Below are 230,686 nucleotides of genomic sequence, written 5' to 3'. Positions count from 1 at the left end.
AATGCTTGCAGGTGCTGCATTAGGTATAGCAGCAGGTTATCTTTTGGGAAGCAGTATTGATAAAAGCATTGATAAAAAACAATGATGACTTACAGGTTATAAATTCGGCTAAGCAGTATATATAGATCAGTTAATTTTCTTCAAACCCAATCCGGGAAATTCACTGCAATGCATATACCCATCTTTTATTATAAAGCCACCTTCTACAAGGTCTTTACTAAGATCAAAGCTACCATCAAGATCGAGATATTTTGTATTGCTGCATGCATATGCCGCATGGAGGGCTGCAGCAATACTGGCTATGCTTTCATCATTACAACCCCAGAATAAATCAATGTTACTGTTCCTCGCAATTGTTGCAATTTCCAACGCACCTTTTATGCCACCGCATTTCATCAGTTTAATATTGAATATGCCAAATGGTGGCGGCTCCTGTACAAGCTGCATAGCTTTTGTAGCATCCAATAATGATTCATCTGCTGCAACTAATTTTCTGTCCTTTGCACTTAGTTGTTGGAGTAAAGTTTCTTTACCAACTGGCAATGGTTGTTCTATCAGTTCAATATTTAATGCTTTTGTTTGCTGAATAAATGTTTGTAATTGTTCCAATGTATAACCCTGGTTGGCATCTACGCGAATACGCATGTTGTTACCAAACTGTTCCGCAAGTTTTGTTACACGTTCAATATCTTCTTCAACATTCAACCCTGTTTTTATTTTCAAGATTCTGAAACCCGCAGCATAGTTGGCTTTGGCTTCTCCGATCATTTCTGCAGTTGCCTTTATACCAATTGTAACGGATGTTGGCAATGCATCTACTTTTCTTCCATAAAAGTCCACAACAGGTATCTGCAACCGTTGACAAAACGCATCATGCAATGCAATATCCACAGCTGCAATAGTCCCCGGCAAATGCGGAAAATATTTTGCCGTATCATCAATCAGTTGATTAAAATGACGAATATCTTTTCCAACTAAGTTTTGTATAAAATCACTTTGCAGGTTGAGCAGTGTATGTGCAGGTGTTTCGCCAACAACATCTTCAAAAGGATTTGAAGCTCCGATACCTACGATGCCATTTTCTAATTCTATTTCAAGAAAAACTATTTCAGTATTTACGATTGTTTTATAAGCAATAGTATAAGGCTTTGTCAGAGGAAGCTTTTGCAGGTATGCTTTTACAGAAACAATTTTCATATGTTAGTCTTTCATCAATGATTTGATAACCGGGGTAATTTTTTCTACGCCCTGTTGTAATGGAAGTAATACAGGTAATTTCAGTTTTATTTCATACTGCTGTTGAAATTGCAAGGCTTCTTCATCACTGCAATGTTCTGTGTTCAATGCAAGCGCAATAACTTTCGATCCATACATTTTTATGAGTTCAATTTCTGATGCTACAGAATGTATCTCTCCCCACCCCACTACATCTTCATAATATTTTCTTTTAGGCGCATGCACCAGTATCACATGCTTTGCATTGCCCGATACCAGTATCTCTGAACCGCATGGCCCTGTTGGATTTCGCAAGGCAGATTGCCCTTCTATCAACAACACCTCAGCGTTGGTTTCTTTCCAGCAACTTACTATTGCATGCTCCAGTTCTCCTGAAATAAAATCGTTAATCGTAGAGTCAAAAACAAAACCATATTGTCCGCCTTGCAACCAACCTGTTTGCCCGGTATAGATCATTTGTGCATTGATGTTTGCAGATGCACACGCCTGTTTCACTAACCTGCAAGTAGTACGTTTCCCTAATGCACAATCAGTTCCGATTACAGCAATGACAGGTGCTGTAACAGAAAAAATTTCACCCGACCAGAAATGCAGGTCTTTTCTTGCTTTGGGTTTGCGCACATCAATCAGCTCCACATTATTTTCTTTTGCAAGCGCAACAATTGATGGCATATCATTTAAAAAATCATGCAATCCGTTTACTATTGAAATGCCTTTGCGTATGCAGCTTTCAATAATCGGTAAAAAATGTTTTGGTAAAATACCACCAACTGTCGCCACACCAATAATACAATAACGAATGCCTGCAATATTGTTCACAGCAACATCTACATCTGCATACACAGGAATGTTGCGATGTTTACCATCCAGCACTTCACCTGCATCTTTACCAGCGTGTACGCTATCGATTACTGCTACAATTTCATAACGCTCTGTACCACGGATCAACCCATGCGCAGTTTTTGCATCGCTCATGTGCAATAATCCGTCTGTTAATATGATTGCTTTTGGTTGTTGATTTATTGCTGACACTTTTATATTTTTTATGAGCCGAACATTTGTAATGCTATTAAACTTTCGTTGCGTCGCACTCTTGTACTGGTGAATACAAATGAACAATGAATAGTGAACAATAAGGCTTTACTCATTGCCTACTGCCTTATTGCCTTGTTGCCTCTTCTTCCAAACGTACAAGTGAGTGACACAACAGACGATGCTATGAAAAACCAGGCCCGTACAAAAATTATCGCTTAATAAAAACACCGGGATATTTTTTTGTTGATTGCTTATCCTCGTACACCAATACACCATTCACCCAAACTTTTACAATACCATCCGATAAAGCTTTTGGATCATTAATGCCGGCATTGTCTTTTACAGTTGCCGGATCGAACAACACAAGATCGGCATAATAACCTGCTGCAACAATACCCCGATCTTTTATACCGACATGTTCTGCTGAAAGTGCCGTCATTTTATTAATAGCTGTTTCAAGTGACATGATCTTTTTATCACGAACATAATTGCCCAGCACTCTTGTAAATGCGCCATAGGCTCGTGGATGTCCACCCAGTGCACCATCCGAACAGATATTGGTATGTTGCCAGGATAAGAAATCAATGACATCTGCATCTGTCATTGATTTGCCCATTACTGTTTCTGCATCAACACCGGGATGTGTTTTTTCAAACGCTTCAGATGCAGCGATAAGATATAACAAGGTTTGGGCAGGCGTTTCATTACGCAGCTTTGCAACAGCAGCTATTGTCTTGCCTTTGTAAGTTGTATCGGCTGCAAACCGCACCAGCACTGAGCCTTCCGGATCGAAGAGATGATCCACCGCAAAGTTTGCACCTTCAATACTGGTGAAATCTTTCTTAGGAAATAATACACGCAATGTACTGTTCCAGAATTCATACGGGTAACAATCAGCAGTAATATCGATGCCTTGTGCTCGTGCATGTTGCAGTTGTGCCAACAGATCTGCTGCACTACCCCAATCATCTTTCAATGCAATTTTGATATGTGAAATTTGCACCGGCAGTTTCGCTTCACGGCCAATATTGATGATCTCATCAACTGCATCAGACATCGTAATATCTTCACTTCTGATATGACTGATATATCTTCCTTTTTGTTCTGCAGTCGTTTTTGCCAATTGAATTACTTCATCACGGTTACTATAAAATGCGCCTTCATATTCCAGGCCGGATGAGAGCCCCAATGAACCTTTCTGTAATTCAGCGTTTAATAATATTTTCATCTTTTCAAGTTCTGCCGAAGAAGCAGGTCTGCCTAAATTATCTGCACCCATCACCATTTCTCTTATAGTTGTGTGACCCGTATAAGTAGCAACATTGATGGCTGCAGGAACTTTTTCGAATTCCGCTTTAATACTATCAACAGGATCGCTTTCTCCATCCTGGCCTGCAACGATCGTAGTAATACCCTGGTTCAATGCAGCAATAGCTTCAGGATATTTTGATAATGATCCTTCAAGGTGGCTGTGACTGTCTATAAAACCCGGAGCCAGTACTTTCCCATTTCCATCGATCACTGTTTCTCCATCAAAAGGTTTAAGATCGCCCACTGCAAGAATCGTATTATCTTCTATTCTTACAGCAGCATTACGTGCAGGTGTACCTGTACCATCAATTAATTTTACATTAGTAATAAGAAATGTGGCAGGAATATTTACGGTATCATTATGGAAGATCGCTTTTGCAGCTTGTATGCCCAATGTATTATCACCACTGCTTAAAACGATCAGTGTGTGTTTATTTTTTACATCACGGCAAATAATATTCCTGAAACCTGCCCAGCCACCTGTATGTGTGTAACGCTCATTTTCTTTATCGATGAACCAGCCGAAACCATATGGATAAGTAGAATCATTTTTTAAATGCACCGGTTTAAATGCCTGCTCCAGTGTTGTTTTCTTTACCAGCTTTTCTGTATATAAAGATTGATCCCATTTAAACAAATCTTCAACTGAAGAATATAAATTACCATCTCCCACTACCCCATCCATATTGGTAAGGTCGTTCACTACGCGTTTGCCATTCTCTTCAGAAAATCCATACACATGATTGGCAGGAACTGCAGGCATTATATCTGTGTACACATAAGTATCTTTCATACCCAATGGTTCTGTGATATGTTTACTGATAAAATTTTTTATAGACTCTTTGGATAGACGCTCAATAATACTGGCCAGTAAAACATAATTGGTATTACAGTAATTCCACTTTGTGCCTGTTTCAAAATCCAATGCAGGTTTGTATTGCACAAACTGTTGGATCATCATTTCATTGGTAAGTGTATCCAATGTGCCGCGATAACGTTGAAAAATATCAAAGTATTCCGGAATGCCTGAAGTGTGTGTCATCAGGTTGCGGATGGTAATATTGGTATAAGGCAATTCAGGGATGTATTTTTTAACATCATCATCAATCTGCAATAAACCCTTTTCCTGCAGCATTAAAATACTCATGCAAATAAACTGTTTGGTTACAGAAGCCAGGTTAAAAGAAGATTGTGTAGTTAACGGCTGATTGGTTCTGTAATCAGTTACTCCAAAAGCTTTTTTATACAATACTTTTCCATTCTCTGCATATAACACAGTTCCATTGAAACGGTTTGTTTTATACAGTTGCGCAAAAGTTGCATCAAGTTTTTTTACAGTTGTTGTTTGTGCAAAAGAAGTAACAGTAACTATTGTACATAAAAGAAGTATAGCTATTGATCTCATGAAAGGGTGATTAATTACCGCTAAAGTTAACAGGAGAATTTTATATAAAAGAAGGAATGTATATGTGAACCTTCTTCCCTTCCGGAATAATGAACCGGAAGTACAAGCGTGCGACGCAACAGTTGATGCCATGAAAAGTTTTGCCGGGTTCAAAACAAAATTTAAAATAATAAAACACTGCTGACATAGGGCTGTCACAACCCCGCATTTACTTTGTTCTATCAATCACACAAAAATTATTATTTATGTCACTATCAATTATTCCGCTGTTATTAAAAGAAATGGAAGAAGAAGCCGTAACTACACGCAAAATGCTGCAACGTGTACCTGCAGATAAATTTGACTGGAAGCCACACGAAAAAAGTATGGCTATGCGCAACCTTACGGTGCATATTGCTGAATTGCCATCATGGGTAGCCATGACACTCAACACCAATGAACTGAATTTTGAAGGCATGGATTATACGCCAACGCCTGTAAGCAGCACTGAAGAACTGCTGGCTATTTTTGAAAAAAGTTTTGCTGAAGGCAAAGCGGCGCTGGAAAAAGCAAGTGAAGATGATTTGCTTCCCAACTGGACACTGCGCACAGGAGAAAAAATTCACAGTGTTCGTACAAAGTATGAAGTGATCCGTATGTCGTTCTGCCAAACAGTGCATCACCGTGCGCAACTCGGCGTGTATTTGCGTTTGTTGAATATTCCGATTCCCGGAAGTTATGGACCAAGTGCGGATGAAAATAATTTCTAATCATAAAAAAGGTTGCTCTTCTGAGCAACCTTTTTATTAGTAGTTTTTTATGAACCGTGCTGAAGAATAAATAGGATGCTTTTGTTGCGTCGCACACTTCTGCGCTTTGAATATTATTCAGCAAAGCGAAACTTTTATGCAAATGCAGCGCCGCCGCCGCATGAAATACCACTTAGCAATAACAAAGCTGCGCCACTTAGTAAAAAACCATTGCGCCATTCTTTATTGCCTGCAAGTAAAAGTATAAAGCCGATGCCAATATTAATGATGCCGCTGCCCAAACACACAATACCAAATGCAAGTGCGGTTTCACCGGCACCGAAAAATGTTGAGTTATTTGCTACAATGATCAGTATTGTTATTAGAATAGCTATACCAATATTGATAAGCATTACTTTTTGAAAAGATTTCATAGTAGTGAATTATAAAGTACAAACTGAAAGTCCAATTAATAAAACAATAGCTGCACTCAACAGTGCTGATTTGCCATAAGGTCTTGTTTTTTCAAAAGGCAATAATATTGACGATAAAACAATCAGTAAAACAAATATAAAAATGATCAGTATGCCTAAAGCAATAAATTTATAACGATCAGTGCTTGTAACATTCATCCAAATGACAGGCGTAATACCAGCCAAAGAAAACATAAGCGTAGCTATTTTCTCATATCTACACATTTTCAAGTTGCAATCTTTTTACAATCTCTTCCTTCTCATCTCTGTAAAACATATTCATTGTTTCAAACGGAATTATTCTTCCATCTTTATGTACAATATGAACGCAGCTTTTCTTAATGGCTCTTACATCAAAATCCCAGGCATCAATAAAACGCATGATAATGATACGAAATAAATTGTCATAACTCAAGCCCGGCGCATGGATGTGTGGTAAACAACAAAGCAGCTCTTTTACATTATCATCTACTCTGTCTACAGAAATTCCAGTACTGAAAATCTTTAGCATGTGTGCATGCAATTGTTCGTCCTGTTCATACACGATGGTATTGCGGCTGTTGTTAAGCAAAATGGCAGGATCAACATAACGTGTCATTGGAAAAACCTGCCCGGCAAGTTTTAATGCATAACCCATTACCAACGCATCGGGATTGCAGGGAACAGGAATTAGATCATTCGGCTGAAAAATATTTGTTTGATCAAGAATTTTCTGCCGCACATCGGTCATCGTTATTCTATCTGTTGCCGGATCAAAATGCTCCAGCCTTCCTGCAATTTGTGTGGGTTGTAATGTTACTCCCCTTACACAAGGTTGTTTTAATGCATATTCTATAATAGAACCAATCTCATCATCGTTCAAACTCTTTTGCAATGTAACAACCAATGTTGTTGAAAGATTGAATTCATTCAAATGCTCCAACGCTTTTTTTCGAATATCTGTCAAATCCTGTCCACGCAAGGTTTTCAACACTTCCGGTTTGAAGGAATCGAATTGTAAATAAATTTCAAAGTCGGGCATGTAAGATGCAAGCCTTCTTACAAATTCTTTATCTTTTGCAATACGAATGCCATTGGTGTTGATCATTAAATGTTTAATGGGTTTCGCTTTTGCAATGTCAAGTATCTCAAAAAAATCAGGGTGCACAGTTGGTTCACCACCACTTATCTGCACCACATCAGGCGTTCCTTCATTGGCAACAATAATATCAAACATATGCTCCACTTCCGCTATTGTTCTGTGTCTTCCATAATGTGGAGAACTCATGGCATAACAGGTGGGGCAGGTAAGATTGCAACGATCAGTTATTTCTACTACCGTTAAACAACTATGCTGTTCATGATCCTGGCACAAACCACAATCATACGGGCAGCCATAATGTGTTTTCGTGTTAAACTTCAAAGGCATTTCACTTGGTTTATTGTAGTTGCGGATGTTCTTATAATATTCCACATCTGTTGCAATAAGTACTTTATGAAAACCATGATCAGGGCAATTCTTTAACATGAAAACATTGTTGTTTTCAAAAACAATTTTTGCGTCAACTCTCCGTAAACATTGCGGGCAAAGGCTTAGCGTGAAGTCGTAATAAGTATAAGGACGTTCGGGCATATAAAAGTTTATCGTTTTGAGTTTATAGTTTTAGGCCTGTTTAAGAGTTTACAAGTTCACAAGTTTCATGTTTAATGTTATATAGCGTATAAACCTCATAAATGCGTGAACCTTGTAAACCCAGCTCCCAAATGATCTAACCGTACAAGCGTGCGACGCAACGATGCATCACACATGTTCTGGAGCCGGGCTCATGATTATTTTTACTTTGTTTTCAATTAATTTTTTCGGATTGATAATATAATGATAGTAATATACTACTCCAAGCAAGCTTGTGATTTGTATTGTTGATAAACCAAGTATTGACGTGTAGGTTGGTTTTATAAAGTCGAGCATGAACCGAAAGAAACAGTAACCTATAAGAAAGAGCTTGAATCTTGCGCCATTTTGCAATGTGAATTTTTTTTCTATTTGAACGAGTGATATCCAAAGCAGTAATAAAAAAATGATCTCATACAAACAAACGGGATGACGTAATAGGCTATCGCCAAGATGCATGCCCCATGGTAATGTTGTTGGTGAACCATACGTTTCTTCATACACGCCCATACTAAAACAACCAATGCGGCCAATAATGAGTGCGAGTATCATTGGATAAGTAAATAAATCTCCGGATGCATGTTTTTCTTTGATGATCTTTTTTATCAGCTCCACGCCAAGTAAACCACCAAGAAACCCACCCAGCACAGTTTTATTTTGATAGAAGTACACGAACTTATTAGCTGATTGCATCAATGCAGAAACGTTTTCCAAACCACCCATTAAGCGACTGCCGAGCAGCGCACCGAAAATGGCGCCGATCAAAATCCAAACACGGTTTTCTGAATGAATTACATCACCCTGCCTTTTTCTCAGGAACATAAAATACCTGAAGCCAATAAAAAAAGCGAGTGGCTCCATAATACTATGCAGCAAAATTTTTGTTGAGCCGATCGTTATTTCAACGGGGAATTGCAAGTTGGTTATTTAAGGGAAAGTTAGCGGATTATTTTTTTAAACGATAGTTTGAATAGATCAAATAAAAAAAGCGCTGTCACAGGCAACGCTTTTTTTATTTATAGTTTTATAACGAGTTTCTTTTCTCTATTTTATTATAGAAACCACCAAAGTTATTCAGCTTCACTCCTTCTTCTTTATAAAAATTTCCGGGAAAACCAAGATCAATTTTACTTACTTCATCAAGACGTTGCATGTCTTCATCAGGAATTACAACATCAATTACTTTTAAATTTTCTTCTAGTTGCTGGAGCTTTGTAGCACCAACAATTGGTATAGAAGAATAACCTTGCTGCATCGTCCACTTCAATGCCACATGTGAGGGCTCTGCACCAAGTTTTTCCGCAACAGCTATAACTTCTTTTGTTATGCGCTGGCTGTTTTCATTAAGCCTGTTACTACCTTCTTTTATTCTGCCTTTATCTCCGCGCAAATATTTTCCGGTAAGTGCACCACCGGCAAGCGGCGCCCATGGCGTAAGCGTCATACCAAAATGTTTTGCCATAGGAATAAGATCACGTTCAGGTGTACGTTGCAATAAACTATATTCAACCTGAAGCGCCACAAACTGGCTCCAGCCCATCAATTCAGCTATGGTATTACCTTTTGAAACGATCCATGCAGGTGTATCACTGATGGCTGCATAAATTACTTTGCCTTGTTTTATCAAATCATCAAGTCCACGCATCACTTCATCAATGGGTGTAAGGTCATCCCATATATGCAGGTAAAGAATATCAATAAAATCAGTTTGCAAACGTTTCAAACTTTTTTCCACACTGCGCATCATATTTTTGCGGTTATTACCACTTGCATTTGGGTTCGTTTCATTATCCTTCAAAGAATATTTTGTTGCAATAACCCAATAATCACGGTCTCTGTTACTTACAAATTCACCTATGATCTTTTCACTTGTACCAACTTTGTAAATATTTGCGGTATCAATAAAATTACCACCCGCATTTGCATAGGCTTCCATTATTTCAAAACTTGTCTGTTTGTCTGCGCCCCAGCCTGCTTCTGTTCCAAAGCCCATGGTGCCCAAACATAATTCTGATACTTTTAATCCGCTTCTTCCCAGTAATTTGTATTTCATAGTTGTTATTGTTTATCATACAAACTTATGGAATAAAAAATGCAATGCTCACATACATGGCAATAGTGAGCCGTAAATTTTTTGTAAATAGAAAAGTTTACGCAACTAAATAATCCTGATAAATGATCACTTCAATTTGACTTGTGGCAGCAGGTGTTGGAGCTTTTGCAGGAAGGTTCCATATCCATATTAACAAAAACAACAATGATAAAAGAAAGAAAAACATTTCTGCAAATACAAATCTTTTAAACCACCTTTTTGCAGTACTAAAAGAAAATATATTTATTGCAGCAGCGGCATCAAGTTGTTGAGGAATATGTTGCTTTAATTCTGCGGCAAATATTTGTATGAACCACGATGTAAGTATCGTTAACAGGAAAAAGGCGATAGCAAGTTTCATATTTGTAATGTTGGCAGCAGCAACGCCTTTTGTAAGCAGCACACTTACACAACCGGAAAGAGAAAACATACTTAAACCGGTTATCCATTTGCTCCATTCTGATACCGAATCTATCGTTAGCTTTTGAGGATTTTGTGCCATAAAAAAATTTATTCTAAATTAATTCTAATTCATGATTATTTTTTTAATTTTCTCTTAGTCTCTCAGCCATTGTACTTGCTTTGCACCAGTGCTATCTTTGACTAAACAATGAACAGAACGTACAAGTGAGTGACACAACGAAAGCTTAATAGCAGCATTGCAGTTAAGTACATAAAAAAGAGCATTGAAATAAATGAATGCTCTTTTCAATATTAGCTGCAGTGCAATTTTTCTATTGCATCTTTTCATTTAACCATTTAACTGCAGCTTGTATCTTTTTATCATTAGCCTGGCCAAAGAAATCATCGCCAATTATTTCTACATCCGGTTTTACATTTTCCAAATATTCTTTTCCTGTTTTATCTCTTAGTACATCAACACCGATAACGATACCGTTATTGGTACCTGGCAAAAGAAAACCGAGGTTACCTGTTGTATAACCCGCAGTTACTTCACCAATCAGTATTGTATTTGATCTTGCATGTAAACCGGCAGCAAGACATTCGCCTGCGCTTCCTGTTACAGGACCAATAAGCACCGCAACAGGATATTTACTAAAATCGCCGCAATTGTTTTTTAGTGCAGTGAAAATACTGTCATTAATAAGTATACCATTTCCTTTGATGGAAGATTTACCGGTTGTATTTCCTTTATTGTCTTTTGTTTCTGACACTAACCCATCACCGTAAATATTGCTGATGCCTGCATACATAGGAAACATGTTACCACCCGCATTCAAACGAAGATCAATGATAAAGCCTTTGGTTTCCGTTGTTACATTTTTACAAAGAGAATCCTGTATGCGCTGTGCAAAGTTTGCCATTGCTTCAGCAGTTTGCCCGCCAAAAAAAGGAATAGAGATATACGCAAATTTGTTATCGATAATTCCATTATAAAGTTTCGGGCCTTTTGAGGCAACATATTTTATATTATCGCTGATGCGTGAAGTATCAGGTTTAAAATTTGGGTTACGATATTCCTGGTCATCTAACACAAGCCAGCCATGTTTATCTCCCAAACTGTTGAATGCAAATTGCAATGCTGATCTTGTGTCATTATAATTTTTTGCATCTTTTGCAAGTAAGTAAGTGCTGTCTCTTACAATTTTCCAGTTTACTTTATCCGTATAGATAGAATTGTGCTGTAAAATGTTCAATGCGCTGTCGAGGAAAATTCGAACGCTATCCGGTGTTTGTGCTTTTGCCTGGGAAAAAGTGATGGCTAAGATAAAAGCAAATGTTATTTTTTTCATGTGATCCTGGTGATTATATTATGCAAATATGCATCAAGGCAAAAAAAGAAAATTATGCCACTGATTGAATTGCCATTTTAAATACATGAACTGTATATCTATAAAAAACCCGGAACAATGCTGTTGTTCCGGGTGGTTAGATGCACGATAACAATTAAGGCAGTAAATAAAAATTAAGCATTAACCATGATTTTTGTTTCTGCCAAATTGTACGTTTTTAATACGGGTTTGCTTTTGTACATGTCTTTTACCTTATCAACCAGCGCCCTGTAGGTGCCGGTTGCTTCGTAAGCATCAGCATCTGCTTTTGATATCCATTCGGTAAGAGAAATGAAATCATCGTTTTCATTGGTGGGTTCCAGCAACCAGATACCCAGGTTGCCTTTTTGGCTTTTCACTACAGGAACAATTTCTTCGTTAAAGATCTTTCGAAGATTTTCCATTTTATTAGATTGAACACCGATAAAAGTGAGTCGTGCAAACATAAGACCTCCTTTATTTTAAGTGAAGAAAAAAATTTAAAAAACGGCTGGTGATCGTTTCCTGTGCAGTGAATATATTCCGGCTTTTGAAGTATATAAAGATACGTGTATGAACGGCCTTTCTGCAAGAAAAGTTTTATACGTACAAAATCAATTGTTTAGCTGTAATGCGTAACATTTTTGATAAGATCATCTTAATACCAGGAACTGATTTTTTTAACCCGGCTGCAGCATTTTATAGCATCGCCTGTTGCGTCGCACTCTTGTGCAATGGATGCTATGTGCGGCTTTATTGAAGCATAACATAATAGTAACAAAACAAAAAATTAAAGCAAGCCGTTTTTAAACGTTTAGAAACGTTTAAAAACGAAAGTCGACAATTGGATTTGCGCTATCAATTTGCACTGATAATCAATAATTGTTTATAGATTTATAGCGGCAATACAATCGTAAGCGGTTATTTTATTTGACACACCATGAAGATTTTAATAGCTTGTATAGCGACACTTTTATTTTATCAATCTTGTCAAACAAAGACAGAGCAAAGCAAAGAATTCAAATCGTTCTTTAATAAGTGTGACGAACTTAATATTGTTTATTATTCTAAAGACACGTTTGTTTTTAAAACCGTTGACACTTCAACAATTAAAAACTTTACCGAACTTATTTCCGGGGACAATGACAACGAATTGCCAGACTCAAGCCAGCAACCACAAGAGCAACTAATTTATAAGAGTAAAGGAAAAATATTTTTTACTGCCGATGTATTTAATCATTATGACAAAAAAGGAGTTTTAAGTGATTATGTCAGCTATACCTTAGAAGAAAAAAAATGTAAGCATTTGCTAACATATAGGACAGGTATGGGAATTGACGAGATTTATCAACATAAAATTAATCCTATTGGCAACCCATGGACAGATATCGACACAACAAAATTTCATTACGAGGACATCAAAAACAACCGCTAACATTGAGTTTTATGCAAGTTGGGCTTGACCTTGTAACATCAGCTAATTGCAAATCCCAGCTTTAGTTCCAGCAGACGAATAACTATCAGCTTTTGTACATATTTTCAATTAGCAGCCGGTTATCGGCAGACGGAATACTAATTCCCGACCTGCATAAAGCCCTGTTCGTTTTCTTTCTTACAATGTCCCGCATCGTTATAACTCAAACTTTCACGCAGCTATTGCTACAAAAAGGATAGCTGCGTAAGTTGGTCTGCTCCGCAATTTGAAGTTGTAGAAATTCTTATAAAATCTCTTCAGTGCAAAAACATGCCCTTTGAAAGTCCATCATTGTTTTGAACGTACAAGTGTGCGACGCAACAAAAGCTTCATGGCAATCCAAAAGTTTACTACATAAAAAAAGAGCATTGAAATAAATCAATGCCCTTCAATCACTGTAACCATTCTAAAGATTCTTATAATGAGTCTTGCAGCAAAGCCAACAAATCTTTTTGTATGCTTACTGTTTTATCCTTTGCATACCATTTATGAATTTCTTCTTTTATAGAATCGTTGTTCATTGCATTTGCTTTCATGTGATAAAACAATTCCTGCAAAGCATGTGGGCGTGGGCCCCAGTTGAACAATTCGTTGTTGTGTTCATCAAGTACAACCAACTTTGGAATGCTTTGACTTTTTCCATTTGTAAGATATTGGTTCATTAACTCAAGATGTTCATCACGCAACAAAAATTTCAATTGAATATTGCTGTTGAGTTCTGCGATCTTGTTTAAAACCGGAACGATCTGCGCCGCATCACCACACCAACCTTCTGTAAGCACCAGCCATGTTTGCGGCGCAGATATCTCACTGATCCTCTCACGCAATTCCGGTATTATTTCTGTTGTTTTATCTAAACGGTTCATGCGAACCACGTTGAGTTTGCTGTATTCTACAAGACTTTCGCTTTCTCTTTTTGCAGTAGATTTTCCCACCATCAAAAATGCATCGATAAGCCTGCGGTACTCATCGTAATACATTCCCCTGTCTGTGTAGGTTGTACTTACATGATTTCTTATAGCTTCATTAATTACTGCTTCCATAATTATATAGACGTTGTGTTTATGCTGAACTTACAATTCAAATTACCATGGTAATTCCTGGCCGAGATGTAAATATTTTCCGTTAGGACCATTGTCATCTATTAATGCCAGTTCAACTGATGTTTTAGCGCCATCCTGTACATTCATTGGCGCGGCATCTGTACCCATGTCTGTTTTAACCCAGCCAGGATGCGCGGCATTTACTTTTATTCCCGTGTTTTTCAAAGCATGTGCAAGATGCACCGTGTATGAATTCAACGCTGTTTTAGATGTGTCATACGCAAACAGCTTTGAATCATAGATTGGTGATGTTGGATCTGCATGCAAGTTTAATGATCCAAGAATACTGCTTAAGTTAACTATGCGACCAGCTTTACTTTTTTTAATCAGCGGCAACAGCTTGTTTGTCAGTTTTACGACACTGAAAAAGTTTGTATCTAATGTTTCTCTTAAAACCTGTTCCCCGATATTTTCTGCAGTATTCTCTGCCCAGCTATTGCTTTCAACCTGAATACCTGCGTTGTTGATCAGAATATCAAGTTTGCCATACTTATTGTCGATGTAATTGTATGCTGCATCAATGTCTGCATCATTGTCAACATCAAGTTTTAAAAATTCTACATTCAATCCCTGTTGTTTCAACTCTTCTGCTGCAGCTTTACCTTTTGCTTCGTTTCTTGCTGCTGCAATTACTGTAACGCCTTCCTTTGCTAACTGTTTTGCTGTTTCGTAACCAATGCCTTTGTTGGCACCTGTTACCAATGCTACTTTCTGTGACATAATTCTTCTGTTTAGTTTGTGATAATTATTCTTTAGTTTTTCTTTTGGATACCAGCTTTTGTTTTATATGGCATCTTCGTTGTGTCACTCACTTGTACTTCCTGTTATAATGGCGACAACAACGATCAAAAATTCAAAGAGCTTCTATTGATTATTTTTTCAAAAGTTTGAATGCATGATTTCACATTCTTGCTTCGATGTTTTTGGAATCAGCAACGGCTATTCCAAACTCCCTTTAGGGGATGGGGGTTAATACAACCTTTCCTCTTGTTCTTCCTTTATGCACATGCATTAATGCTTCTTTCGCTTCTGTAAGCGGAAAAGTTTTTTCTACAAATACTTTTACTTTTTCTTCTTCTATCAATTGAACAATTTGTCTTAATTGTTCAGGATTAGAGATAAATAAAAACCTGGTGGCGCTGATATCAAATCCTTTCAGTAATTCTTCTCTTGGCCCTGCGGTTATAGAGACATATTTTCCACCAGGTTTTAATACTTTAAAAGATTCGAGCTGTACCTCAGGCGTAGCCACGCTATCAAAAACAACATCTGCATTGCTTGTTTTATCGGTTAGCTTATATTTTGTGTAATCAATCACCTCATCTGCACCAACTGATTTTAGAAAATCAATATTTCTTTCAGATGCAGTAGCAACAACATACGCGCCTTTCCATTTTGCAAATTGTAATGCAAACAAACCCACACCACCTGCTGCTGCGTGAATGACCACTTTTTGTCCACTCTGCAAATTGCCGTGATCAAATAAACCCTGCCATGCTGTTAATGCTGCAAGCGGCACTGCTGCTGATTCTGCGAAAGAAAGATTCTTTGGTTTGTATGTAATGTATTTTTCTTTTGTTGCAACAAATTCAGCAAAGGCACTTTGCTTTGCCCATTCTAATGATCCGATTATTTCATCGCCGACTTTGTAGTTCTTTACTTCGTTTCCTATTGCTTCAATTGTTCCTGCTATATCGCTGCCGAGAATATGTGGTGGATTAAAATATCCATTCAAGGTTGCTTTCCAATCTACTGGGTTAACTCCGGCTGCTTTTATTTTTACCAATACTTCATCCGCAGCAATAACAGGTTTACCAATTTCCTCTACAACTACATCGTCAAATGATCCTTTCTCTTTTATAAAAACTGCTTTCATTATTTGTGCATTTGCTGAATAAAATTGTTGCCGTACAAGTGAGTGACACAACAAGTGTTGAATAATGATTGTTCAGCTCACTTCATAAAAAATTAATTAGCGTTATAAGCTGCTGCAAAGATCTTTGCAAAGTCTGCAAGTTTTGTCTTCCCTAAAGTTGAAGGATGATTTTTCCAGTAATCTTCATACATGATTCCTGAGTTAACGGCTTCGCCCATTTCAACATAGTTCTTTGTAATCTCTTCAGGAAGTCCTGCTTGTTTCATTCCATCATAAGCTTGTTCATTAGTGAATGAAACCCAGGCCAGGTCTGGCTTTCCGATTGCTTTACCAATTTCGTTTGCAATAGCATTTGTAGAAACTTCATCACTTACTATATAGCGAATAGAATGCCCGGTGAAATTCAATTGAAGTAAAGTTTCGATAGCAACGGCGGCGATATCTGAAGGATCAACAAGACCAAATTTGTTGCCTGTTACATTAAAGTTTGAACCAATAATTCCGGCATTTTTTATAAGCCCGATATTGCTAAATAAATTTTGATAGAAGTACGCAGGGCGAAGATGTTTGATGTTTACGTCAGTTAAACTATTGAGCGCTTCTTCTGCAAGATGCAAACCACTTACGGGACCAACGCCATTCTCTCTGTGTGCGCCAACGCTGCTAAGGTTTACAACATATTTTATGCCGTTTGCTTTAATGGCATCAGCATAATTTTTGCCAATACTTCCGATCCATTTCTTCCATTCAGCTGCACCAAAATTTGGCGGAACCATTGTGTACACAGCGTTTGCGCCTGCAAAAGTTTTGGTAAGAAAATCTACATCTTCAACAGAACCTACTGCAGCTTTTGCACCTAATGCTTCAATAGCTTCAACATTTTGTTGTTTAGATGTGATGACTGTTACATCATGTCCTGCTTTTAATAGTGCTTTAGTTACGGGCAAACCTATATTGCCCAATGAACCGGTGATAACGTATTTCATTGTGTTTGGTTTTTATGTGTGATAATGATTGGTTAGTCAGCTTGTGATCACAGATTGAGCATCGTTGTGTCACTCACTTGTGCTGCATATTTTCATCGCAGTATATTATCTTTCTGTTAATTTGTATATACAAGTATTACGGAAAAAAAATTTAATCTTCGAATTTATCAGCCATTTTGTTCATGATAGAAACGAGACGACAAGTCTCATCTTTACCAAGAACACTTGTACATGCTTCATGAAAGTTATGTGTACACTCTTTCAATCTACTATATAATTCCTTTGATTTTGGAGTTGGGTAAACATTCGTAAGTTTACCTTCCGTAGTACGCACCACTAATTTCTTTTCCTCAAGTTTTTCAATCAAACGTGTAATGGTACTGGGTTGTAGCTGCAGCTGATCTGCCAATGCGCCTGGTTGTACGCCTGGCTCCTCTATAACATGCATCAATAAATATCCATGACTGGGAGCAAGCCCAACAGGCTTCCAGCTTTCCACCGCTATCTTCTCCACCTTACGGGCAAATGCCGCAGAAGAAAAATATACGCACTGATTATATTTGCTTTCCGACGCTTTCATTAACAACACAAAGATAAAGGGGTTTTATTTGTATATGCAAATATAATTTCACCTTATTTTCATAAAAATTTCTTAAAGGATGAAACGCCATGTAAAATTTTTGAAATACGGGAACATATATGGGGCGTTCCATCCGACCTTATTAAAACAATAAAAAAGTTCGAATGAAATATGTGCTACTGTTTCTAACCCTAATAGTCGGTGCCATGATACCCGCGCAAGCCGTTTTAAATACGAGACTTGGCAGGCAGATCGGTGGCCCGCTAATGGGATCACTAATGAGTTTTACAACTGGCATTATTTGCTTAATTGTATTAAACCTCGCTACAAATCCATCTGCTGTTGTACAATTAAAGCCAACCTCAACAGGTCCCTGGTATTTGTGGCTGGGCGGTGTGCTGGGCGCCATATTCGTTGGCTATATAACATGGGTAAATCAGCAACAAGGTGTAGCGCTTACATTTGCACTGGTGGTAAGCGGGCAAATATTCATGAGCCTTATTATCGACCAATATGGTTTGTTTGGATCAATGGTACAACCCATAACTTTGGAAAAAATAATTGGTGCTGTATTAATTATTGCAGGTTTGATATTGATAAAGAAATAAATAGGAAATTCAGTCGTCCATTGCTTTACAAAGAACAGAACGATGAAGAGTGCGACGCAACAGGCGATGCCACATCATCAAAAGCCGATATAATAAAAAAATATTGAAAGAGGAAGTTTTATAAATGAGTAACCCCAATCTACATACAGAGAAGTCTGAATTAACGCCAGCTGAAAAGGAATTTGAAAATAATATTCGGCCGAGAGAGATTGATGATTTCTCTGGTCAGCCGCAGTTAATTGAGAACCTTGTAATATTCATAAAAGCAGCAAAGATCCGTGGAGAAGCTCTGGATCATGTATTGTTTCATGGACCTCCGGGTCTGGGCAAAACAACCTTGTCAAGAATAGTTGCAAATGAACTTGGTGTAAACATAAGAGAAACAAGCGGACCAGTAATTGAAAAGCCCGGCGATCTTGCAGGCTTGCTTACTAACCTGCAACCAAATGATGTATTGTTCATTGATGAGATACATAGGTTAAGCACAGTGGTTGAAGAATATTTATATGCAGCGATGGAAGATTTTCGCATTGACATTATGATCGACACCGGACCAAACGCCAGAAGTATACAGATTAACCTCAACCCTTTTACATTGATCGGCGCAACAACAAGAAGTGGATTGTTAACTGCACCACTTCTCTCCCGCTTTGGAATTAAATCAAGGCTGGAATATTATCATGCTGAAACATTGAAGAAAATTATTCAACGCAGCGCTGGCATTTTAAATACATCGATCTCCACAGATGCTTCATTTGAAATAGCAAGGAGAAGCCGCGGAACACCACGTATTGCCAATGGCTTATTAAGAAGAGTACGGGATTTTGCACAGGTATTAAATGATGGTAAAATAGATCTTGGTATAACGCAACATGCATTGCATGCATTAAATGTTGATGAACATGGCCTGGATGAAATGGATAATCGCATACTATCCACCATTATAGAAAAATTTAAAGGTGGGCCAGTAGGCATTACTACTATTGCCACTGCAGTTGGTGAAGAGGCCGGAACATTAGAAGAAGTATATGAACCTTTCCTTATCCAGGAAGGTTTTATACAACGTACTCCCCGTGGAAGAGAAGTTACACTTAAGGCGTACGAACATCTTGGCAAGAAACCCGGTAATAATCCCGGAACATTATTTAGTTAAACAATCCTTCTGCAGTCGTAAATTGGGTAAATGTAGAATCCTGTACCAGTGCATGTGGATTATTATCCATTATAACTACAGATTCAATTTTGTTCCTTTCTACAAATGCCACAAGCGTACTGGCAAGTGCTATTGTGATAGTTGTGAAAAAGGATACATAGATGCGTTTCATGGTTAACTCCTTTCTTTAATAATTTAGCTAATAACAGTAATACAAAGCTAATGCCCGGTTTTTTCTGTGTCAAGCGTATTAATACCCAAATCTATCGTGGTTTTTAACGGACGAATGTCGGTGACTGTACTTATTGCGGCAAAGAATGTATGAGTTGTTATTATGAGCCCGGCAGACGGAATATATGGCATCTTCGTTGCGTCGCACTCTTCAACGCTTTGTTATATGCTGAGCAAAAAATATATAAGACGTTCTATTAATAATTTTTAAAAAGAAAATTTTTCACAGCATCAGCAAACTCTTTTGTACCCGATGCATGATTGTGATCTCCCGGAACAGTTGCAAATGTTGAGTTCTGCAGTAATTTTGCAAGATCACCGGCAGAACCATTGTCTGAATCTTTATTTCCGCAAATAACCAGCACAGGTTGCTTTACTTTTTGCAAAACTTCTTTTGGTGTGGAAGGTTGTGATCTTTGCATATATGCCAATGCAAGCAGGTCAAGATTTTGAGATCTTGCATAATCAACAGCACCTTTCGCTTCAGGAATGTCTTCCCCCATAAATGCGTGATAGAACATTATTCTTCTTGGCCATTCAGGGTTTGTAAAGTCTGTACCCATGCCACCCATAACAGCAGCCTTTACTCTTTTATCAAGTACTAATAATCTCGCAGTTATGATAGAACCTCTTGAATAACCAACAGCAGCATAACTTTTTATTTTCAGCTTATCCATCAGCAGCATAATGTCTTTTGCTTCTGCATCATTATCATAAGCAAGAGAATCATGTGGCTTATCAGACTTTCCATTCCCACGCATGTCAAGTACAATAACTTTATATCCTGCATTTAAAAGATCTGTATACAGTGCTCCATGCTTCCATGAATTGCTGTTTACTATAAAACCATGAATCAATAAAACGGGTTTGCCTTCACCGCTTACTTCGTAATAAATTTTTGTTCCATCGAAAGAAGAAAGATAACCGGAATCTGTTGGAAATTTTAAAGCAAGAGAATCTGTTTGCGCATTTGCTTTTAGCATAAACAGGCTAAGCATCAGTAATACAGTTAGTCGCATATAAATAATTGTAGCATTGAAGTTATCTGAATTTTGTTATCCGCAATGCTGCGCATAGATAAAATTGTACAAGTGTGCGACGCAAGTAAAGCATCATAGAAATACTTTTGACGGTTACATAATTTCCCTCTCAAAACTAACACTTGTTAAACATTCCATAAATGGATTGCTGCAACATTTCTTTAAGAGAATCTGGCGAAGGAGTTGCATTTACTGGTCAAAAGCAATTCATTTTGAAAACAAAAAATAATTAATCATGAAATCAATTCTACGCTTAAGTACACTTGCAATTCTCTCAGCATTTTTTTTCAGCAGTTGCGTAAAAGAAGTAACTGTTGCAGTAACTACAGAAAGCCCAATTACCGGTTCCTGGGTTTTAAACTCAGCAGCAGAAGGCGATTCAAAAGGTTGGTCTCCTTTTTACACCGGTCTTGAAAATGGGGTATTCACCATGTATAATAATGGCTCGGTAAGATACGATGATGCAGACGTAAGCATGAGTGGACAATGGTATATAACCACAACTACCGGTGCATTCTTTGACGAGTATGGCAGTTATTACAACGACACCCACCAGGCTTTGCAATTACATTTATCAGATCCTTATACACATAGTGCGATCGATCTCAATTTTGATAATGTAGATTTCTACAACAGTAGTTTTGTTGCCACCTATTTTAACGGCACGCTGATTGAACGTTACAGCTTCGGCCGCTATTAAGCACCAAAAAGTTATTAAATAATTATTTCCAGGAAGAATTTTTTGGAAGTAATTATTTTTCTATTTAACTATGTAACAGATTACGTAACTAGTTACATAAATATGAAAGCGAATATAATTAATGAACTGGCAGAACTGGCTTTTGGCGCAAGAATGAAAAGGTTATATGATTCCGTTTCTAAAGATGTGATGAAGATCTATGCAGAGCATAATCTTGATTTTGAAACAAAATATTTTACGCTCTTTTATCTTATCAGCAGGCGGGGGAGTATAAGCATTATGGATGTAGCCGAAGAACTAAGCCTTTCTCACCCGGGCGTGATACAGCTTGCCAAGGAACTGGAAAAGAAAGGTTTTATAGAATCCGTAAAATCCCCGGATGATAACCGCAAACGCCTTTTAAAGCTTTCGAAGAAAGGACAAAAGGCACTGCCCGAATTTGAAAAGGTCTGGAACATGATCACTAAAACCAATAAACTGATTTTTTCAAAACAACAGCACCACTTATTAAGAGCACTGGAAGAAACAGAAGCATTACTCGAAAAAGAATCCTATTATAAAAGATTTAAAAAATTAAACCCATGACAACGGTTAGCGAAGTAACAATAGTTCCTTATAACCCAAAATATGCTGCAGACTACAAGAAGTTGAACTTAGCCTGGATCGAAAAATATTTTGTTGTTGAACCTCACGATATTGAACAACTAGACGATCCTGAAATGTACATCATAAACAAAGGCGGTGAAATTCTTTTTGCAAAGTTCGAAGGCGAAATTGTTGGCACCTGTGCACTTATAAAAACAGGAGGTGCTGAATATGAACTGGCTAAAATGGCCGTGGCAGAAGAGATGCGCGGAAAACAAATTGGCAAACTTTTAGGGCAGGCAGTTATTGAGCAGGCAAGAAAAGCAAGGGCAAAAAGAGTGTGGCTCGAATCAAACCGCATACTTACAACCGCATTGCATCTTTACACCAAATTAGGCTTTGTAGAAGTACCTATCACCAGCACACCTTATGCAAGAGCTGATATAAGAATGGAAATATGGTTATAATTTTTTAGCCCTTTCTTTATAAAAACAATTTTATAAGCCCGGCTTTAATACTGCCATGAAACTTCCGTTGCGACGCACACTTGTACTTTCTTTAGGCTATTCAACATTCCGAAAACACTAATGGTTATTTGATGCATTAAATTGCTACAGTACAAGTGTGCGACGCAACAGACGCCGCCTACCTGCCAGATGCCCGGCTCATTATTCTTTCTGCTGCTTTATTAAAACCCGTTTTACTACAACGATTTGACGTTAAAAAATTTTCGCAATACAGGCGCCAAAAAAATTTGATGCCTTGCTTATATTTTATTTGCTTTGCCCCCAAAGAATAAAGCCCAACATTAATACTAAGAATATGACAGCAGTAGGGGGAAGAACACTTTCACTGGAAGATTTTTCAAACATTATTTTTAATGAGAGCATTATAGATTTAGAAGCTTCAGCACTTGAGAATGTTGAGAAGAATTACCAGTTTCTAAAACAATTCTCCACCGAAAAAGTAATTTATGGCATCAATACAGGGTTTGGTCCGATGGCACAATATCGTGTTGGTGAAGACAAAGCATTGCAACTTCAATACAATCTTATAAGAAGCCATTGCTCAGGAAGCGGCAAACTCTTATCTCCTGTGTTGTCAAAAGCGCTAATGGTTGCAAGGCTCAATAGCCTTATGCAGGGCTATTCAGGTATCCATAAAGAAACGGTAGAACTCCTGACCACACTCATCAACAAAAATATAACACCATGTATCTACGAGCATGGTGGAGTGGGTGCCAGTGGCGACCTGGTTCAACTTGCACATTTGGGCCTTATGCTTATCGGCGAAGGCGATGTGAATTATAAAGAAAAAGTACAACCTGCTGCAGAAGTATTCAGTCAATTGGGGATTAAGCCATTAACGATTCATATACGTGAAGGCCTTGCTATTTTAAATGGCACTTCTGCCATGACAGGCATTGGAATGCTCAACATTATACAGGCAAAAAAATTACTGGATTGGCTCATTATTCTTTCTGCTATTACTAATGAAGTGGTGGGTGCCTTCTCTGATCATTTTTCTCATGAACTGAATATTGTAAAACACCACAAAGGGCAGAATTGGGTAGCAGCCGCCATGCGTACTGTTTTAAAAGACAGCAAAATGATCCGCAGCCGCAATGAACATTTATACGAAGCAGATCATGTAAAACAACAGGAAGTTTTTGAAGACAAAGTGCAGGAATATTATTCTTTGCGTTGTGTTACACAGATACTTGGGCCAATTTATGATACTATTGCGCATGCCGAAAAAATTGTAACAGACGAATTGAATTCGGTTAATGATAATCCTGTAGTAGATCACCATAACCAGAATATATTTCATGGCGGTAATTTCCACGGAGATTATGTAGCATTGGAAATGGATAAGTTAAGAACTGCCATTACCAAATTATCTATGCTTTCAGAAAGGCAGCTTAACTATCTGTTGAATGATAAGTTAAACCAAAAGTTTCCTCCCTTTTTAAACCTCGGGGTCCTTGGTTTTAATTTTGGAATGCAGGGAATGCAGTTCACGGCAACATCAACAGTTGCGGAGAACCAGAGTCTTTCATTCCCAATGTACGTACACAGCATTCCCAACAACAACGACAACCAGGATATTGTAAGCATGGGCTGCAATGCAGCATTGTTCACTAAAAAGGTAATTGATAACTCATTTGAAGTATTAGCGATACAGATGATGACCGTATTACAAGCTGTAGATTACCTCAACTGCGATCACCTGATGTCTTCCAAAACAAAAGCAGTTTACACCGCCATAAGAAAGATCTTTCCAAAATTTGTAGAAGATGCGCCAAAATATAAAGACCTTGAAAAAGTAAAAAACTATTTTGAAAAATCCGATCCGCTTGCATTTATCAACAGTGGTTCAACCATTCCTGCAACTATACCGGTGATTGAGTAATTTGCAGTAAATGAATTTTCCCAAATAAAATATTTACATGAAATCTTCATTAGTTACCGGCGGTTCCAGAGGTATTGGCAGGGCTATTTGCGTTAAGCTTGCAGAATTAGGGTATCACGTTGTCATCAATTACAAAGGCAATGAAGCAGCAGCAAATGAAACACTTGAATTGGTAAAGGCAAAAGGCGCAACTGGTGAGATATTAAAGTTTGATGTTGCCAATAAAGATGAAATAAAAAAGATTTTAGGTGAATGGATAGAAACCAATACAGATAAGGTTTTGGAAGTGCTGGTAAACAATGCCGGCATAAAAAGCGATGGTTTAATGTTCTGGATGAAAGATGAACAATGGGAAGATGTTATCAGAACAAACCTCGATGGCTTCTTTTACACTACACGCCTGGTGGTGAGTAATATGCTTACAAAACGCTACGGCCGCATCATCAATATCGTTTCGCTTTCAGGTTTAAAAGGCACACCCGGCCAGGTAAATTATTCCGCCGCAAAAGCCGGCGTAATTGGCGCTACAAAAGCACTTGCACAGGAAGTAGGCAAAAGAAATATTACCGTAAATGCTATTGCACCAGGTTTTATTAAGACAGATATGACAGAAGACCTTGATGAGGCACAGTTGAAAGCAATGATTCCCGTAAATCGTTTTGGTACCCCCGAAGAAGTGGCGCATGCTGTGGGCTTTTTGGTGGCAAAAGAAGCTGCATATATAACCGGCGAAGTAATTTCTGTAAACGGTGGTTTGTATACATAAAAGATTTTTTGAGCAAGCTGTCGTAATGCCATTAAGCTTTCGTTGTGTCACTCACTTGCACGTTTGGAACTTTATTGAACTTTGAAAAGTGAAAGAGTAAAGGTCAAACGATTATTACATCTTCACTTTTCATTTTTGTCTTTTCACCTGCTGCTGTATTTTTAGCAGTACAAGAGTGCGACGCAACGGACGATTACAAGAGAATAAACCGCCGGTTTCAAACAATTCATTCAATAAAAAACAGGTTTAATAACTTTTATATCCAATAATTTAAGAGGGTTTATTAATTTCGGCCGGTTACAAAAAGCAGCATGAAGAGAGTTGTGATAACAGGTATGGGTATTTATTCCTGCATCGGCAAAAACCTCGATGAGGTAAGAGATTCGCTATATGCGGGCAAATCGGGTATTATACTCGATCCTGTGCGCAAAGAATTTGGCTACCGTTCCGGTTTAACGGGTTTTGTAGATAAACCTAATCTCAAAGAATTGCTGGATCGCCGGGCCAGGATTATGCTTCCTGAACAAGGTGAATATGCTTATATGAGTACACTGGAAGCCTTGAAACATGCGGGTATTGACCAGGATTATCTCAACACACATGAAGTGGGTATCCTTTTTGGCAACGACAGTTCTGCCAAACCTGTTATAGAAGCCACTGATATAATGCGGGAAAAGAAAGACACCATGATGGTTGGTTCTGCCTCGGTTTTTAAGACCATGAACTCTACCGTAACCATGAACCTTTCCACCATTTTTAAACTAAGGGGGGTAAATTTTACGATCAGTGCGGCTTGTGCCAGCGGATCGCATGCCATTGGCCTTGGTTACATGTTTATAAAAATGGGGTTACAGGATTGTATCATTACCGGTGGAGCGCAGGAGATCAACCATTTATCTATGGGCAATTTTGATGCGCTGTCTGCATTCTCCATACATGAATCATTCCCTGCAAAAGCATCACGCCCTTTCGACCGCAACCGTGATGGCCTGGTGCCAAGTGGCGGGGCGGCAACCGTAATACTGGAGAGTTTAGAGTCTGCTCAAAAAAGAGGAGCCACTATTTTGGGGGAGATCATTGGTTATGGCTTCTCATCGAATGGTGAACATATTTCCAACCCAACTGTCAATGGACCGGTACGTTCTTTGGAAATGTCGCTGAGAGATGCGGGTGTTACACCTTCAGAAATTGATTACATAAATGCGCATGCCACGTCAACCCAGGCGGGAGATGCAAGCGAAGCAAAAGCCATAAATGAAGTATTTGGAGATGCACGTCCGCTGGTAAGTTCTACCAAATCTATGACCGGGCATGAGTGCTGGATGGCAGGCGCCAGTGAAATTGTTTATTCCACGCTCATGATGCAAAACTCATTTATTGCACCTAATATAAATTTTGAAAACCCGGATGAAGATTCTGCCAAATTGAATATTGTAAAAAGTACAACAGAAAAAAATATAAATGTATTTTTGAGCAATTCTTTTGGATTTGGCGGCACCAATTCATCAATCATTGTAAAAGCCACTAAACCTTGACTGCTATGAAGAGTAACGAAGAAATTATATCAACAATTAATGAATTCCTGTGCGAGGAATTTGAGGTTAGCCCGGAAAAGATCGTTCCGCAAGCCAGCCTTAAAGACACGCTTGAACTGGATAGCCTCGATTATATTGATCTTGTGGTGGTAATTGAAAGCAATTTTTCCTTCAAAGTAAAACCAGGAGATTTTGTACATATAGCCACTTTCACCGATTTTTACGACTACATCATTTCACGGGTAAACATAAATGAACCTGCATAATGCCATCATGGCAAGGCAAATCTAAAGGTACAACGCTCGGTTACAGTATTTTTGTAGCAGTAATAAGAAAATTCGGTGTTCTTCCCGCATACTTTCTTTTGAGATTGGTTGCCTTTTATTATTTCCTTTTTTCGCGGAACTCATCAAAAATTATTTACGATTTCTATCGTGATAAATTACAATTTGCACGTTTAAAATCACTCCTCAAATTATACCGGAACTATTACATTTTTGGACAAACGCTTATAGACAAGATATCAGTAATGGCTGTTACCGAAAATAAATTCACGTTTAATTTCGATGGCGAACACATTTTAAGAGAAATAACAGCACAACAAAAAGGCGGTATGTTGCTAAGTGCCCACATCGGCAACTGGGAAATTGCCGGCTTTCTTTTAAAACGTCTCAACACAAAGATCAACATCGTCATTTTTGATGGCGAGCATCAGAAAATAAAACAATATCTCGATTCTGTTACCGGCGGGCATACCGCCAATTTTATCATCATCAGAAATGATCTTTCACATATTTATGAAATAGCAGCTGCATTGAAAAACAATGAGCTGGTCTGCATGCATGCAGACAGGTTTATGGAAGGAAATAAAACCTTGACCACTGATTTTTTAGGGCAGCCTGCAAAGTTCCCGCTTGGGCCTTTCCTGCTGGCTGCACAGTTCAAAGTGCCCGTCTCCTTTGTATTTGCCATGAAAGAAACCAATTTACATTATCACTTTTTTGCCAGCCAGATAAAACAATATTCAACGCAGTTAAAAGATGAATTCATAAGATCAATGCTCGCAGATTTTGCCATAGAAATGGAGCAAAAAGTAAAAGCTTACCCCGAACAATGGTTCAATTATTACGACTTCTGGCAGTAATTGTATGAATAATTTTTTTGAGCCCGGCTATAGCACTTCAATGAAACATTCGTTGCGTCGCACTCTTGTACTTTCGCTTGCATTATTCAACACAATTTATTAGCATTGCATCTTATGTTACAGGAAAACATTTTAGAACTCGTACCGCAAAGGCCACCTTTTCTAATGATCGATGGCGTTCTTGCATCTGATGATAAAAAAACAGTTACCAGCTTTATAATTAAAGAAGATAATATCCTTGTAAAAGACGGAAAGTTTTCAGAAGCAGGATTAATAGAAAATATTGCGCAAACTGCCGCAGCAAGAGCAGGCGTAACTGCATTAAGAAAGAATAAGCCTGTTGCAATTGGTTATATAGCAGCCGTACAAAATCTTGAAATAATTGCACTTCCTGAAGTAAATAATACAATTCATACCGAAATAACTGCCGATAACGAAATTCTGAACGTACTCTTGATCTCCGGAACAGCTACCTGTAATGGAAAACTCCTTGCAAAATGCAATATGAAAATATTTATTGACCAAAATAAAAAACCCCAAACATGAAACACACATTCAAATCTACACTGCTGTTGACCGTGCTAAGTTTTTGTATTGGTACACTATCTGCTCAAACTTTTCAGGATTATTTTAAACCGGAAACAAATATTACATGGCTAGGTATTGATTTTACAGATGTAAAAGTTCTTGGGCACACAGATATTGAAGTGGAGGATCTTGCCACAAGATATTTCGAAGGCATTAATGAACTTGTTTTGGCAGAGCCAAAAAAATTCGATCTGGCTAAAGCCTTTCACAAAGCAACAGTAGAGTCTGATCTAAGTTTTGTAAAAGCAAAGAACAAAGGTATCAGCGATTCCAAAATAAAATCTGCCAACGATGCAGACATGGCAAGATTTTCTAAGCCTACCATTGACAAGATGGTAAAGGGTTATGACTTTGGTAATAAGAAAGGAATTGGTGTTATATTTTTTATGGAAGGCATGAGCAAAACAAAAGAGAGATCTTCCATGTGGGTTACTTTTATTGACATGAGCAGTAAAAAGGTTTTATACACAGAAAGAATGGAAGAAAAAGTTGGAGGCTTTGGGCTGCGCAACTACTATGCAAAATCAATTTATGAAGCGCTCGATGATATTGAGAAAAAATACAAAGACTGGAAAAGCAGCAATGGCTAGTATGTAGTTTCAAAACTATTGAATCCGCAGAGATTTGGCACGCAAAGAAGTATTATAAAACTTATCTTAGCAGCCTTGGCCTTTGCGGTTTTGTTTTTTTGAAAAAAGATTTATAGTACAAGAGTGCGACGCAACGTATGCTTAATAGTAATACTGACGATTGGCCCATAAAACAATAACCGCTTTTTTGATGTTTTAATACGTCTGCATAAAAGGCGGATGAATAAACAATGAATAAATCTTTAACTGAAAGAATTGAAATAAAAGTTCGTTTTAATGAAGCTGACCCGCTGGGTATTGTGTGGCACGGGCATTACATCAGGTATTTTGAAGATGGACGCGAAGCTTTTGGCAATAAATACAACATAGGTTATCTTGATTTTTATAATAACGGTTATATAGTTCCTGTTGTTAAGATTGAATGTGATTATAAACGTTCATTGCGCTATGGTGAAAGTGTGATAGTGGAAACAACCTACATTCCGTGCGAAGCTGCCAAACTGAGATTTGAGTATAAATTATATAATGCTGCTAACGGTCAAATTGTAGCCACAGGTTTTTCTGTTCAGGTTTTTTTAGATAAAGAGCATTCATTACTTCAATTAACCAATCCACCTTTTTTTGAGGAGTGGAAGAATACACATGGATTTTAACATGAGCATGAAAGAAGTTTTTGTTGTTGCTGATAATGTTGTTTCGCCAATTGGAAAAACTGCTACGGAGAATTTTGAGCAGTTGAAAAAAGGTGTATCAGGCATTGAACAACATAACAATAATTTTTCTGAACAGCCGGTTTACGTATCATTGTTTAAAGAGAATGTTTTTGTAAAAGAAAATAAATACACCAGGTTTGAGCAATTGGTAATTGCATCCGTTGAAGATGCGCTGTCTCAAACAGATCTTGACGTTATTAATAATAACAAAACCATCTTCATTCTTTCTTCTACCAAAGGAAATATCAGTTTACTGGAAACGGAGACTTTTGACGAAGCTTTGAAAGAAAAAATTTCCTTACCTCATTCGGCAAAAATTGTAGCAGATCATTTTAAATTAGCCAATAAGCCCCTTATTGTTTCACATGCATGTATTTCCGGCGTTCTTGCATTAACAACAGCAATGCGTTTGCTAAATGCAGGTTTATATGAAAACGCAATTGTTACAGGAGCTGATATTATTACAAAATTTATCTTCTCAGGTTTTGCATCTTTTCAGGCAATCAGCAATGAACCCTGCAGACCATTTGATGCAGAAAGAAAAGGTGTAACATTAGGTGAAGCTGCAGGAACAATTATTCTCTCAACAAATAAAGCATATTCAAAAACAGGCATTCAACTATGTGGCGGATCTGTAAGTAATGATGCCAATCATATTTCGGGTCCATCAAGAACAGGTGAAGAATTATACAGTGCAATTACACACTCATTAGCCGAAGCAAACATGAAAGCAGAGGAAATAGGTTTTATTTCTGCGCATGGGACTGCTACTGTTTACAATGATGAGATGGAAGCAAAAGCATTTGATCTCGCCGGAATGAATGAAATTCCTACCAATAGTTTGAAGGGTTATTACGGCCATACGTTAGGTGCCGCAGGCATAATAGAATCTGTTATGTCGCTGCACTCACTAAACGAAAATATTATCTTACCAACTAAAGGTTTTTTAAACTTAGGTGTTTCAAAAAACCTGCATATTTGCAGCACTTTGGAAAAAGGTAATTACAGTAGTTTTTTAAAGACTGCATCTGGTTTTGGTGGTTGCAATGCAGCAGTTGTTTTTAGAAAATCGTAAGCATAAACTATAAACCTCATAAACTTATTAATGCAATTCTTCTCTACAGATAAAAAATCGGCTTTAGAAGCAAAGAACATGGCGCAGTTCATTGCATTTGGACCTGTAATTTTTCAGGTGGCAAGAATTATGCGCAATTCGGGTATTCTTCATGAAATTGAAGCAAGTGGAAAAGAGGGTTTAACCATTGAAGATATCGTGGAAAAAGTGCAACTGCCACATTATGGTGTACGTATTTTATTGGAATCAAGTCTTGGCATCGGTTTAATTGTTATCAACGATAATAAATATCGCATCACCAAAACAGGGCACTTCATTTTGCATGATGCACTTACCAATGTAAACATGGATTTTATTCATGATGTTAACTACAATGGTTTGTTTTATCTCGATGAAAGCATTAAAAATGGCAAACCTGAAGGATTGAAAGTTTTTGGCAACTGGCAAACTATTTATGAAGGTCTTTCGCAGTTACCAAAGCATGTGCAAAAAAGTTGGTTTGCATTCGATCACTTTTTTTCTGACACTGCTTTTCCTGCGGTGCTGCCACACATTTATAATAAAAAGAATAACATTAAAAAATTGCTTGACATTGGCGGTAATACAGGCAAGTGGGCAATTGCCAGCACAAAATACAATCCCGGTATTTCCATCACTATCATGGATCTGCCTGGTCAGTTGAATATTGCAAAAAACAGGATTGAGGAACTTGGTTTAAATGATCGGGTTTCGTTTCATCCAACAAATATTCTTGATGCGTCGCAACCTTTTCCAAAAGGTTTTGATGCAATTTGGATGAGCCAGTTTCTCGATTGCTTTTCTGAAGATGAGATAACATCTATCATGCAGCGTTGTTACGATGCAATTGACGATGATGGCTTCGTTTATATTCTTGAAGCGTATTGGGATAAACAGCGTTTTGAAGCTGCAGCGTTTTGTTTGCAGCAAACTTCTGTTTATTTCACCGCGCTTGCAAATGGCAACAGTCAAATGTATCATTCAGAAATTTTTAAAGCGGCTGTGTTGAGAGCAGGTTTTGAGATCGTTGAGGAAACGAATAATATTGGTTTGAGCCATACACTTTGGAAATTGAAGAAAGTAAATAAGTAATAGTTCTTTTATAAGCCAGGCATTTGTACATGTGGCATCGCCTGTTGCGTCGCACACTTGCACGAATGAATATAATTCAAAAGCAAAAAGGCAAAACATTTTTTACTTTTTAATTTTGACTTTTTACTTGCCGGGTATTGAACAAAACGTACAAGTGAGTGACACAACAGAAGCATCATAGTAATTCAAAAGTTTGTTACATAAAAAATAATAACACCCTAATAAAGTCCATAAATGAAAAGAAGTAAAGTTGATGTATTAGTAATTGGCGCAGGACCTGCGGGAACCGTTGCTGCATCTATTGTAAACAAAGCAGGATATAAAGTACGCATAGTAGAGAAATTAAAATTTCCACGCTTTGTAATTGGAGAAAGTTTATTACCGCGCTGCATGGAAGCATTGGAAGAAGCAGGATTTTTAGATGCAGTAAAAGCAGCCAATTTCCAGGAAAAATTTGGCGCCAAATTCGTGAAGGATGGTGTTATTTGCGACTACATGTTTGCAGAACGTTTTACAGAAGGATGGACATGGACATGGCAGGTACAACGTGCTCAGTTTGATAAAATTTTAGCCGATACAGTTGAAACAATGGGTGTTCCTATATCTTACGAAACAGCAGTTACGGGAATTGTTTTTAATGGTTCAGATTCTGTAACAACCGTTGAGGATAAGAACGGAGAGAAAGAAGAAATAGAAGCAAGATTTATTATAGATGGCAGTGGCTATGGCAGAGTAATCCCAAGCTTGTTCAATATGGACAAACCGTCGAATCTTCCTCCACGTAAAGCGGTCCTTGCGCATACAAAAGACGTAAACAGGTCTATGTCTGATGAGCCAAATCGCATCACGATCATTGTGCATGAATATGGTGTATGGATATGGGTGATTCCTTTTTCAAATGGTATTACATCTGTTGGTTATGTTGGTGATCCTGAGTTCTTCGAAAAATTTCCGGGTACACCTGAAGAGCAGTTCAGAAGTTTGATCGCATCCCAACCATATTTAGCAGAAAGATTTAAAGACACAGAGCTTGTGTTTGAACCAAGAGCATTGCAATCATGGAGCAAGACAACAGATAAATTTTACGGCGATGGTTTTGTATTAACAGGTAATGTAACAGAGTTTCTTGATCCGGTATTTTCATCCGGCGTAACGCTTGCTACAGTTAGCAGCCAGATAGCCGCAAAACTTGTATTAAAAAAACTAAACGGCGAAGAAGTTAACTGGGATGAAGAATATACTAAAGTGATGATGCAGGGCGTAAACACTTTCCGCTCGTATGTTATGCACTGGTATGATGGAACATTAGACACAATCTTCTTTGCAGACGACCAGGATCCTGAAATAAAAAGGCGTATCTGTTCTGTATTGGCAGGCTATGTTTGGGATTTAGAAAATGTGTATGTAAAGAATCATGATACAGCGCTGACAAAACTGGCTTCTACTATTCAGACAAGAGATAAGTTCAGGGCATTGAATAAACAGCCATAAAAGATTATAATTGACTGATAATAAAAAAATAGCTGCCTGGTGTGTTGTAAAGAATAATACCGTTTCAAAGAACGGCCGAGTGCTATTTGAGTTTGAGAAAGAAAAAAATGCAGATGCTTTTCTGTTAGCAGCGTACCAGCATTTTACAATCAATTATCCAAAGTTTTATAAGATGGATAATTTATGCAAGCTGGGTATTATAGCGACGGAAGTCTTGCTGAAAGATGAAGTAGTTAATGCTGATCCTTACGCCACAGGAATTGTTCTTTCAAATTCGAATGCAAGTCTTGATGCAGATATTAAATATTACGATTCTGTCGCAAACATTCCAAGTCCGGCATTATTTGTATATACTTTGCCGAATATTGTAATTGGTGAGATCAGTATTAAATATTCATCCAAGGGCGAGAATGCTTTTTTTATCTTTGACAGTTTTGATGCCGGTTTTATAACACAGTATGTAAACAATCTTTTCGAAACAACAGTACTACAAACATGCATTTGCGGGTGGGTAGATCTCCTGAAGAATGATTACGAAGCTGTTTTATTTCTGGTAGAAAAAACAGCAGCAATAAAAGAATCAGAAGTATTTACAAAAGAAAATCTTAATAACATATATCATACGAGTAATGGAAAAAGCTAAACTAATGGAAGATCTGAAAAAACAGATCATTGCGCAGTTGAATTTGAAGGACCTGAAACCAGAGAATATTGAGGACGAGCAGCCGCTTTTCGTAGAAGGTCTTGGTCTTGATTCCATTGATGCGCTTGAGCTCATCGTTTTGCTGCAGCAGGAATACAAGATAAAATTATCCAATGCAGAAGACGGCCCAAAAGTGTTTAAATCTGTAAGCACCATGGCTGATTATATTATCGAACATCAAGCGGAGAAAGCATAATGAGCAATGCTGTGTATGTAGTGGGTGCAGGTGTTATTTCAGCAATTGGTAATAATGTAGCTGAAAACCTCCATGCACTTGAAACAGGCACAGCAGGCATGGGCAAAATGACTTTGCTTGATTCTATTCACAAAGAAACCCTACCTGTTGCAGAAGTAAAACTTAGCAACGAAGAACTTTCATCACTAACAGGTTTACCAACAAAAATTACGCGTACTGCATTGCTTAGTCTTGTTGCCGCAAAAGAAGCAATCATTGATGCGGCAATAAATACAAAAGGTTTACGCACTGGTTTTATTTCTGCAAACTCAGTTGGTGGGATGGATAAAACAGAAAATTTTTATACAGAATTTCGTTCAAACAAAAATGCAGGTAAACTGCACGATGTTGTAAACCACGAATGTGGCAGACCAACAGAGATTGTTGCAGATGCATTGGGTATTAAACATTTTGTTACAACCATCAGCACTGCATGTTCATCTTCTGCCAATGCAATTTTTCTTGGCGCAAGAATGATCAAAAACAATATGCTGGATATTGTAATTGCCGGCGGTGTGGATGCACTTACAAAATTTACGTTGAACGGTTTTAATAGCCTGATGATCCTTGATAATGAATTCTGCAAACCATTTGATGAAAACCGCAAAGGGCTTAATCTTGGTGAAGGTGCTGGATACATTGTGATGGTTTCAGAAAAAGTTGCAAAAGAATTATCATCAAAAATATATTGCACGTTGAGTGGCTGGTGCAATGCGAATGATGCGTATCATCAAACGGCGTCATCGCCAACCGGTACAGGTTCTTTGCTTGCTATGAAAGGTGCATTGCAAAAAGCAAATTTATCTGCAAGAGATATTGATTACATTAATCTACATGGCACAGGTACACAGAACAACGATATTGCTGAAGGCACTGCTATCAATACTTTGTTTACACCACATTTTCCAAAGATGAGTTCCACCAAATCCTTCACTGGTCATACTTTGGGCGCAAGTGGTGGTGTAGAAGCGGTATTCTCCGCGTTGTCTGTAAAGCATGGATTGATCTACCCGAATTTGCGTTTTCATACGCAGATGAAAGAACTGCCATTCGCACCACAAACAATTTTTTTGAAAGATCAGCAAGTGCAAAACGTAATGAGTAATTCGTTTGGGTTTGGTGGTAATTGTTCTTCATTAATATTTTCCAGGGTGTGATATCAACAAATGTTTTTCATGGCATCGCCTGTTGTGTCACTCACTTGTACGTTTGGAAATATAATGACCTAATATTGAATAATAAACTCATCATAAAATTTATCTTCCTTTCTTTGTTATTTTCATCATGCAAAGCGAATGAAGATTTACTCGAAGAGGCTTACCAGCTTAGTAAGGAGAAAAAATATAATGATGCTATTAAGATTTATAATGAAGTAATTTTAGATAATAACAAAATCCAACTTGCTTATTACAACAGAGGGTTTTGCTATTTTAGTTTAAAAAATTATTCGCAGGCCTTGAGAGATTTCAATAGAGTAATATCTTTGCAAACTCATGGCGATGCTATAATTACTTACAACGATAAGCTTCCATATTCAAGAGAAGAAGATAGAACTCAGGTTGATTATTTTGATGCTTTATATCAAAGAGCTCAAGTAAAATTCTATATGGATAGTATTAAAAGTTCATTTGCTGACTTCCAAATTTTAATAGATAACAATTATGTAATGAAAAGTAATTGCATTTTATGGCAAGGTACTTTATACATAAAATCAGGAAACAAATCAAAGGCTTGTGATTATTTTCAAAAAGCAAAAGAGCTTGGAGATGAAGAAGCAAATGAAATGATTGATACTTATTGTAAATAATATTGAAATATATTCTTCAGTACAAGAGTGCGACGCAAGGAACTATGAGTAAAAAACTATAGTTAGGTTTATAAAAAAGTAAAAACACACAGCATAATTTTTGAATTTTTACTTTTGAATTAATAAAATGAGCATCTATATAAAATCAGCACATGGCGTTTCTCCACAACCATTATATGATGATGGTGCATTGCTGCCTGTTATTACAACAAAAACAGGTAACAGGCTTGTATGCGTGGAACCAAACTATGCAGATTTTATAGATGCAAAGCTCATCAGGCGAATGAGCCGCATTATCAAGATGGGCGTTGCTGCGGCCATGCAATGTTTAAAAGATGCAGACCTGCAAATGCCTGATGCGATTGTAACCGGAACGGCTTACGGTTGCCTGCAGGACACAGAAGTTTTTTTAAACAGGCTTGTTGAATTTAAAGAAGAACTACTTACACCGACGGCGTTTATACAATCAACACATAATACAGTTAGTGCACAAATAGCGTTGATGCTGCAATGCCATAATTACAATAACACTTATGTGCATCGCGGCTTTTCATTTGAATCTGCATTGCTTGACACAGTGATGATGCTGAATGACAAAGAAATTAACAATGCGTTGGTTGGTGCTGCAGATGAGATTATAGATACAAGCCACGCTATTTTATCAAGGTTTGGATTGTATAAAAAAGAAGCGTTCACCAACACATTGTTCGATAAAGCGACAAAAGGAACAATTGCCGGTGAGGGTGCAACATTCTTTACATTATCGAAAGAAAGTTCGGGTAATGATCTTGCAAAACTGGATGCTGTTACAACATTTTACAAACCTGCAGATGACAGTGAAATAAAAGAACAGATTGCTGCATTTCTCGCAGGGCAAATATTAGACATAGAAGAGATTGATCTTATCATCACAGGAAAGAATGGCGATGTTGAAAATGATGCTGTTTATGAATCGTTGAACACATCTTTATTTGCCAATAAACAAACGATCAATTTCAAACATCTTTGCGGAGAATATCCAACCGCATCGGCTTATGCATTATGGCTGGGTTCTGCAATAATAAAAGAAGGAAAAGTTCCGGCATCGTTGTTACAGCAAAACGATAAACCCGTAAAACGGGTTTTAATTTATAATCATTACCTAAATATGCATCACGCTTTATACCTGCTCTCCGCATGTTAAACTTCAGGAATACAAATATTGCTTTTGTTTTACTACTGCTACTGCTTGTTTGGCTTGATAAAATGTATGGTATTTCTTTCTGGTACTATCTGCTTTTATTCTTTGTTTATTCACTGGTTGTATTTTGGGGCTGCTATAATGTTGGCTCAAATTTTTTTATAAAAATTGTGTGTAAAGCAGCAACAACTAAAAAAGAAATTGCCATTAGTTTTGATGATGGACCCGCAGAAAATTATACAACAGAGATATTAGCGTTACTTAACAAAAACAATATTAAAGCTTCATTTTTCTGCATTGGAAATCGTATTGAGAAGAATGAACGCTTATTAAAGCAGGTTTATGAAGAAGGTCATATTATTGGTAATCATTCCTATTCTCATGCGCCCATGTTTGATCTTTTCCCAACAGGAAAAATGTGCAAAGACCTGAACATGATGGACGAAGCAACCACAAAAGTAATTGGTGTAAAACCAAAATTTTTCCGTCCACCCTACGGGGTTACTAATCCAACGGTAAGAAAAGCGATTATTAAAGGAGATTATGTTCCTGTTGGCTGGAGCATTCGTTCTCTTGACACTGTTATTAAGGATAAAAAAAAATTGTTCACACGCATTGCCGATGTTAAACCTGGTGACATTGTCTTATTTCACGATACAAGCAAAACCACTTTAGATATTTTGCAAACATTTATAGACCATGTACACAAAAGTGGATTTACATTTGTGCGTTTAGATAAGTTACTGAATATTGAACCTTATGCGTAAATTATTATTCTTAGCGTCTATACTTTTTTCATCTACTGTTTTTGCACAACATGCAGCTTATATCGCTGTAACAGATACTGCAGGTTTTAAACAACAATTTGCGGCGGCTTCACAAAAAATAAATAGCATCAAAAGTGATTTTGTGCAGGAAAAAAACCTGAGCATGCTTTCTGAAAAAATTACATCAAAAGGGAAATTCTGGTTTAAGAAAGATAATATGGTGCGTATGGAATACAACCAGCCTTTCCAATATTTAATGATCCTGAATAAGAATGATATTTACATAAAAGATGGTCAGAAAGAAAATAAGATTTCTACAAAATCGAACAAACTATTTCAACAGATCAACCAGATAATGGTTGATTGTGTAAAAGGCACGGCATTCTCCAACAAAGATTTTACCGTAAAGGTTTTTCAGAATAATACCGGTTACTTAATCGAAATGTCTCCAATTAATAAAACGTTGAAAGACATGTTCAAGAAAATTAATGTAACGGTTGACAAAAAACAATATGCAGTTAACTCAATTGAAATGCTGGAAACTTCGGGTGATAATACCGTTATTACTTTTGTAAATAAAGAAATAAATTCAAACGTTTCTGATGCGTTATTTACTCATTAGTTGCTTAATATTATTAAGTGCATGTGCATCTCAATATAAGCACCTGCAACAATCTAACGGAGATATTTCCTGCATACAAAAATTCAAGCCTAATTTTACAAGAGCACTTTATTATACAGAAGTAAACGTTACAGGCAAATATTTAAGCGGGATATTAGTGATCAAAAAAATGCCTGATAGCAGCACCAGGATAGTTTTCTCCAATCAATCCGGTTTTAAATTTTTTGATTTTGAATTTGCTGCAAACGGAGACTTCAGGGTTTACTACATAATAGACAAGCTGGATAAAAAGCCTGTTATCTTAACACTCAGAAAAGATTTTGAGATTGTAATGATGCAGGACAAAGTAATGCAAAATGGTTTTATAAAATATGATACAATAACTACTCAGCGTTATTATGGTTTTCCTGAAGAGAAAGGTTATAACTATTATGTTACAGATTCAACATGCAGTGAATTGATAAGAATGGAAAGGGCTTCCTCAAAAAAGCCGGTGGTAAAAGTGATCATGCAAAATTATAAAGATGGTATTCCGGACACGATTGGAATCAGTCATACAGGCTTTACTTTTGATATTGGGTTGAAGCGATTGGAAAACGAATAAATCGCAAAGGCGCGGAGCCGGAGATTTTTTTACGTCATTGCGGCCCTGCAGTTTAAGCAGCCGATGTATATTCATGAGTACAAGGGTGCGACGCAAGGAACGATGCCATAAAGCATATAGCCTGGTTCATAAAAAATAAATTGCATGTTATTAGAAAATAATTTCTACACGATAGAATCATTTGCAAACGAAGAAGGTATTGCAAAGGCAACAATTGCGATCAATGCATCACATAAAATATTTGAAGGACATTTTCCGGGGGCACCTGTTGTACCGGGCGTTTGCATGATGCAAATAATAAAAGAATTTTTGGAAAAAGCATTGGCAGGAGAAACGAGGTTATCAAAAGCTGATCACCTGAAATTTCTGGCTATAATAAATCCTGCAGAAAACAATATTGCCAACATTGAAGTGAAATATAAAATAAATGAAAGCGATATTGATGTAACTGCAGCCATAACCAACAGCACGGCTACAAATTTTAAAATGAAAGCGCAGTTTATACTTTTGTAGCAATCTTTATTTCAGTGCTTGAAATTGCTTTTTCTTCCGGCATTAACCAATTGAAAAAATTGAGCGCAGGGTTTGTCATGAATGTTGTGATCAACGCCATAAGCACCATCATTGTAAAAACTTGAGGAGAAAGGATTCCAAGGTCGTAACCGATATTCAGCACCACTAATTCCATTAAGCCTCTTGTATTCATAAGCGCACCAATTGATAAACTATCTTTCCATGTTTGCCCGGTAATTTTTGCGGCGATTGTGCTACCACCAAATTTTCCTGCAACTGCCACAAATACGATCCAGCCAAAAGTTATCCAAAGACTGGCTTCATTCAGTAAACCTATTTGTGTACGCAATCCGGTAAACACAAAAAATAATGGGAGCAATAATACAAGGCTTACATCTTCAATTTTATCAATGATCGTTTGCCTGAAATTCATTTCGTCAGGCATTATCACACCCGCCACAAACGCACCAAACAATGCATGCACACCAATCAATTCTGTTAGATAAGCAGAGAGCAACATCACCATAAAAACGATTGCCATCATTGATTTGCTAACTGTTTCACGTTTGTTGTAAATATGCCCAAGTTTTTTTAATAGCGGTCTTATAACCATCAACATTAATAAAACATAAGCGAGCAATAAGCCAATTGTAAACAAGGTACTCACTGATGTTCCTGCTTTTACAATGGCGATTAACGCAGCAAGAATACACCATGCAGTTACATCATCTGATGCCGCACAGGTGATTGCCATTATACCCAATCTGGTTTTGGTAAGATTTCTTTCTTTGATGATTCGAGCCAGCACAGGAAACGCGGTTATACTCATCGCAATACCCATAAACAATGAAAAAGAAAGAAATGAAATATTTGCCGGCGCATATGCTTTATACATAAACAGTGCAAGACACATGCCCAATGTATAAGGAATAATAATGCTTGCATGACTAATAATTACGGCAGACTTTGCCTGTTTACGAATGACGCTTATATCAAGTTCAAGACCTATTACAAACATGAATAATATCAAACCAACCTGGCTTATGAATTGAAGATTATTTAATGAGGAGGCAGGAAAAATAAACGCGGAAACAGCAGGTGATAAAGCACCCAGCACAGAAGGGCCTAACACAACACCTGCAATAATTTCTCCTACAACCGCAGGCTGACCTATTTTACTAAATAAATATCCAAACATTCTCACCGCAACAACAATTACAACTATTTGCAAAAGCAATACCGGCAGCGCCAGTGAAATATTATTGCTGAAAGATTCTGCAAAAGGCGCTGTATTTATTTTGCCTGTTGGCGCATTTGCTGCCTGTATTGTTTGCAAACTTTCTCCCTTCCTAACAATTAACCAGATGGCCGTACCAAATACTGCGATTATTAAAATATAAAACAGAAAAGAGCGGTTTTTTTTCATCGTAAGTGAAGATAAAAAAACAGGCTGCATGTGCAGCCTGTTTCAAAAATAATTTCACTTAATTTATTTGCTGAGGTATTTTGCAAGGGCTTTTCCGGCCAATGCATAAGCTTCCATAATTCTGCCGCCTGTATCAAAATCATAACCACCAAATGTGCTGCCTGGCACTTTCTCAAAAGATATTTTAGCAACAATGGTTGAAGGGTTTGCAGTTTCAACAATCCAGGCCTCACCTGCTATTTCTGAATTGTGGCGCCAAACGCCAACATTATAACCAGGTTCAGTAAAATGAGTTTTAAGTATTAATGTGTACTTAGCATTTTTACTCCTTGTCTTTTCACTATACTTCAAAAACAACTCTTCAAACTTGGGCTCGAATTTATTTTGCCTGTCATCTACCCACGCCTTTGCCCAGTTATCACCTTTGCCTGCTTCCTTTTTATTATAATCTTCTTTTTTTTGCGCTACATAATCTTCTTCTTTATCAAATTTGCCCACTTTCATATTGTCATAAGTGTATTGAAAATTTATAGTTGTTTCATTTTTTAACACATCGCTATTTCCTTCAATAACTTTAATTTTTTGCGCATGCACAGAGCTTGCAAATGCAAGTGTAAAAGCCAGTCCTGCAAAGGCTGATAAGATTTTCATGTTGATACGTTTTAGTTTATGATTGATTAATTTTTTTAAGCCAAAGGGCTTTTCTTCTATTTAGCTTTCGTTGCGTCGCACTCTTGTACATCTTTTACACTATTCAGCAAAATACATTTTTAAATTCCCGGTAAACGCTTCATAAAATAACTGAATATTTTTTCTACCTGAAAATTTCTTTTTCAAATTCTTCACGGCAGCGACAATAATATAAAGCTATGTTGTACCTGCCTGTAACAATTATAAATAAGTATTTTCCTAAACCGATCTTCAGTTTTCCTCTTGATCATGTGTTCCGGCATATTTTGCTGCTGCAGAACATATAATGCAAGCCAAAGAGCTGTTGCTGTTAACGTTGCATAATCCCCCGTTAAATGTTTAAATCTTGCAATTGCAGTATCACTGTTTAATACAGATTCAACTGCATTATAAAATTCTAAAGAACGAATGTCTCCATCTTCTCCTGAAAGTAACAACTCCGGTCTATCTCTCTCCTTAAAATTTTTATCCACAAATAAATCCAAACTTTGCTTTACCACAGAAGTATCTTTAGAATAACACATTTCAATTGCTTCAATTTTGGCAATGGCATTTTCTGTTAGTCCATTTACCAGAAACATAGCAGCACCTTCTCCGGCAATTGTTCCTTTTGAATTAGTATTATACAGTTCACTGCTTAATATCGATTCATCTTTATAACAATCTGCAAGTATATCAATATTATAATTGTAATGAGATATCACATCCACCCCACCCACTAAAAAGTTTTGACCGGGATTTTCTTTAACCATCATAGCAGCATCAAGTAAAGCGTTTTCAAAAGAGAATCCACGATGTACATGTGTTGTATTGTAAGATTTATTTGCCGTCATCAAACTTATCTGCGAGGCAACCGCATTGGCTGTACTCTGAACAAAATCTCCGGGTGTAAGTAATCCTTCATCGTATGCCACTATTTGATCAAGAAACTTAATGCTTTCTTCCATGCCGCCGTTTGCTGTCCCAATAATTATTCCATCAATTTTTGTTTCCTGTAATAATGGTAATGCTGCAGCAATGCCAATTTTTACATTCTTACTCATCCTGCGCAATACACCAGGCGGAATGTTTTTATACGCAGGTTCAATTACCTGCAATTGATTGTTTACAGATGTATGCAAATGTTCCAGATCAACATCACCAAATGTTTGCTGTGGAGAGATGCAGGATGTTTGATGTATATAGAGCATTACTTATAAAACTAGTTCTATTTATAAAGGATGCCATTAGCACTATAGATGAAGTGATTGCGACGCAACGAAGATGCCATGAAAATATTAGCTGGTATCATAACATTAATATTTTGAAAAAATCAACGATGTGCAATTACCGCCAAAGCCAAACGAATTGCTCATTACATATTCTAAAGATTTTTTTCTATACTCAGCAACAGGAGCAAGGCCAGTTGCATCGATAGCATGTTCAAAATGCAGTGCAGGATAAATCTCCTGGTGCATCAACGACAAAATACTATACACCGCCTCAATTGCTCCGGCAGCACCAAGCGTATGTCCGGTATTTCCTTTCGTGGATGCAAACGCAGGCACTTGGTCAAACACTTTTTTCATCGATACGCTTTCTACTTCGTCATTGTTTTCCGTTGCTGTACCGTGCGCATTGATAAATCCAATTTCACCTGCATTAATATTCGCTTTTTTTAAAGCCTGTTTCATTGCAGCCACCGGGCCATCACCTTCTGCAGACAATGACGAAGGATGAAAAGCATCGTTTGCATTTCCATAGCCTGCAATTGTTGCATATATTTTTTTATCCGCAGCATCTCCCTCTTTCTCTAAAACAAGATATGCAGCGCCTTCACCAAGATTCAAGCCTTTGCGATCTTTATCAAACGGCCTGCATGTTTCATCGCTAAGAATACGCAACGCATTAAATCCGTTGATCGTAAATTTTGCAAGGGTATCTGCGCCACCAACAATTGCTCTTTTAGCAAAACCATGTTGAATCAATCTTGCACCGTACATAATTGCATTAGCAGAAGATGAACAAGCCGTGTTGAAAGTATTAATAATGCCTTTCATCTTATACCTTTCCTGAACATAAATTGCAACGGAAGCAGAATCGTAAGAAGTTAAATATTCAGAGCCATTGTCCTTACTACGGGTATCTGCATATAATTCATCTGTAAGGCACATCCCTCCTACTGTATTGCCACTTATAAAAGCTGTATTCAAAGAACTTATTTCAGCTATTGGCAGATTACTATCAGCAATTGCTTCATTAAACGCATGCAATGATAACAACATCGTGCGTGTTACACCATGTTCATATGCATGAAGCTGTTCTTTTAATGTATCAGTTGTAATTTTTATTTCGCCAAATGGCATAACGCCTGCAAAGCGGGAAGGAAAATTTTCAAGATTTGTAATGCCGCATGTACCTTTTACGAGTGCTTGCCTGTTTTCTCCAGCAGTGTTGCCAATGGCACTTATAACACCCATTCCTGTTACAACAATACGGCTCAACGCAACAATTATTTTGTTCTGTGTTTTTCAATATAGTCAACCATGGTGTTGATATCTGTAAGAATCTTGCGACCTTCTTTTGGATCTTTTATATCAATACCATATTCACGGGAAAGCAATACAATAAGTTCAATCGAATCAATGGAATCAAGCCCCAGGCCCTCTCCAAATAAAGGTTCTTCATCTTTTATTTCAGCAGGAGAAACACCAAGGTTTAAAAACTGAACAATCTGCTGTTTCACCTGTGCTTTCAACTCACTTTTTTCCATTGTCATGTTATATAAGGTTTTTGCGCTTTAAGCCCCATACAGTAATTAACTGTATTACAACTGTTATGGCAAATAAAGATAAAATATTCGTTATTATATCACTTAATTTTCCGCCCTCAAGGAATAAGCCGTAATAAGCCTCTATGCACCAATGCAGCGGAGAAATATTCATTAATATTTTTAACGAATCGGGCATTATAAAAGATGGTATCATAATGCCGCCGAGTGCTGCAAGCATTACAACAGAAACCGCACCAAAACCATTTGCCTGCTCCTGTGTTCCTGCAAATACGCCAACGCAAATCGCATAGCTTGATGCACACCAGCCGCAGATAAACGTTACAAGTAATAATCCTACAATATCATTGGGAATATTTAATGCGGGTAATCCTATTAACGGAAATACCCAAACACCAATTGAAAAAATTATAAGTGCCTGGAATATCGTTACAAATGTGTAAGTGACCTGTTTTGAAAACAAAGACAAAATATAATTCGTTGGCAGGGTTTTCAATCTTACAAAACTTCCATTCTGCTTTTCTCTTACAACACTGCTGCCAAGCGAAATAACAATGAAGAACATGGCAAAGATTGTCCATGCAGGAATATTGTGCTGCGATGCATTTGGAATATTTCTGCTGCCATCTCTTGAAACAGGAATTTCATTTACCTGCACCTGGTTGTTGATCATTTCATTTTCAAGTGAGTCGGGCATTGCTTTATCATTCAATGAAAGATAAACTGTTTGTAATATTTTTTTATTCTCTACAATCTGTAATGCACTGCGCAATGCGCCTTGTATTGATTGACGAAACGACTGCTGCATTACAGGATGATAATAAAAAGTAATGGGCGTAACATTCTCCGCGGCTTTAGCAGAGCTATCATCATTAACACCAAGATCATTCAATGCTTTTGCGGTAATGTTTTCCGCCTTTGCAGATAGCTTTGCAGAAAAATCCTCCGGAATAATTATCGCAACCATCGCATCTTTTTCATGCATGCTATTTTTTATTGCATCATCTGTTTGGTTACTTCCAACGCTATCAATATCAAACATACCGATCTTCCTGATAGCTGCAACCAGCTGCCTGCCTGATTCTCCGCTGTCTTTATTACACAACACCATGGCAAGTTTGTTATCGTTTACCAGTTCAAACGTACTGTTCTGCACACTCGTAATAACAATGGCAAGCAGTATGGGCATAGCAAACATCACGAGTAAACCGATCTTGTCCCGTGTAAGAATGAGTAAGTCTTTTTTTATGGTTGCTATGAGTTTGAACAATGTCTGAACCAGGATTTTAAATGATTAATATGATTTACAGGATGAATAATTTTTATGAGCCAAACTTTATCTCTTTACTCATCGTTCCTTGCGTCGCACTCTTGTACAGCAACAAATAATTCAAAAGATTATTCAGGCATTTTGAATTTTACTTTTGACTTTTTACTTTGCTCAATCATTGTTCCGAACGTAAAAGTGAGTGACACAACAGGCGACGCCACAAAGAACTACAGCTATAGCAAAAAAATTAATCCCTGTATGCTCGGCCTGTTAAATTCAAAAACAAACCTTCCAAACCATCCTGCTTATGTTCTGTCATTAAGTTTTGCAATGTATCATGAGCAATGATATTTCCTTCATCTATCAAAGCAATTTTTGTACACAGATCTTCTGCTTCATTCAGTTGATGCGATGTATAAATTAATGTACTTCCTGCTGCATTCAATTCTTTTAAATAATTGATGATCGCATGACGGCTTTGTACATCAACACCAACAGTGGGTTCATCCAAAAACAAAACCTGCGGCTGATGTATAACACCGATAGCAAGGTTTACACGACGCTTCATACCACCGGAAAATTCATGCACAGGTTTATCTGCAACATCTTCCAAACCCAATACCTGCAATAGTTGCAGCGTTCTCTCTTTTATTTGTTCTTTTGTTAATCCTGCCCATGCACCAAAGAATGCAAGATTTTCTTTGGGGCTTAATTCGTGATAAAAAGAAAAATCCTGCGGCACAAAACCAAACAGGTAATTTACTTTTTTGTTGTGCTTTTTTATTTCGTTGCCTAATAATTGTAAGGAACCTTTTTGATAAGTGAGCAAGCCCGTCATCAATTGCATAAGCGTAGTTTTGCCTGCACCGTTTGGACCGAACAATCCAAAACGCTCTCCCTGGTTAATAGTAAGATTAAGATTATTGATGCAAGACGGATAACCAGGGTAGGCAAAACTTATATCGTTGATCTCTATTGCGGCACTCATGCATCCAGTTTTACTTTGGATAATTCCTGGAAAGCTTTTTTTTCCATTTCGGAAATCTTTATAAGGTAATCGCCCATTACATCAAAGTCTGCCTGGCTTGTAATGCGACCTTTATAAATACCAGAAGCCTGCACGGCTGCATTGCGCCATTGATCGCCAGCTTGTGTAAATTGCTTTGATATATCAAGCAATTCATCTTTATGAAAGTATTGATTTGCCTCTTGCAGAAATGCACCATATAAAAAACGGAAACCACCGCCGCCCGTTCCTATCTCTTCCTGCATACGAACAATCTGCGCAAGATAGCTGCCTGCTTTTTGTATGCCGAGTTTATCTCTCCACTTCTTTATTTTTCTTCCTGTATATGCAATGCCACTTACACCGGCAAAGCTTCCGGGTATATGCAGCATATCACGAAGATTAAGTTTAATACCTTTTTTAATTGCTCGTTGAATTTGCTCAACAGTAATTTCTTTTGCTTTCTCCGGATAATACAATTGTCCCTTAGGCGCAAGAAACCCTTTTGCAAAGCGTACACGGTTTAACTCGTAACTGTTAAGCGTTGTAGTATATTCCATAATAGGATCACTGATGATGTAATTATCATCTTCCTTACCAAACACCACAAGATTGTGCGCATTAAAATGAAAGCGATATTCTTTTGGAAAATAAGTAAGATAATAAACCCCAACCTGGCAGCCGGCAGGCTGACCTTGCTGCAAACATTCATCCAGCGCTTTTTGTGCTTCTTCTTCTGATGAAAACTTTTTTCGAATAATTTTTATGTCGAGAGATTTCGCAGTCCTTTTAAAAATTAAACCAGGTTGTGTGCGAAATGAAATTGCCGGACCACCATTCACCTTCATAAAAGGAAGGTGTATATAAAACAATCCTGATCCTATACCAAATGCAAGTGGTTCTGTAATAAAATTTACACCTGCATGTTTTAATAAATTGCGGGTAACGCCATTCTCACAATGCGCTGCCTGTACATGCTCAAAATTAAGCTTCATGCGCATTCATGGTTTTAAGTTGCTCTACGCTTATATCAAAAACTTCTGCGTAGCGCTTTAGTTTATCGCCTGATAATTTTTTGAAAACAGATGGCTTCATGTGTCTTTTGATTGTCCATTTCCAGAAGCCGGTATATGCAGATAAAATTGCAGGATCCATTACACGCAACTCCATAAAAAATAAAATGGGGCTGGCTTCATTGTTCTCTACTTTTCTTTTTGCAGCGTTTACTTTTTCTTCAATATCGTGCCACGCCACATCAAGCGCTTCAGATTTTATTTGCCAGCCGTTACTTAGTTCTGTAACATATTTTCCATTCTCATCGGTTACATAACAAACTTCTGTTGTAAGTTTTCCAAGTGCACCTAAATCCTGGGGAACATTTTCTTTATTCATGTTACAAAGTTTTTAAGTGAAGATTTTTTTTACTAAACTGAAGTGCTGCTATTAAGCTTTCGTTGTGTCACTCACTTCAACGCCTTGCTCATTACTGAACTGAACGTATAAGTGTGCGACGCAACAGACGATGACCAAAGAACAACAGCCGGGTTCAAAATAATTTTCTTATACAACTGTAAGGCAACTGTACATATAGGAGAACCGCGAACTTTCCGGAACAAGCAATAAGATTTTATTTCCTTTCTTTAACTCGCCGCTGTGAAACAATTCGTCAAGCGCAAGATAAATGTAACCAGCGCCAACATTGCCGATCTCGCTGAGACAAGTGCGCCATTTATCCCATGGAATGTGTAAGCCAATTTCAGTAAGCCTGTCGTAAATTTTTTGTTTAAAAAATTCGCTTGACATGTGTGGCAGGAAGAAGTCTATACCATTTACATCAAGACCATTACGTTCGCAAATATCTTTCAAACCGCGACCACCAAGCGGAACGATGTTTTCACTTAAGAGCTTTACGTCTTGCTTTATACTAAGTACAGATTTTTGTAATAACTCATCAGGCGTATAATCGAGGTAACCTTTTAATTTACCGTCTTCTTTTTCGCTACCTGCATACATACACGGGTCCATTTCGTTAGCGTAAGAAACACCATCAACCCAATCTATGCGAAGGCTTATACTATCTGCATTTGGCTTGCTGGACATCTGGAATGCACATGCGCCGTCTGACAGCATCCAGCGCAAGAAATCTTTATCAAAACTGATGTATGGATTTTCTTCTAACTCAATTAATTTCTGCACTTCATCTTCAAAAACATCAGACTTAATTGAAGCAGAAAATCTTTCAGAACCAGTAGCAATTGCATTGTTTACATTGCCAATCTTCACAGACATGTAAGCATATTTATAAGCATGCATACCTGCACAACAAACACCCGAAGGAGAAACAACTTCAACCGCATTTGATTCAGGCAACCAGCCATGCACCATACATGCATGTGATGGCATTATCTGGTCTGGTGACGAAGTACCACAACTTAGCAGCTCAAGATTTTTCAATCCTTCAGGATTGTTTTTGAATAAATTTCTAATTGCTTCAGCGGTCATCTGCGCATTGGTATGCGTGGGCTTTCCCCCTTTCGTTAAAGCGTAAAATCTTTTTTTAATTCCATTATTGCGCAGTACGATTCTCTTGGATTTAGAAGGTTTGTTATTAATATAACCAAGGTACTCCTCCATCTCGTCGTTTGAAACCGGGTCGTTTGGGAAAAAATGCGCTGTATTTGTAATGTAAACTTCGTTGAAAGACATGTTCGTTACTCCTTGTTATAATTCACACCTAAAAAATATTCAAATTTTCTTTTTGTTCTGTTAAACAGAAACGGGCGCACAAGAATGCTATGAATTAGCAATATAATAGGCGCTGCTACAAAAAGCGCAATTAAAAGATAATATTTGAATGCAACAAGTAACGCTTTCCTTTTTTTTGAACCGTAAATCTTGCCTCCCCAAATTTTAAACATGATGCCGGCTTTAGATTCGATATACATCAAATTATACCTGATTTCCACGGCTTTAGCATTTACCAATTCCTGTTGCATTCCTTCGTAAGAACCTTTTGAAACATAAGGTGCAACAATTGCACCGTAAATTGGCACCTTATCAATATCTGCCTGGGCAACCCCGGGCATTGGCAGTATGCCCCATTTGCGTTCTTTTTTACCGTTCAACATCCAGTGAAAAATGGTTAGTACGCCCAGCTGATTATTGCCCCTGTCAGCTAACGCAACATTGCCCACAAGTTTTGCACCTGCATCTTTCAAAAGTTTTTTTACCTTTTCCTGTGCATTCAGCCACATATTACGCGAACCAATCAATGTAATGACAGGCGTATCTTTTAAAATTGCCTTTACCTTCTGATTGTGCAACATAGAGTTTGCAGGAATACTGGGAGAAAGAAACCATGGCTGCCATGCAAATACAACGAGATCATATTTGTTCTCTTTAAATTCAAATGGCTGCAACTCTTTTGGAACACCTTTTACACTTTCCGGCATCGCATCAAAAAAAACCGGCGCTGTTCTCCATGGAAAAGGAAAATCATCAACCGGTTTTAAATGATGCATTTCTATTGAATGCCCGGCATCTGCTATTGGTTTAAGAAAATTATTGGTTATTTCTTCCAACTGACCACTCTGTGTGTAATAAAGGGCTAAAACTTTTTTACTCATAGATTAAAAGGTTATATATCTGCAGGCAGCAATATTTTAGATTGTTTACTGTAATCAAAAATGGCTTGTTGAATTTCAGGAAGCAAATTTTTATATTCTTTACTGATAAACATTTTATCACTCTTTAATTTATCACTGTATTTTACAACTTTTGGTGCATGCTCCTGTATCTGCAACCTAAGAAACCGGTATTCAGCATTTGATGTGTCTTTAGCAATAACAGCTTCCAGTTTTGCTTTGCCTGATTTAAACAAATTGAGCTTTTCCTTTTTACTTCCGGCAATATCAGCCTTTTTCATTAGCAAAGCGCCTTCAAAAGCCTCTTTACCGGTAATGCTGCTTTGTTTAAGTGCAGCTAGCTGAGCGTCTATTTCATCTGCATTTTTTCCAGCCATTGCTTTATAAAATTGCTGACGGCTGAATTGCTGCGAATAAGATTTTACAGACACAACAGATAACACAAAACTCAATGCTATAATTATTACTATCTGGTTATTTTTTGTGCACATAATTTTCAACTATGCCAAAGATAAGTATCCGCATCAAAATACGTTCTGAATAAATTAACTGTGCTTTTCCTAAATATTAGAATAGTAATTTTTACTAACCGGGCTGCATTGCAGGCATGATACTTCCGTTGCGTCGCACTCTTGTACTGAAGAAAGAAAGGCAACAGGATAAAATTTGCAGTAGAAAATAAATTAAACATCGTTGCGTCGCACACTTGTGCTGCTAAAAACACCGCAGCAGGTGAAAAGGCAAAAGTGAAAGGTGAAGATGTATAAGCGTTTTGGCTTTTCATCTTTCACTTTCACAGTTCAACAATGTTCCGAACTTATAAGAAAGATTCACATCTGGATCATTGAATTGCTTTGTGAAGGCGGGCTTCTTTTTTTTTATTCTAGTGTAGCAATATGGTTGGCTGCGATCCATCCGCTAGTCCATGCATTTTGAAAATTAAAGCCTCCGGTAATACCGTCTATATCCATTACCTCCCCTGCAAAAAATAAATTGGGTACTATTTTACTTTGCATGGTATTGGCATCTATCTCTGTTAATTTTATTCCACCACACGTTACAAATTCTTCTTTAAAAGTAGTTTTCCCTTTAACCTGAAACACTTGTCCTGTAATGGTTTTAATTAGTTTATTCTGAAGTGTTGCAGAGAGATCGGCCCAGCGTGTATCAATATTAATACTGCAAACATCCAGCATATATAACCACAACCTACCTGGCAAACCAAACGGGTTTTTATTACTTATTTTTTGTGCAGCATGCTGATCTCTTAAATGTTGCCATTCTGTTCTTAAACTATTTTCATTGTAAGCAGGTAACCAATTTACAGATATAGAAAAATTATATTGTAAATGTGCCAGTTCTCTTGCACCCCATGCAGAAAGTTTTAATACAACAGGGCCGCTTAAACCCCAGTGCGTAATTAATAATGGTCCTGTTTCTGAAAGTTTCGTTGACTGGATCTTTATTGTTGCATGATCTACGCTTACACCCATTAAAGAAGTGATGCTATTGTCCGGAATATTAAATGTAAATAAAGACGGTACCGGTGTTTCAATGGAATGACCAATTTGTTGCAGCCATTCAAATTGTGTTGCCTTAGTGTAACCGCCGGAAGCAATGCAAAGAAAATCAGTCTCGAGTTTTTGTTTTTCAGTGTCTAGTTGAAAGTGATCATCAATTCTTGTAATTTTTTTTATTCCTGTATTGAATAAAATTTCAACACCATATTTATTTGCTTCTTTTATCAAACAATCAATGATGGTTTGTGAATCGTTGGTTACAGGAAACATTCTTCCATCTGCTTCTGTTTTTAATTTTACACCACGTTCTTCAAACCATGCTATAGTGTCTTTGGTACTGAACCAATGAAATGATTTTTTTAAAAAATTTTGTCCTCGTGGATAATGTTTTATAAGTTCAGGTATTTCAAAACAAGCATGCGTAACATTGCATCTGCCCCCACCGCTTACTTTTACTTTGGATAAAACTTTACTGCTCTTTTCAACGATAACAACTTTTAGTAACGGATTTAATCTTGCTGCATTTACTGCACAAAAGAAACCGGCAGCACCTCCACCAATAACGATCAGTTTTTTCTGCATAGTTTACTAAAGTATAAATCTTCTGCAGTATACTGATAACATTTCTTTATTGCTGAAATATTTGTTGGCCTAAAAGTGTGCGACGCAACAGGTGTTTAATACATATCCTAAAGCATGGCAACAAAATATTTATTTAAAAAAAGACTGGCAGTAATCATATGGGTCGGCTATAATGTTTGCAATATTGGTTTTAAAGGCAACCCCATTAGGTCTTAGTGTATAAACAGGAGTCGTACGCTTTGCATTGTGCAGTGCCACTGCTTTATACAATGCTTTTCTATCATCGTCAAATCCACCATCTCCGCTATACCATGATACTATTGGAAAGGCCTGCAATGCACAGGTTATTTCTTTTGGAATTTCCGGTGAGGTTGTTATCTGCCCAGTTTCGTTGGTAATAATTGTTTTCCCAGCAATGGGTGCATGATATCTAAGATAGTTTACAACGTCTTCCAATGCTCCCTGTGAAATGTTGTTGGTATCTATGCTGTGCGGAAGTGTAGAATCAAGCCAAAAAAGTGCCTGTACCGGCTCATACCAGTGAAAGTTAAAATAATCCATATCGACAGTAGGATACGCATCCATAAGGTATTTTACAATCTTTAATTTTTTCTGAAACTTGCTGGTGTTAAAATCCACTGTTGATTCAGGTGGTAATATTTCGTGCATGAATGTTTGTGCCGCAATAGAATCCTGTAATATGTTTTTATAATAATCCCAAACGAGTAAGTGCATTCCGAGCGATGTAAAGCCAGCATTGCATACCTTAATATTTCTCGCCTTACATACCTGGACTGCATATTTTAATTCATCAAGATATTTATCAAGATCACCTTTGGTTGCTATGGCGTGAAAGTTAGGGTTGTTCTCTTCGTTTTCTACAACTACTAATGCAGGGGCTGCATATCTTCCGGACATTAATGTATCCAATACATTTGTTATATACGTTTTATATTCGGGGCTTGCACCCGGAAATGGAACTGAACCTTTTGCATTGCGCCAGTTTATATTCAACAAAACCTGGATGGCAGGAGTTGCAGTAACGAATGATTTATATGTATTTAAAAAACTCCGTCTCTTTAATGAATCATCCCAGTTACCACTTTCGAGTGATAAACGCACGTATTGAACACCAAGATCTTTTGCCAATTGCACTGCATCGGCATCTCCAAGCGATATACCATTTGATTTACTTATTAAAACCCCAAAAGGGTTTTTATAAACAGGCTGATTGAGAGAAGACCCAACCTGGTTATTGACAACATTTTCTTTCTTTTCAATTTTTGTGCAGCTACAAATAACAATAACAAATAAAGCAAGGGTTAAAACTACAGGATTGACGCGATACATATTTTTTAGTTTTAGAAGGCAAGCGATCGCTAATAGTTCTACAAGGGAAAGATAAAGCAAACATTTCAAATATACAATACACTTTCGTGTATTTAATATACTATATAGTCATGCTATGTGCATAGTACGAAACATTAAGATTGGGATTGTTTTGTTCCGCAGCTTCTATAATTGGATAATCTGAAAGTATTAGTGCTTTGTTCTTTTTCACGCAAACATCATGTTCAAAATGTACAGACGGTTTACCATCACGTGTGCGTACTGTCCAACCATCATCTTCTGTGTATACATCTTTGGTACCCATGTTGATCATTGGCTCAATTGCCAGCACCATATTTTCTTTAAGCTTTTTACCATCGCCACGTTTTCCATAGTTTGGTACCTGAGGATCTTCGTGCATACTTCTGCCAAGTCCATGACCAACCAATTCCCGAACTACACCATAGCCATTTCTTTTTTCTGTATAATCCTGTATAGCATTAGAAATATCTCCAACCCTGTTTCCTGCAATTGCTTTTTCAATTCCTCTGTAAAGTGATTCTTTAGTAACACGTACCAGTTTTAACACAGCTTCATCTGCCTCGCCAATAATAAAAGTATAGGCATGATCTCCATGCCAGCCGTTTAAGATCACACCCATATCTATCGAAACAATATCGCCTTCTTTTAAAGGCTCATTATTAGGAAACCCATGCACCACTACATCATTTACAGATGCACAAATGCTATGCGGATAACCGCGGTAATTTAAAAAAGAAGGAATGGCTTTATGATCGCGTACAAATGTGGCACACAATTTATCAATTTGTAACGTGGTCATCCCTGCTTTCAAAACTTTGGCAACTTCTGTAAGTGTTTTACTTACCAGCATTGCACTTTCTTTCATCATTGCTACTTCTGCTTCTGTTTTAATTATGATCATACCATTTATTCTACGTGACATATTTTTTTGTTCCCAGCTTTGGTTTTCATAGCGTCGCCTGTTGTGTCACTCACTTGTACGTTCTGTTCAATATTGATCTTACAGATGAAGAGTGCGACGCAACAAAAGTCTGATATTTATTCAAAAGTCCGGCTCAAAATAAATTTCTAAAAAAACACAACCTGCCAGTTTTCTGACAGGTTGGAATAATTTATACGCAATAAAAAAATTAATAACCGCTTGCAGGAGATACAGTCTGTCTGCCCTGTATACGTCCGCCTTTCATTAAGCCATCGTATTGACGCATCAATAAGTGTGTTTCTATTTGTTGCAAGGTATCCAGAATTACACCCACCATAATCAATAATGATGTGCCACCAAAGAATGTGCTGAAGCTTTGTGTAACACCAAGTAATTGAGCAAAACCTGGTAATATACCTACAAACGCAAGGAACACAGCACCAGGTAAAGTAATCTTATCCATGATAGCGCCAATATAATCAGCCGTTGGCTGTCCGGGTTTTACACCCGGTATAAATCCATTATTACGCTTGAGATCTTCACTCATTTGTTTGGGATTAAAGATCAATGCCGTATATAAGAAAGTAAATGCTATTACCATTACAGCATAAATAAGCATATACCATGGATTACTGTGATCGCTGAATATCTTTACCACACCTTGTGCAGAATCAAGATTAGTGAACGAGAACAATGTTGGCAAAAACATGATTGCCTGTGCAAAAATAATCGGCATTACACCGGCACTGTTCACCTTCAAAGGGAGGAACTGTCTTGCGCCACCAAACTGCCTGTTACCAATAATTTGCTTTGCATAATTAACAGGCACTTTTCTTACACCTTGTATAAGAATGATAAGCCCCATAATAATGGCAATAAGCACTGCAATTTCAAGGGTGAATGACAATAATCCTTTAGCCCCTTCAGTGTACTTGGAAGAAAACTCCTGCCCGAATGCTTGTGGCAAACGTGCAAGGATACCTACCATGATGATAATAGAAGTACCATTACCCAAACCTTTATCCTGTATCTTTTCACCAAGCCACATTACGAATAATGTGCCTGCTGTAAGTGCAATAATGGTTGTGTACAGGAAATAAGGTTTAAATGATTCTATCATTGCCGCAGCATACTCCGGAGTTTTTAAGTAAGCTATATATGCGCTTGACTGTAGTATAGTAACCAATACAGTAAGATAGCGTGTCCACTGGTTTATTTTTTTTCGGCCACTCTCTCCTTCTTTCTGTACTTTCTGCATTTGCGGAACCAATATGGTCATCAACTGCATAAAAATGGAGGCAGAGATATATGGCATTACACCCAATGCAAAAATGGAAGCGTGTGAAAACGCACCACCTGCAAAAGTATCAAAGAGACCAAGCAGGCCATTGTTTGAAGTGGATGATGCATCGGAAAGTTTGTTAGGGTCAATACCTGGCAATACAATATGTGCTCCAACCCTGTAAACAAAAATAAGCGTAAGTGTTACGATGATCTTGCTGCGCAATTCCTCGATACTCCAAATATTCTTAAAAGTCTGAATGAATTTTTTCACTGAATAAGAATTAGATGCGTGAATGCTTTCTTTAAACCAAAAGACGCACCTGTAGATGCGTCCGGCAAATATCGTGAAATTTATCTACAAAATTTCGATGCTGCCGCCTGCTGTTTCAATTGCCGCTTTGGCTTTCTCGCTAACAGCATTTACTTTGAAGGCGAGCTTAGCTTTCAATTCCCCATTACCCAACACTTTTACTTTATCTGTGCGGCTTATAAGTCCGTTGATGTAAAGTGTTTCGTTGCTGAATTCATTGAAACCATATTTTTCATTCAACTGATCAATCTGGCCAAGATTAAATACTTTATACTCTACGCGGTTATTATTTTTAAAACCACGTTTTGGAATACGGCGCTGAATAGGCATCTGGCCACCTTCGTGTGCCATTTTCCTCTGGTAACCGGCACGGCTCTGACCACCTTTATTACCTTTTGTAGAAGTACCACCTTTACCGCTTGCCTCACCACGACCAATACGTTTTTCTTTTTTTACAGAACCTTCAGCAGGTTTTAAATTGTGCAGTTTCATGTTCTCTTTTTGATTTTTACTTAACGGGGAATCGCCCCTCGCTTTTTAATTATGTTATGCTAATTCTTCAATCTTAACCAGGTGCTGAACTTTCTCCACCATTCCAAGAATTTGCGGAGTAGCTTCCACTTCTTTTGTAGCGTTGAGTTTCTTTAAGCCCAATGCTTTTAAAGTAAGCTTCTGACGCTCTGGTCTGTCAATTGCACTTTTAACTTGTGTTATTTTGATCTTTGCCATTTCAATCAGTTTGTAGTTTAGAGCTTCATTGCTGAAACTTCAAACAAATATTATCCGTTAAATACTTTACTCAGTTTCAGGTTACGGTTTTTAGCAACCTGTATAGGCTCGCGTAAAAGTGTAAGCGCTTTGATAGTTGCTTTAACCACGTTGTGCGGATTTGCAGAACCAAGGCTTTTTGCTAATACGTCGGTTACACCTGCACTTTCCAATACTGCACGCATGCTACCTCCTGCTATCACACCGGTACCATGAGCTGCTGGTTTGATCAGCACTTTTGCAGCGCCGTCTTTTGCAAACTGGTCGTGCGGAATAGTACCATGCATTACCGGAACTTTTACCAAATTCTTTTTTGCATCTTCTATACCTTTTGTAATAGCTTCCTGCACTTCTTTTGCTTTACCCAGTCCCTGTCCAACCACACCATTTTCATTTCCAACAACCACAATTGCAGAGAAACTGAAAGTACGGCCACCTTTTGTAGTTTTTACTACACGGTTAATGGCAACAACTTTATCTTTAAGTTCTACGTCGCCACCGGCTTTTACTTTATTTACGTTTACTTTAGCCATCTTAATTATTTGCGATTTCAGATTTTAGAATTGAAGACCACCTTCTCTTGCTCCGTCTGCTACAGATTTTACACGACCATGGTATAAATAACCACCACGATCAAATACTACAGCGGCAATACCAAGTTCAGAAGCTTTGCGTGCCAAAGCAGCGCCAACCATTTTACTTTTTTCGATCTTGGTACCAGCCTGTGCAGCAATGTCTTTGTCTTTTGATGAAGCAGCAGCAAGTGTTTTGCCATTTACATCATCAATCAGTTGCACATAAATATCAGTGTTGCTGCGGAATACAGAAAGTCTTGGCTTCTGTGAAGTACCTGATATCTTTCTGCGTATCCCGTAACGGATCTTTTGTCTTCTTAAAACTTTAGTATCCATTTGTTCTTGTATTTGATACTTCCTGATACTGCCAGGAAGATTTGTTATGTTACCTGCTTTTGTCTTTGCTCATCTTTGTTGTGTCACTCTCTTCAACGCTTTGTTCAATATTGAACTGATAGTACAAGTGTGCGACGCAACAGGAGCTTTATAGTAATGCTGAAGACTGGCTCCAGAAAAATTATCTTACTATTTACCAGCGGCCTTACCAGCTTTACGACGTACAACTTCATCGCTATACTTAACGCCTTTTCCTTTGTACGGTTCTGGTTTACGTAAGCCGCGGATTTTTGCTGCAACCTGACCAAGCAACTGCTTGTCTGAACCTTCCAGACTGATCTTTGGATTTTGACCTTTTAAAGTTTCTGTTGCAACTTTCAATTCTTTAGGCACTTCGAAAATAATATTGTGAGAATATCCTAAGGAAAGATCAAGAATGTTACCCTGGTTAGCTGCTTTATAACCAACACCCACCAGTTCAAGGTCTTTTTTGAAACCATCAGTAACACCCTTTACAAGGTTGTTAAGTAAAGAGCGATAAAGGCCATGCATTGCGCGGTGACGAATCTGTTCTGTTGGTCTTGTAATTAATATTTGTCCTTCTTTTACTTCTACTTTAATATCCCTGTCAATAGCCTGTTTTAATTCACCCTTTGGGCCTTTAACATTAATCATATTATCTGCACCCACTGTAACAGTTACACCTGAGGGAAGATTAACCGGCTGTTTACCTATACGAGACATAGTCGATTTTGTTTTGAGATTTATAAAACCAGTTCGTGTTCAGCCACGACTAAGAGGCTTAATTGTCAAACCGTAATTGCTTAATTAGCTGATGTAGCAAAGAACTTCTCCACCTACATTTTCAGTCTTAGCCTGTTTATCAGTCATTACACCTTTAGATGTACTGATGATAGCAATACCCAAACCATTGATGACTCTTTTGAAATCAGCAGGTTTTGAATATTGTCTCAGACCCGGACGGCTCACCCTTTCCAGAGAACGTATTGCCGGCAGCTTGGTATTAGGATCGTACTTAAGAGCGATCTTAATAAGCCCTTGCTTCACATCATCCTCAAATTTGTATTTAAGAATGTAACCCTGTTCGTACAGGATCTCAGTCATACGCTTTTTCAAGTTAGAAGCAGGTATCTCTACTAACCTGTGACCTGCCATCTGTGCGTTACGAATCCTTGTAAGGAAATCTGCTATTGCATCAGTTACCATAATTATTTCAAATTATTCTTTTCAAAATTTTATTGTTGCTGTTTACTTGTTACTCTTTTGTAACCTGTATTACCAGCTTGCTTTTTTTACACCCGGTATTTTACCATTCAGTGCCATGTCGCGAAAGATAACCCTTGACATACCGAAGTATCTCATGTAACCTTTAGGACGACCGGTTAACTGACAACGGTTTTTTAAACGTACCGGAGATGCATTTTTTGGAAGCAGATCCAAACCCTGGTAATCACCAGCAGCTTTGAGTGCGGCACGCTTTTCAGCATACTTAGCAACCATTGCTTCACGTTTTCTCTGCCTGGCTTTTATTGATTCTTTTGCCATATGATGTTGAAATTCGAAGTTTTAAAAATTGAAATCCGAATTTGATTTTCGTATTTCAGTTTTCGTATTTCTGATTTAGTTATTATCTTTTTTTGCGTTCTTGAAAGGCATGCCCAACTCTTTCAATAATTCGTAAGCTTCTTCATTATTAGCTGCAGTAGTTACGAATGTAATATCCATACCAGTGATCTTTGCCACTTTATCAATATCGATCTCCGGGAAAATGATCTGCTCAGTAACACCTAGTGTATAGTTGCCACGGCCATCAAATGCTTTATCACTGATACCTTTAAAGTCACGTACACGTGGTAAAGCCACAGATACAAGACGATCAAGGAATTCGTACATCTTTTCACCACGTAATGTTACACGTGCACCGATTGGCATTCCTTTACGCAACTTAAAGTTTGAAATATCTTTCTTACTTACCGTTGGTACAGCCTTCTGGCCAGTGATCATTGTCAGTTCTTCAACTGCAACATCAACTGTTTTCTTATCAGCCACAGCGCCATTAACACCACGGTTGATACAGATTTTTTCAAGCCTTGGAGTCTGCATTACACTTTTGTAAGCAAACTTCTTCATTAATGCAGGCACTACGTCTTTAGCGTACTTGTCCTGCAATCTCGGAGTATATTTAGCAGTGCTCATTATTTAATTACCTCCCCGGATTTTTTTGCAATACGAACTAATTTTCCGTCTTCTCTTTTGCGGCTAACCTTAGTTGGTGCACCGGCTTTAGCATCCCACAACATAACATTGCTGATATTAATAGGAGCTTCTTTTTTTACAATACCACCTTTAGTGTTACCAGCAGAAGGTTTAGTATGTTTAGTTATAATATTAACGCCTTCAACAACCACACGGCCCTTGTCAACGATAACAGTTAAAACAGTACGTGGTTTTTTCAGATCCTTGTCGTCACCGGCAATTACCACTACTGAATCGCCTTTTTTAATATTAAACTTAGGTTTAAATCTGTTGCTCATTTTATTGTTTTTATGAAGTCAACTTTATAATTTTCTTCATCTTTACTTGCGTCGCACTCTTGTACTTTTTATCTCTATTCAGCATTCACTACCAACTATAACACTTCAGGTGCCAAAGAGATAATTTTCATATATCCCTTGTCTCTCAATTCTCTTGCTACCGGCCCGAAAATACGTGTACCTCTTGGCTCATCTGCATTGTTCAGTAACACAACAGCGTTATCATCAAAACGGATATAAGAACCATCCTTTCGACGTAATTTATTTGTAGTGCGAACAATAACTGCTTTTGAAACAGTACCCTTTTTAATACCACCCGCAGGGATGGCATCCTTAACAGTAACAACTATTTTATCACCAATCTTGGCGTAGTCCTGGCCACTATTACCCAATACACGGATGCACAACACTTCTTTTGCACCACTGTTATCGGCTACGTTAAGCCTGCTTTCCTGCTGAATCATTTTATTTAGCTTTGAGCTATTAGCTGCGAGCTTCTAGCAATTAATAACTAACTTTTATCTTATTGAATCATACTGCCCGTAGCATATAGCCCGTAGCTGTAGCTTCTTACTTATTTCGCTTTTTCAACGATCTCAACTAATCTCCAACGCTTTGTTTTACTAAGCGGACGTGATTCCATGATCTTTACTACGTCTCCTACAGCACACTCGTTCTTTTCATCATGAGCATGAAACTTGGTAGTCTTTTTAACGAACTTACCATAGATAGGGTGCTTTACTTTTCTTTCAACAGCAACTGTGATCGTTTTAGTCATCTTGTTGCTGCTAACAACACCTGTTCTCGTTTTACGCAAATTTCTTTCGGCCATTGTTGTATATTTTAAATTAGATACCGAGTTCTCTTTTTCTTAATTCGGTCTTTAAACGTGAAATGTCTTTTCTGAGGCCACGGATACTCATAGGATTCTCCAAAGGAGAAATCGCATGTGCAAATTCCAGTTTCTTTAAACGCAACTGGTCTTCCTGTACACGTGCCTTAAGATCTGCTTCGTTTAAATCCTTCAGGCTTTTTTGAAATTCTATGTTCTTAGCCATTGTCTTAATTTGAAAATTTGAAAATTCAACAATTTGAAAATGCTTTATCAAACCTAATTTGCACATTTTCAAATTTGCATATTAGCACATTAATTACGCCTGCAAATCCCTTCTAACGATAAATTTCGTTTTAATAGGTAATTTCTGTGATGCAAGTCTCATAGCATCCTGTGCTGTTTTAAGATCAACACCATCACATTCAAACAGGATACGTCCTGGTTCAATGACAGCAGCAAAATATTCAGGATTACCTTTACCCTTACCCATTCTCACTTCAAGAGGTTTCTTGGTGATTGACTTATCAGGGAATATTCTGATCCACACATTACCTTCACGTTTCATAGCACGGGTCATAGCCTGGCGGGCAGCTTCAATCTGGCGGTTCGTCAACCATATTGGTTCAAGTGCTTTTAAAGCATAAGAACCGAATGATATAGAAGTACCGCGTTTTGCAACTTCCCTTATACGACCTTTCTGTTGCTTTCTATGTTTCGTTCTTTTTGGCTGTAACATCTTTTTCGATTTTGAGTTGCCGGTCTTAGTTTCCTTTTACCAGCTTATCAATTTGTTTTATCACAACCGGCTTCCTGTAAGGTAACCGGGAACATTAATTAATTTCTTCTATCTCTGCGATCTCCGCCGCCTCCGCCTCTTCTGTCATCTCTGCGATCGCCACCGCCTCTTCTGTCATCTCTGCGCTCATGTCTTTCACCACCACCCTCTCTTCTATCTCTTCTGTCACTTACATCACTCTTACCACCTATGAAGTTTGGATTCAATTCACGTTTACCAAGCACTTCACCTTTACAGATCCATACTTTAATACCTATTTTACCATAAACAGTCTGCGCAAAAACATTTGCATAATCAATATCCATACGGAATGTATGCAATGGAGTGCGACCTTGTTTGAATTCTTCGCTACGTGCAATTTCAGCACCGCCCAAACGACCGCTTACTTTTACTTTTATACCTTCAGCACCCATACGGAGTGTAGAAGCTATCGCCATTTTGATGGCACGTTTAAAGTTAATACGGTTTTCTATCTGGCGTGCAATTGTGTCGCCCACAATATTTGCATCAAGCTCAGGACGGCGGATCTCAAGAATGTTGATCTGCACATCATCTTTGCTTGTCAAGTTCTTCAACTCTTCTTTAATACGGTCAACCTCATTACCACCTTTACCTATGATGATACCCGGTTTAGATGTATGTATCGTAACAATCAGTTTACCGAGAGTGCGCTCAATAACAATTTTGGAGATACCACCTTTGTTAATACGTGCATTCAGGTATGTTCTGATCTTGTTATCCTCGATGAGCTTGGATGCAAAATCTTTTTTACTGGCATACCAGTTGCTCTCCCATCCGCGGATGATACCTAACCTGTTACCTATAGGATTTGCTTTCTGACCCATTTATAATGGTTTAAAAGTTTTTATTAATTTTTTGAATCAACAATTAATGTTACATGGTTGCTGCGTTTGCGAACCCTGTAGCCACGACCTTGTGGTGCAGGACGCATCCGTTTAAGTACACGGCCACCATCTACGAAAATTGTTTTAACCACCAGGTTGGCATCCGCTGCACTTTTGCCTTCATTTTTATTTTGCCAGTTGCTGATAGCACTTTTCAGCAATTTCGCCAAAGGCGTTGCGTTGTGTTGTGGATGATGTTCCAGGATAGCCAATGCTTTCTCTACTTCCATGCCACGTACCACATCAGCCAGCAAACGCATTTTGCGCGGTCCTGTAGGATAATTTCTAAGTTTCGCTACTGCTTCCATTTTTTTAAGTTATACGTTGTAAGCGTAAGTGATTTGCTCACTTTTACTTTAAACTATTTTTTTGTTCCTGAATGCCCTTTAAAATTCCTTGTTGGAGCAAACTCACCAAGTTTATGACCTACCATAAATTCTGTTACATAAACAGGTATAAACTTGTTGCCGTTGTGCACTGCAAATGTGTGCCCTACAAAATCAGGCGTAATGGTAGAACGGCGGCTCCATGTTTTAAGCACAGACTTCTTGTTCTTTCCTTCGTTTATAGACAGCACCTTAGTTTCAAGCTTTGCTTCAACGTAAGGACCTTTTTTAATCGAACGACCCATGTGGATTTACGATTTATTGATTTCTGATTTAATATTCTCTTTTGTTACCGGCTATTGCTCTTTTCTCATCTTCCGTTGTGTCACTCACTTGTACGCTTTGTTCAATATTGAGCTAAGTGTTGAAGAGTGCGACGCAACCGGTGTTTAATACTTATTCAAATGCCGGATAAATGTCTCTTATCTTTTATTTAGACAACTTCTTACCATCTCTGCGCTGGATGATCAGTTTATCGCTGCCTTTGCCTCTTGTACGTGTTTTAAGACCTCTTGAGTACTGGCCATTCCTTGAACGGGGCTGACCACCAGAAGCTCTGCCTTCACCACCACCCATCGGGTGATCTACAGGGTTCATAGCTACACCACGTGTACGTGGACGAATACCTTTCCACCTGTTAACGCCAGCTTTACCAGCCGTTTCAAGGCTATGGTCACTGTTTGAAGCAACACCTACAGTAGCATAACAGTTGATCAATACTTTTCTCAACTCACCACTTGGCATTTTCAATACAGCATATTTTTCTTCTTTATTTGCAAGCTGTGCAGAAGCACCAGCACTTCTTACCAATTTACCACCCTGACCAGGCTGCATTTCGATGTTGTGAATAACAGTACCAAGAGGTATATTTTTCATCAACAATGCATTACCAATTTCAGGAGCAACACTATCACCAGAGATAACAGTTGCACCCACCTGTAAACCCTGTGGAGCAATGATGTATCTTTTTTCACCATCAGTATATTCCAATAAGGCGATAAATGCTGTACGGTTTGGATCGTACTCTATTGAAAGCACTTTTGATGCAATATCTTTTTTATCACGCTTGAAATCTATAATACGATAGTGTTTCTTATGACCACCACCCATGTAACGACTTGTTCTGCGACCCTGTACGTTACGACCGGCAGTACTGTGCTGAGCTTCCAGCAAACTCTTTTCAGGTTTGTTGGTAGTAATTTCAGCATAAGCATTACCGATTCTCCACCGGGTGCCTGCTGTCATTGGTTTGTACTTCTTTAATGCCATTTTCTTTTCTTTTGTGCGAACTTATCAGCTTCGCTTGCTATAAATTATATGTTTGAATACAGGTCTATTGTTTCACCTTCTGCTACTGTTACGTAAGCTTTTTTGTAAGCAGGTTTTACACCTTTAATAAAACCAGCTTTTGTAAAGCGTGTTTTATTTTTACCTGGAACAACTACTGTATTTACATCTATTACAGAAACACCATAAAATTCTTCTACGGCCTTCTTTATTTCTAACTTATTAGCCTTACGGTTTACTTTGAAAGCATACCTTCTCAGCTTTTCCTGCTGATTGTTTGCTTTTTCTGTAAGAACAGGCTTTACTAAAATTTCACTCAGTTTCATTTTATAAATGTTGAAACGTTATTCAATTATGCTTCTGCAACAATTTCTTCTTCTGAAAATATTTTAGCAGCATTCTCTGTGATTACCAATACATCAGCATTGATAATATCATAAGTATTGATATCAGACAGTAATGTATTTGCAATATTTGGAACGTTACGTGTGCTTAAGTAAAGATTATCGTTGTATTCAGAAGTAATCAGTAATGTTTTCTTATTAGAAACATTCAACACTTTCATTACATCATATACATGTTTTGTTTTAGGCGTATCAAGTGTAATATCTTCAACAATTACGATCGCATTTTCTTTTGCTTTATACGCAAGGGCACTCATTTTAGCAAGGTCCTTTACTTTTTTATTCAGCTTAAAACCATAACCGTGTGGTTTAGGTCCAAAGATGGTACCACCACCTTTGTACAAAGGGTTACGGATGTTCCCCTTACGGCTACCACCGGTACCTTTCTGGCGGTGCAGCTTGCGGCTTGCACCTTGTACTTCAGCACGGGTCTTTACCTTATGTGTACCCTGGCGCTGTGCGGCCTGGTATTGTTTAACGGCCAGGTAAATTACATGGTCATTAGGCTCAATACCGAATATATCATCCGGCAACTCAACAGTTCTACCGGTTTTTTCACCTTTTGTATTTAAAACTTCTACTTGCATCTTACTTCAATTAAAGTTTACTTCTGGATTAAAACGATTGAACCATTGTGACCTGGTACTGATCCGCTCACAAGGATATAATTGTTCTCAGGAAATATTTTTACTACTTTCAAACCTTTCAGCTTTACCCTGTCATTACCCATACGGCCAGCCATTCTCATTCCTTTAAATACTCTTGAAGGATATGAAGAACCGCCGATGGAACCCGGTGCACGCTGACGATCATGCTGTCCGTGAGAAGCCTCACCAACACCACTAAATCCATGGCGTTTTACTACACCCTGAAAACCCTTACCTTTTGTAGTACCTACTACTTCAACAGTTTCGCCTTCAGCAAAAATGTCAACGGTAATTGTTTCACCTAAATTTTTATCCTGGTAATAATCGCGAAATTCTTTTACGAAGCTTTTGGGAGCTGTCTGAGATTTTGAGAAGTGATTGATCTCAGATTTGTTGGAGTGTTTTTCTTTCTTGTCGCCGAAACCTAACTGGAGTGCGCTGTAACCGTCAGTGTCTTTTGTTTTAACCTGCGTAACAACACAGGGGCCAGCTTCAATGATGGTGCAGGCTGTCTGCTTTCCATCGGGAGTGAAGATGCTGGTCATCCCAATTTTTTTACCAATAATTCCTTTCATCGTTTTGCGGTTTTTGCCTCGCAGGTTGTAAGGACATTCCGCTGACGTTGCGGAACTCGATCCTCTGTTTGCCACCGACCTTTTCTTTTGTTTCTTCAACTTTGAAGATTCAGAAGTACCGGTAGTAAACAAACCTCGAAGGGCTTGTTTATATGTAACGTTCTGGCTTTAGTCAGAACATTTATTATTTTTCAGAGCTCTTTTCTCTATCCATTCTTTGCGGATCAGATTGAGAGATGAATATGTTTTAAGAACTTTTTTCCTTTATCCTCTTAAGAGGCCAGGGCTTTTACGCTTTGATTTCAACTTCAACACCTGAAGGCAGGTCTAATTTGCTCAGTGCATCTACTGTTCTTGAAGAAGAAGTGTAGATATCCAGTAAACGCTTGTGCGTACATAACTGGAACTGCTCACGGCTTTTCTTGTTTACGTGTGGTGAACGAAGTACAGTGAAAATTCTTTTGCGTGTAGGCAAAGGAATAGGACCTGTAACTACGGCACCAGTACTGCGTACTGTTTTTACGATCTTCTCGGCAGATTTATCTACTAAACTGTGATCGTAAGACTGTAATTTAATTCTGATTCTCTGAGACATAGCGTGAACCCAATTTTCAGATTGGGAGCGCAAAGGTATAAGTCTACAGCATATCAGACAAGAATTTTGAAAAGAATTTTGAAAAAAGACAATAAAAATTCGGGTATCAAAGAATTTACCTGCTGATTTACATTCAAAAAGTACAAGAGTGCGACGCAACGATGCTAAATAGCAGCCACGCAAGCCGGGTTCAAAAAAATATACCCATTGTTTTTAGCAATGGGTGTATGTAATATTTATATTAGTCATTATACTTCTTCGTGATGAAGGAATGTTTTGCGGTAGAATATCCAATAAATGATTGGGAATATTAATAATGTTAGTATGGTTGCTGTTATCAAACCGCCGATAATAACGGTGGCCAATGGTTTTTGAGATTCTGAGCCAATACCGCTTGATAAAGCAGCGGGCAATAACCCCAATGCAGCCATCATCGCAGTCATTACTACAGGGCGGGTTCTTACTTTAACGCCTTCAATAATGGCTTTTTCCAGTGATAACTTTTGCCGGAGCTTTTTATTGAACTCTGAAATAAGGATTACGCCATTTTGTACGCAAATGCCAAAGAGCGCAATAAAGCCAACTCCTGCAGAAATACCAAAGTTCATACCGGTAACATGTAGAGCGAGTATGCCACCAATCAATGCAAAAGGCACATTTACCAATACAAGTCCTGCATCTTTTATATTACCAAACATGATAAATAATAAAATAAATATGGTAACAAGACTTATCGGCACAACCTGTGTAAGTCTTTTACTTGCCCTTACCTGGTTCTCAAATTCGCCAGCCCAACCTATGCTGTAACCTTCTGGCAACTTAATATTTTTAAATACTTTTTCCTGAGCTTCCGCAACGGTGCTGCCCAAATCTCTTTCACGAACGGTAAACTTAACGCCAATAAAACGCTTTGTGTTGTCTCTATATATAAATGCCGGGCCGGTTAATTTCTGAATGCTTGCAATCTCTTTTAATGGAATTTTTTCTCCGCGAATCGTGGGTACCATTACATTGCCAATATCCTGCTCGTCTTTACGGTAATCCTGCTGGTAGCGGATTCGGATATCAAATTTCTTTTCACCTTCATATTTCTCGGTGGCGGTTTTACCACCTATTGCCATTTCAATTACAGCCTGCGCATCGGCTTTGTTTACACCATAAATGGCCATTTTTTCTTCATCGAGTTCTACGCTTATTTCGGGTTGACCGATATTTCTAAGAATACCAACGTCTCTTATGCCCGGCACATTTTCTATTTGCTGCTGCACCTGATCGGCCAGTTTATCTAATGTATTAAGATCGTCTCCAAATATTTTCACCGCGTTGTTGGCATTCATACCAGCAACGGCTTCTGCAACATTATCAATAATGGGTTGGGAATAATTGTAACCAATGCCCTGGTAATTCTTCAGTTTTTTATCCATTTCTTCAACAAGATCATCATAAGAAATTTTCCTTTGCCATTCTTTCCGCGGTTTTAAATTAACCTGCATCTGCACGTAATAAAAGCCACTGGGGTCAGTGCCATCATTGCTTCTTCCTGTCTGTGATAGCACACCATTTACTTCCGGGAAGCTCATGAGATCTTTCCGTAGAATGCTTACTATTTTAACTGTTTCATTCAATGAACTACTCATCGGCATCTTTGCTTCTACCCATAACGCACCTTCGTTTAACTGCGGCAAAAATTCAGTACCCAGCCATCTTGTAGAGAAAAGTGTCGCCCCAAGAAACACAAAAGCAATAGCAATACTGGTGCGTTTATGCTGAAAGCACCACCGAAAACATTTTTCAACTCCCTTATTGATAAAATTTACAAACCAGTTGTTTTTCTCCTGTACATTCTTTCTTAGCAGTATAGAAGATAGAACAGGCACTAATGTAAGTGTAAATAATAGTGCTCCTAGCAAAGCGAAGCCTAACGTCCATGCCAGTGGCGAAAACATTTTTCCTTCCACTTTCTCAAAAGAAAATATCGGTAGCAATGCAGTAATGATAATTGCTTTTGAAAAGAACACGGCCTTACCCATTTCTGCACCGGTTCGTTTTATCAAGCCAAGTTTGGCCAATTTATTAAACCGCTGCATGCCATTCTTGTGGGCCAAATGATCCAACGCAACAAACAACCCTTCTACCATCACGACGGCTCCATCTATGATGATACCAAAGTCCACCGCACCTAACGAAAGCAGGTTGGCACTCATACCTTTTAACTTCAAACACAGAAAGGCAAACAACAGTGAAAGCGGAATAATAATGGAAACAATTACTGTAGTGCGCCAGTCGGCCATAAACAAAAACACAATTACCGTAACAAGTATAATACCTTCTGCAAGATTGTGCATTACTGTTTCCGTACAATAATGCATCAAATTATCCCGATCGTAAAACGTGACCATTTTTACATCAGATGGCAAAATTTTTGTATTCAGTTCATTGATCTTATCTTTTAATGCGGCCAGTACATCACTGGGGTTCTCTCCTTTTCGCATTACTACAATTCCTTCAACCGCATCATCATTATTATCCAGGCCAACCTGCCCAACCCTTGGTGCACTTGATTCTGCAACAGTAGCCACATTTTTTACAAGTACAGGATTACCACTTTCATTATCAACGATCGTGTTCTCAATATCTTCAACAGAAGACAGTAAACCTAAACCACGCACGACATAAGCTTGTCCATTCTTTTCAATTACATCACCACCAACATTCAAATTACTCTGCGAAACTTTCTCGTACAACTGCAATGGTGTGAGATTAAATTTTTGCAGTTTCACAGGATCAACACTTATCTCGTAAATTTTCTCCTGCCCGCCAAATGCATTGATATCTGCGACACCCGGCACACTCCGCAACTGACGATCAATAACCCAATTCTGAATTGTTAAGAGATCTCTTGTATCACGTTTATCACTTTGCAAAGTGTAGCGAAATATTTCACCTGTTGGCCCGTAGGGAGGTTGTACATCAGGGCTTACTCCATCAGGTAGCTGTACATTACGTAATTGATTATTTACTTGCTGCCGTGCAAAAAAATCATCCACATCATCATCAAAAATTATTTTAATCACACATAAACCAAACATGGTTGTGGACCGCACATTCGTTTTCTTTTGCAGGCTGTTCATCGCCACTTCAATGGGCGTTGTTACAAAGCGTTCCACCTCTTCTGCACTACGGCCATTCCACTGCGTTACAATAATGATCTGTGTATTCGTAACATCAGGAAATGCTTCAATAGGTATTTTTATAAAACTAAAAACACCTGCTATCACAATGATCGCCACCCAAAAAAATGTAAAGAATTTATTCTTAAGCGAGAAAGCAATGATGCTCTTTATAAACTTGTTCATAGAATTTTTTTTTACCGGCTTTTGTAGATGTGGCAGCTTCGTTGTGTCACTCACTTATACGCTCATTTCTTTATTAAGCTTCTAGCTATTGGCCTTTAGCTATTAGCTAACAGCTAATGGCTGATAGCTACTCTACAGTACAAGAGTGCGACGCAACAAAAGCTATGTAGCATTACTACTGCCGGGTTCATATAATTCTTCTTTCACTAACATTAATCATTCAATGCATCGTAAATAAGCATCTGGTTTTGCGTTATCACCGTTTCATTTTCATTCAAACCATTTACGATATACGTTGTATCGCCAACCTGTTTGTAAACATCTACCTGTCGTGTTTCAATGTGGCTTTTATCTTTATAGATCAATACCCAGTTTTTGCTTTTATCAAATATTACTGCAGAGGATGGAATGGAAACCAGTTTCTTGTTCTCATTGTACTGCAACGTAACGGTGGCGCTCATTTCAGGCTTTAACGCCAGATCATCATTGGGTATACGTATACGCACTTTCATTGCTTTTGTTTCAGGATCGAGTATGTTAAAAATGCGATCGACTTTTCCTGTAAAAACACGATCGGGATAACTGATTGTTTTGATAGAAGCATCCATGCCTTGTGTAATAGCAGCGATATCCGACTCGTTTACATTTGCCAACACCCACACTTCATTGATTTGTGCAATAGAAAAAAGGTTGCTGATATTATTGCTATTGAGCAATTCATTTTGTGTAATATTTTTATCAATTACAAAACCACTAATAGGCGCTGTAACATTATATTGGGCGCCATCTTTTAAACTGTAGATATTATACACTTCATTGATGCGTTGTTGTGCAGCTTTTGCTTTCTCCAGTTCTTTCTCTGCTGCAACAACATCTTTTTCTGAATTCAATTTTCCTGCAAAAAGATCTTTGGCAACCTGCAAGTTTTTTTCTGCAAGTGCTACATCACTGTTTGCATCCATGCGTTCATTTTCATAACCCGCTACTTCGCTACTGCGAATAACTGCAAGCGTTTGTCCCTGCTTTACATAATCGCCGAGTTCTGCATTTACTTTTATAACATTCCCACCAACCACAGGATACACCTGCGACATTTTGCTGTTATCAGCAGTAACTTTTCCATAAAGTTTTAATTCGCTTTTTACATTTTGTATGGTGGCTTTTGCGAATTGTGTATGCGCCATCATGGTGTCTGTAAGTGTGAATGGAGGCGATGTTATGGGATCTGATTTGGTGCTGTTGCATGCAACCGCCATATATGTAAGTAAGAATATGCTTAAACAATTTTTCATGATAATAATGTTTTAATAAACAGGATATGCTGTTGTGTAATTGATATTTTCTGCAGAAAGCGCCAGTTGCTTTTTGATGCGGTTGACTTCTGCAAGACTTTCATTATAAGATTCAAAGAAGTCAACAAATTCTACGATACTGATATTTTGTTTCAGGAAATTCTCACGCATACCATCATATACATCCGTAAAATCTTTATTGTAAACATCCTGTGTTTTTTTGTATTCCTGTATGCTGCGTTGCATATTGTACCATGCTGCATTTACTTCGGCCGAAACGCTTGTCTGTTGCATCTGTTCATTTACTGCAGCCAGTTTTGTTTGCGTCTGAGCATAATGAATATTTCCCTGGTTTCGGTTCCATATTGGAAGCGGAATACCAACAGTAAATAAAAACTGGTTATTGAATGCACCGCCACGCTGATCGTAAGCAGTATTGAGTGTAAGATCAGGTACTGCAAGGCTTTTCTGGTAATGCACATTAATATCTGCAATAGATCTATTAAGTGTTGCCAGCATAACATCTGTCCTGCTTTTGAGCGCAAGTTGTTGCAATGAATCAATGGCAGGCAGAGATTCGTATTGGCTCCAAACATTTTCATTTATTGCCGGAATTACAAAAGCAGTTGTCTGCAGCATTACCTGCAGGTCTTTTTGTTCATCCTGTATGGATTGCAGCAGCTCTGTTTTATTATTATTGAGTTGTATGTAAGTTGATTTAAGCCGCACCACTTCTTTCAAAGGAAGATTGCCCTTTTTAGCCTGTATTTCGTACGATGCTATGATCGTATCCAGTTGTTGCAACTGTGTATTGAATTTCTGCAGGGTTTGCAGATCGAAATAAACAGAGTACAAACTGGTGTGTAATTTGTACTTAAGATTACGCAACATATCTTCCAGTTCCAACTCCGCCTGTTTTGTATTTTGTTTGGAAAGTTCTATTTCATTTTTACGTTTGCCACCCAATAGAATCAATTGCTCAAAGGTTACTGCCTTCTCTCCATTTTTGCCGGCATAAAAAAAGTTCTTATTATCCGTATCATAAGCATTAAGCCCAACACTAAACTGTGGGTTGGGATACAGCTTTGCCTGTATCTCCATTGCTTTTTGGGCATCTACATTCAATTGTCCTGCAGCTACCATCAAATTTGTTTGCAGGAACATCTTATCCGATTCGCCGATTGATAAATGCAAACTATCCTGTGCAAATGCATGCACAGACAGTATTGCAAAAAATACCAGTACAGGCAGATGCCTGCAACTGTATATTGCTTTACTCATTTTAATAGAATTAAATAGAAAAATTGTTTTGTAAGAAAACTGTACAAAACATTACAACAGAGAACGAATCAGGAAGCTATATCGGGAGGAGGTGTAAGAATATCCAGGTAAGTAACGGGAAGGTTTTTTATGTCAAGAACGGGATATTCCTTTTTTATAGCCAAAGAAAATTGTGTAGGTAGTATTTTATACTGGTCCTGCTGAAAATTAAAGGAGTTTGATTTTGCCAGCAGGAAATAATGTGCCTGGTCATCATCTTCATCTTCAGGCGTTTTATCTTTATGCTTTAATACAACCTGGTACACATATTCAGCCACAGAGTTGATGTCATCTTTCACCGTACCATCCTTGTTGTATTCATCAACTTCATCCACACATGGTACGAACATGGTGGTATTGATATGCGATAAGATTATTATAAAAAGTAAAAATCTTCTCATTGCGGCTGCAAATATAGAACATGGACTATTGTGTAACTGACGTTGTAAAAACGCTAAATGAAAATAAAATGTTATAAATATATTAAGAACGTTACGAAAAATCACAGATGGAATGAAGGAACTTGGGTAAATTACTTTCTAAAAATTCAAAAACTTTGTCCGCAAATTATTTTATAAAATATAAAACAAAAATATGCAAACTGCCATTCAGCCTGAGCTATTCATCAAAATGGTGATCAGTAACTGGGAGATACAAAATACAAGGCTTGACAAATTATTAGAGGATCTTTCTGATGAACAACTTTCTGCAGAAACAGCGCCTGGTAGAAACACAGGCACTTACCTGCTCGGTCATTTAATAGCTATAAATGATGGCATGCAGGTGCTGATGTCTCTGGGCGATAAATTGTACCCCGACCTGCAAAACATATTTGTAGACAATGCTGATAAGTCAGGATTTACGTTTCCATCCATTGCAGAATTAAAAACATATTGGAACAAAGTGAATGAAACATTAAGACAGCATTTCAACAATATGCAATTTTCTGCATGGTTTACGAGACACATGGCTGTTTCGGAGGAAGATTTTGCAAAAGAGCCGCACAGGAATAAACTGAACATTCTTATCAACAGAACCAATCACCAGAGTTATCATTTAGGGCAAATGGCTTATTTGAAGAAGTAAATCAAATTAATTTATTGAGCCCGCTGTAACATTACAACACATTGTATGATGTAATACACACTTTCCTTCCTTTAACGTGTGTATGTTCTTTGCTGCATAAGTAAAATGACAAACGCGCAACACAAGCCTTCCCTTATACAAAAGCAAGCAGAAGTTATTGTGCAGGAAATACAGAAATATTCTTATTGGCTAGCTATAGTACTTCGTGGCATCGGTTGTTGTGTCACTCACTTGTACTGTTGGATCTATAATAAGCCACAATGCAGAGCCCCCTAGTGTTACAAAGGCTACAATAAAAAGAGGATAATTAAAACTGTTGGTAAGGTCTGCGATCTTGCCAAACATGAGTGCAAGAAAAAAAGCGCCCATCTGTCCGAAAAAATTCATAGCGCCGGTTACAGTGCCGGTGTTATTACGGCCAATATCTGCACACACAGCGTAAGAAGTCATCACAGCGAAAGAGAAAGAAAAATTAGCTGAAACAAGGCATACAGCACTTAATCCATTTTGCTTTAAAAGTGCAGCCAGGAATATCATACAACCGCACAATCCCATACCCGTAACACCAACAAACCGACGGCCAAACTTCAAGCCTTTTTTCTTTACGATCCAATCGCCGGAGAATCCGCCGGCAAGTAATCCAATAATGCCTGCAATAAAAAGAGAAAATATTATCGGGCTTGTTTGCTGTTCTGTAAAATGTCTGCCTTCCTGTAAATAGACCGGCATCCATGCAACGAAAAAATAATTAGACCACTGAAAACAGAAATACATACACATGATCATCCATACAGTGCGGTTTTTTAAGATCATTTTTAAGGAGATTAAATTACGATGCCTGCTATGCCTGCAGTTATCTTCTATGTATATTTTCTCTGTCACAGAAATATTACGCATCTGTGCAGGAAAATCTTTGAACCATATATAACAAATCAAAACCCACACCACGCCAATCAATGCATTTACATAAAAAGGCATACGCCATCCATAAGAAGCGGCTAAAGGAATAATGATAAGTGGTGCAATAGCAGAACCTATCTGCGAACCAATGCCAACCCACGTTAAGGAACGCCCGGTTTCATTTACAGGAAACCATCTTGATACCGTGATCAAACAATTTGGATAAGTTCCTGACTCTCCAACTCCAAATAAAAAACGAATTATAATGAGTGATATTAATCCGGTTGAAAAACCTGTTAACGCAGTAAAGAACGACCACCATAAAACAATACGGATAAAAACTTTCCTCGGGCCAATCTTATCACCTAATAAACCCGAAGGAATTTCAAACAAAGCGTACGCTAATGCAAATGCTGCAAGCACCCACCCAAATTGTTCATTGTTTAATGCAAACTCTGTTTTTATTCTTACACCCACAATAGAAATACAAATGCGATCAAGATAAGTAAGTGTAGTTAATGAGCACAGTAAAACGAGTACACGGTAACGGTATGGAAATGCCTTCATCGTATGCGTTTATGAATTGCAGAAGCAGCAATCGAAGGCATAAGATAGCAAATACATTTTTAAAAAATGCAGGTAACCACTTTAGAAATGGTTTACATACTCATTATTTCTATTTCTTAATGCTGACCTGAAGTATCAGTAAATGCAGTGTCAGGTAAGGAAGGATTGGTAGCATTACTATTATCTGGTGCAGGACCAGTTGGAGATTCATTACCCACTGAATCAGCTATCTTATCTGAATTATCTTTATTATTCCCGCAGGCGGATAAACATATTGACGCGGTTGCAAATAAAATCATGATTAATTTTTTCATCGTATTTATTTTATATATCAGAAATAATGCTAAACAACCTCTGGTATTTCCGGCGAAACTTCAGGTGGCGTATCGGCGGGCACTTCAGGCGCTGAAGGTTCATCAGGCATTTCTGGTTCCTGTTGAGGTTCTACATCAGGCTCCTTTGCTGGCTTGTATGGATCTTCTTCCGGCATACCCGGTTTTATTTCCGGAATTTCATCAGGCTCTGGTGTTTCACCCGGCCTTTTGGGATGCTTGGGATCGTTATTCATATAATTATTTTATCTTCTTACTATTAATTTTTTAAGAATACAATACTGTGTACAACCCAATGCTGTTCATAAGTTCACTTTTACATAGAAGAATCAATTATCATGCAGAAATAAAAAGAGGGCACGGATTCATATTTTTTCATGTTAGCCAACTGTATATTTTAGTAGCATCACCTGTTGCCACGCTCGGTTCAACGTTTTGTTCAATATTGATCAGGAAAAAATAATACCACGCAAAGGGGTAATTATGGTACAAAGGATAATATTTGTGTCATTGTCTCCACACTTGAATTTTTTGTCGCGTTTAACACCTTACAATGTCGCTTTTACACAGTATCAAAACGATTTTGCGCTTCTAATTTTATGCGTACAAAATCATTATCAATTTTAAAAAATGAAACAATGAAAACCACAAAAATTATCTACTGGACAACAACGATCATTATCTTTTTAGCAGATGGTCTCATGCCAGCACTAACATCTAATTCAGAACTTGCCAGGCAGGGCATAAGCCATTTGGGCTACCCTGATTACTTCAGGGTTATGCTTACTGTATTTAAAATAATTGGCGCTATCGTTTTAATAGTACCCTCTATTAGTGCAAGATTTAAAGAATGGGCCTATGTAGGTTTTGGGATTAGTTTTATTTGTGCCGCTGTTTCTAACTGGGTAGTTGATGGCTTTAGCGGTCTCGTACTGTTCCCCATAGTTGCTTTTGTTATACTGGCAGTATCTTATATTTTTTATCACAAAATGAAGGGTAAAAAAGATACAACTGTTTACACACAAAACTTTGCAGTGTAATAAAACCATAAACGATTATGACTGTTTAAAGAACCATGCACATGTGTATCACCATGTGCTTCGTTCGTTTATGATAATTGTTAAAAAGACACCTTCCGCACTGCTGCATATAGAACGGAACGTACAAGTGAGTGACACAACGAAAGCTTAATTACGTAACTGCAGCCTGCCACACAAATACTTTTATTTTATTTTACCACTAACAAAAACGTTTCCTTTTATATAAAACCTATAAGGCAACAACGCATCTTCTGCCGCGTAATCAACACCAATTCTTACAGAAGTTGATACTGCATTTTTATGTGCCGAATAATTATCATCAACAATAAATATTTTTTTACCGAGCAAACTTAAACCCGTGTGTGCGGTATCTATACCCAATGCCTTTGATACATTACCAGGCCCTTTTGTTAGTGTATTATCAACAATTAATTTCCTGGTGCGATTAAGCATTGTTTCCAATCCGTACACAGGTTCTGCCGCTCTTATAAGAATTGCATGCGGTATGTTTTTTGCATTGGTTACCACATTGAATAAATGATGAATACCATAACACAAGTACACGTAAGCCGTACCGGCATTGCCATACATAATCTCGGTTCTTGCAGTCCGCCTGTTGTTATAAGCATGCGAAGCTTTATCAACAATACCATTGTATGCCTCGGTTTCAACAATCCTTGCTGCAGTAATTTTGTTATCAAAATTGGTTACCAATATTTTGCCCAGCAATTCTTCTGCCACCTGAAGCACATTGCTTCGGTTATAAAAAGATACATCCAGCTTTGCGGAAGCATTCAATAAAATATGTTTATCAATTTTATTAGGCTCAAAACGTTTCAATTCAACTAAATTTAACCACTAAAATAATTCCTGTTGCTTACAGAAATAATAATATCCTTTCAAAGTTATTTTAAAGCGCATGCTTTCATACGAAAACATAAGCTTTGGAAATGGATCATTATACCCGGCATTATTTATACCATACTATTTTTTGTGTCCATGTATTTCTTTTTTAAAACAGCCAATAGTTTTAACGAGTGGCTCACTTTAAAAACAGGATTAAAAACATGGCTTGATAAAATGGACAGTGGTATTCTTGGCTTCCTGTTTACACTTGCTGCACTGGCATTACTGGTAGTGCAACTTATGTTATATTTTTCCTTGTTCAAATATATATGGCTTATTGTGGGCTCGCCGGTGTTTGCTTATCTCAGCGAAAAAACAGATGCCATTCTCAACAATACAGATTATCCTTTCAGTTTTCAGCAACTGCTTAAAGATATGTGGCGTGGTATAAAGATAGCGGTGCGCAACGCCTTATGGCAAACAGTTTATATTGTAGCCATTTTGCTGCTGGCACTGATACCTGTTGCGGGGATGGGGGCGCCATTGATAGCTTTAATGGTGGAATGTTATTACTATGGCTTTAGCATGTTGGATTATAATTGCGAACGCAGAAAAATGAATGCCGCTGAAAGCATTTATTATATTGGCAATCATAAAGGACTTGCTATAGGCAATGGACTGGTGTTTTATTTTATTCATTTAATACCAATCATCGGATGGATATTTGCCCCTGCTTATGCTGTAATTGCTGCCACGTTGAGCATGCATGAAATAAAGCCGAAAGAAAATTTCGCACATGTTGCTGAAGCAAGTTAATTTTTCATGAACCTGGCGTCTGTATTTCATAGCATCGTTTATTGCGTCGCACACTTCAACTTTCTGAACAATGAATGAACAATCAAGGTCCAAAGTCTATCTTATACCAACCGTTCTGCACGATGATGAAAAAGCATTGGAAGCATTACCATCTTATTTACTCAATGCTATAAAAGATTGCCAGGTGTTTTTTGCAGAGAATGAAAAAACAGCAAGACGTTTTTTTAAAAAGCTCTGGAGAGAAATGGTGATAGATGATTATTCGTGGCACACTATACACAAAGCAGAGCATGCTGTAAAAGCGGCATTTGCTCAATGCATAAAAGAAGGAAAGAATATTGGTATCGTTAGCGAAGCTGGCTGTCCTGGTGTTGCCGATCCTGGTCAGTTATTAATAAGCATTGCGCAACAAATGAATGCCACTGTTGTTCCATTAGTTGGACCGAGTTCTATTTTGCTTGCACTAATGGCGAGCGGCATGAACGGACAATCATTCCAGTTCGTTGGCTATTTACCCATTGACGAAAATGAACGCAAGAAAAGCATTAAAGAACTGGAAGAATATTCTTTCAAAAAAAATTGCACCCAACTTTTTATAGAAACACCTTACCGCAATAATCAACTATTTAGAACATTGCTTGCCACCTGCAGGAATGAAACAAAAATTTGTGTTGCTGTTGATATAACTTCTACATCAGAAAGTATTCATACAAAAACAGTAAAAGAGTGGAAGCAGATAAATATTGACCTTCATAAAAGGCAAGTGATATTTCTGCTATATGCTGCATAAAGGCCAAAGTGTACAAGAGTGCGACGCAACATAAGCTTAATAACAGCACCACAGTTTGGTACAAAAAAATCACACAAGGGCGAATAAGAAACAAAGGCGCAAAGAGAAAATCTTTGCGCCTTTGTAACTCTACATTAAACGCTTTGCTTACTTCATCACTTCTTCCACAACATGCCCGATACAACCACTAGGCATTTGAATATGTAACATACCCGCAAGTGTTGCAGCAATATCTGTCATGTATGTTTCGCGGTTTGTTTTGCCGTGTTTAATTCCCCATCCATACCAGAGCAAAGGAATATGTGAATCATAAGGATTCCACAAACCGTGCGAAGTGCCATTACCATTGCCTTCTACATAACCGGGCTTTAAAATAAATTGTATCTCCCCACATCTTGAAGGGAAATATCCATTGCTCATCATTTCTCTTTGTTTAGCAGTAATGGTAGTGTTCATTACATCTTTTATTTCAAATGCCTGCGCAATTTCTTTTTGTTTCAGCAACACGTCAATTACTGTTTTGTGTATAGCTGCTTTATCAAGATTGGCAGAATCTATAAGATCATTATTAAATACAACAAGATAGTTTACAAAATCAAGCGCCAGTTTATCGTATCCAAACTTTGTTTTCAATGCAGCATTTACATCATTCAACACTTTTACATCATTGAATGCGCCGCCGGGTAATTTATTTTCAACAGAAAAATTAGGCACGTGTGCCACACCATGATCTGCTGTTAAAAACACTGTGTATGCACCTTTACCAACTGTAGCATCAAGAAAAGCAAAGAATTTACCAAGCGTGGCATCAAGCCTTGCATAGTTGTCTAATTGCTCCCATGAATTTGGGCCAAACGAATGACCAATATAATCCGGCGATGAAAAACTTACCGTAAGCATATCTGTTGTACCATTGCTGCCAAGGCTTTCTGCTTTTACAGCGGCTTCTGCCATTGCTTCGGTTAAAGTATTACCGTAAGGTGTAGAAGCAATTCTGCCATACTCTTTACCGGCAAACTGCGAGAGGCTATAAGGAAAGGTTGACGTTGCTTTTCCCAGTGGTTTATTTTCATAAGGTTTATCATCAGCCGTGCAGTATTTTGCGTACACTTCTTTTGGCAGGTAAAGATGCCAGTTGAGTTTATATAATGAATCAACCACTTTTCTTGCATTGAATGCCTGCACCCATTTTGGTAATTCATTCATGTAATAAGTGCTGGTAATAAAATCCCCGGTTTTATAATCGTACCAGTATGCAGCATTTGCTGTATGCCCTGCAGGCAATATTGCACCCCGGTCTTTTATCGCCACCCCAATTACTTTGCTTTTGAAATTGGTGGCAAGTTTCAGCTCATCCCCTATTGTTGTGGCAAACATATTCTTAGGGCTCATCTTTCCTGCAGGCGTATTACTACCAACGGTTTGCACGCTATCATCATCTGTGCAGTAAACACCTCGTTTGGTAATATTATCATACCAGTTATTACCAACAATACCATGTATAGCCGGAACTGATCCTGTGTAAACGCAGGTATGGCCTGCCGCTGTTACTGTGGGTGTGTACGGAATAAAAGCATTCTCGCAGGTAAATCCCTCTCCCATCAATCTTTTAAAACCACCATTGGTTTTATATACATCATAATAGCGGTATAAATAGTCCCAACGCATTTGGTCAATTACAATGCCTACCACCAGCCTGGGTCTTTCAATGCTGTTGGTTTGCGCCGGTGTTTTTTGAGCAAATGAAAAACTTACACAAAAAGAAAAAAAGATAAAGGTTAATAGACTGCGCATGAAAAATATATTTCGGGCAAAGATATGGATGTGGGTAAATTATTTTCTGCCGTTAACAAAGACATAAAGAATTGTTTATGAACCCGGCAATGGTTTTTCATGGCATCGTTTCTTGCGTCGCACAGCGTGTGCTGTTAATGCAATAGCAACATTTCTTTACTAATATTTATGCACTTGGTATTTATGCATGCGACTCTGATCATATAGGCATTGATTCCATTTCCTTACTTTTGCAGTGATTTTTTACTAACTCTTGTAAGTTATTCGCTTTGCCCAATATATGACCAACAGTACAAGTGAGTGACACAACAGGTGCCGTGTAAAGAACCGTACGCTAAGTTCAAAACATTCTAAACATCAATTAATATGGCAGACATTTTCGAACGTCTCGTGAAAAATTATGGCCCCATAGGCGAACACCGCGAAAGGGCACATGGCTATTATGCATTTCCCAAATTGGATGGCCCGATAGGCAGCCGCATGAAATTTCGCGGTCAGGAAATGATCGTATGGAGTTTGAATAACTACCTCGGTCTCGCCAATCATCCGGAAGTACGTAAAATAGATGCAGATGCCGCTGCTGAATATGGGCTGGCATTGCCAATGGGTGCACGCATGATGAGTGGCAATAGTAATTATCATGAACAATTAGAAAGAGAACTGGCCGAATTTGAGGGCAAAGAAGATGTTATACTCATGAATTATGGCTACCAGGGCATCATGAGTGCCATAGATGCTATTTGCGGCAGACACGATGTTATTGTGTACGACGCGGAAAGCCATGCGTGTATTATTGATGGTCTGCGTTTGCACCCCGGGCATCGTTATGTGTATAAGCACAATGATATTGATGATTGTGAAAAACAACTGCAGCGTGCTACAAAGCTGATAGAAGAACAAGGCAGTGGTGGTATTCTTGTAATAACCGAAGGCGTATTTGGTATGGCCGGTGACCAGGGCAAGTTAAAAGAAATAGCTGCATTGAAAGCCAAATATGGGTTTCGTTTACTGGTAGATGATGCGCATGGCTTTGGTACACTTGGTAAAACAGGTGCCGGTGCAGGTGAAGAACAAGGTTGCCAGGATGCGATAGACTTGTATTTTTCTACATTCGCAAAATCAATGGCATCAATTGGTGCATTTATGGCGGGACCAAGAGTTATTATTGATTATATCCGTTATAACATACGCTCACAAATATTTGCAAAGAGTTTACCAATGCCGATAGTGTTAGGTAATCTTAAAAGATTAGATATGTTGCGCACCATGCCTGAGTTAAAAGAAAAACTCTGGAGCAATGCAAAAAAATTACAGGCAGGTCTAAAAGAAAGAGGTTTTGATATTGGTAAAACAGATTCTCCGGTTACGCCAGTGTATATGAAAGGTGGCGTTGAGGAAGCAACTGCAATGGTTAGAGATCTTCGCGAAAATTATCATATTTTCTGCTCAATCGTTGTGTATCCCGTAATACCTAAGGGGCACATTATTTATCGTCTCATACCTACAGCGGCGCATACAGATTCGGACATACAGGAAACATTGGTTGCATTCAGCGAAACAAAAGCAAAACTTGATGCAGGTAAATACAAAGTTGATGAAATACCAGACATGGCAGAGGTAACCGGCAAACGTTTCGATTATATGTTAGACAAGCCAAGAAATAAATAGATGCGAATTTAAAATAATAAAAAACCTTCTCAAAAAATTGTGAGAAGGTTTTTTATTTAGCCAGGATTAGTACAGCTATTGGGCTTTGTTGCGTCGCACTCCTGTACGCTTTGTTAAATCTTTGACATTTTATACAATAGTGTTGTAAATTCTGTTGTAATATGACAACTGTCATACAAAAAAGGCGTCAACGGGTTTTAACTTTACCTAAACGAATAATGGAGGTATTTAAGTTGATTCTGAGTTAAACTTCTATCAATGAAAACAATCTATAATAAAGGATGTTTTATAAATTTTAATTCATTGTAACCTTGTGACGGATCTATCAAGTAAAAACTGAATCATGCCCAGAAAAGAAAATACACTCAGGAAAACGCTCCTAAGAACTGATGATGAATTTAAACTCAGTGCAGTTAAAGATAATGTGCCGGGAGATAAAGAGAGGGTACCACTAATAAAACGCTTCTCCCCATTCTTAATATTATTTTGTTTCCTGCTTCTTTTGTTTCCTTATATGATGATAACAGGTGCAGGTAATATAAAAAGCTTCTGGCTTTTGTTATTTCTTTTTCCTTTTACAGAAGTAAATATTTTTTATGCAGATTTTGCTATATGGAAGTATTTTACAGGAAAAAAAATATTGCCAATCTGGCTTATTGAACTAACATTTTCCATACTAATTGTAAAAATGCTTATCTAAAATTATGTTCATTGAACATCTTGCTATCTGGTGCACGGACCTGGAGAAGATGAAGACATTTTATTGCTCCTGGTTCAACGCTACAGCTAACACAAAATATTTTAATCCCGTAAAAAATTTCTCTTCTTATTTTCTCAGTTTTGAAAAAGGGCCAAGACTTGAATTGATGGAAATGCCCGGCATTTCAAATAATTTAAATGATCTATTGAAACAGTATAAAGGTCTTATACATTTTGCTGTATCAGTTGGTTCTGCAGAAGAAGTTAACCGTTTAACCGAAGCTATGCGTGCAAAGGGCATAACCATTTTGGGGGAACCCAGGTTTACAGGAGATGGATATTATGAAAGTGTTGTAGCAGACCCGGAAGGCAACAGGATAGAGATAACCGCTTAGTATTTTTGCAGAGTCGAACTGTCGTTAACACCTCTACAGTTGAAGTGTGCGACGCAACGGAAGCCTAATTAATTTTTGAATGTTTGGCACACAAAAAAAGGCTCTGCAGGTTTATGCAGAGCCTTTTTTTTAAATGTTATGATTTATTCGTATCCTTCATTCTGCGTAAGGTTGGCATTAACCCTTATTTCCCTTTGAGGAATGGGATAAATCAGTTTAGGATCATTCCAGCTATAGGGTCCTATATTTTGTTCGAGACGTTTTGCATCGTGCAATGTAAACCCTTCGAAAGCAAGTTCAAGTTTACGCTCATGTAATATTGCATCGAGTGTAAGACTTTCTTCATCCAAGGGATCCAGTAATACACGTGTTCTTATTGTATTGATGTCATCAACAGGGGCTGCACCAACTGAAGTACCGAGCCTGAAATTTGCTTCTGCGCGGATTAAATACATTTCTGCCAGGCGAATGATACGCACATTTCCATACACGTTTTCAAATTTACCTGCGTAAGAAGAACCACTGATGGAATAAAAAATACTTAGCCTGTCATCATTCGGTTCGTATAATGCAAAATGCGCATCTTCTATCGTAATATCTCCCCTGCCATCTGCAGAATAATATGTTTGAAAATCGTTCGCCCCTGAACTTGTGGTTACCTGCATAGCAAAAATATCTTCGCTGCTATTACTTTGAGGTGCCGGAGGAGAAACATAAGGAAATTCATCGTAATAAGATGACGCTAATGCATATCCATTTTCTTCAGCCATGGTTATTGCCCTGTTTGCTGCATCTGCTGCATTTGTATAATCACCTTGCTGAAGATATACTCTTGCAAGCATTGCTGCAGCAGCAATTTTTGTTGCAAAGAATCCATTTTCTTCAGGTAGTAATGATTCTGCATCCTGCAAATCGCTGATTGCTTGTTGATAAACGGCAGCAACAGAACTCCTTGCAACCTGGCTCTCTGCTGTAATATCTCTTGTAGGTGTTAAGACTATGGGTACACCCGGATTGCTACCGGGGTCCCCATCGTTCCATGCTTTTGCAAAAAGCCTTACCAGATCAAAATAAACAGCACCACGAATAAACTTTGCTTCACCCTGCACTTTATCTTTTTTATCATCAGTAACTACATCAATAGCACTTAATACATTGTTCACATCATTAATTGCCCTGTAACCCGCAAGCCAAGAATCTGATACAAAGCCGTTGTCTACAGGGATGTCTTTGTTTTTTATTTGTGTCATACCCTGGTAGGTACCAGACCAGTTTAACTCGTTGTAATCACCAAGCAGATCTGCACACACAAAAATGTTACCACCATAAAATGCCGAAGCGCCCAAGTCTGAATACGCACCAACCAGTGCCACTTCAACATCTTTGCTGGTTTGTAATGCAATTGTTTCATCAATGCTTTGCGTGGGTTGTGTGTCTAATTGCTTACTACAGCTAAAGAAAAATAAAAGGGCGGTAACAGAAAGTATATTGATTAATTTTTTTTGCATCTTGTAATAATTTTTTTGATCAATAAATCTTACAATGAAATATTTATTCCAAATACAATGGTCTTTAATTGAGGTGCAGAATAAAAATCCTGTCCCTGGTTAATGTTGGAGACTGACCAGTCAGCATTTACTTCAGGATCCCAGCCTTTGTAGTTAGTAATAGTAAATAAATTCTGCGCCCTGATATAGATCCTTGCTTTTTCAATCTTCAGATGATTCATAAGTTTTGAAGGAAGATTGTAACCTAATGTCACTGCTTTAACTCTTAAATAAGATCCATTGCTAATATAACGGCTCGAAGGATTTGTTCCGTTTGCATAAAACATTCTTGGCTCAGGTACCATAGAGATATCTCCTGGTTTGTCCCAATAACCTAATTGGTCTGTTGTTTGATTGTCGAAGCCGTTACTTCCGCTGGCAGACATGTATTGCCCACCATTATTATAAATTTGATTACCATACACTCCCTGCAATAGTACATCCAAATCAATTCCTTTATAAGAAACAGTATTGCCAAATCCATAAATAAAATCAGGATTTGGATTCCCAACAACAACATCCTGCGCCGCATTATAATCATTTGTTGTAGAATGATCTATTGATCCATCTTCTTTTACAGTATTTAAATAATACAATGCATCCCCATTATTAGGGTCTGCACCAGCAAATTCTTTTGTAAAAAATACACCCAAGGGTTGACCTTCTTTTGCCTTATTTACATCTGTTCCCAATACCTGTCCGCCCAGGTTGGTTATTTTATTTTTATTAGCACCAAAATTTAATGTGCTGGTCCATTTGAAATTTTTTGAACTTATATTGGTTGTGTTAATGGAGAATTCAACTCCTTTATTTTTAAGATTGCCAATGTTCTTTAATTGAGTGGCAAAGCCAGATGTGCCAGGAATTTCTACATCCAATAAAAGATCTTTTGTATTTCTTTCATAGTAGTCAACTTCAAAACCGATTCTGTTATTAAAGATGGCGCCTTCAATACCAAAGTCAACACCATTTGTTGTTTCCCATTTAAGGTCAGGATTTGCAATTTGTGTTGGCCTTTGACCAGCAGCACCACCATAGGCCCCATCACCTGAATACAAGCCTCTCGAGGCAAAATTTCCTATTTCCGCATTTCCTGTTAAACCGTAGCTTGCTTTAAGTTTAAGAAAGCTTAGCCAATTTACATTTTCAAGAAAATGTTCTTCACTAATAATCCATCCTACAGAAGCCGCAGGAAAAAAGCCATAACGATTATTTTCGCCGAACCTCGATGAACCATCATACCTGCCACTTAACGCTAATAAATATTTGTCATTAAATTTATAGTTAGCCCTTAGAAAATAAGAAAGAAAGCTAAATTCACTGGAAGCAGAAGTTGCATCAACTTTTGAAGCAGCACTTGCTAATTTCTTGTAGGCATCGCTTGGAAAAACTTCGCCGTCTGCGAGAGATGATGCTACAGTTTGCTTTTGAAAACTCATACCTGCTACAACATCAAGCGAATGTTTCTCTTTGAAGGTTTTTGTGTACTGGAAAAAGTTATTGGTATTGATATTAAGTAACTGGTTTGACGAATAGAAGCCACTGCCATTTGGTACACCGGTATTACGTGCTGTAACTGTACCATAATAAGCTTCTTCTGTTTGATTTAACTGATCAATGCCAAATTCAGTTCTAAAGGTCAGTCCTTTTACTATATTTATATTTCCATAAAAATTACCCAAAGTTCTATTTACAAGAGTTTTATAAGTTGAACCGTCAACGCTCAGTAATGGATTATAATAAACCGGGTAATTAGTATTTGGAGCCCCTGTTTCCAAGTCAAGTGCACCACTTGGCAATCCTGTCCGTGGATCTATAATTGGAGTTATTGGCGATAAGGCAACGATCTGTAAAGGAGTAGAGAACTGGTCATCATTAGAAACCCTGTTATTCTGAGAACGTGAAAAACTCATATTCATACCTACAGATAGCCAGTCTTTCACTTTATGATCAAGATTAAGTCTTCCATTGTAACGTTTATATGAGTTTCTTACCAGGATCCCATCCTGATCAAGGTATTGACCTGATGCGTAGAACTTTGTTTTTTCATTACCACCGGAAAAATTCAAATCATATTGAGAAATAGGTGCGTCCTGGAATGCCTGATCCTGCCAATTTGTGTTCACTTTTACATCTCTCCAGTCTTCATTGCCTGCTGAATACCTTGTTAATCGGCTTTCTGCATAACTTCTCCAGTCTGCAATGGCATCATCCAAAGTTTCATAATAACCAAGGCCATATTCATAATTCGCTGCGCCATCTGCGGCGCGAAGTGTATAATCGACAAACTGTTTTGCATCTAAAAATTCCCTCTTACCGGTTGGCTTCTGAAAACCGGTAAAATACCCCAGTTCTATTTTGGAGGTACCAGTAGCTCCTTTTTTAGTTGTAATAAGCACAACACCATTAGATGCCCTTGACCCATAAATAGCAGCTGCTGAAGCATCTTTCAAAATTTCTATAGATTGAATATCATTTATATTAAGGTCAGAAAGCGGGTTTGTTTGGGCTCCGTTGCTTGAAAGATCAGCTGTAATAACCGGAACACCATCAACAACGTACAATGGTTCATTACCAGCTGATACAGAAGATGCACCTCTTATTCTGATATTAATTCCTTGCCCTAGTTTACCATTTTGTTGCTGAACATAAACACCGGACGCACGGCCCTGTATGGCACTTTCAAAACTGGTAACAGGTGTATTATTTAACTCTTTTGCACCAACTTTAGCAACAGACCCGGTAATATCCCTTTTCAACCTGGTACCATAACCAACCACCACTACTTCGCTTAGAGATTGTGAAGATTGGCTTAAGGTAATAGATAAATTGGGGCCGGCAATAGTTACCTCTTTATCCAAATAGCCAATAAAAGAAATGACCAATACCTTAATACCAGGTTCAACGGTGATAGAAAAGGCTCCGTCTGACTGCGAGATTGCTGCAGCTCTACCTCCCTTCGATTTGATCGTAGCACCTATAATTGGCGTACCATCTTTTTCATCTGTAATTTTTCCTGTAACAGTAGTAGTTTGGGCGTAAGAAATAACTAAAAAAAAGAGCCCCCAACAGCTCAACAGCAGTTTTCTCATGTGTTATTTAGTTTTGATTAAGCAGTAATTAGGTTATAAAATAAAATTAACTATTAAACTTTTCTTAACAATCAAAAAAATAAATAGTTTTTGCATATTTTAAAAAAAAGAAGCGCATTTTTTCAAATATGCAGTTTTAAATATAAAATATAAAAAAACAATCTAATAAATCTCAATTGTAAATCAGATTAATATAAATATATAATAAAAATATATAAACTATTTTTATCATACCAGACCGGGTATTAAGAGTTAGACAGGAGGCATGCTGAAAGTTTTCAACAAGAGCAAAAAATAATTTTGAAATGTAACCCATTATTGTAATTTAGTGGCAGAATTTAATGGGTTAGTAAGTAAAGGGTCTGCATTCTTGCCGACCCTTTTGATTTATATAAATCAATGCCTTAAAGTGCCGATGAAGTTCCGGACGTACAAGTGAGTGACACAACAAAAGCTTACTAGCACATAAAAAGCTTACTACATAAATAAGGAATTTATTACCCAGGCGATACTACTATAATGATACTTTACTTGCGTCGCACTCTTATACTTTTAAAATGCTAAGCAGCACTTTTGCAATTCACTTATAATTTCTTCACAACTATCTTTACATGATGAGTAAAATTAAGACCGCATTCTTTTGTGGTAACTGTGGTTATGAAAGCACCAAATGGCTTGGCAAGTGTCCTTCATGTAATCAATGGAATACATTTATCGAAGAGGTGATTGATAAAGGCAACAGTAAAACACAAGATAACTGGAAAACATACAACACAGAAAAAAGATCAACAGCTGTAATTGCGTTAACTGATGTTACCAGCAAAGAAGAAAAGAGAATTACAACAAATGATCCCGAATTGAATCGTGTTCTTGGCGGGGGAATTGTTCCAGGTAGTATTGTACTTGTTGCAGGGGAGCCCGGAATTGGTAAGAGTACATTAATGTTGCAGGATGCTTTAGAGTTAAAAAATATTGTAACCTTATACATAAGCGGTGAAGAAAGTGAACAGCAAATAAAAATGCGTGCTGACCGCCTCAAAATTAGTAATGAAAATTTTTACTTACTAACAGAAACTTCAACGCATATTATTTTCCAGGAGATCAAAAAACTAAAACCTGATTTTGTAATTGTTGATTCGATTCAAACATTGCAATCTGATATTGCAGAATCATCCCCCGGAAGTATCACGCAAATACGTGAATGCGCTGCCGCTTTCCAGCGCTTTGCAAAAGAAACAGACACACCTGTTTTTTTGATTGGGCACATTACAAAAGACGGAACTATTGCTGGACCAAAATTATTAGAGCACATGGTTGATACAGTTTTGCAATTCGAAGGTGATCGTCATTATGCATACCGCATATTACGTACGCTAAAAAATCGTTTTGGCAGCACTGCGGAGCTTGGTATTTATGAAATGACAGGTGATGGTATGCGTGCCGTATTAAATCCATCTGAGATTCTTATCAATCAAAAAGAAGAACAACTAAGCGGCAGCGCAATTGCAGCAAGCATGGAAGGTATGCGTCCATTATTAATTGAAGTGCAGGCATTAGTAACCCAGAGTGTATATGGCACACCGCAACGTACTGTTACTGGTTTTGATCTTAGGAGACTGCAACTCTTACTCGCAGTACTTGAAAAACGTGGCGGTTTTCAGTTCGGTGTTAAAGATGTATTTGTAAATATTGCGGGGGGCTTAAAAGTAGAAGATCCGTCAATTGATCTTTCAGTCATTTGTGCGCTGTTGTCTTCTTATGAAGATGTGCCATTGCCTGCGCATATTTGTTTTGCAGGTGAAGTTGGCTTGAATGGTGAGATACGCGCCGTGAATAGAATTGAACAGCGCATTGCGGAAGCAGAAAAACTGGGCTTTGAAAAGATCGTTGTATCTAAATTCAATAAGAAAGGTTTTGATAAAAATCAATTTAAAATAGAAATAGTTGCACTTACAAGAGTTGATGAAGTATATCGTTATTTATTTTAGAAATTTTAGTAACTTTCAACTGCTCAACCACTACCCTGTATGACTAAGATCCTTTCAGAAACATTCCACAACCTTATGCATCTTTTCTTTCCGCATGTTTGCGAAGGCTGTGGAACAGATATTTTAGATAATGATGCGCTTCTTTGTGCAATCTGTCATACAAAACTTCCTGAAACAAATTTTATTGAAAAAGAAAATAACCTTGTAGAGCAAAAATTTTATGGCCAGTTAAAAGTTGATGCCGCAGGTGCGGCTTTTTATTTTACCAAGGAAGGCATGTTGCAGCACCTTATTAAGCAATTGAAATATCATAACAATAAACAAATTGGTTTTTATCTTGGCAGACAGCTGGGTAATTTTCTTGCGCAAACAAATCGCTTCAATGATGTTGATGTAATTATTCCGTTGCCGCTTAATCCACGCAAGGAAAAGAAGCGGGGTTATAACCAGGCGGCTGTTATCGCTGAAGGGGTGAACAGCATTTGGCAAAAGCCTGTAAATACAAAAGCAGTTGAAAGAAAGATATTCACCGAAACACAAACGCATAAAGATCGCATCAACCGCTGGCAATCCATGCGCAATGTGTTCGAGGTAACAAATGCAGATGAACTTTCAGGCAAAAATATTTTATTGATAGATGACATCATTACCACAGGGGCTACACTTGAAGCTTGTGGCGAAAAAATATTATGCGTTCCAAACACCAAACTTTTCATTGCTACCGTAGCTTTCACAATCTAAATTTTTTTGAACCAAGCTTTAGAATAAATACAAACCTTTGTTGCGTCGCACTCTTCAAGGCTTAGCTCAATATTGAACAGGAAGTACAAGTGAGTGACACAACAAAAGCTTAATTGAAATGTAAAAGCTTGCAATACAAAATACAAAGCCGCTTATTTGCGTTTTCATATTACATTTGAATCAATGAAAACCAGGAACCTAATTTTTCTTTTAATTACTGCGGTTGCAGTTTTTTTTGTCGCCTGTAAAAAAACAACCTTCACAGATAGCCCGGATGCTTTGCTCTTTACTTCAATTGATACCATTCATTTTGATACTGTTTTTACATCGGTTGGTTCTATTACGCAATCGTTTAAAATATTTAATGCCAATGATCAAAAATTACGCATCAGTAATATCGAACTTGCTGGTGGCGGTTCTTCTGTTTTTAAAATAAATGTTGATGGGGCTACAGGAACATCGTTCAACAATATAGAAATTCCACCGAATGATAGTATTTATGTTTTTGTTGCAGCTACTATAAATCCAAACAATAACACAAATCCATTTTTGATACAAGACAGTATAAAAATTGAATACAACACCAACGAAACTTTTGTACAATTAGATGCTTATGGTCAAAATGCAAATTTCTTAAATAATGCAAGAGTTACAAAAGATACAACATGGAGCAACGCACTGCCTTTTGTAATACTTGGCGGATTAACGGTGCAGGAAGGCAAGACACTTACAATTGAAAAGGGAACAAAAATTTATTCTCATGCAGGTGCAACCATCACCGTAAATGGAACATTAAAAGCTGTAGGTGAAAAATACGACAGCACTAAAATAATCTTTCGCAACGACAGACTGGATGATTATTACAAAGATTTACCTGCAAGCTGGAATGGGATTTTATTTACAGAAAATAGTATAAATAATGAATTAGCTTTCGCATCAGTGCTAAATGCAACAAATGCTATCGTTGTAAGAAATCCATCGTTTAATAGCAATCCCAAATTAAAAATAGAAGAGAGCATTATTGATAATGCATCAGGCGCAGGCTTGTATGGAATATACAGCAGCATAGATGCAACCAATTGTCTTGTCAGCAATTGTACAGACAATGTAAAAATTGTAGCTGGTGGTGATTATAATTTCAATCATTGCACTGTTGCATCTTATAGCAATAATTTCCTTACACATAATTCTCCGGTGCTATTAATAACAGATGTTGATGATAACAATCAAAGCTTTCCATTAACTGCCAATTTTATCAATTCCATTTTTTATGGAGATGATGGTTTAGTAACAGACGAAATCAGCTTACAACAAACAGGCAACAACACTTTCAATATAAACTTCGAAAATGTACTGTATAAAGGCAATGCTTCAAATGCAAATTTTATCAATTCCATCCAGGACCAGGACCCATTATTCACAACCATTGATGCATTTAATAATATTTTTGATTTTCATTTACAGGATATTTCTCCTTGCGTAAACACAGGTAAAAGCACTGCTGTAAGCATTGATCTCGACGGAAATGAACGGGATGAAATTCCGGATATTGGCTGTTACGAATACAAGCCATAAAACTTTACATTTTCATTACACTAAACCTTTTTACTTTTATATTGTTAAATTGAATAATCACTTTTGTAAATAATCAATCAAAATGAAACTTTTAATTGCCTCCCTGCTTTTTATTGCCTGCACTTCTGCTACCGGAAAAAATAGTGTTGATGTGAAAACTACCGACAATTCGAATCCGGGCAAAAACATTTATAACTTTACCATTAAGGCACTCGATGGAACTACAATAGATTTCTCACAGTTCAAGGGCAAAAAGATTTTGATCGTAAATACCGCTTCTAAATGTGGATTTACTCCCCAGTATGAAGGTTTGGAAAAATTATATGAAGCACATAAAGATAAATTAGTAATTGTTGGCTTTCCTTCAGATAATTTTGGTGGGCAGGAATATCAGCAGGACACAGCTATTTCCGCATTTTGCAAGAAAAATTACGGTGTTACTTTTCCTTTAACCACAAGAGTGGATGTAAAAGGAGATAACACTACACCTGTTTACAAATATCTCTGCAACAAAAGCGAGAATGGTGTACTAGATGCTACTATTTCCTGGAACTTCAACAAATTCGTTATCGACGAAAACGGAAACCTGTTGGTACATTTTGATAGCAAGGTTACCCCAGACAGTCCGGAGTTATTAAAATACCTAAATTAAAATAATTTCATTCGGTCAAAAAGGTTGATAAGTTTTTATCAACCTTTTTTATTTGCGGTATTCTATAAATAGATACGAACTTATCTTCGCACCCATGCTTTTCAAAGACATTATCGGTCAACAGGCCACCAAGCAGCAACTCTGCGAAATGGTTGAAAACAATCGTCTTAGCCATGCACTAATCTTTCTTGGCAAAGAAGGTTGCGGTGCATTGCCATTGGCGTTGACTTTTGCACAATATGTAAGTTTGAATCCTCACGCAAAGCAAACAGCCAAAGAAGCAACCGCTTCATTGTTCGGAGATGTTGAAGAAGTTGCAGCACCAACCATTCCATCGACACCTGAAGAAGCAGATGCGTTTATGGAAAAAAATACGGCATACAGCAAAGCATCTAAACTCATTCATCCTGATATTCATTTTTCTTATCCAGTTATTCCTAAGAAGAGCGGCGATAAGCCAAAGAGTACAGATTATATAACCGAGTGGAGAGAATTTATTTCCATGCATCCTTACGGCAATGCATTTGATTGGCTGCAGTTTATCGGCGCAGAAAATAAACAGGGAAATATCACTGCCGAAGAATGCAACGACATCATTCACAAACTAAGCCTTAAAAGTTTTGAAAGTGAGTACAAGATTTTAGTAATGTGGATGCCTGAATATCTCGGCAAAGAAGGTAACAAACTTTTAAAACTCATTGAAGAACCACCAGCCAATACCTTATTTATATTGGTAGCAGAAAATGAAGAACAAATCCTGCCCACCATTTTATCGCGCTGCCAATTGGTAAAAATTCCTTTGCCGGAAACTTCAGAGATCCAGGAAGCGCTTATGCAAAGAGCCGGCGCAACCGAAGATGTGGCTTTACAAACCGCAGCCATCGCCGAAGGCAATTACCGGGAAGCACTTCAATTACTGCAACATTCAGAAGAAGACTGGATAAGTTTGCTGAGCGATTGGTTAAAATTCGTCATACGCGGCATGTTGCAGGAACAGGTAAAATGGGTGGATGACATCAGCAAACTTGGTCGCGAAAAACAAAAGCAACTCTTACTATATTTCAACCATTTACTCGAACAAGGTATCCGTCTCCGTGTAATGGGCGACAGCCTTACCATCTCTCCCAAAGAGAAAGATTTTGCGCAGCGCATCAACAAGATCACATCCGTAAGCCAGCAACAGGTCATCATCGAAGAACTCGACAAAGCCACCTATTACATTGAGCGTAATGCCAACGCCAAAATGCTGTTCCACGCCCTCACCATCAAAATGTACCACATCATTCAGGATAAAGCCCTATTTTTGACAGATTGAGGAAGAAAGCTTTGTGTACCGGGCTGAATATCAGGTGGCATCGCCTGTTGCGTCGCACTCTTGTACTGTTGAATATGTCTGAACCATGATTTATATGATTTGAATGATTAACAGGAAAAATATAATCATAACAATCCAAATAATTTACCCAAATTCCGGTTCCGACAATTGCTGAATAAAGAACAAAGCGTACAAGTGAGTGACACAACCGAAGCCCAATAGCGATCCTGCAGCTTGTCACAAATAATTCCTTCCTCCGGAAAAATAAATATTTAACAATCGTAAATCGATTTATATGGGCTGTGGAAGTTGTGGAACCGCAAGCGGCGGAAAACCCAGTGGTTGCAAAAGCAATGGCGGTTGCAGCACAGGTGGCTGTAACAGGCTTAATGTGCACGACTGGCTGATGAACCTGCCATTCAGCGATCCTGAAAGCACCTGCAAAATAATTGAGGTAAGCTTTAACCAGGGAAGCCGCAAAGAATTTTTCAGGAACAATACGCTGCAATATTTTGAAAAAGGAGAATACATAACCGTTGAAGGCGTAAGCGGTTTTGATGTAGGCGAAGTAAGTTTGAGCGGTGAATTGGTGCGTATGCAGATGAAAAAGAAAGGCGTGGATGAAATGAATCCCGATCTTAAAAAAGTGCTGCGCAGGAGTACGGAGAAAGACATTGAGATTCATCTGCAAAACAAGGCAAGGGAAAAAGCTGCACTGGCAAGAAGCCGTTCTATCGCAATACAGTTAAATCTCCAGATGAAATTGATTGAAGTGGAAATTCAGAGCGATGGTAAAAAAGCTACTTTCTTTTATACCGCAGAAGACCGTGTGGATTTCAGAGAAATGATCAAGATCTATGCCTCTGAGTTTAAAGTAAAAGTTGAGATGCGCCAGATCGGTATAAGACAGGAAGCTGCAAAAGTTGGTGGCATTGGCAGTTGCGGAAGAGAACTTTGCTGCAGCACATGGCTGAACGATTTTAAGAGTGTAACCACAACGGCTGCACGTTACCAGAACCTTTCTATCAATCAAACAAAATTAAGCGGCCAGTGCGGCAGGCTTAAATGCTGTTTGAATTATGAGCTGGATACTTACCTTGATGCATTACAGCATTTTCCTAACAATGCAGAAACACTGCAAACAACAAAAGGAACTGCGAATCTTATTAAAAAAGATATTTTTAAAAACCTGATGTGGTATGTATTGCCCGGTGGAGGCATACAATATCCTTTAACTATTCAGCGGGTAAAAGATATTTTGCGTGCAAACAGCCGCGGCGAAGCAGTGGATGAATTGAAACCTGTTGATCTTAGTGCTGGTAAGAATACAGAAATTGAACATGCCTTTGTGGATGTGGTTGGACAGGTTAGTCTGCGTAGTTTGGAAAAAACAAGCAAACGCAACTACGAAAAAAATCAACGCGAAAGAAACGAGAACAGGCCGCAACAAGATAACAGGAGACCACAACAACCTAACCGTCCTCCGGATAACAGACCAAATCAAAACAGGCCGCAACAGGATAACAGGAGACCGCAACAAGGACCTCCCCAGCAAGGTGGCGGTGACAGAAGAAACGAGAACAGGCCAAAGCCAAATTTTCAGCCGAAACGTCCGCCACAACAAGGACCGCAGGGTGATAATAAATAAATTGTTTTTGTAAGTTAACGCGCCGCTTTGCGGCGCGTTTTTTATTTAATTTAGATTCAATAAATTCAATCCTAATAATGATGAAATATTTAACTGCATTAACTCTCTTACTGCTGATTGACATAAACCTGTATTGTCAAAATACAAGTCAATGGAATCCAGATAACTTTTCATTTTCTGAATTAACTTTTCATTCGACAGCTTGCAACGGCACATGTCCTCAAGTTTCATTGCACTTAAGAAAAGATAAATTAATAGAAGTATCAAGAAAAATATATAAATCCAAAGGCGTTGTCGATTCATCATTGTCTGGAAACTTTATAGGCGTCTTGGATAACAAGAATTATAATAGTGTGCTTATACTTCTTTCAACGATCAATTGGGACACATTATCCTTTTCGAATAGTTGGTGCTGTGATGCGCCAATTAAAACCATTTTGATTTCCTACAACGGAAAATATAAGAAATTTAAATCAATGACTCCACCAGAAATAACTTACGAATTATTTGATGACTTAATAAAACTTGCTTCAAAAATAAAATTGACAAAATATAATAAGCCATTGGATTTTGAAGATTACAATTAGATAAACTTTTATTTTATCTTGCGTTCAACCCTCATCATTCCATCATGAAAAAACTGTTCTGCTGTATTATCATTACAATAAGCTTAGCTGCGTGCAAAAGAGATTCATCTGAATTATTGGCTGGTCGCTGGGATTTTAGTGCTCTTGAAATGCCCGGCATGCCCGACTTTCTATACGAGATAAAACAAACCGGCGATGACAATGCACTCACGCTAAAAAAATTTCTGCTCGATAATAAACTTATCCTTCGCAAAGACAGCACATTCGATCTTGTATTGCTGAAACAATACATACACGGAAGCTGGCATTATGAAGCAGCAACCAAATACCTTTTTTTAAAAGATAGCTCCGCATCAAACCTTGATATAACTATACACATCGACAGTATTACCGGCTCAAGGTTGATTTTCGACATTGATGAATTCGCATTAAACAAACTGGTAAACAGGCATGCTGCCATTAATAATTATTACGACCTTCTATTCAACAAATCTTATTGCCAGTTTTATCTTGATATTGACAATGACAGGTACAGCGATCTGAAAGATGATCCTTACAGCATTGAAAATAATAAATGGCGTATAAAGCCTTTTCAACAGGAGACAGATAAACAAATAAAACAACGTGTATTGAATCACCTTGATTTCTGGCAAAATCTTTTTACAGATGCACAGGAAAAAGACAGAACGTATGTTGCTTATACATGGTTCGACTCGCCGTTAGTTGTTGCTGAAAATGGCGTAAAGCTTGAATTCTACGATGAACATAAAAAAGAATGGGATCAGAATTTTTATGATTCAACTGATGCAAACAAAGGTTACCAGATGATGCGCAAATGCTTCAGTAAGAAATTAAAATTTATGGAAACGGAAGATAAATACAAACGCCATGAAGATGTAATAAGACAACTGAAAGCAAATTATACCGAAGCGCTGAAAGATTAATATTTGCTGCCAGATATTTTAGAGCACAAGAGTGCGACGCAACAGTTGATGCTATGAAAAACTATAGCTTGCAACCAAATATTCTTTAAATATTTTCCTTTTCGTCTTCATGTTTAATAATTATTTCGTCTTCTTTCACAATAGTTTTTACTTCGGGACTTTGCTCATCCAGTGCATGTTTATTTTCTACTTCTATTTCCTGGATAAATACTGCATAAGAAGTAGGGAAAATGTGGTTGCCGGTATGCTGTGCGTAAACCCTTGTAAATGCCGCGCCAAAATATAAGATGATCGCAGAATAATAAACCCATAATAAAATGATCACCAGCGAACCTGCTGCGCCATAAGAACTGCTGATATGGCTTTTTCCAAGATAATAACTTACTGCAAATTTACCCAGCATAAAAAGTAATGCTGTTGTAAACGCACCGGACCTTACATTTTTCCAATGGATCTTTGCATCGGGCAACACTTTAAATATGGTGCCAAACAAAAAACTTATGGTAATAAACTGCAACAAAATATTTAGTGCATATGCAATATAAATTTGCATGCCCGGAAACATGCTTAACAAATGATCTTCCAGCAAATTGAGCGCAGCATTTACAACAAGCGATACCAATAAAATAAAACCCAGCGATACTACCATAGAGAAACTAAGCACCCTGTTAATAAGCAGTTTTAACCAACCCTTTCTTGGTTTTGCTTTTAAACGCCATATAAGATTTATGGAATCCTGTATTTCAGCAAACACACTGGTGGCTGCAAATATCAGTGCTATTATACCAACAACAGATGCCCAGCTTATATCTTTAGAAATTGTTGCATTCTTAATAAGCTCCTGTATCTGCAACGCAGCACTGTCTCCCACAAAAGATCTTATTTGTTCAAAAACCTGCCCTTCTATTGCTTCTCTTCCCAAAAAAATATCGCAGAGTGTTATGATCACTATAAGCATTGGTGCAATAGAGAACACGGTGTAGTACGCCAGTGCAGCACTCATGCGTGTTATTTTAAGATCAGCAAATTCTTTGAATGTTTGCTTTAATATTTGCCACAGCCCTTTTATTGTCATTGTTGATGTGATATTTATTTTTTGTTACCTGCTGTATTATACGCATGAAGCTTTAGTTGTGTCACTCACTTGTACGTTTTGTTCTTTATTCAATAGTTCCCCCTCCAAGTTTTTCATTATTCTTATGCCTGTCTGCATCACGGATATTTTTTTTCTCAAAATTTTTTTGTAATGCAGCAGTAAGGTCAACGTTTGTTTGATTGGCAAGACAAATTAACACCCACAACACATCAGCCATTTCATCTGCAATATCTTTGCCTTTATCACTTTCTTTAAATGATTGTTCCCCATAAGTTCTTACCATTAGTCTCGACAACTCCCCTACTTCTTCCATTAATATGCCAAGATTGGTAAGTTCGCTGAAATAGCGAACACCAACGGTTTTTATCCAGTTGTCAACAGTTGTTTGGGCTTGTTGTATAGTCATAGATGTTTATTTTAGAACACGAATTTTAATTCACGAATTACACGAATTTGTGAGTTAAAATACAATACGTTTTGATGTAAATGATTTCTCGCCAAAGTTTGCAATAATGCCAAGATGAATACCTGATGCCTTTAAATAGTTTATTGTCTGCGAAACAAAATTGTTTACGATCATGGATGAAGCCTTTATTTCCATTATAATCTTGCCTTCAATAACAAAATCTGCATAATATTTATGAGGAAGAATTATTCCTTTATATTCAATATCATACTGCTGTTCCCTTATAAATGAAATACCAGCATTATTCAATTCAATCTCCAGTGCATCCTTATAAATTATTTCCTTAAATCCCATGCCAAGTTGCTTATGCACTTCCATACACAACCCAATGATCTTATATGATTCTTCTTTATAGATTATCTCTGTCATTTCTATTAAATAATTCGTGTAATTCGTGCTCCTAAATTCGTGGCTCACAGCTACTCTTTATTCTTCGAGTCCATCACAATTGTCACCGGTCCATCATTCAGTAATCTAACTTTCATATCTGCGCCAAATACGCCGGTATATATTTTTTTTCCAAGATCAGTTTCCAGTTGAGTGATCATCTTTTCATACATCGGTATGGCTATATCAGGTTTACTTGCTTTTATATAAGAAGGGCGATTGCCTTTTTTTGTCGCTGCATGTAAAGTAAACTGACTAACCAATAAAATATCTCCATTGCAGTCTTTGACACTTACGTTCATTACACCTTCGTCATCATTAAAAATACGCAGGTTTACTATCTTACTGCTGAGCCATTGAATGTCCTCATCATTATCTGCGTCTTCAATACCAACTAAAACAAGTAATCCATTGCCAATATTTCCGGTAATATTTTCATCAACGGTAACTGATGCTTCTGAAACTCTTTGTATAACTGCTCTCATAACACGAATTACACGAATTTTCACGAATTTCACGCAGTAAAGAAAAACTATTCATGTCGATCACTATAACAAACGAAATAATTTTTCAAACGGCACGCAGCGGCGGCAAGGGCGGACAAAATGTAAATAAAGTTGAAACCATGGTGGAAGGCCGCTGGCATGTTGCAAACTCTGTGCTTGTGTCAGATGAGCAAAAACAGAGCATCCTGCAAAAACTTGCCTCCAAAATAACAACGGATGGTTATTTACTGGTAAAGTCTCAAACAGAAAGAACACAGTTGGGCAATAAAGAACAAGTGATCAAAAAAATGAACCAGCTTATTGCGCAGGCATTGATAAAAAAGAAATCACGTATCGCTACGAAAGTTCCAAAAGTTATAAAAGAAAAAATACTCGAAAAGAAAAAACAAAAATCATCTGTGAAAGCAACACGCCGCAAACTAAAACCGGGCGACTATTAAGTTGCCCGGTATATTTTATTGTTTTTTTATTTTTAATTTCAGCAGTGCTTCATTGAAATTTACTATTTGCAAAGAGTCATTGCTGATATTACTTTCCAGGTCTGCTTTTTCTTTTAAAACGTCATCTAACTTTTTCTTCTTCTTATCCATGTCTTTACTTACGTCGGCAAGCTGCACATAAAGTTTATACTGTTCAAAATAATTAGACTGCATGTAAGAGGCATAGTCTCTTAGCTGGCTCCATACCTTCTGATCATTATCCGGTGTAAGAAAATTAGTTAGTCCCCTGCTTGCTGTTATATATACAGTGGATGCATCTTTTCCTTTTTGCTTTTTGTTTTCAGTTACAAAATACACATCAAGTGCATCGCTTACATTTTCCACTTTTGCTCTTCTGAAAAGCATATAACCCATCGATTTTTTTATAATGAACCCTTTGCCCTTTTCCTTTTCAATATGCATGCTATCGAAATAACTTTCAATAGCATTCTCCACTTCACTTTGGCTAAGATCTGATTCTATAATTACAGCAGATCGAACAGTGGTATCAATAGTGGTACGTCCATCGCGTACCTGTGCATGCAAGGCAATAAATCCGGTAAACAAAAAAAGTATCACTAGTAATTTCTTTTGCATAAACCTGTGTTTGGGTGAAAGGTAATAACATCCTTAAAGTAAGCTATATAAAACTTTTTCACATACCTGCGCTATTTTTATTACAAAACGCAGATGGCATAAGTTCAGAACGTACAAGTGAGTGACACAAGCGGCGATGCTATAAAAACCTGCAGCCCGTACCATAACATTCTTTTATAGATATTCAACGCATTATAACAAAAAAACTAACATTACATTTGCTGCAAACATTTAACTAAGTTGAGCAGCAGCATAAAAAAACTGGCAGGACAAACAATATGGTATGGCGTTAGTTCAATTGCAGCGCGTTTTATTAATTACCTGCTTACACCTTTGTTAACCTATAACCTTGTTAACACCGAAGGGCTGGCACATTATGGGCAAATTGGATTGATTTATTCTGCAATACCAATACTGAATATCATTTTTACGTATGGTTTTGAGACAGCTTATTTCAGGTTTGCTTCGAAAGAAGAATATAAAAAAGATATTTACAATACATCAGCATTATCGCTGATATTTTCCACACTTTTCTTTTCTATACTGCTTTGGATATTTCAACACGCATTTGGCGTGGCTATTGGCTTGCAGGACTTTCCGCTGATCATACAAATAAGCATTTTTATTATTGCACTGGATGCGTTAAGCACCATTCCCTTTGCAAAATTGCGGCAGGAACAAAGGCCAAGAAAATTTGCATTCATAAAGATTGCTGGTATTCTCATCAACATTTTTGTTACATGGTTTTATGTGGCATGGTGTCCCAGACATGTAGATGTGCATGCAAATAGCTTCCTGAATATTATTTACGAGCCGGGCACAAACCCTGTGGTATATGTTGTGCTGGCTAATCTTATTCAAAGTGCATTTACATTGTTATTGCTGGGTAGTGAAATAAAACAATTACGCTTTAATTTCAATACAAGGTTATGGAAGGAAATGATGATCTATTCCTTACCACTTGTTATCGCCGGCATGGGCGGCATGATCAATGAAACTTTCGACAGGCTTATGCTTCGCTGGTGGCTGCCTGGCAGTGTACAACATAAAGAAGCAGAAGTAGGCGTGTACAATGCCTGTTACAAATTGTCGATTCTTATTACGTTATTCATACAGGCTTTCAGGCTTGGTGCAGAGCCTTTCTTTTTTAAACAGGCAGAAGGTGATAATCCGCAAAAGACCTATGCAAGGGTTATGAAATTTTTTGTCATTACCGTATGCGTTACTTTTCTTATCATCAATTTATTTATACCAATCTGGAAACATTTTATTAGCCCAGGTTATTGGGAAGGCCTCGCAGTAGTGCCAATACTGGTACTTGCAAATATGTGCCTGGGCATTTATTATAACTTAAGCATCTGGTACAAACTCAGTAATCGCACCGGCGCCGGAGCAACCATAACAGTGATAGGTGCAGCCATTACTTTCCTGGTAAACTTTTTATTTATTCCACACTTTAGTTATATGGCAAGTGCATGGGCAACTTTTTCCTGCTATTTCAGCATGATGCTGATAAGTTTTGTGTGGGGCCAAAAAGCTTATTATGTGCCTTATGCATGGAAAAAATTATTGGCTTACATGGTTATTGTTATCCTGTTATTCTTTGTACACAAAGGCATCACTCACTTTTATGACAACGATATTTTTTCGCTTGCCATTGGCAGCATTTTCACCACAGCTTTTATAGTCTTTGTATTAAAAGTTGAAAAGAAAGAATTTATTGCGATGCCTGTTGTTGGTAAGTATGTAGCCAGGTATATATAGTATTTTTATGAGCCGGTCTGCATTGCAGCCATAAAGCTTTTCTTGCGTCGCACTCTTGTACGGTTTGTTCTTTACTCAACAAATAATATCTATCATGTTTTTGAAAAGATTAACAGCAGTAATACTTGTTTGCTTTGTCAATCATATTATTTCATTTGCACAGCAAAAAACAGGCAACCTGCTTGCAACACTTTTACAAAAAGATACAAGTGCTGCTGTAAGAAAAGTTATCAGCGATCCTCTAACATACAGGCTACAGATCATCTATACACAAATAGATCGTGATAAATACAACAATCCTTCTTTTAAAAATTATTATTTCAATGTTGATGGAAATACTTATTTCAATCCTGCTTCTACAGTTAAGCTTCCATTGGCTTTGCTTTCACTGGAAAAATTAAACAGCATTCATATAAATGGGGTTGACAAATACGCTACACTGCTTACGGATAGCACTTATTCCAAACAAACAACTGCATACACTGACAGTACATCTAAAAATTATTTGCCCTCGCTTGCACACTACATAAAGAAAGCATTTCTTATCAGCGATAACGATGCGTATAATCGCATGTATGAATTTGTAGGGCAGCAAACCATAAACAGGCAACTACATAATAAAGGTTATACTGATATACGAATTACAAGAAGGTTTACCGGCATGAACGAAGATGAGAACAGGCACACAAATGCTATTCGGTTTGTGGATGAAAATAATAAGCTGTTATATACGCAACCTGCTGCTTATAATACAGATTCATTTGATTTTAGCCATATTGTAAAAATGGGGAATGCTTATTACGACCGCAATGATAGTTTGATACATAAGCCAATAGATTTTACAAAAGCCAATAATCTGCCACTGGAATCTTTGCAACAATTATTACAATCTGCTTTATTTCCTGCATCAGTTCCTAAGCAGCAGCGGTTTAATTTAAGCAAAGATGATTACGACTTTCTTTACCAGTATTTATCTCAGTATCCTTCTGAAACGAATTATCCCAAATATGATACGGCTCATTACTACGACAGCTATGTAAAATTTTATTTTCAAAATGAAGGTCATCAAATGCCAAAAGATGTGCGTGTATTTAATAAAGTTGGCTGGGCTTACGGCTTTATGACGGATGTTTCTTATGTGGTTGATTTCAGCAGCAAAACAGAATTTATGTTAACTGCTACCATTTATGTAAATAGCGATGGCATATTGAATGATAACAAATATGATTATGATAGTATTGGTGTTCCCTTCATGTACAGGTTAGGGCAATTAGTCTATAATTACGATAAGCAACGATCAAGAGAATTTAAACCTGATCTTAAGAAATTCATGATCAACTATGAGAAACGCGATCCTACTGATATAAGACCTCTTATAAAAGATGCAGATAATTAATTTACAGTCCCTGATACATTACGTATAAGGTTGCGCCGATAAAACTTAACATAAGAAATGAAACAATCAATATAGAGGTATTGCTGATGTTGTATTTTTTTTCTATTTTTTTAATAGCTGCTTTCATATCCTGGCGTTTTATATAAGTTTTACCAAAAATATGCCACACCCATAAGTGAGAAAGTAAACCAGTTGATAGAGATGCTGTTAAAAAAAATGGGGAAGTTATTCAACACAATACACAATACTGATGCAAATAAAGAGAGGTACAAGTGTGCGACGCAAGTAAAGTATCATACATATACAAAAGCCGGGCTCATAAAAAATTACAAACTCACACCACGTTTCCAAACAATAAAATCATCCTGTCCGTTACGCACTGCAGCAACCATTTCTTCACCGCTTGCAACACGTATAACATAGTCAAGAATGCGACCAGCGGCCTCTTCAATAGTTTCTTCGCCATCAATGATAGTACCGGTATTGATATCTATGATATCGCTCATGCGTTTGAATAATTCGGTATTGCTGGAAAGTTTTACAACAGGCGTAACAGGATTTCCGGTTGGCGTACCAAGGCCAGTGGTAAACAAAACGATATTAGCGCCGCTGCCAACTTCAGCAGTAGTTGACTCCACATCATTGCCGGGTGTACATAATAAATTGAGGCCAGGCTTTGTAACTTTTTCAGGATAATCCAATACATCTGTAACAGGTGATGTGCCACCTTTTTTTGCTGCGCCAGCAGATTTAATAGCATCTGTTATAAGACCATCCCTAATATTGCCGGGTGAAGGATTCATATCAAAACCACTGCCTGCTTCTTTTGCACGTTCGTTGTAACGTGTCATAAGATCCATAAATTTTCCAGCAACATTTTCATCAACACAACGATCACTTAGTTCCTGTTCTACGCCGCATAATTCAGGAAATTCAGAAAGTATAACACTGCCGCCCATTGCAACAAGCATGTCTGAAACATAGCCCAGTGCAGGGTTTGCGGAGATGCCACTGAAACCATCTGAACCACCACATTCAAGTCCGATACATAGTTTACTAATTGGTGCAGGTGTGCGTTTACATTTATCAGCGTCAATCAAACCTTCAAATGTTTTACGGATAGCTTCTTCCATTACATCTTTTTCAAGACCAATTTTTTGCTGTTCTATAATATGCAATGGCTTATCAAAATTATCAGAGCGCTTCCTGATCTCATTCATCAATATAGAAACCTGTGAGTGCTGGCATCCTAAACTTAATACTGTAGCGCCAGCCACATTGGGATGTGTTATATAACCCGCAAGCAAGCCACATAAAGCTTCTGCATCCTGGCGTGTGCCACCACAACCACCATCATGCAACAAAAATTTTATACCATCTACATTTTTGAACAATCTTTCTTCTGTCGCAACAGCTGTTGACCGGTCTAATTTTATTTCGTTGATGTTACCGCCAGTTATGTAAGATGAGATGATCTGGTTGGTAAAGCTGTTGTATTTATTTATCCTGCCGTAACCAAGTTTATTAATTAATGATTCACGTAATACATCCACATTCCTGTTCTCACAAAATACCAGTGGAACAATAAGCCAGTAATTGGCCGTACCCACACTGCCATCGCTGCGTCGGTAGCCCATGAATGTTTTGTCTTTCCATTTTGATACATCAGGTTTATACCAGTCGAGTTTTCTTTCATGCATTGCAAAACTGTCTGAAGCATGCGCAAGGTTTTCTGTAGAAATCCTTGTTGCTTTTGGAATAGGCCTTTTTGCTTTTCCCACCAATACGCCATACATGTAGATCTGATCACCCGGATGCATATCACTTATAGTAAATTTGTGTTTAGCCGGAATAGTTTCCTGCAAAACGAACTGTTCATCGTTGTACTTAACAGTTTCTCCTTTTTCGAGTTTTCGAAGCGCTACAATAACATTGTCTTTTGGATGAACTTTTACAATGGCGTGTTTCATTGTAATAAATTTTTTGACGTATAAGATTGAATAAGTTTTTTTGTCCCTCTGTTATTTATGTCCGTTATATTTTTTATAACCGCCTCACTAAATTCCGGGAACTGATTTAGATCCATTGACCATAATGTTTCATCGGCAAGGATGCCTTGCACTATATCTCTCAATTCTTTCTTTTGCCAATGCTGGTGCAGTGTTGCTGCTTTATCATCATTGATCGTATAAATTGAATTATTTATGTTGCCAATAAATTCGCCTTTTTCATTTTGGTGGCTTTTCATAAATAAAATGTAGGCTGCAAACCCAATTGCCATTAAATGCGGTACAGTATTGCTTTTTGCATAGTGCTTTTGCAATATTGGAATGTTTCGCATCAGCATTTTGCTACTGTACTGCAAACAAATGCTTAACCATTTGTGTTCTAAGAAAGGATTTGAAAAACGATCAATTACTTCTTTTGTGTAGGCTATTGCTTCTTTATAGCTGATCTGCTCGTCAGTAATAGCAACAGCTATTTCCTGTTGCATGAGTTGTGTAATATAATTCCTGAAATCACCATCCAACATTGCTTCCTTAACTGTTACGAAACCTGATAAGACTGCAAGTCCACATGATAAAGTATGTGGTCCGTTTAATAAACGAAGTTTTAATTCGCGGTATTTGTAAATATCAGCTGCTAATACAACGCCACTATCGGCCTGTGCAAATGAAAGTGTACCGATAACTTTTTTATCATTTGTTTCAATGGCCCACAAGCGATATACTTCGCTCATGATCGCAAGCTCATCTGTGTAGCCTGATTCAGCCTCAGATACATTTATCTTTCCCGGAACAATTCTATCAACAAGTGAACTGCAGAAATAATTGGCCGTTTGAAGCCAGTTAATAAAGCTTTCATCAAACGCATTGTAGTGAGCAAGTTTTATAAGAATTGCTTTTAGTTTACCAGCATTATCAATTAATAGCTCTGTTGGAATGATGATTATCCCTGCATCTGCTGAGCCATTAAATATTTTATAACGCTCATGCAACCACGCCAGCAGTTTACCTGGAAAAGATGCAGGAGCTTGTTCCGTAATTTTTTCTTCAGAGTAAGTGATGCCAACTTCTGTTGTGTTGGAAATAATTACCTGCATATCTGCACTAGCTGCACATTGCAAGATTGTTTTCCATTCATCCTGTGCAGATAACACCCTGCTGATAGATGCATTGATGACCGTTTCTTCAACGGCTGTTCCATTTTCAATTCCTTTTACAAAATGTGTGTATAGCCCATCCTGTAGCGCAAATGCATCTGTACCGCCCTGCGACGTTGACTTTACAATTACTACGCGACCATTGAAAATATTTTGCTTGTTAGCTTTATCAATAAAATAATCACAAAGGCCACGTAACAAAACGCCTGTTCCAAACTGCAAAACTTTTTCAGGCAATAAGAAAATTTCTGTTGCAGGAACAACGATGTTTTTATTTTGAATTTGTGCTATAATATTTTTCGATAACTGCATTTTATTTTTTGAACTAAGCTTTCTGTTTTTAATTAAGCTTCTGTTGCGTCGCACGTTTCGGGTTTCTTTTCCTTAATGTTCAAAGCAAATATTTACAGGTCTGACGGCTTTGAGCCGTCTGACCTGTATTCAATCTGCTGAATAAATTACACTCAGCACAAGAGTGCGACGCAACAGAAGTATCATTTATATTCTTTTGTTTGGTCTATAAAAATTATTTGGTCGCAACCAACTCATACGTTTTATCTTTTTCTGTTTTGAAAGAAATTACAAAACCACAAGTTGATTCTACCGCTTTAATATTTGTTCCTTTCAGCATCACCGGATCATTGGTGCGCACCACACATTGATTACCCAACAATGAAATGATCTTTGCGTTACTGATAATATTATTGTTCCATTCAATACTTACTTCAAAACCACCACGAGCCCGCAAACCCTTTACTGCACCGCTTCTCCACACACGCGGAATAGCTGGCAATAAATGCAGTTCATTATTCTGAGATTGTAACAACATCTCTGCAACACCAGCTGTGCCTGCAAAATTTCCATCGATCTGGAATGGCGGATGTGCATCAAACAAATTTGGATATGCCCCGCCATGACTACCATAATCTGTTGCCGTTTCTTTTGTAAGTCGCAAAAGATTCCTGTATAATTTATAAGCATGATCACCATCAAGTAGACGTGCCCAGAAATTTACTTTCCATGCAAGACTCCATCCTGTGCCATCATCGCCGCGTAATTCTAAGGTCTTCATAGCTGCCTGCCCTAACTCTGGAGTTTTGATAGGTGATATTTGATTGCCCGGATGCAATCCATACAAGTGTGATGTATGACGATGATGTGGCTCGGGATCTTCATAATCCTGGTACCACTCCTGCAAATTTCCTTTGTGGCCAATTTTGAAAGGATATAATTTCTCTTTCTTCGCTGTTACAGAATCAATGAATGCTTTATCTGTGTTCAAAATTTTTCCTGCCGCAATAAGATTAGAAAAAAGGTCGCGGATAATGCTCATGTCCATCGTTGAGGCAATGGAAATACCAGATGTTTTATTGCCATCATAGAAATATTCATTCTCAGGTGAACCTGATGGTGCAGTTACCAGGTAGCCACTTGCACTATCTGTAGTTAACCAATCGAATGTAAAGTGTGCAGCACCTTTCATCAACGGGTATGCCGTGTCGCGTAAAAATTTTTGATCACCTGTAAAGAGATAATGCTCCCAAAGATCGCGGCAGAGCCAGTTTGCGCCCATTGCCCAGTTGGCCCATTTAGGATCACCTTTGCCTTTATCGCCAACAGGATTCGACAATGCCCATATATCCGAATTGTGATGCACCACCCAACCATGCATGCCATAAAATTCTTTTGCTGTAGTTGTACCTGTTACAGAAAGGTGTTCTATAAGATCAAGCAGTGGCTGGTGCAATTCTGATAAGTTGGTAACTTCAGAAGGCCAGTAATTCATCTGTACATTGATATTCGTTGTATAGTTGGCACTCCATGGTGGCCGCATTTCTTTATTCCATATGCCTTGTAAATTGGCTGGAACATCTCTTGTGCGTGAAGATGCAATTAATAAATAACGGCCATATTGGAAATACAATGTTTCAAGCCCATCGTCGTTACCTCCATTTGTATAAGCCTCCATTCTTTCATCCGTTGCTAAATTGTCTTTTGAACTTTGGTTATTATTCAGTGTAAGCGAAACGCGGTTAAAGAAATTATGATAATCCTTTTCATGTTCGCTCCATAAAACACTATAAGGCTTTAATAATGCCTTGCTCAAATAATCAGTGGCTAGTTTTTGTTCATCCTTGCCATTTTTATCAGGGCATTTATCAAAACCATTAAAACTTGTTGCTGCAGATAAGAGCAATGTTACCTCACTTGCATCTTTTATATGAATGCCTGAAGTGTCTGTTGTTATTGTTCCATCTTTATGCAATGCTTTCACCAACACTTCAAAGCGCATTCCATTGCAGCCATTTGCATCCGCATAAATAATCGGGTCTTTATTTTCATTGTAATAACTGGGATCTGCATGTGCAGGCACCTTCCCTTTTAAAGCAATAATATCTTTACCTAATATTTCATTTCGAAATTTTATTTGACTGCTTGTTTTAATTGTTGCAGTTATTTTTTTTACAGCATTTGAAGAAATTTTCATTACAATAAGTTGCGCTGGAGCAGAAACAAAAACTTCACGTTTGTATTGCACCCCATCAATCGTAAATGTTGTTGTACTTACTGCATCACTTATGTTCAATAATCTTTTATATGCTGTTGGTTGTTTGCCACCAAAGTCCTGCTGGATCATCAAATCCGCCATTGGTAAATAACTTTCAGAATACAAGCCCTGCATTTTTTTTACCAGCTCTGTTGCTTTGTCGTAATCTTTATTGAACAATGCTTCACGCACCAATGGAAGGTATTTTTTTGATTCAGGGTTTACATTTGTTTTTACGGGGCCGCCTGTCCACAGGGATGATTCATTCAATTGCAGCAATTCATTTTCTACACCGCCAAATACCATCGCACCCAATCTTCCATTACCAACCGGTAATGCTTCCGTCCATACTGTTGCCGGCTGCTTATACCACAACAGCATGTTTTGCTGTGCATGCACAAATGATGCAGTAAAAAAAAGAAAGATCAAAATGGCAGCATGCTTCATGGCATTATAATTTTTATGATGTCAACAAAAGATCAATAGGCATCTTCCGTTGCGTCGCACACTGCAACAGTTTGATCTTTTATCAACAAACTGGTACGGTATTGTTATGTTTTTTTACCGTTGAAAAAACTCAACAGTAAAATATATTATTACTTATCTAATAATTGAAGCAATATCACCCTTGGCGAAGGAAGCTCTAAATTCTACATTTCCATTTATATAACTACTTCAAAACTTATCATTTACTGTTACATTTCTATCATTGCCTTTATTACTGCGTTTGCGGGATCGAGCCATGATGCAAATACATTTTTTACTTCACTAAATCCTACGCGATGGGTAATATATGTTGAAGGTCTTACCAAACCATCTTTCATACTTTCCATTACATGCTCAAAATCTGCACGTGTTGCATTACGGCTGCTCATCAATGTGGCTTCACGCTTATGAAATTCAGGATGACTGAAACTGATATCGCTTTTTTGTAATCCTATTAATACATACCTGCCGCCATGTGCCAGGTATTGAAAAGCATTATTGATCGCTTTCAAATTTCCGGTTGCGTCAACAATTACTGCAGGCATGTCACCACCAGTAATTTCAATTAAACATTCTCTAACATTTTCTGTAACAGCGTTAATTGTATAATCGACACTTAAATTTTGCTCACAAAAAAATAATCGTTGCTCATTCACATCCATGGCTATAACTTTTGCGCCGGCAATCTTTGCAAACTCCATTGTGCCAAGTCCGATAGGGCCCGCACCGATCACTAAAACGAATTCGTTTGGTTGCACATTTGCCCGTCTTATTCCATGCGCACCAATGGCAAGTGGTTCTACTAATGCTAATTCATCAAGTGTTAATCCATTGCTATGTACTAATGAAGAGACTGGAACAGAAAGATATTCCATCATGCCGCCATCTGTATGCACGCCACATACTTTCATACTTACGCAACAATTGGTTTTACCGTTTCTGCAGGCAATACAATTACCACAATTGAAATAGGGAATAATAGTAACCGTTTCGCCGATAGTAAAATTTGAGGAACTGTTTATCTCTGCAATTTCTGCAGCCAATTCATGGCCGAGTATTCTTGGATAATTGAAGTAAGGCTGTGTGCCTTCATAAGCATGAAGGTCCGTACCACATACACCAATCCTTTTTATTTTTAGTAAAGCATGATCTTTGTTCAAAGCAGGTTTATCAACCTCTTCATATTTGAATAGACCCGGTTCAACACATACTAATGCCTTCATGCTGCCTGCTGTATAAATGAAAAAATATTTTGTTGGTGTTGGTCATAAATTATTCTTCAGTTGAAGAGTGCGACGCAACGAATGCTTCATGCTTATTCTTGCGCCTGGCACAAAAAATATTATGCATTTGCCAATGCCCTGTCTAAATGTGTATAGCCACCATCCACATGAATCAATTGCCCGGTGGTATGACTTGATCTCTGAGACAATAAGAATGCTGTTGTATTAGCGATCTCTTCTGCCGTGGTCATACGATGTTCCAATGGAATTTTGGAAACAATCTCTTTTAATTTTTCTTTAGGGTTTGGCAATGTTTTGATCCAGTTCTCATACAAGGGCGTCCAGCATTCGGCAACAACAATTGCGTTAACACGAATACTGTATTTAAGCAATTCAACAGCCCACTCACGTGTAAGCGCATTGCGTGCACCGTTAGCTGCCGCATACGCTGAAGTGCCTCCCTGTCCTGTCTCTGCGGTCTTTGATGTTATGTTTACAATAGCGCCTTTTGATTTAATCAGTTCCGGCAATGCATAATGTGCCAGCAAATAATAATGCACCACATTTTTGTGTAATGAGGCCATGAACTTTTCATAAGTGCCATGCTCAAGATTAACACCATCGTTCACACCCGCATTATTTACAAGACCGTCTATACGTCCCATTTTTTCTATAACTTTTTTTACGGCATGCTCGCATTCTGCTGGCTGCGTTAATTCTGCTACTACCTGGAAAACCCTGCCACCATTGGCTTCAACAGCATGAACAGTTTTTAAATTATCTTCTTCACTTCTGCCAACAATAAAAGGGATAGCGCCTTCGGCAGCCAATACTTTTACAATGCCTTCACCAATACCTTTGGCGCCGCCTGTAACGATGATCACTTTATCTTTTAATAATAAATCCATACCTCACCCCCGCCCTCTCCAAAGGAGAGGGAGCTTTTATAAGTTATAAAATTGAATTGCATTGCCACCAAAGAATGCATCTTGCTCATCTTTAGAAAAAAACGCAAAATAGTTTTGTACTAACCCCAACATTTTTTCATAAGAAGCAGCTACCAAACATACCGGCCAGTCAGACCCAAACATGATACGATCAGTATCAAAGGTTTCTACTACTGCATCAAGATACGGTGCGAAATCTTCTTTCTTCCATTGCTTCCAGTCTGCTTCTGTAACCATACCTGATATTTTACAGTAAACGTTTGCACAATTATTGAAAAGAGATATGTCTTTCTTCCACTCATCGATCTTTTTATCTTTTATATAAGGTTTGGCAATATGATCTATTACGAAACGCTGATCAGGAAAGGCTTTCACCAGTTCATAAGCATATTTCAACTGATCGGGAAAGATGAGTATATCATATGCATAGTTGTACTTATTCAATAAACTGATGCCATGTTTGAAAGCCGGTTTCACCATTAACGCTCTGTCCTCTTCTCCTTGTAATATGTGGCGAAAACCTTTCATTTTATTAAACTGCTGATAGTACCGCAAACGCTCTTCAATATTATCAGCCTGCAGATCAACCCAACCAACAACACCTTTTATAAAATCAAACTGTACTGCATTATTTAGCTGAAATATGTTCTCTTCTTCCGTTTGATCTACCTGCACCAACACGCATCCGTCAATATTATTTTGTTGCAATATGGGCTGCAGATCAGCAGGCATAAAATCTTTTTGAATCACGTGCATTGCATCATTGATCCATGCATGACGATCTTTGTCAAAGAGCCAGAAGTGCTGATGTGCATCAATTCTTTGCATACGCCACCACATTTTGTTTTGCTGTTCCCATACCATCAATACCCAGTTCAACCACATCACCAGCTTTTAAATATACCTGTGGATTCATACCAAGCCCAACACCTGCTGGTGTACCTGTAGAAATAATATCACCGGGCAATAAAGTCATGAACTGGCTTACATAAGAAACGATAAAAGGAATTTTAAAAATTAGATTGGCAGTAGTACCATTCTGCATTTTTTTACCATTTACAGTAAGCCATAAACGCAAATTATTTACATCATCCACTTCATCTTTAGTAACAAGACAGGGACCGACAGGCGCAAACGTATCGCAGCCTTTTCCTTTATCCCATGTACCGCTTCTTTCCAGTTGAAACGCCCTTTCACTAACATCATTATGCAAAGCATACCCAGCTACAAAATCCATCGCTTCTGATTCTGTTACATAGCTGGCTTTCTTACCGATGATTACCGCAAGTTCTACTTCCCAGTCTGTTTTTACAGAATCTTTGGGAATCATAACATCATCATTCGGACCAACCAATGCTGTTGTTGATTTTAAAAAGATCACAGGTTCTGCAGGTGGTGTAGCGCCTGTTTCTTTTGCGTGGTCTGCATAGTTCAAACCAATACAAACAATTTTGGAAGGTCTCGCAACAGGGCTTCCTAGCCTTGTGCCAGCGGGCACTTCAGGCAATGCGGATTGATTATCGTCCAGAAATTTCTGTAACCTGTTTAAGCCATCCTGTTCAAAAAAATGTTCATTATAATCTTCCCCAAATGCGGAAGTATCATAATATTTATCACCGATAGCAATACCGGTTTGTTCTTTATTTAATTCTCCAAAACGAATGAGTTTCATGTATAAGAATTTTATGTATTCAATTTAATAAATCCACCATCAATAGGATAATCTGTTCCCGTTATAAATGAAGCTTCATCACTACACAAAAACAAAATAATCGTTGCGATTTCTTCAGGCTTACCCATGCGACCGATGGGTTGTGTCTTTGATAATTTTTCAAACATTTCTGCCTCACGGCCGGGGTAATTCTTTGCAAGAAATCCATCAACAAAAGCTGTATGCACACGACCCGGCGAAACAGAATTACATCTTATATTATCATGCACATAATCTTTCGCAACAGAAAGCGTCATCGAAGAAACAGCACCTTTACTCATCGAGTATGCAAACCGATCAGCTAAACCAACAAAAGCAGCTACAGAACATACATTTAATATTACACCGCCACCATTTTGTTTCATTGATGGAATAGTTGCATGCAAACAATTATAAACACCTTTCACATTCACATTATAAATGCGATCAAAATCTGCTTCACTGGTATTATCAACTTTACCAATATGCGAAACACCTGCACTGTTCACTAAAATATGTACAGTACCAATCTCATTAAATATTTCGGTCACGTTTTGCTGATTACTCACATCACATGCATGTGCAAAAGCCTCACCGCCTTCCTCTGATATCTGCACTGCTGTTTGATTAGCGGCGTCTTTGCTGATATCCATTACATGTACAATAGCACCCTGTTTACCAAACAGCAAACAAACAGCACGACCAATTCCGCTGCCGCCACCTGTTATTACTGCATGTTTATTTTTTAAACTGAACATGATTTATTGTTTATGAACCAAACTTTAGAATTACTATGATGCTTCTGTTGCGTCGCACTCTTGTGCCCCAAACCCCTGAAGGGGCTTTAATTGCAGTTAATTTTAAAATTATGATCCCTCATTGTTATTAAGCAAAATAGTGATAGTGATTTTTTTTACTAACTACTACAACTCCCCTTTAGGGGCTGGGGGTTTCAAATATTTTTTTCATCAACATCCATTTCTCACCTTCTTTTGCTGTTGGTAACGCTTGTTGGTATTTCCACATCAATTGCTCCCACTCCTGCACTTTTGCATTATCAGCATCAGCTTTTGATTTTGCTTCAAATGAAAAATCATCCGTTGTTTCCATGATCATAAACAGCCTGTTGGCTGTGCGATATATTTCCATATTAGTGATACCCGAATCTGTAATACTATTCAGAATCTCCGGCCACACTGCTTTGTGATAAGCTTCATACTCATTTATAAGTTGAGTATCATCTTTAAGATCCAATGCCAGACAAAACTTTTTCATGCGATTCTGTATTGCTTGTTTTTATTTTATGACCATTGAGTGCGAAAAATAAAATAACAGCGAAGCAAATAAGCGGAACTATGTATGCGGACTGCATGCTGCCTGTTTTATCTGAAATAAAACCCATGATTGGTGCAAAAATTCCACCACCAATGATAGACATTACAAGAAATGAAGAAGCAATTTTTGTTTCTTCTCCTAGCCCTTTTATACCAAGCGCAAAAATTGTAGGGAACATAATTGACATAAAAAAAGGAACCACCATTACTGCATATACGGAAAACTGATTGTGGTTTATTAATGCAAATGCAAGCAATGAAATATTAATAATCGCATACAGGCTTAATAATTTTGCGGGCTTTATATAGCGCATAAAAAATGTTCCGGTAAAGCGCCCAACCATAAACCCAACCATTGCAATGGAACCCCACCAATAACCGGCTGTTTTTTCATCGAGATTCATTAACTCTTTTGAAAACCTTATAAAAAAACTTCCTACGCCAACCTGTGCACCTACATAACAAAACTCAGCAAGCATTGCCCATTTTACATGACGGAATTTGAATACGTTCAGAGAAAATTTCGTACCGTGTGCAACACTGTCGTCTTCTTTTATTTCGGGAAGTTTTGTTAGTGCAAAAAGTATAATGACAACTATTATCACACAACCAATAACAAGATATGGTATTTTGACAGTAGATGCTTCTGAGTTAAGGTATGCATTAAGTTGCTCAGGAGACATACTTTGCAATTCTCCTTTTGTGTGTTCAATACCGGAGAAAATAAATTGGCTACCAACAAGTGGTGCTACGAATGCCCCCACGCCATTAAATGATTGAGCAAAATTTAGACGTTGCTCGGCAGTAGACGGATTGCCAAGCGCAGCGGCATAGGGGTTTGCAATCGTTTCCAAAAAAGTGGCGCCACATGCAGCTATAAACAATGCAACCAGAAAGAACCAGTATTGTCTTACTTCTGCAGCAGGAATAAATAATAATGAACCTAATGCAAAAAGCATAAGTCCGAATATGATCCCTTTTTTATAGCCCCAGCGATGTATAAACAAACCGGCGGGAATTGCCGCCAGGAAATAGCCGAGATAAACAGCTGAATCTATGAATGAAGATTGTGTATCACTTAACTGGCAGGCTTTTTTAAGATGTGGAATTAATATAGGGTTCATGTTGTGCAGAAACGCCCATAAAAAAAACAAAGAGCATACTAGTATAAACGGTACAAGATATTTGTTTTTTGACATTGGTTGATATTATGGTAAATCGTTAGAAAGAATTGTTTTGGCTATTTCCCTGTATTCAAAGAAAGAATTTTTCAGCTAAGCATCGTGGTCATATTTTATCGTTTAGTAAAGCTATTTTAACAAGAATGTTTAAACACCTTACAATTTATGCATAATAATAATTTGTATAAGCATTCTCAATTAAATAATGAATAAAGCACTACTGCTAAAACCTTTTAAACGACTTGAAAATTACAATAGCTTTGGTATTTAACTGTGCTGTTTGTAAAAGGGAAATGAAAGCGTAAGATAAATTGCTGCCATCAGCTATAAAGTACAAGAGTGCGACGCAACGGCTGCTGAGTAGAAAACTGCTGTCCGGTACCAAATAAAAAAGGTCATCGAAAATGATAACCTTCTTTTGTGCCCCGGAACGGAGTTGAACCGTTACGACCGTTGCGGGTCACAGGATTTTAAGTCCTGCGTGTCTACCAATTCCACCACCGGGGCAACCTGAAAAAAAATCCCGCATGTAGCGGGATATTTATCTGAGCGAAAGACCGGGCTCGAACCGGCCACCCCGACCTTGGCAAGGTCGTGCTCTACCAAATGAGCTACTTTCGCTTTTATAAGAACTTGTTTTTTGGGAGTGCAAAAATAAGATTCTGCACTGTTCCACAAAATTTTTAGAGGTAAATTTTTATTTGTACTGAGGCGTATACAATGTATTACCCGGCACTTCTACATCTGGCTTGCCTTTATACCGGTGACCGTATAACTGGTAACAACCGCCTAATAAAAAAGCTACCACTACAAAAACCTGCATATAAAAAAGAAAACGGGAGGAAGTAACCCAGTTATATCCGAATTCTTTGTCTTTGTAATTTTCTATTTCGTTTGACATATTTGTAAATTGCTGTGCAAAAATAAGGCTGTACAATAAATAATTAAAAGTTCTTTTTAACAATTTCTGAAAAACGTGTTTTCTTCTTTATAAAATGCTGCCATATAAGTGAGCCGCGATACACACCTTGCATCTTCTTCATAGGTACTCTGGTGTACTTATTATTCGATTTGCAGGATATGCACCATTTAAATACAGCAAGATGTGCTTTAAATACGGCTATAAAAGACTCACTAAATCCGGATAATAAACTTTTCCAGGCAAATAAAGCATCTAAAAAAATACGAAGCGGAAACTTCCATATTTTTTCATTCCATGGCAGGTTCTTACCGAGCATGATAAGATTGTTCCTGAAATTGAGGAACACTTTCCTGGTATTGCCTTTTGGCAAAGTGCCCCCACCAATATGATATACAACAGAAGAAGGCACACACATAATATTATAGCCCATCAATTGTATGCGCCAGCAAAGATCAATTTCTTCCATGTGTGCAAAGAAAAATCCATCAAACCCTCCTGCTTCATGAAATATTTCTGAGCGAATAAACATCGCAGCACCACTTGCCCAAAATATAGGCGCTGTGTTATTGTATTGACCAGTATCTGTCTCACAAACATCAAACACACGGCCACGCGAAAAAGGGTAACCAAGGTGGTCTATCCAGCCACCCGCTGCACCCGCATATTCAAATAAATGTTGTTCATAATAAAAAAGGATTTTGGGCTGACAGGTGGCAATTTTGCTGTCGCTTTCCATTAGTTCAATAATGGGTTCAATCCATGCAGGTGTAACCTCTACATCAGAATTAAGCAATACATAATAATCAGCCGTAACCTGTTTCAATGCTTGGTTATAACCTTCTGCAAAACCATAATTTTTATCAAGTGTTATCAATTCAACAGATGGAAATTCTTTTTGCAAAACTTCAATAGAATCATCAATAGAAGCATTGTCTGCCACTACAACCCGCTTGTTTGCATAGGTTGATGCCAGTACAGGCGGCAGAAATCTTTGCAGGTAATTGCTGCCGTTATAATTAAGAATAACAATGGCTACAGAAGGGCTAATCAAAAAATATTATTTCTTCAAAAATAAGGTAGTGCATCAATGCCGCAAGTTTTTACGTATAAACTATTGTAAAGATTATGAGCCCGGCTGTATCATTGCTATTAAGCTTTACTTGCGTCGCACACTTGTACATTCTTATCCTGAAGCAGCAATTATGCATTACACCATACCTTAATGCATCCATAATTATTATTTTTAAAGATATATTGCAACATATTTAAGACTTCTTACGTCTACTATAAAAACACATGCACAATGTTTGGTGTAACGATACTTGGTAATAATTCTGCGTTGCCTGCTTACGACAGACATCCTACAGCGCAGATCGTTACATTAAACGACCAGTTATTTCTTATAGATTGTGGCGAAGGCACACAAATGCAACTCTCACGTTATAAGATCCGCCGCAGTAAGATCAGCCATATTTTTATATCGCATCTGCACGGTGATCATTATTTTGGATTACCGGGGCTACTTACCAGTTTTAGTTTAATGAACCGTGAACAGGACCTGCACCTGCATGCACCCGAACCGCTTAAGAGAATCCTGGAGTTACAATTTTCTACAGCCGATACAAGGTTTTCTTATAAACTCCTCTTTCATGCATTGGGCGATGAAGGCGTAATTGTAGATGATGAAAAATTTACTGTGGAAACATTTAAAGTATTTCACCGCATAGATTGCTGGGGATTTGTGATAAGAGAAAAAAAGAAGCCTAGGAAAATAGATATGGAAAAACTTGCCGGAAAAGATATTCCTGCTATTTTTTATGAAAGACTAAAAGCTGGAGAAGATTATATTACTAAATCCGGCGAACGCATTGCCAACGAATCTGTAACCATTGCCAATACTGCAGCAAAAAGCTATGGGTTTTGTGGTGACACTATTTACAATGAAACAATCTGTAAACATTTAAACGATATAACATTGCTTTACCATGAAGCAACTTTTTTGAAGGATCAGGAAGAAAGAGCTGCCAGCAGGTTTCACAGCACTACTATACAGGCAGCAAAAATTGCACAAACAGCAAAACCAAAAAGACTCCTGATCGGTCACTTCAGCAGTAAGTATGAAATACTGGATGCTTTCCTGGAAGAAACTGTTGCAGTTTTTCCTCAAACACAATTAGCGCTGGAAGGAGTTACTTATATAATCAAATAAGCAACAACTATTGCTCAATACTTTTCTGAACGTACAAGTGAGTGACACAACAACCGATGCCATGAAATAGTATAGCCTGATAAACAAAATCTATTGCATTAATTTCCTGTAAAAAACTTCAAAAGCTTTGCGCCAGTATTCTTCTTTATGCTGGCCAAGTGGGTATATTAATTCTGTAGTGTTAAAATATTTTGTGCTTGTTAAAAGCTCTTCTATGTGTTGCATATCAGGGATCATATCATCCCCCTCTTTTCTGCCTGCATAAAAAAATATAGTGTGTGTATCTTTCCATTTTGTGTTTTGCAGATCAGCATATAATTGCGGCGCTAACTGAAATGAGGGAGAAAAAACACCCGCTACCCCAAACACATCAGGATATTTTTTTATAGCATACATTGATATCAAACCACCCATGCTACTGCCTGCAATAAAAGTATGCTGCCTGTCTTTCTGTGTCCTGAAATGCCCGTCAATAAAAGGCTTCAGCGTTTGCACAACAAAATCGAGATAAAGATCACCTTCACCTTGTCCAAATTTTTTATCATCGTAAGGGTTGTATTCATTCATACGTTTACCACCGCCATTATCAATACCCACTACAATACAGTCTTTATTTAATTTTTGTTGCAATGTATCAAGACATTCATCTACGCCCCACTCACCTGCAAACGCTGTTTGCTCATTAAATAAATTTTGCCCGTCCTGCATATACAAGACGGGAAAAGCTTTGCTTCTTAAAAGATTATAATTCTTTGGAAGATATATCCATATTTTCCTGGTGCGGCCCAACTGCGGCATTACGAATGCAGTATCTAATACCTGCACTTGCGCAGATGCTGTATTTGGTTTTGGCTTATCAGGAAAATCATCTTTCCAGCCTGCAACAAAAAAAGTTAATGAAGTGTCCCCATTTACTTCTACAGCATGATTCTCTATGTCTTCACCCTTCGAAGATGTTTCTACTTTATCCCAGGTGCCTCTTGTAAATTTAAAATTGTAAGTGCCTGCCGCAACATCTCTTAAGACATATATTCTTCTTGTTGCGCCAAATAATTTCATTTTGTAAGTATCATCATGCGGGTTCCAGTTGTTGAAATCGCCGGCCACATAAATATCATCGTACTTTTTTGTAGCCGCATCATTTACAATTATGCGCACCGTAAATTGGGCAGATACATTTATGCAAACCGTATATAAAACAAACAGTAAAACTATTTTCTTCATGCCGTGAAAATACAAAGTTTTGCTACTGTATAAACTACATTGATCATGATTAACTTTTTTTATGAACCCCACTCAGGAATAATTATTTGGCTTTCGTTGCGTCGCACACTTGTACAGTTTGATCATAAATGAACAAAAAAAGACCTGCACTAAAAGCAGGTCGATTTATGAAAGTTCTTTGCTAAGCTTATCTTGTTGCCATATAAGCCTTCACCCGGTTATAAACACTGGCACTTAATGTAACCAATGGTAACCTTACATTATTACTGATCAATCCCATTTCTGCCATAAATGCTTTTACACCTGCAGGATTATTTTCTTCAAACATCAGGTTATATGCATCAACCAATTTATCGTTGATGGTTTTTGCTTTTGCAAAATCATTTGCCAGGCAAAAACGTACCATGTCTGAAAATTCTTTTGGATAAGCATTCGCAGCAACACTTATTACGCCTTTCATGCCGCATGCAATTTGAGGAAGGCCCAAAGCATCATCACCACTTACTACAAGAAAATCTTTTGGTGCGTGCCGTAGTATTTGTATACACTGACCCATATCTCCACTGGCTTCTTTTATACCTGCTATATTCTTTACTTCATTTGCAAGACGAATGGTTGTTTCTGCTGTTACATTTCTCCCTGTTCTGCCCGGAACATTATATAATAAGATCGGCTTTGGAGAAGCTTCTGCCAATGCTTTATAATGCTGGTACAAACCCTCTTGTGATGGCTTGCTGTAATATGGTGATGCACTTAGAATAGCAACTGCATTATCCAGTGGGTAGTTTTGCAGGTCCTTAATAAGCGCATTGGTATCATTGCCACCGATGCCTACTACAACCGGCACACGACCATTTACCTTATCATAAGTAAATTTTACGATATCGGTCTTCTCAAACTTACCAAGCGTAGGTGTTTCGCCTGTAGTGCCAAGCGTTACTACATACTCTGCGCCACCATCGATCACATGGTCGATAATTTTTGAGAGTGCATTAAAATCAATAAATCCCTGTGCCGTGAACGGCGTTATCAAAGCCACGCCTGTTCCTTGTAGTTGATTGTAAAGAGAAGACATTTTTAGATCGCTGATTTCTGTTGTTGTGATGTATGATTTTTTAAACCGATAAGCCTATCAAAGCAGTGCAACAGTTATTTTATGTATACGATGTTGCCTAATGTATTTGATTTGCTGCACAAAGATAAATGGTACAAGAGTGCGACGCAACGAAAGTTAAATAGCAGCACAAATGCCGGGCTCATAAAATTATGCTTCTGCATCTTCTGTTTCTTCTGCTACTTCATCCCAAAAGCCCATTCTGCCAAATTTCTCTGTGCGATAATTTAATTTCTTATCTGAAGGTATTAGTTTTACTTCTTCAAGCGATTTTAGAATATAGCTTTTAAGAATTTTTGCTGCTTCGTCGTAATCCCAATGCGCGCCTCCAATTGGTTCAGGCACAATTTCATCAACGAGTCCAAAGCCATGCATATCTTTTGCCGTAAGACGGAGTTGTTCTGCGGCCACTTCTTTCTTGTCCCAGCTGCGCCAGAGAATAGAACTGCAGCTTTCCGGAGAGATAACCGTGTACCAGGTATTCTCCATCATTAATACCTTATCACCAACGCCTATGCCAAGTGCACCGCCACTTGCACCTTCTCCAATGATTACACAAATGATGGGCACTTTCAGGCGCATCATTTCATAGATGTTTCTGGCAATGGCCTCTCCCTGTCCACGCTCTTCCGCTTCAAGGCCCGGAAATGCACCCGGTGTATCGATCAAAGTAACAACCGGCTTATTGAATTTTTCTGCAAGCTTCATAAGGCGCAACGCTTTACGATAGCCTTCAGGATTGGCCATACCGAAATTGCGTAACTGTCTTGTTTTGGTATTGATACCTTTTTGTTGGCCTATAAACATCACTGTTTGTCCGTCAAGATCTGCGAAACCACCGACCATTGCTTTATCATCTTTTACATTGCGGTCGCCATGTAATTCTACAAAGTTGGTGGCCATTTTTTCTATATACTTGAGTGTGTATGGCCTATCGGGATGGCGGCTTAGTTGTACACGCTGCCATGGTGTAAGATGTTCGGTGATCTCCTTACGCTTTTCAACAATAGAATCTTCCAACTGCTGTATAATGCTTTTGTAATCGATCTTGGCATTTTTTTCAGCGAGTTTTTTATTCTCTTCAATATGTTCGTACAGTTCCTTTATGGGCTGTTCGAAATCAAGAAATTGTCTGTTGGGGTATTGCGGCATAATGCGAATATAAATTGCTGGGCGGTAAAATTACAGTTTCAAATTTTTAGGAGAAAAGTTTTGTTTAAAAAATGTGTTTCCCCTTATCTTTGCCGTCCCGAAAATAAGGGTAACCAAGAGGATCGGTAGTTCAGTTGGTTAGAATGCCGCCCTGTCACGGCGGAGGTCGCGGGTTCGAGTCCCGTCCGGTCCGCTGAAAGGCTCACAACAAAAATGTGAGCCTTTCTTATTTGTACAAATCTGTACACTTAACACGCTCCTTTTCAATCTTTTATAACAGCAGACCTTCAGCGGCTGTTTCTATCTTTACAAATGAGAACGGTATCGTACGCGACTAAAACCGCGACTAAAAAAACGGAGGTTGTATGCGTATACCAATTAAGCCACTATGCGAACAAAAAAGACTTCGTCGTGATGGCACCTGCAATGTCTACTTTCAGTTTTTTCATGATGGTGAACACCGCACTTTTTTAAATACTCAGATCAGCATTCCGCCTGAGTACTGGGATAAGAGGAAACTTTGCATCAAGGAAACTTTGCCAAAGGAATTTGGATGCCATGCTAAATTGAATGATGAAATCGATCGTCAACTTCGTCTTGCCTGTGACCTGATAAAATTTGCGAAGCAGCAGGACGTTGCTGAATTGGGCTTATATGTAAAAGAGAAATTTGATCCCTCTTTAAAGTTGAATAAACTTGCCCAGGAAGATTTTAATTTAAAAAATGCATATGTCCCTGCAAACAAAGCGAAGAAGGAAATTTTTTTCAAACAGTTGGATGACTATGTAAAATCAAAAGAAAAAAAAGTAAGACCTGGAACGATTGAAGTGTATCATGATATGATTAACCATCTTGAAGCATTTGAAAAATATAGAAAAGAAAAAATCACGTTTGCATCTTTGGATTTTCAATTCTACGAAGACTTCGTTGATTTTCTTACTTACGATTATAAACAGCCAAGAAGAAAAAAAGATATCTATGGTGTGAAGGTAAACACGATTGGAAAAACAATAAAACAACTACGCATTTTTATTAAGGATCGTGTAAAAAGAAAAATTATTCCATCTATTGATTTAAGTGATTACAAAATCCCCGAAGAGGAATCGGATGCTATTTATCTTTCTTATGAAGAAATTGGTGAGATATATCATCTTGATTTATCTGAACATCCTGAATTAATCCCTTATCGCGATTTGTTTGTGTTGGGATGTTTAACCGGTCTTCGCTTCTCTGATTTCTCTTCATTAGAACCAGAAGATTTACAGCAAGACATGCTTTATAAAAAGCAGGAGAAGTCTGTGCATTGGGTTGTGATACCAATGCGTAAAGAAGCAAAAGAAATTTTTACAAGACAGTTTAGAGAACAAATACCGATTATATCAAACGTAAAATTCAATGAGCACATTAAAACAATTGCAAGGTTTGCTGGTATTTGCCAGGTGATAAAGTTTTCGTACAGAAAAGGAAACAAAATGATTGAGGAGAAGAAGCCGAAATGGGGATGGATTACTTCGCACACGGCACGTCGTTCATTTTGCACTAATGAATTTCTTGCAGGAACTCCGGTTTATCTTATCATGAAAATAAGTGGACATAAAAGAGAAAAGGATTTTTATCGTTACATAAGAATCGATCCGAAAGAAGCTGCAGAAAAAGTAAAGTTGCTATGGATGGAAAGAGATGATATGCAGGTGTTCAAAAATCCTTTGAAACGTGCGATCAATTTGAAGACAGCATAGGGGCTGTTTTTTTTACCCAATTACATAGGCGGCACTATCATTGCCGCCTTACTTGTTGCTGCTTATTTTTATAGGCAGCACGTAAACAATTTCGCCGGCATAATTTTTTTGTTTAAGACCAACTATGTCATTTTTAAAAACGATAAATGAACTTGCACCAGGTTTCTTTAGTACCGCATCAAGTTCGCTAGGTGTAATCAGCCGGAAACGCCTGATGTAGCTAAGAATATCATCTGTATACATTGGAGTGTCCGCCCTGGTTAAAAATTCTATCGCAATCGTCTCAAGCGATAATGTCCTGAACTTTTTACCTGAGCGTCTCCATTCGACCAGTCCAAAGGAATCTGTTTCTCCTACGCAAAAAAACTTTTCAGTGTCAGCCATCAAAGCTGATCTTATTTCAACGAGTTGTAGTTTTGCATGAGGTTCAATTTCTTTTAACCTGGCTAATAAAAACGATAATGTAGCAGGCAATTTAAAACTGTCAAGGATCTTTGCGAATATTGTTTTATAGTGTAGGCTAATTGAAGGAGGAATGATGATTTGCCCTTGTTTATTTTCCGTCAGACCGAATTCATGAGACAACAACACCAGGCAAATTTTCTTAATTCTGTGAATATGTCGCATGTCTTTTTCACTTAACTGCTCTTTTATTAAGGCTTCTACATCTATGTTGTGACCAGATGTACTTTCAGCTGTGATATACTTTTCAAACTCATTTACAAGTGCCATGAAATTGAACATTGCAGCAAATTCTTTTTTGATCAGGTAGGAGGCTTTCCATGCATATTGTTTGCGTGATGTACGCCTTTTATCCTGCTTTGCGTTTATGCCATCCAGTAAACAATATTTGGGTTCAAACACGGAGGCTAAAACATTGACATATAAATGACGTGTGAAGTGTACGCTTTCGCGGGTATTAATCCGGTTAACAAAAGCCTGATCGATTACCATCACATCATTATATAAATCAAGATCGTAATCTGCGAGATCGTCAGTTTGCAGGAAAGACAGACATAGAAAAAGAGACTGGAAATATTCCCGCATAAAGTCCTTCATTTCCTGATCATAACCTGCTTCGCTGACTGCTGCAATCCCATTCTTGTTTTTTTCAGGCATGACAAAAAATAGTTTTGAGAAATACCGCATTTCTTTTTCATCCAACACAAGTCCGCCTTCTATAAGCAAATCAATCAATTTAAATAATGCTATTTTATCGTTTCCTGAAACACCTTTTTGTGGGGCGAAAATTTTTTTTCCGGAATTAGGAGGTAATAATCCAAGTAGGTGTTGCCGGGTATCAGACACCCCTTTGCTGGAATTTGTGGCAAGCATCGGAAGTATAGAAGTGATGCGGTTTTTGAGTTGTGTAATTTTACTTGAAACGGACGCCGTCAAATCACTATTTAGAAAGTTGCATTTGTCACCGTAAAGAAATTCAAAGAGACCTTCGTTATTTTTAACAGACCAGCCGTAATTGACGAGCAGCCCCTTGATCCTTGGCGCATAGTCGCTCGTCACAACCGCAATAAGCTGGCAAAGCATTATTTTAGCAGTATTGTCAAGACGTCTGATAAGCAACGGCACCGCTTCTTCGCCGCGTAAGTTCTCCTTAATCAAAACGGGCATCAAGGCATATTTATTCGCAACAAAGCTCAACACAATTTCCATGTTATGATCGCAATCATCCAGTCCACTAAAAGAGCCATGCTGGCTCCAGTAATCCAGAAAGTCTTTCAGGGTAAATAGTTTATACTTGCTGCAGACTTCTTCTACGCTCATAGGTAAGTTTTCTATGCGCGTAAGTTCTTGTAGGCTTATAGTGCTGTGATCCATTATAAAGGCAGGTGTTTGAGCTGAATTACTTGCTGTTGAAACTATTAAAACAAATAGTACCGGAAAAAGTACCAAAGGGAAGTCCAAAATATTTTTTACTGTACAAATTTGTGCAGTAAAAATGTGCAGCATAACTGCTTATAAAAAATAAGTTTGGCAAAAGTTTTATAAAGGATTAATCTTTCTTTATAATTAAAATATGCTTGTCGGGGTCTGCAAGCAGCTCCTGCATAACCGTCACTTCTATCTCGGCCACCTCATTTTTGATCCGTTGAAAGTCGCTCTCAACAATAATTCTATTAACTTTTCTCACGATTGGCAAAGCTTTATAAGATGCTTTCTCTTTTTTTATTTTTTCAAGATCATTTTTAATCCTGCAATGGAAGGGCTTCAATTCAATTGGCTGGTCAGGATTATCAGCAACGATTCCTACAAATTCACCACTTGATAAACTGCTGATTGTTGATGCTGGTATAGCGTGCTCCAGTTGCTTTGATTTACTTATGGAAGTGTCGTTGCTGTTTATCGACAGGCTTTGACGATCCTGCATGGTTTTAGGGAACCGTTCAGCCAGCAGTTTAGCAGTTTCGCCACTGACCTGACCAGAGATAACATTACCGCAGATATTAAATATTGTTTCAGCTTCTTCTTTTGAATAAACCTGCTTTAATTGGCTGTAGTCCTGCAGCGCAAGGATACAGACGATATTGTTTGACCTGCCGGTAGCAATAACTTTAGCAACACTGCCGGCGCGCAACGTGGCAAATTCATCATAAACAGTTGCACATTTTTGCTTGCCTTGTTGATTAATAATTTTATTCAACCGGTCACAGAACAATGATATGATCGGTGCCAATGCATCCGCTTTAACCGGGTCGTTACCGAGGCAAACAATTTTTGGCTCATCAGGGTTGTTTATATCCAATGTAAAATCATTGCCTGATAAAATATAATAAAGCTGCGGAGACGACAATCTTCCCATCGGTATTTTCACCGAAGCAAACTGGCTTTCCACTGTTTCCATTACATCATTTAAATACGCGTTGATAAAGGGATTGATAAGGGTTCTTATTTCCGGCTCACTGTTAAGTATAGTAAACACTTTGTCGTATTCCATTTGCAACAATTCTATCGCATGTGGCAGCGTACAATATTTACCTTGCTGAAATTTTTTCAAAAACCAAAAGACAGCAGCGAGTAAATTAATTGGTGACTCGACAAAGAATTCACCTTGCCGTTGGGACCACGTTTTATTTATGCTTAACAAAATAGTTTTGCTGGCATCCATTGCATCCAGTATGTCATTCATTAATTCAGGGAACAATGGATTACAACGATGCGAGCATTCAAGATTTGAAAAATTGACGGTATAAAATTTCGGAACAACAGGATAACGTTTATGGTGTTTAAGAAACTCATTGTATGCAAGTGTTGTTAATTCCGGATACTTAAAATCAAAAATAAATTGCGTAAAATGTTTAGCGGTGAGTTGGCGGATACAATTCTCAACGATATAGAAACTCTTGCCCGAGCCAGGTCCACCAAGACAAAGAATCGACCTTCTGGCGTTGAGGAAATTGATCCAGCTATTCCGTTTCTTTCCTTTGAAGATGTATTCCGCCGGCAGGTTAATCGAATATTCATTCTCCAGCAATCGTTCTTCCTGCGGAAATGTTTCATTATGCTTGTTAAAGACTTCGTTGCTTAAATTATTTCTGATGATGCGTGAAAGCATCACACCGCCTGATAACACAAGCAGGTAGCCGGTTGCAGTAATCATAAAATAAACAACAGCTACTGTTGTAATTATGGTGTCCCAATTCAGCAATAACCCACTGATAAAATACAATAACAAACCTGTCAGTAAATAAGCCAATGCTGTTCTGTAATTGTGCTTGTCACTTTTTCTACCTCTTACACCTATCAACGATATAAAAAGAAAAACGAGCGCAATGATTTTTGATCTCTGAAAACTATTGAATAAACCCGATCTGCTGATGTTGGCAAGTATCCTGTCCGTTATTTCATAAGTCAAGTGCCATGTTGCGAATGCAGCATAACAGTAGTAATAAAAATGAAGAAGCAACAATACAATGCTTATCATCCTGGTCATGTCGATGATCTTTCTTAACCCCTGATCATTCTCACCTGTCGTTGACATACACACCTCCTTGTTTTATAAATGATGTCTTTTTCTTTTTCTTTTGCGTTTTTGTTTTTTTAGTTCATATGGAATTTGATCATTTGCATATTCAGGTTGAATTAATTCCTGTAAAATGTTTTTTCCATCAGATGGTGATATTGATTTGAATTTTTGGGTTCCATCCGTAGCAGGAAATGGAATAATTTGTTGTGCAGAATTATCTTTCTGCTGTTTTTGCCGGGGAATATTTATCTGTTGCGGTTCTTGTTTTTGCTGTTGTTTATTTTGTTGAGTAAAAGTTTCTCCTTTTAATCGTTCCTGAATTGCATTGGCACTGTATTGTTTCTTCGAATCCAAGTCACTGCCATTAAACACGCATTTCTTTTCGGTATCTATATAGGTCAGACCATATATCACACCCTTGTCATTTTCTCGCAACACCACCTCAATGCGTTCTTTTTTTAGAGCCGCAATAAACTCATTCATGGTACCAACAGGGCGACCGGCAAAAGCAAAATCAACGGCGTTCTTAATACGCTGCTTAAAGGGCTTTCTCAGTTCTTCGTTCTGCTTAAATTTTTCTTCCAGAAATTTTAGACCTGGTTTGAGATAAATTTGACTAGCTTTTACCGGCACACCGGTAGGATCACCGTTTTTATCAAGCTTGCGGTAAACCAGTCCTCCATGCTTGTATGTTCTTGATTCCGGGCGGCACCGGTCAGCCATAATGTTGATATGTTTTAAGACAGCATTTAGTTCATGAATCGAAGTGTATTTATATTGTGTCAGGATACGTGCTAACGTTTCATGCTTGAGTTGGAACAACTCTTTTTGTTTGCCCGATTCAGCCGGGATAAGACCGAACAACTTTTCAATTTCTTTTCTTGCAGGTTCAGACTTTTCTTTACCGATATAATGCGATTTGATACGCGTACCGTCTCGCCTGATGTTTGTAGAGACGATATGAATGTGCGGGTGCTGCGCGTCGTAATGTTCATAGACCAGGTAAGGTTGTCCGCCAAAGCCGATCCTTTGCATATAGGCATCCGCAATCTCCGCAAGCCTGGTTTTATCCAGTTTTTCAGCGGGATCAAAATTGAGCGAGATATGCACGATTTTCTTCTCTGCGGTCTCATGATAAGCTGCCTGCAATTCCAGCCGTTTATAGCGCTCTGTAAAACCAAGTCTATCGGTATCTTTTCCATAGTTCGCTGCATGTATAAATGAAGCGACCTTTTCCTTCAACTTATTCTCATTATAATGCATGACATCACGAAGGCTTTCAACGAATTTTATCCTTGCAACCATTGGTCATCTATTTGGTTAATTTTTGATTTGATTTCTGCTACTTTCTGCTGTAACATTTGGTGTGCTGATTCATGCAGCAACAACCAGCTTTTTACGTCCGAAAAATCTTTCAGCATGTGCAGTTTTTTTACCACCTGGTTGTAGTTGTTGCCGATCGCATTTAGTTCATTACGCAACTGGATCATCTCTGCCATAAAGTCGTCTAGTGACTGGTTGCGCTGTTTTACTTTGATCGTTTTATCCAGTAATACTTTGCGCGCATAATCACTGAGTTTGCGGCTGGTCGATTGCTTATGTTTGTCGCGGATTTTTTGTTGTTCTCTTTCCGTCAATCGTATATGCAACCATCGGGTGCGTTTGTCACTTTTGTTCTCCATCACGTTATCCTTTACGCTGTTTAAAAATGATGTTCCCATGTAGTCTTCCAGGTGACTGCCCACGACTCCGGAGTAAGGGCAGCCAGATTCCGTTGTGATACAACGGTACATCTGGCGGATTGCAAAAACAGGCAATCTCACCCACGCCGCGAACGGCAGTCTGCTACAAAATGTCTTTAGAGATTACCCCGAAGTCCCGGGCTGGCCAAAGAGAAGATCAATGTTTATGCATTAACCGGTGCCTTTGCGATTTTGTTATGCTCATAAGCCAGTCATTGAGATCCCCATACTGGTGATACGGTTTGCGTTCGTCTATAAACTTTTCTTTGTCCAGTTGCAGGACCTTTTCAGTACATTTCTGACCGGTTTTATCATTGTCCAGGTAAAGGTGTACACGATCATGTGTCTGCATTAATGGCAGGCTTTTTTCAAAAAATGAAGTGGAATTAAGAATTAGAAAATTGGTTGATTCAGATGCCTGTTGGCGGTTCAAAACCTGGTAAGTGAGGAAGTTGAAAAAGCCTTCAAAAACAGTAAGCGCTTTAGCACCGTGATCAATGTAGGTAATATCCTTTGGCGTGCTCGCAGCTTTGATATATTCGTTGCGTAATTCATACCCTCCCGCATTGTTCGGGAACCCGATGGCATAATACACTTTATTGTTCAGCTGGTACCGCACTTCGCTGCAATATTTATCTGCTATATCACGGGTAATTTTTCTTTTGTCAAGATACTTTATCAGCGGGTACGAAGAAAGCAGGTGAACAGACAAGACTTTAATTTGATTTTCTTCCTCCTTTGGTTTTTCTGTGTGCTGTTGTTGATGCCTGGCGATGCCGGGGCCATCCAACTTTTGCAGCAGATCACCTACCGAGCAGTTGTGGTACCGGATACCAAAATCGATAATATTACCGCCTTTTCCTTCGCCCCAGTCATACCATTCATTGGTTTTAAAGTTAACGCTGAAGGATGGCGTTCTTTCGTTGCGTAACGGGGAATGATACCATACATTATTCCCGCTTTTATACGCCGGTTCATAACCTAACCTGGATAAATAAGAGACTATATCAATCTCTTTTGCTTGTTTGATGTTCATACTTCACAGTTTTCAAATTCACAAATCAATTCGCATAATGAAATTAGAACTCACCCGGAAAATATAAATGACCCCCGCAAAATACGCGGGGGTTAATCGGGTAAAATATGCATGCACTCTTATAATTTTATCCTTGTGAAAATGATTTTGTGAACAAGAAAAAAAATTGAACGATGTTATCAAAAAATGATGCGCAAATGGTCTACGAGACCTTACTTACTTCTCCCGGCATGAATGAAGAAGTTAAGATCAATCTTCGCATACCGCGTAAGAGTGTATTGCTGCTCAGTAAACTAATAGAAGCGGGTCTGACGAGTAAAGGCGGTAATGACAGTGATGGTTTATTTGCAGTAGTGGACAGCAATACTTTTGAAGAAATCAAAGCGATTGCGATGGATATTTTGGGTAAGGCAGGCTTAACAGATACCTACAATAAACTAGTTGCGTTGCAAACCAAAGGCTAAGAAAAAAGCAGGTTGGTTAAACACCAACCTGCTTTAGCAAGTGCAGGATCTTCACCGCCAAATAATATGTTTGGATTTCAAAAATATCAGGCTGTTTATTCTTTCAAATTCGTTCGACAATGCTGTGCCCAAGCTTATATATTGCAAGCGCAATCTTTGGTGCACCATCATTTAAAAATTCATACTTGCTGTATAAATAACCGCATGCGACAATTGCAAACAACCAGGTCAATCCATTTGCATACTCTATCGTAAAATAAAATGCTGCTTTTTGAAGCAAACCAAAAAATAGCACAACCGGCAATACACACGTGTACAAAATGCACAAAATAAAAAAGGGCAACCACCAAAAGTTTCGTTTTGTTTTGAATGCGATCAGCAAACCTTTTAGCAGAAAAATACATTGATAAAGTATGATCGCAAAGAGAACAGTTAATGCCACCCAAAGTATTCCATTTGTCTCTTTATTCAACAGGCAACGCGCCATGCAATAGCCGCCGAATAATTGCGGAAAATATACAATCGTTTTTCCTGCACATTTGATAGCGAGTACTACTCCATGTAAAATACGGTCGAAGAAGTATTGCTCTGAATTGTAATGAACATATTTCATTGTGGTATTTTTTTATTAATAAAAGTCTTTGTCAATGACGAAGCTGCCGTCTTACTTCCGCTAACAATCATAATCGTTATAAGACGGCAGCTTTTTTATCATCCATGTTCCTTTGCCAGTAGCAGCAAAACAGGTGCCTTGTGCACAAATCCAGATGCGTCAAAAGCATAAAATTTTACCGGACTTGATAATTGCAATAGCATACGTTCTGTAGTGCTTGCAATAGTTTTATTCTGTTTGGGCTGCGTTGTTTTCATCATTGTTTGTAATTGATTTTAGATACGGAATATATCTTTCGTCAGTGAGGTCTTTTCCTTTTCTGAACTTTCCCGTTTTATGGTGATAATGTTCTTCAAAAAAGCGAACTGTTTTCTCAACGAGATCAATTTCATAACGATAGTCTGCATTGGTGCGCAGTTCATTGATGGCATCGGAATGCGCCTGTATTAAGTGCAATTCTTTTTTTGCATCGTTTAATTGAAGTAGCGGCTGTATCAGTTGTTGTACAATAAATCCCTGTTCGGGCGCACTGCTTCCGTCCGCAACAAAAAACATTTTTTTGCCGCTGCTTAAAGTGATATATATGTTGGAGCGTGTCATAGGATTCATTCATTTTGTTTACAATCTTGTTTCTGATTTTCATTCTTAAAATTGCAAAAGCAAGCGCCCTGTATAGTTTCAGGGCGCCCCCCTTTTCAATCTGCTTCCTGTGGTTCCAGCTGATTTATTCTTTCCCGGGTTTTATTGATATTTTCATCACATGTCTTTTGACGTTCAATTGCTTTCTGCTGTTGAAGCGATTCAATTGCCCCAACATCGACTCCTGCAGCCGCTGCTGTTTGATACAAAGTATACGCTGTAATATTATTTGGAAACTTACTGTCTGATTTACCCGCAAGTGCCATGCGGATAAGATAACTGAACTGCACGTCAGTAAGTGCCGCAAGCAACTGGTACAATCCTTCATTTGTTTGCGCGTCTTTTAATTGAAGTGCTTTGTCAACCTCGTTCTTGTTTGTATAGTCCAAAGAGTGATACACCAGTAATCTTGCAGCGATATGATCTGCCTGCGTCAGGGCAGTCTCAGATGGGCTTTTGATTTGTTTAATAAATTCCTCATGCACCCGCAATTGTACTTTTTCTCTGTCAAGTTCTTTGGCTCTTTTCTCTCTCGTTTCTAAGCGTTCAATTTCACCTTGTAATAGTTCTGCTGTTACCGTACCTGCTTTGATTGCTTCCTGTACTTCTTTAGCGGTTTGTTTTGGAGTGGAACTGCTTACAGTATATCTGCCTTCAATAAAATAAACGATTGCCATCTCACCTGATGTTATTTGCAATCCTTTTATGATCGTACCTTTTTCGATCATCTGGTTGTATTCATGCAGATCGTTTTCATATTCTTCCATTGCCTGTGCAAAAGCGGTTTCATCAAACAAAGTTTCGCTGCCATCTTCATTGTCCTCTGTATAGTCTGCCTTATCCGGCAATTGCGGTGCATTGACCAGTTGCACGTTGTAGCGATCGTAAATAGGTAAGCCGTTTGCAGCGGGAAATTGTTCTACTGCTTTTTTCAGCGATTCCGCAATATTGGAACTGACAACAAGCGCAGCGGGTTGCTCTGCAAACAATGCTACCAGGTTCGCTTGATAATGCATACTGCATTTGTTGTGGTAGCATGCTTTGTTGGTGCAAATCGCGTGTTGTGCTTCATCCGGGAATAAGGTACTCATAGTTGCGGTGTTAAAAGGACAACGTGAACAGGCACCGGCTTCGGGAACCAATTTTTTATCTTTGATATCGAACGGTGCTTTTGTAAGATCATACGTGTAGCGGCGTAATTCATAGGACAATTCACCGAGTTCAAAATCTTCATCCTCTTTCCAGTCCGAACAGTTCTCTTCAAAAAAATCAAGTTGTGATTCCGGGGCAATGGCAGCCAGTTGCAACGCTTCCTGCAAAGTCATTTTATCTGCAATAAATATTTCCTGAAACGGTTCAATAAGGGCGATCAATTTGGCGCGACCCAATACAAAGGATTCAGACTTGCATAAGCGCAATGCGATTTCTTTTGTGGTTTTTTTTGCTTCCTGCATTTCTGCGATCAGCAATGCATCATCAAGCGGATGCGGATTTTCACGATGTGCATTTTCACTGAATATGATCTCCTTTGCAACATCATCAGTGACATCAACGATATGAGCGCTGATCGTTTTTAAACAGGCTATACGGGACGCTTCAGTTCTTCTTCTTCCTGCCAGCAATTCAAATCTTCCGTCAGGCTTAGGACGCACCGTAACATCATGTATCAAACCATGCAATGCAATATCTGCTGCAAGTTCCTGCAATGTGTTTTGATTAAACAACCTGCGGCGGTTGGAAGGATGATAATCTATCAGGTCGAGTGCAATACTTTCTCTTTCGCCCTCCGGTATCGCAAAAGATTTTGTTGTTTGCTTCTTTGGCTTTTCTGTTTTTCTGTTTATTTCAGCTTTGCTTTTAATTGCGGTTTTCATACGTGCAATGTTTTATGTTTATAAAATTGTTTACTGTTTTATTGGAATCAGCATAGTTGCTGTTTGCCCCAGCGCAGTACCAGTTTGCCTTCATCATCATAACTTTTTGAGATCAGCATATCGAGGATGTTGAGATCAATACCAAACTGCTCATAAATCGCTTTGGAAGATTTCTCGTTCGTGGTCTTGATAAAATCGTTTAATTTTTCTTTTGCCATCAGCAAGGCAAGAAGATTAATCTCTATCGTGTTCTCATAGTTGACAAAATGTACTTCTGAGTGTCGTACACTATCGAACCTTATGAACCTGAAATAGAACTGGCTGATCTTTGGAATATTCCATTGCAGACTCTCTATAATGCAACGGTTGCAATAAGGGATATTGACGGATGATTTTAACGATTGCTGTGTGCAAACAAGTAAGCCGTTTTCACTCAGCCTGAACTGTTCAAGAATTGCTTTCCTTTTGGTAACATTTCGTTCGCCGTCGATGTAAAACAATTGGCGCTCTTTAAACTGTTCTTTTAAATATTGGTGATAGTCCCGGGCGGTACTTTTCAAAACAGTGCCGATGGTCACCAGTTCCTGTGACCAGCCCTGCACCATCTGTTTGATCTTATTGTATTTTTCAGGATAACCGGCACCCGTATAGTTGGGCATCAGGTGCGGAACAGAAGTTGCCTTTATCAGTGCCTTGATCTGCCGGAGCAGTCGCATGGCGGCTTCTTTTCTTGCGTTGCCTGTAGTGGTATAATAATCATAACACACTTTCAGAAAATCATGCATGAGCAATCTGTATAGTTCCTTTTCTGCAATACTTTGTCTCACCGCATGTGTGTGAATACTGTATTTTTTTTCACCAGTGATCTCCTCAAACTTTCTGGTAACAATTGTTTTGTCAATGATCTCTTTTAATATGGGAGTGTTGTATATATCCTGCGTGTCCTGGCGGATACCAAAGACGGTAACACGTTGCGGACAAAAGGACGCTTTGAATAAAGCAGCGCCATTATAAGCGGGAAAAGGATAGCCGCAATTTTCATTTAGGCATTCGCGGATCGAACCTTTTTCATCTGCTTTATAAATGCGTTCAGCCCAACACCTGAATGCTGATGAATTATTATACAATAATTCTAATTGGGTGTACAGTTCATTGATGTTGTTGCGTGTCGTGGTGCCAGTAGTAAGCAGTTTTAATTTCGCCTTGCGGAAACAATTCAGTGCTGCAATGCTGCGCTGGCTGGATGCATTGGTTAGTTCATCTGATTCATCTACCAGCAAAGCAATCTTATATGCTGCATGTTTGATAAAGCGTTTAATAAAACGTTGCAACGAAATCAACCGGTCATAGGTCACTAAAATGATCTGCCCCTGTTTTATTGTATACAGATCGCTTGCAGATTCAGGCTGACAGAAATCAAAACCATAAATGCTCAGTCTTTCTGTCCAGGTGGTATTGATCGCAAGTGCCGGTGCGAGAATAAAACAATAACGATAATGTTTTTCCCAATATCGAAGCCATGTCATACCTGCGACCGATTTGCCGCCGCCCTGTTCCCATGCCAGTATACTGTAATGCTTTTGCAGTATCAAACCCAAATCCTGTTTTTGCATCTGGTTTAGTTTGATAATGGTTGCGTTGACATTAGGAAACAATAATTGCTTTTGCCATTTCGGTGTTAAACGGAAGCGATTGAGAAACGCATCAATATTGGGTTTGCGGGAAAGCTGCGTAAATGCTGAGTTCTGTATTGTAAGTGCCTTTTCTTTTTTGTCGTACAACTTTTTATATGGTGCAAAACGCCCTCCGTTTAATAGAAGATCATGAACCGATTTATACCATGATTGTGATTGCAATGATTTATGATAGGATTTGTTTGCGATACCATAATTATTTTTAACGATGGCTGTTATTTTTCTTGCAGGTGGCAGATTCTGTTCTTTTAATAGTTTGCTCATCCAGTGCAGTACTTTTTCAGGCGTAGGCTTGATGCGCTCCCATTCCTTCAGGCTCATATCATCCGGTCTCTTTTTCGTTTTGATTTCATCGAGTTTCTGTAAAGCCTTTTTATAAAATTTTCTGCGCAACAAAGGATTGCTTTTGATATGCCACAATCGCTTTTTAATTTGGTAGTTTAATTCTGCAAAACCTATACTTTCTTGTATAGACAGTAAATGAAGTCTTGCAGCATTTGCTTTGTTTTCCTCATACAGAGGTTTAATAAAACCATTATAAATATTATCAGGTTCAAAAGGAACAAATGCTGTTGGCTGGTAGCTAAAACAAACCTTGCGAATCCCTTTCTTTTGCAGGATCAGTAGTTTTGTTTCAATGCATGCATCAAAAGCATCAGCAGGTAAAAGCGATTGCAATACAAAATGAAACTTGTCATTCAGCCAGCTGATCTTTCTTTTATCCTGGAACTCGTCTGCTAAAAAACTTGCCGGAACAATAATGCATAGCAATCCCCCGTATTTTAAAACCTCATGCGCTTTTTGGAGATATACCCATTGGCTGTTCCCATTGTCGGTAGCAAGATTGAAAGGAGGATTGCCGATTACAATATCGAAAGCTACGGCGCTTCTGTAATAAAGTAAGTCGCCTTCCTCCAAATTTGCCAAGGGGTAAAGATGTTTACAAACAGATAGCGCATCGGGGTCTATTTCATTACCATACAGGTTGCTTTCATTTGGCATGAAATTGAAAAAGTTTCCTATACCACAAGTAAGGTCTGCAATGGTAAATTCCTGCTTGGGTTTTATAGCACGCACTATGGCATCGCAAAGATTATGCGGCGTAAAAAATTGTCCCTGCTCAACTTCCTTTTTTGCTGTTGCATATTCATAGTAATTAGGATAATCCTGACGTGATAGCCCGTGCAATCCACCCTTACCTGTAAACAGGTTATAGATTTCTTCCGCACCCATGCCGGGTGCAGTATTGTCTGAAAGCATTTCAATAATAGACGCATTCCAGACGGCTTTTTCTTCGGGTGATAGTTGTATATTATGGAATTGGTATTTCATTAGTAAAATGTTTTATCGTGCGGTGTATTAATAAACTTGAAAGCGGACGATCACCAGTGAATCAATGTTCAGGTCGCGGCAGAGTGCAGACAGTTTTGTCGTGTTTACTTCAATGCGGGTATTGTCTTTTGGTAATGTGGCGTTGTATATTGTCCCGAAATAAGTTCTTTCAAATTGTGTCCCGTTCCATGCAAATAATTTATGTTTCACTTTGTCTATGTTGCCCATTATCCAAACAAAGTTGTAAGGTGTGCTGTCCGCTTTTGTTAAGCGGAATACAACCAGTTGCAGTTTGTTTGAATCAGGTGTAAACGTTGCCAGTTTTTGGATATTGATCTTACTACACATGCCATTTGCTTTTAAATATTTGAAATGAAATTGATGTAGTACCACAAAAAGAACCTGTCCATGTCCGGGTAAGTGGACAATAGTTTTATACTGCTGTCTTTTGCAACGGAAATGGCGAAAGCTTTTGCTTTTTCTATACTGAATCCCAATTCGTCTATTGCATAGCTCTCGATCAATGCTTTACAGTTGTTCAGTACAGTGAATGTTTTTGAAAATTGTATAGTCCCTTTCTTTATTGCTGTTTCGATATTCATGGATAAAAGTTTAAGTAATAGATAATTTCATTTAAGGATACAATGACAAGCTGCCGTTTGCATTCCTTTGCAAAACATAACATTTGCAAACGGCAGCTTTCGCCCTGTTCATGGTTCAAACAATAATTCTATAGCGTCCGCTAATTTTTGATTGGGTGTTAAGAGGGTGTAATCCCTGAGACATTGCAGCGGAAAAAAATCAAGATAGCCTTTGAATAAAGTGGCCGCGAAATAACTGCCGTCTTGTACCATTTTCCCGCGATACTCATTGATTTTTTGTTGCACTGTCTCCGCTTCTTTTTGCCATACTGCCAGGTCGATTTTCCTGTTCCACTCTTCCGGCATTAATGATGGACTATTTAAAATCATGCTCGCTGAATCTTCAAAAAATGTAAGCATGTGATTGATATCGTCAGGAAACAAGGCGTGTATTAATTGCGCCTTGTCAATGTTGTTCATTTCTTTAAATGATTTCATAAGTAATGCAGTTGATTGATGGATAAGAGGAAAAAAAGCGGGGCGGTTGCCCCGCTCGTTTGTTTACGATATTGCAAGGGCGGTTTCACCATCTTTGGCGTAGGCGCTGCACAGGTCAAAAGCTTTTTGCGCTTTGTTCAGACCGGTACCATCCAGGAAGATGGATTTTATTTTTGCATCGTTGTCCTTGTATTTGCGGACATTTTGAAAATAGCCGGTGACGGCATTAAACGCACCAAACAATGTTCCGCGTGTGGTTTGTAGCTGTTGCGTTTCACTCATCATTGCATAGCCAAAAACATCATCAACGATATTTTTAAATGCGGTGCTGTTTTCGTCTTCTTTACCCGCTTTAATATTGTCAAGTACTTCCTTATTAGGTGCCATTGCAACCTGGATCAGTTTTTTAATTTCGGGGTCGGTAATTTTTATACCTGTCCAATGATTAAAACACTGTTCAAGGAGTGGTGATAATGTGTTAACCATGCCCATCACTTTATGGGCTTCACGCAGGCGGTCTTTTACGCCTTCTGTATGGCGGATCACTACCTTGTTTGAACAATTACCGAGCGCAATATTTAAGGTATTATTGCAAACGATGCGGATCGGCGTAAAGGCCGCAATGATGCTGCCTTTGCCATCGTGCGAAGTAGTTAGAAAAAGGTATTTTTCAATCATATCATCACTGCCGACTTTGATATGGTCAGGCAGTTTGGCAGTAATAAATATGCGCTCACCTTTACCCAACGCCCCGGCTGTTTCATAGAACACACCGTCTTTACCGGCAATAGCGTCAAAAAATTCAAATGCTTCGCGGTTCTGTACGATACGGTAATCGCTGCCCGTTACGCCTAAAACCTGCTCTGTGTCGGTTCTTACGTTTGCGTAGTAATTGGGCACGGTGATTTCAGGGATAATAATATCGTCGCTGTTCTCTTTCCTGCTGTTGCAAAAGTTTTCGGTATCATAGGTAAACAACGGACGCTTTTCTACAATAAAATTTAATCCTGCGTTGTTCAGCACTTCGGTACTGGTTTCATATTGATCGGCAATTTGTCCCAGCCCGTGCCATGCCTTTTCCTTTACAGAATAAAAGGAATATCTCCCTGTCTCATCGTTATAATTGATATTGTGTGCCATATTGATAAAAGTTGAGTCGTTTAAAAATTTGTTTGGAAATGCAATGGTTTAAAATGGAAGGTCTTCGGCTGGTTCTGTCTCAGTTGGAGCTTTAGCGGTTTCGGTTCCGTCGGGTCTCCTGCCGCCACCCTGCAGGCTGATTTCCTTTACCTGCATTTGAATGCCTGCTTTCTGGTTGCCTTGGTTGTCTGTATACAGGTGCGGTTTTAGTCGTCCGGTCACTACGACAATCGTTCCCTTAGTCAGGTAAGGCGCTATTTTGGTGCTGCGACCATAAGCGCAATCAAAAAAAGTTGAATCCTGTTTGCGCTCCCCGCCCTTTGTTTTGTAGGGGAAATTCTCTGCAATAGTGAATGCAATGAATTCGCGGTTGTTGCTGCCGGGTAATACTTTCGCGTCTTTTGTAAGCCGTCCGATAATTTGTGCCATGATAGTAGATTTAAATTGTTAGTGAATCGGATAGTGCGCCTTGCGGCGCGTTCTTTCTTTTTGGCCAGCAACGCTGCCCATTGCATCCTGGAGGCAAATCCAAATTTTTTTTGAAAAAAATACTACCCGGGAAGAAGCCGATAGTGGTTCTGTAGCTTCATCCACATTGCAGAAAGTTGAACAGTGCGAAACCACCTGCCCGGGGTGGAGATTTTTTTAAAACCCAAAGGGCAAGTCCCGCTTGCGGGACGCAGAAAATTTGGGTTTGCTCGGAAGGATGCAATACGAAGTCCTGCAACATGAGCAATCAAATAAAGTGAATGCTGAACAGATTTGTTGTCCATGAACGGAGCGTCGCAACAGGTGTTGAATAGTGAGGAAAGCGATTACCTACAACAAACAATTATCCTGTTAACCGATATGATGTTGGTTGAGGCGTGCAGAACTTATTGGATGGAATAATTAATGGTTTATCAAGACCGCGGTAATGGAGTGCTTCAGCGACATGATGCAATTCTATTCCGGCGCTGTTCGCGAGGTCTGCGATTGTTCTTGCCACTTTGAGAATGCGCGTATAAGATCTTGCAGAAAGCTGAAGTACATGCATTTGCTTTAACAGGAATTTCTTAGCAGAAAGATCTATGTTGCATATATTATCGATCATTTGGTCGGGCATCTGGGCATTGCAATAAACGTTGTTATGTGTTACATATCGATGGGACTGAATTGCCCTGGCGTTGATGACCCTTTCCCGGATCGTAGGAGAGTTTTCTGCGGGCACATCTGTCTCCATCAATTCATGTAGCGGCACAGGTTCTGCTTCAATGTGCAAGTCAATTCTTTCCAGTAGCGGCGATGCTATTTTCCTGCGATACCACAAAATGCTTTTCCTGCTACATGTACACGGGCGGAAGGGATGACCCAGGTAACCACAGAGACAGGGATTCATTGCAGCAATAAACATAAATGAGGCCGGATATTCCAGCGTCAGCTTCGCTCTTGCGATCAACAATTTCCTTTCTTCCAGTGGTTGACGAAGCACTTCAATTACCGAGCGTTTAAATTCCGGTAATTCATCCAGAAACAAAACACCATTGTGAGCGAGTGATATTTCTCCCGGTGCAGGCACGCTGCCCCCGCCTGCGAGCGCCACATCACTAATCGTGTGGTGCGGATTACGGAAGGGACGCTGTGATATTAAGCCTGTCATGGCTTCTGCGTTGTTGGCAACACTGTAGATGCGTGTTGTTTCGAGCGCTTCATCAACAGTCATCGGTGGCAAAATAGAAGGCAATCGTTTTGCAAGCATTGTTTTTCCTGTACCCGGCGGTCCGATGATCAACGCATTGTGCCCGCCTGCAGCCGCAATTTCCAGCCCCCGTTTTATGTTCTGCTGTCCTTTTACATCTTTGAAATCAAGATGGGATGTGCTATTAAATGAAAAGTAATGAGAACCTTTCAATGGCTGTAACGCTATATCTGATTGAATAAAGTCAATGGCATTCCTCAAGTGTCGCACCCCGTATACATCAATACCTTTCACAAGCGCTGCCTCTGCTGCGTTTGCATAAGGCAGTACAATTCCTTTGCAACCTTTTTTCAATGCATGGTGCGCCATACAAAGTCCACCGCGCACAGGATAAACAGCGCCATCCAGTCCCAATTCGCCGATAATGATATAATCTTTTAGTTTACCCAGATCCACCAGCTGTTCAGAAGCGAGTAATATGCCCAATGCAATCGGAAGATCGAATGCGGTTCCTGCTTTGCGGACATCTGCCGGTGCAAGATTGATGACGAGTTTTGTGCGAGGCATACAAAAGCCATTGGATGTAATGGCAATGCTGATCCTATTCAAACTTTCTTTGATCGCATCATCGGGTAAACCGGTTATCATATACCCAAAGCCGTTGCTGATGCTTACTTCAATCGTAATACCGAAGGCATCCACACCGTGAATGGCACTTCCAGATAGTTTCGCCTGCATAGGATGAGATTTACCGGTCAAGATTCATGAGCATTTCTGCGATTATTTCGGCGATATGACGTGGTTCGCCATTTTTATCCTTGTAGTTGCGGTACCTGATGCGTCCTTCTATGAGAATGTGACTGCCTTTCAAAAAATTATTCTCTGCGAAGTCTGCTTTTTTCTCCCACGCAAGGATATTGTGCCAGGCGGTTTGTTTTACAGGCTTGTTGTTTTCATCTTTAAAGAACCTGTCTGTCGCTATGCGCATCCGTGCAAGTTTACTGCCGTTACTTGCGGTGCTGATAACCGGGTCTTTCCCAACATAGCCGATCAATTGAATTTTGTTTTGCGTTTTCATACAATGTGTGATTGGTTAACGAAGACAAAGCTATCGGAGCAAGAAGGCGATTAGTTCAAACTACAATTGTATACATGGATATATGCAGGTAAAAATGTGTACACACGGATAAGCAATGATTTACTAAATTAGCGATGCGCTAACCTTCCATCTTATGAACAACATGTTAGAAAATAACAAACCGCACAGTTGTTGGAATTGCGGCAAAACACTTGCAGGACGCAGTGATAAGAAGTATTGCGATGACAATTGCCGCAATGAATATTTCAATAGACAAAAAGAAACCGAACGCAAAGAAATTCGCGCAATAGATCTTGCACTCAAACGCAACCGCCGTATTTTAAAGGCGTTGTTTAAGGAAGAGAAAGACACTTACGTGAAGGAAAAAGTTTTGCAGGAAAAGGGCTTTGTATTTAATTATCATACCCATCATACGATTACAAAGGCGAAGCAGGATGAATACCTTTTCTGTTATGACTATGGTTATCGGAAAACAGATGAAGGTGTGTACAGGATCATCAAGGCATTTGCCTAATATTCATCCTGGTTGAATAAAAAATCATCCTGTGTCGGATGGTCTGGCCATATTTCTTCCATGGATTCATATATTTCTTCGTCCTCCAGTTCCTGGAGATTTTCAATCACTTCAATAGGAGCCCCTGAGCGAATCGCATAATCAATCAAATCGTCTCTTGTGGCGGGCCAGGGTGCTTCAATTAGATGGCTGGCTAATTCCAGTGTCCAGAACATTTGTTAAAGGAGTTTGGACAAAGATAGCAGGATAACGATGAATGAAGTCTCCCGGAGTGAGCAGTCTTAATATGATTCTTTTTAGCGGCACATGACCGGCGGAATGAGCGAGCGTTCCGGGCGTGCAGCGCAGCGGAACGGACGGGTTGCGCAGCGGAATGAGGAAGGTGTTGTGCCGCGTAGAAATCGCAAGGTCTGCGCCAGCCAGCGCAGCGTTTCTTGCGGTGCAAGTCTCCGACAGGCGTCCTGCGCGGCGGTGTCTTGCACCGGGCTGGTGCAGGCTTGCGGGGAGATGCAGCAATCTTTGTCGTCTGTTTTCAGCGGCACTTTACCGCCGCAATGGAGCGGAGCGATCCGGGCGTGCAGCATAGCGGAACAAACGGGTTAGCGGAGTGAAAAGAGGACGGTTAGATGCCGCGTGGAAGTGGCAAGCGCTGTGACAGCCTGCGAACCTCCGCCGGTGCAGGTCTCCGGCGGGCGTTGTGGGCGGGTATTACGGAGTCCTGCGCCGGGCTGGCGCAGTGCTTGCCGTGCAATGAGCAGTTTTGAAATGAGCATATGCTGGTCGCTTCTTCTTCAGCAAGGATTAATAAGGTTTTAATCCGGTGCTTTTTTGTTCCGGATAATTTTGCATTATTCAATATCTCAAATAAAACATTTATCAATGGAAAACCGGGAGGTCGTTTTAACGGACGGCAGAAGTTTTAACTGCGCTACTTCAATTGTCAGTATCGAATATCCAATGGGTTATGTCAGGGCAACCCTGGTGGAATATACCCTTACCGAAGCAACAACCAGCAAGGAAACCATCGTTTATAAACTGCACAAAACCAAAGACGGTTTCTGGTATGATCATCCCTTTATGGAAAAACCGGGTGCCTTCTTAATGATGACGCTCAAAAAAGCGATTGATGAGGCGGAAAACGACCAGGCTGTCTGAAATTACTGCAGTTATAGTGCTAATTCAGGCAGATCTTTGCAGACCTTACAACGATCAGCTTTAACCATTTTTCGTCAAAGAATACTTCTATTTTTCATTTCATTGTGTATATATTTCATAAAAACAAAATCCCCACCTGGGAACAGGCGGGGGTAAGTTCTTTAAAATAACTAATACCAAATTATCATCACATTCGTAAAGCATTGAGAAACCTTGTTAAAAAAATTGTTTAGGTCCCCGCTCTTCGAGCTATTTTAGAAATAATGTTTTCACATCTTATCTCTTTTGTTGTTTAATAAATTGATCCAGGTGTTTTCCCAACTGTTTTGAAAGCTCTGTTGCATTCCCTGGTTCATCTTCACCCCATTCATTACCTTCTTCGGGTGCATCGTCATTGTAATATAGGTTCACAACTTTGCCGTCAGGATATGTCAATTCGAAATGAGTCAGTAAAGCATTATCAAATTCCCTCACTTTAAAAATTGTAAGCTTTTTATCCAAAGGAATTTTTAAATTATATGTTAATGGCTCAGCGTCTTCCTCTGTTTGAAATTTCATTTCTTCTATCATGGCATTTTTTTTAAAGATAGAAATAAAAACCACTCCTGAAAACAGGAGTGGTCTCCTGCTTAATAATGCACTAACATGAGATCAGTTCTGCGTAACAGAATGACCGGTAATTAACGCAGCATTAATGTGCACCATAATATTTTGATTATTGTTGAAACTGTTATCGGCAACCCAGCCAGCTTTGCCCAGGGATATAGAGAAGCTAAAAGTACCCTGTGGTGTTATGGCAACAACATGTTTCCTGCCGGTGATGCACAAAGCCTCTTCTTCACTGTAATATTCAGGATAGATAGAAAAACAATACTTACATCCATCCTCTTCGTAATTGCGATGTATTACATCTTCGGTATAGTTTATCAGGTTATCCATATCATTTGTTTTTACAAACGTACTAATTAATTTAGTAAAACAAAACTAATTTTATTAGGGAAACATTTTACTTTTGGAAACTGGTAGGCTATTTGTACCTTTTTCAACTAAAAAATTGGCAAAATGGAAACAGTTTACGGCACCCCGCAGGAAATTTTTATCGATGGAGAACAATATATGATTCAATCAGAAGATCATATAGACCAGGTCTATTATCATGTTGTAAAAGATGGTAAAGAGTTAGCAGTAATTGGTTTAAATGAGAATGCTGCCTGGGAAGCTAACAACGATATGGACGAAGATCTCGTTGCTAAAATTGGCGAAGCAATTGAACAAAAGTCGAATTAAAGTCTATCGGTGCTTTTTAGAAAATGTTTGAAAATAAATGAGGTATGGGATTTCCTTCACCGGCACGGGATTATTTAGAGGAGCGTATTGACCTCAATAAACTACTGATCAAAAATCCGTTGTCAACTTTTTATTTTTGGTGTCAGGGAAATAGTATGGTCAATGCCTACATACCCGATAAGACATTGCTTGTGGTAGATCGGTCGATAGAAGCTCAAAATGGTGATATAGTAGTTGCGGCTGTGAATGGAGAATTTATAGTTCGATATCTTAAAAAAAAGGAAAGAAAATGTTGGCTTGTCCCCGCTAACAATAAGTATAAAGACATTGAAATAACTGCTGAAATGAAAGCAGAAATCTGGGGTGTTGTCACTTCTATCATCAGTAACCCGAAAGAAATAAAAAATGTACGCTTTAGTTGATTGCAATAATTTTTATTGCTCCTGCGAACGGCTCTTTGCTCCGAAACTTGAAAATCATCCTGTTGTTGTTTTAAGTAATAACGATGGATGTGCCATCGCAAGAAGTGAAGAAGCGAAAGCCCTTGGCATACAAATGGGCACACCCGAGTATATGATAAGAGATACACTGCAGGCACACAACGTAAAAGTTTTTTCATCTAATTATACTTTGTATGGAGATATAAGTGACAGAGTTATGAGAACACTGGAAACCTTTGTTTCAAAAATGGAACTTTATTCGATTGATGAAGCTTTCCTTGATATGAACGAAATGATCTATCAGGATCTGCTGCAATTAGGAATCGATATCCGCAGAACAATAAAAAAAAATATTGGCATACCTGTAACTGTCGGCATAGCAAATACAAAGACGCTTTCAAAAATGGCCAACAGGTATGCAAAAAAAATCCACAAGGATGTTGGTGTATACTGGGCGGCCAACAAAGATCTTACGGACAGGATGCTGGAATTTACAGAGGTAGCAGATATCTGGGGAATTGGGGCGCAGTATGCAAAACTGTTAACCAATAACGGATTCAAAACCGCAAAGGATTTTGTGCAAGCTTCAGATGATTGGGTAAGACAGCATATGAGTGTTGTAGGATTAAGGTTGCTGCATGAACTGCGTGGCCAGCCTTCTATAGAATGGGAATATGAAGCGCCCCCAAAAAAAAATATATGTACCTCACGTTCTTTCGGCACACTTATAACAGATAAAAAAACTTTGGAGCAGGCTGTAGCAAACTATACTGCATCCTGCGCATTAAAACTCCGTAATCAAAAATCCTGTACACGAGAGATACAGGTTTTTTTAAAAACAAATCAGTTCAGGGTGCAGGATAAACAGTACAGCGCCGGCCGTACTGTGAAATTACCTGTTGCAACGAATAGTACTCCCGAACTTATTAAGTATGCATTGAAAGGATTGAACTTAATTTATAGACCTGGTTATAACTACCAGAAATGTGGAGTTATCGTGATGGACATTATTCCGCAGGAACAAATTCAGTACAGCTTATTTGATAACGAGGACCGCAAAAAACAGAAAACAGTCTCAAAAACACTTGATAAAATTAATATAGCCTTCGGAAAAGACCTTGTGCGGTATGCTAAGCAGGGTTATGAAAAAAGATATAAGCTTCGAGCTGAATATTTATCCAAACGTTATACAACGAATATTGATGAACTTCCCCTAATCAAGATATAATGTATGTTTAACCCCTTTGAAAGATTTGAACTGCGATTTATTGATGCTTTTAAAAAAAGAAATAAAAGATATTTAGTTTCCCAAACATATAAACGAGGATACGATCATTTTGAGAACAATGATAAAGACCATATACTGCTGTCACATTACGATGATAAGAACAAAGCAATAGTGCATAAACGTGCGCTTGGTGGTGATCGCTTCGCAGCTATCATAGATCTTGAAAACCCGGCACATGTAGAAAAACTGAAATCGATGTTAATGCCAGACTCCAAATATGTGGTTTTTTCTATTTTGGTTTCCGATACTGAAGCATTGAACAGGAGAATAAGACTAAAATTTGAAAGTAATATCAGGAGATATATTCAAAACAAGACTAACTGGAGAATTGGCGGTGAACAGGAATTGAAAACCCAGTATGAAATCACATTTGGAGAATTATACATTATTATGAAATACGGCAATAAACAACCTATAAGAATTAAATTTGAAGAAATTGAAAATTCATAAGCTATGTGTTATCATATTTCATTTGAAGTAAAGCTGGAAAGCATACTGGATTATTTTCCGGAAGCCGTGGTAGATACACAACTCACGATGAATTTTCCATCTGCTTCTTATATCAATGGTTTTGATCACAAGATGCATCCCGTTATGTATTTTGATTCAGTAGACAGGAAGAATCATCTAACAAAAATGATGTGGGGATATCTTCCAGGTTATATTCAAAACTGGGAGCATGCACAAAGATTTTGGAACGGCTATAATAATGAAAAAGGAATATTTATTAAAGGTTATACAACATTAAATGTTGTAGGAGATGAGATACTTGAAAAAACTATGTGGAGAGAATCTGCTTTAAAAAGACGTTGTGTAATTTTCATTGACGGATTCTATGAATGGCGCCATATATTCCCTATTGGAAAAAAGGGCCAGCAATTAAAGACAGCTGTCAAATATCCTTATCATATTTTTTCAACAAGTAAAGAATCACCTTTTACCATGTTGGCTGGAGTGTATAATCCCTGGACTCATACAGATGTTGATAAAGACACCGGTGAAGTAACTACAGAAACTATACTTACTGTTGCGATAGCTACATCGAAAGCGAATAAATTGATGGAGCAGATCCATAATTCCAAAAAAAGAATGCCAACCATTATTAATTTAGCTCAAGCAAAAGAGTGGTTGAATCCACAATTAAGTGAAGAAAGAATAGTTCAGATTGCTTCCAATCAATATCCTGCTAAAGAAATGAATGCTTTTACAATACCGAAAGATTTTCAACAATGCGGGGATCCTAAAAAGAAGTTTACCTATAATGATGTCCCGGAGCTTGTCATTTAAATAAAAATAAAAGACAAACCATAATAGTTAATATGTAATAATCGGCAAAAATTTATGGACCACTCTGCTATAAAATCAATCACCAAAGGTGAGATTTGTCCATACTGTTTTAAAGGCACTGAATACATTGACAGTATTGAAGTCTACGGAAGATCTTATGGTATGATCTATATCTGCAGAGATTGCAATGCTTATGTTGGAGTACATAAGGGAACTAACATCGCATTAGGTAGATTGGCAAATGAAGAATTAAGAGCCGCCAAGAAAAGGGCGCACTTTTTCTTTGATAAAATATTTAAAGATGGATTGATAGATGAAATCTGGAAAGAAAGTTTACCGATTACATCAAAAAGGAAGAAAGCATACAAATGGCTATCTATTCAAATGGGTATACCAGAAAATGAATGTCATATAGGTTATTTTGATGTTGATAAATGTAACCAGGTTATTGAAATATGCAAGCCAGTTTTAGAGGAGGCAGGTTTAGAAAAAGGCGAATATGTAACTTATGAAAGTCCAAAAATGATTGAAGCAAAAAAAACAATAGAAGATCTTGGATATAAAATTCATTACAGAACAAATTCAGAAATAAGGTTTTTATTTAAAGGAGCAATTGTAAGGTATTACCCGGAACGCGGATGGGCTTCAGGGCAATCAATTAAAGATGGCCGTGATTTAAAAAACCTGGTATCGCAAATCAAAATGAGTTAGAATTTTATTGAGTCCGCTATTATCTAAGAATTAAGCTTTCGTTGCGTCGCACTCTTGTACTTTTATAAATTATGGCAGCAAAAAAAATAGAATTGAAAAAAGCGTTGGAATTTGACCTTCCTTTCATATACAATAACAAAAGGATCAACGCTGTAGCTACTATTATGCAGGTGCATAATCAATTGTGTAAACCAATGATAAGGGTTTGCCTGGATGTGCACCAGAAAACACCTGACGTTTATATGTATTACATGATAGATAGTATTAAAAACCTTTTTAACTATCCTATACCGCAACTTCCGGAAGATGCTTCCCTCTTCAAAGAGTATGAAGACAAGTACATGATAAATGATATTATAAAACAATCATTAATTGTAAAGCTGTTCGATTTAGATATTAATTATGATGATTGGGCATTGGTATAGAAATTTAATTTTAAATTACTTTTAAATGAAACAACCAACAGTCGACTGGCCAAATGCAGTCAAGCCATTAATAAAAAAATACAAGGATCATAAACATCCGTTGGATGCAAAGAATTTATACCAGATGCTGGTAATGGTAGTACTGTCTGCACAAACAACAGATACTGTTATAAACCTTATTGCACCGGAATTATTCAAAGCAATGCCGACGATGGAAGCACTTGCAAAGTGTGAGCCGGAAGATCTTCATAAATATATCAGCAAGGTTAGAAGCTTTGGCAACAAATCAAAGTGGCTCGTAGCAATTGCAAAACAGTTAAAAAAAGATTCAGCCATTCCAACTACCATGGGAGGGCTTGTAGCGCTACCGGGTATTGGAAGAAAATCTGCCAATGTTATAAAGAATTATGCAAAGGCAGAAATTGAAGGTATAGTTGTAGACCTGCATACAATAAGGGTAAGCAACCGTCTAGGTATTGTCGACACAGAAGATCCCAAGAAAATCGAACAGGAAATGATGGAACTGTTACCACAAAAACAATGGGATGCAGGCATGTGTATGAGTTTCCTGGGAAGGGAAGTATGCCGGCCAACAAACCCGGACCACGCGAAATGTGTAATGAATAAAGTGTGTGCGTATTATCAATCTACGCAAAATTAAAAATGGAAATAATTTTGGAATTTGAATTGCAATATGAATAAAACGACATCTATGTTTTTTTTCCGAGAAATAATTTTCAAAGCTTTATTTAAAAGATTATTGAGCAATCAAAACCAGCATCGATAATATGCACCATCGCACTCCTGATTAACTCATCACTTATATTATTAGCAGTGCATCCAAAATTCTTAAATATACAAAAGATATTTCCTATGAAGATTTCATAAAAAGACACATTAACTGCCGATGCAGTTTTACGAAACTTTGAAATAATTTGTGACGCTGAACGTGTATTGTAAGAAGATTTTAAAGCTCAATATACCGGTGTTGATTGGTGTAAAATTACAAAGTTCAGGAATAAAATCCTTCGTGATTATTTTTATATTGATTTTTCTTTTGTTTGGGATTTTAAGAATACATTTTTATCTCCTTTAATTCTTCAGTCAGAACAAATAAATTTGTAACCGGTACATTAGTATTTAATCCTTCTCTCCCAATGCACGACCAATCAACCTCAGATATAATCACTTTTCGTAACGATGGCACTCATTACCCTTTCTTTCAGTTTACGCTCGCTGCACTACAAGCAATATTTTTTGGCGACGCTTTGCACCCCGTTGTTGAAAGCATCCCGCACGGTTTCGATCTGGAAGCCCACAATGAACTGGTTGAAAAATTCACAGCAGAATCTTTTGTCAGCAATGACAAGACAGGTCTTACGCTTACACAGTTAATGTACCTCATGTCTGCAATAGATAAAATAGGTAAAATTTTGGTCGGAGAAGACGCAGTACACGTCAAATCAATGATGGTCCAACAAATGCCCACTCTTAGTGACGATTGGGATAAAGACTTTTTAAAAGGCGTGCAAATAATGTTTCAAACATTCGAAGAAATGTTTAAAGATTATCCTGAATACAATGAGATGCTCAAAATGATTACAGGTTTGTAGCTCCCATAGTCAATTTCCATTTACCCACTCACAAATTTCCGGATCAGCTATTCGGTATTATTATCTCGCTGTTAGATTTAATGCAAATGGAACACTGGATACTTTATTTGGTAAAAAAGGTATTGTACGTGAAAGTGCCAACGCAAATGACGGCGCTTATGGAGCAGGCCTTTTACCGGATGGCAGGATAGTTTTAAGCGGTTATTCTCAAACCGGCAATGTAAACAAACAAAGCGCCTTATGCCTTGATGCAAACGGAAGGGTTGCTGTCAATTTTGGAAATAACGGCTACCAGTATATTGATTATTTCGGTTCCGGCAGTTTTGGTGAAAGTGTGGCTATCCAGGATAATGGAAAAATTGTGCTTGCAGGTAACATAAACAACAGCAGCTACAACGCTATCGGCCTTGCACGTTTAAACAGCAATGGCACAGCCGATCTAACATTTGGCAACAATGGCCGCGATACTTTTTTCAGTGTTTCGTCTGCACGATCACTGGGCGTAAATGAAATGATAGTACAGCCCGATGGGAAAATTCTTACAACAGGTTACCTGCAATTAAATAAGGATAATTTTTTTACAGCAAGATATTTGAATACACAGCAAATAAAAACAGTTGCTTCAAATAATGAAATCATTGCTTCAAATGTTCTGAAGGCAGGTATGTATCCCAATCCTGTAACGGGTAGCCAGATAACTTTACAGTTTAACATGGCCTATACAGGTAAAGTAATGATTGATATTTATGATATCAATGGAAAGCAAATGCTGCAGCCTGTCAATAAAAATGAGCATGGTGGTATTGTAACCGAAAATATTGTTATCCCATCATCAGTTCCAAACGGAACATACCTGATCACCATTCTTGCAAACAATGAAAAGAAATTATTGAAATTTGAACTCATGCGATAAGAACGCCAATTGATTTATTTTTTCCTCCTGCAAAATTGTGGCCCGCTTCGGTTGCTTAATATTCACTTGTGCTGTTAATCAAATATAAAATAAGCAGGATGCTTATGATAAGGATAATAATTGTAAGCAAAAAAACAAGCGCAGGTGAAGACCGGTAAGATTCATTCGCTAATTGTCTTTCTGTTCGCTTATACCTTATGAAAGAAAATAATAAAACAACCGCGCCAACAATAACCAGTAAAATGCCGATAACAGCAGAATAACCCCGTTGCGGAATGATGGCATCCTTTTGAAGCAGCAGAGCAATTTGTTTTATGAACAATGAAAATTTCACTACCACAAAACCGAAAGCCATAATGCCGATGCTGGTGCGTATCCATGCAAGAAAGGTGCGTTCATTTGCGAGGTGATCGCTTGCATTTTGCTTTTTAATTATTTCATTAACCACCGGCTGGTTCTCTTCTTTTGATTCCTGCATTTTTATGTATTTATCCTGATGGGCCAATCACCATGTCTTCGTTGAATGTCTCACTGTCTTAACACTGCCCATATTTTCAACAAAAGTCTGTATTTTAAAGTTCTTAAAAGTTTTATTAATAAGTATTTGATGCTCTTTTTGATTTTAATCAAAACGGTAATGAACTTCCGGCTTTTCTTGTGTACATCCATACCTATGAATAACTTTGGAGTGGCGGTAAATTGAGACAACATCCTGATAAATTTTAGTAGCCATGTTAATCGCGGACTACAGTTAGAAAATGAGGCTGCTTAAATTACCAGGTTACTGTAAACGAAGAACTTTTGAATACCTTAAACAGCAGGTATAAAGAAAAGTTTTAGCATGAAAAGGCGGGAGTCAATCAACGCAAAGCCAGTAACCGTTGAACCAGTTTGAACCAGCCGTGTAACATAGAATGATCATTACATGCAAACATTATATTTCGAAGAAAAAGGTGAAGCTGAAAAAGTGCTTAAACTTGGAGAAAAGGAAATCGCAGACTTGCTGGACAATGAAGTTCGGGTTAAAGTAAAGGCAAGTCCGATAAATCCGGCGGATCTGATGTTTATTGAAAAACAGTATCGGGTTGAACCGAATTTTCCACAGGTTGCGGGTTTTGAAGGCGTAGGAACTATAACGGGAAATGGTGGAGATGAAAATTTCCCTGTTGATTCAATTGTTGCTTTCAGGCACAAAAATATTTGGGCAGAATCCGTAAATATTCCAAAAGATAAAATCATCCTCTTACCCAAAAACGCATCTGTTGAAAAAGCTGCTCAGTTATCATTAAATCCATTGACTGCCCGGGCGCTGTTAGAAGAATTGGATGCTAAAGAAAACGAATGGATCATCTTTCTGCAGGAAATTCAGCAGTAAGCAAATTAATCATACAATTCGCGAGAAATAGAGGCATAAAAACCATTCCTATTGTACGCGATCTTCAACAAAAAGAGGAATTATTACGCCTTGGTGCAAATTTGGTTTTGAAAGCGGATAATCAGGCAATAGCAGAACAAGTTCAGGAACTGGCAAAAACTGTAAGAATAGCGGGATTTTTGGATGCTGTTGGTGGAGGCCTGACTTCAACGGTAATTAATACTATTTCACCCAACAGTAAAATCATCCATTATGGTCTTTATAGCGAGCAACCCGTAATGTATCACAGTTCAGCTGTTATCTTTAAGAACCTGACCATAAAAGGGTTTGGGATTGACGGATGGTTGAATGGTAAACTAAAAACAGAATTAAAAAATATCTGGGCGGATATCATCCGGGAAATCATGAATAAGGACTTTAAAATGGAAGTTTCGGGGAAATATCCATTGATCGAATTTAAAAGGGCAATCCCGGAAAGCAGAAAAGCTGAAAATGGAAAAATACTTTTCTGGATGGAATAAAACAGCTTATTATTACAACAGGCAAATCAGGCAGTATGGCGAAACCATCTGAAATTATCCGAAAAGATCTGCAACCAGCAGTAATTGACCAACAGGTTAAGACAGTGAAATACAGGAAATCACTTTTCCGGCGGGACAAACAGCCCCAAAACATTTACATCCCTGCCCGGTTGTTGGTTATATTAAATCAGGAAGTGTTCTTTTTCAGATAGAAGGGCAGGAAGCCGTAATTCTTAATGAAGGTGACTCATTCTATGAACCCAGGAACACAAACATTTTACATTTTGACAATGCTTCAAAAGATCAACCAATGGCTTTTATTGCTTTTTATTTAAAAGAAGATAAAGAAGCAAATGTGCAAATTATATAATGAAAAAAACATTGCCACTAACATGCAGGCACCTCATTACATTAATAGTAATTGTATATTAACGTAAAAAATTTGCAATTTTACCTTCTCTTTTATAATGTTGCAATTTAGAAAAAAGCAACCCTATACTAATGTCTCCATTATGGTATGAAATACCCTGCTGCATTATTGGTGCTGTAATAATTTTGTTCATCGTCTTTTTTGTCTTTTACCGGCATACAGATGATGATAAGGATACCCGTGATTTTATAGAATAAAAGGTGTGCTAAAAATAAAACCCGCCAGGAAGGGATAGAATATTTACAAGGTTTGAAGCGTTCGGCCCGGCCGGGCCGGCGTATGCGGAGATTAACGGGCTTATTCGCCGCAAAATTTGCGCACATTTATTAATTAACGGGAAGTTATTTCCAGCGAAAGTAAACTACCGGGTAATCTGATATCCATATTCGCTTTATAGCATTTTAAATTCTGCGCAGCATCAATTGTATCAAAAGCGAAGGTTGCTACGTTTCCAGTTACCTTTTGTGTAAAAAAGTAATATTTCACCCCATGCGGGGATTAACGGTCCTATTCATCGCATAATTTGCCGGGAATAAGTTGGGCTTAATAGGAAATTATTGCAAAAAACAAGCAATCCGAATTTTTTAGGGGGGAAATATTGACAAAGTAGTTATTCCTGCCGTTATGTTACTCCTTCCGGTGTGAATCGTAAAAAAGAAGAAATATTTAGGCTATGAATTGCTAATAATATTAGTAATTTGCACTAAATATTTGTGCAAATTCAACCATTCATTCATGAGATGACCGCAGCAAGAGCAGATATTATTGCGCAGTTGCAAAGGGATATTCTTCCGCTGGAGGGATATAAACCCGTTCCCGGCGGCGTGCTTGAAATCATTGGGCTCGGTGCGGTCAATGCAGCTTTCCCGGATGCACAGTTTCCGCTGGGTGCGGTGCATGAGTTTATCTGTAAGGGTGCGGAAGAGAAGGTGGCGGCGGGTGGTTTTATTGCGGGTATCCTGGCGGCATTGATGCAGCGGGGTGGGGTGTGCGTCTGGATCGGTAAAGTGCGTACGGTATTTCCGCCTGCGCTGGTGGCATTTGGGATTGCGCCGGAAAGGGTCATATTTGTTGAGCAGGCCAAAGAAAAAGAGCTGCTGTGGGCAGTGGAAGAGGCATTGAAGTGTGAGGGGTTGGCTGCCGTGGTGAGTGAACTGTCCGATCTGGATTTCACCACTTCAAGGCGATTGCAGCTCGCGGTAGAAAAGAGCCGGGTAACCGGTTTTATTGTGCGTGTCAATCCCCGCAAGTTGAATACCACTGCCTGCGTTACCCGCTGGAAAATTAGCTCTTTACCTTCTGAAATATATGGTGATTTGCCGGGTGTGGGATACCCGCGCTGGCAAGTACAGTTACAAAAAGTCCGCAATGGCCGACCGGGTAACTGGCGGATCGAATGGCAGGAAGGCCGGTTCAGGCATGTCCCTGCATTAAGTGTTGTTCCGGAATTGTTGGAAAGGAAAGCAGGTTAACATGGCACATCGTTTCATTTCGATATGGTTCCGTTCACTCAGAACGGATTGGTTTTGTCGCCGGCAACCGGCGCTGAAAGTCGTCGCGTTTGCACTGTCGGTGCCGGATCATAGGCGTAAAGTTATCACAGCGGTGAATACACTTGCTGAAAAACAGGGAATCCACCCCGGTATGGTGGTAGCGGATGCGAAAGCGTTGTACCCTAACCTGCAGGTATTGGATGACCAGCCGGAAATGCCCGCGAGGGTATTGCAGGCACTGGCGGAGTGGTGTATCCGCTACTCTCCCGTTGTTGCGGTTGACGTGCCGGATGGTTTGATACTGGACGCGTCGGGTTGTGCGCATTTATGGGGCGGCGAGGAAAAATACATGGACGCCATAAAAAGCCGTCTGGCGGCTTTTGGTTACCAGGTGCAGGTCGCCATCGCAGATACGATTGGTGCGGCATGGGGATTTGCGCGGTATGGTAATACCTCTTTTTTGGACTTGCCGGCGCAGGCTTTACGGTTGGAAAGAGCAACCGTTGAGCAATTGTTTCATTTAGGGTTACATTATATCAGGGATTTCTGCAGCATGCCACGTTCGGCGCTGCGTCGGCGTTTCGGTGAACTTATTTTAAAGCGGCTGGACCAGGCTTTTGGAACAACCAAAGAAATACTGCAACCGGTGGTACCGGTGGAACCCTGGCAGGAACGCCTGCCTTGTTTGGAACCGATTGTTACGGCCACGGGTATAGCAATAGCTGTGCAAAAATTACTGGATTGTTTGTGTAAGCGCTTGCTGGAGGAAGGAAAAGGATTGCGCATAGCGGTGCTGAGCGCTTTTCGTATAGATAGTAAAGTAGTAAAGATAGAGATCGGCACCAACCGTGCGTCGCACAATACTGCGCATCTTTTTAAATTGTTTGAGATAAAGTTATCCTCTATTGAACCAGCGCTGGGTATTGAGCTTTTTGTACTCGAAGCAAAACAGGTCGAGGATGTGGAAGCGCCGCAGGCGACGCTTTGGGAAAGCAGTTTCGGGCTGGAGAATAATGCGGTCGCAGAATTGCTGGACCGGATCACGGGTAAGATGGGTATGGCGTGTGTCAAGCGTTATCTCCCTGACGCACATTACTGGCCGGAACGCTCTTTTAAACCTGCTTTGTCACTGGAAGAAAAGGCAGCGACGACCTGGTACATGGACCGCCCGCGACCGCTGGAACTGTTACCCAAGCCCGAACCCATCGAGGTGACAGCGCCGATACCTGATTATCCGCCGATGTCCTTCCGTTACAGGGGTGTTTTTCATAAAGTAATAAAAGCCGACGGACCCGAACGGATCGAGCAGGAATGGTGGCTGCAGGAAGGGCAGCACCGGGATTATTATGTCGTGGAAGACGAGGAAGGTAAACGGTACTGGCTTTTCCGTTCGGGGCATTATGATGCAGCGAAAACATACGGCTGGTATTTACATGGCTTTTTTGCGTGAAGGAGGTAAGTGATGCAATACACGGAACTACAGGTTACGAGTAATTTCAGTTTTTTGCGGGGTGCATCGCATCCGCAGGAACTGGTGGCGCAAGCCGCTGCGTTTGGGTATGACAGCATTGCCATTACCGACCGCAATACGGTGGCGGGTATGGTACGGGCGCATGTAGCGGCCAAAGAAAAAGGTATCCGGCTGATCCCCGGTGTGCACCTCGTATTGCTCGATGGCTCTGACCTGCTGGCTTATCCCACCGATCTCGCAGCCTGGTCACAATTGACCAACCTGCTGACAATTGGTAACCGGCGGGCTGAAAAAGGCGATTGTCATTTGAAAAAGGTGGACGTGTTTCAGCATGCAAAAGGTGTAAAATTCATTGTCTTACCTCCGAATAAACTCAATGATGACTTTGCTTTTGATGTTTCGTTTGAAAAGGAGCTGCGCGAATACTGCGATGCTTTTGGAAAGGAACTATATATCGCGGCTACGCGTCATTATCTGGGTGATGATGGTAAATGGCTGTACCAGGTAGCGGAGCTGTCGGCAAAGTATGCTGTACCGATGGTGGCAACAAATGCGGTGCATTACCATCTGCCCGCAAGGCGGCAGTTGCAGGATGTGGTCACCTGTGTCCGCGAAAAATGCACGATCTATACGGCGGGTTACAAACTCCATCCCAACGCGGAAAGACATCTCAAGCCCGAACCGGAAATGCTGCGGCTGTTCCGGCAGTATCCCGATGCGATCCGGCGCACGCAGGAAATTGCGGAAGCCTGTACCTTTTCGCTGGATGAACTGCAATATGAATACCCCGAAGAAATCACTACCGAAGGCCACATCCCGCAGGAGGAGCTGACGCATTTAGCATGGAAAGGCGCACAGGAGCGCTACCCGGGTGGCATACCTGAAAAGATCGTAGCCAACATCCATCATGAACTGTTTTTTATTGAACAGATGCACTACGCATCTTATTTCCTGACGGTTTATGATATTGTGCGTTTTGCCAGGAGCAGGGAGATCCTTTGCCAGGGACGGGGTTCTGCCGCCAATTCTACGGTCTGTTACCTGCTGGGCATTACCTCGGTGGACCCCACCAAATTTGACCTGCTGTTCGAGCGTTTTGTTTCCGCTGCCCGAAACGAGCCACCCGATATTGATGTGGATTTTGAACATGAAAGACGCGAAGAGGTCATGCAATACGTGTTTGCCAAATACGGCCGTGACCGCGCGGCCATCGTGGCGACGGTGACGCAGCAGCACCAGAAAGGCGCCCTTCGCGATGTGGCAAAGGCCATGGGGTTGACCGTGGACATTATTGAACGGCTTTCGGGGAGTGTCTGGGATTTTAGCGAAGAATGGTTTGATGAACAGAAACTAAAAGAGCAGGGTGTTGATCCAGCCGACCCGCACCTGCGCAAGACGCTGGAGCTTACCAGCCAGTTCGTCGGTGCCCCGCGACAGTTGGGGCAGCATACGGGAGGCTTTGTCATTACCCGTGGCAAACTTTCGGATATCTGCCCTATCCTGAATGCCCGGATGGAAGACCGCACCTGTATCGAGTGGAACAAGGATGATATTGATGCGCTCGGACTGATGAAGGTGGATGTGCTGGCACTCGGTATGCTGACCTGTATCCGGAAAGCGTTTGTGCTGGCCAAAGAAAAATACAGTCTTGATCTCACGCTGGCCAATATCCCACAGGATGACCCCAAGGTATATGACATGATCTGCCACGCGGATACTATTGGTGTATTCCAGATCGAAAGCCGCGCGCAGCAGTCGATGCTGCCCCGGCTCAAACCCCGCTGTTTTTATGACCTCGTGATCGAGGTCGCGATTGTACGACCCGGCCCCATCCAGGGCGACATGGTGCACCCTTATCTCCGGCGTCGTAACGGGGAGGAACCGGTGGAATATCCCTCAAAAGCACTCGAAGCGATTTTAGGTCGCACACTGGGCGTGCCGCTTTTCCAGGAACAGGCGATGAAGATCGCTATCGTGGCCGCAGGTTTTACCGCCACCGAAGCCGATAAGCTGCGCAAAAGCATGGCCACTTTTAAAGCACAGGGGTTGGTCACGCAGTTCCGTGAAAAACTGGTCAAAGGGATGCTGCAAAATGGTTATACGCAGGCATACGCGGAACGGGTGTTTAAACAACTCGAAGGTTTTGGAAGCTACGGTTTCCCGGAGAGCCACGCGGTGAGTTTTGCATTGCTGGTCTATGTCTCCTCCTGGCTCAAGTGCTATTACCCGGATGTCTTTGCCTGCGCCCTGCTCAACAGCCTGCCGATGGGATTTTACCAGCCGGCACAGATCGTCGCGGATGCCAGAAAGCACGGCGTGGAAGTCAGACCGGTGGACATTAATCATTCGGACTGGGATAATACACTGGAAACCTCACCCCAATATGCACTCCGTTTAGGTTTCAGGCATGTAAAAGGGCTGCGTGCGGAAGATATGACAACCCTGCTTACCGCCAGAACAAAATCCTTTACCAGCATCAACCAGTTACGCGACGCCGGGGTGAGCGAATCAGCATTACAACTGCTGGCAGGTGGCGATGCCTTCCGTTCACTGGGCCTGGACAGGCGGCAGGCTTTATGGGAAGTTTCCACGACCGACAAACCCGAAGCGCTTTTTAAAGGACAGGCTTCTCCTGATGCCAATGTCGAAACAGGCATCGAACTGCCCACCATGCACGAATCGGAACACGTGGTACAGGACTATGCCACCACTTCCCTTTCCTTAAAAGCCCACCCCATCAGCTTTGTACGCGATAAACTCCAGCAACTGCATATCCGTACCTGCGCCGATCTCGCGAACATGCACAACGGTGAACCCGTGAGGATAGCCGGGCTGGTACTGGTCAAACAAAGACCCGGCACGGCAAAAGGCGTTTGTTTTATGACGCTGGAAGATGAGACCGGGCAAGCCAACGTGGTCGTGTTCGAAAACCTGTTCAACCTCTACCGCAGGGAGATCATGCAGGCAAGGCTGATCATGATCGAAGGTACCTTACAAAAGGAAGGCGAAGTCATTCATGTGATCACACAGGTCTGTTATGACTTTTCCAAACTGCTGCGCAGGTTGGCTGTACCAAAAGAGAAAAGTAACGCACAATCAAAAGAAATCAAACAGGAGAAGTTGTTTCCGGAAGGGAGGAGTTTTAAATAACTTATAGGCGCTCTTTTTGTTTATTTGATTTCTCGCAGCAATTTTATTGGTCTGTCTTTTTATAAAGCGGTATGTCATTAAACAGTTCAGAAATGGTTTCATCTTCAATTACTATACCTCGTCCGTCTGCTTCATGTTTAATTTTTTTGCTTTCATTTTCGATCTCAGAAATCGGTATTGATTTCGCTCTTTTCTCCTGGGGAGGATTTAATTTTCCGGTTTTCTCGAAGTCAATTACCGTTTTCAAAATGTCAGGAGGCAAATCGTTTTCACACTTATATGCAAGCTCTATAAATTGCCTTGCAAAAAAGCTATCAACTTGTATTCTTCTTTTTGATAAATGTGCAAACTGTCCTAAAACGCGACAAATATTTTCCCGATCTTCTGGACTTAATTGATCAACAAATTCATATTCTTCAATCTTTTTTAAACTTAAGACAATAGGCTCAAGTGCATCTACAGAGATGATATATACGTTATGGTCTCCAAATTTGTAAACAAACGTAGACAGATAGTCTAAGGTGTTGGACGGGACGATAAAAAAAATATCAGTTTTTACATTTTCTTGTTTGGCATATTTTTTTGCTTTCTCTGCTTGATCTTTCAAGTAATTAGGGAAATTTGATAAATTGTCACCACCTGGGCTTTTCGCGTCAAAAATTACGAACTCGTCACAAATAAGTAACGTATTATCGGGATCTCCTTTAAATGGAACTTTATCAATGTACTGAATTGTGTGTCTTTGGCAAATTGTTTTTACGATGTTCTTTGCGGATTCTTGATGTCTGTTCCATGTATCCTTCAAATTTTTTAATCTTTCTATTTCAGTTGCATTTCTTTCGTCAATTTCTTTTGTTCTTTCTGACTGTATTTGGTTTTGAATTTGGGATAAAGCTGAAACTGAATTTGAGTGCTCCTGTTTTCTGAACTCTTCATCTTTTAATAATTGTGTGTTTTGCTTCTTTACCTCACCCAATTCATTTGAAGCTGTTTGAAGTTTTCCTTTTGTCTCAGTAAACTCAATTTCCATTTCCGATTTACGCTTTGTCAAACTTGAAATTGTTTCCAGGCTGGTTGCAGCTTCTTCCGCGAGTCTTTTGTTCTCAGCTATAAGATTAGAATTTTTTTCAGACAATAATCTATTATCACTTGTTAAAGAATTTATTCTTGCTTCATGCGCTTTTAAGGTGGCACCTGAGGAAGAATTTTCAGACGTCAAATTTTCTATCTTGCTATTTGCATCCTGATAGTTTTTTTCAAGGCTTTGTAAATCCTTCTTTATTTCGACCACCTCAATTTCTATCTCGGACTTTCTTTTTGAAAGATTTGAAATCATTTCTTCATTTGTCGCTGCTTCTTCTGATAATTTTTTGTTCTCAGCACCAAAAGATGTATTTTTTTCAATTAATAATCTGTTATCACTCGCTAGTGAATTCACTTTCTCTTCGTAGGCTTTGATCGTTGCAAGTTGTGATGAGTTGTCAACAGTGAACTTTTCAATTTTGGCGTTTGATTCATTGACGGCGTTACTAAGTTTGTCTATTTCGTTTTCTTTTCTAATCAAAGCTTCACCTGCAATTTTAAAATCTTTAGCTAAAGAAGAATATTCTGCTTCAATTTTAGTTAAAGCCTCCTTTTGGTTGTCGATGTTGGAAATAAGTTTTTGCAAGTCAATAGCAGCATCGATAAGCTGGTTTTTGATTTTTTTCCAAGCAAATAACCTGTTTATAAAGCTTATTGTTTTTAGATTGTCAAGCAGTCTTTTAAGATTGTCAAAGTTGTTGTCCATAAATAGCATTTAAATGTGCGCGTATTGAAAGTCCCTTAATGCTAAAGATAAAGAAGTTGTGATGAAATAAAACCATAACTAACGCTTTTGTGTCACTGCCTAGAGACCATAATATTATCCGGATAATGAATCCATTAATTTCTGTTCTAAGTCCTCTATGCTTGTCCATTCCGTGCAGTTTATGGGTGGAGGAGATGCAAAATCAACAAGTGCTTTAAGTAAGGCTTCAACAGTGTCGAATTTTACTTCATCCTGTTCTAATGTCCGTAATGCATTATAGGGTTTTTCATTTTCGGCAACCTCACCGAAATAAGCCAACTCGAAATTTGGCAGTGACGCTAATAACCTTGTTGATTTCCCAACAGGTTTTGCATTCATGGCATTCAAAATATTTGGATTATTACCCCAGGCAGGGTTTGCCATTTCAATTCCTCGTTTAGTTGTAATTATTGGAATGTCACAATCGTGAAGAACTGCGTAATCCGAACCAAAGTGATTAAGAACTTTAATCAATGAAACAATAGTTGCTTTCCCTCTCGCTCTAATGATATTTATGTCTTTATATTCTTCGGGTTTCTGTCTTTTTATGTAGTTGAAGGCCGTATATTCAGTATCACCTTCAACTACTATCACTTTGCCGCCAAAAAAGAATTCTGCTACATAAGGATCGCAAATATTTAAGAGTTTCAAATTTCTCTTATCGTCATCGTCTAATTGTACTTTATCGGGTCGAAATACAGTTGTCCCTTTAATTTCGCCGTTAGATGTTTTCTCAACTTTAATAATGGTTGTATTGTCCTTAGAAAAATCTATGAATATAGGCGAATGCGTTGTAACCATAACCTGCCAATTGTCTGAGCTTGGTAAATCGTATAAAAGGTTACAAGCTTCTCTAATTGCATTAGGATGTAAACAAATTTCAGGCTCGTCAATTAGAAGTAAATGAGGTCTAACGACTGCTCCATTATCTTTTCCCTTTTGATTGTTTTCGGAAATAAATTTAATCGCCGTCCACAATAAAGTCCTTCTTGCTCCGCTGCCTTGTCTGTCAATAGTACTTAAATAACCATCGGCAGGTCCCATCAATAGTTGTGGGTCTGCCTTGAATAAGTTTATAGCACTGTCTAAATCATCTTCCGGTTTTGCATCGAAGTCAATTTTGTAATTTGGAAAAACTCTTGCTACCAAATCACTCAATTCTTGGTTAACTGCGTCAATTTGGTCTTTTGCTTCTAATACGATTTTCTTTTGCAACGCTTTTACATGTGCAATTAACTTTTTGTAATCGTTTTCTTCCTGGCCTTCCTCCTGATTTTGGGCTTTTAGGTTTTTCACTCTATCGTTAAGAGCTTGCATCAGCAATTTCTTAATTGCTTTGGCTTGCTCTTCAGGGGAATCAAATGCATCAACCCTATGTGGCTCAGGCCTTCTGGCATTAGCAACGTTCGGGGCACCCCACGGAACATTTTCACTCCACGAACTTGCTTCAACTTCCCAACCTTCTCTTTTGGGCTTGCCCTCGCCATTCCATACCCATCTTTCCCTTACCAGCATTTCACCATTTTCCAGAACTTGTATCCATTTGTCACCCGGGCTGTTGTCATAAACAATGGTATGAAGTTCTATTTCAGGTAAATTGTCATTGTCAATTGTGTTGTTCGGAAAATCTTCACGCTTTAAATCTGCTTTTCCAGACCCTTGAGACATAGCAAGTTCATAAGCTTTTAAGATGGAGCTTTTCCCGACATTGTTTGCTCCAACTAAGACAACAATATCGTTGAGGTCAATTTCAACCGGCGTCGAACCAATGCAACGATAATTTTTTATTATCAATTTTATCAACCTTGGTTTTGTAATTTCAGGATTTGAAGAAACTAGTGAAGCTTCCACTTCTGTTTTTTTTGCTTTTGCCATATGGTAAAGTATCTGTTATAATTACTGTAATCGCATACGTATGTGCATGGGACGTCGTAGTGCAACCGTTAATTATTTTCATAATAGTCACTCAACCGAGCTGCGCTATTGTCTATTTGCTCCGGGTTTAATATTTTCTAAACAAAACGTTCTAAATAATGGAAGATTCTCAAGGTTGGCTGGGAAAATTTCATCAAATTAACTGTACGAGTTACTTGCAAAAGTTAATTTCGATTGCGGTGCAAACGAACACATTTTTTTTGAAATAAAAAACGTGATTTTTCACGTATTTTTTGTGATAAATCACCTTGTTCACTTGCCAAAAATTCCGTACAGGCACCGGTGAAGGAAACAAAAGCTGAAGTACACTAAATTTAATTTTCTTCCATTTTTCGAAATCCTGATGGGAAATCCTTCATTAAGTGTCTATAAAGCTGCAAGTATTAGTTGCGAATTTGCGATCTGCTTCTGATCGTGTACTAGAATTGACTAAGGAATAAATAACGTTTTTGGGGCAATTTTAAACAAAGCTACAGATTGCTTATATTGCCCGTCATGGCCGCGAACGACACGATAACACCTTCAGCACTGGTCAACATCTTCAGCAATGCCCTGTCAAATGATGCAACGCGAAAGCCATTTACCATTAAAGGCATTTATGTGCCTGGCAAAGGTGCGAATTACAACGGCGTGTATTATGACAGCCTGAAAGATGAATACATTGATGCGAGTATTACGCTGGTTGTGCCTGCTATATTGCGGGTAAACCTTGAAGCGGGGCAGGTGATCGAGTGTTCAGCTTACCTGACCAAAAAGGTGCAGGCAAACGGCGCCAGGATCGAGCTGCAGGTGAATGTGATGGAAGTGCATTCGCAGGAAGAAAGCAAACTCACCGAAGAACAAATAAAAACCTTTGAGATCCTTCAACGCAAAGCGGCGCAGGGTTATAAGGATGTGGATGGCTTTATTAAAACGAAGATCATTCAACAGCAACCCGTCATCGTGACCATTATTATCGGTAGGACCGGCATTATCGACAGCGACACCAAGCACCAGTTGCGCGACGCGCTGGCGTTTTTCGATTTTAATTTTGTACGGGTGAGCCTCAGCAATGAAGGCGAGATCGTGGAGGCACTCCGGGCATACGATCAAAAAACAGATGTGCTGGTTGTTTCAAGGGGTGGTGGTGAAAATATGAGCATCTTTAATCGCCCGGTATTGGCAGAAGCAGCGCTTGAATTACAAAGCTATTTTGTTACCGCCATTGGGCATAAAGAAGATGTTTCGCTGCTGCAGAAAATCGCGGACAAGCATTTTATCACACCGACCGCGTTGGGTCAATATTTCCAGGAACTGTACACGCATACGATGGAAGAGCTACAGCATTCCAAGGCAAGACTGATCGCGGACGTTACCACGCAACTGAAAGGAAGTTATGAAGTGCAATTGCAAAACCTGCAGGACAAACTCAAAAACGCCAATGAGTTCAGCGAAATGCAAATGAAGGTCAAGCAGGATGAAATAAAGAGCCTGCAACAATTGCTGGATCAGAAAAAAGGCGTGCCGGCGTATGTTTGGGTTTTGGTCGTGCTTGCAATTATTGCGGCTTTTTTATTGGGAAAACTTATGACTTGATAGTTATATCGTATAGGAGTCTACGAGCACCAAGTAGTTTTGTTTCACTCAATAATTTAAAAAGTCAACTTTTGCGTCTTTCATCAACCAAACAAATAGTCAAATAATTTTACAGCGGTTTCTTTAAACAAATCAAAGAGGCTACCGAAATAATAGTCCTCTTTCTTGAATAGAAAAAGCAGTTCGCCAATTAATTTCAATCCAATTACAGTTTCTACGATTATTCGTAATGCTTCAAGAAACCAATGGTTCGAGTATCTTAGTAAGTAGAGCCATTTTACCCATTTTGGGCTTATAAATGCAAAGTATATCAAGATACTTATTACTAATACTCCGCATAAAGCTTCATTTGCTTTTTCAACAAAGAGTAACGTTTTCAAAAAGACGAGTAATACCAAAACATTTATAAATACCGATAATATGGATGGTAAAAACCTAATTGAATAAGACAAAAATTTGTGTGTCTCTAAAATCTGCTCGGATTTAAATTCTGGCTTTTGGTAACTCTTGGCTATTGCTGTTTTTACAAAATGAAATTCTTCGATTGTATGATAAATAAAAGGAACAAAAAAAGCGATAAACATAAGCGAAGCCAAAACGAAAGCCATAATAAATCCGCCAAGTCCATCTACTATTTGGATAAATTTATTTGTATGTTCAATTGTTAATCCTTCATTGAATTTTTGGTAATATAAAATTTGAACAGAGTCTCCAAGATTTAATTTTGGTGGAAGATTCGATACCGAACCTGTAAAATTCTTAAACCTTATGTGGTTTACTTTTACGCTTGGCTTACCCGGGTCTATTTTTTCTAAAGTGTACCAAACACTATCAACGATTATAGTTTTATCCGTCCCTATATAAGCCAAACGCCCACCAATATATAAGCTACCAATAAAATAAAAAATACCATAACATATCATACCAATCAGAGTAATTCCGATTGGTATATAAATCAAATTTTTTAAAACATTTAAAGCCTTACTCAATGTATTCTCAGGAAGTTAATTGTTTATGGTCGATTGAGGCTGTCGTAGTGCCTTGCCGGCTACGCCTGTATTTATGGTAACAAAATAAAAAATCCTTCACAAATACAACTAAAAAAAGATTGATTTGAGAAATGGACATATCGTGATAGTAGTATTACGTCAATTAAGAATGAACTTCAGTTGCTGAGTGTATTTTTTCAGCTTCATCGATTGCCTTCTTCAGGGAAGCGGACAGTAGTGTGTTAATGACATCATCTGTTGGTGCATCATACCAGTTGCCTTCATTGGTTTTATAGAGTTTGCCAATGGGCGCCTCCTTGTTGTCGGGTTTATAAAGTGCATATTCTATCAGCGTGGCTTTAACTATGCCTAAAGGGTTTGCTGCAGTAAACGCTGATGTGGTATAAAAATATTTACTTCCATCATGCACGGTGATCGTTCTTATTTCCATAAGGTATTAAAGTGATTTTATAAGGCAAAAAAATCTTGTCAACCTTAATGAAGTTACAGATAAGTGTGAATCATTTAATGGGTGGGCGCAATTAGTTCCCCAGTTCTTATCCACTTTTTTCTTACAGTTGCCGGCACTCTTCACAGCATGTTTCACTGCTTTTGGAGTGGTGCCTTTTTTACTTAAACAACAGAGCCGGTATTTCGGCTTGGTTATCCTATGATAAGAGCGGATTGAGCCTCACTCATAATATTTGCCAGATGCTGAAGATCCTTATTCGGAGCTTCAAATAACTTAGCGTAAATCCCAAGGATTGTGGCCGCTTCAGGAACATTATAAGGATTGGCGACTCCTGCCGGACCAAGAACATACTCTATATCTTTGATCGCACTTTCCGCGAGATCCAGTGTCTGGTTAATCAGCTCTATCATTCTTTCGTCATCAGCGTAGAAATTACTGATCGTGCTATGTAATTCAACGGTACGTTGCTGTGCTTTATCTCCCAGCAATCCGAATAGCGAACCCCAGGATCGCTCCTTTGTACGTTCATCTAGCTTATCTCTAAGCGTCCGCACCTTTCCACAGTCAGCCTTGAGTTTCCGGGCAACATTTCTAAGTACAGCAACGTCCGCCTTTTGGCTGATGATATAGTCATTAAAGCGGGCAAGTTCACTGTATGCTATCGTACTATCATCAACATTGCCTGCAATCACAAAACGAAAATTCGTGATGACACTTGTTACTTTGGCCATTCCTTCAATCGCTTTTTGCATCTGGTCAATCAGGCTGCTGAAATCCCTTTGTGCGTCAGGGTATTTCAGCGCAAGATATTTTCTGCCATCATTAACAGCATTTATAATTTCCCGGGTGCTCTTGACAACATCGCCCAGCATTTTGATTACATCGGCGACATCTTTAACGGAAACCATACAGCAGGGATTTAATTCTATAATTAAATAATTTCAATTTTTATTCTTTAAGATCAGGTCAGTAATGTCCACTTTGTTTTGCGGCAGTGCACGGAACAACGCCTGGTAAGATGCAAATTTCACAAGGTCGTTCAGATAGGGATACCTGTTAAGCAACCATTCGTAATTACTATTGAACGTTGCTGACAAATCGCTCATTTCCCGGTACCTGGTACTGGTATTATCACCATCGTTTGCCACCACGCTAAAGGTAAGCTGGGTATTTATATCGAAATGACCACTCTTGGTTGTCGTAATAAAATAAGCATCATCAAAAATGCGTGACAGTGAAACGTCTTTGCGTTCCGCATGGAAGGTAGTAACGGCATCACGGAACCTGGACCGGAGATCTGTATCAGCTATGGAGTCATCCAGTACATCAAATATAAAGTTATCCGACTTGAAAAGCGTGTGCAACAATGCAGCGTCATAAGTGAAATTTCTATTGTACGCAAAGATCTCGTTTCCCTTATTGTCAAAAAAACCATCAATCAGCACCGGGTAAGTGTTTTCAGCATAAACATAATTATAGGCAGCAAGTAACAGGCCTGGAGAGACAGCAGATTCGCTTTCAAAACTGCCCGTGCTAGTTTTTACCACCAGTTTATTGTTATTCAGTTCAAGCGTAAGCAGATTGCCTGTAAGTAACGCATTCGGGCAATCCCTTAGCGCAGGATAAAACCTCCCGCCGCAGGGACTGGTATAACCATATGGTGTAATGGAGCGGCCCAGGAAAATGCCCCCGGCGCTGAAACGGTCCCTGATAAACGTATAATCTTTCAGGTTTTCCTTTTGCCGTAGCGCCGCATCTATCTCTCCGATCCTGTCGTCCAGATTTTGCAATTGTTCATCACGCACTACTTTGACGTAGTCCTCCAGTTCTTCATCGGTCCTGTCCGGGTATCGTCGTTTGAGTGCTTCCACATTTTTTTTAACGTCAGACTCAGTATTCCATTCGGCTTTTATTTTTTCAAGATAGGCTCTTTGTTGTATGATACCTTCTTCATAAGTCACCACAGAACGATCTGCTGTTTTCTCAATGGTGTTAAAATAATCAGTGGCTGCGGTTTTGCTCAATTCCGAATAATAATCACCCAAAACAGTGAACTTGTTTTTTACCGAATTTAGCGCTGCCTTATAGTCGTCCGTAACAACATCGTCGATATACGTATTAAGTTCCTGTATATCGTTTTTGGTGACCCTTCTTTTTGTAAAGAGCGTGTAAATACCGTTCATCAGTTTGTCGTTGAGCAGGTCAATGGCTTTATCTTTTAAGATCTTATGCAGCGGGATGGATTCAGTAAGCTTATCAGCGGGAATAAATTCGCTCCAGAAATCGCCCATCAATTTTTGAATGATCTCCGCATTTTCACCTAACGGCTTTTTTTTGATACTGGTTCGTTCATCCGCAATCACCGAAAGGAAATCCTCAAAAAAGGATGATTCCTTTTTCGATACGGTTTCATAAAAATTGGAGGTTTTTACTTCATGTTCATTGTAAGTCCATATGGCTTCGTGGTACTTTGTGAAGGTCTTGTCATTGTCGCCGATCAGATAAACCGGGTCGCGTTTGATATGGTCAATCACTGCATCCCTGACCTGCGGAAATTGTTCAACAAGCGCTTTCAACTTAACGGCATCCGGGTGAACCACAATTTGCGAAGTGTCGCTCTCTTCCTTTGATTGATAATTATTATTCAGCCGCTCAATAACATAGTCCAGGTAAGCATTTAAAGCGGTTTTAATTTCCTTTTGACGTGCAACATCCTGTTGCGTCGCAGCATTGAAAGTTGTGAACTGCGCTACAACCGGGTTTGCATTAAAATGGTATTCCAGCAGGTTGTTACTGATGCCTTTGTCCTGCATGAGAAAAAAAGAAAGTGTCGCTGCAACTTTGAATGGCATACCGATGTATTTGGATGCTTTTTGAAACGACTTGTATTTTTTTACAGATAAATATCTTGTGAGTGTCAGGATACCCAGTACGGTAACCAGCAACGTAAGCGGGTATTTGATGTAGTGCTTGTTGAAATCTATGACAGGATTGACAAGATTGGCAACGGTCTTGTACGACGATTGGGGCAGGTATTTTAGCAGCATCAGTAAACAGCAGGCATAAAGCAATGCCAGTGCAACCGGCATAATAATGTGAAAGCTGCTCTCTATGATAACGGTGTCCCAAAACCGGCGTCCTTTTCCCGGATTATAATAAAAATCCTGGTATTTGCGGATAATCGTGCCTGCATAATATTTTGACGCGAGGTAACTGAGTGCGCAAATGATCAGGGTACTTTCTGCAAGTGCCCTGGCACTCCAGAATTCCCCCTGAATAAAACTGCCAAGGATGCCAAGAAAGAGGCAGGCAAAAACAAAGTAATGCGTTTTTGAAAGTTTGGTTGCCATGGTTAACGGAACGGTTTAATGTTTTACAAAATGGGTCGGCATTTCAGCAGATAGAGGAGGTGTACTTAAACCAAACGTGAGAATGAACCAGGCATTTGTTTTTTATCCAATATCAAAAGTGAGCAGAATCAGTGTATAAACTTACCGTGTTTTTCCCGTTTTTTAGAAGATTTTTCCTGTTTTGTGTCCGTCTGGCTAATGCCTTCTACCTTAAAAGGTGTCAATGTGGTAAGCAGCAGGAACGGCATTATCAGAATCGACATCAAGCACCAGTTACGCTACCCACTGGCGTTTTTCGATCTCAATTTTGAGTATAAGCCTCAATGAAAACGAACTCCCGGATGCATCCCGTTAAGAGGTGGCGGTGAAAATATGAGCATTTTTAATTGTTCAATGTTGGCAGAAGCGGCGCTTGCAATACAAAGTTTTTTTGATACTGTCATCGGACATAAGGAAGATGTTTCGCTGATGCAGAAAACTGGCGGCAAGGATTTTATTACACCCATCGCGCTACAGGACAAAGTAAGGAACCTGCAGCAACTGATACAGCAAAACAAATCTATGTTTATTTTGGTTACTTATTCTACTGTTCTCATTGCAGTATATCGATCGGAAAGTTTTGGAAATAGTCCATACTTTTCAGGATCATCAATCGCCCTTTTTAATGAAGTTGACAAATGACTGTCGATGACAGTACTTGTAGCTGCATCATACCATTTGCCTTCTGCCGTTTTACAAAGCTTGCTATCCGAACATCCGTATTTACAGCATTATACAAAACGTACTCGATGAGCGTTGCTTTCACAACACCCAACGGGTTTGATGCATTAACAGTGTAAAGATTGACAGATACAATTTAAAAATCTTAATAAGTCCTCGTGATTGGGAGTGAGGATACCGGATGTGTTGATCTGTCACAATCAATATCACAATAAATAAGTATCAAGTATGTCAGTCTCGGTTGGTCTTCGTGTGACACCCAAACCTTTCAATAACTGATGCAACCTTTTGCTCAAATAAATATCCGCTCTTATCTCAAACGTCTTTAATTTCCTGGGGTGATATATTCATTATGTCTAAAGACTAAATATGAAGGTCTAAAAAATTATTTCTCAATAGTCTAATCAACTAAAGATGAGGTGCTGAAACCCGGCAGCTAATTGTTCCTCAATCAGCTTGTTTCTTGCTAAGGTGGCCTCTTCTGCGGTTGCGTATGTTTTTATCTGCACCTGACCTGGCGTACCGCTTCTGCCAAATCTTATCTGAATTTGGTGTTCTTGCTGAATAACCGACCAGAATTTTTCACCATTTGCAGAAAGCAACTTCGTTCCCAATTCTTTTTCCTCCTTTTCCGCTAGAACTTCAGTTTGCTTTTCGGTTTGTTCAGCTTCTGTGGAAACCGGATTTTCCTGAAGCAACCGAAGCAACGCGCTCAATACTCTCTCCGGATCTTCTAACCAGTCTTTTGCAAAGACATTGGTGACACGCCAACCAAAAGATTGTAAAATTGCCGGACGTTGATAATACTGCTCCATCAAATCATCGTTGCGGTAATGGAGTTCGTCGTCGATCAATATGCCTAAAGCATAATCGGGGTCTTGCAGTTTCCTTTTAATACCAAGACTGCATTTGAAACTACTCTGACCAATCTGTTCTTCTACAATCAATCCTTTTGTTTCAAGTGCGTTTTTTATCTGTAATGTGGTAACAGCACAACCATTGATTATTTCCGTTTTCTTTTGTTCGTTTGTTACCAAACTGTCGAGAATGTTTCGCGCTGCCTTCATATTACCGGTGCTTACCATTTCCGCATAAGATAAAAAGCGTTTAAAATAGTTAGCTCCTTCGTTGAGGTCGTTAGTGATATGATGCTGCCGGATGCTGCTGACAACCGCCATGTGTTTTTTAGCCCTGCTAAAAATTACATTTAATCTTTTCTCTCCTCCCTTCCTGTTAATGGGACCAAAATTCATTAACATCTTTTTGTTGCTATCGTGACCATAACATACGCTCATAATGATGATGTCCCGCTCATCGCCCTGCACATTTTCCAGATTCTTTATAAAAAGCCCCGTAAACTGTCCTTCATCTTTCCTGTTATAGGCTTTTTCCAAAACCTCGTCGAAAGCTCTATCACCGGCTGCTAAATTTTCAATTGCTTCTTCGATAATCCCCTGCTGTTCCTGACTAAACGCGACGATACCGATGGTTTCCCGGACATTATCCAGCAGGAGCTTTTTCACCATGCTCGCTATGTATTTGGCCTCGCTGATATTATTCCTGTTTTCATAAACGCTGTTGGGGAGATAATGGAAGCTAATGCTGCCATTTAATAGTTCAGCCGCGTGCTCACTGCCTTCCTCGGGTTGCTGTATCTCGGTTAACTGCTTCTCAAGATGATGGACCGTCTTGTCTGGGATGGTGAGCAACCCGGCCCCGTAGAAAGCATGGTTTGAGTAGCTTATCAGCGTTTCATACCTGCTGCGATAATGCCAGCTAAGCATCGTACTGTCCAGCTTGCGTGCTCCCTGAACAAGCAGACTGTCAGCATCAGCGCTGAGTATTTCATCTTCTTTCTCACCGTCCACCACTTCAAGGTCTTCCGGGTCATCTGCTTTTGCAGAGAAGAAGTTGCTCGGCGGCATTTGCTTGTCGTCACCCACAATAATCGTCTGGGGTGCCCGAAACAGCGCGGGAATACCCTCTTCGAGCGTGATCTGGCTGGCTTCATCAAATATGACTACATCAAAAAAACCTGTATCGAGCGGAAGGCTATCACTCACACTCAGCGGGCTCATGAGCCATACGGGTTTGATATCTTTCAAGACGTTGCCGCTTTCGTTGGATGCAATTTCACGGATGCTTTTAAACCGCATTGTCTTTCCCATTTCATGTTCTAATATTCTTCTGCCATCCGTGTATTCCTTTTTGCCTTGCTTTTGTTCTGTCGTCAGTACAGCGGAAGAAGCGTTACTTAATTCATAATTATTTATGAACTTTTGCCTGCGTTCAGCTCTTATGTATTCGCTGTTCAGCATTAATAATTCACGGTAGAGTGCATCAATATCTTTTACCGTTTCCTGTAACATCTTCTGATTAATGCCTGCGAACGTCTGCCTGTTCCGGAACAGTATTTCAAGCGTTTTACTTGCCATTGCGGATTCCGCCTGTATGGGCGTGACAGGGATTTTACGTATAAATTGCTGGACATTTTCAGGAAGCATAATAAACTTTTGGAGGCTTGGCAGGAGATCTTTTAATACATCCATATTGCTTTTAAGGGTCGACAACTCATCACTGATTTGTGCCAGTGATTTTTCTTTAGCTCCATATAAGCATTGCTGTAACTGCAGCTCCAGCTGATGCAATTGGTTGTTCAATTTGCTTAACTGCAGGACGAGTTCATTAGCTTGTGGATGTTCCAGCAGGTAATCGATTTCTTTATCACCCTGTTTTCCCCGCAAAACTTCAATTCCGGAATAAACATTTTCAATATTGTCAACTTTATATTTTTTCTCCAGAGACTTTTTGTTTTGGATGACCTGGTCGTTTATATTGTATTCATCCTGTAATTGCTTAAGGACTAAGCTAAAGGCTGGTTTTATCTGATGTGCGGAAAAATCATAAGATTGCTTTAGCTGATTTTTTAATCGTCGCCAGTTGCCGTTTAAAAAACTAAAGAAAGATTTTTCATGTTTTTCCGCCAGTTCGATTGCCTGTTCCACCTCCTGTTTATCAAATTTGTTAACCCATCGTTTATTGGCATCAAGAGAATGCTGATACGCATTGATAATTTCCTCGTATTCCCTGTATGATTCCTCAAATTCCTGTGATTCCGGGTTCGTCTTCTCCACCAGACGGAGATTTCTGCTCTGCGCCAATGGTTCCAGTACCACAGCGTCCCGGATCAGGTTTTTAATATTCTCCAGATATGCCGCATGCTCAGATGGGATGTTATTTTGACCGATAACGGCAGAAATCTGCTGAATAGAAGCATTTGCATGCGTAGTGAGGCTGTCCATCAGACTAAATGGATTCTCCGCTTTTATTACCTCAATACCCAGATTACTGAAGGGATGGCCCGAAAACTGCGGTTCGGCACCGGTGTCTTCTAATGCTTTTCCCAGTTGATGTATGGTATCCCCGTATTGCAGCCATTGATGATAATTTGGAACCGCTTCTTTTTGCAAATTATCCAGTTTCGGCACAAACGCTTTTGTACCGACAACCGTTTCGACGAGATTTCTTGTACTTACTCCTGCTGCCGGGTCGACTTCCCGTTGTTGTTGATGATAAGTTTGCAAAACATTAATTTTTGCCAGCAGGCGATCCAGCACTGCCTTTCTCTTTGCAGTTATAGCTGTCAGATCCATTTTGTTTTTTAGAAAATCGTCATACACGAGTTTGAGATCTTTTATAAACTCTTTTTTATCGCCCTGACTGTCGTGGATATAACAACAGAGTTCAGCCAGCTTATTTTGTTTCAGACGATAATAAACAACATCGAGCGCCGCCCTCTTTTCACACACGAATAATATGGTTTTACCTTTTGCAAGAAAATCAGCAATGAGGTTGGTAATGGTCTGGCTTTTTCCTGTACCCGGAGGTCCCTGGATAATATAACTGTTGCCGGTTCTGCTATGCAACACCGCTTTTGCCTGGGTAGGATCAGCGGTAATGACATGGTACCATTCGGCCGGATCATTTGGGACGACCTTTTCCTGCCGGCGTTTTGGCTCGTTGGTGAAGAGTTCAGCAAACACAGGATGTTCGATACCCTGGTCCGTGACTTTATTATAGTCACTGACCAGACTCATTTTCTTATAATTGAAATTCCCAAGCACAATATTGCAAATGTCAAAATCCCAGCTATAGGCGTTGCTTTCCCCGTCTGTTAAATGAAAGGTGCTCTTAACTGCAGTTCCGCTTGTTTCAGCAAAATTGTTTGTACCAGCTGGTACGGGATTGTCACTCAACAGGAACTGCAGGGTACTTTGTCGCGGCTCTACCTTTTGACGGAACAATTCGAGCCCCAATGGTTTATAATTTTCGTCGCTGTAACTATAGTCAACCTGCTGAAAAGCAGGTGTGCCTTTTAGTTTTAATTTTTTCCTGTAGTTGTTAATGGTTTGGCGGGCAATATTGTGCACGATCTTTATTCTCGGCTTGTCAATGTAGTTCAGCTTGACACCTTGTTTTGCGGCATTGATTTTCTCCTGCAGCATTTCAAAAAACTGCGTCATACTTACATCATCAAAGTCTATGCTTTCCGGCAGGGCAATTCCATACAGGTCCTTCAGGTGATTCGCCAGTATCGGATTAATAAGAGCTGCATTATCCGTTATTTTTAAAGTGAACTTCTCCTCCTTCAATGACTTCTTTCGGTCCAGTTCAACCGGCAGCAGCAGCAAAGGACTTTGAATTCGTTCGGAACTGTCTTCCTTAAGGTTATGCCAGTGAAGGAAAGCGACTACCAGTTTTAGCTGGCTGAAACCGTATTCTTTTTTGTCATTTTCTGCATGTTGGCGGATGCCGTTGAGTTGTGCATTCAAATAAGGGTGGTCTTCAAAACGCAGGTATTTATTAAGAGAAATATCATTTTGCCTGATAATCTGGGCAGCTATTTCGCTATTCCAGGTAAACAGCAACTGCGGGTTAATGCTCTGGTAATGCAATACCATAGGCACACTGCTTACGGTAAGATTCACAAAGCGCCCATTGGGCTTATAATACAGGAGCCTGTTACGCCTGCTCGTATCAAAAAGACGGTTGCGCAATTTCGACAGGATAAATGTTTTCCGGTCAGCCGGTTGCTTTACCTGAAATGCCGCCAGTTTTGAAAGGTCGGTTTCCTTTTGCGGATCGTAATCGCGGTAGTATTTCAGACGCTGTACGATCTCCTGCAGATCCCGGCTGCGCTGGCTTCGGTCAAGTTCTGTCATTTCAGTAACCAATCCGCAAATGGTCGGATGCATCCTGGAGTTTAGCCCGGCTGGCTGATTCCGGTATACAACAAATTTGTTCAAGTCTTCCACTTCATAAAGATCCAAGCCCATTACCACACTCCCCAGAATCAGACCAAGACAAAATATATCGGTTTGGGCATCATGATGACCGGCTTTTAGTTCATAGCACTGGTAACCTGGCAGATAAACAGGATGCTTCAGTTCATCGTTTGGATTGGTCTGCACATGAAGATTAACAGCCACGGTCCGGTTATTGCCCAGATCGTCATCCAGTAACACGCGTTCTGTAATGGTGTAGCCGTGAATCTGCTGGTATTCGAGCAGCTTCTTAACAGTCTTCAAATCCGATACCGGAGCATGCGTAAAAGTCTCGTCGATATCAAGTCTGCCATCAGTAAGAAAGATGGTTTCGGGCTTTTCAAAGGAGCCGACCTGGCCGTTGTCATGGAAGCTTAGGACTTCTTCAAAAAGCGGTAGTACAAATTCGATCACTTCGTCCGTGGACCAGGGGCCGGTTGTAAAAGCTGACTGAAGGTATTGTTGGAACGTGGTATTGGTTGACATGGTAAATACTTAAAATGTGGTGGGTGGGTGAGGAACAACGACGTCTTAATTTACAGTGGGTTGCAACTGTTGTTTATGAAATTCCGCCAGTGTTTGCTTTTTTAATACCGTTACTTTCTTATCACTGAGTTTGCGTTCTTTTTTTACAGCCTGTGCAAAAGGCTTATCAAGTTTAAGGTCGTCAGCCAGATAAAAACAATAGCCTAATGGTACATCTTCCAGCGTTTTATCTGTCGTGGCAAAATCATATAAAACATAAGCCAGGTAATCGCGTAGGTTGCTGTGCACATTTTCAACATGCGCCAGGAGCGTCGTAATGTCAGGGGCTTCGGTTAACTGTATACTGCCGAAATATTGCTTTGCTAAAGCAGTTGTCTGAGCTGTCTGCATCCATTCCGGCTGCAACAAAAGCATGATTAATTGTTGGGTGACCGTTGCGATCTGCTGTTGCCTGAACAGATCCAGCTCGTCCAGATTGATGTTACCCTCTATCATTTGTTTGATGATTGGTTCCGCATCATGTCCTTTCATATGCCATAGCCATATTGCCCTGGCACGGATAAAATTTTCAGGATGAGAAACACCGGTGGTTTTGGTTTCCGCATCTACGGAAAATATCTCTTCAGCCTGCTTAATATAGCTGTCCGCATTAACGCTTTGCAGACCCGTTGAAATCTTTACCAATGATGAAATGATCGGTGCGTAATTCCCTGTTACGATATATGCGCCCCGGTCACAGAATATCTCAGTATAAAGCTTAAACAGCCTCGCTGTCTCATAATGAGCCGGGGTACTGCCCGGGTGATTGCCAATTGCTGTAACAATGCGGTCTGCCACTTCAACATCGCCGTTTAAATGGGTGTATAGCTTTACGTGACTTAATTCATGGGCAATGATCGCGAGCATTTCGTCCTCAGATAAAAGCGTAATGATCTTCCCGCTGAAAACGATATGCGCCTCATCGTTAATATATACAATACTTGCGTTCATGTCTTCCGTGTGCTGGGCCTGGTAAAGCGTCACAGGAATAGACATGTCAAGCTTTTCTTTTGCGAGGTTTACCTTTTGATAAAGCTGTGCATCTGCAGTTTCATCAAACTTATAGGTATTCTTGAGCAGATCTGTTTTGAATGCCTTGAGCTGGCCCTCTTTGTGATTATTGCTGACGAAAAATTGCCAAACCTGTGATTGTTGCTGGAAAAAGCGGGCAGTGGCTTCATGATACTGTAATGGTAATAGCATAGCAGAAAGCGGTTTAAGCGTTTCGGGAAAAATATAACTTTAATAGCATTTATTTTTAATAATTATTTGAACGTACGCTTCGCTACAGTTCACTGCCACAATGCGGGCAGGTATTTTGATTGCTTTCAGTTTCCTGAATTCATCGGAAAATCCGGACGCTAAAATTCCTGCAGGCAAAGCAAACATTCCGATTCCCAATATTGAAATACAAGCTGTCAAAAACTTACCTAGTCCGGTAATGGGATACTCGTCGCCGTAGCCAACCGTCGTAAGCGTAGCCACACTCCACCACATCGTTTCCGGGATGCTGGAAAATTTATCGGGTTGTGCATCGTGTTCTGCATAGTACATTACACTCGAAGCTACTATTATCAGGAACATAGTGATAACAAAACTTAAAACCAGTTCTTCCTTTTTTGACTTAAAAACACTACCAATAACTTTTGATGCATTTAAATATCTGCCCAGCTTGAAAAATCTAAAAAAACGGAGCAATCGTAATATCCTGAGGAATCGCAGATCATAAATCTTCAGCAATGGCAGGTAAAAAGGCAGAATTGCCAGCAGATCAATAATCGCACCTGCAGAAACTATGTACTTTAACCGACCGGCAATAGGATGAGTATATTTTTTTTTCGCTGTACAGCTCCAGACACGTGAAATATATTCTATTGAGAAGAAGGAAACAGAAAATATTTCAAAGTCATTGAACAAAGCTTTATTGGGCAGGTAAATGCTATCAACAGTTTCAAAGATTACCGCGAGCGTATTAAGTAAAATAAGCCCAACGATAATCGTATTGATTATTCTATCCCAAATGGTATGACCGTCTGCAGGATCAAGCAGCAGATGTACTGTATGTTTTACCTGGGCATACATTATTAAATATTTCTGATTAAAATGATTGCGTATAAAGTACGCGTAAGATGAAAGTATTTTTTCATGCAGGCATTTAGAGTCTATAACAATATCACATTTATAAAAATAGGCAATCGCTTTTAAATGTAATAAAACTGCTTAAATTCTAAAGGAAAATTAATTGCCGATTCCGGGGATGGTGTCGCTTGTCTTCTATGAGCCGGCTGCTGAAAAATTATTTTCGGTTCCATCTGGACATATTGGCGGTCTCCAGTGTTTTTATAAGGCGCTACTGTTTTCATACAAGCATCAAGGTTAGCATGCTGTTATGCGTTTCTGACTTGAATGATGACCCGCATGACACACGAGGGATCGTTTTTACCATCTCTCTTTTTAGTATAAACAGAAGCAAATACAATAATGACGAAAGGTTACTACACGTTACGAAGCAATGATCTCAGCAAAAAGTTCGACAAGCTTTGGGCGCTGGTGGGTAATACGCCCATGCTCGAAATACTACAGTTATCAATCCATTACGCGCAGGCTGTTTGTAAAATGCGAACAATACAATTTAACGGGCAGCATCAAAGACCATTCCTCAATGATACGATTACAAGACTTTAACAGGCATAGATTCACTTGGTCATGTTTAATTTCAATTCCTCAATGATACGATTACAAGATATGCGGACAGTCAACTTATGCTATTTATGTTATATTTCAATTCCTCAATGATACGATTACAAGTTCTTTTCACGCAACATTTTCACAGTGTCTTTAATGCATTTCAATTCCTCAATGATACGATTACAAGCATAAAACTTGTGAATAGTTGCCACCATTTGTTTAATTTCAATTCCTCAATGATACGATTACAAGTATGCTTACTTGTCTTAAGGCCAATGATCAATGCTAATTTCAATTCCTCAATGATACGATTACAAGTTATTATACCGTTTGAATCTATCATTAAAACATTTATTTCAATTCCTCAATGATACGATTACAAGTTATTATACCGTTTGAATCTATCATTAAAACATTTATTTCAATTCCTCAATGATACGATTACAAGAATCAGCTACAGTTATTGCAGCGTGATCGTGAAAAATTTCAATTCCTCAATGATACGATTACAAGTTAATGCACTTGAATTATAGGGCACAATAGTATTATTTAAATTCCTCAATGATACGATTACAAGCGGGACAGCAACGATAAGCGATCCAGCTGTTGAATTTCAATTCCTCAATGATACGATTACAAGGGTTTTCCTCGTAATAATTTAGCTACTTTAACCGAATTTCAATTCCTCAATGATACGATTACAAGCAAAATGGCGCTCACTATTACCAACATGGTTACAAATTTCAATTCCTCAATGATACGATTACAAGCTGCGTCCGTCGTCCATCTGAATTGCTGCAATGATATTTCAATTCCTCAATGATACGATTACAAGTTAATATTTAACAATGAACGCATATAACAAAATAAATTTCAATTCCTCAATGATACGATTACAAGTGACCTTTTCGGATTAATTGATGCAGGATTAGCTATATTTCAATTCCTCAATGATACGATTACAAGATTAGATTACACACCAGATGGCTGGCAGGAATTACATTTCAATTCCTCAATGATACGATTACAAGATTAGATTACACACCAGATGGCTGGCAGGAATTACATTTCAATTCCTCAATGATACGATTACAAGTAATAACATTTCCGCCTTTTTTATCAGTTCCAGTAATTTCAATTCCTCAATGATACGATTACAAGTAGAATTTGTTCCGGAAACTGCAGAACCAAATAAATTTCAATTCCTCAATGATACGATTACAAGTTTATAAATCCAAAGATGGAATATTAAGAAAAATAAATTTCAATTCCTCAATGATACGATTACAAGTTATAATAGCTTAGAGTATTCAGCCTTAACGGGCGTATTTCAATTCCTCAATGATACGATTACAAGTTAGCGGAACATCTTATTTTAATTCGATAACCTATTTCAATTCCTCAATGATACGATTACAAGTTAGCGGAACATCTTATTTTAAATTCGATAACCTATTTCAATTCCTCAATGATACGATTACAAGAAGAAAGCGGGACAGATAGGCAATAAAGCAATAAAATTTCAATTCCTCAATGATACGATTACAAGAAGATGCCACAGCCGGGCAATCCAAACGGTTATAGATTTCAATTCCTCAATGATACGATTACAAGTTACGAACCGCAAACGGGTAATGTTACAGACAGTAATTTCAATTCCTCAATGATACGATTACAAGAAGCATTACACAAATGGTAAATGACATGTTAGCACAATTTCAATTCCTCAATGATACGATTACAAGTTTTGACAGGGTTATAAATATAAAAGCCGGTTATGATATTTCAATTCCTCAATGATACGATTACAAGCATTGCTGTAACGATTTAAAACAAACGGATCATTATTTCAATTCCTCAATGATACGATTACAAGAACATGGGAAGGCAATTATTCAGCCCTGCAGATATATTTCAATTCCTCAATGATACGATTACAAGTTACAGTACATCAGCTTACACAACATTCAAAGTATTATTTCAATTCCCCAATGATACGATTACAAGCTTTGAAAAAGACACAACAGATAGTGAAGCTGATAAATTTCAATTCCTCAATGATACGATTACAAGTCTTTACCGTGCCAACTTCGTAATCAATAAAATGTATTTCAATTCTCAATGATACGATTACAAGCGTGCATGCCGATTGCCGATACGTTTACTGAAGCTTATTTCAATTCCTCAATGATACGATTACAAGAACAGGAAGTCTTGCTAAAGTTGGTGGTACAATCATATTTCAATTCCTCAATGATACGATTACAAGAAACCCAGTGATGTTTTGTGTGGAGTTTTCTATTAATTTCAATTCCTCAATGATACGATTACAAGCTTCTTACTGGCGAAGGAAAAATGCTTGTTACTAAATTTCAATTCCTCAATGATACGATTACAAGGTGGGAACGGTAAAAGATGCGTCCGGTAATTATAAATTTCAATTCCTCAATGATACGATTACAAGTTGTTGTTACGTATGCGTTGTAAGGGTCAAGTTCATTTCAATTCCTCAATGATACGATTACAAGGAAATGCAGCTTCGAATTTTATCCAATTTTATTAATTTCAATTCCTCAATGATACGATTACAAGACTCTTTACCGCATTGTTGTAACAGGGGAAGGGGAATTTCAATTCCTCAATGATACGATTACAAGATATATTTTGTGTAATACATTGTATTACTTATCTTATTTCAATTCCTCAATGATACGATTACAAGAACAGGAAGTCTTGCTAAAGTTGGTGGTACAATCATATTTCAATTCCTCAATGATACGATTACAAGCTCACCTGTGGTTACATCTGTTAATGGATATGTTATTTCAATTCCTCAATGATACGATTACAAGAAAAATTACACAAGGGCAGGCAGCCGGCAAAGCCAATTTCAATTCCTCAATGATACGATTACAAGGTTTATTAAAAACAGAAATACAATTATTTTTTTCAATTTCAATTCCTCAATGATACGATTACAAGTAATTTAATGAAGTAAAGTACACATGGATTTAAATATTTCAATTCCTCAATGATACGATTACAAGTACTAAAATCCAACCCTCATCGCCTGCTGTAAGATTATTTCAATTCCTCAATGATACGATTACAAGTTCCATTGTCGAAGTCCACTTCGATAGTGATTCTATTTCAATTCCTCAATGATACGATTACAAGTTCACATCAACGCCGTTTGGCATGGTAGAATCCAATTTCAATTCCTCAATGATACGATTACAAGAAAACTACCCTGGAGAATATCTTATTGGTTCTATGAATTTCAATTCCTCAATGATACGATTACAAGTTAGTTTCCAGGTAAATGTTCCTTCGTCCAAATACTATTTCAATTCCTCAATGATACGATTACAAGTGATATTAAGATGGAATCGTGAAACAGGAATTCAATTTCAATTCCTCAATGATACGATTACAAGGAGAAATTTAAAACGCTCTACGAGCAATATTTTTATTTCAATTCCTCAATGATACGATTACAAGTATAAGTTCTTCCTGTGGAGGATATCCGGAAATGAATTTCAATTCCTCAATGATACGATTACAAGCAGAACGGTGCACATTATTATCAGCACGGCTACAAATTTCAATTCCTCAATGATACGATTACAAGCGGACAATCCAACAGAAGATGATATTTTAAAGTTATTTCAATTCCTCAATGATACGATTACAAGAGGGTACAATAGATGGCCTTGAATGGGTAAATATATTTCAATTCCTCAATGATACGATTACAAGGGTAAGTTCCCTTTCTGTTTTTACCAAATTAGGAAAATTTCAATTCCTCAATGATACGATTACAAGTCAGAATTTACATGGAAGGTAGATTCTATCATGAAATTTCAATTCCTCAATGATACGATTACAAGCTGCTTTGCATTAGAGCGCATGCTGCAATATGTTTTATTTCAATTCCTCAATGATACGATTACAAGAAATGCGTTTCAATCCTGGCAATGATAATCAGTTATATTTCAATTCCTCAATGATACGATTACAAGAAATAAGAGATTTCAATATTAACGACTGCAACACTATTTCAATTCCTCAATGATACGATTACAAGAACATCGCCCTGCAGCTTTGCACCAAATTCTATTGTATTTCAATTCCTCAATGATACGATTACAAGAGTGCAACTGATAGTGCTGCAGGTAGAATTGTTGCATTTCAATTCCTCAATGATACGATTACAAGACCTTATTCCATTGGTAGGTTATAGAGTTTAATTTTATTTCAATTCCTCAATGATAAGATTACAAGTGTAAATGTTGCAGCTAAACAGCTATCCGCAAGGAAATTTCAATTCCTCAATGATACGATTACAAGTCATTACACAGTTAAAAGCTGAGGGGCATGATATATATTTCAATTCCTCAATGATACGATTACAAGACAATGGCTATGTGGCAGGATGATAGTGCAGCAAAATTTCAATTCCTCAATGATACGATTACAAGTAGTAGAAGTTCGTGCTGCGATGCGTTTTTTAAAATTTCAATTCCTCAATGATACGATTACAAGAATGGAAAGCAGACGGCGACTTGTATAAAATTGTATTTCAATTCCTCAATGATACGATTACAAGGCTAATAGAGCTACGTTATCAACGCTTCCTTAACGGATTTCAATTCCTCAATGATACGATTACAAGACTAGTATGCCAGCAAGCAAACAGCCAATGCATGGATATTTCAATTCCTCAATGATACGATTACAAGACTGATGCTTCGGATGAAACAATTGAATTACTTTTACTATTTCAATTCCTCAATGATACGATTACAAGTCGGACAGCACAGGTTTAAAGCCCCAGATAGATTTATTTCAATTCCTCAATGATACGATTACAAGCAAGCTGCGACGCTGTAAATAATTCAGTTGCCAATCTTATTTCAATTCCTCAATGATACGATTACAAGATGGCTTTTTGCTGGAAAGAAAACGGCATACCAAAATTTCAATTCCTCAATGATACGATTACAAGTATCAATTGCAGGCTTATCAATTGGGTTATAAATATATTTCAATTCCTCAATGATACGATTACAAGCGGCATCCTTCCATATAGGATCTATAGAGGGAAGTTTATTTCAATTCCTCAATGATACGATTACAAGTTTTGTTGTAAAGGATTGTCTTAGTGGATAAATTAAATTTCAATTCCTCAATGATACGATTACAAGCCAAAATAATAACTGTATTTCATCCATCTAAAAAATTTCAATTCCTCAATGATACGATTACAAGATTTCTGTTAATAACACATGGTAGTAATGTTTCTTTATTTCAATTCCTCAATGATACGATTACAAGATTTGACTTCTCGAAAGATAACCGGCAGGAATTATATTTCAATTCCTCAATGATACGATTACAAGCTACTGCTGTTTTGGCTACACCTTCTTTGAAGTTAATTTCAATTCCTCAATGATACGATTACAAGCATAACTTCCACCAATACGGTTATTGTATATAGCGAAATTTCAATTCCTCAATGATACGATTACAAGAAGAACAATGATCATTTCGAATTCACATAAATAAATTTCAATTCCTCAATGATACGATTACAAGTTAACAGGCCTTTCAAACCCATCCGCATCAATAAAATTTCAATTCCTCAATGATACGATTACAAGCAAAAGTATCGTACCAAAAATTGTTACTGCCTACTAATTTCAATTCCTCAATGATACGATTACAAGTAATACAAGAGATTGAGCAGCTTTTTGCAATGATATTTCAATTCCTCAATGATACGATTACAAGTGGCAGGACCGAAAAAGAGACTGGAACAGTTTATTATTTCAATTCCTCAATGATACGATTACAAGACAAAAACCGCTGCAAATAAAGTATTCCCGATCAAATTTCAATTCCTCAATGATACGATTACAAGAGGCAGCGGCGGAGTAATCCGCGCTCCTCTTTATTAATTTCAATTCCTCAATGATACGATTACAAGAATACTTCCAAAGTTTAATGGCGTTGATAAAGGACTATTTCAATTCCTCAATGATACGATTACAAGCCGGTAGTAAGAACAATTACATCTATTCTATCAAAATTTCAATTCCTCAATGATACGATTACAAGACATCGTTTTGTAACAGATGCGAATAAAGCAATTTGATTTCAATTCCTCAATGATACGATTACAAGAAATTGATTAAGCGTTTCATTTTTGTTGTTTATTTATTTCAATTCCTCAATGATACGATTACAAGTGGGATGGCGATGGCACACAGGCATTTGCATTAAAATTTCAATTCCTCAATGATACGATTACAAGTACCTCCTGAATACGTTTACCAATTTCAATTCTATATTTCAATTCCTCAATGATACGATTACAAGTGGCAAGGGTAATAAACTGTTTGCGCAAATAAACTGATTTCAATTCCTCAATGATACGATTACAAGGAATTTACTCAATCGGCTGGGCACGTTGCTTATTTATTTCAATTCCTCAATGATACGATTACAAGTTACGACCTGAAAACAAAGCAATGTGATTATTTTATATTTCAATTCCTCAATGATACGATTACAAGTTAGCCTTTTCGCCTTCGGGACTTTTGGGCTAATTTTATTTCAATTCCTCAATGATACGATTACAAGGGCAAGTTTCTTTTACCAGGCCGAGCAGCGTTATTTATTTCAATTCCTCAATGATACGATTACAAGTCTTTAGGCATCAATGATCTGCTAAGTCAATCAAATTTCAATTCCTCAATGATACGATTACAAGTTGCTGTTGGTTGTTATATCCACAAAGCATTTAAATTTCAATTCCTCAATGATACGATTACAAGGCCATGTTCAAATGCAGTTTGTGAAACTGTTTCAAATTTCAATTCCTCAATGATACGATTACAAGTTGCGATCAAGAAATGCGGTACTCCAGGGAAATCTATTTCAATTCCTCAATGATACGATTACAAGACCTGTTACATCGGCGATATTTATTATTACAGAACAATTTCAATTCCTCAATGATACGATTACAAGGCATTGTTCACGCTTTCTATTTCTGTCTTAGTTAAATTTCAATTCCTCAATGATACGATTACAAGACGCTTACAAGTATTGGTTATAGAACAGGAACAAGATTTCAATTCCTCAATGATACGATTACAAGTTTTAAAACTTCAAAAGCCGAAATATCTTTTTTCAAATTTCAATTCCTCAATGATACGATTACAAGTTATGGGCATTAAAGCAATGGGTTATCTTTTCTAATTTCAATTCCTCAATGATACGATTACAAGAGCTGTATTAGCTGTGTCGATAGCGAAATATTTATATTTCAATTCCTCAATGATACGATTACAAGTTTACAGCCATGCCATCACTCGAAAATCAATACTAATTTCAATTCCTCAATGATACGATTACAAGTCTATGGCCTGTGAGGTTATAATATTGAATAGCAAAATTTCAATTCCTCAATGATACGATTACAAGTACACCATCTTTATCAAAGTCATAGTTTAAATCCCAATTTCAATTCCTCAATGATACGATTACAAGTGGGCGCCCCTCCACGCAAAAGTTTTTTTAGAATAAAATTTCAATTCCTCAATGATACGATTACAAGTATAGTTACATTAGTGCCTGCCTGTATAAAGCCAAATTTCAATTCCTCAATGATACGATTACAAGATTAAACTTCCATATCTGTCTTACACCTGTTGCCTGATTTCAATTCCTCAATGATACGATTACAAGTACTGAATGTATAAACAGATTGATTAAAGAACTTAAATTTCAATTCCTCAATGATACGATTACAAGTCTTTGTGCTGTTCGTCTGTATAATTCCTATCTTTATTTCAATTCCTCAATGATACGATTACAAGTACGTCCCCCACGATTTTTGCCATGCTTTAATTAAATTTCAATTCCTCAATGATACGATTACAAGTGGAATTGCTGGGTGGCAATCCAATAGACAAAAAATTTCAATTCCTCAATGATACGATTACAAGCATATCCTTCATTTCCGGTAACTCTTCGCTCATACATTTCAATTCCTCAATGATACGATTACAAGTTCATCTGCTTATAAAACTGCATGGTTTAATCTACAATTTCAATTCCTCAATGATACGATTACAAGCCAGTTGTCGTTCTTTCCTATCATTCTGTTCTTTTATTTCAATTCCTCAATGATACGATTACAAGCTGCGTCCGTCGTCCATCTGAATTGCTGTAATGATATTTCAATTCCTCAATGATACGATTACAAGCCAAACCTTTGCCAATGGCCATACGCACTTTGCTTTATTTCAATTCCTCAATGATACGATTACAAGCCGTTTACAACGGCTGCTGAAAACCAGTATTTACAGGCATTTCAGCAATTAAAATTACAGTAATTTCTGCTTTTTGTTAGTCAACCCGCAATAATAAAATTTGCGCCTTTGTTCGACAATGCCCTGAAAACCTTTATAGCAGGGCTATTCGTTTAATAAACTGTTCATCCATCATGTTTTTTCCTGTTATAAAACACTGGCCGACGACTATAATATATTATCCAGCTCATTTTTTTCTTTTCCAATCACCATTTTCTCCAGCCACTTTGCCTGCCTGCTTTTAAATACAATCAAACTATCCGCCTCTTTATCCATTATCTTTCTTGCTTCGTGTATCAGTTCCTTTAGCTTTACATCTGTTATCTCTCCTTCAAATACACTGTTCTGAATCCAGTTCAAATACCGGCGGCATAACTTCAGCATTTTAGCTACCCGCTTTTCTTCTATATCATATACAAGAATTACATACATACACTGTCATTGCATAATAACTGTACAACAGATGAACGGATTGCGACGCAAGGAACGATTCCATAAAAAGCTGCAGCCGGTACCATAAAATTTTGCTTGCTATCCCTTACTCATTATTCACCATTCAGCACTCACCCCCTCACCACCATGCTCTAAATGGCTTATATTCTTCTATACCCAAAATATGTTTACTCAGCTTATAACATTCAAGCTTTACCAAATGCTTATAGCTTACACTTCTGCCAAGCGAACGGTGCTTGATGGTTTCATTTAATTTTTCATCCCATGCTTTTACCACTGTTTTACGCCCACTATCTTTCAGCAGGCAACTGTTTAGCCTGTTATCAAAATCGGTTTGCTGAACCTGCTTTCTATTCAGCAGCGAAAAGATCAGCCTGTCTGCAAGCAGCGGTTTGAATATCTCAGCAATATCAAGCGCAAGTGAGTAGCGGCGCTCACCGGGCTGATGCAAAAAACTGATCGTTGGATTAAGCTGTGTATGATAGATCATATCCAGGCTAAGCGTATAACACATACTGTTTACAAAAGAAACCATTGCATTTACTTCATTACCCGGTGGCTGTTTACTGCGGTTGCCCATTTCAAAATCGTTGATGATAACATTAAACGCTGCATAATAACTCATGCGTATATTGCCTTCTATACCCATTAAAGTTTCTATATCCTCGGCAAACGGTATTCGCAACATCAATGCTTCAATACGTTCTATCTGTGTAAGCGTGTCCTTATCACGGTTGTTATAATAGCGCAGGTTTTTCAGCATATTAAAAGCAGCTCCATCCACCAGTTTCTGCGCTATCTGTTTGCGCTTCTTTTTGTTTGAATAAGCTTCGCTCTGTGCAATCAGCATCTTTCCGGCAAGCAAATAATCCTTTGGCATAAACGAACCGGTATAGTGTTCGTAGTAATCAAAAAAATGCACACTCACCTGTTCCTTTCCCAAAAAATTATACATGGCGCTGTTGGCATCCAGGCTGCCGAAAGTGTAAAGGTTGTCCACGCTTTCTATGGGAATATATTTAGGCGTGCCTTCATTGCCATCTTCGTCAAGCGGGGTAAACTTAAGTGTATTGTCTTTCCTGCTTAAACGACCGGGATTGAACAGGTAATATGATTTACGCATTGTCTGAACAGAGATTTTAAATGATTAGGCGGATTGAATGGAAATGCATTTTTGATTTTTTTATGAGCCAACCCAAAGAATCAATATTAAACTTTTCTTGCGTCGCACGCTTCATCGCTAACGTCATTGCGAAGCTTTAAAAGCCTTGTGCATAGCAAAGCTGTGGCAATCTCATAATTAAAACCATTGACATTTCACCACTCACCACCTCATTCCTCAATCCAGCAGAAATCAAAATAAGAACAGGTTTTGCAAAACTTCTTTTCTATACGTGGGGGACAAACATCTGCACTTACCAATGCTTCTATTTGTTGTACAATTTGCTGCAGGTATGTTTTATCTTCTGCAGATAATTTCACCTGCTTTGTTTCCCGCAGTTTGGGATATTCGATAATGCCTTTCACGCCTTCAACACCATTTTGCTCCAGCAGCCATATATAATATTTTACCTGCCACTCATGTGCCGATTCAAAGCTGTCACTTTTTTTTATTTCGTGGATCACTTTGTTCTTTGCATCATAAAAATCAATCTTACTGCCGCCAATCTCTATTTCACTGTATTTCTCTGAACGTTGCGGATAAGCTGTTTCATGCAGCAGTTTGCCATCTGCTACTGTTTCGGAAGTCTGCTCCATTCTTACACCATTAGCATGCAACCACATTTCGCGTTTGCATACATGATATAGATTTATGAGAGTGGCGGTGATGGTCATGGCTAAATGATTTCTGTGTTTTGCCAGACTTCTTCTTTGTCTGTCAAAAGTCCTAATTCGGAATCATAAGCTTTATTAGTGATGAAATAAGGGACATTGTAAATCTTCTTTCCCCTATCAAAGGCATAGATGTCCTTTTTGATATTTTGACCTTTCAACCACGACATAAATCGTCCTTTCCTTATTTGCACTTTTAGGCTTTCTGCTGTAATAAAATCAAACCCGTTTAAATGGCCTTCAAAATCTGACTTTTTAGATTGTGGTAGAATTTTGATTCCGTCAAACTGACTATAAAAGTCTTCCTCTGTATGCTTATTCTTAAACATAGGCGAAAGGATTTGAAGAGCATCTTTTAGATATTGATACTTATCCTCGAATTCTTTTCTGTCATTTTCATCCCAATCGCAATAAACGAAATCAATTGCACTTTGCAATAATGCTTCATCAATTATCCCTTGATGCTCCTTAATGATGTTCTCAAATGCTTTTAATGTTTTTGCAACAGTTTCTGGATTATAGATATATTTATCTTCTTTATTGCTGTCTTTAAAAATTATACAATCACAAATCCCTTTTTCACGTTTTCTGTTTACCCGACCGAATCTTTGAATAAGTGCATCTATTGGTGCCGGCTCAGAAAATATCATATCATAATCGATGTCAAGGCTTACTTCAATGGCTTGTGTACCTACCAAAAGTTTTACATGATCCTTCATTAAGTCTCTCTCCTTTCTGCTTCTATCCATACCGGTAAATGAGCCATGTAGTAAAATTTCTTCATTTTCATTCAAGCTATTTTTTAATTGTAGGAAAATATTTTGGGCGGATTTTACTGTATTACAAACCACCAACACCTTTTTCCCATCCTTTAGTTTTTTTTGTATGTCATTGATATAGCCACCTAATAGGCCATCTTTTAGTATTATCCTATGCCGCTTAAAACTTTCATACAGTTCATGATTCGCTTTAACTATGCTAAACTTGCCTAGGCTTTCTTCCAATTCTGCCTGCAGAAAGCGAGGCATTGTAGCAGTCATAATCATGACTTTGGCTTGCAAATGCTTTGTGGCGAATTCTAATAAAACTTTTATTTGTGCAAAAACATCAGGACTGTAGGCATGGATTTCATCAAAAATCAAATAGCAACCCGCCATTTCAAAAATCCCTTGTTCATATCCCTTTAAGCCAAACAAATGCTTTAGTAACTGAAAGGGTGTAGCTACCTTTACTGGAGTAATAATACTTTTGTACTTTTCCTTAATCTCTTTAATGCTATCCTTCTTCACATTGATATCATATTGCAAATCTTCAAAGTAATTGTTTAGATAGTCACTTAGTTTCCCATGTAGCATTCCTACCTTACCTTTTTCTGCTCCAATAGCTTTATTCAGACGCTCATACATAGCATTAATAGAGGCAGTAAAAGGAAGAATATAGAAGGCCCGCCCTTGACCTGTGTTTATCATTTGGTTTTTCAACCATAAAAAAGCACTTTCTGTTTTTCCTGAACCGGTTGGTGCATTTAATATTAAATGACCATTAACTTTTGCTGATGATTTTTGATGTTCATAAAAATCTAAGTATTTAGCTCTTAATTCATTTTGCTGTCTCTTTAAGAAATCAAAATCCCGATTTTCTAATTGATATATTTCATTAACTAATGCAGACCCAAGATGGTCACACCATTTTAAGCCACCGAAGAGCATCATTAATTTGAAATAACCCTCGTTTGATTGGTAATAGGGTTTTTGATTGTATCCATGAATCAATCCATAAATTGGTTTTGGATGAATTGTTGTAATTGTAACGGGATAATCCTTAAGCAGATTTAGAACTCCAAGGATATTTACATTTTTGCTGAATGCAGTTTCAAAATCTTCCTGTTCTTCATCCAAACCTTCCAATGACCCAAACGTGTCGTTATTATTATAAGCATTGAGAAAAGAACGTAGGGTTTCAAAATCTTTGTGGTGACCTGCAACAACAAGGCGCGCTATTTTCGATGTTTCTTTATCAATATTTGATAAGGCCTCGATAAAGGGTAGAGAAAATAATTCGTGCCTTTGTGATTTCCAATTATCGGGTTTCCCATCTAATACATTTTGAAACTCCAGATGTGCTTTTCCTAAATCGTGGCAGATGATGCAAATTTTTAAAACTTCCCAATATGCATCACCCATTCCCGTAAGTGACGCAACCCTTGGAAATGAGCGCCTCAGGAAATCCAATATCAATAAGCAGTCATCAATATGTTCTTTTAATGTACGTGCCTTGATATTTTGTTTTACATCTTTTGATTTAGCAAGTAAGGTCATTAATTTTCAAAACTAAGTTGATGAAAGAAAATATCGACTTCTTTTCCATTCGGCAGAATGTCACGATATGCAGTTACACTCGTTCCAAAGGTTTTTACTTTATGGCTAATGATAGAGAACGGCTCTGTTCCAATGTTTTTCCTTGGAAAATCATTGGTAAAGTATTGAGGTAAAGCTTGGATTTGTCCAGGTAAATGAAACTTGAACGGGATTACCTGCCCGCGAATTTCTGTTGCAAATTCAATCTTATCCAAAATTTCTCTTTGAGAAATATTCGTTACGGTCGCCAAGTCATTCATCCTTCCTAATAATATTGGGAAGTATGGTTGGGATAAATAATCAACTATATTTTTATCTGTAGTGTAAATACGTAAAAAATTATTGAATAAAAATTTCCGGTTTATAACATTGGATTTGGCATTATTGGTTGGCTTGCCGTATTTACTACTGATTTGATAAATGGTTTCCAGATCTTCCCCTTCCATTTCATACTCAAAATAGTAACCTAATTCCAGATTCTTATGCTCAAGGTAAAAACCTGCAGCAGCATTGATTAATCCAAGTATTGTGCTGATTGGCGGCACCTCCAGCGTTGGTTGCACACCGCTTATCAGATTGGGATAACGGAAGCTTGCAGTCCAACTTGTTATATCAATTTTATATACCTCCATACTTTACGAAATTTGGTTTTTAACTTGTTCGCAATATTGGTCAATCGCTTGATTAATACTCAGTATCTTTACATTAGGAAACTCAATTTCTAATGTTTTTAGTTCTTCGTTATACTCATCCATAAAGCCATTGCGCTTACCAATAAAGATGATGCCTTTAAACTGCTCTTTATAATCGCTTAATACTTCTTTAAGGCCTTCAATGTTCAGGACTGCTTTTTCACTTTTCACACCATCATTTTTAACAATGTGTGAAAATGGATGATTTCCTGAATTCATAGTAGCCAATACTATAAATTTCGGGGTAACATCTGCCATGTTGTTGGTTTGCATAGCGCCACCGGAAATTGTCTTTAAGGCAGCGATTGTATCAACAACTCTGTTAGTGCGAATATCTTTGGAAATTTGTATCAATTTCTGGGGTTCACCATTTTTTGTTTTTACAAAGGGATCTTCAATTTCAGTTGCGCCATTTTCCATAGCCCCAGCCTTGAACTTTTCCGTTAAATTTTTATATCCTGTTTTATTATAAGTAGCAAAAGTCCCTATTTGAAATAGATCAATAGAAAACATTCCTTTCATTATGGCAGAATATTCTTCTTTACTATATGGAACACTGTCTCCTTCCTGGCGAGCCATACTTGACCAGTTTTCAACAGTTCCTACCGAAGCAACTGAGATGATGGCAGAATTTTTCAGAGGCGATACCCGGGTAACAGTAACATCTTCTTTTGCCTCTTTCCCTTTTTTATCTAATATTGGATTTCCATCATCATCCCGCTTTACATCTTTCGCTGCTTTCATGTATCCAAATACATCATCATCGGCGTATACAATTGGGTTGGCTTCGGTAAAAGCAATTTTACTATCACGTGTAATTGGTGATAATGCCCATCCGTGATTTGCTTTTAATGCCTCTCGCCACCAGTAACGCCAGGCTTGTCCTGAAACATAAGTATATGCACGTCCGTTTTTATAAATTTTCTTTGTAGCCACTGCATTGTCAAAATTGCTCGTAGTACTTTTGCCTGCATTATTAAGCGCAACAACATCTACGTCTAAAAGGACAAAGCCTTGAGTTTTTAAATTCATGATTTTTATGTTTGATTTTTAAATTTCTGATTCATTTTCGATTAGTTCTACTTCTATCTTTTTATTAGTTTCATGTAATTTCTGATAAATAGCAATAAGTAGTAAGTCCCTTATTTCATTCCAATATGTTCCATCAGGAAACAAATATTCTACGTATTCATCTATGGAAAATAAAGGCTCGTCATTTCCATCTTTATAATTCTTATCTGCTAATTTGAGTAGAAAGTAACGAAGACCATTACTGCTTTTTGACCCATTCAGTCGGGTCATTGACTTTTTAATTTCATCATCACTTCGATCATTGACAATAAAATCAGCCAATTCCTTGATTTTGGTTAATGTTCTTTTATCCATGTTTTGAATGTTTATTTGATATTGTTCGATTATTTTGAAATTCAGTATACGTGATTTACTGTGCGCAAGGAAAGCCTTACGTATAATTTGCCCATTGCCATTTAGCAAAGCTTCAAAAACACTATTTCTCCAAACTTTGAAGGTGGAATAATCAACTTCTTCTTTGTTATTGAACCAACTTTTGGATACGTCATCAAATTGAGCATTTTTAAATTTTGAATTGCTATATTGTCTGAAAATGAAACTTTGCCACTCTTTTTTATGCTCCCTTATGCAATATGCATAAAAAGCAAAAACAGAAGCAGGCAAAGTAATTAGGTTAATTGTCGGACTTGCTCCAAAGTTGGTAAAATGGAATAGGTTTAATGTTGTTCCTTGTGTTTTGCTTCTTCCAGTGTCTTCATCAAATGTGACTGTTTTTACATTTTCTATACATTGGTTTGCGTATTCAAATAAAGCATTGGCAGGATTAGAAAATTCTGAACGTTGAATGGATTTTGATATCCCGCTTGCAATATCTCTAAAGTTATTATCTACATTTCTTTGAACAAAATGACGGGTTATACCTTCGTTGTTACTTGTCAACACTGCAACTTTATCACCTAATTGCTCAACGCCTAGGGGCACAAAGAATATCCTAATCAAAGCTTCTTTGGAAAGCCGGATGCCACTTTCAAAACCATGATGGAAATTAATTAAAGTCGCAGAACCTGACATTATATGATTATCCCTTGTACCTTGAAAAACTTTGCCTTTTTGCCCGGTGATACGACAATATCCATCTTCAGCATCTTTGCCATCAAATAGCCCTTTGTAAAAAGCAATTGTTTTATTTATACCTTTTTGCCCTTTATTAGAATTATGTGTAATGGTTGAATTAAGGAAAAAGCTGTGCAGGTTATTATCCCATTTTTTGACATAAATGTTAGTTACTTCTTCTATTAATTCTAAAATGGATTTATCAGGTTTCTTTTTTTGTAGATATTCAATCACAAATCCTCCAATATCTGCGAATGAGTCGCCAGTTGGATGGGTTAACCAATTTATTTCAAGTTGATTGTTTTCTATCATTATTAGCTTTTTGAATTACAATTTTATATAACTCCCACACACCCCATACCCTGGCTATTATACAACCCTAATCCAGCATCCATTGCCAGTTGCAACATATCTTCCGGTGCAGTTAACTGCAAACGAAATTTTGTATAACCTCTTACACGTGTTTCGTCTGATGTGCCTTGCTTAATAGTAATAAGCCTTTGTTTGGGTGGCTGAGAAAACAACAGCACTTTTATTTCTGTTTGCTCTTTTATTTGCTGGATAGTGTTTTCGTAAGTATCATTTACTGTCTTATATTTTTCCAGCCAGTTATACAAAAGGCAATCGGTAAAATCTGCATCGAGGGGAGAACGGTAATCGTAATACCCTTTTTCATTTTTACGGCCTGCAACCAACGGCGACAAAGGCTGTATTAAAACATTTTTGATTGCAGTAGTTTCAATGTCTGAAACTACGTAGTGTGGCAGACTTTCTATCTGTTGCACTACAAAGGTTGCTTTACTTTTTTTATCTGCTATTTCTAATTGTTGCTGCATAAACAAACCCCGTATAAAATGCTCTGCAGCCTGCGGCATATAAAAGCAGATGGTTACCCGTGCAGTATTACTAAGCATGTGCATTCTGTCACCAATTACTTTAAAGGGTGTGTCGATATCTGAAAAAGTAAACAACTTAAAATTTTTATGACCGAGTCCATAGCCTGTATTGTGCAGAAATGCGGAAAATGCTGTATCAGCCCTTTGAATGATCTTGTAAATAGCTGCTGATAATGGATATTGATAGTTAAGTGTTATGGTCGAATTGCTGTCAGTGGCTTGCAGGGTTAAATAGAAACGCATATTAATAATAAATTAAGCGATTACTAACCTACTCTAAATAAATAACAATTCAAATTTTTATTTTGAGTAAAAAAAGCAGTGTTTAAAACATTAAACGTTTATGGCGTATGTTCTAATCATCTTTGTGCAGCAGGTTGCGTAGCAGCAATCGCACTTTGAAATACATAATAAATAGCTAAAGCAAACGGATACTGCTAATTGATGCACAACACCGGGTGTTTATTGGTTTTTAATTGCGGGCTAGCAATATTATCGTAAACGCATCTTTTTGATAATATTGGTTAAAGTGTATGGTAATTTAAATGCAGGAATATTACACTACCACTGGAAATAAGTCTATCAATGTTATGAGTGAGGTAGAACAAAAAAGAATATTTTAAGTCTGCAAAAGAAAAAACACTATTACCGTATTTTTACACCAATGAAAACCTCATTAGAACATTTACCGAAAACCAAACAAGAGCAAATACTTCAAATAGTAGAAATAATTAAAGAAGTTGCTGTGCCAGAAAAAATCATCTTGTTCGGCAGTTATGCTACAGGTAAATGGGTTGAAGATAATTATATAGAAAAAGGAATTAAGTACGAATACATAAGTGATTATGATTTCTTGGTGGTAACTGAAGATAATGAAGAAAAAGATTATGTTCTAAAAGATATTATAGTTAATCGAAGTCATGATATATCAAAAGTACCTGTGAATCCTATTATCCATTCTATTAGCTACGTCAACGAAGGATTAGAGTTCGGGCAGTATTTTTTTGCTGATATTATTCGTGAAGGAATTATTCTTTATAACACACAAAAGTCGGACTTCTCTAATCCAAAAGAACTAACTCCAACTGAAATGAGAATAGTGGCCCAAAGATATTTTGATCAATGGTTCAAAAGTGGCGAAGAATTTTTTATCGATGCGAACAATGCTTTTAAACGTAATAGTCTTAATCATTCTGCTTTTTATTTGCATCAATCAGCAGAGCGATTTTATAATACCATACTTTTAGTAATTACAGGATATAAACCAAAGACTCATAATCTCGATAAGCTTCGAAGGCATGCAAAAAATTTAAGCGAAGAACTTTTTTTGATCTTTCCTTATCCTACAAATGATCAACATGAAAGTCACTTGTTTGACCTTATAAAAAGAGGATATATCGATGCTCGTTATAAAGAGGACTACGTAATATCAAAAAACGAAGTTTCAATATTAATTTCTAGAATTGATGAAATGCGTAAAACAGTTGGAAGAGTTTGCGCAGAAAAGATTTCATTATTAAAATGAGCTATGAATTTAAAGTTTATTCTTCCTCCTTCCAAAAGGAAATATCAAAATCAAATAATTGTTTAGGTTTTAATTTATATGTGATAGCTATTTCCATTAAGGTGTCAAATCGAAAATCTATTTGCCCCTTTTCAATTTTACTTAATTTACTTTGATCAATATTTGAATTAAATGATAACTGGCGAACACTATTAATTTTAAGATATTCCTCTCTTCTTTTTTTTAAGTACATACCGAACAACTTTCTAATATCTTCTTTCTTCTTTGCGTTCATTCTTTGGTATAAGAAGGGAAGGTGAAAGTATTTTTTAAAAAAAATATGGTCGAATTAGCCCATATCTTGGATATTTATTACTTTCACATAAGATAAGTAATAAAGTCACGTTCGTCTCATTACTGTGGACCTGAGAAATTCAACAAATAATGAGACAAGGCGTAAACCATATTCAACTTTTTAAGTGCGGGCACCTGTTCTTTACTGGCAGATATTTCTCAGATCTCAGTAATGAAAAGGCAGGTCCCGCACTTTACCTGTTTAAAGCATTTATTTCCCGTTACGTTTTTCCTTGCTTATATTTAATTGTCAAAGCTGTCCCTATGAAGGAAGAAAAAAATATTTACGAAATGCTCCTGCAAAAAGGTATCTCGCAACAGGAGCTGCATACATTCATGTATAAGTTCATCATGATGGAGATAGAGGAACGCAGGGCCAAAGAGGCTGCCGCGTCAAAAAACAAATTCCGTATATTCTTCCGTTCCCTCAAAAATGGCAGCCTTTTCAAAAAGCTAAAAGGCAAGGCCCTCTCCTTGTTAAAGACCCAGTACGCCAAAAAACCCAAAAACCCGGTCTAGCACTTTCTTAAAGGTTATTACTTAGGTACGGTCAGTTTCGGGTTATCCTTTCCTTATGCTACAGTCATAGATAAGTCATGGATAAGTCATGGTAAAAGCGCAAAATAAGGCCGCTCTGCTCTTGTATGGCCCAAAGCGTTTGCACTATCTGCTGCCCGTCTGCTCCTGTGGTTAGTAACCGGCTTCCCATTAAATGATTGCTTCATTCTATATACCATTAACTGCAATGAACCATAAAAATTGCAAAACGGCCATACTATTGCCCTTACTCTTCGCCTGCCATGCCCTCATGGCGCAAACCACCACCATTTCAGGCAGGCTTACAGATGCGCTTACCGGCGAACCCGTAAGCGGCGCCACCTTAACCCTTCAATCCACCGGCAAAACCGCTACCAGCAATGCGGCAGGTGCTTTTACCATACAACTGGCTGGTCAGCAGGATACGGTAATCATTAGCTGCATCGGGTATGCGGCACAAAAAATAGCGGTTACCGGCAGCAGTCCTGCACTCCTGCTTGCCCTGCAGCCTGCCGGTCACGAGCTTGCAGCCGTTACCGTCAGCACAGGCTACGAAACCCTTCCCAAAGAAAGGGCCACCGGCTCCTTTGCAGGGGTAGACAGTGCCTTGTACAACAGCCGCATTTCTACCGGCATCATCACCCGCCTCGAGGGTATTACCTCCGGCCTGGTTTTTAACCGGGGCATCCCCGGCAGAACCACCGAACTGTCCATTCGGGGCCAGTCCACACTCTTTGCCAATGCTTCGCCACTCATCGTGGTAGACAATTTTCCCTTCGAGGGCGACATCAGCGCCCTCAACCCCAACGATATTGAAAGCATCACCGTCCTCAAAGATGCGGCGGCGGCTTCCATCTGGGGCGTCCGTGCGGGTAATGGCGTCATCGTTATTACCACCAAAAAAGCAGCGCTCAACCGGCCATTACAGATCGGCCTTACCGCCAACCTCAGCATCGGTGCAAAACCCGATCTCTGGTACGATCCGCGTTTTCTCCCCACCGCACCATTTATGGAGGTGGAGCAAATGCTCTTTACCAATGGATTCTACAATACGGATTTCACTTCATCGCGTCAGCCGCCTGTTTCACCATTCGTGGATCTCCTCCACAGGCAGCAAACAGGGGAGCTTACGGCTGCAGAAGCTGGTGCTGGCATAGAAGCGCTTAAAGGCAATGATCTCAGGAACGAACTCAGCAATAACATGTATCGCCACACCATCAACAACCAGTACCTGCTCAGCATGCAGGGCGGCACCGAAAAGGCGGCTTACTATATCTCTGTGGGATATGATGATAATAAAAGCATGGCTGTGGGCAACAGCGATAAAAGGGTTACCCTGCACACGCAGTTGCAGTTGGTACCGCTGAGAAACCTCGAAATAACCACTGGTATAGATTACAACAGCAGTAACAGTTATACAGATAATACCATCCCCCGGTTGAGCATGGGCGGGCCTGCAGGGAAGAACCTTTACCCCTATGCAACCCTTACAGACGGGCAGGGTAATGCATCGGCCATCGTAAAGGACTATGCAACAGCTTTTGTGGAGCAGGCCCCCGCTCATGGGTTGCTGAACTGGCAGTTCCTCCCTGTAGAGGAATTGCGCAATGGCTACAATACCGGCAAAATCCAGTTAAATCAAACCCGCCTGCTGGCAGCGCTTAAATACAACCTGCCAAAAGGCTTCAGCGCAGAACTCAGGTACCAGTTAGAGAAAGGTATTACAACGGGCAGCAACACGGCCACGGCGGCCAGCTATGATGCCCGCAATCTCGTCAACACATTTGCGCAGGTTACCGATGGCAATGCTACCGGTTTCGTCCTCCCCAAAGGCGGCGTATTAGATCAGTTCAATGCCATGCTTACCGCCCACAATGGCCGCGGCCAGCTCAGTTATAAATACCGCAGTGGCTATCATGAACTCGCTGCCCTCGCGGGCATGGAATGGCGGCAGGTGATCAGCACCAGCAACAGCAACCGCCTCTATGGATACAGTGCGGAGCTGGGTACCTTTCAGCAGGTAGACCCCACTACCTATTACACTACTTATCCTTCCGGTCAGTCGGAACAGCTTTCCCTGAACCAGTCACTGGTAGCTGTTACCGATCGTTTTCGTTCGGCCTTTGCCAATGCGGCTTATACCTATAAGCAGCGCTATATGGTATCGCTCAGTGGCCGCAGGGATGGCAGCAACTATTTCGGTGTGGCCACCAACAACAAAACCGTGCCCCTATGGTCCGCCGGTATTAAGTGGGACCTGGATAAACAGCCTTTCTACAAACTCGCATGGTTACCAATATTGCGCCTCCGTCTTACCTATGGGTACAATGGCAACCTCAATAAATCGGTTACAGCTTATCCCACTGCACGGTACAGCAGCAACGACCCCTATACCGGTCTGCCCTACCTTACCATCATCAACCCGCCCAATAAGGACTTGCGCTGGGAGCAAACGGCCATGTTCAATGCAGGTATCGACTTTGGGCTGGCAAACAACAGGCTCACCGGCAGTATAGAATACTATCACAAAAAAGGTACGGATATCATCGGCGATGCGGCCCTGCCACCCAGCAGCGGGTATATCAACCAGAACACGTTCAGCAATACCACGAAGGGAAATTTTGCTGACCTCAAAGGCAGCGGTATAGATGTTCAGTTAAACAGCATCAATATCACCGGGGCATTTACCTGGGGCACCCAGCTATTGTTCAGCTATACACAGGATGAGGTTACGCATTACGCCGCAAAGAACCCCGTCGGCTTCCTCGTCAATTATGGCAATGGTGCCAATGGTTTTATCATCCCGCAGCAGGGTAAGCCCGTTTATGGTATGTACAGCCTCCCATGGGCGGGGCTCGATGCGGCAGGCAACCCGCAGGGCTATGAAGATGGCGTAGTATCTGTCAATTACAGTACGCTCAATAACCCCCAATCTATTGATGACCTTGTCTACAATGGCCCTGCACGTCCCGCTTTCTTTGGTGGCTTCAGCAATAACTTCTCGTATAAGCAGTTCAGCCTGCAGGTCAATATCAGTTTTAAGGGTGGCTATTATTTCAGGCGCAGTTCCATCAATTATACCAGCCTCTTTAATTATTATCAGGGCAATGCAGATTACCTGCTCCGCTGGCAAAAACCCGGCGATGAGAACAGCACCAGTGTGCCATCCATGGTATATCCCGCGGTTAGTGGACGCGACCAGTTTTATACAAATTCGGCCGTCCTCGTAGAGCGGGCAGATCATATCCGCCTGCAGGATATTACCCTTAGCTATACCATCACCAGGAACAAGGTAAAAAAGCTGCCTTTCCGCAGTATCAGGCTCTATGCCTATGCCAATAACCTTGGCCTCCTCTGGAAAGCAAACGATAAAGGATTAGATCCCGATTATCCAACAGGCATCCCGCCGGTGCGCATGTATGCATTCGGTTTAAAAGCAGATTTATGAGTCAGATAACAAGCCATATAAAATACAAGCCTTTGGTTCCCGGCCATGGTGCATACAGCAGCATCCTTGCGTCGCACACTTGTACAGCCACAATAGTATGCAGCATTAAAACCCGGTCAGTCGGCTCAAAGCCGTCAGACCGGTAAAACACTTAAAAACTAAACCATGCAAATAATCATAAACAATTATTTCTTACTCCATCATAAAATCATCACAACGCCATTGAATCACTCAACCACTCAAAGCAATCCGCTTGCAGCACTCTACACTTTCAACAGTCCCTGCATAAGACGCCTCTTTGGGTTCGGTCATGGCGCAGGCATGATGGCAAAAATTTGCGCGGCAATAATTTTTACAAAGAAGCCAAAGCAGCGGCGTTGCAGGGACGAAGCCCCGGCGGCTTGAGCCAAACGCTTTAATCATTAAACCTGTCACACAAAATGATCACACAACAACATACAATCATCACGAAGCAATTGCATTACTTAAGCACTCAAAGCAATGATGCCTTCACCTTCCACACTCTCAACAGTCCCTGCATAAGACGCCTCTTTGGGTTCGGTCATGGCGCAGGCATGATGGCAAAAATTAGCGCAGCTATAATTTTTGCAAAGAAGTCAAAGCAGCGGCGTTGCAGGGACGAAGCCCCGGCGGCTTGAGCCAAACGCTTTAATCATTAAACCTGTCACACAAAATGATCACACAACAACATACAATCATCACGAAGCAATTGCATTACTTAAGCACTCAAAGCAATGATGCCTTCACCTTCCACACTCATACCAGTCCCTGCATAAGACGCCTCTTTGGGTTCGGTCATGCCGCAGGCATGATGGCAAAAATTAGCGCAGCTATAATTTTTGCAAAGAAGTCAAAGCAGCGGCGTTGCAGGGACGAAGCCCCGGCGGCTTGAGCCAAACGCTTTAATCATTAAACCTGTCACACAAAATGATCACACAACAACATACAATCATCACGAAGCAATTGCATTACTTAAGCACTCAAAGCAATGATGCCTTCACCTTCCACACTCATACCAGTCCCTGCATAAGACGCCTCTTTGGGTTCGGTCATGCCGCAGGCATGATTGCAAAAATTAGCGCAGCTATAATTTTTGCAAAGAAGTCAAAGCAGCGGCGTTGCAGGGACGAAGCCCCGGCGGCTTGAGCCAAATAACTATAATAATTAAACCGATCAGATAAAAATGAACATACTAAATCATTAAAGAGCCCCGCGGCTTAAGCTACCCAACAAAACATTTTGCAATAAAAAATCATACAAATGAAAATCATATTATTATACCTCTTAATGCTGTTCCTGCTGCTATCCTGCCGCAAAGAATGGCTCGAAACCAAGCCACAGCAAAGCCTTGTGGTACCCACCACATTAGACGACCTGCAGGGTCTGCTGGACAATACAAGTTATATCTTCAACCAGGGGCAACCCTTCCTCGGAGAAGTAAGCAGCGACGATTACTATGTTACCTACGATAACTGGCAATCACTCTATAGCCCGCAGGAAAAGAATGCCTATATCTGGGCCACCGATGTTTATGAAGGCACTACGGTCACAGACTGGATGCTCCCTTACCAGCAGGCTTTTTATAGTAACTATGTCTTGGAGAATATCGGCAATATAACACCCACTGTTACTACACAATCAGCATGGAACAACATCAAAGGCACGGCACTCTTTTGCAGGGGCTTCGCCTTCTTTAGCCTGCTGACCATATTCGCCCAACCTTATGATGCTGCTACAGCGGCAACAGATCTCGGTATACCACTACGCCTCACGGCAGACATCAATGCGCCTTCTGTGCGTTCATCTGTCGAAGCAGGTTACCAGCAGGTAATAGCAGACATGCATGCAGCTATTGAATTATTACCAGAAGCACCATTATTCAAAACACGTCCATCCAAACCAGCGGCTTATGCTGTGCTTGCAAGGGTATATACGGATGAGGGCAATTATGAAATGGCATTGCGTTATGCAGATAGCAGCCTTCAGTTGCAAAATGAATTGATAGACTACAATAGCATCGATGCCACAGCTGCTTATCCTTTCCCCTGGTTTAATACAGAGGTGATTTATCATACCGTATTCAACTACCCGCAGATCATTGCAGACTATACCTGCTATGTAGATTCAATGTTATACAGGTCCTATGCATCAAACGATCTCCGCAGGCAGGTACTCATAGATACATCTTCAGGCCTTCCAAAATTTAAAGGTGGTTATGATGGCTATACTGTTTTTGCTGGCATTGCTACTGATGAGTTATACCTGCTCCGTGCAGAAGCAAATGCAAGGCTCGGCAATACACCAGCAGCACTGGATGATCTCAATACGTTATTGGTTAACAGATATAGCACAGGAACTTATTCTCCTCTTGTTAATATGGAGCAGGATGCACTCCTGCACTTTATTATCGCAGAACGTAGAAAAGAACTGCTCTTCCGTGGTCTCCGCTGGAATGATTTGCGCAGGATCAATAAGGACCCTGCTTTTGCAGTCACCATAACCAGGGAGCTCAACGGCACCACATACACATTACCTCCCAATGACCCGAAGTATGTCATGCCTATCCCTCAGCAGGAGATCGAAACCAGTGGCATACAACAAAACCCACGTTAACCTTCACCAAAAACCATAGTTACATGAAACAATTACTTTTTTTATTGCTTACAATAACAGCCATAACTGCGCAAAAGAGCATGGCGCAATCAAACCCCGTCGGCATAGGAGATCAGTGCCCCGATCTGCAGATCAGTAACATTATCAATTATAAAACAACCACTGCACGCATCAGCGACTTCAGGGGCAAATTATTGATACTTGATTTCTGGGCTACCTGGTGCGTACCTTGTTTAAATATGATGCCCGTTGCAGAAAAACTGCAGCAACAGTTCGATGGACAGATTCAGATCATGCCCGTTACTGACCAGCCTGCCGCAGAAGTCAAAAGCTTTTTACAAAAAAGAGCAAAAACAACTAAGTTCCTCCCTCCTTCCTCCACTGCAGATACAGAACTGGAGCAGGCATTCCCGCATACTGTCGTGCCACATTATGTATGGATCAGTCCTGAAGGAAAAGTAATTGCCATCACAAGCTATGGAGAACTCACCGCGGCAAATATTCAGCGCATGCTGGGCAACAACGATATAACATTATCAGAAAAAAATGATGTCGAAAAGATCATCGACAATAAGCTACCCATGTTTATTACGGCCAACCTGTTACAACAGGAAAATGGTCCCTTGATAGATCCCCTCCCCAATGATGCGGTCCTGTATCATTCTGTCATTACGAAACACCTGGCAGGCTTTAATGCAGAAGCCGGTTCGGGCGAAGCAACCATAACTGCAAAGAATCATTCCGTCGGTGGTCTGTACAGGATCGCTGCTGGTAAATATGAGATAAAAATGTTGCTGCCAAACAGCACTGTCTGGGAGGTAAAAGATCCTGCGGCATTGGCATACGCCGATTCAGTCATTTTAACGCTGCACAACGAAGCAGCCATTACAGACTGGTTTGTCAATCATTCTTTTTGTTACGAGTTAAAATTTCCATCCGCACTCGCTGCTTCCAAATATGACATCATGCTGGCAGACCTTAATAATTATTTTGGCGCTTTGCTGCACATAAAAGGAAGTATTGAAAAAAGAAAAGCAAAGTGCCTGGTACTGTCACGCACAGGTAATGGAGAGCTGCTGACCTCTGCAGGAACGGAAAAACAAACGGTTCACAATGCTTATGCGCTTGAATTGTATAATCAGGGTATGTACGCATTGGTAAACTTCCTGAGTGTTGAAATGGAATCACAACCAGGCATAGTGGATGAAACAGGTTTTACAGGCAAAATAGATATACAGTTAAACTGCCAGTTGTCAGATCCAATTGCAGTAAATACGGCGCTATCAAAATATGGGTTACAACTAAAAGAAGAAGAGAGAGAAAAGGACATGATCGTCATTAAGGATAAAGACTAAAAGTTTGGTTAAGTGTTTTTCTCGGTTGACAACGGTTAGAGGAAGTGTGTCTACACTTCCTGTTTTTATAGCATAGGCAGACGATACCTTGCAAGAAAGCCATCATACAAAACAAAAATGATTTTATCCTTAACACGGAAGTCACGTAGATATTTGCCTTTGTAAAAAGGAATATAAAAACTCGAAAGATATTTACCGGTAATGATATCATACACATCAATCACAGCGTTACTTCGAAACGCTGCAGCAGTTTCATTGTCTGCTTTTACACGGGAATTAATGAATATCCGTCCGTTATTTGTACAACTTTGATAATGCAGGTCTTTTGTGGGATTGATATTGGTGATCATTTTATTGTCTCCTTTGAATAAGGCGCCGCTTTTTGTTCCGCCTGTAGTGATACGATCAATCGTATTAGCCTTATACTTCAGCCGCAATAATGTATCAAAGCAAAGCAATTTATCTTCATAAAAATAATTATACAATACTAAGCCCGAGAAGGCATCATAATGTAACAACCCGTCACTTGCAAAGCCTGCGTCTCCGCTTTGCTGCGATAGTTTTATTTCTTTGTTTACATGCCCGGTAATGGTATTACCCTGTACAAATATTTGATCCCATTTAGTGCCATTTTTATCAAACATGCGCAATAAATAACTATTGTGGCCAATGACTGCAATCCTGGTAAAAGTGTGGGTGGGAAACCGGTGAAACAATAGGGTAGATCCATACAATCTTGACTCCATAACAGCGGGAACATTCCCCGCAGCAATAGTAACAAAAGGAGAATCAACAATAACTTTAAACAGTGATTGAATACTGTCGTTATTAACAACAGGTATCATTACAGCTTTTAATGACTTCATTGTGCTGTCGACAAAATACAGTTTATTTACAGAATCAGTTTCCAGGTAAATATTTGATGATGACATACCTGCGATGGAACGAACGGACGCAGGCATTGCTGCAGCATTGATCAATGCTGCTTTTTCAAAACTATAGTTGCGGTTAAAATTATTATCCGTGGCGCCGGTCTTCAGCGAATAATAGGACAACACAGAAATAATTGCCGTAGCAAGTAACATTAAGTACAAGGAAATTAGTAAGCGTTGTTTCAAAGGCATTTTGAAAGGATTTAAAAGACACTGCCATCCGGCAGTGTCTTGTGTTAAAAATCAGGGTTGAAAATTATGATTGCTTATCCTTGTATTGGGGCTTTGATTGCCATCCAGTGTGCCATCACTTTTCAGGTAAGCTGCACAGAGGTTAGGAGAACTAGATGGGCATTTGCTGTTAAGCACCATCGTGGATGAAATAGGATAAGAAGTATTATACGGGCTCGGTGCATCCACTATCTGCCCGTACCATCCCGGAGTAATGGGTTTAAAAGCAGGCACAACCGCAAAGGCAGTAGCCGCTACAACTGCAAGACTCACTGCAAGACTTAAACGTAACTTTTTCATAAAAAAAATTTGATTAATAAAATTGATTTTACCGCACGCAATGCGGCATGAAACAGGTGGGTCCGGTTAAGGGGGATGCGAAGACCTGTAAGATATTTTCTGAAACATTGTTACCAATTTTGTCAATAAAAGTGTGGTTATTCAACGCTACCTGTGGTACCGTTGATTGCTGGTTTGGCCGGTGTAAACAGGACGATTCCGGTAATGCTTAGTATTAGCAGCACAATATTGAACACAACATGCGTATCCCATGATAGAACTTCCAGCAGGCCGCCACAGGTACAGGGCAGGTAGTCACTGAAATGAAGCATCGCAATAAGGTAAGCGGTAAAAAGGCTCATAAGAAACACAGAAGCAAATAACCCTTGCAACCTGGATGTTTTTATAATAAGAAGGCCGGCTATTATTAGTTCGGTTGAAGGTATAAGCCTTGCAATCCACCAGGCTAAAGGATTAAGAAATGGCGACTGATGTAGCTGGAGGTTAAAGTTGCTGAAATCGATAAGTTTGCTGACAGAGGCATAAACAAAGACCAAAGCAAGTAAGCTGGCAATAGCTTCCTGTAAAATAAGGAACCGCATAGTATGATATTGTGAGGTGATAGAGAAAAACTAATGCAAGCTATTCCACAAATAATCTGCAAATGGCGGAAAATGATATGTAAACGGAAGTATCATGATAGTTTACTTTGGTCGGCTTTTTTGTTCTTTCCTTAATTCAAAAGGAGTAATACCAAATACATTTTTAAAGGCAATACTAAAGTTATTCATGTATTTATAACCAGCCCCGGAAGCGATCGCTTTAACAGGTATACGGGTTTGTTCGAGCTTAGCTTTAGCCAGTCGCAAACGTTCCATTTTCTGGTAGGCAAATGGTCCCATGCCAAATATTGCTTTAAATCCTGTTTTAAGTTTGTCTTCATTCAAAAGGATTTTCCTGCATAATTGTGGAATCGTATAATGTTGTGACAGATGCATGTCTATAATTTTTTTTGCCGAGTAAATACTTTCTGCATCAGCTTGCGAAAAGGAGATACAGGAAGAAAGCTGCAGTGAAGCAGCCGCTAAAGCATGGGAAAGGAATGCGAGGATATGCTCTTCATGAAATCTCCTGATAGCCGGTGCGTAAGGAGCATGAGCTAATTGCTCAATTATATCAGACATAGCCGGAGTTATGGCTACAGGCCGTTCGCTGACAAACACCGTTTGATTCCTGTTTATGCCCTCGCTGAAAGTCTCTAATAGGGGGTACTGTTTTGTTAAGGGTAAAATATAATGCGGGTTAAAAAAGAATTGCATTCCCCGTAGTAAGGCAACAGGTTGTAAAAACGTATAAAGGTCTGGCCGGGGTGCATACATGAGATTAAAATGTCCTGCATTTATTTCTATTGCTTTCTTATCTGCTTTGTGTGTTACAGAGCCTTTTAACAGCACTTCGCATATTAATACGGGATCGTCAGACATAATATGAAGATCAAGGTGCTGCTTCGATTTCAATAAGGTATAGATCATTTGAATGGAAGGGTTAGGCAATACTTGCTGCTGCAGTACTTCGGCCGTCTCATAAATCCAGGCTTGTATGGTTGCTCCGGGAATAAGTTGATCTTCCCATATTGCCGGCACCTTCTGTGCTGAGAATATAGAAGCCTTATCAGGATTGGTTATTACAATTTTCACAAAAGAAATGCAGGCTATTTTATTATCCGCCAGACCCTCCGTTACAATAATAAAAACAAAGCCCATTTCCGAAAGCTGCATCTTAAAAAACTCCAAAGCACTACGCATATTTTGCGTAGCGGTACGCAGATGATTTTTTAGTCAACTTATTAGTTTGCAGGTACAAAAAATTATCACATTATGTCTGTAAAAAATCATGAGATCAGCCTGCAGCAGGCTATAGAACTCACAACCCGTTACAGGAATAATCATCCTGCTGATTTTCCCAATTATGAAACATTTCACATTGAGGCCATCAGTCAGTTGATCTCGCCTGCTGCCTGTAGTTTTCTAAGAATATATTTTGGCAGGAAGGAAGACAACGAAGTAGTGCTTATCTTAGTAGCTGCTGATGCACAGGAGCAGGATTTACTGCCAGCTGTTGGCAACAGCGTTGTGAATGCGGATCAGAATATACTTATTGAAGATGGGTACAGATGCCCGCAGTATTGCCCGTCAACTTCTGTTTTAGCTGGTAGTTAACTTATGAATAATTATGGATGGTATATATTATTTAATCATTCTCTTGTGCTTGCCGCAGCCATTGGTATTATTCGTTATCGCTTTGTGGTAAAATCTTTCAGGCCATTTCTTTTTTTTATATGGCTTGGTATTATCAATGAGTCTGTAAGTCTTGTATTAATATTCAGCAAGCATAGTAATGCCGTCAACAGCAACATTTATGTATTGCTGGAATTTGCGTTACTGTTGTTACAGTTTTATAAGTGGAATGGCAATAATAGACTGAAATATTTAATGATCCTGCTGGCGGGTATTATAGTATGGGTAACAGATAATATTTTGCTGCACGCATTAAATAACAATAATTCCCTGTTCAGAGTATTTTACTCAATTGTCATTGTATTATTCAGCATTGATCTTGTCAACAGGACTATTGTTTTTGAAAAAGATCCTGTATATAAAAATGCCCTGTTTTTAATAGGCATAACATTTATTGTATTTTATGGGTATAAGACTTTCCTGGAAGTATTTAATATTTTTAGTTTACCGCTGAGCAATATTTTCTATAAATACATTTGGCTGACTATGTCATTTATTAACTTTATTGCAAATATCATTTATGCCATAGCCATCTTATGTATCCCGAAGAAAGAAGAATTATTTATGCGGTACTTATTGCGGTAATTGTCCTGGCCGCATTGATTACTTTTTTTGTTGTATCTGTTATACGTTACAACAGGAAGAGGATGTCAGTACAGCAGGAAAAAACGATGACCGATATACTTTCACTTGAAAAAGAGCGGGCAAGATTTGCGGCGGATCTTCATGATGACCTGGGCGGAACCCTTTCAGCCATTAAACTTAAGTTGCAGCGGTTGCCTATGCCAGATAACGATGGCGCAGTGCTCCTGACGGAAGTAGAACAGCATATTGATGATTGCATGCAGAAATTGAGAGAAGTGGCATTTAGTATGATGCCACGACAGTTGCAGCGGAAAGGAATTAATGAGGCCATCCAGGAAATGATTGTCAGGATGAATCACGATGATAGCATTAAGATAAACCTGTGTAGCGAGGCTCTTTCGCTGGACAAAGAAAAAGAAATACATATTTTTCGCATAACCCAGGAAATATTGAATAATATCTGGAAACATGCGAATGCCACGGAGATCACTTTAGAGTTACTGGATCAGGATAAAAAAATTGTTCTGCATATAGCTGACAATGGAATAGGTTTTGATAAAAACTGGGTATTTAAGAATTCAAATGGATTGGGGTTACACAACATCATGGCAAGGGTAGAGATATTAGGGGCAAGAATATTCCTGCAATCCGGAAAGAATATAAAAGGTACCGACTATTTTATCGAAATTCCAAATAACCATGAATACAATGCCAACCATAAAAATATTGATAGCTGACGACCATGACTTATTCAGAGATGGCCTGAAAACGCTTATCAAAGACGAATCTTCTGTTCAATTCATCGGTGAAGCCTGTAACGGAAAACAATTGATCGGCCTCACAAGGATGCTGAAACCAGACATTGTCATTACTGACCTTATAATGCCGGAGACAGATGGTGTGCAAGCTATTCGTGAGATTGTTGACATGAACCTTGACACCAAATGTATCGCGCTTTCCAACTTTGATTCTGACGCACTTATCATGGAAGCGCTGGAAGGAGGAGCTTCCGGTTATATCTTAAAAAATTCACAAAGAGGCGAAATTCTCGATGCTATACAAAAAGTGTATGATGGACAGAATTATTTCTGCAAAACAACATCAGCAAAATTTTTCAGAAATATTGCTAAAAGCAAATACACCAAAAAAGTCAAGGTTAATTACGACTTGTTTTCAGAAAGAGAAAAGGAAATAATTAAGCTGATTTGCATGGAAAAAACGAGTGATGAAATAAGTAAAATACTTTTCATGAGTTCCAGAACGGTTGAGGGTTGCCGCGCAAGGATACTTAAAAAAATGAATGTCAAATCATCCTTAGGTGTACTTATATATGCATTGAAAAACGGGTTATTTTCCATTGAATAAATACAATCAAATATCCCGCTTGCAACATTCCCTTAATGACTTCAGACAAAATGCATCTACTTTTCCTACTTTCTCGGATCTAAAGATAATTTTTCAACCCACGTTTGTATTGCCGATCTGTTTATGCGGGAGCTTAAAATTAATGTCTCAATAGCAGGCGTCCGCTTGAGATTATTTTATAACCTAAAGTTGTCAACTATGGAAAACTTGTTTACTTACCTGAAATCTATTCATCCGCTCTCAGCAGCATTGCAGCAACATCTCTCAACCGTTTTAAAAATAAAAGAGCTTTCACGTAAAGAATATTTGTTGAAACGAGGCCGCATCAATAAAGAAATTTGCTTTATAGAAAAAGGACTGCTCCGCTGTTTCTATCTAAAAAAAGATAAAGAAGTCTGTTCCTGGTTTATGAAGGAAGGAGATGTGATTATCTCGGTAGAAAGTTTCTTCAGACAGCAGGTAAGCAATGAGAGTATACAGGCTTTGGAAAATTGCACATTGTATTATTTAACTTACAGCGAACTGCAATATATTTTCCATCATTACCCTGAATTCAATTTTGTTGGCAGAGTACTAACCGAGCAATATTATACACTTAGCGAGCAAAGATTGTATTCAATACGAATGCAACGTGCATCGGAACGTTATGACTACCTGCTAAACAACTTCCCGGAGATTATACAAAGAGTTCCATCAAAATATATTGCTTCCTATTTAAGTATTACCGAAGAAACATTAAGCAGGATCAGGAGCCACCATTAATTAATTGACTTTTATCAATTCTTTCGGCCAATAATTCATTTTATTTTTACATCATCATAAAATTGCAACCATGAAAAACACCGTTACTATTGCATTCTTTATCCTAGTATTTGCAGGATGCAAAAAATCAAATAATTTATTACTGGAGAAAACTAGTTCAGGTATTTCCAAAGTAGAAATGTTTCTTAAAGACAGTCTTCAAAATATTTCTTTAGAAACTATTGACTTGAATCATGCGGTTCGTTCTGTGCTGGATAGCGGACATATAAATTTTATCCGAATACCTTTCAAAGAAAGAAATATTAAAGAATCTTTTTTATTGATAAATGCCGACGAAAAGGGAAACTGTTTAAGTGGCGTTATCGTGAATATAACGAACGATAATAAAGATAGGATCAATAAAAACTTAGATGGAACCATTCTCATTAGTTCATTGCAGCAAAAAGAAATAAAACAACATAAAGTAATCAACGGCTTTATAGTTAGTAAAGAAAAAAATGACAACAGTAATAATTTTGTAAAAGTTGATGAGGGCAATACGCTGCCCGAAGTAATCGTCGTAAGCTATATCTATCCTACCTATATTAGTTGGAGTGACTGGATTAGTTTGATGGATATTTATGGAAGCACGGGTTATGATATTTACGGAAGTTCAACAGGCAACGGTGAAGGTACTGGTAGTAGCGACGGAGGTTACGGGTATTACAGTCCTCTTGATCCCTTTGAAAGATTCAATGATGACGATAGTGATATTTCAACGGATGATGATATACCTTCAGATGATACAAGAATAATAGAATATGAACCCGTTGAGTCGTTAGATCCAATTTCACTGGATTCGTATTTAAAATGTTTCAGCACCATTGCGGATGCCGGATCAACATGCAGTATCGAAATATTTTCAGATCTGCCGGTTAATGGAGAACCGAATACTTTTTTTGATTGGGAGAATGGTTCACCAGGACATACATTTCTACAGATAAAGAAATCAAATGGCACAATAAGTGTACAACAGAACATTGGTTTCTATCCTAACCAGGGATGGAAAACAATGTTGACACCAGCACCAGTTACGGGGAAATTTGTAGATAATGCGGGGCATGAGTTTAACGCGTCAATGAAGATGACGCTTACGCCGGAACAGTTGCAATCTGCTATCAATGAAATGCTGTATTTAAAGAACTCCATTAAGTATGATATTGATGAGAACAACTGTACAGACTTTGCCTTGCATATTTTTAATTTTGTAAGGCCGGGCAATCCAGTAGAAATTCCAAAATATGATATTCCCGGTGGCATGGCACCCTATGGTACCAGCACACCTCAGGGTTTATACCAAAAACTTTCTTCAATGAAAGAAGAAGGTGGTGCAGAAGCTGCCAATATAAATATTCCGGGAGTTTTAGGCTGGGTAGGTGATAGTAATGGACCATGTAATTAATTAAGAACTATTTTGAGAACAGACATTTGAATGATCATTAAACTTCGTTGCGTCGCACACTTGTACTTTATTATATTTCCGAGCAGAGCAACGTAGTTAAATAAATTTTCTAAATATAAAAATCATGAGCCTTAGAAATATTATCACGCATCCTTTAGCTGTCATGATTAGTTTTATGATAGTGCTGATAAGTGGTGAGCATGTTGGTGGATTTTATATTATTTATTTGCTCATGGGAATTACACACGGAACAATCCCTTCCTTATTTGGTATCGCAGGCATTGTTTTACTCGTTCCGGCGTTACTCATTGCTCAAAGAAAACAGGCAATCTCTATTTACTTGCTGAATATTGTTGGAATACTATTTATGATACTTTCTTTATTCCTTTTTTTCTTCAACGATGAACAACGATATAATATCAATACATTTTATCAGTTCATCCCTTTTTGTACCATTACTTTATTCTGTTTGTTAGCCCTTATTTTTCTTGCTGGAAACATTAGAATATTACTTCGAGCAGGTTTGATTAAAAAGTAGTCGTTTGTGCTACTGTTAGATTTATTGTTGCTGATTTTTGTGTGCGTTTGAAAATCGTGTGTTATGATAGAAAAAATTAGCTGGGCAAGCTATGCCACTGCCTTATTGACTATTGTTGTCATCTACTACATTGTAATTGTATTACTTTATTACAGGAGAGAATTTTTCTCTATAGCAAATGCTCTGCGCAGGCAGTCTCGCACCATTACTTTTTCAAACCGGAAAGATTCAGTTCAAGATGAAGAAATTATAACAACCTGTCCATTCATCAATAATGTTGACACGGATAACGTGAAAGTGGTATCTGAAACTGGCGATATTTCAACGCAGGTATTTGACTTGGTTGAAAAGATAAAAGATGCTATTCTGTATTATGTAGAAAGGCAGTACATAAGAGAAGAAATTATTACAGGTCTGCAATTGTTGCTAAAAGAATATCATCAATTTAGATATTCTACCGGTTTCAATCAATAACATCATTACAAAAGAAATTGAAACGCATTGCTCCATCCGCCTGGAAGACGAAGAGGTGAACAGGTTATGGTTGTAAGGAAGCGGATGGAGTTTTTTATGATTAATTACTATTCAAAATAGTAACTACAGTTAATTCTTAGCGATCACTTTAAAAAATTTAACCGGCATAAATTGGATGGATTTATTAACCAAAGAGCACACGTATGAAAGGGGAGCATTTACAAGCGTTTTTTCGCTGAGCTATCGGAAAGTTTAAGCAGCACGCTGGACCTGGTTGAGCAGGTAGAAAATGACCTGGTGCATTGCCTGAAGCGTAGCATGGCTGCCTGTGCGGATGCGCACCGGCGGATGCTGGATTTTGTGCGCGCCCATGCTTTTGAGGATGCAGCGCAGGAGATCTTTTTTTTCAGGACCATGCGACCCCACACAGGAGGCTTATTGCAGTATTACAACAGCCTGTTGCGGATCGAATTGGGCAGACCGGTGGGAAGCTTTGACGTATTGTGTAGTTATTACAAAAATGAACTGGATACCATAACGCGGTTTTACGAAGACAATCGGTTTCTCGTGACCTATTACCGGAGCGGCGAAACTTTTCTTGATGACAAGTTGTTCGTGCGCGTTGACGGTTCAGCCGGCTTTTTCCCAGACCATGCGGCGCACGAGGAAGGGCATAGATCCTTATGCGATGGTTTTGTGACAGCCTTACTCGCAAATGAACGGCTTGCCGCCTGGTTAACTGAGGCGATGACCGCCAGTGAAGATAAGCCGGTGTCGCAGGGTGACAGTATCAAATGGACAGACAGCAAAGCCGCCCTGGTAGAGTTGTTGTACGCGTTACACAGAAGGGGCAGTTTCAACGGCGGGCAGGCGTCTGTAAAAGATATTGCCCGCATGCTGGAAAACGTATTTCGGGTTGACCTCGGTAACTATTACCGCGCTTTCCAGGAAATCCGCATCCGCAAGATGGGCCGCACCAGTTATCTCGACAGTTTAAAGACCGGGCTGATCCAATACATGGATGAAACCGATCTCAATTATAAAGGCTAACCATTTGTATAACCATAAAAGAAACGCTATGAAAAAAACACTTTATTTCTTTTGCCTGCCGTTACTCCCGGTCCTATTTGCAGGCTGTGGTGCTGAACAACTTTCTGAACCGGAAGCCGATAAAATGTTGCAGCAAAAATATCCCCGGGTTATCGACCTGCCCATTTATGGTGGTGATCCGAAAAGTGCGGTCCTGTTACAGAACGCGGGGCTGGATGCGGAAGGCTATGTGATAACCAAAAAGACAAAAAAGTTGGGAGACACAACAGGCTGGGTATCCTTTACCGGCAAAGCCGCACCGTATTTACTGGAAACTGCAGCCGATGACCGGCGACACAATATCCAAAAAATAAAAGCAGGTGAAGAACAACTAGAGGAGATCATCTCGGTAGTCCAGGGTGACGACGGCAAAACAGCCACGGTCACCTACCGTACGAAAAGCAGCCCCACTCCCTTTGGCAGGCTTATCAAACTGGACAATGGCGCTGTCAAACAACGCACCGCGGAACTGATCCGCTATGACAACGCCTGGCACTTCAGGGAAAAAGGCACTCCATAATCCCTTTCTTCTTTAAATACCAACACCATTTATAAACCCTTTAAAGAACTGCCTTATGCACCAACTATTTCAACTGCTGCGACCCGTTTGTCCTTTATCCGATGAACTGGTCCAGTATCTCTCCCATGCCTTTGAATACCGCCACATCAAAAAGGGGGATTATCTACTGAAAGAGGGACAGGTTTGCCGGCATATGTTTTTTATTGAGAGCGGCCTGGTACGGTATTTCCTTTACCGTGGGGAAAAAGAGGTCGTGACCCGTTTCCAGACGGAGGGCAACATGGTGATTTCGCATGAAAGCTTTTATGACCAGGTGCCCTCGGACGAAAACATCGTCGCACTGGAGGATTGCGAGGTGTACCGTATCTCCTACGAAGACCTGATGCATGTGTACGACCACTACCCGGACGCGCTCGTATTGCGCGCGAAGCTTACGGAACGGTACTATCGCATTTTATGGAAGTGTTTTATCAACACCCGGCTGAACACCGCGCAGGAACGGTACCGGTTTTTTATCGACAACTTTCCCCAGTGGGTAAACCGGGTACCGGAAAAGGATATTGCGGCGTTTTTGGGTATCACGCCGAGTCATTTTAGCAGGAGTAAGGGGTGATCATAAGTTATTATGAATGCTTTGAACTTATGCAAGGTTTCATAAGCTATATTTTTTAAAAACGGAGGCTAAGATGTCTCAGCTTTGCTGAAAAGAATATTGTTGCCAGATAATTGTTTGAAAAATGTTTTGCTGGAAATTGTTTTTTTGAGCTTCTTATTTGCCTTCATTTCTTCATAGGCTTTAGACGGGATTGAATCCCAATCTTGCGGTTGCTTTTCCATTGGAACAACTCTTTGAGCATTGATTGCAATATTAAAAGCAGATTTTTATCTGCTGGTATTAAAAGAACAAAACAGTCTTTCAGTCTTCTGGTTTTTCTTTTAAACATCGACAGTGGAAAAGTTACATTCCTGCTCTTTTCGTAAGTTCACTTGAAGAAGCATTTAATTCGTTTATTGTCCAGTGATATTACTAATATCAGCGTTTGCTTCACCCAAGCTTTTTTCTAATTTGTCAGATTTCTCTTTCTTTTTTATTTCATTTTGTATTTTGGCGACCTTGTCTTGAGCTTAGTTAAAAAATTATGGACATCTATTAACTCCGTGCTATTTCATCTTGTAATCTTTTCTCTCTTTTGCCATCCTTTTCACCCACCCCTATCATCCCATCGATATCTATAAATCTTACTGGATTATCAGCACCGTAGACGTTAGGAGACCATCTTCTATTTAGGTCCGACAACTGCTCTGGTCTCATCCATCTCTAAATTGGGGTTATCATAAATCCTCCTTGGAGTTTCAACGGCTATAAATATATTTTTTACCTTTTAATTTATAACCCTGAACTTATTTACATCATCAAAAAATTGGTCATAGTCTTTTGGGTAAATATTATACAACAGAATAGTCGCACCTCCCTTTTTGATTATCGTATTCTTTCGTCCGGTGTAAAATGAGATTTTTTTAATATCATATTTACCATTGCCTGTTGATAAATTTGATTGAATAAATTCATTCAGTTGGTTCGGGGACGGAGTACAAACTGTATCTTTTGTTGGCTCTTTATTTTCTAAATCAACTTTTATAAAAATCACTTGTCCTCCATCATAGTATAGTGCAAAATCAGATGAACCCACAAACTCATAGTATCTTAATTTTTTTGGAAGCCTAACCGTAAATGATTTCGGATAAATTTTTTCTGTATCTCTTGTTAAAATCACATTGCTTTTATAAATAAGCAAATTGCTATCGGAATAGAATTCAAACGACCCTTGCTTTACAGGAACATCAGACTTATTCTTTACAACGTCCAAGTATCGATTACAAGAATTTGCAATGATAAATAGTAAAAATAATATTATCCTAAATGTAAATATTCTTGACTTCATCGGGGATTGCTTTTCACTTTTTATTAATTTTTTTAATAGCACCTACAAAGTCACTGAAGTTAACTGTAACAATAGCTTTATCACTACTTGTTTTATAGAAACCAATAGTCCTTACAGTTTCTACGGTAGAACTACCGCCTATCGTTCCCGATGGCGGAGGTATTTCATGTTGTACATATCCTAAAACAATACTTGGCAGTGGACCTAACCCTTTTTTATCTGCATCAGATGGATTAGGCGTTCCAACGTTAACGATATTTCCGTCTTTATCTTTTTCTAATGGATGAGTATGTACATCATAGCCATATTTATCATCTTGTGCAACTAAGTCTCTTCTTGCCTCTGCACGTTTTTCATAACTGACTTCACCTTCATTACTTTCAACGGTTTTGGAACTTTTACCGTTTATTCCAACTTCAAAATAATTTTCCTTTCCACTTTTTTCAGTTTTGGTATAAGCATCATCCATCTTTTGTACCGTTTCGTTTGAAGGAACATTTGTAACATCGCCATTATTAATTGCTTGTTGCACTTCGTCCTTTTTAGTACTGGTTGTTAGCACTAATTTCTTATCATCCTTCCCATCATCAACATGATCCACCTGCTTTCCATTTAAATTGTAATAGTCTGTTGGCACCATCCCATCACGGTCTATAAATCTTAATGGATTATCAAAAGCGTAGCTATATGGAGAGAACCGTCTCATCTTATCAGCCATCGGGTCTACCGCTCCCCACCTCCCAATCTGTGCATCATACATCCTTGCACCATAATCTAACCATTCAAGACCAGAACCATCTGTAAATTCCTTTGATTGTTTTTCTTTACCGTTATATTCATACTTATTATCAGGATCGCCAAACGATAATGCTTCGCTACTTATTCCTGCCATTGCTCCACCGAAGGCATAATAATGATTTTCTTCCAATAATGGTCCTCTTGTATGTATCAACTGCAGGTTATCGAAGTACACATCCACATCGCTCTCATTGCTGCAATACACATAAAGATAACCGTTCTTCGGGATCGTTATGGCCTGGTGATGGCTTTTAACGTTATCTGCTGTGAGGCTTACAATGTCGAACCCTGATCCGCTGCTGACCACCTGGAACTGCTCATCCAGCAGTATCCAGTTGATGTATGCTTTGGGAACGGAAGTCTGTGATGGATTGGGCACACTGTTGACCCAGCCTAATCCGCCATCATAACTTCCGGGATTGTAGTATAATGATAATGCACTGGTGCCATGCGAGTTCGTTTGAACTGCTGTGCTTTCGGCAAACGGCATTATAAGATCAAAAAAATAATCACCTAAAGCAAACGTATTATCAGGTGTCTGTGCAGCATTGAGGTGATAAAAGCTTTTAGCAAATATATCCACCACATCGCCGCTCATTACCCTTAAGGTGGTGCTCAGCCCCCACCTGTCGCCGGTGGAGCCATTGAGTTTATACACGATGGCGCTGGTGGCCGTGGTATTGGCATTCGGGTTATTGTTATAGGGCGGGTTGCCGTTATTGTTCACATAATTCTTTCCGGTAGTGCTGCCCCAGGAGGCTATACGGCTGGTGCTGATGGTGTCGGCTGTATTTACCGTATAGTAAACCTGTTCTGTAATAAACGCAGTGCTGTTGTTCTCTAATGTTACTGCTGGGTATACATCCTGCTGTAACTGGTCCGTAAGCACTACCCTTACATTACCGAGGTGGTCTTTCTCAAAGTAATCATAGTACATCGTATCACTTCGTGTATTGGTCTTTGGTCTTACCCTTCCTTCATCCTGTGCTATGAACTGGAGCGTATCATTGAGGTAGGTAAATAAGCTTATGTAATCTGTTACCGTTGTTTTGGATGGCGATACGGTATTATCGACTGTTGTTTTCTTTAGTTTATTGCCTGCTGCATCGTAGGTATACGTGATCGTGCCTTTGCCGGTTACTGTTATTACATTGGGCAGGTTGAGGTAATTGTAGGTAATGGTGCTGATGCTTTTGTTATTGTCTTTTGTGAGGTTGCCATTGCCGTCATACCAGTAGTCCTGCGTGGTATTGTTGTTTACTTCTGTAAAATCTCCTAAGTGTGCGGTGGTATCATTTAATTTGTCTGTTACATAATTTAAACGGTTAGTATTGGTTACATAACCATATTTGAGACTGTCTATCGTTAAGGCGGTATTGAGCTTCATGCCCTTTTGATTCAGGCTGGTGATATTGCCGTTAATATCATACACCACATTCTTTACACTAAAGTCTATGCCTGCACTGATGTCCCAGGTATTGCTGCCTGCATTCTGTGTGAAGTCTGCTTTGGTTAACCTGTCAAGATAATCATAGCTAAACCCGTAAGCTCTTTGCTGCCCATCGCCTGCACTTCTCCACCTGATCCCTGCGATATTGCCTGCCAGTTCATTGGCGGTAAATCCATAATCATAGCAAAGCTCTTCACCGAACCAGTTCACTGCACCGTTGGCGTTTCTTGCATAGTCTTTATTGATGCCTCTTAACCATCCCCGGATATTGTAGGTATAATCGAGTGAGTCTACTACATTACTGGTGTACGTATTGGTGTTGGTGTTGTCTCTTTTCTGGCCTATATTCTTTTGTATGAGCTGCCCCAGTTCATTGTACTGGTTTTGTGTAATAATTACTTCAGGACTGTTGCCGGTCTTCTTTTTTACCTGGGTTACCCTGCCTGCTGCATCATAGGTCATTTTGCTGAGCACTTTATAGTCCTGTGCATTGCTGCCGCCTTTTTTGTGACAGACCAATGTTCTTAATACCTGCCCGCTAAAACTGTACTGCATAATCGTGGTATCCTTTGCACCGCTGTTATTGGTGCTGTGTGTTTCTATCATTCTTGTCCTGTCATCATAAAAACTGACGCTGTACAGGTAGGTGCTGCTGCCTACCACATTTACTTTTGTTCCGGTGGGCATGCCTCTTACAAGGTTCGTGGATGTCATGGCCTGCGGGTAGGGGAAGGTATTGTTATCGGCTGTATAGAAGTAAGTGGTGTTGCTGTTGTAGGTGGTGATCATGCTGTTGCTGAGCCCGCTGCCAGTCCCGCTTACCCAGCTGTAATCATCATACCAGGTTTGGGTGAGAATGGTATAACCGGATGATGGGGTTGGGTAGGTTACACTTGCTGCTGCGAGGTTCTGGTGGTAGGCCCTGTCGCCGGTGGTTGTCCATAAGCCGGTGAGCAGCGGTCTGTTCAAAGAATCATAGTCTGTGTACAACCATTGGCCTGCTACTCTTAATGCACTGTCCTGTGTCATCACTATCCTGTCTCTTGCATCATAGACCATCCATACTTCTCCTGCTCCGGGTACTCTCTTTAAGATCATCCGTTGCCTGTCATCATACTCATAACTGAAGCAGAGCTCTTTGGCTATGGTGGAGTTCTTCCATACCGTATTATCAAAGGTCCAGCTGTTACTGATCAGGTAACTGACTCCTTTGGGTTGTATTACAAAACGCAGTGCACCCATATCATCATACACATAATAGGTGCAGGCCCAGCCGGTGTGACCATTGTAAGAAGTAGTGGCGCTTTTCACTTTTTTCAACAATACACGCCCCTGCTTGTCTTTATATTCAACTACTTTGCCTCCTTCTTCATCCGTGGTAATGTTTTCTGTTAACTGCCCTGCGGCATAATAGCCGTCAAAAGTGGGTACATCGCCGCTGTTGTATCCTATGCTCCAGCTGCATACACTGTCTGATGCATCGTTTACGAGGTATTGCATACTGACACCCACGGCATCGCCCACCCAGTTATTGCCTGGTGCGTAGGTAGTACTTACGCGGTTCAATGGGGATGGTTCATAGTCTGCCTGGCTGTAATAGAACTTCTCTCCGGTGGAGGCATTGGTGGGATTGTAGATGTTTTTGATAAAGCTGTTCTGTTCGGTGAAGGGGTCGTTTTTAAACTTCCCATCTGCGGTGGTGCTGACATAAGGCATGTATTTAAATATCTCTCTTCCAAATGCATCATAGAGCACCGGTGTTACCATATCATAACCGTTGGGGCTGACTGCTTTTATCACTGTCTGTAATGGCCTGCCCAATCCGTCTAAATACTTTGTGGCCTGCTTTACTTCCTGGACTGTCCTGTTAACTGAACTTATCAATGTATCGTGTGTAAATGGCTTCATCGCATCCCATACACGTACCAGGTTTACAGGTATACCTGATGCATAAGCCCCCGGAGTTGCATTAACCGTTTGTGTGCCTGTACCAGGCTGTGTGGCTGTATTAGGCTTTACCTGCGCTTGTAAATTACAAACAGTCAATAGCAGGATAACTATCGCTGCATTTATATTAATAAAGTACCCTCGGCTTGGGTTTTGCATATAATTTGTTTAATCTGTTTCTTTCCTGTTCATTGACATTCAACTATTGTACATGCTGGCACTTAAAATGAGATAGCTACGTCGCAATAAGACACAATGCGTTACTTCGCTCTCCTCGCTGTGACGATATATGCTTAATAGTACAAGTGTGCGACGCAACAGGTGATGAAAATTGTGATACTGGCTGTATCAAAATCATCACTCGTTTATCGCATCTTTTATCTCTTATTCTGCAGGCTCATTATTAATAAGAAAACTGATCAGGTCTTTGTCGTAAATATTTTGCCTGACAAGATTTCCGTATAAGATGCCTGTTGTACTAACTAAATAAAATTGTCCTGCTTCTGTGATATCATTGTCCACATGACCATTTTCACTCCGGTGGGTGATCCACTTCATCAGTAACTGCTGATTCGTTCCGGCTTCTTTTTTTGCATAACCGGTATCTGCTATTATATAGCTCAAACCAAGGGTATCATGTAAAAGCAATTTCATGTCTTCTATATTTACTACAGTTCCAAAATCGAGCACTGGTACGGCAATAATGCTTATATGTTCAGTATCAGATTTGTAAAGTGAATCAAGTGCTGATAATTCCCCCCTGTCAGGGTCTGCAGCATCAAATTCTGCGATGATAAGATGTTTGTTTTGAAATTCAGACACATGGATGACTGAACTGTCAATGCCGTTGAACTGCAGGTCGTACAGATTTACCGTACTGTCTGTTACAGGAGGTTGAAGAAGAAAAATATTTAGTATAAAAAAAATAGCATTCATTTCTTAAGATTTAATGTTGATATGAAACAGACATCGTTGCACAGGTTGAACAAATGGTGGGCATGTCAGAATAACTAAAACTATGCACATTCATTTGTGTGTAACTATATACCTGATAGTTGTATAAAAAGGAGCCACTTGTAGGAATTACCGTTACATCATAAGGCCCGCCCTGCATAATTTGCCCGATTGTTGTTTGCGTTGTTACGTTAGCGCTCAATGTAAACTGATATATAGCTCCGGATAGCTTATGTGTAAACTTAACCGTCATTGAAGTAGGTGTAGAATTAGTGTACTTCAGATCAATCATTGGTGGCGCTGAGCAACCGCCTGTCTGACCATTGGCAAAGTTTTGCCCATTAGCTGCTACATCGTCAATTGCTTTCTGGTCTGCATCTGCCTGGCTTATTTCTGAATAATACGTATTTGCAGCAACATTATAAGTGAAATAACTACCGATATAATATGAAGGGCTACAGGTTTGTTTCTGGAAAGAGCCTGATTTAAGAACATTGGTATATGTTTTTCCTTCACAGGCTGAAGGCTGGCCCGCATAGTTGTAGCAAATCTTTTTGATCACGTTCCTGTCCTGGTCTCTTACCACATGCAATCTTTGCATTTCATCATACTCATAATAAGTGATCCTGCTGTTCATATCACAGGCGCTAAGCATGTTACCAAATGCATCATAGGTATAAGTCGTCATTTGTGCGTCGGACGGATATATACGTACTTCATCTATTGCACCAGTTCCCGAAACTGTTGCAAGCGTTATCGTTGATAGCGTAGCTGTCACCTTCTGTTCATAATACGTCCAGCTATTAATCGTTTTGCCTGTAGTATTTGTTGGTGTACCACCACCGGTTATAGAATAAATTCCATTCTTACTCCAATAAGAAATAATATAACTCTTTCCAATAGTTACAGTCTTTGAAAGTATTGCACTTGTTGTAAGGTTATAGTATTTATTTCCTGTTGGAGGGAAAGGTGATGCAGTAACAGTGGTTATCGCTCCCGTATAGTTGTTCCAGTTGCCCTTACCATCGGATTCAAAAGAAGTATAGGCAACCTGGTCACTGGTAGCTTTGGCAATTTGTGCTACCGGGTACTGGTTATTGTAATCATAAATAAAGGAAGCCGCGGATTGATTGGGAACAGCAAACTGAAGAATATTATAATTGTTATCATAAGTATCGAAGCTTACCATTTGACGGTAACGGCTATCCTGACTGGTGGTATTACCGCTGATAGCAAATGGCTGGAAGTTTGTAACTGGGGCAGCCACCGACAATTGATATTGTTTATCCAACCCCAATACATTGGCATTTAGAAAACGGTATTTACTTAACTGTGCGCCCGTAATATAACCTGTTGACGAACCCGCATAATAAAGGCTGTCTCTTTTTTCTATGGCTTCTGCTACCATATTACGTCCAATCAAACTGTCAAGAATTGTATTGGTTGTGTAATTGCCTGAAGTGATAAAATCCTGCGGATACTTTATGAATGTTACATGTGTATTTGATTTACTATCAGTAGTTTTACTTCGTGTTAATTGATAGTGTTTGGTATTGTCGTAATAATTATAAGACTTGTTTATTATAACTTTATTAATATCACTTTGGTCATATAGTTTTTCAACTGTTGAATCGAGTAATACTTTTTCAGAACTGATGGCGGGATAAAAGCAGGTAATCAAAGGCGTTGTTAGTGAATCAATTCCCAAAGGGCAGCCAGTGTTTGATCTCACAGCATTTCCTATGCCCCAGTAAAAACTATACTTAGGGGCATTATATAAAACGCGATTTGCACAATGATAATAGTAATTGCTTTCTGAAATCTTGCTGTACACTTTACCAATATCCCTAAAATTTGTTTTTGATTTTAAAAGACCATTTAAGTTATTTGGCAAATTGTTTACACCGGGAAGACGAAATCCTCCATAACCAAATGACGTATCTGAGCTGTTGTAATAAGTGTAAACGGTCTTACCGTTATCGTCATTGTTTGAAGGATCTATAGTATATTCTGTAACCTGATCATAGCCAACAATGTTGCCGGAAGAAAGACTTGTAAATCCAGAAAAATTACTTGAATAACGGCTGAGATTACGGCAAAGAAACTGACCGTCAGGTTGCGGTGGGTTATGAATTGTTATAATCACCGGTTCGTAACGGGCATAAGAAATATAACCCATTAACCTGCCATACGAATAAGATTCATTTGTGCCATCCGTGTTCCTGTCCTGCTGGTAGCCATAATCATAAGTTCTCTTTTTTGCAAGTGTTCCATTGGCAGCATAATCTGTAACAGATTTAATTCTTAGCCCGCCTGCCATCATGATAGTTTTTGTTTTGTATTCAGGTATCAGATAAGTAAATGTGGCCGTAATATCCATAAAACCCGAAGAGATTTTAACTTTTGGATCAATGTAGCCAGTCCAGCTATAGATGGTTGCTGATGCAATAGTTAAAGGAATAGACAAAGAATAAACTGTTCCGGAACAGTTTGCACCAGTCTTTGTTCCGCTGCATTGTAAACTGCTATTTGAAATATCTGTTGTGTTGCTTTGGAATACAAAATTTATTTTGCCATATCCTAAACTATTATGGTAATAGTTCAAGCTGTCACTATTAGCCGCCCTAAAAGAAACAGTAAGATTTGCATTCGAAGCAAGATTGGATGTAAGATAAATATCTGAAAAATCGACAGTGCCGGTATAAGTTCCGTTATTGTTTACAGTTACCTGTACTACTTTACTTATCGTCTTTACATATTCAAAATCTTTAGACCCTGACAATCCTTTGGAACTGTCATAATCATAATAATTAGGGTCGTATTCCAGTGAAGTAAATCCTCCTGTAGGATAATTAACCTGATTTAAAACGAAGGCTTTCATAAAGCTTGAATCTGCTTCCCTGTTTGCTCCCGTAAGACTAAGATATTGCGGTATATTAATGTTACCGCTATAATTATCACCAATATTAACTATCCCCGTAAAGGGTGCTGTAAACCCTTTTGCATAATCTCCGCTTACAGCGTTCGATTTGCCGTTAAAATAGCCCCAATGGTCAACACTCGAATAATGTTTACCAAGCAAATTTTGCATCGTTGCAGGCATATTATAGGCAAATATATAAGGTGGCAAAAAAGTAGTTCCTGAAATTTCTTTTACACTATCTAGTCTGAGCCGTTTGAATTCCAGTGCGTCAGAAGCAGTATTGTTAAAATAACCATAGTAGAGTCTGTTTTCTTTCTGATAATGCAACCCCGACTGGTCTTTATTGTAGATTTTTACCGTGTTTAATTTTTTTCCATTCTGCAAATCGGCTCTGATCGCGTCATACTCAAACTGTATCTGTCCGTTTGCCCAAGTTATACTGTCCAATGTCTTATTGAGATAAGTTTGGCCGACATCATTGCTATAAATCACACCTTCAAATCCACTGCAGCCAGTGCGGAATGTTTCATGGCCGATACCCTTGACAGTTGTCCAGGTATTGTCACTTGAATAACTAAACATAACACTGTCTTTTTGCTGCGTAACTACTTTTGAGAGTAGCCAGGAGCTTTTAGTGAATGCGCCTCCTATTGCAGGCTGAGAAAGCTCAATATCAAAAAAATAAAATTTATTACCATGTTCGTCTGTTATGGCAAACCATGCACCATCTTGGGCATATTCAATCTTTAAATTTTCCTGCTTTTGCAATACCACTTTGCCATCCCTTGCTATAATGAACTTGCCGCTTCCCCCAGGGAAATTAAATGTATATTGATCTGGTTCCATATCCTGATATACGGTTCCGGTATTGAAAACCGGAAAGAAATTATAGTTGTTGTCAGAAGAATAAACCGTATACCTGCAACCGAAATCGTATCCATATATGCCCATCCCAACCGGAGTATAGGTCATTGGGTTCTGAAGACCATTTGTAAATTGTTCAAGTGCTGTAGAAGCAGTGTGATATACAAGTTTACCTTTAACTTCGGGGACTTTAGTCACAAGATCTGCATCAAAATAAGCACCATCAAAGTCATCTTTGTCATTGACGGTTCTACTAATCATTCCTCCGGCATTTAAAGCCCAGCCAAGCCCGACTAAGCCTGATTCCTCCGAAAGGCGAATGCCTCCTGTATGATAATCTACAGACACAGGTACTGAAATTGATTTTGTTCTTATAGTGTAAAATGGCACAGAGATGTCTGTTGTCCCCGTGTAAGGGCTTACCGGTATATCTCCAAATTTTGCTATGCTTGCAGCATTAGGGGAAGGTGGAATGATTTTCGGCGTGAAAGCCGTAGTTGAAGTTTGTGAAACAGCAGCAAGCTTAAGCATTATCATTCCTGACAAAAGCAATAATGATTGTTTAAGGTTCATATGGTTTAGTGTATCTTTTAAAAATTATAACCGATCCGGAATTTAAACGCAGATGCTTGTGGCACCTGTTCCACAGCTAAAAAATCATACAGGAACTGAATCTTTGTCTCTCTTTTTTTCCCAATTTTTATCTTTCTCGTAAGTCCCGTTAAAGCACTTCGCTGCCACACATCAATATTTTTTATGTCATCGAATTTGCTGAATTCCTGCAGGTAGTTGAATTCATACCCACCACTGATCCAAAGATTGCCTTTTGCTTTTATATCTAAATAGCTTCGGAGGCCGACACCCTGGCTTGATAATTCGAAATGGTTC

General features: G+C 38.8%; 221 protein-coding genes, 3 tRNA genes, 2 pseudogenes and 1 CRISPR repeat array (2 of these 227 cut by a window edge). Of the genes and pseudogenes, 89 read left to right on the top strand and 137 right to left on the bottom strand.

Annotated features, from left to right (window positions below):
• Positions 1-85, top strand: the end of a protein-coding gene (locus FRZ67_RS20120; RefSeq protein ID WP_147192370.1) for a hypothetical protein. It extends 191 nt beyond the left edge of the window; only the last 85 of its 276 coding nucleotides appear in the window; its start codon lies beyond the left edge, outside the window; it ends in the stop codon at positions 83-85.
• Positions 86-126: 41 nt separating this feature from the next.
• Here FRZ67_RS20120 and FRZ67_RS20115 read toward each other — a convergent pair whose 3' ends face one another.
• From FRZ67_RS20115 to FRZ67_RS20105, 3 genes are all read right to left on the bottom strand, one after another.
• Entirely contained in the window at positions 127-1,197 is a 1,071-nt protein-coding gene (locus tag FRZ67_RS20115) for a mandelate racemase/muconate lactonizing enzyme family protein (protein WP_147192369.1), read from the bottom strand.
• 3 nt (positions 1,198-1,200) lie between these two features.
• Positions 1,201-2,268, bottom strand: a complete 1,068-nt coding sequence (locus tag FRZ67_RS20110) for an N-acetyltransferase DgcN family protein (RefSeq protein WP_225975416.1) — start codon at positions 2,266-2,268, stop codon at positions 1,201-1,203.
• A 211-nt stretch (positions 2,269-2,479) separates the two neighbouring features.
• Complete coding sequence (locus tag FRZ67_RS20105; protein WP_147192368.1) at positions 2,480-4,987, bottom strand: serine hydrolase; 2,508 nt, start codon at positions 4,985-4,987, stop codon at positions 2,480-2,482.
• 245 nt (positions 4,988-5,232) lie between these two features.
• Between FRZ67_RS20105 and FRZ67_RS20100 the strand changes: the two genes are divergently transcribed.
• Complete coding sequence (locus tag FRZ67_RS20100) at positions 5,233-5,736, top strand: DinB family protein (RefSeq protein ID WP_225975415.1); 504 nt, start codon at positions 5,233-5,235, stop codon at positions 5,734-5,736.
• A 134-nt stretch (positions 5,737-5,870) separates the two neighbouring features.
• Here FRZ67_RS20100 and FRZ67_RS20095 read toward each other — a convergent pair whose 3' ends face one another.
• The 8 genes from FRZ67_RS20095 to FRZ67_RS20060 all read right to left on the bottom strand — a co-directional run bounded on the left by FRZ67_RS20095 (position 5,871) and on the right by FRZ67_RS20060 (position 12,170).
• Positions 5,871-6,149 carry a hypothetical protein gene (locus FRZ67_RS20095; RefSeq protein WP_147192367.1) on the bottom strand — a complete coding sequence of 93 codons (279 nt, stop codon included), beginning with the start codon at positions 6,147-6,149 and terminating at the stop codon, positions 5,871-5,873.
• Between the two features lie 9 nt (positions 6,150-6,158).
• Positions 6,159-6,419 carry a hypothetical protein gene (locus FRZ67_RS20090; RefSeq protein WP_158638416.1) on the bottom strand — a complete coding sequence of 87 codons (261 nt, stop codon included), beginning with the start codon at positions 6,417-6,419 and terminating at the stop codon, positions 6,159-6,161.
• Positions 6,406-7,800, bottom strand: coding sequence for a radical SAM protein (locus FRZ67_RS20085; RefSeq protein ID WP_147192365.1), 1,395 nt, complete (start codon positions 7,798-7,800; stop codon positions 6,406-6,408). The genes FRZ67_RS20090 and FRZ67_RS20085 overlap by 14 nt, the downstream gene beginning before the upstream one ends.
• Positions 7,801-7,968: 168 nt before the next feature.
• Entirely contained in the window at positions 7,969-8,757 is a 789-nt protein-coding gene (locus FRZ67_RS20080) for a prolipoprotein diacylglyceryl transferase (protein ID WP_225975413.1), read from the bottom strand.
• 106 nt (positions 8,758-8,863) lie between these two features.
• The gene (locus FRZ67_RS20075) at positions 8,864-9,892 is read right to left on the bottom strand and encodes an aldo/keto reductase (RefSeq protein WP_147192363.1); all 1,029 of its coding nucleotides are present in this window, start codon (positions 9,890-9,892) and stop codon (positions 8,864-8,866) included.
• Positions 9,893-9,989: 97 nt separating this feature from the next.
• The gene (locus FRZ67_RS20070) at positions 9,990-10,433 is read right to left on the bottom strand and encodes a hypothetical protein (RefSeq protein WP_147192362.1); all 444 of its coding nucleotides are present in this window, start codon (positions 10,431-10,433) and stop codon (positions 9,990-9,992) included.
• Positions 10,434-10,665: 232 nt separating this feature from the next.
• The gene (locus tag FRZ67_RS20065) at positions 10,666-11,685 is read right to left on the bottom strand and encodes a S41 family peptidase (protein ID WP_147192361.1); all 1,020 of its coding nucleotides are present in this window, start codon (positions 11,683-11,685) and stop codon (positions 10,666-10,668) included.
• A 173-nt stretch (positions 11,686-11,858) separates the two neighbouring features.
• Positions 11,859-12,170: an antibiotic biosynthesis monooxygenase family protein gene (locus FRZ67_RS20060; RefSeq protein ID WP_147192360.1), complete on the bottom strand. Its 312-nt coding sequence runs from the start codon at positions 12,168-12,170 to the stop codon at positions 11,859-11,861.
• A gap of 473 nt (positions 12,171-12,643) precedes the next feature.
• Here FRZ67_RS20060 and FRZ67_RS20055 point away from each other — a divergent pair, with 473 nt between their 5' ends.
• Positions 12,644-13,138, top strand: coding sequence for a hypothetical protein (locus FRZ67_RS20055; protein WP_147192359.1), 495 nt, complete (start codon positions 12,644-12,646; stop codon positions 13,136-13,138).
• A 455-nt stretch (positions 13,139-13,593) separates the two neighbouring features.
• Here FRZ67_RS20055 and FRZ67_RS20050 read toward each other — a convergent pair whose 3' ends face one another.
• The 5 genes from FRZ67_RS20050 to FRZ67_RS20030 all read right to left on the bottom strand — a co-directional run bounded on the left by FRZ67_RS20050 (position 13,594) and on the right by FRZ67_RS20030 (position 17,722).
• Entirely contained in the window at positions 13,594-14,220 is a 627-nt protein-coding gene (locus FRZ67_RS20050) for a thioredoxin family protein (RefSeq protein ID WP_225975412.1), read from the bottom strand.
• A gap of 42 nt (positions 14,221-14,262) precedes the next feature.
• Positions 14,263-15,000, bottom strand: a complete 738-nt coding sequence (locus tag FRZ67_RS20045) for an SDR family oxidoreductase (RefSeq protein WP_147192358.1) — start codon at positions 14,998-15,000, stop codon at positions 14,263-14,265.
• A 235-nt stretch (positions 15,001-15,235) separates the two neighbouring features.
• Positions 15,236-16,156 (bottom strand): NADP-dependent oxidoreductase, encoded by a 921-nt coding sequence (locus FRZ67_RS20040; protein WP_147192357.1) that lies wholly within the window; start codon positions 16,154-16,156, stop codon positions 15,236-15,238.
• A gap of 92 nt (positions 16,157-16,248) precedes the next feature.
• Positions 16,249-17,142, bottom strand: coding sequence for an NmrA family NAD(P)-binding protein (locus tag FRZ67_RS20035; protein ID WP_147192356.1), 894 nt, complete (start codon positions 17,140-17,142; stop codon positions 16,249-16,251).
• Positions 17,143-17,293: 151 nt separating this feature from the next.
• The gene (locus FRZ67_RS20030; protein WP_147192355.1) at positions 17,294-17,722 is read right to left on the bottom strand and encodes a MarR family winged helix-turn-helix transcriptional regulator; all 429 of its coding nucleotides are present in this window, start codon (positions 17,720-17,722) and stop codon (positions 17,294-17,296) included.
• A gap of 164 nt (positions 17,723-17,886) precedes the next feature.
• On the opposite strand from FRZ67_RS20030, the gene FRZ67_RS20025 reads away from it, so the two are divergent.
• Together FRZ67_RS20025 and ruvB are read left to right on the top strand one after the other, a co-directional pair.
• Positions 17,887-18,330: a DMT family transporter gene (locus tag FRZ67_RS20025; protein WP_147192354.1), complete on the top strand. Its 444-nt coding sequence runs from the start codon at positions 17,887-17,889 to the stop codon at positions 18,328-18,330.
• Between the two features lie 124 nt (positions 18,331-18,454).
• Positions 18,455-19,483, top strand: a complete 1,029-nt coding sequence (gene ruvB, locus FRZ67_RS20020) for a Holliday junction branch migration DNA helicase RuvB (protein ID WP_147192353.1) — start codon at positions 18,455-18,457, stop codon at positions 19,481-19,483.
• Here the strand turns inward: ruvB and FRZ67_RS20015 are convergent.
• Together FRZ67_RS20015 and FRZ67_RS20010 are read right to left on the bottom strand one after the other, a co-directional pair.
• Positions 19,476-19,655: a hypothetical protein gene (locus FRZ67_RS20015; RefSeq protein WP_147192352.1), complete on the bottom strand. Its 180-nt coding sequence runs from the start codon at positions 19,653-19,655 to the stop codon at positions 19,476-19,478. The genes ruvB and FRZ67_RS20015 overlap by 8 nt on opposite strands.
• Before the next feature lie 256 nt (positions 19,656-19,911).
• On the bottom strand, positions 19,912-20,733 hold the full coding sequence (locus FRZ67_RS20010) for an alpha/beta fold hydrolase (RefSeq protein WP_225975411.1): 822 nt from the start codon (positions 20,731-20,733) through the stop codon (positions 19,912-19,914).
• A 256-nt stretch (positions 20,734-20,989) separates the two neighbouring features.
• Here FRZ67_RS20010 and FRZ67_RS20005 point away from each other — a divergent pair, with 256 nt between their 5' ends.
• The 23 genes from FRZ67_RS20005 to FRZ67_RS19895 all read left to right on the top strand — a co-directional run bounded on the left by FRZ67_RS20005 (position 20,990) and on the right by FRZ67_RS19895 (position 39,894).
• Positions 20,990-21,454 (top strand): hypothetical protein, encoded by a 465-nt coding sequence (locus tag FRZ67_RS20005; protein WP_147192351.1) that lies wholly within the window; start codon positions 20,990-20,992, stop codon positions 21,452-21,454.
• A gap of 102 nt (positions 21,455-21,556) precedes the next feature.
• Complete coding sequence (locus FRZ67_RS20000; RefSeq protein WP_147192350.1) at positions 21,557-22,039, top strand: MarR family winged helix-turn-helix transcriptional regulator; 483 nt, start codon at positions 21,557-21,559, stop codon at positions 22,037-22,039.
• Entirely contained in the window at positions 22,036-22,506 is a 471-nt protein-coding gene (locus FRZ67_RS19995) for a GNAT family N-acetyltransferase (protein WP_147192349.1), read from the top strand. The genes FRZ67_RS20000 and FRZ67_RS19995 overlap by 4 nt, the downstream gene beginning before the upstream one ends.
• A gap of 355 nt (positions 22,507-22,861) precedes the next feature.
• Positions 22,862-24,451: a flexirubin biosynthesis tyrosine ammonia-lyase FlxA gene (gene flxA, locus FRZ67_RS19990; protein WP_147192348.1), complete on the top strand. Its 1,590-nt coding sequence runs from the start codon at positions 22,862-22,864 to the stop codon at positions 24,449-24,451.
• A 37-nt stretch (positions 24,452-24,488) separates the two neighbouring features.
• Positions 24,489-25,217: a flexirubin biosynthesis SDR family reductase FlxB gene (flxB, locus tag FRZ67_RS19985; protein ID WP_147192347.1), complete on the top strand. Its 729-nt coding sequence runs from the start codon at positions 24,489-24,491 to the stop codon at positions 25,215-25,217.
• Positions 25,218-25,528: 311 nt separating this feature from the next.
• Positions 25,529-26,752 carry a beta-ketoacyl-[acyl-carrier-protein] synthase family protein gene (locus tag FRZ67_RS19980; RefSeq protein ID WP_147192346.1) on the top strand — a complete coding sequence of 408 codons (1,224 nt, stop codon included), beginning with the start codon at positions 25,529-25,531 and terminating at the stop codon, positions 26,750-26,752.
• A gap of 5 nt (positions 26,753-26,757) precedes the next feature.
• Positions 26,758-27,018, top strand: coding sequence for a phosphopantetheine-binding protein (locus tag FRZ67_RS19975; RefSeq protein WP_147192345.1), 261 nt, complete (start codon positions 26,758-26,760; stop codon positions 27,016-27,018).
• On the top strand, positions 27,018-27,896 hold the full coding sequence (locus FRZ67_RS19970) for a lysophospholipid acyltransferase family protein (RefSeq protein WP_147192344.1): 879 nt from the start codon (positions 27,018-27,020) through the stop codon (positions 27,894-27,896). The genes FRZ67_RS19975 and FRZ67_RS19970 overlap by 1 nt, the downstream gene beginning before the upstream one ends.
• A 114-nt stretch (positions 27,897-28,010) precedes the next feature.
• Positions 28,011-28,442 (top strand): hotdog family protein, encoded by a 432-nt coding sequence (locus tag FRZ67_RS19965; RefSeq protein ID WP_147192343.1) that lies wholly within the window; start codon positions 28,011-28,013, stop codon positions 28,440-28,442.
• Positions 28,439-29,074: a hypothetical protein gene (locus FRZ67_RS19960; protein WP_147192342.1), complete on the top strand. Its 636-nt coding sequence runs from the start codon at positions 28,439-28,441 to the stop codon at positions 29,072-29,074. The genes FRZ67_RS19965 and FRZ67_RS19960 overlap by 4 nt, the downstream gene beginning before the upstream one ends.
• A 230-nt stretch (positions 29,075-29,304) precedes the next feature.
• Positions 29,305-29,727, top strand: a complete 423-nt coding sequence (locus FRZ67_RS19955) for an acyl-CoA thioesterase (protein WP_147192341.1) — start codon at positions 29,305-29,307, stop codon at positions 29,725-29,727.
• A gap of 7 nt (positions 29,728-29,734) precedes the next feature.
• A complete protein-coding gene (locus FRZ67_RS19950; RefSeq protein WP_147192340.1) occupies positions 29,735-30,862 on the top strand; it encodes a beta-ketoacyl-[acyl-carrier-protein] synthase family protein in 1,128 nt (375 codons plus the stop codon).
• Between the two features lie 30 nt (positions 30,863-30,892).
• Positions 30,893-31,972 (top strand): methyltransferase, encoded by a 1,080-nt coding sequence (locus FRZ67_RS19945; RefSeq protein WP_225975410.1) that lies wholly within the window; start codon positions 30,893-30,895, stop codon positions 31,970-31,972.
• Between the two features lie 234 nt (positions 31,973-32,206).
• A complete protein-coding gene (locus tag FRZ67_RS19940) occupies positions 32,207-33,463 on the top strand; it encodes an NAD(P)/FAD-dependent oxidoreductase (protein WP_147192338.1) in 1,257 nt (418 codons plus the stop codon).
• A 10-nt stretch (positions 33,464-33,473) separates the two neighbouring features.
• Complete coding sequence (locus FRZ67_RS19935) at positions 33,474-34,106, top strand: hypothetical protein (RefSeq protein ID WP_147192337.1); 633 nt, start codon at positions 33,474-33,476, stop codon at positions 34,104-34,106.
• Complete coding sequence (locus FRZ67_RS19930) at positions 34,093-34,362, top strand: phosphopantetheine-binding protein (protein ID WP_147192336.1); 270 nt, start codon at positions 34,093-34,095, stop codon at positions 34,360-34,362. Before FRZ67_RS19935 ends, FRZ67_RS19930 begins: the two co-directional genes overlap by 14 nt.
• A complete protein-coding gene (locus tag FRZ67_RS19925) occupies positions 34,362-35,558 on the top strand; it encodes a beta-ketoacyl-[acyl-carrier-protein] synthase family protein (protein WP_147192335.1) in 1,197 nt (398 codons plus the stop codon). The genes FRZ67_RS19930 and FRZ67_RS19925 overlap by 1 nt, the downstream gene beginning before the upstream one ends.
• A 74-nt stretch (positions 35,559-35,632) precedes the next feature.
• The gene (locus tag FRZ67_RS19920; RefSeq protein WP_158638415.1) at positions 35,633-36,208 is read left to right on the top strand and encodes a tetratricopeptide repeat protein; all 576 of its coding nucleotides are present in this window, start codon (positions 35,633-35,635) and stop codon (positions 36,206-36,208) included.
• A 127-nt stretch (positions 36,209-36,335) separates the two neighbouring features.
• Positions 36,336-37,391, top strand: a complete 1,056-nt coding sequence (locus tag FRZ67_RS19915) for a beta-ketoacyl synthase chain length factor (RefSeq protein ID WP_225975409.1) — start codon at positions 36,336-36,338, stop codon at positions 37,389-37,391.
• On the top strand, positions 37,385-38,155 hold the full coding sequence (locus tag FRZ67_RS19910; protein WP_147192333.1) for a polysaccharide deacetylase family protein: 771 nt from the start codon (positions 37,385-37,387) through the stop codon (positions 38,153-38,155). The genes FRZ67_RS19915 and FRZ67_RS19910 overlap by 7 nt, the downstream gene beginning before the upstream one ends.
• Positions 38,148-38,777 carry a flexirubin biosynthesis/transport protein LolA2 gene (lolA2, locus tag FRZ67_RS19905; RefSeq protein ID WP_147192332.1) on the top strand — a complete coding sequence of 210 codons (630 nt, stop codon included), beginning with the start codon at positions 38,148-38,150 and terminating at the stop codon, positions 38,775-38,777. Before FRZ67_RS19910 ends, lolA2 begins: the two co-directional genes overlap by 8 nt.
• A complete protein-coding gene (gene lolB2, locus FRZ67_RS19900) occupies positions 38,758-39,381 on the top strand; it encodes a flexirubin biosynthesis protein LolB2 (RefSeq protein ID WP_147192331.1) in 624 nt (207 codons plus the stop codon). Before lolA2 ends, lolB2 begins: the two co-directional genes overlap by 20 nt.
• A 144-nt stretch (positions 39,382-39,525) precedes the next feature.
• Entirely contained in the window at positions 39,526-39,894 is a 369-nt protein-coding gene (locus FRZ67_RS19895; protein WP_147192330.1) for an ApeI family dehydratase, read from the top strand.
• On the opposite strand, the gene FRZ67_RS19890 is transcribed toward FRZ67_RS19895, so the two are convergent.
• From FRZ67_RS19890 to FRZ67_RS19690, 41 genes are all read right to left on the bottom strand, one after another.
• Positions 39,881-41,350: a cation:proton antiporter domain-containing protein gene (locus FRZ67_RS19890; protein WP_225975408.1), complete on the bottom strand. Its 1,470-nt coding sequence runs from the start codon at positions 41,348-41,350 to the stop codon at positions 39,881-39,883. The genes FRZ67_RS19895 and FRZ67_RS19890 overlap by 14 nt on opposite strands.
• A gap of 33 nt (positions 41,351-41,383) precedes the next feature.
• Positions 41,384-41,971: a hypothetical protein gene (locus FRZ67_RS19885; RefSeq protein ID WP_147192329.1), complete on the bottom strand. Its 588-nt coding sequence runs from the start codon at positions 41,969-41,971 to the stop codon at positions 41,384-41,386.
• A 191-nt stretch (positions 41,972-42,162) separates the two neighbouring features.
• Entirely contained in the window at positions 42,163-43,200 is a 1,038-nt protein-coding gene (locus tag FRZ67_RS19880) for a beta-ketoacyl synthase chain length factor (protein ID WP_147192328.1), read from the bottom strand.
• 105 nt (positions 43,201-43,305) lie between these two features.
• The gene (locus FRZ67_RS19875; protein WP_147192327.1) at positions 43,306-44,493 is read right to left on the bottom strand and encodes a beta-ketoacyl-[acyl-carrier-protein] synthase family protein; all 1,188 of its coding nucleotides are present in this window, start codon (positions 44,491-44,493) and stop codon (positions 43,306-43,308) included.
• A gap of 8 nt (positions 44,494-44,501) precedes the next feature.
• Positions 44,502-44,768, bottom strand: a complete 267-nt coding sequence (locus FRZ67_RS19870) for a phosphopantetheine-binding protein (protein WP_317131452.1) — start codon at positions 44,766-44,768, stop codon at positions 44,502-44,504.
• A 1-nt stretch (position 44,769) separates the two neighbouring features.
• Positions 44,770-46,050 carry an ABC transporter permease gene (locus FRZ67_RS19865; protein ID WP_147192326.1) on the bottom strand — a complete coding sequence of 427 codons (1,281 nt, stop codon included), beginning with the start codon at positions 46,048-46,050 and terminating at the stop codon, positions 44,770-44,772.
• Between the two features lie 247 nt (positions 46,051-46,297).
• Positions 46,298-47,038, bottom strand: coding sequence for an ABC transporter ATP-binding protein (locus tag FRZ67_RS19860; protein WP_147192325.1), 741 nt, complete (start codon positions 47,036-47,038; stop codon positions 46,298-46,300).
• Positions 47,035-48,051 carry a BtrH-related acyltransferase DarH gene (gene darH / locus FRZ67_RS19855; RefSeq protein ID WP_147192324.1) on the bottom strand — a complete coding sequence of 339 codons (1,017 nt, stop codon included), beginning with the start codon at positions 48,049-48,051 and terminating at the stop codon, positions 47,035-47,037. The genes FRZ67_RS19860 and darH overlap by 4 nt, the downstream gene beginning before the upstream one ends.
• Positions 48,041-48,448, bottom strand: a complete 408-nt coding sequence (gene DarG, locus FRZ67_RS19850; protein WP_147192323.1) for a flexirubin biosynthesis protein DarG — start codon at positions 48,446-48,448, stop codon at positions 48,041-48,043. Before DarG ends, darH begins: the two co-directional genes overlap by 11 nt.
• Positions 48,449-48,616: 168 nt before the next feature.
• Positions 48,617-49,762, bottom strand: coding sequence for a dialkylresorcinol biosynthesis protein DarB (gene darB, locus FRZ67_RS19845; RefSeq protein ID WP_147192322.1), 1,146 nt, complete (start codon positions 49,760-49,762; stop codon positions 48,617-48,619).
• A gap of 5 nt (positions 49,763-49,767) precedes the next feature.
• Complete coding sequence (locus FRZ67_RS19840) at positions 49,768-50,682, bottom strand: hypothetical protein (RefSeq protein ID WP_147192321.1); 915 nt, start codon at positions 50,680-50,682, stop codon at positions 49,768-49,770.
• Between the two features lie 11 nt (positions 50,683-50,693).
• A complete protein-coding gene (locus FRZ67_RS19835) occupies positions 50,694-51,191 on the bottom strand; it encodes a hypothetical protein (protein ID WP_147192320.1) in 498 nt (165 codons plus the stop codon).
• A 387-nt stretch (positions 51,192-51,578) separates the two neighbouring features.
• Positions 51,579-52,802, bottom strand: coding sequence for a BaiN/RdsA family NAD(P)/FAD-dependent oxidoreductase (locus tag FRZ67_RS19830; protein WP_147192319.1), 1,224 nt, complete (start codon positions 52,800-52,802; stop codon positions 51,579-51,581).
• A gap of 129 nt (positions 52,803-52,931) precedes the next feature.
• Positions 52,932-54,152: a hypothetical protein gene (locus FRZ67_RS19825; RefSeq protein WP_147192318.1), complete on the bottom strand. Its 1,221-nt coding sequence runs from the start codon at positions 54,150-54,152 to the stop codon at positions 52,932-52,934.
• Positions 54,153-54,252: 100 nt separating this feature from the next.
• Positions 54,253-55,095, bottom strand: a complete 843-nt coding sequence (gene map / locus FRZ67_RS19820; RefSeq protein WP_225975407.1) for a type I methionyl aminopeptidase — start codon at positions 55,093-55,095, stop codon at positions 54,253-54,255.
• Positions 55,096-55,303: 208 nt separating this feature from the next.
• The gene (secY, locus tag FRZ67_RS19815; protein ID WP_147192317.1) at positions 55,304-56,650 is read right to left on the bottom strand and encodes a preprotein translocase subunit SecY; all 1,347 of its coding nucleotides are present in this window, start codon (positions 56,648-56,650) and stop codon (positions 55,304-55,306) included.
• Between the two features lie 84 nt (positions 56,651-56,734).
• The gene (rplO, locus tag FRZ67_RS19810) at positions 56,735-57,181 is read right to left on the bottom strand and encodes a 50S ribosomal protein L15 (protein ID WP_147192316.1); all 447 of its coding nucleotides are present in this window, start codon (positions 57,179-57,181) and stop codon (positions 56,735-56,737) included.
• A 54-nt stretch (positions 57,182-57,235) separates the two neighbouring features.
• Complete coding sequence (rpmD, locus tag FRZ67_RS19805; protein WP_147192315.1) at positions 57,236-57,418, bottom strand: 50S ribosomal protein L30; 183 nt, start codon at positions 57,416-57,418, stop codon at positions 57,236-57,238.
• Between the two features lie 50 nt (positions 57,419-57,468).
• Positions 57,469-57,990: a 30S ribosomal protein S5 gene (gene rpsE / locus FRZ67_RS19800; protein WP_147192314.1), complete on the bottom strand. Its 522-nt coding sequence runs from the start codon at positions 57,988-57,990 to the stop codon at positions 57,469-57,471.
• Between the two features lie 24 nt (positions 57,991-58,014).
• Positions 58,015-58,368 (bottom strand): 50S ribosomal protein L18, encoded by a 354-nt coding sequence (rplR, locus tag FRZ67_RS19795; protein ID WP_147192313.1) that lies wholly within the window; start codon positions 58,366-58,368, stop codon positions 58,015-58,017.
• A 189-nt stretch (positions 58,369-58,557) separates the two neighbouring features.
• Positions 58,558-59,112, bottom strand: coding sequence for a 50S ribosomal protein L6 (rplF, locus tag FRZ67_RS19790; protein WP_147192312.1), 555 nt, complete (start codon positions 59,110-59,112; stop codon positions 58,558-58,560).
• Between the two features lie 84 nt (positions 59,113-59,196).
• The gene (gene rpsH, locus FRZ67_RS19785; RefSeq protein WP_147192311.1) at positions 59,197-59,595 is read right to left on the bottom strand and encodes a 30S ribosomal protein S8; all 399 of its coding nucleotides are present in this window, start codon (positions 59,593-59,595) and stop codon (positions 59,197-59,199) included.
• 69 nt (positions 59,596-59,664) lie between these two features.
• A complete protein-coding gene (gene rpsN, locus FRZ67_RS19780) occupies positions 59,665-59,934 on the bottom strand; it encodes a 30S ribosomal protein S14 (RefSeq protein WP_147192310.1) in 270 nt (89 codons plus the stop codon).
• 75 nt (positions 59,935-60,009) lie between these two features.
• Entirely contained in the window at positions 60,010-60,585 is a 576-nt protein-coding gene (gene rplE / locus FRZ67_RS19775; protein ID WP_147192309.1) for a 50S ribosomal protein L5, read from the bottom strand.
• On the bottom strand, positions 60,585-60,923 hold the full coding sequence (gene rplX / locus FRZ67_RS19770) for a 50S ribosomal protein L24 (protein ID WP_147192308.1): 339 nt from the start codon (positions 60,921-60,923) through the stop codon (positions 60,585-60,587). The genes rplE and rplX overlap by 1 nt, the downstream gene beginning before the upstream one ends.
• A gap of 95 nt (positions 60,924-61,018) precedes the next feature.
• Positions 61,019-61,387, bottom strand: coding sequence for a 50S ribosomal protein L14 (gene rplN, locus FRZ67_RS19765; protein ID WP_147192307.1), 369 nt, complete (start codon positions 61,385-61,387; stop codon positions 61,019-61,021).
• Positions 61,388-61,497: 110 nt separating this feature from the next.
• Complete coding sequence (gene rpsQ, locus FRZ67_RS19760) at positions 61,498-61,755, bottom strand: 30S ribosomal protein S17 (RefSeq protein ID WP_147192306.1); 258 nt, start codon at positions 61,753-61,755, stop codon at positions 61,498-61,500.
• Between the two features lie 16 nt (positions 61,756-61,771).
• Positions 61,772-61,981 carry a 50S ribosomal protein L29 gene (rpmC, locus tag FRZ67_RS19755; RefSeq protein WP_147192305.1) on the bottom strand — a complete coding sequence of 70 codons (210 nt, stop codon included), beginning with the start codon at positions 61,979-61,981 and terminating at the stop codon, positions 61,772-61,774.
• A gap of 93 nt (positions 61,982-62,074) precedes the next feature.
• A complete protein-coding gene (gene rplP, locus FRZ67_RS19750; RefSeq protein WP_147192304.1) occupies positions 62,075-62,494 on the bottom strand; it encodes a 50S ribosomal protein L16 in 420 nt (139 codons plus the stop codon).
• A gap of 98 nt (positions 62,495-62,592) precedes the next feature.
• Positions 62,593-63,399: a 30S ribosomal protein S3 gene (rpsC, locus tag FRZ67_RS19745; protein WP_147192303.1), complete on the bottom strand. Its 807-nt coding sequence runs from the start codon at positions 63,397-63,399 to the stop codon at positions 62,593-62,595.
• A gap of 23 nt (positions 63,400-63,422) precedes the next feature.
• Positions 63,423-63,767 (bottom strand): 50S ribosomal protein L22, encoded by a 345-nt coding sequence (gene rplV, locus FRZ67_RS19740; protein WP_147192302.1) that lies wholly within the window; start codon positions 63,765-63,767, stop codon positions 63,423-63,425.
• 53 nt (positions 63,768-63,820) lie between these two features.
• Positions 63,821-64,090 carry a 30S ribosomal protein S19 gene (gene rpsS / locus FRZ67_RS19735; protein WP_147192301.1) on the bottom strand — a complete coding sequence of 90 codons (270 nt, stop codon included), beginning with the start codon at positions 64,088-64,090 and terminating at the stop codon, positions 63,821-63,823.
• A 184-nt stretch (positions 64,091-64,274) separates the two neighbouring features.
• On the bottom strand, positions 64,275-65,114 hold the full coding sequence (rplB, locus tag FRZ67_RS19730) for a 50S ribosomal protein L2 (protein WP_147192300.1): 840 nt from the start codon (positions 65,112-65,114) through the stop codon (positions 64,275-64,277).
• Between the two features lie 44 nt (positions 65,115-65,158).
• Positions 65,159-65,458 (bottom strand): 50S ribosomal protein L23, encoded by a 300-nt coding sequence (gene rplW, locus FRZ67_RS19725; protein ID WP_147192299.1) that lies wholly within the window; start codon positions 65,456-65,458, stop codon positions 65,159-65,161.
• A 26-nt stretch (positions 65,459-65,484) separates the two neighbouring features.
• The gene (gene rplD / locus FRZ67_RS19720) at positions 65,485-66,123 is read right to left on the bottom strand and encodes a 50S ribosomal protein L4 (protein ID WP_147192298.1); all 639 of its coding nucleotides are present in this window, start codon (positions 66,121-66,123) and stop codon (positions 65,485-65,487) included.
• 17 nt (positions 66,124-66,140) lie between these two features.
• Complete coding sequence (gene rplC, locus FRZ67_RS19715; protein ID WP_147192297.1) at positions 66,141-66,758, bottom strand: 50S ribosomal protein L3; 618 nt, start codon at positions 66,756-66,758, stop codon at positions 66,141-66,143.
• A 289-nt stretch (positions 66,759-67,047) separates the two neighbouring features.
• Positions 67,048-67,353 (bottom strand): 30S ribosomal protein S10, encoded by a 306-nt coding sequence (gene rpsJ, locus FRZ67_RS19710; RefSeq protein ID WP_147192296.1) that lies wholly within the window; start codon positions 67,351-67,353, stop codon positions 67,048-67,050.
• A gap of 248 nt (positions 67,354-67,601) precedes the next feature.
• Positions 67,602-70,709, bottom strand: coding sequence for an efflux RND transporter permease subunit (locus tag FRZ67_RS19705; protein ID WP_147192295.1), 3,108 nt, complete (start codon positions 70,707-70,709; stop codon positions 67,602-67,604).
• Between the two features lie 212 nt (positions 70,710-70,921).
• Positions 70,922-72,001 carry an efflux RND transporter periplasmic adaptor subunit gene (locus FRZ67_RS19700; RefSeq protein WP_147192294.1) on the bottom strand — a complete coding sequence of 360 codons (1,080 nt, stop codon included), beginning with the start codon at positions 71,999-72,001 and terminating at the stop codon, positions 70,922-70,924.
• Positions 72,002-72,013: 12 nt separating this feature from the next.
• Positions 72,014-73,282, bottom strand: a complete 1,269-nt coding sequence (locus FRZ67_RS19695) for a TolC family protein (RefSeq protein WP_147192293.1) — start codon at positions 73,280-73,282, stop codon at positions 72,014-72,016.
• A gap of 68 nt (positions 73,283-73,350) precedes the next feature.
• Positions 73,351-73,722: a hypothetical protein gene (locus FRZ67_RS19690; protein ID WP_147192292.1), complete on the bottom strand. Its 372-nt coding sequence runs from the start codon at positions 73,720-73,722 to the stop codon at positions 73,351-73,353.
• A gap of 193 nt (positions 73,723-73,915) precedes the next feature.
• On the opposite strand from FRZ67_RS19690, the gene FRZ67_RS19685 reads away from it, so the two are divergent.
• Positions 73,916-74,407: a DinB family protein gene (locus FRZ67_RS19685; RefSeq protein WP_147192291.1), complete on the top strand. Its 492-nt coding sequence runs from the start codon at positions 73,916-73,918 to the stop codon at positions 74,405-74,407.
• A 189-nt stretch (positions 74,408-74,596) separates the two neighbouring features.
• Here FRZ67_RS19685 and FRZ67_RS19680 read toward each other — a convergent pair whose 3' ends face one another.
• The 3 genes from FRZ67_RS19680 to FRZ67_RS19670 form a co-directional block, all read right to left on the bottom strand.
• The gene (locus FRZ67_RS19680) at positions 74,597-75,874 is read right to left on the bottom strand and encodes an MFS transporter (RefSeq protein ID WP_147192290.1); all 1,278 of its coding nucleotides are present in this window, start codon (positions 75,872-75,874) and stop codon (positions 74,597-74,599) included.
• A gap of 116 nt (positions 75,875-75,990) precedes the next feature.
• Positions 75,991-76,173 (bottom strand): hypothetical protein, encoded by a 183-nt coding sequence (locus FRZ67_RS19675; protein ID WP_147192289.1) that lies wholly within the window; start codon positions 76,171-76,173, stop codon positions 75,991-75,993.
• 44 nt (positions 76,174-76,217) lie between these two features.
• Positions 76,218-76,442 (bottom strand): hypothetical protein, encoded by a 225-nt coding sequence (locus FRZ67_RS19670; RefSeq protein ID WP_147192288.1) that lies wholly within the window; start codon positions 76,440-76,442, stop codon positions 76,218-76,220.
• A gap of 402 nt (positions 76,443-76,844) precedes the next feature.
• Here FRZ67_RS19670 and FRZ67_RS19665 point away from each other — a divergent pair, with 402 nt between their 5' ends.
• Positions 76,845-77,246, top strand: coding sequence for a DoxX family protein (locus FRZ67_RS19665; RefSeq protein WP_147192287.1), 402 nt, complete (start codon positions 76,845-76,847; stop codon positions 77,244-77,246).
• Between the two features lie 183 nt (positions 77,247-77,429).
• On the opposite strand, the gene FRZ67_RS19660 is transcribed toward FRZ67_RS19665, so the two are convergent.
• The gene (locus tag FRZ67_RS19660; RefSeq protein ID WP_225975406.1) at positions 77,430-78,086 is read right to left on the bottom strand and encodes a DNA-3-methyladenine glycosylase; all 657 of its coding nucleotides are present in this window, start codon (positions 78,084-78,086) and stop codon (positions 77,430-77,432) included.
• Positions 78,087-78,119: 33 nt separating this feature from the next.
• Between FRZ67_RS19660 and FRZ67_RS19655 the strand changes: the two genes are divergently transcribed.
• Together FRZ67_RS19655 and FRZ67_RS19650 are read left to right on the top strand one after the other, a co-directional pair.
• Complete coding sequence (locus FRZ67_RS19655; RefSeq protein WP_147192286.1) at positions 78,120-78,908, top strand: EI24 domain-containing protein; 789 nt, start codon at positions 78,120-78,122, stop codon at positions 78,906-78,908.
• A gap of 70 nt (positions 78,909-78,978) precedes the next feature.
• Positions 78,979-79,698 carry an SAM-dependent methyltransferase gene (locus FRZ67_RS19650; protein ID WP_147192285.1) on the top strand — a complete coding sequence of 240 codons (720 nt, stop codon included), beginning with the start codon at positions 78,979-78,981 and terminating at the stop codon, positions 79,696-79,698.
• A gap of 147 nt (positions 79,699-79,845) precedes the next feature.
• On the opposite strand, the gene pafA is transcribed toward FRZ67_RS19650, so the two are convergent.
• On the bottom strand, positions 79,846-81,492 hold the full coding sequence (pafA, locus tag FRZ67_RS19645) for an alkaline phosphatase PafA (RefSeq protein WP_147192284.1): 1,647 nt from the start codon (positions 81,490-81,492) through the stop codon (positions 79,846-79,848).
• 366 nt (positions 81,493-81,858) lie between these two features.
• On the opposite strand from pafA, the gene FRZ67_RS19640 reads away from it, so the two are divergent.
• From FRZ67_RS19640 to FRZ67_RS19630, 3 genes are all read left to right on the top strand, one after another.
• Positions 81,859-83,160 (top strand): aminotransferase class I/II-fold pyridoxal phosphate-dependent enzyme, encoded by a 1,302-nt coding sequence (locus FRZ67_RS19640; protein WP_147192283.1) that lies wholly within the window; start codon positions 81,859-81,861, stop codon positions 83,158-83,160.
• A gap of 343 nt (positions 83,161-83,503) precedes the next feature.
• Positions 83,504-83,860: a hypothetical protein gene (locus tag FRZ67_RS19635; RefSeq protein ID WP_147192282.1), complete on the top strand. Its 357-nt coding sequence runs from the start codon at positions 83,504-83,506 to the stop codon at positions 83,858-83,860.
• A gap of 4 nt (positions 83,861-83,864) precedes the next feature.
• Positions 83,865-84,254, top strand: a complete 390-nt coding sequence (locus FRZ67_RS19630) for a VOC family protein (protein ID WP_147192281.1) — start codon at positions 83,865-83,867, stop codon at positions 84,252-84,254.
• A gap of 143 nt (positions 84,255-84,397) precedes the next feature.
• On the opposite strand, the gene FRZ67_RS19625 is transcribed toward FRZ67_RS19630, so the two are convergent.
• Positions 84,398-85,762, bottom strand: a complete 1,365-nt coding sequence (locus FRZ67_RS19625; protein ID WP_147192280.1) for a RagB/SusD family nutrient uptake outer membrane protein — start codon at positions 85,760-85,762, stop codon at positions 84,398-84,400.
• A 29-nt stretch (positions 85,763-85,791) separates the two neighbouring features.
• Positions 85,792-88,893, bottom strand: a complete 3,102-nt coding sequence (locus FRZ67_RS19620) for a SusC/RagA family TonB-linked outer membrane protein (protein ID WP_147192279.1) — start codon at positions 88,891-88,893, stop codon at positions 85,792-85,794.
• 611 nt (positions 88,894-89,504) lie between these two features.
• Between FRZ67_RS19620 and radA the strand changes: the two genes are divergently transcribed.
• The 8 genes from radA (at position 89,505) to FRZ67_RS19580 (ending at position 98,343) form a co-directional block, all read left to right on the top strand.
• Positions 89,505-90,881 (top strand): DNA repair protein RadA, encoded by a 1,377-nt coding sequence (gene radA, locus FRZ67_RS19615; RefSeq protein ID WP_225975405.1) that lies wholly within the window; start codon positions 89,505-89,507, stop codon positions 90,879-90,881.
• A gap of 39 nt (positions 90,882-90,920) precedes the next feature.
• Positions 90,921-91,622 (top strand): ComF family protein, encoded by a 702-nt coding sequence (locus FRZ67_RS19610; RefSeq protein ID WP_147192278.1) that lies wholly within the window; start codon positions 90,921-90,923, stop codon positions 91,620-91,622.
• Positions 91,623-91,805: 183 nt separating this feature from the next.
• Positions 91,806-93,197, top strand: a complete 1,392-nt coding sequence (locus FRZ67_RS19605; RefSeq protein WP_147192277.1) for a choice-of-anchor Q domain-containing protein — start codon at positions 91,806-91,808, stop codon at positions 93,195-93,197.
• Positions 93,198-93,279: 82 nt separating this feature from the next.
• Positions 93,280-93,849, top strand: coding sequence for a glutathione peroxidase (locus tag FRZ67_RS19600; RefSeq protein ID WP_147192276.1), 570 nt, complete (start codon positions 93,280-93,282; stop codon positions 93,847-93,849).
• Between the two features lie 94 nt (positions 93,850-93,943).
• On the top strand, positions 93,944-95,164 hold the full coding sequence (locus FRZ67_RS19595) for a DNA polymerase III subunit (RefSeq protein ID WP_147192275.1): 1,221 nt from the start codon (positions 93,944-93,946) through the stop codon (positions 95,162-95,164).
• 295 nt (positions 95,165-95,459) lie between these two features.
• Positions 95,460-96,812, top strand: a complete 1,353-nt coding sequence (locus FRZ67_RS19590; RefSeq protein WP_147192274.1) for a PSP1 domain-containing protein — start codon at positions 95,460-95,462, stop codon at positions 96,810-96,812.
• A 77-nt stretch (positions 96,813-96,889) separates the two neighbouring features.
• On the top strand, positions 96,890-97,399 hold the full coding sequence (locus tag FRZ67_RS19585; protein WP_147192273.1) for a DUF6438 domain-containing protein: 510 nt from the start codon (positions 96,890-96,892) through the stop codon (positions 97,397-97,399).
• Between the two features lie 44 nt (positions 97,400-97,443).
• On the top strand, positions 97,444-98,343 hold the full coding sequence (locus FRZ67_RS19580; RefSeq protein WP_147192272.1) for a hypothetical protein: 900 nt from the start codon (positions 97,444-97,446) through the stop codon (positions 98,341-98,343).
• Positions 98,344-98,428: 85 nt separating this feature from the next.
• Here the strand turns inward: FRZ67_RS19580 and FRZ67_RS19575 are convergent, their stop codons facing one another.
• The 4 genes from FRZ67_RS19575 to dtd all read right to left on the bottom strand — a co-directional run bounded on the left by FRZ67_RS19575 (position 98,429) and on the right by dtd (position 100,777).
• Complete coding sequence (locus FRZ67_RS19575) at positions 98,429-99,418, bottom strand: YihY/virulence factor BrkB family protein (RefSeq protein WP_147192271.1); 990 nt, start codon at positions 99,416-99,418, stop codon at positions 98,429-98,431.
• Positions 99,419-99,503: 85 nt separating this feature from the next.
• Positions 99,504-99,845: a nucleotide pyrophosphohydrolase gene (locus tag FRZ67_RS19570; RefSeq protein WP_147192270.1), complete on the bottom strand. Its 342-nt coding sequence runs from the start codon at positions 99,843-99,845 to the stop codon at positions 99,504-99,506.
• A 54-nt stretch (positions 99,846-99,899) separates the two neighbouring features.
• Entirely contained in the window at positions 99,900-100,274 is a 375-nt protein-coding gene (locus FRZ67_RS19565; RefSeq protein WP_147192269.1) for a GxxExxY protein, read from the bottom strand.
• A 50-nt stretch (positions 100,275-100,324) separates the two neighbouring features.
• Positions 100,325-100,777 (bottom strand): D-aminoacyl-tRNA deacylase, encoded by a 453-nt coding sequence (gene dtd, locus FRZ67_RS19560; protein WP_147192268.1) that lies wholly within the window; start codon positions 100,775-100,777, stop codon positions 100,325-100,327.
• 53 nt (positions 100,778-100,830) lie between these two features.
• On the opposite strand from dtd, the gene arfB reads away from it, so the two are divergent.
• Entirely contained in the window at positions 100,831-101,238 is a 408-nt protein-coding gene (arfB, locus tag FRZ67_RS19555) for an alternative ribosome rescue aminoacyl-tRNA hydrolase ArfB (protein WP_147192267.1), read from the top strand.
• Between the two features lie 15 nt (positions 101,239-101,253).
• Here the strand turns inward: arfB and FRZ67_RS19550 are convergent, their stop codons facing one another.
• A complete protein-coding gene (locus FRZ67_RS19550; protein ID WP_147192266.1) occupies positions 101,254-101,874 on the bottom strand; it encodes a hypothetical protein in 621 nt (206 codons plus the stop codon).
• Between the two features lie 240 nt (positions 101,875-102,114).
• On the opposite strand from FRZ67_RS19550, the gene FRZ67_RS19545 reads away from it, so the two are divergent.
• Positions 102,115-103,638 carry an oligosaccharide flippase family protein gene (locus FRZ67_RS19545; protein ID WP_225975404.1) on the top strand — a complete coding sequence of 508 codons (1,524 nt, stop codon included), beginning with the start codon at positions 102,115-102,117 and terminating at the stop codon, positions 103,636-103,638.
• Positions 103,639-103,732: 94 nt separating this feature from the next.
• Entirely contained in the window at positions 103,733-105,034 is a 1,302-nt protein-coding gene (locus FRZ67_RS19540) for a serine hydrolase (protein WP_147192265.1), read from the top strand.
• 1 nt (position 105,035) lies between these two features.
• Here the strand turns inward: FRZ67_RS19540 and FRZ67_RS23825 are convergent, their stop codons facing one another.
• The 15 genes from FRZ67_RS23825 to FRZ67_RS19470 all read right to left on the bottom strand — a co-directional run bounded on the left by FRZ67_RS23825 (position 105,036) and on the right by FRZ67_RS19470 (position 119,579).
• Positions 105,036-105,161, bottom strand: a complete 126-nt coding sequence (locus FRZ67_RS23825; RefSeq protein WP_262713650.1) for a hypothetical protein — start codon at positions 105,159-105,161, stop codon at positions 105,036-105,038.
• Positions 105,162-105,360: 199 nt separating this feature from the next.
• Positions 105,361-107,004, bottom strand: coding sequence for a UxaA family hydrolase (locus FRZ67_RS19535; RefSeq protein ID WP_147192264.1), 1,644 nt, complete (start codon positions 107,002-107,004; stop codon positions 105,361-105,363).
• The gene (locus FRZ67_RS19530) at positions 107,001-108,509 is read right to left on the bottom strand and encodes a tagaturonate reductase (RefSeq protein WP_147192263.1); all 1,509 of its coding nucleotides are present in this window, start codon (positions 108,507-108,509) and stop codon (positions 107,001-107,003) included. The genes FRZ67_RS19535 and FRZ67_RS19530 overlap by 4 nt, the downstream gene beginning before the upstream one ends.
• A 214-nt stretch (positions 108,510-108,723) precedes the next feature.
• Positions 108,724-111,192, bottom strand: coding sequence for a glycoside hydrolase family 95 protein (locus FRZ67_RS19525; protein ID WP_147192262.1), 2,469 nt, complete (start codon positions 111,190-111,192; stop codon positions 108,724-108,726).
• A 248-nt stretch (positions 111,193-111,440) separates the two neighbouring features.
• Positions 111,441-112,454 carry a zinc-binding alcohol dehydrogenase family protein gene (locus FRZ67_RS19520; protein WP_147192261.1) on the bottom strand — a complete coding sequence of 338 codons (1,014 nt, stop codon included), beginning with the start codon at positions 112,452-112,454 and terminating at the stop codon, positions 111,441-111,443.
• A gap of 119 nt (positions 112,455-112,573) precedes the next feature.
• Entirely contained in the window at positions 112,574-113,362 is a 789-nt protein-coding gene (locus FRZ67_RS19515) for an L-fucose dehydrogenase (RefSeq protein ID WP_147192260.1), read from the bottom strand.
• 36 nt (positions 113,363-113,398) lie between these two features.
• A complete protein-coding gene (locus FRZ67_RS19510; RefSeq protein WP_147192259.1) occupies positions 113,399-114,229 on the bottom strand; it encodes an amidohydrolase family protein in 831 nt (276 codons plus the stop codon).
• The gene (locus FRZ67_RS19505; protein WP_147192258.1) at positions 114,216-115,073 is read right to left on the bottom strand and encodes a fumarylacetoacetate hydrolase family protein; all 858 of its coding nucleotides are present in this window, start codon (positions 115,071-115,073) and stop codon (positions 114,216-114,218) included. The genes FRZ67_RS19510 and FRZ67_RS19505 overlap by 14 nt, the downstream gene beginning before the upstream one ends.
• An 11-nt stretch (positions 115,074-115,084) precedes the next feature.
• Positions 115,085-115,849, bottom strand: coding sequence for an SDR family NAD(P)-dependent oxidoreductase (locus FRZ67_RS19500; RefSeq protein WP_147192257.1), 765 nt, complete (start codon positions 115,847-115,849; stop codon positions 115,085-115,087).
• A gap of 178 nt (positions 115,850-116,027) precedes the next feature.
• Entirely contained in the window at positions 116,028-116,366 is a 339-nt protein-coding gene (locus FRZ67_RS19495; RefSeq protein WP_147192256.1) for an L-rhamnose mutarotase, read from the bottom strand.
• On the bottom strand, positions 116,335-117,624 hold the full coding sequence (gene fucP / locus FRZ67_RS19490; protein ID WP_147192255.1) for an L-fucose:H+ symporter permease: 1,290 nt from the start codon (positions 117,622-117,624) through the stop codon (positions 116,335-116,337). Before fucP ends, FRZ67_RS19495 begins: the two co-directional genes overlap by 32 nt.
• 403 nt (positions 117,625-118,027) lie before the next feature.
• A tRNA-Leu gene (locus tag FRZ67_RS19485) sits at positions 118,028-118,113 on the bottom strand.
• Between the two features lie 41 nt (positions 118,114-118,154).
• A tRNA-Gly gene (locus tag FRZ67_RS19480) sits at positions 118,155-118,227 on the bottom strand.
• A 76-nt stretch (positions 118,228-118,303) separates the two neighbouring features.
• Entirely contained in the window at positions 118,304-118,507 is a 204-nt protein-coding gene (locus FRZ67_RS19475) for a hypothetical protein (RefSeq protein ID WP_147192254.1), read from the bottom strand.
• A gap of 43 nt (positions 118,508-118,550) precedes the next feature.
• The gene (locus tag FRZ67_RS19470) at positions 118,551-119,579 is read right to left on the bottom strand and encodes a glycosyltransferase family 2 protein (RefSeq protein WP_225975403.1); all 1,029 of its coding nucleotides are present in this window, start codon (positions 119,577-119,579) and stop codon (positions 118,551-118,553) included.
• 252 nt (positions 119,580-119,831) lie between these two features.
• On the opposite strand from FRZ67_RS19470, the gene FRZ67_RS19465 reads away from it, so the two are divergent.
• Positions 119,832-120,737 (top strand): ribonuclease Z, encoded by a 906-nt coding sequence (locus tag FRZ67_RS19465; protein ID WP_147192253.1) that lies wholly within the window; start codon positions 119,832-119,834, stop codon positions 120,735-120,737.
• A 90-nt stretch (positions 120,738-120,827) separates the two neighbouring features.
• On the opposite strand, the gene FRZ67_RS19460 is transcribed toward FRZ67_RS19465, so the two are convergent.
• The 3 genes from FRZ67_RS19460 to FRZ67_RS19450 form a co-directional block, all read right to left on the bottom strand.
• A complete protein-coding gene (locus tag FRZ67_RS19460) occupies positions 120,828-121,961 on the bottom strand; it encodes an alpha/beta hydrolase (RefSeq protein WP_147192252.1) in 1,134 nt (377 codons plus the stop codon).
• A gap of 187 nt (positions 121,962-122,148) precedes the next feature.
• Positions 122,149-123,036: a 4-hydroxy-tetrahydrodipicolinate synthase gene (gene dapA / locus FRZ67_RS19455; RefSeq protein ID WP_147192251.1), complete on the bottom strand. Its 888-nt coding sequence runs from the start codon at positions 123,034-123,036 to the stop codon at positions 122,149-122,151.
• 189 nt (positions 123,037-123,225) lie between these two features.
• The gene (locus FRZ67_RS19450) at positions 123,226-124,227 is read right to left on the bottom strand and encodes an acetyl-CoA carboxylase carboxyltransferase subunit alpha (RefSeq protein ID WP_147192250.1); all 1,002 of its coding nucleotides are present in this window, start codon (positions 124,225-124,227) and stop codon (positions 123,226-123,228) included.
• A gap of 119 nt (positions 124,228-124,346) precedes the next feature.
• On the opposite strand from FRZ67_RS19450, the gene FRZ67_RS19445 reads away from it, so the two are divergent.
• Both FRZ67_RS19445 and FRZ67_RS19440 read left to right on the top strand, forming a co-directional pair.
• Positions 124,347-124,420 (top strand) — tRNA-Asp (locus FRZ67_RS19445).
• 172 nt (positions 124,421-124,592) lie between these two features.
• Positions 124,593-125,966: a site-specific integrase gene (locus FRZ67_RS19440; protein WP_147192249.1), complete on the top strand. Its 1,374-nt coding sequence runs from the start codon at positions 124,593-124,595 to the stop codon at positions 125,964-125,966.
• Positions 125,967-126,014: 48 nt separating this feature from the next.
• Here the strand turns inward: FRZ67_RS19440 and FRZ67_RS19435 are convergent, their stop codons facing one another.
• The 5 genes from FRZ67_RS19435 to FRZ67_RS19415 all read right to left on the bottom strand — a co-directional run bounded on the left by FRZ67_RS19435 (position 126,015) and on the right by FRZ67_RS19415 (position 132,726).
• On the bottom strand, positions 126,015-127,934 hold the full coding sequence (locus FRZ67_RS19435) for a hypothetical protein (RefSeq protein ID WP_147192248.1): 1,920 nt from the start codon (positions 127,932-127,934) through the stop codon (positions 126,015-126,017).
• A 43-nt stretch (positions 127,935-127,977) separates the two neighbouring features.
• A complete protein-coding gene (gene mobC, locus FRZ67_RS19430) occupies positions 127,978-129,963 on the bottom strand; it encodes a conjugal transfer protein MobC (RefSeq protein ID WP_147192247.1) in 1,986 nt (661 codons plus the stop codon).
• A 15-nt stretch (positions 129,964-129,978) separates the two neighbouring features.
• On the bottom strand, positions 129,979-131,253 hold the full coding sequence (locus tag FRZ67_RS19425; RefSeq protein WP_147192246.1) for a relaxase/mobilization nuclease domain-containing protein: 1,275 nt from the start codon (positions 131,251-131,253) through the stop codon (positions 129,979-129,981).
• Complete coding sequence (locus tag FRZ67_RS19420) at positions 131,238-131,669, bottom strand: plasmid mobilization protein (RefSeq protein WP_225975402.1); 432 nt, start codon at positions 131,667-131,669, stop codon at positions 131,238-131,240. Before FRZ67_RS19420 ends, FRZ67_RS19425 begins: the two co-directional genes overlap by 16 nt.
• Before the next feature lie 178 nt (positions 131,670-131,847).
• On the bottom strand, positions 131,848-132,726 hold the full coding sequence (locus tag FRZ67_RS19415; RefSeq protein ID WP_147192245.1) for a DUF8464 domain-containing protein: 879 nt from the start codon (positions 132,724-132,726) through the stop codon (positions 131,848-131,850).
• Between the two features lie 173 nt (positions 132,727-132,899).
• Here FRZ67_RS19415 and FRZ67_RS19410 point away from each other — a divergent pair, with 173 nt between their 5' ends.
• A complete protein-coding gene (locus tag FRZ67_RS19410) occupies positions 132,900-133,190 on the top strand; it encodes a hypothetical protein (RefSeq protein WP_225975401.1) in 291 nt (96 codons plus the stop codon).
• A 103-nt stretch (positions 133,191-133,293) separates the two neighbouring features.
• On the opposite strand, the gene FRZ67_RS19405 is transcribed toward FRZ67_RS19410, so the two are convergent.
• From FRZ67_RS19405 to FRZ67_RS19355, 11 genes are all read right to left on the bottom strand, one after another.
• Positions 133,294-133,803 (bottom strand): hypothetical protein, encoded by a 510-nt coding sequence (locus tag FRZ67_RS19405; protein ID WP_147192244.1) that lies wholly within the window; start codon positions 133,801-133,803, stop codon positions 133,294-133,296.
• A 228-nt stretch (positions 133,804-134,031) separates the two neighbouring features.
• Positions 134,032-134,403: a penicillin-binding protein gene (locus tag FRZ67_RS19400; RefSeq protein ID WP_147193281.1), complete on the bottom strand. Its 372-nt coding sequence runs from the start codon at positions 134,401-134,403 to the stop codon at positions 134,032-134,034.
• 95 nt (positions 134,404-134,498) lie between these two features.
• A complete protein-coding gene (locus tag FRZ67_RS19395) occupies positions 134,499-136,316 on the bottom strand; it encodes a ParB/RepB/Spo0J family partition protein (protein ID WP_147192243.1) in 1,818 nt (605 codons plus the stop codon).
• Between the two features lie 47 nt (positions 136,317-136,363).
• Entirely contained in the window at positions 136,364-139,342 is a 2,979-nt protein-coding gene (locus FRZ67_RS19390; RefSeq protein WP_147192242.1) for an N-6 DNA methylase, read from the bottom strand.
• 27 nt (positions 139,343-139,369) lie between these two features.
• Positions 139,370-139,690, bottom strand: a complete 321-nt coding sequence (locus tag FRZ67_RS19385; RefSeq protein ID WP_147192241.1) for a hypothetical protein — start codon at positions 139,688-139,690, stop codon at positions 139,370-139,372.
• An 11-nt stretch (positions 139,691-139,701) separates the two neighbouring features.
• The gene (locus FRZ67_RS19380; protein ID WP_147192240.1) at positions 139,702-139,944 is read right to left on the bottom strand and encodes a hypothetical protein; all 243 of its coding nucleotides are present in this window, start codon (positions 139,942-139,944) and stop codon (positions 139,702-139,704) included.
• Between the two features lie 108 nt (positions 139,945-140,052).
• Positions 140,053-140,421 carry a hypothetical protein gene (locus FRZ67_RS19375; RefSeq protein ID WP_147192239.1) on the bottom strand — a complete coding sequence of 123 codons (369 nt, stop codon included), beginning with the start codon at positions 140,419-140,421 and terminating at the stop codon, positions 140,053-140,055.
• 63 nt (positions 140,422-140,484) lie between these two features.
• Positions 140,485-141,561, bottom strand: coding sequence for a DUF932 domain-containing protein (locus FRZ67_RS19370; protein ID WP_147192238.1), 1,077 nt, complete (start codon positions 141,559-141,561; stop codon positions 140,485-140,487).
• Positions 141,562-141,609: 48 nt separating this feature from the next.
• The gene (locus FRZ67_RS19365; RefSeq protein ID WP_147192237.1) at positions 141,610-141,990 is read right to left on the bottom strand and encodes a single-stranded DNA-binding protein; all 381 of its coding nucleotides are present in this window, start codon (positions 141,988-141,990) and stop codon (positions 141,610-141,612) included.
• 403 nt (positions 141,991-142,393) lie between these two features.
• Entirely contained in the window at positions 142,394-143,977 is a 1,584-nt protein-coding gene (locus FRZ67_RS19360; RefSeq protein ID WP_147192236.1) for a YifB family Mg chelatase-like AAA ATPase, read from the bottom strand.
• A gap of 10 nt (positions 143,978-143,987) precedes the next feature.
• Complete coding sequence (locus FRZ67_RS19355; protein ID WP_147192235.1) at positions 143,988-144,317, bottom strand: single-stranded DNA-binding protein; 330 nt, start codon at positions 144,315-144,317, stop codon at positions 143,988-143,990.
• Between the two features lie 154 nt (positions 144,318-144,471).
• Here FRZ67_RS19355 and FRZ67_RS19350 point away from each other — a divergent pair, with 154 nt between their 5' ends.
• Positions 144,472-144,852 (top strand): DUF2116 family Zn-ribbon domain-containing protein, encoded by a 381-nt coding sequence (locus tag FRZ67_RS19350; RefSeq protein ID WP_225975400.1) that lies wholly within the window; start codon positions 144,472-144,474, stop codon positions 144,850-144,852.
• Here FRZ67_RS19350 and FRZ67_RS19345 read toward each other — a convergent pair.
• Entirely contained in the window at positions 144,849-145,067 is a 219-nt protein-coding gene (locus FRZ67_RS19345) for a DUF2795 domain-containing protein (RefSeq protein ID WP_147192234.1), read from the bottom strand. The genes FRZ67_RS19350 and FRZ67_RS19345 overlap by 4 nt on opposite strands.
• A 664-nt stretch (positions 145,068-145,731) precedes the next feature.
• On the opposite strand from FRZ67_RS19345, the gene FRZ67_RS19340 reads away from it, so the two are divergent.
• The gene (locus FRZ67_RS19340) at positions 145,732-146,007 is read left to right on the top strand and encodes a hypothetical protein (protein WP_147192233.1); all 276 of its coding nucleotides are present in this window, start codon (positions 145,732-145,734) and stop codon (positions 146,005-146,007) included.
• Positions 146,008-146,283: 276 nt separating this feature from the next.
• Here FRZ67_RS19340 and FRZ67_RS19335 read toward each other — a convergent pair whose 3' ends face one another.
• Together FRZ67_RS19335 and FRZ67_RS19330 are read right to left on the bottom strand one after the other, a co-directional pair.
• Positions 146,284-146,577: a hypothetical protein gene (locus tag FRZ67_RS19335; protein ID WP_147192232.1), complete on the bottom strand. Its 294-nt coding sequence runs from the start codon at positions 146,575-146,577 to the stop codon at positions 146,284-146,286.
• Between the two features lie 81 nt (positions 146,578-146,658).
• Positions 146,659-146,946, bottom strand: a complete 288-nt coding sequence (locus tag FRZ67_RS19330) for a hypothetical protein (RefSeq protein WP_147192231.1) — start codon at positions 146,944-146,946, stop codon at positions 146,659-146,661.
• A gap of 123 nt (positions 146,947-147,069) precedes the next feature.
• Here FRZ67_RS19330 and FRZ67_RS19325 point away from each other — a divergent pair, with 123 nt between their 5' ends.
• The 12 genes and pseudogenes from FRZ67_RS19325 (at position 147,070) to FRZ67_RS19270 (ending at position 153,971) form a co-directional block, all read left to right on the top strand.
• Positions 147,070-147,294, top strand: coding sequence for a hypothetical protein (locus FRZ67_RS19325; protein ID WP_147192230.1), 225 nt, complete (start codon positions 147,070-147,072; stop codon positions 147,292-147,294).
• A 44-nt stretch (positions 147,295-147,338) separates the two neighbouring features.
• Entirely contained in the window at positions 147,339-147,716 is a 378-nt protein-coding gene (locus FRZ67_RS19320) for a LexA family protein (protein WP_147192229.1), read from the top strand.
• On the top strand, positions 147,700-148,962 hold the full coding sequence (locus FRZ67_RS19315; RefSeq protein ID WP_147192228.1) for a Y-family DNA polymerase: 1,263 nt from the start codon (positions 147,700-147,702) through the stop codon (positions 148,960-148,962). The genes FRZ67_RS19320 and FRZ67_RS19315 overlap by 17 nt, the downstream gene beginning before the upstream one ends.
• 3 nt (positions 148,963-148,965) lie before the next feature.
• Positions 148,966-149,472, top strand: a complete 507-nt coding sequence (locus FRZ67_RS19310) for a hypothetical protein (RefSeq protein WP_147192227.1) — start codon at positions 148,966-148,968, stop codon at positions 149,470-149,472.
• A 3-nt stretch (positions 149,473-149,475) separates the two neighbouring features.
• Entirely contained in the window at positions 149,476-150,309 is an 834-nt protein-coding gene (locus FRZ67_RS19305; protein ID WP_147192226.1) for an SOS response-associated peptidase, read from the top strand.
• Positions 150,310-150,363: 54 nt separating this feature from the next.
• The gene (locus FRZ67_RS19300; RefSeq protein ID WP_147192225.1) at positions 150,364-151,020 is read left to right on the top strand and encodes a zinc-finger-containing protein; all 657 of its coding nucleotides are present in this window, start codon (positions 150,364-150,366) and stop codon (positions 151,018-151,020) included.
• Between the two features lie 71 nt (positions 151,021-151,091).
• Positions 151,092-151,445 carry a hypothetical protein gene (locus tag FRZ67_RS19295; protein WP_147192224.1) on the top strand — a complete coding sequence of 118 codons (354 nt, stop codon included), beginning with the start codon at positions 151,092-151,094 and terminating at the stop codon, positions 151,443-151,445.
• Positions 151,446-151,470: 25 nt separating this feature from the next.
• Positions 151,471-152,106, top strand: coding sequence for an endonuclease III domain-containing protein (locus FRZ67_RS19290; RefSeq protein WP_147192223.1), 636 nt, complete (start codon positions 151,471-151,473; stop codon positions 152,104-152,106).
• 314 nt (positions 152,107-152,420) lie between these two features.
• Positions 152,421-152,570, top strand: a pseudogene (locus FRZ67_RS23975) (HepT-like ribonuclease domain-containing protein); the annotation flags it as partial.
• Between the two features lie 32 nt (positions 152,571-152,602).
• Complete coding sequence (locus tag FRZ67_RS19280; protein ID WP_147192222.1) at positions 152,603-153,058, top strand: hypothetical protein; 456 nt, start codon at positions 152,603-152,605, stop codon at positions 153,056-153,058.
• 34 nt (positions 153,059-153,092) lie between these two features.
• Positions 153,093-153,350, top strand: a pseudogene (locus FRZ67_RS23970) (NHL repeat-containing protein); the annotation flags it as partial.
• A 42-nt stretch (positions 153,351-153,392) separates the two neighbouring features.
• Positions 153,393-153,971: a T9SS type A sorting domain-containing protein gene (locus FRZ67_RS19270; protein ID WP_147192221.1), complete on the top strand. Its 579-nt coding sequence runs from the start codon at positions 153,393-153,395 to the stop codon at positions 153,969-153,971.
• Positions 153,972-154,026: 55 nt separating this feature from the next.
• Here FRZ67_RS19270 and FRZ67_RS19265 read toward each other — a convergent pair whose 3' ends face one another.
• A complete protein-coding gene (locus FRZ67_RS19265) occupies positions 154,027-154,449 on the bottom strand; it encodes a YidH family protein (protein ID WP_147192220.1) in 423 nt (140 codons plus the stop codon).
• A 447-nt stretch (positions 154,450-154,896) separates the two neighbouring features.
• Between FRZ67_RS19265 and FRZ67_RS19260 the strand changes: the two genes are divergently transcribed.
• From FRZ67_RS19260 to FRZ67_RS19235, 6 genes are all read left to right on the top strand, one after another.
• Entirely contained in the window at positions 154,897-155,346 is a 450-nt protein-coding gene (locus FRZ67_RS19260; RefSeq protein WP_147192219.1) for an alcohol dehydrogenase catalytic domain-containing protein, read from the top strand.
• Complete coding sequence (locus FRZ67_RS19255; protein ID WP_147192218.1) at positions 155,313-155,867, top strand: zinc-binding dehydrogenase; 555 nt, start codon at positions 155,313-155,315, stop codon at positions 155,865-155,867. The genes FRZ67_RS19260 and FRZ67_RS19255 overlap by 34 nt, the downstream gene beginning before the upstream one ends.
• Positions 155,868-155,976: 109 nt before the next feature.
• Positions 155,977-156,237 (top strand): cupin domain-containing protein, encoded by a 261-nt coding sequence (locus FRZ67_RS23965; protein ID WP_374728509.1) that lies wholly within the window; start codon positions 155,977-155,979, stop codon positions 156,235-156,237.
• An 800-nt stretch (positions 156,238-157,037) separates the two neighbouring features.
• The gene (locus FRZ67_RS19245; RefSeq protein WP_147192217.1) at positions 157,038-157,769 is read left to right on the top strand and encodes an ImuA family protein; all 732 of its coding nucleotides are present in this window, start codon (positions 157,038-157,040) and stop codon (positions 157,767-157,769) included.
• A 1-nt stretch (position 157,770) separates the two neighbouring features.
• The gene (locus tag FRZ67_RS19240; protein WP_147192216.1) at positions 157,771-159,240 is read left to right on the top strand and encodes a Y-family DNA polymerase; all 1,470 of its coding nucleotides are present in this window, start codon (positions 157,771-157,773) and stop codon (positions 159,238-159,240) included.
• Positions 159,241-159,252: 12 nt separating this feature from the next.
• Positions 159,253-162,411 carry an error-prone DNA polymerase gene (locus FRZ67_RS19235; RefSeq protein ID WP_147192215.1) on the top strand — a complete coding sequence of 1,053 codons (3,159 nt, stop codon included), beginning with the start codon at positions 159,253-159,255 and terminating at the stop codon, positions 162,409-162,411.
• 43 nt (positions 162,412-162,454) lie between these two features.
• Here FRZ67_RS19235 and FRZ67_RS19230 read toward each other — a convergent pair whose 3' ends face one another.
• Positions 162,455-164,200 carry a coiled-coil domain-containing protein gene (locus tag FRZ67_RS19230; protein ID WP_147192214.1) on the bottom strand — a complete coding sequence of 582 codons (1,746 nt, stop codon included), beginning with the start codon at positions 164,198-164,200 and terminating at the stop codon, positions 162,455-162,457.
• Between the two features lie 114 nt (positions 164,201-164,314).
• Positions 164,315-166,114, bottom strand: coding sequence for an ATP-dependent nuclease (locus FRZ67_RS19225; protein WP_147192213.1), 1,800 nt, complete (start codon positions 166,112-166,114; stop codon positions 164,315-164,317).
• 555 nt (positions 166,115-166,669) lie between these two features.
• On the opposite strand from FRZ67_RS19225, the gene FRZ67_RS19220 reads away from it, so the two are divergent.
• Positions 166,670-167,749 carry an exodeoxyribonuclease VII large subunit gene (locus FRZ67_RS19220; RefSeq protein ID WP_147192212.1) on the top strand — a complete coding sequence of 360 codons (1,080 nt, stop codon included), beginning with the start codon at positions 166,670-166,672 and terminating at the stop codon, positions 167,747-167,749.
• Positions 167,750-167,832: 83 nt separating this feature from the next.
• Here the strand turns inward: FRZ67_RS19220 and FRZ67_RS19215 are convergent, their stop codons facing one another.
• From FRZ67_RS19215 to FRZ67_RS19200, 4 genes are all read right to left on the bottom strand, one after another.
• Positions 167,833-168,738 carry a hypothetical protein gene (locus tag FRZ67_RS19215; RefSeq protein ID WP_147192211.1) on the bottom strand — a complete coding sequence of 302 codons (906 nt, stop codon included), beginning with the start codon at positions 168,736-168,738 and terminating at the stop codon, positions 167,833-167,835.
• A 163-nt stretch (positions 168,739-168,901) separates the two neighbouring features.
• Positions 168,902-169,189, bottom strand: coding sequence for a hypothetical protein (locus FRZ67_RS19210; protein ID WP_147192210.1), 288 nt, complete (start codon positions 169,187-169,189; stop codon positions 168,902-168,904).
• Between the two features lie 212 nt (positions 169,190-169,401).
• Entirely contained in the window at positions 169,402-170,118 is a 717-nt protein-coding gene (locus FRZ67_RS19205) for a hypothetical protein (RefSeq protein ID WP_147192209.1), read from the bottom strand.
• 33 nt (positions 170,119-170,151) lie between these two features.
• The gene (locus FRZ67_RS19200) at positions 170,152-172,560 is read right to left on the bottom strand and encodes a hypothetical protein (RefSeq protein ID WP_147192208.1); all 2,409 of its coding nucleotides are present in this window, start codon (positions 172,558-172,560) and stop codon (positions 170,152-170,154) included.
• 372 nt (positions 172,561-172,932) lie between these two features.
• Here FRZ67_RS19200 and FRZ67_RS19195 point away from each other — a divergent pair, with 372 nt between their 5' ends.
• Positions 172,933-173,241 carry a hypothetical protein gene (locus FRZ67_RS19195; RefSeq protein ID WP_147192207.1) on the top strand — a complete coding sequence of 103 codons (309 nt, stop codon included), beginning with the start codon at positions 172,933-172,935 and terminating at the stop codon, positions 173,239-173,241.
• 443 nt (positions 173,242-173,684) lie between these two features.
• On the opposite strand, the gene FRZ67_RS19190 is transcribed toward FRZ67_RS19195, so the two are convergent.
• From FRZ67_RS19190 to cas6, 11 genes are all read right to left on the bottom strand, one after another.
• The gene (locus FRZ67_RS19190; RefSeq protein WP_147192206.1) at positions 173,685-179,090 is read right to left on the bottom strand and encodes an AAA domain-containing protein; all 5,406 of its coding nucleotides are present in this window, start codon (positions 179,088-179,090) and stop codon (positions 173,685-173,687) included.
• Between the two features lie 45 nt (positions 179,091-179,135).
• Positions 179,136-180,332 (bottom strand): M48 family metalloprotease, encoded by a 1,197-nt coding sequence (locus FRZ67_RS19185; protein ID WP_147192205.1) that lies wholly within the window; start codon positions 180,330-180,332, stop codon positions 179,136-179,138.
• Between the two features lie 39 nt (positions 180,333-180,371).
• Entirely contained in the window at positions 180,372-181,211 is an 840-nt protein-coding gene (locus FRZ67_RS19180) for an ion transporter (protein ID WP_147192204.1), read from the bottom strand.
• Between the two features lie 566 nt (positions 181,212-181,777).
• A CRISPR array of direct repeats spans positions 181,778-190,159; the repeat unit is 30 nt; unit sequence ATTTCAATTCCTCAATGATACGATTACAAG.
• Between the two features lie 207 nt (positions 190,160-190,366).
• Positions 190,367-190,630, bottom strand: coding sequence for a CRISPR-associated endonuclease Cas2 (gene cas2 / locus FRZ67_RS19175; RefSeq protein ID WP_147192203.1), 264 nt, complete (start codon positions 190,628-190,630; stop codon positions 190,367-190,369).
• Between the two features lie 139 nt (positions 190,631-190,769).
• The gene (gene cas1b, locus FRZ67_RS19170) at positions 190,770-191,774 is read right to left on the bottom strand and encodes a type I-B CRISPR-associated endonuclease Cas1b (RefSeq protein WP_147192202.1); all 1,005 of its coding nucleotides are present in this window, start codon (positions 191,772-191,774) and stop codon (positions 190,770-190,772) included.
• Between the two features lie 209 nt (positions 191,775-191,983).
• Complete coding sequence (gene cas4, locus FRZ67_RS19165; protein WP_147192201.1) at positions 191,984-192,487, bottom strand: CRISPR-associated protein Cas4; 504 nt, start codon at positions 192,485-192,487, stop codon at positions 191,984-191,986.
• A gap of 2 nt (positions 192,488-192,489) precedes the next feature.
• Positions 192,490-194,802, bottom strand: a complete 2,313-nt coding sequence (cas3, locus tag FRZ67_RS19160) for a CRISPR-associated helicase Cas3' (RefSeq protein ID WP_147192200.1) — start codon at positions 194,800-194,802, stop codon at positions 192,490-192,492.
• Positions 194,802-195,473, bottom strand: coding sequence for a type I-B CRISPR-associated protein Cas5b (cas5b, locus tag FRZ67_RS19155; RefSeq protein ID WP_147192199.1), 672 nt, complete (start codon positions 195,471-195,473; stop codon positions 194,802-194,804). The genes cas3 and cas5b overlap by 1 nt, the downstream gene beginning before the upstream one ends.
• Before the next feature lie 3 nt (positions 195,474-195,476).
• The gene (cas7i, locus tag FRZ67_RS19150; protein WP_147192198.1) at positions 195,477-196,565 is read right to left on the bottom strand and encodes a type I-B CRISPR-associated protein Cas7/Cst2/DevR; all 1,089 of its coding nucleotides are present in this window, start codon (positions 196,563-196,565) and stop codon (positions 195,477-195,479) included.
• 18 nt (positions 196,566-196,583) lie between these two features.
• The gene (locus FRZ67_RS19145) at positions 196,584-197,990 is read right to left on the bottom strand and encodes a type I-B CRISPR-associated protein Cas8b1/Cst1 (protein WP_147192197.1); all 1,407 of its coding nucleotides are present in this window, start codon (positions 197,988-197,990) and stop codon (positions 196,584-196,586) included.
• Positions 197,991-198,013: 23 nt separating this feature from the next.
• Positions 198,014-198,817 carry a CRISPR-associated endoribonuclease Cas6 gene (gene cas6, locus FRZ67_RS19140; RefSeq protein WP_147192196.1) on the bottom strand — a complete coding sequence of 268 codons (804 nt, stop codon included), beginning with the start codon at positions 198,815-198,817 and terminating at the stop codon, positions 198,014-198,016.
• A gap of 421 nt (positions 198,818-199,238) precedes the next feature.
• Here cas6 and FRZ67_RS19135 point away from each other — a divergent pair, with 421 nt between their 5' ends.
• A complete protein-coding gene (locus FRZ67_RS19135; RefSeq protein WP_147192195.1) occupies positions 199,239-200,099 on the top strand; it encodes a HEPN domain-containing protein in 861 nt (286 codons plus the stop codon).
• A gap of 16 nt (positions 200,100-200,115) precedes the next feature.
• Here FRZ67_RS19135 and FRZ67_RS19130 read toward each other — a convergent pair whose 3' ends face one another.
• Entirely contained in the window at positions 200,116-200,373 is a 258-nt protein-coding gene (locus FRZ67_RS19130; RefSeq protein WP_147192194.1) for a helix-turn-helix domain-containing protein, read from the bottom strand.
• Positions 200,374-200,696: 323 nt separating this feature from the next.
• On the opposite strand from FRZ67_RS19130, the gene FRZ67_RS19125 reads away from it, so the two are divergent.
• Positions 200,697-200,951, top strand: a complete 255-nt coding sequence (locus FRZ67_RS19125; RefSeq protein ID WP_147192193.1) for a hypothetical protein — start codon at positions 200,697-200,699, stop codon at positions 200,949-200,951.
• Positions 200,952-201,158: 207 nt separating this feature from the next.
• Here the strand turns inward: FRZ67_RS19125 and FRZ67_RS23685 are convergent, their stop codons facing one another.
• Positions 201,159-201,311, bottom strand: coding sequence for a hypothetical protein (locus FRZ67_RS23685; protein WP_225975607.1), 153 nt, complete (start codon positions 201,309-201,311; stop codon positions 201,159-201,161).
• On the opposite strand from FRZ67_RS23685, the gene FRZ67_RS19120 reads away from it, so the two are divergent.
• The 4 genes from FRZ67_RS19120 (at position 201,241) to FRZ67_RS19105 (ending at position 208,406) form a co-directional block, all read left to right on the top strand.
• Complete coding sequence (locus tag FRZ67_RS19120; RefSeq protein ID WP_225975600.1) at positions 201,241-204,417, top strand: SusC/RagA family TonB-linked outer membrane protein; 3,177 nt, start codon at positions 201,241-201,243, stop codon at positions 204,415-204,417. The genes FRZ67_RS23685 and FRZ67_RS19120 overlap by 71 nt on opposite strands.
• Before the next feature lie 165 nt (positions 204,418-204,582).
• Positions 204,583-204,822: a hypothetical protein gene (locus FRZ67_RS19115; RefSeq protein ID WP_147192191.1), complete on the top strand. Its 240-nt coding sequence runs from the start codon at positions 204,583-204,585 to the stop codon at positions 204,820-204,822.
• Between the two features lie 876 nt (positions 204,823-205,698).
• On the top strand, positions 205,699-207,051 hold the full coding sequence (locus FRZ67_RS19110; protein ID WP_147192190.1) for a RagB/SusD family nutrient uptake outer membrane protein: 1,353 nt from the start codon (positions 205,699-205,701) through the stop codon (positions 207,049-207,051).
• Positions 207,052-207,074: 23 nt separating this feature from the next.
• Positions 207,075-208,406 (top strand): TlpA family protein disulfide reductase, encoded by a 1,332-nt coding sequence (locus FRZ67_RS19105; RefSeq protein ID WP_147192189.1) that lies wholly within the window; start codon positions 207,075-207,077, stop codon positions 208,404-208,406.
• A 65-nt stretch (positions 208,407-208,471) separates the two neighbouring features.
• Here FRZ67_RS19105 and FRZ67_RS19100 read toward each other — a convergent pair whose 3' ends face one another.
• The 4 genes from FRZ67_RS19100 to FRZ67_RS19085 all read right to left on the bottom strand — a co-directional run bounded on the left by FRZ67_RS19100 (position 208,472) and on the right by FRZ67_RS19085 (position 211,653).
• Positions 208,472-209,530 (bottom strand): hypothetical protein, encoded by a 1,059-nt coding sequence (locus tag FRZ67_RS19100; RefSeq protein ID WP_147192188.1) that lies wholly within the window; start codon positions 209,528-209,530, stop codon positions 208,472-208,474.
• A 51-nt stretch (positions 209,531-209,581) separates the two neighbouring features.
• Positions 209,582-209,869, bottom strand: coding sequence for a hypothetical protein (locus tag FRZ67_RS19095; RefSeq protein WP_147192187.1), 288 nt, complete (start codon positions 209,867-209,869; stop codon positions 209,582-209,584).
• A gap of 137 nt (positions 209,870-210,006) precedes the next feature.
• Entirely contained in the window at positions 210,007-210,450 is a 444-nt protein-coding gene (locus FRZ67_RS19090) for a MauE/DoxX family redox-associated membrane protein (protein ID WP_147192186.1), read from the bottom strand.
• A 102-nt stretch (positions 210,451-210,552) separates the two neighbouring features.
• Positions 210,553-211,653 carry a helix-turn-helix domain-containing protein gene (locus FRZ67_RS19085; RefSeq protein WP_147192185.1) on the bottom strand — a complete coding sequence of 367 codons (1,101 nt, stop codon included), beginning with the start codon at positions 211,651-211,653 and terminating at the stop codon, positions 210,553-210,555.
• 72 nt (positions 211,654-211,725) lie between these two features.
• On the opposite strand from FRZ67_RS19085, the gene FRZ67_RS19080 reads away from it, so the two are divergent.
• The 11 genes from FRZ67_RS19080 to FRZ67_RS19030 all read left to right on the top strand — a co-directional run bounded on the left by FRZ67_RS19080 (position 211,726) and on the right by FRZ67_RS19030 (position 219,532).
• Complete coding sequence (locus FRZ67_RS19080) at positions 211,726-212,067, top strand: hypothetical protein (RefSeq protein ID WP_147192184.1); 342 nt, start codon at positions 211,726-211,728, stop codon at positions 212,065-212,067.
• 3 nt (positions 212,068-212,070) lie between these two features.
• The gene (locus FRZ67_RS19075) at positions 212,071-212,730 is read left to right on the top strand and encodes a hypothetical protein (protein WP_147192183.1); all 660 of its coding nucleotides are present in this window, start codon (positions 212,071-212,073) and stop codon (positions 212,728-212,730) included.
• Positions 212,682-213,467 carry a sensor histidine kinase gene (locus FRZ67_RS19070; protein ID WP_147192182.1) on the top strand — a complete coding sequence of 262 codons (786 nt, stop codon included), beginning with the start codon at positions 212,682-212,684 and terminating at the stop codon, positions 213,465-213,467. The genes FRZ67_RS19075 and FRZ67_RS19070 overlap by 49 nt, the downstream gene beginning before the upstream one ends.
• Entirely contained in the window at positions 213,439-214,095 is a 657-nt protein-coding gene (locus tag FRZ67_RS19065) for a response regulator transcription factor (RefSeq protein ID WP_158638413.1), read from the top strand. Before FRZ67_RS19070 ends, FRZ67_RS19065 begins: the two co-directional genes overlap by 29 nt.
• Before the next feature lie 198 nt (positions 214,096-214,293).
• Positions 214,294-214,857, top strand: coding sequence for a Crp/Fnr family transcriptional regulator (locus FRZ67_RS19060; RefSeq protein ID WP_158638412.1), 564 nt, complete (start codon positions 214,294-214,296; stop codon positions 214,855-214,857).
• Between the two features lie 70 nt (positions 214,858-214,927).
• Positions 214,928-216,298 carry a hypothetical protein gene (locus tag FRZ67_RS19055; RefSeq protein WP_147192179.1) on the top strand — a complete coding sequence of 457 codons (1,371 nt, stop codon included), beginning with the start codon at positions 214,928-214,930 and terminating at the stop codon, positions 216,296-216,298.
• A 124-nt stretch (positions 216,299-216,422) separates the two neighbouring features.
• Complete coding sequence (locus FRZ67_RS19050) at positions 216,423-216,836, top strand: hypothetical protein (RefSeq protein ID WP_147192178.1); 414 nt, start codon at positions 216,423-216,425, stop codon at positions 216,834-216,836.
• A 63-nt stretch (positions 216,837-216,899) separates the two neighbouring features.
• Entirely contained in the window at positions 216,900-217,310 is a 411-nt protein-coding gene (locus tag FRZ67_RS19045) for a hypothetical protein (RefSeq protein ID WP_147192177.1), read from the top strand.
• A gap of 318 nt (positions 217,311-217,628) precedes the next feature.
• Positions 217,629-218,360, top strand: coding sequence for an RteC domain-containing protein (locus tag FRZ67_RS19040; protein ID WP_147192176.1), 732 nt, complete (start codon positions 217,629-217,631; stop codon positions 218,358-218,360).
• Positions 218,361-218,388: 28 nt separating this feature from the next.
• Positions 218,389-218,919 (top strand): hypothetical protein, encoded by a 531-nt coding sequence (locus FRZ67_RS19035; RefSeq protein WP_147192175.1) that lies wholly within the window; start codon positions 218,389-218,391, stop codon positions 218,917-218,919.
• 55 nt (positions 218,920-218,974) lie between these two features.
• Positions 218,975-219,532, top strand: coding sequence for a Crp/Fnr family transcriptional regulator (locus FRZ67_RS19030; RefSeq protein ID WP_147192174.1), 558 nt, complete (start codon positions 218,975-218,977; stop codon positions 219,530-219,532).
• Between the two features lie 769 nt (positions 219,533-220,301).
• Here the strand turns inward: FRZ67_RS19030 and FRZ67_RS19025 are convergent.
• The 5 genes from FRZ67_RS19025 to FRZ67_RS19005 form a co-directional block, all read right to left on the bottom strand.
• Complete coding sequence (locus tag FRZ67_RS19025) at positions 220,302-220,862, bottom strand: hypothetical protein (protein WP_147192173.1); 561 nt, start codon at positions 220,860-220,862, stop codon at positions 220,302-220,304.
• Between the two features lie 13 nt (positions 220,863-220,875).
• Positions 220,876-225,216: a DUF6443 domain-containing protein gene (locus FRZ67_RS19020; protein WP_225975399.1), complete on the bottom strand. Its 4,341-nt coding sequence runs from the start codon at positions 225,214-225,216 to the stop codon at positions 220,876-220,878.
• Between the two features lie 225 nt (positions 225,217-225,441).
• On the bottom strand, positions 225,442-225,993 hold the full coding sequence (locus FRZ67_RS19015; protein ID WP_147192172.1) for a hypothetical protein: 552 nt from the start codon (positions 225,991-225,993) through the stop codon (positions 225,442-225,444).
• 10 nt (positions 225,994-226,003) lie between these two features.
• The gene (locus FRZ67_RS19010) at positions 226,004-230,371 is read right to left on the bottom strand and encodes a DUF5977 domain-containing protein (RefSeq protein WP_147192171.1); all 4,368 of its coding nucleotides are present in this window, start codon (positions 230,369-230,371) and stop codon (positions 226,004-226,006) included.
• Positions 230,372-230,388: 17 nt separating this feature from the next.
• Positions 230,389-230,686, bottom strand: the final stretch of a protein-coding gene (locus FRZ67_RS19005) for a hypothetical protein (protein ID WP_147192170.1). 968 nt of this gene lie beyond the right edge of the window; 298 of the gene's 1,266 nt are visible here — the last part of the coding sequence; its start codon lies beyond the right edge, outside the window — the gene reads right to left on this strand; its stop codon occupies positions 230,389-230,391.

It is taken from the genome of Panacibacter ginsenosidivorans, assembly GCF_007971225.1.
GTDB lineage: Bacteria > Bacteroidota > Bacteroidia > Chitinophagales > Chitinophagaceae > Panacibacter > Panacibacter ginsenosidivorans.
The sequence above is the reverse complement of the archived record's forward strand: the minus strand, read 5'-3'. Positions and strand labels throughout refer to the sequence as shown.

Excerpts from the sequence above, each read along its gene's own strand:
- FRZ67_RS20065 (WP_147192361.1), bottom strand. The coding sequence starts at position 11,685 with ATGAAAAAAATAACATTTGCTTTTATCTTAGCCATCACTTTTTCCCAG.
- FRZ67_RS19505 (WP_147192258.1), bottom strand. The coding sequence starts at position 115,073 with ATGAAACTCATTCGTTTTGGAGAATTAAATAAAGAACAAACCGGTATT.
- FRZ67_RS19420 (WP_225975402.1), bottom strand. The coding sequence starts at position 131,669 with ATGGGAACATCATTTTTAAACAGCGTAAAGGATAACGTGATGGAGAAC.
- FRZ67_RS19680 (WP_147192290.1), bottom strand. The coding sequence starts at position 75,874 with ATGAAGGCATTTCCATACCGTTACCGTGTACTCGTTTTACTGTGCTCA.
- dapA (WP_147192251.1), bottom strand. The coding sequence starts at position 123,036 with ATGTCTTCTCTTTACAATCAACTACAAGGAACAGGCGTGGCTTTGATA.
- FRZ67_RS19360 (WP_147192236.1), bottom strand. The coding sequence starts at position 143,977 with ATGCAGGCGAAACTATCTGGAAGTGCCATTCACGGTGTGGATGCCTTC.
- FRZ67_RS19610 (WP_147192278.1), top strand. The coding sequence starts at position 90,921 with ATGACTAAGATCCTTTCAGAAACATTCCACAACCTTATGCATCTTTTC.
- rpmC (WP_147192305.1), bottom strand. The coding sequence starts at position 61,981 with ATGGCTAAGAACATAGAATTTCAAAAAAGCCTGAAGGATTTAAACGAA.
- FRZ67_RS19825 (WP_147192318.1), bottom strand. The coding sequence starts at position 54,152 with ATGTATCGCGTCAATCCTGTAGTTTTAACCCTTGCTTTATTTGTTATT.
- FRZ67_RS19100 (WP_147192188.1), bottom strand. The coding sequence starts at position 209,530 with ATGCCTTTGAAACAACGCTTACTAATTTCCTTGTACTTAATGTTACTT.
- FRZ67_RS19020 (WP_225975399.1), bottom strand. The coding sequence starts at position 225,216 with ATGCAAAACCCAAGCCGAGGGTACTTTATTAATATAAATGCAGCGATA.
- arfB (WP_147192267.1), top strand. The coding sequence starts at position 100,831 with ATGTCGATCACTATAACAAACGAAATAATTTTTCAAACGGCACGCAGC.
- FRZ67_RS20010 (WP_225975411.1), bottom strand. The coding sequence starts at position 20,733 with ATGCGACTAACTGTATTACTGATGCTTAGCCTGTTTATGCTAAAAGCA.
- FRZ67_RS19130 (WP_147192194.1), bottom strand. The coding sequence starts at position 200,373 with ATGAACGCAAAGAAGAAAGAAGATATTAGAAAGTTGTTCGGTATGTAC.
- FRZ67_RS19685 (WP_147192291.1), top strand. The coding sequence starts at position 73,916 with ATGCAAACTGCCATTCAGCCTGAGCTATTCATCAAAATGGTGATCAGT.
- FRZ67_RS19345 (WP_147192234.1), bottom strand. The coding sequence starts at position 145,067 with ATGTTCTGGACACTGGAATTAGCCAGCCATCTAATTGAAGCACCCTGG.
- FRZ67_RS19630 (WP_147192281.1), top strand. The coding sequence starts at position 83,865 with ATGTTCATTGAACATCTTGCTATCTGGTGCACGGACCTGGAGAAGATG.
- FRZ67_RS19080 (WP_147192184.1), top strand. The coding sequence starts at position 211,726 with ATGTCTGTAAAAAATCATGAGATCAGCCTGCAGCAGGCTATAGAACTC.
- FRZ67_RS19575 (WP_147192271.1), bottom strand. The coding sequence starts at position 99,418 with ATGACAATAAAAGGGCTGTGGCAAATATTAAAGCAAACATTCAAAGAA.
- rplF (WP_147192312.1), bottom strand. The coding sequence starts at position 59,112 with ATGTCTCGTATAGGTAAACAGCCGGTTAATCTTCCCTCAGGTGTAACT.
- cas5b (WP_147192199.1), bottom strand. The coding sequence starts at position 195,473 with ATGGAGGTATATAAAATTGATATAACAAGTTGGACTGCAAGCTTCCGT.
- FRZ67_RS19015 (WP_147192172.1), bottom strand. The coding sequence starts at position 225,993 with ATGAATGCTATTTTTTTTATACTAAATATTTTTCTTCTTCAACCTCCT.
- FRZ67_RS19010 (WP_147192171.1), bottom strand. The coding sequence starts at position 230,371 with ATGAACCTTAAACAATCATTATTGCTTTTGTCAGGAATGATAATGCTT.
- FRZ67_RS19045 (WP_147192177.1), top strand. The coding sequence starts at position 216,900 with ATGATAGAAAAAATTAGCTGGGCAAGCTATGCCACTGCCTTATTGACT.
- FRZ67_RS19440 (WP_147192249.1), top strand. The coding sequence starts at position 124,593 with ATGCGTATACCAATTAAGCCACTATGCGAACAAAAAAGACTTCGTCGT.
- FRZ67_RS19380 (WP_147192240.1), bottom strand. The coding sequence starts at position 139,944 with ATGAATATCGAAACAGCAATAAAGAAAGGGACTATACAATTTTCAAAA.
- FRZ67_RS20035 (WP_147192356.1), bottom strand. The coding sequence starts at position 17,142 with ATGAAATACGTTATCACCGGTTCATTGGGCAATATAGGTTTGCCCGTA.
- FRZ67_RS19355 (WP_147192235.1), bottom strand. The coding sequence starts at position 144,317 with ATGAAAACGCAAAACAAAATTCAATTGATCGGCTATGTTGGGAAAGAC.
- radA (WP_225975405.1), top strand. The coding sequence starts at position 89,505 with ATGATGAGTAAAATTAAGACCGCATTCTTTTGTGGTAACTGTGGTTAT.
- cas6 (WP_147192196.1), bottom strand. The coding sequence starts at position 198,817 with ATGCGTTTCTATTTAACCCTGCAAGCCACTGACAGCAATTCGACCATA.
- pafA (WP_147192284.1), bottom strand. The coding sequence starts at position 81,492 with ATGCGCAGTCTATTAACCTTTATCTTTTTTTCTTTTTGTGTAAGTTTT.
- darH (WP_147192324.1), bottom strand. The coding sequence starts at position 48,051 with ATGAAGCTTAATTTTGAGCATGTACAGGCAGCGCATTGTGAGAATGGC.
- FRZ67_RS19970 (WP_147192344.1), top strand. The coding sequence starts at position 27,018 with ATGCCATCATGGCAAGGCAAATCTAAAGGTACAACGCTCGGTTACAGT.
- FRZ67_RS19370 (WP_147192238.1), bottom strand. The coding sequence starts at position 141,561 with ATGGCACACAATATCAATTATAACGATGAGACAGGGAGATATTCCTTT.
- FRZ67_RS19840 (WP_147192321.1), bottom strand. The coding sequence starts at position 50,682 with ATGAGTAAAAAAGTTTTAGCCCTTTATTACACACAGAGTGGTCAGTTG.
- FRZ67_RS19255 (WP_147192218.1), top strand. The coding sequence starts at position 155,313 with ATGGATCATCTTTCTGCAGGAAATTCAGCAGTAAGCAAATTAATCATA.
- FRZ67_RS19305 (WP_147192226.1), top strand. The coding sequence starts at position 149,476 with ATGTGTTATCATATTTCATTTGAAGTAAAGCTGGAAAGCATACTGGAT.
- FRZ67_RS20040 (WP_147192357.1), bottom strand. The coding sequence starts at position 16,156 with ATGAAAGCAGTTTTTATAAAAGAGAAAGGATCATTTGACGATGTAGTT.
- FRZ67_RS19950 (WP_147192340.1), top strand. The coding sequence starts at position 29,735 with ATGAAAGAAGTTTTTGTTGTTGCTGATAATGTTGTTTCGCCAATTGGA.
- fucP (WP_147192255.1), bottom strand. The coding sequence starts at position 117,624 with ATGTCAAAAAACAAATATCTTGTACCGTTTATACTAGTATGCTCTTTG.
- FRZ67_RS19910 (WP_147192333.1), top strand. The coding sequence starts at position 37,385 with ATGTTAAACTTCAGGAATACAAATATTGCTTTTGTTTTACTACTGCTA.
- FRZ67_RS19290 (WP_147192223.1), top strand. The coding sequence starts at position 151,471 with ATGAAACAACCAACAGTCGACTGGCCAAATGCAGTCAAGCCATTAATA.
- FRZ67_RS19475 (WP_147192254.1), bottom strand. The coding sequence starts at position 118,507 with ATGTCAAACGAAATAGAAAATTACAAAGACAAAGAATTCGGATATAAC.
- FRZ67_RS19940 (WP_147192338.1), top strand. The coding sequence starts at position 32,207 with ATGAAAAGAAGTAAAGTTGATGTATTAGTAATTGGCGCAGGACCTGCG.
- FRZ67_RS19340 (WP_147192233.1), top strand. The coding sequence starts at position 145,732 with ATGGAAAACCGGGAGGTCGTTTTAACGGACGGCAGAAGTTTTAACTGC.
- FRZ67_RS20060 (WP_147192360.1), bottom strand. The coding sequence starts at position 12,170 with ATGTTTGCACGACTCACTTTTATCGGTGTTCAATCTAATAAAATGGAA.
- rpmD (WP_147192315.1), bottom strand. The coding sequence starts at position 57,418 with ATGGCAAAGATCAAAATAACACAAGTTAAAAGTGCAATTGACAGACCA.
- FRZ67_RS19425 (WP_147192246.1), bottom strand. The coding sequence starts at position 131,253 with ATGGTTGCAAGGATAAAATTCGTTGAAAGCCTTCGTGATGTCATGCAT.
- FRZ67_RS19105 (WP_147192189.1), top strand. The coding sequence starts at position 207,075 with ATGAAACAATTACTTTTTTTATTGCTTACAATAACAGCCATAACTGCG.
- FRZ67_RS20115 (WP_147192369.1), bottom strand. The coding sequence starts at position 1,197 with ATGAAAATTGTTTCTGTAAAAGCATACCTGCAAAAGCTTCCTCTGACA.
- FRZ67_RS19325 (WP_147192230.1), top strand. The coding sequence starts at position 147,070 with ATGGAAACAGTTTACGGCACCCCGCAGGAAATTTTTATCGATGGAGAA.
- FRZ67_RS19830 (WP_147192319.1), bottom strand. The coding sequence starts at position 52,802 with ATGCAGAAAAAACTGATCGTTATTGGTGGAGGTGCTGCCGGTTTCTTT.
- FRZ67_RS19365 (WP_147192237.1), bottom strand. The coding sequence starts at position 141,990 with ATGGCACAAATTATCGGACGGCTTACAAAAGACGCGAAAGTATTACCC.
- FRZ67_RS19035 (WP_147192175.1), top strand. The coding sequence starts at position 218,389 with ATGAAAAAAACACTTTATTTCTTTTGCCTGCCGTTACTCCCGGTCCTA.
- FRZ67_RS19700 (WP_147192294.1), bottom strand. The coding sequence starts at position 72,001 with ATGAAAAATTGTTTAAGCATATTCTTACTTACATATATGGCGGTTGCA.
- FRZ67_RS20075 (WP_147192363.1), bottom strand. The coding sequence starts at position 9,892 with ATGAAATACAAATTACTGGGAAGAAGCGGATTAAAAGTATCAGAATTA.
- FRZ67_RS19115 (WP_147192191.1), top strand. The coding sequence starts at position 204,583 with ATGCAAATAATCATAAACAATTATTTCTTACTCCATCATAAAATCATC.
- FRZ67_RS19205 (WP_147192209.1), bottom strand. The coding sequence starts at position 170,118 with ATGGTTTCCGTTAAAGATGTCGCCGATGTAATCAAAATGCTGGGCGAT.
- FRZ67_RS19955 (WP_147192341.1), top strand. The coding sequence starts at position 29,305 with ATGAATAAATCTTTAACTGAAAGAATTGAAATAAAAGTTCGTTTTAAT.
- FRZ67_RS20050 (WP_225975412.1), bottom strand. The coding sequence starts at position 14,220 with ATGGAAGCAGTAATTAATGAAGCTATAAGAAATCATGTAAGTACAACC.
- FRZ67_RS19210 (WP_147192210.1), bottom strand. The coding sequence starts at position 169,189 with ATGGAAATAAGAACGATCACCGTGCATGATGGAAGTAAATATTTTTAT.
- cas7i (WP_147192198.1), bottom strand. The coding sequence starts at position 196,565 with ATGAATTTAAAAACTCAAGGCTTTGTCCTTTTAGACGTAGATGTTGTT.
- FRZ67_RS23825 (WP_262713650.1), bottom strand. The coding sequence starts at position 105,161 with ATGAAAGCAGCTATTAAAAAAATAGAAAAAAAATACAACATCAGCAAT.
- FRZ67_RS19520 (WP_147192261.1), bottom strand. The coding sequence starts at position 112,454 with ATGAAGGCATTAGTATGTGTTGAACCGGGTCTATTCAAATATGAAGAG.
- rplD (WP_147192298.1), bottom strand. The coding sequence starts at position 66,123 with ATGCAAGTAGAAGTTTTAAATACAAAAGGTGAAAAAACCGGTAGAACT.
- FRZ67_RS19310 (WP_147192227.1), top strand. The coding sequence starts at position 148,966 with ATGTTTAACCCCTTTGAAAGATTTGAACTGCGATTTATTGATGCTTTT.
- FRZ67_RS19040 (WP_147192176.1), top strand. The coding sequence starts at position 217,629 with ATGGCTGCCTGTGCGGATGCGCACCGGCGGATGCTGGATTTTGTGCGC.
- FRZ67_RS20005 (WP_147192351.1), top strand. The coding sequence starts at position 20,990 with ATGAAATCAATTCTACGCTTAAGTACACTTGCAATTCTCTCAGCATTT.
- FRZ67_RS19600 (WP_147192276.1), top strand. The coding sequence starts at position 93,280 with ATGAAACTTTTAATTGCCTCCCTGCTTTTTATTGCCTGCACTTCTGCT.
- FRZ67_RS20045 (WP_147192358.1), bottom strand. The coding sequence starts at position 15,000 with ATGTCACAGAAAGTAGCATTGGTAACAGGTGCCAACAAAGGCATTGGT.
- FRZ67_RS19060 (WP_158638412.1), top strand. The coding sequence starts at position 214,294 with ATGGAAAACTTGTTTACTTACCTGAAATCTATTCATCCGCTCTCAGCA.
- rplW (WP_147192299.1), bottom strand. The coding sequence starts at position 65,458 with ATGAAACTGAGTGAAATTTTAGTAAAGCCTGTTCTTACAGAAAAAGCA.
- FRZ67_RS19460 (WP_147192252.1), bottom strand. The coding sequence starts at position 121,961 with ATGAAGAAAATAGTTTTACTGTTTGTTTTATATACGGTTTGCATAAAT.
- FRZ67_RS19385 (WP_147192241.1), bottom strand. The coding sequence starts at position 139,690 with ATGTGTAGTAAGATCAATATCCAAAAACTGGCAACGTTTACACCTGAT.
- dtd (WP_147192268.1), bottom strand. The coding sequence starts at position 100,777 with ATGAGAGCAGTTATACAAAGAGTTTCAGAAGCATCAGTTACCGTTGAT.
- rplR (WP_147192313.1), bottom strand. The coding sequence starts at position 58,368 with ATGGATACTAAAGTTTTAAGAAGACAAAAGATCCGTTACGGGATACGC.
- cas1b (WP_147192202.1), bottom strand. The coding sequence starts at position 191,774 with ATGCGTAAATCATATTACCTGTTCAATCCCGGTCGTTTAAGCAGGAAA.
- FRZ67_RS19075 (WP_147192183.1), top strand. The coding sequence starts at position 212,071 with ATGAATAATTATGGATGGTATATATTATTTAATCATTCTCTTGTGCTT.
- FRZ67_RS19995 (WP_147192349.1), top strand. The coding sequence starts at position 22,036 with ATGACAACGGTTAGCGAAGTAACAATAGTTCCTTATAACCCAAAATAT.
- FRZ67_RS19650 (WP_147192285.1), top strand. The coding sequence starts at position 78,979 with ATGAATGAACAATCAAGGTCCAAAGTCTATCTTATACCAACCGTTCTG.
- FRZ67_RS19145 (WP_147192197.1), bottom strand. The coding sequence starts at position 197,990 with ATGATAGAAAACAATCAACTTGAAATAAATTGGTTAACCCATCCAACT.
- FRZ67_RS19245 (WP_147192217.1), top strand. The coding sequence starts at position 157,038 with ATGACCGCAGCAAGAGCAGATATTATTGCGCAGTTGCAAAGGGATATT.
- rplN (WP_147192307.1), bottom strand. The coding sequence starts at position 61,387 with ATGATTCAGCAGGAAAGCAGGCTTAACGTAGCCGATAACAGTGGTGCA.
- FRZ67_RS19120 (WP_225975600.1), top strand. The coding sequence starts at position 201,241 with ATGGCGCAAACCACCACCATTTCAGGCAGGCTTACAGATGCGCTTACC.
- FRZ67_RS19705 (WP_147192295.1), bottom strand. The coding sequence starts at position 70,709 with ATGAACAAGTTTATAAAGAGCATCATTGCTTTCTCGCTTAAGAATAAA.
- FRZ67_RS19895 (WP_147192330.1), top strand. The coding sequence starts at position 39,526 with ATGTTATTAGAAAATAATTTCTACACGATAGAATCATTTGCAAACGAA.
- FRZ67_RS19525 (WP_147192262.1), bottom strand. The coding sequence starts at position 111,192 with ATGAAGCATGCTGCCATTTTGATCTTTCTTTTTTTTACTGCATCATTT.
- DarG (WP_147192323.1), bottom strand. The coding sequence starts at position 48,448 with ATGAATAAAGAAAATGTTCCCCAGGATTTAGGTGCACTTGGAAAACTT.
- FRZ67_RS19635 (WP_147192282.1), top strand. The coding sequence starts at position 83,504 with ATGCCCAGAAAAGAAAATACACTCAGGAAAACGCTCCTAAGAACTGAT.
- FRZ67_RS19665 (WP_147192287.1), top strand. The coding sequence starts at position 76,845 with ATGAAAACCACAAAAATTATCTACTGGACAACAACGATCATTATCTTT.
- FRZ67_RS19320 (WP_147192229.1), top strand. The coding sequence starts at position 147,339 with ATGGGATTTCCTTCACCGGCACGGGATTATTTAGAGGAGCGTATTGAC.
- FRZ67_RS19510 (WP_147192259.1), bottom strand. The coding sequence starts at position 114,229 with ATGCAAAGAATTGATGCACATCAGCACTTCTGGCTCTTTGACAAAGAT.
- FRZ67_RS19605 (WP_147192277.1), top strand. The coding sequence starts at position 91,806 with ATGAAAACCAGGAACCTAATTTTTCTTTTAATTACTGCGGTTGCAGTT.
- FRZ67_RS19375 (WP_147192239.1), bottom strand. The coding sequence starts at position 140,421 with ATGAAATCATTTAAAGAAATGAACAACATTGACAAGGCGCAATTAATA.
- FRZ67_RS19565 (WP_147192269.1), bottom strand. The coding sequence starts at position 100,274 with ATGACAGAGATAATCTATAAAGAAGAATCATATAAGATCATTGGGTTG.
- FRZ67_RS20085 (WP_147192365.1), bottom strand. The coding sequence starts at position 7,800 with ATGCCCGAACGTCCTTATACTTATTACGACTTCACGCTAAGCCTTTGC.
- rplV (WP_147192302.1), bottom strand. The coding sequence starts at position 63,767 with ATGGAAGCAGTAGCGAAACTTAGAAATTATCCTACAGGACCGCGCAAA.
- map (WP_225975407.1), bottom strand. The coding sequence starts at position 55,095 with ATGTCACGTAGAATAAATGGTATGATCATAATTAAAACAGAAGCAGAA.
- FRZ67_RS19585 (WP_147192273.1), top strand. The coding sequence starts at position 96,890 with ATGATGAAATATTTAACTGCATTAACTCTCTTACTGCTGATTGACATA.
- rplP (WP_147192304.1), bottom strand. The coding sequence starts at position 62,494 with ATGTTACAGCCAAAAAGAACGAAACATAGAAAGCAACAGAAAGGTCGT.
- FRZ67_RS19030 (WP_147192174.1), top strand. The coding sequence starts at position 218,975 with ATGCACCAACTATTTCAACTGCTGCGACCCGTTTGTCCTTTATCCGAT.
- FRZ67_RS19065 (WP_158638413.1), top strand. The coding sequence starts at position 213,439 with ATGCCAACCATAAAAATATTGATAGCTGACGACCATGACTTATTCAGA.
- FRZ67_RS19695 (WP_147192293.1), bottom strand. The coding sequence starts at position 73,282 with ATGAGTAAAGCAATATACAGTTGCAGGCATCTGCCTGTACTGGTATTT.
- FRZ67_RS19200 (WP_147192208.1), bottom strand. The coding sequence starts at position 172,560 with ATGGCAACCAAACTTTCAAAAACGCATTACTTTGTTTTTGCCTGCCTC.
- FRZ67_RS19890 (WP_225975408.1), bottom strand. The coding sequence starts at position 41,350 with ATGCAGCCTGTTTTTTTATCTTCACTTACGATGAAAAAAAACCGCTCT.
- FRZ67_RS19580 (WP_147192272.1), top strand. The coding sequence starts at position 97,444 with ATGAAAAAACTGTTCTGCTGTATTATCATTACAATAAGCTTAGCTGCG.
- FRZ67_RS19180 (WP_147192204.1), bottom strand. The coding sequence starts at position 181,211 with ATGTATGCCCAGGTAAAACATACAGTACATCTGCTGCTTGATCCTGCA.
- FRZ67_RS20100 (WP_225975415.1), top strand. The coding sequence starts at position 5,233 with ATGTCACTATCAATTATTCCGCTGTTATTAAAAGAAATGGAAGAAGAA.
- FRZ67_RS19620 (WP_147192279.1), bottom strand. The coding sequence starts at position 88,893 with ATGAGAAAACTGCTGTTGAGCTGTTGGGGGCTCTTTTTTTTAGTTATT.
- FRZ67_RS20000 (WP_147192350.1), top strand. The coding sequence starts at position 21,557 with ATGAAAGCGAATATAATTAATGAACTGGCAGAACTGGCTTTTGGCGCA.
- FRZ67_RS19025 (WP_147192173.1), bottom strand. The coding sequence starts at position 220,862 with ATGAAGTCAAGAATATTTACATTTAGGATAATATTATTTTTACTATTT.
- FRZ67_RS19540 (WP_147192265.1), top strand. The coding sequence starts at position 103,733 with ATGTTTTTGAAAAGATTAACAGCAGTAATACTTGTTTGCTTTGTCAAT.
- FRZ67_RS19595 (WP_147192275.1), top strand. The coding sequence starts at position 93,944 with ATGCTTTTCAAAGACATTATCGGTCAACAGGCCACCAAGCAGCAACTC.
- FRZ67_RS19070 (WP_147192182.1), top strand. The coding sequence starts at position 212,682 with ATGTATCCCGAAGAAAGAAGAATTATTTATGCGGTACTTATTGCGGTA.
- FRZ67_RS19090 (WP_147192186.1), bottom strand. The coding sequence starts at position 210,450 with ATGCGGTTCCTTATTTTACAGGAAGCTATTGCCAGCTTACTTGCTTTG.
- FRZ67_RS19395 (WP_147192243.1), bottom strand. The coding sequence starts at position 136,316 with ATGAAAACCGCAATTAAAAGCAAAGCTGAAATAAACAGAAAAACAGAA.
- FRZ67_RS19225 (WP_147192213.1), bottom strand. The coding sequence starts at position 166,114 with ATGGCAAAAGCAAAAAAAACAGAAGTGGAAGCTTCACTAGTTTCTTCA.
- FRZ67_RS20030 (WP_147192355.1), bottom strand. The coding sequence starts at position 17,722 with ATGAAAGCGTCGGAAAGCAAATATAATCAGTGCGTATATTTTTCTTCT.
- FRZ67_RS20015 (WP_147192352.1), bottom strand. The coding sequence starts at position 19,655 with ATGAAACGCATCTATGTATCCTTTTTCACAACTATCACAATAGCACTT.
- FRZ67_RS19435 (WP_147192248.1), bottom strand. The coding sequence starts at position 127,934 with ATGCTGCACATTTTTACTGCACAAATTTGTACAGTAAAAAATATTTTG.
- rpsN (WP_147192310.1), bottom strand. The coding sequence starts at position 59,934 with ATGGCAAAAGAATCAATAAAAGCCAGGCAGAGAAAACGTGAAGCAATG.
- FRZ67_RS19570 (WP_147192270.1), bottom strand. The coding sequence starts at position 99,845 with ATGACTATACAACAAGCCCAAACAACTGTTGACAACTGGATAAAAACC.
- FRZ67_RS19085 (WP_147192185.1), bottom strand. The coding sequence starts at position 211,653 with ATGCGTAGTGCTTTGGAGTTTTTTAAGATGCAGCTTTCGGAAATGGGC.
- FRZ67_RS20095 (WP_147192367.1), bottom strand. The coding sequence starts at position 6,149 with ATGAAATCTTTTCAAAAAGTAATGCTTATCAATATTGGTATAGCTATT.
- FRZ67_RS19400 (WP_147193281.1), bottom strand. The coding sequence starts at position 134,403 with ATGACACGCTCCAACATATATATCACTTTAAGCAGCGGCAAAAAAATG.
- FRZ67_RS20055 (WP_147192359.1), top strand. The coding sequence starts at position 12,644 with ATGAAGATTTTAATAGCTTGTATAGCGACACTTTTATTTTATCAATCT.
- FRZ67_RS19110 (WP_147192190.1), top strand. The coding sequence starts at position 205,699 with ATGAAAATCATATTATTATACCTCTTAATGCTGTTCCTGCTGCTATCC.
- FRZ67_RS19450 (WP_147192250.1), bottom strand. The coding sequence starts at position 124,227 with ATGCCGCAATACCCCAACAGACAATTTCTTGATTTCGAACAGCCCATA.
- FRZ67_RS19860 (WP_147192325.1), bottom strand. The coding sequence starts at position 47,038 with ATGAGTGCCGCAATAGAGATCAACGATATAAGTTTTGCCTACCCTGGT.
- FRZ67_RS19625 (WP_147192280.1), bottom strand. The coding sequence starts at position 85,762 with ATGCAAAAAAAATTAATCAATATACTTTCTGTTACCGCCCTTTTATTT.
- rplX (WP_147192308.1), bottom strand. The coding sequence starts at position 60,923 with ATGAGCAACAGATTTAAACCTAAGTTTAATATTAAAAAAGGCGATTCA.
- FRZ67_RS19975 (WP_147192345.1), top strand. The coding sequence starts at position 26,758 with ATGAAGAGTAACGAAGAAATTATATCAACAATTAATGAATTCCTGTGC.
- FRZ67_RS20070 (WP_147192362.1), bottom strand. The coding sequence starts at position 10,433 with ATGGCACAAAATCCTCAAAAGCTAACGATAGATTCGGTATCAGAATGG.
- lolA2 (WP_147192332.1), top strand. The coding sequence starts at position 38,148 with ATGCGTAAATTATTATTCTTAGCGTCTATACTTTTTTCATCTACTGTT.
- FRZ67_RS19885 (WP_147192329.1), bottom strand. The coding sequence starts at position 41,971 with ATGAAAATCTTATCAGCCTTTGCAGGACTGGCTTTTACACTTGCATTT.
- FRZ67_RS19930 (WP_147192336.1), top strand. The coding sequence starts at position 34,093 with ATGGAAAAAGCTAAACTAATGGAAGATCTGAAAAAACAGATCATTGCG.
- FRZ67_RS19640 (WP_147192283.1), top strand. The coding sequence starts at position 81,859 with ATGGCAGACATTTTCGAACGTCTCGTGAAAAATTATGGCCCCATAGGC.
- FRZ67_RS19050 (WP_147192178.1), top strand. The coding sequence starts at position 216,423 with ATGAGCCTTAGAAATATTATCACGCATCCTTTAGCTGTCATGATTAGT.
- FRZ67_RS19980 (WP_147192346.1), top strand. The coding sequence starts at position 25,529 with ATGAAGAGAGTTGTGATAACAGGTATGGGTATTTATTCCTGCATCGGC.
- rpsS (WP_147192301.1), bottom strand. The coding sequence starts at position 64,090 with ATGGGTCGTTCGATTAAAAAAGGTCCTTACGTTGAAGCAAAGCTTGAA.
- FRZ67_RS19590 (WP_147192274.1), top strand. The coding sequence starts at position 95,460 with ATGGGCTGTGGAAGTTGTGGAACCGCAAGCGGCGGAAAACCCAGTGGT.
- FRZ67_RS19235 (WP_147192215.1), top strand. The coding sequence starts at position 159,253 with ATGCAATACACGGAACTACAGGTTACGAGTAATTTCAGTTTTTTGCGG.
- FRZ67_RS19915 (WP_225975409.1), top strand. The coding sequence starts at position 36,336 with ATGAGCATCTATATAAAATCAGCACATGGCGTTTCTCCACAACCATTA.
- cas2 (WP_147192203.1), bottom strand. The coding sequence starts at position 190,630 with ATGTATGTAATTCTTGTATATGATATAGAAGAAAAGCGGGTAGCTAAA.
- FRZ67_RS19880 (WP_147192328.1), bottom strand. The coding sequence starts at position 43,200 with ATGCTCTATATACATCAAACATCCTGCATCTCTCCACAGCAAACATTT.
- FRZ67_RS19220 (WP_147192212.1), top strand. The coding sequence starts at position 166,670 with ATGGCCGCGAACGACACGATAACACCTTCAGCACTGGTCAACATCTTC.
- FRZ67_RS19925 (WP_147192335.1), top strand. The coding sequence starts at position 34,362 with ATGAGCAATGCTGTGTATGTAGTGGGTGCAGGTGTTATTTCAGCAATT.
- cas3 (WP_147192200.1), bottom strand. The coding sequence starts at position 194,802 with ATGACCTTACTTGCTAAATCAAAAGATGTAAAACAAAATATCAAGGCA.
- FRZ67_RS19125 (WP_147192193.1), top strand. The coding sequence starts at position 200,697 with ATGAAGGAAGAAAAAAATATTTACGAAATGCTCCTGCAAAAAGGTATC.
- FRZ67_RS19390 (WP_147192242.1), bottom strand. The coding sequence starts at position 139,342 with ATGAAATACCAATTCCATAATATACAACTATCACCCGAAGAAAAAGCC.
- FRZ67_RS19230 (WP_147192214.1), bottom strand. The coding sequence starts at position 164,200 with ATGGACAACAACTTTGACAATCTTAAAAGACTGCTTGACAATCTAAAA.
- FRZ67_RS19410 (WP_225975401.1), top strand. The coding sequence starts at position 132,900 with ATGTTATCAAAAAATGATGCGCAAATGGTCTACGAGACCTTACTTACT.
- FRZ67_RS19315 (WP_147192228.1), top strand. The coding sequence starts at position 147,700 with ATGTACGCTTTAGTTGATTGCAATAATTTTTATTGCTCCTGCGAACGG.
- FRZ67_RS19500 (WP_147192257.1), bottom strand. The coding sequence starts at position 115,849 with ATGTTCAGTTTAAAAAATAAACATGCAGTAATAACAGGTGGCGGCAGC.
- ruvB (WP_147192353.1), top strand. The coding sequence starts at position 18,455 with ATGAGTAACCCCAATCTACATACAGAGAAGTCTGAATTAACGCCAGCT.
- FRZ67_RS19280 (WP_147192222.1), top strand. The coding sequence starts at position 152,603 with ATGCACGACCAATCAACCTCAGATATAATCACTTTTCGTAACGATGGC.
- mobC (WP_147192247.1), bottom strand. The coding sequence starts at position 129,963 with ATGTCAACGACAGGTGAGAATGATCAGGGGTTAAGAAAGATCATCGAC.
- rplE (WP_147192309.1), bottom strand. The coding sequence starts at position 60,585 with ATGAGCACTGCTAAATATACTCCGAGATTGCAGGACAAGTACGCTAAA.
- FRZ67_RS19095 (WP_147192187.1), bottom strand. The coding sequence starts at position 209,869 with ATGAAAAAGTTACGTTTAAGTCTTGCAGTGAGTCTTGCAGTTGTAGCG.
- FRZ67_RS19335 (WP_147192232.1), bottom strand. The coding sequence starts at position 146,577 with ATGATAGAAGAAATGAAATTTCAAACAGAGGAAGACGCTGAGCCATTA.
- FRZ67_RS19260 (WP_147192219.1), top strand. The coding sequence starts at position 154,897 with ATGCAAACATTATATTTCGAAGAAAAAGGTGAAGCTGAAAAAGTGCTT.
- FRZ67_RS19690 (WP_147192292.1), bottom strand. The coding sequence starts at position 73,722 with ATGAGAAGATTTTTACTTTTTATAATAATCTTATCGCATATCAATACC.
- FRZ67_RS19405 (WP_147192244.1), bottom strand. The coding sequence starts at position 133,803 with ATGAAATATGTTCATTACAATTCAGAGCAATACTTCTTCGACCGTATT.
- FRZ67_RS19670 (WP_147192288.1), bottom strand. The coding sequence starts at position 76,442 with ATGAATAACGATCCCAAGCATCCCAAAAGGCCGGGTGAAACACCAGAG.
- rpsE (WP_147192314.1), bottom strand. The coding sequence starts at position 57,990 with ATGGCTAAAGTAAACGTAAATAAAGTAAAAGCCGGTGGCGACGTAGAA.
- rpsH (WP_147192311.1), bottom strand. The coding sequence starts at position 59,595 with ATGGTAACTGATGCAATAGCAGATTTCCTTACAAGGATTCGTAACGCA.
- FRZ67_RS20105 (WP_147192368.1), bottom strand. The coding sequence starts at position 4,987 with ATGAGATCAATAGCTATACTTCTTTTATGTACAATAGTTACTGTTACT.
- rplB (WP_147192300.1), bottom strand. The coding sequence starts at position 65,114 with ATGGCATTAAAGAAGTACAAACCAATGACAGCAGGCACCCGGTGGAGA.
- FRZ67_RS19185 (WP_147192205.1), bottom strand. The coding sequence starts at position 180,332 with ATGCTATTACCATTACAGTATCATGAAGCCACTGCCCGCTTTTTCCAG.
- FRZ67_RS19415 (WP_147192245.1), bottom strand. The coding sequence starts at position 132,726 with ATGAACATCAAACAAGCAAAAGAGATTGATATAGTCTCTTATTTATCC.
- FRZ67_RS19265 (WP_147192220.1), bottom strand. The coding sequence starts at position 154,449 with ATGCAGGAATCAAAAGAAGAGAACCAGCCGGTGGTTAATGAAATAATT.
- FRZ67_RS19965 (WP_147192343.1), top strand. The coding sequence starts at position 28,011 with ATGTTACAGGAAAACATTTTAGAACTCGTACCGCAAAGGCCACCTTTT.
- FRZ67_RS19960 (WP_147192342.1), top strand. The coding sequence starts at position 28,439 with ATGAAACACACATTCAAATCTACACTGCTGTTGACCGTGCTAAGTTTT.
- FRZ67_RS19055 (WP_147192179.1), top strand. The coding sequence starts at position 214,928 with ATGAAAAACACCGTTACTATTGCATTCTTTATCCTAGTATTTGCAGGA.
- darB (WP_147192322.1), bottom strand. The coding sequence starts at position 49,762 with ATGTCTTTCAACGAAGTTTACATTACAAATACAGCGCATTTTTTCCCA.
- rpsC (WP_147192303.1), bottom strand. The coding sequence starts at position 63,399 with ATGGGTCAGAAAGCAAATCCTATAGGTAACAGGTTAGGTATCATCCGC.
- FRZ67_RS19240 (WP_147192216.1), top strand. The coding sequence starts at position 157,771 with ATGGCACATCGTTTCATTTCGATATGGTTCCGTTCACTCAGAACGGAT.
- FRZ67_RS19535 (WP_147192264.1), bottom strand. The coding sequence starts at position 107,004 with ATGAAACACGCCATTGTAAAAGTTCATCCAAAAGACAATGTTATTGTA.
- FRZ67_RS19515 (WP_147192260.1), bottom strand. The coding sequence starts at position 113,362 with ATGGATTTATTATTAAAAGATAAAGTGATCATCGTTACAGGCGGCGCC.
- FRZ67_RS19300 (WP_147192225.1), top strand. The coding sequence starts at position 150,364 with ATGGACCACTCTGCTATAAAATCAATCACCAAAGGTGAGATTTGTCCA.
- FRZ67_RS19530 (WP_147192263.1), bottom strand. The coding sequence starts at position 108,509 with ATGCAGTTATCGAAAAATATTATAGCACAAATTCAAAATAAAAACATC.
- FRZ67_RS19330 (WP_147192231.1), bottom strand. The coding sequence starts at position 146,946 with ATGGATAACCTGATAAACTATACCGAAGATGTAATACATCGCAATTAC.
- FRZ67_RS19945 (WP_225975410.1), top strand. The coding sequence starts at position 30,893 with ATGCAATTCTTCTCTACAGATAAAAAATCGGCTTTAGAAGCAAAGAAC.
- rpsQ (WP_147192306.1), bottom strand. The coding sequence starts at position 61,755 with ATGGCCGAAAGAAATTTGCGTAAAACGAGAACAGGTGTTGTTAGCAGC.
- flxA (WP_147192348.1), top strand. The coding sequence starts at position 22,862 with ATGACAGCAGTAGGGGGAAGAACACTTTCACTGGAAGATTTTTCAAAC.
- FRZ67_RS19835 (WP_147192320.1), bottom strand. The coding sequence starts at position 51,191 with ATGTGCACAAAAAATAACCAGATAGTAATAATTATAGCATTGAGTTTT.
- FRZ67_RS19870 (WP_317131452.1), bottom strand. The coding sequence starts at position 44,768 with ATGACAATGGAAAAAAGTGAGTTGAAAGCACAGGTGAAACAGCAGATT.
- lolB2 (WP_147192331.1), top strand. The coding sequence starts at position 38,758 with ATGCGTTATTTACTCATTAGTTGCTTAATATTATTAAGTGCATGTGCA.
- rpsJ (WP_147192296.1), bottom strand. The coding sequence starts at position 67,353 with ATGTCTCAGAGAATCAGAATTAAATTACAGTCTTACGATCACAGTTTA.
- FRZ67_RS19350 (WP_225975400.1), top strand. The coding sequence starts at position 144,472 with ATGAACAACATGTTAGAAAATAACAAACCGCACAGTTGTTGGAATTGC.
- FRZ67_RS19550 (WP_147192266.1), bottom strand. The coding sequence starts at position 101,874 with ATGCAAAAGAAATTACTAGTGATACTTTTTTTGTTTACCGGATTTATT.
- FRZ67_RS20025 (WP_147192354.1), top strand. The coding sequence starts at position 17,887 with ATGAAATATGTGCTACTGTTTCTAACCCTAATAGTCGGTGCCATGATA.
- FRZ67_RS19195 (WP_147192207.1), top strand. The coding sequence starts at position 172,933 with ATGAGCATTTTTAATTGTTCAATGTTGGCAGAAGCGGCGCTTGCAATA.
- FRZ67_RS19190 (WP_147192206.1), bottom strand. The coding sequence starts at position 179,090 with ATGTCAACCAATACCACGTTCCAACAATACCTTCAGTCAGCTTTTACA.
- rplO (WP_147192316.1), bottom strand. The coding sequence starts at position 57,181 with ATGAAACTGCACAATTTAAAACCTGCTGAAGGTTCTGTAAAAAAAGAA.
- FRZ67_RS19495 (WP_147192256.1), bottom strand. The coding sequence starts at position 116,366 with ATGAAAAAGTTTTGTCTGGCATTGGATCTTAAAGATGATACTCAACTT.
- FRZ67_RS19675 (WP_147192289.1), bottom strand. The coding sequence starts at position 76,173 with ATGATTTTATTTGCAACCGCGTCAATATGTTTATCCGCCTGCGGGAAT.
- rplC (WP_147192297.1), bottom strand. The coding sequence starts at position 66,758 with ATGAAAGGAATTATTGGTAAAAAAATTGGGATGACCAGCATCTTCACT.
- FRZ67_RS19295 (WP_147192224.1), top strand. The coding sequence starts at position 151,092 with ATGGCAGCAAAAAAAATAGAATTGAAAAAAGCGTTGGAATTTGACCTT.
- flxB (WP_147192347.1), top strand. The coding sequence starts at position 24,489 with ATGAAATCTTCATTAGTTACCGGCGGTTCCAGAGGTATTGGCAGGGCT.
- FRZ67_RS19135 (WP_147192195.1), top strand. The coding sequence starts at position 199,239 with ATGAAAACCTCATTAGAACATTTACCGAAAACCAAACAAGAGCAAATA.
- FRZ67_RS19465 (WP_147192253.1), top strand. The coding sequence starts at position 119,832 with ATGTTTGGTGTAACGATACTTGGTAATAATTCTGCGTTGCCTGCTTAC.
- cas4 (WP_147192201.1), bottom strand. The coding sequence starts at position 192,487 with ATGACCATCACCGCCACTCTCATAAATCTATATCATGTATGCAAACGC.